The organism is Arthrobacter sp. StoSoilB20 (genome assembly GCF_019977295.1).
GTDB classification, from domain to species: domain Bacteria; phylum Actinomycetota; class Actinomycetes; order Actinomycetales; family Micrococcaceae; genus Arthrobacter; species Arthrobacter nicotinovorans_A.
The window spans coordinates 1,373,571-1,604,256 of record NZ_AP024651.1 but is presented as its reverse complement, the minus strand read 5'-3'; the positions used below and the strand labels follow the sequence as shown (position 1 = coordinate 1,604,256).

At 63.4% G+C, this 230,686-nt stretch carries 185 protein-coding genes and 2 tRNA genes (2 of these 187 only partly in view); 83 read left to right on the top strand and 104 right to left on the bottom strand.

Features of this window, described 5'->3' with window-relative positions; translation table 11 throughout:
- From LDN85_RS07230 to LDN85_RS07200, 7 genes are all read right to left on the bottom strand, one after another.
- Positions 1-648, bottom strand: partial view of a MoxR family ATPase gene (locus tag LDN85_RS07230; protein WP_026541421.1) — the 5' portion only. It extends 324 nt beyond the left edge of the window; 648 of the gene's 972 nt are visible here — the first part of the coding sequence; the start codon lies at positions 646-648; its stop codon lies off the left edge, out of view.
- 66 nt (positions 649-714) lie between these two features.
- Positions 715-6,891 carry an Ig-like domain-containing protein gene (locus LDN85_RS07225; protein ID WP_223944999.1) on the bottom strand — a complete coding sequence of 2,059 codons (6,177 nt, stop codon included), beginning with the start codon at positions 6,889-6,891 and terminating at the stop codon, positions 715-717.
- A gap of 157 nt (positions 6,892-7,048) precedes the next feature.
- The gene (locus LDN85_RS07220; RefSeq protein ID WP_223944998.1) at positions 7,049-13,165 is read right to left on the bottom strand and encodes an Ig-like domain-containing protein; all 6,117 of its coding nucleotides are present in this window, start codon (positions 13,163-13,165) and stop codon (positions 7,049-7,051) included.
- A gap of 415 nt (positions 13,166-13,580) precedes the next feature.
- On the bottom strand, positions 13,581-14,759 hold the full coding sequence (locus LDN85_RS07215) for an adenylate/guanylate cyclase domain-containing protein (protein ID WP_223944997.1): 1,179 nt from the start codon (positions 14,757-14,759) through the stop codon (positions 13,581-13,583).
- Positions 14,749-15,342 carry a PH domain-containing protein gene (locus LDN85_RS07210; RefSeq protein WP_223944996.1) on the bottom strand — a complete coding sequence of 198 codons (594 nt, stop codon included), beginning with the start codon at positions 15,340-15,342 and terminating at the stop codon, positions 14,749-14,751. The genes LDN85_RS07215 and LDN85_RS07210 overlap by 11 nt, the downstream gene beginning before the upstream one ends.
- A complete protein-coding gene (locus LDN85_RS07205; RefSeq protein ID WP_223944995.1) occupies positions 15,335-16,258 on the bottom strand; it encodes a biotin--[acetyl-CoA-carboxylase] ligase in 924 nt (307 codons plus the stop codon). The genes LDN85_RS07210 and LDN85_RS07205 overlap by 8 nt, the downstream gene beginning before the upstream one ends.
- 88 nt (positions 16,259-16,346) lie before the next feature.
- Positions 16,347-17,225, bottom strand: coding sequence for an NAD(P)-dependent oxidoreductase (locus tag LDN85_RS07200; RefSeq protein WP_091550700.1), 879 nt, complete (start codon positions 17,223-17,225; stop codon positions 16,347-16,349).
- A 212-nt stretch (positions 17,226-17,437) separates the two neighbouring features.
- Between LDN85_RS07200 and LDN85_RS07195 the strand changes: the two genes are divergently transcribed.
- From LDN85_RS07195 to LDN85_RS07185, 3 genes are all read left to right on the top strand, one after another.
- Entirely contained in the window at positions 17,438-19,021 is a 1,584-nt protein-coding gene (locus tag LDN85_RS07195; RefSeq protein WP_091550702.1) for an acyl-CoA carboxylase subunit beta, read from the top strand.
- On the top strand, positions 19,018-19,272 hold the full coding sequence (locus LDN85_RS07190; protein WP_091550704.1) for an acyl-CoA carboxylase epsilon subunit: 255 nt from the start codon (positions 19,018-19,020) through the stop codon (positions 19,270-19,272). The genes LDN85_RS07195 and LDN85_RS07190 overlap by 4 nt, the downstream gene beginning before the upstream one ends.
- Before the next feature lie 66 nt (positions 19,273-19,338).
- Positions 19,339-21,021, top strand: coding sequence for a DUF885 domain-containing protein (locus LDN85_RS07185; RefSeq protein ID WP_223944994.1), 1,683 nt, complete (start codon positions 19,339-19,341; stop codon positions 21,019-21,021).
- A 58-nt stretch (positions 21,022-21,079) separates the two neighbouring features.
- Here LDN85_RS07185 and LDN85_RS07180 read toward each other — a convergent pair whose 3' ends face one another.
- The 3 genes from LDN85_RS07180 to LDN85_RS07170 all read right to left on the bottom strand — a co-directional run bounded on the left by LDN85_RS07180 (position 21,080) and on the right by LDN85_RS07170 (position 28,993).
- Positions 21,080-21,415, bottom strand: coding sequence for a hypothetical protein (locus LDN85_RS07180; RefSeq protein ID WP_139183447.1), 336 nt, complete (start codon positions 21,413-21,415; stop codon positions 21,080-21,082).
- A gap of 1,450 nt (positions 21,416-22,865) precedes the next feature.
- Positions 22,866-28,490, bottom strand: coding sequence for a DUF6531 domain-containing protein (locus LDN85_RS07175; protein ID WP_223944993.1), 5,625 nt, complete (start codon positions 28,488-28,490; stop codon positions 22,866-22,868).
- A gap of 221 nt (positions 28,491-28,711) precedes the next feature.
- The gene (locus LDN85_RS07170; RefSeq protein WP_026547649.1) at positions 28,712-28,993 is read right to left on the bottom strand and encodes a hypothetical protein; all 282 of its coding nucleotides are present in this window, start codon (positions 28,991-28,993) and stop codon (positions 28,712-28,714) included.
- A gap of 360 nt (positions 28,994-29,353) precedes the next feature.
- Between LDN85_RS07170 and LDN85_RS07165 the strand changes: the two genes are divergently transcribed.
- From LDN85_RS07165 to LDN85_RS07140, 6 genes are all read left to right on the top strand, one after another.
- Positions 29,354-30,787 carry a dicarboxylate/amino acid:cation symporter gene (locus LDN85_RS07165; protein WP_026547114.1) on the top strand — a complete coding sequence of 478 codons (1,434 nt, stop codon included), beginning with the start codon at positions 29,354-29,356 and terminating at the stop codon, positions 30,785-30,787.
- 92 nt (positions 30,788-30,879) lie between these two features.
- The gene (locus tag LDN85_RS07160) at positions 30,880-31,311 is read left to right on the top strand and encodes a YbjQ family protein (protein ID WP_026542732.1); all 432 of its coding nucleotides are present in this window, start codon (positions 30,880-30,882) and stop codon (positions 31,309-31,311) included.
- 135 nt (positions 31,312-31,446) lie between these two features.
- A complete protein-coding gene (locus LDN85_RS07155; protein ID WP_026542733.1) occupies positions 31,447-32,163 on the top strand; it encodes a TetR family transcriptional regulator in 717 nt (238 codons plus the stop codon).
- A 1-nt stretch (position 32,164) separates the two neighbouring features.
- A complete protein-coding gene (locus LDN85_RS07150; RefSeq protein WP_223944992.1) occupies positions 32,165-34,690 on the top strand; it encodes an MMPL family transporter in 2,526 nt (841 codons plus the stop codon).
- Between the two features lie 151 nt (positions 34,691-34,841).
- Complete coding sequence (locus LDN85_RS07145; protein WP_026542735.1) at positions 34,842-35,510, top strand: nucleoside triphosphate pyrophosphatase; 669 nt, start codon at positions 34,842-34,844, stop codon at positions 35,508-35,510.
- A gap of 60 nt (positions 35,511-35,570) precedes the next feature.
- Positions 35,571-37,442: a biotin carboxylase N-terminal domain-containing protein gene (locus LDN85_RS07140; RefSeq protein WP_223944991.1), complete on the top strand. Its 1,872-nt coding sequence runs from the start codon at positions 35,571-35,573 to the stop codon at positions 37,440-37,442.
- A 68-nt stretch (positions 37,443-37,510) separates the two neighbouring features.
- Here LDN85_RS07140 and LDN85_RS07135 read toward each other — a convergent pair whose 3' ends face one another.
- A complete protein-coding gene (locus LDN85_RS07135; RefSeq protein ID WP_223944990.1) occupies positions 37,511-38,920 on the bottom strand; it encodes an MFS transporter in 1,410 nt (469 codons plus the stop codon).
- 295 nt (positions 38,921-39,215) lie between these two features.
- Here LDN85_RS07135 and LDN85_RS07130 point away from each other — a divergent pair, with 295 nt between their 5' ends.
- The 4 genes from LDN85_RS07130 (at position 39,216) to LDN85_RS07115 (ending at position 45,468) form a co-directional block, all read left to right on the top strand.
- Positions 39,216-40,628, top strand: coding sequence for an MFS transporter (locus LDN85_RS07130; protein ID WP_223944989.1), 1,413 nt, complete (start codon positions 39,216-39,218; stop codon positions 40,626-40,628).
- Positions 40,629-42,851: a molybdopterin oxidoreductase family protein gene (locus LDN85_RS07125; protein ID WP_223944988.1), complete on the top strand. Its 2,223-nt coding sequence runs from the start codon at positions 40,629-40,631 to the stop codon at positions 42,849-42,851.
- Positions 42,848-44,410, top strand: coding sequence for an FAD-dependent oxidoreductase (locus tag LDN85_RS07120; RefSeq protein WP_223944987.1), 1,563 nt, complete (start codon positions 42,848-42,850; stop codon positions 44,408-44,410). Before LDN85_RS07125 ends, LDN85_RS07120 begins: the two co-directional genes overlap by 4 nt.
- A gap of 170 nt (positions 44,411-44,580) precedes the next feature.
- Positions 44,581-45,468, top strand: a complete 888-nt coding sequence (locus LDN85_RS07115; protein WP_223944986.1) for an MBL fold metallo-hydrolase — start codon at positions 44,581-44,583, stop codon at positions 45,466-45,468.
- 101 nt (positions 45,469-45,569) lie between these two features.
- On the opposite strand, the gene LDN85_RS07110 is transcribed toward LDN85_RS07115, so the two are convergent.
- The gene (locus tag LDN85_RS07110) at positions 45,570-46,979 is read right to left on the bottom strand and encodes an NAD(P)H-quinone dehydrogenase (protein ID WP_026542741.1); all 1,410 of its coding nucleotides are present in this window, start codon (positions 46,977-46,979) and stop codon (positions 45,570-45,572) included.
- Positions 46,980-47,101: 122 nt separating this feature from the next.
- On the opposite strand from LDN85_RS07110, the gene LDN85_RS07105 reads away from it, so the two are divergent.
- Together LDN85_RS07105 and LDN85_RS07100 are read left to right on the top strand one after the other, a co-directional pair.
- Positions 47,102-47,902 (top strand): purine-nucleoside phosphorylase, encoded by an 801-nt coding sequence (locus LDN85_RS07105; RefSeq protein WP_209320074.1) that lies wholly within the window; start codon positions 47,102-47,104, stop codon positions 47,900-47,902.
- A gap of 115 nt (positions 47,903-48,017) precedes the next feature.
- Complete coding sequence (locus LDN85_RS07100; protein WP_223944985.1) at positions 48,018-49,763, top strand: phospho-sugar mutase; 1,746 nt, start codon at positions 48,018-48,020, stop codon at positions 49,761-49,763.
- A gap of 21 nt (positions 49,764-49,784) precedes the next feature.
- Here LDN85_RS07100 and nirD read toward each other — a convergent pair whose 3' ends face one another.
- Positions 49,785-50,147 carry a nitrite reductase small subunit NirD gene (gene nirD, locus LDN85_RS07095; protein WP_026542744.1) on the bottom strand — a complete coding sequence of 121 codons (363 nt, stop codon included), beginning with the start codon at positions 50,145-50,147 and terminating at the stop codon, positions 49,785-49,787.
- A 282-nt stretch (positions 50,148-50,429) separates the two neighbouring features.
- Here nirD and nirB point away from each other — a divergent pair, with 282 nt between their 5' ends.
- The 3 genes from nirB to LDN85_RS07080 are packed head-to-tail and all read left to right on the top strand — an operon-like array spanning position 50,430 to position 55,274.
- The gene (nirB, locus tag LDN85_RS07090) at positions 50,430-53,060 is read left to right on the top strand and encodes a nitrite reductase large subunit NirB (protein WP_026542745.1); all 2,631 of its coding nucleotides are present in this window, start codon (positions 50,430-50,432) and stop codon (positions 53,058-53,060) included.
- Between the two features lie 9 nt (positions 53,061-53,069).
- Positions 53,070-54,104 carry a uroporphyrinogen-III C-methyltransferase gene (cobA, locus tag LDN85_RS07085; protein ID WP_223944984.1) on the top strand — a complete coding sequence of 345 codons (1,035 nt, stop codon included), beginning with the start codon at positions 53,070-53,072 and terminating at the stop codon, positions 54,102-54,104.
- A 12-nt stretch (positions 54,105-54,116) separates the two neighbouring features.
- The gene (locus LDN85_RS07080) at positions 54,117-55,274 is read left to right on the top strand and encodes a uroporphyrinogen-III synthase (RefSeq protein WP_223944983.1); all 1,158 of its coding nucleotides are present in this window, start codon (positions 54,117-54,119) and stop codon (positions 55,272-55,274) included.
- 85 nt (positions 55,275-55,359) lie between these two features.
- On the opposite strand, the gene LDN85_RS07075 is transcribed toward LDN85_RS07080, so the two are convergent.
- The 4 genes from LDN85_RS07075 to LDN85_RS07060 all read right to left on the bottom strand — a co-directional run bounded on the left by LDN85_RS07075 (position 55,360) and on the right by LDN85_RS07060 (position 59,207).
- Positions 55,360-56,658 (bottom strand): Y-family DNA polymerase, encoded by a 1,299-nt coding sequence (locus LDN85_RS07075; RefSeq protein WP_223944982.1) that lies wholly within the window; start codon positions 56,656-56,658, stop codon positions 55,360-55,362.
- 419 nt (positions 56,659-57,077) lie between these two features.
- Positions 57,078-57,242 carry a hypothetical protein gene (locus LDN85_RS07070; protein ID WP_155854103.1) on the bottom strand — a complete coding sequence of 55 codons (165 nt, stop codon included), beginning with the start codon at positions 57,240-57,242 and terminating at the stop codon, positions 57,078-57,080.
- A 336-nt stretch (positions 57,243-57,578) separates the two neighbouring features.
- Entirely contained in the window at positions 57,579-58,865 is a 1,287-nt protein-coding gene (locus LDN85_RS07065) for a hypothetical protein (protein ID WP_155854102.1), read from the bottom strand.
- Positions 58,866-59,000: 135 nt separating this feature from the next.
- Positions 59,001-59,207 (bottom strand): hypothetical protein, encoded by a 207-nt coding sequence (locus LDN85_RS07060; protein ID WP_026542751.1) that lies wholly within the window; start codon positions 59,205-59,207, stop codon positions 59,001-59,003.
- Positions 59,208-59,364: 157 nt separating this feature from the next.
- Here LDN85_RS07060 and LDN85_RS07055 point away from each other — a divergent pair, with 157 nt between their 5' ends.
- Positions 59,365-59,523 carry a hypothetical protein gene (locus LDN85_RS07055; protein WP_155854101.1) on the top strand — a complete coding sequence of 53 codons (159 nt, stop codon included), beginning with the start codon at positions 59,365-59,367 and terminating at the stop codon, positions 59,521-59,523.
- A gap of 1,148 nt (positions 59,524-60,671) precedes the next feature.
- Here LDN85_RS07055 and LDN85_RS07050 read toward each other — a convergent pair.
- The 3 genes from LDN85_RS07050 to umuD form a co-directional block, all read right to left on the bottom strand.
- Positions 60,672-61,223 (bottom strand): hypothetical protein, encoded by a 552-nt coding sequence (locus LDN85_RS07050; protein ID WP_223944981.1) that lies wholly within the window; start codon positions 61,221-61,223, stop codon positions 60,672-60,674.
- A 191-nt stretch (positions 61,224-61,414) separates the two neighbouring features.
- Positions 61,415-61,882 (bottom strand): hypothetical protein, encoded by a 468-nt coding sequence (locus LDN85_RS07045; RefSeq protein ID WP_223944980.1) that lies wholly within the window; start codon positions 61,880-61,882, stop codon positions 61,415-61,417.
- Positions 61,864-62,295, bottom strand: coding sequence for a translesion error-prone DNA polymerase V autoproteolytic subunit (gene umuD, locus LDN85_RS07040; protein WP_223944979.1), 432 nt, complete (start codon positions 62,293-62,295; stop codon positions 61,864-61,866). The genes LDN85_RS07045 and umuD overlap by 19 nt, the downstream gene beginning before the upstream one ends.
- A gap of 268 nt (positions 62,296-62,563) precedes the next feature.
- Between umuD and LDN85_RS07035 the strand changes: the two genes are divergently transcribed.
- From LDN85_RS07035 to LDN85_RS06980, 12 genes are all read left to right on the top strand, one after another.
- Positions 62,564-62,995 (top strand): hypothetical protein, encoded by a 432-nt coding sequence (locus LDN85_RS07035; protein ID WP_223944978.1) that lies wholly within the window; start codon positions 62,564-62,566, stop codon positions 62,993-62,995.
- A 148-nt stretch (positions 62,996-63,143) separates the two neighbouring features.
- Positions 63,144-63,575 (top strand): hypothetical protein, encoded by a 432-nt coding sequence (locus LDN85_RS07030; RefSeq protein ID WP_026542755.1) that lies wholly within the window; start codon positions 63,144-63,146, stop codon positions 63,573-63,575.
- 148 nt (positions 63,576-63,723) lie between these two features.
- Entirely contained in the window at positions 63,724-66,489 is a 2,766-nt protein-coding gene (locus LDN85_RS07025) for a GMC oxidoreductase (protein WP_223944977.1), read from the top strand.
- Entirely contained in the window at positions 66,486-68,534 is a 2,049-nt protein-coding gene (locus LDN85_RS07020; RefSeq protein ID WP_223944976.1) for a hypothetical protein, read from the top strand. The genes LDN85_RS07025 and LDN85_RS07020 overlap by 4 nt, the downstream gene beginning before the upstream one ends.
- Positions 68,531-69,604 (top strand): alpha/beta hydrolase, encoded by a 1,074-nt coding sequence (locus LDN85_RS07015; RefSeq protein WP_223944975.1) that lies wholly within the window; start codon positions 68,531-68,533, stop codon positions 69,602-69,604. The genes LDN85_RS07020 and LDN85_RS07015 overlap by 4 nt, the downstream gene beginning before the upstream one ends.
- Positions 69,601-70,572: an acetoacetate decarboxylase family protein gene (locus LDN85_RS07010; RefSeq protein WP_091550743.1), complete on the top strand. Its 972-nt coding sequence runs from the start codon at positions 69,601-69,603 to the stop codon at positions 70,570-70,572. The genes LDN85_RS07015 and LDN85_RS07010 overlap by 4 nt, the downstream gene beginning before the upstream one ends.
- On the top strand, positions 70,569-71,051 hold the full coding sequence (locus tag LDN85_RS07005; protein WP_026547092.1) for a hypothetical protein: 483 nt from the start codon (positions 70,569-70,571) through the stop codon (positions 71,049-71,051). Before LDN85_RS07010 ends, LDN85_RS07005 begins: the two co-directional genes overlap by 4 nt.
- Positions 71,048-71,530 (top strand): hypothetical protein, encoded by a 483-nt coding sequence (locus LDN85_RS07000; protein WP_223944974.1) that lies wholly within the window; start codon positions 71,048-71,050, stop codon positions 71,528-71,530. The genes LDN85_RS07005 and LDN85_RS07000 overlap by 4 nt, the downstream gene beginning before the upstream one ends.
- Positions 71,527-72,882 carry a patatin-like phospholipase family protein gene (locus tag LDN85_RS06995; RefSeq protein WP_223944973.1) on the top strand — a complete coding sequence of 452 codons (1,356 nt, stop codon included), beginning with the start codon at positions 71,527-71,529 and terminating at the stop codon, positions 72,880-72,882. Before LDN85_RS07000 ends, LDN85_RS06995 begins: the two co-directional genes overlap by 4 nt.
- 156 nt (positions 72,883-73,038) lie before the next feature.
- Entirely contained in the window at positions 73,039-73,986 is a 948-nt protein-coding gene (locus LDN85_RS06990) for an FAD-dependent oxidoreductase (RefSeq protein WP_223944972.1), read from the top strand.
- 136 nt (positions 73,987-74,122) lie between these two features.
- Complete coding sequence (gene deoC / locus LDN85_RS06985) at positions 74,123-74,815, top strand: deoxyribose-phosphate aldolase (RefSeq protein ID WP_223944971.1); 693 nt, start codon at positions 74,123-74,125, stop codon at positions 74,813-74,815.
- Between the two features lie 53 nt (positions 74,816-74,868).
- Positions 74,869-75,096, top strand: a complete 228-nt coding sequence (locus tag LDN85_RS06980) for a hypothetical protein (protein ID WP_026542762.1) — start codon at positions 74,869-74,871, stop codon at positions 75,094-75,096.
- Positions 75,097-75,181: 85 nt separating this feature from the next.
- On the opposite strand, the gene LDN85_RS06975 is transcribed toward LDN85_RS06980, so the two are convergent.
- Positions 75,182-75,991 (bottom strand): metal-dependent hydrolase, encoded by an 810-nt coding sequence (locus LDN85_RS06975; RefSeq protein WP_026542763.1) that lies wholly within the window; start codon positions 75,989-75,991, stop codon positions 75,182-75,184.
- A 4-nt stretch (positions 75,992-75,995) separates the two neighbouring features.
- Positions 75,996-79,628: a transcription-repair coupling factor gene (gene mfd, locus LDN85_RS06970; RefSeq protein WP_026547088.1), complete on the bottom strand. Its 3,633-nt coding sequence runs from the start codon at positions 79,626-79,628 to the stop codon at positions 75,996-75,998.
- A 109-nt stretch (positions 79,629-79,737) separates the two neighbouring features.
- On the opposite strand from mfd, the gene LDN85_RS06965 reads away from it, so the two are divergent.
- From LDN85_RS06965 to LDN85_RS06955, 3 genes are read left to right on the top strand one after another with little or no spacing between them, the layout of a single operon-like run.
- Positions 79,738-81,279 (top strand): SDR family oxidoreductase, encoded by a 1,542-nt coding sequence (locus LDN85_RS06965; protein ID WP_223944970.1) that lies wholly within the window; start codon positions 79,738-79,740, stop codon positions 81,277-81,279.
- Between the two features lie 47 nt (positions 81,280-81,326).
- Positions 81,327-81,824 (top strand): DUF2505 domain-containing protein, encoded by a 498-nt coding sequence (locus tag LDN85_RS06960; protein ID WP_026542766.1) that lies wholly within the window; start codon positions 81,327-81,329, stop codon positions 81,822-81,824.
- Position 81,825: 1 nt separating this feature from the next.
- Positions 81,826-82,047: a hypothetical protein gene (locus LDN85_RS06955; protein ID WP_026542767.1), complete on the top strand. Its 222-nt coding sequence runs from the start codon at positions 81,826-81,828 to the stop codon at positions 82,045-82,047.
- Positions 82,048-82,113: 66 nt separating this feature from the next.
- Here the strand turns inward: LDN85_RS06955 and sufU are convergent, their stop codons facing one another.
- The 10 genes from sufU to LDN85_RS06905 form a co-directional block, all read right to left on the bottom strand.
- Positions 82,114-82,566: a Fe-S cluster assembly sulfur transfer protein SufU gene (gene sufU, locus LDN85_RS06950; protein WP_026547086.1), complete on the bottom strand. Its 453-nt coding sequence runs from the start codon at positions 82,564-82,566 to the stop codon at positions 82,114-82,116.
- Positions 82,567-82,624: 58 nt separating this feature from the next.
- Positions 82,625-83,950 carry a cysteine desulfurase gene (locus LDN85_RS06945; protein WP_043432501.1) on the bottom strand — a complete coding sequence of 442 codons (1,326 nt, stop codon included), beginning with the start codon at positions 83,948-83,950 and terminating at the stop codon, positions 82,625-82,627.
- Between the two features lie 79 nt (positions 83,951-84,029).
- Positions 84,030-86,465, bottom strand: a complete 2,436-nt coding sequence (locus LDN85_RS06940) for an ATP-binding protein (RefSeq protein ID WP_223944969.1) — start codon at positions 86,463-86,465, stop codon at positions 84,030-84,032.
- Positions 86,466-86,938: 473 nt separating this feature from the next.
- A complete protein-coding gene (locus LDN85_RS06935) occupies positions 86,939-89,671 on the bottom strand; it encodes an AAA family ATPase (RefSeq protein WP_223944968.1) in 2,733 nt (910 codons plus the stop codon).
- A 32-nt stretch (positions 89,672-89,703) separates the two neighbouring features.
- Positions 89,704-92,436: a LuxR C-terminal-related transcriptional regulator gene (locus LDN85_RS06930; RefSeq protein ID WP_223944967.1), complete on the bottom strand. Its 2,733-nt coding sequence runs from the start codon at positions 92,434-92,436 to the stop codon at positions 89,704-89,706.
- 141 nt (positions 92,437-92,577) lie between these two features.
- Positions 92,578-93,162: an aminoacyl-tRNA hydrolase gene (pth, locus tag LDN85_RS06925; RefSeq protein WP_026547081.1), complete on the bottom strand. Its 585-nt coding sequence runs from the start codon at positions 93,160-93,162 to the stop codon at positions 92,578-92,580.
- A gap of 141 nt (positions 93,163-93,303) precedes the next feature.
- Positions 93,304-93,873 carry a 50S ribosomal protein L25/general stress protein Ctc gene (locus tag LDN85_RS06920; RefSeq protein ID WP_026542774.1) on the bottom strand — a complete coding sequence of 190 codons (570 nt, stop codon included), beginning with the start codon at positions 93,871-93,873 and terminating at the stop codon, positions 93,304-93,306.
- Between the two features lie 316 nt (positions 93,874-94,189).
- Positions 94,190-95,170: a ribose-phosphate diphosphokinase gene (locus LDN85_RS06915; RefSeq protein WP_011774071.1), complete on the bottom strand. Its 981-nt coding sequence runs from the start codon at positions 95,168-95,170 to the stop codon at positions 94,190-94,192.
- A complete protein-coding gene (glmU, locus tag LDN85_RS06910) occupies positions 95,167-96,666 on the bottom strand; it encodes a bifunctional UDP-N-acetylglucosamine diphosphorylase/glucosamine-1-phosphate N-acetyltransferase GlmU (RefSeq protein ID WP_026542775.1) in 1,500 nt (499 codons plus the stop codon). The genes LDN85_RS06915 and glmU overlap by 4 nt, the downstream gene beginning before the upstream one ends.
- A 120-nt stretch (positions 96,667-96,786) precedes the next feature.
- Positions 96,787-96,858: transfer RNA gene (locus tag LDN85_RS06905), tRNA-Gln, on the bottom strand.
- A 299-nt stretch (positions 96,859-97,157) separates the two neighbouring features.
- On the opposite strand from LDN85_RS06905, the gene LDN85_RS06900 reads away from it, so the two are divergent.
- Entirely contained in the window at positions 97,158-97,757 is a 600-nt protein-coding gene (locus tag LDN85_RS06900; protein WP_026542776.1) for a TetR/AcrR family transcriptional regulator, read from the top strand.
- Between the two features lie 215 nt (positions 97,758-97,972).
- Positions 97,973-98,374, top strand: coding sequence for a VOC family protein (locus LDN85_RS06895; protein ID WP_223944966.1), 402 nt, complete (start codon positions 97,973-97,975; stop codon positions 98,372-98,374).
- A 340-nt stretch (positions 98,375-98,714) separates the two neighbouring features.
- Here the strand turns inward: LDN85_RS06895 and LDN85_RS06890 are convergent, their stop codons facing one another.
- From LDN85_RS06890 to LDN85_RS06870, 5 genes are all read right to left on the bottom strand, one after another.
- Positions 98,715-100,544, bottom strand: a complete 1,830-nt coding sequence (locus LDN85_RS06890) for an ABC-F family ATP-binding cassette domain-containing protein (protein ID WP_223944965.1) — start codon at positions 100,542-100,544, stop codon at positions 98,715-98,717.
- Positions 100,545-100,596: 52 nt separating this feature from the next.
- The gene (locus LDN85_RS06885; protein WP_026542779.1) at positions 100,597-101,589 is read right to left on the bottom strand and encodes a 4-(cytidine 5'-diphospho)-2-C-methyl-D-erythritol kinase; all 993 of its coding nucleotides are present in this window, start codon (positions 101,587-101,589) and stop codon (positions 100,597-100,599) included.
- The gene (gene rsmA / locus LDN85_RS06880; RefSeq protein WP_026542780.1) at positions 101,586-102,467 is read right to left on the bottom strand and encodes a 16S rRNA (adenine(1518)-N(6)/adenine(1519)-N(6))-dimethyltransferase RsmA; all 882 of its coding nucleotides are present in this window, start codon (positions 102,465-102,467) and stop codon (positions 101,586-101,588) included. Before rsmA ends, LDN85_RS06885 begins: the two co-directional genes overlap by 4 nt.
- A 26-nt stretch (positions 102,468-102,493) precedes the next feature.
- Positions 102,494-103,651 carry a resuscitation-promoting factor gene (locus LDN85_RS06875; protein WP_091550765.1) on the bottom strand — a complete coding sequence of 386 codons (1,158 nt, stop codon included), beginning with the start codon at positions 103,649-103,651 and terminating at the stop codon, positions 102,494-102,496.
- Between the two features lie 292 nt (positions 103,652-103,943).
- Complete coding sequence (locus tag LDN85_RS06870) at positions 103,944-104,831, bottom strand: TatD family hydrolase (protein ID WP_223944964.1); 888 nt, start codon at positions 104,829-104,831, stop codon at positions 103,944-103,946.
- A 196-nt stretch (positions 104,832-105,027) separates the two neighbouring features.
- Here LDN85_RS06870 and LDN85_RS06865 point away from each other — a divergent pair, with 196 nt between their 5' ends.
- From LDN85_RS06865 to LDN85_RS06855, 3 genes are read left to right on the top strand one after another with little or no spacing between them, the layout of a single operon-like run.
- Entirely contained in the window at positions 105,028-106,116 is a 1,089-nt protein-coding gene (locus tag LDN85_RS06865; protein WP_026542783.1) for a MoxR family ATPase, read from the top strand.
- Between the two features lie 9 nt (positions 106,117-106,125).
- Complete coding sequence (locus LDN85_RS06860; protein WP_223944963.1) at positions 106,126-107,652, top strand: DUF58 domain-containing protein; 1,527 nt, start codon at positions 106,126-106,128, stop codon at positions 107,650-107,652.
- Complete coding sequence (locus LDN85_RS06855; protein ID WP_223944962.1) at positions 107,649-110,150, top strand: DUF3488 and transglutaminase-like domain-containing protein; 2,502 nt, start codon at positions 107,649-107,651, stop codon at positions 110,148-110,150. Before LDN85_RS06860 ends, LDN85_RS06855 begins: the two co-directional genes overlap by 4 nt.
- Positions 110,151-110,373: 223 nt before the next feature.
- On the opposite strand, the gene LDN85_RS06850 is transcribed toward LDN85_RS06855, so the two are convergent.
- Together LDN85_RS06850 and rsmI are read right to left on the bottom strand one after the other, a co-directional pair.
- Positions 110,374-111,855, bottom strand: coding sequence for an NAD-dependent succinate-semialdehyde dehydrogenase (locus LDN85_RS06850; RefSeq protein WP_026542786.1), 1,482 nt, complete (start codon positions 111,853-111,855; stop codon positions 110,374-110,376).
- Positions 111,856-112,015: 160 nt separating this feature from the next.
- Entirely contained in the window at positions 112,016-112,891 is an 876-nt protein-coding gene (gene rsmI / locus LDN85_RS06845) for a 16S rRNA (cytidine(1402)-2'-O)-methyltransferase (RefSeq protein ID WP_223945436.1), read from the bottom strand.
- A gap of 125 nt (positions 112,892-113,016) precedes the next feature.
- On the opposite strand from rsmI, the gene LDN85_RS06840 reads away from it, so the two are divergent.
- The gene (locus tag LDN85_RS06840) at positions 113,017-114,834 is read left to right on the top strand and encodes a phospholipid carrier-dependent glycosyltransferase (RefSeq protein ID WP_223944961.1); all 1,818 of its coding nucleotides are present in this window, start codon (positions 113,017-113,019) and stop codon (positions 114,832-114,834) included.
- 10 nt (positions 114,835-114,844) lie between these two features.
- On the top strand, positions 114,845-116,677 hold the full coding sequence (locus tag LDN85_RS06835) for an AMP-dependent synthetase/ligase (RefSeq protein WP_223944960.1): 1,833 nt from the start codon (positions 114,845-114,847) through the stop codon (positions 116,675-116,677).
- Between the two features lie 46 nt (positions 116,678-116,723).
- Here LDN85_RS06835 and LDN85_RS06830 read toward each other — a convergent pair whose 3' ends face one another.
- Entirely contained in the window at positions 116,724-117,923 is a 1,200-nt protein-coding gene (locus tag LDN85_RS06830; RefSeq protein ID WP_223944959.1) for a TIGR01906 family membrane protein, read from the bottom strand.
- Positions 117,924-118,062: 139 nt separating this feature from the next.
- Entirely contained in the window at positions 118,063-119,055 is a 993-nt protein-coding gene (locus LDN85_RS06825; protein ID WP_223944958.1) for a stage II sporulation protein M, read from the bottom strand.
- A 107-nt stretch (positions 119,056-119,162) separates the two neighbouring features.
- Between LDN85_RS06825 and LDN85_RS06820 the strand changes: the two genes are divergently transcribed.
- Positions 119,163-119,966: an RDD family protein gene (locus LDN85_RS06820; RefSeq protein ID WP_223944957.1), complete on the top strand. Its 804-nt coding sequence runs from the start codon at positions 119,163-119,165 to the stop codon at positions 119,964-119,966.
- Positions 119,967-119,998: 32 nt separating this feature from the next.
- Here LDN85_RS06820 and LDN85_RS06815 read toward each other — a convergent pair whose 3' ends face one another.
- The 5 genes from LDN85_RS06815 to LDN85_RS06795 form a co-directional block, all read right to left on the bottom strand.
- Entirely contained in the window at positions 119,999-120,838 is an 840-nt protein-coding gene (locus tag LDN85_RS06815; protein ID WP_223944956.1) for a pentapeptide repeat-containing protein, read from the bottom strand.
- A gap of 187 nt (positions 120,839-121,025) precedes the next feature.
- Entirely contained in the window at positions 121,026-122,246 is a 1,221-nt protein-coding gene (locus LDN85_RS06810; RefSeq protein ID WP_223944955.1) for an Ig-like domain-containing protein, read from the bottom strand.
- 117 nt (positions 122,247-122,363) lie between these two features.
- Positions 122,364-123,842 (bottom strand): adenosylhomocysteinase, encoded by a 1,479-nt coding sequence (ahcY, locus tag LDN85_RS06805; protein WP_223944954.1) that lies wholly within the window; start codon positions 123,840-123,842, stop codon positions 122,364-122,366.
- A gap of 45 nt (positions 123,843-123,887) precedes the next feature.
- Positions 123,888-124,106: a Trm112 family protein gene (locus tag LDN85_RS06800; RefSeq protein WP_223944953.1), complete on the bottom strand. Its 219-nt coding sequence runs from the start codon at positions 124,104-124,106 to the stop codon at positions 123,888-123,890.
- 144 nt (positions 124,107-124,250) lie between these two features.
- A complete protein-coding gene (locus LDN85_RS06795) occupies positions 124,251-124,628 on the bottom strand; it encodes a DUF3499 domain-containing protein (protein WP_263422093.1) in 378 nt (125 codons plus the stop codon).
- Between the two features lie 142 nt (positions 124,629-124,770).
- Here LDN85_RS06795 and LDN85_RS06790 point away from each other — a divergent pair, with 142 nt between their 5' ends.
- Positions 124,771-125,289 (top strand): metallopeptidase family protein, encoded by a 519-nt coding sequence (locus LDN85_RS06790; protein ID WP_223944951.1) that lies wholly within the window; start codon positions 124,771-124,773, stop codon positions 125,287-125,289.
- A gap of 27 nt (positions 125,290-125,316) precedes the next feature.
- Here the strand turns inward: LDN85_RS06790 and LDN85_RS06785 are convergent, their stop codons facing one another.
- From LDN85_RS06785 to LDN85_RS21920, 3 genes are all read right to left on the bottom strand, one after another.
- Positions 125,317-126,870: a DUF5719 family protein gene (locus tag LDN85_RS06785; protein WP_223944950.1), complete on the bottom strand. Its 1,554-nt coding sequence runs from the start codon at positions 126,868-126,870 to the stop codon at positions 125,317-125,319.
- A 94-nt stretch (positions 126,871-126,964) separates the two neighbouring features.
- Positions 126,965-130,321, bottom strand: a complete 3,357-nt coding sequence (locus LDN85_RS06780; protein ID WP_175493364.1) for a glycosyltransferase — start codon at positions 130,319-130,321, stop codon at positions 126,965-126,967.
- 29 nt (positions 130,322-130,350) lie between these two features.
- Positions 130,351-130,896, bottom strand: a complete 546-nt coding sequence (locus LDN85_RS21920) for a WhiB family transcriptional regulator (RefSeq protein WP_081733423.1) — start codon at positions 130,894-130,896, stop codon at positions 130,351-130,353.
- A 377-nt stretch (positions 130,897-131,273) separates the two neighbouring features.
- Here LDN85_RS21920 and LDN85_RS06770 point away from each other — a divergent pair, with 377 nt between their 5' ends.
- Positions 131,274-131,969 carry a TIGR03089 family protein gene (locus LDN85_RS06770; protein WP_223944949.1) on the top strand — a complete coding sequence of 232 codons (696 nt, stop codon included), beginning with the start codon at positions 131,274-131,276 and terminating at the stop codon, positions 131,967-131,969.
- Here LDN85_RS06770 and LDN85_RS06765 read toward each other — a convergent pair.
- On the bottom strand, positions 131,956-132,519 hold the full coding sequence (locus LDN85_RS06765) for a GtrA family protein (protein WP_223944948.1): 564 nt from the start codon (positions 132,517-132,519) through the stop codon (positions 131,956-131,958). The genes LDN85_RS06770 and LDN85_RS06765 overlap by 14 nt on opposite strands.
- Before the next feature lie 239 nt (positions 132,520-132,758).
- Here LDN85_RS06765 and LDN85_RS06760 point away from each other — a divergent pair, with 239 nt between their 5' ends.
- From LDN85_RS06760 to LDN85_RS06740, 5 genes are read left to right on the top strand one after another with little or no spacing between them, the layout of a single operon-like run.
- The gene (locus tag LDN85_RS06760) at positions 132,759-133,898 is read left to right on the top strand and encodes a 5-(carboxyamino)imidazole ribonucleotide synthase (protein ID WP_263422092.1); all 1,140 of its coding nucleotides are present in this window, start codon (positions 132,759-132,761) and stop codon (positions 133,896-133,898) included.
- Positions 133,895-134,458, top strand: coding sequence for a 5-(carboxyamino)imidazole ribonucleotide mutase (purE, locus tag LDN85_RS06755; protein WP_026542804.1), 564 nt, complete (start codon positions 133,895-133,897; stop codon positions 134,456-134,458). Before LDN85_RS06760 ends, purE begins: the two co-directional genes overlap by 4 nt.
- A 20-nt stretch (positions 134,459-134,478) precedes the next feature.
- Complete coding sequence (locus LDN85_RS06750) at positions 134,479-136,095, top strand: LCP family protein (RefSeq protein WP_223944946.1); 1,617 nt, start codon at positions 134,479-134,481, stop codon at positions 136,093-136,095.
- A gap of 53 nt (positions 136,096-136,148) precedes the next feature.
- Positions 136,149-137,399, top strand: a complete 1,251-nt coding sequence (gene manA, locus LDN85_RS06745; RefSeq protein WP_223944945.1) for a mannose-6-phosphate isomerase, class I — start codon at positions 136,149-136,151, stop codon at positions 137,397-137,399.
- A gap of 3 nt (positions 137,400-137,402) precedes the next feature.
- Positions 137,403-138,338, top strand: a complete 936-nt coding sequence (locus LDN85_RS06740) for a peptidoglycan bridge formation glycyltransferase FemA/FemB family protein (protein ID WP_223944944.1) — start codon at positions 137,403-137,405, stop codon at positions 138,336-138,338.
- 308 nt (positions 138,339-138,646) lie between these two features.
- On the opposite strand, the gene glpX is transcribed toward LDN85_RS06740, so the two are convergent.
- A complete protein-coding gene (gene glpX, locus LDN85_RS06735; RefSeq protein WP_026542808.1) occupies positions 138,647-139,669 on the bottom strand; it encodes a class II fructose-bisphosphatase in 1,023 nt (340 codons plus the stop codon).
- 199 nt (positions 139,670-139,868) lie between these two features.
- On the opposite strand from glpX, the gene LDN85_RS06730 reads away from it, so the two are divergent.
- From LDN85_RS06730 to LDN85_RS06710, 5 genes are all read left to right on the top strand, one after another.
- Entirely contained in the window at positions 139,869-140,570 is a 702-nt protein-coding gene (locus tag LDN85_RS06730; RefSeq protein WP_223944943.1) for a DUF4245 domain-containing protein, read from the top strand.
- Between the two features lie 51 nt (positions 140,571-140,621).
- On the top strand, positions 140,622-141,236 hold the full coding sequence (locus LDN85_RS06725) for a carbonic anhydrase (protein ID WP_026542810.1): 615 nt from the start codon (positions 140,622-140,624) through the stop codon (positions 141,234-141,236).
- Positions 141,237-141,323: 87 nt separating this feature from the next.
- Entirely contained in the window at positions 141,324-142,751 is a 1,428-nt protein-coding gene (locus LDN85_RS06720) for a class II fumarate hydratase (protein WP_026542811.1), read from the top strand.
- Positions 142,752-142,936: 185 nt separating this feature from the next.
- Positions 142,937-143,623 (top strand): TetR/AcrR family transcriptional regulator, encoded by a 687-nt coding sequence (locus LDN85_RS06715; protein ID WP_026547058.1) that lies wholly within the window; start codon positions 142,937-142,939, stop codon positions 143,621-143,623.
- Entirely contained in the window at positions 143,620-145,308 is a 1,689-nt protein-coding gene (locus tag LDN85_RS06710; RefSeq protein WP_223944942.1) for an MDR family MFS transporter, read from the top strand. Before LDN85_RS06715 ends, LDN85_RS06710 begins: the two co-directional genes overlap by 4 nt.
- 5 nt (positions 145,309-145,313) lie before the next feature.
- Here the strand turns inward: LDN85_RS06710 and LDN85_RS06705 are convergent, their stop codons facing one another.
- Together LDN85_RS06705 and LDN85_RS06700 are read right to left on the bottom strand one after the other, a co-directional pair.
- Positions 145,314-145,790 (bottom strand): NUDIX domain-containing protein, encoded by a 477-nt coding sequence (locus LDN85_RS06705; RefSeq protein ID WP_026542814.1) that lies wholly within the window; start codon positions 145,788-145,790, stop codon positions 145,314-145,316.
- A gap of 154 nt (positions 145,791-145,944) precedes the next feature.
- Positions 145,945-146,496 (bottom strand): A24 family peptidase, encoded by a 552-nt coding sequence (locus LDN85_RS06700; RefSeq protein WP_091550802.1) that lies wholly within the window; start codon positions 146,494-146,496, stop codon positions 145,945-145,947.
- A gap of 61 nt (positions 146,497-146,557) precedes the next feature.
- On the opposite strand from LDN85_RS06700, the gene LDN85_RS06695 reads away from it, so the two are divergent.
- Entirely contained in the window at positions 146,558-147,319 is a 762-nt protein-coding gene (locus LDN85_RS06695) for a hypothetical protein (protein ID WP_223944941.1), read from the top strand.
- 408 nt (positions 147,320-147,727) lie between these two features.
- The gene (locus tag LDN85_RS06690; protein ID WP_026542817.1) at positions 147,728-148,372 is read left to right on the top strand and encodes a GNAT family protein; all 645 of its coding nucleotides are present in this window, start codon (positions 147,728-147,730) and stop codon (positions 148,370-148,372) included.
- A 166-nt stretch (positions 148,373-148,538) separates the two neighbouring features.
- Here LDN85_RS06690 and LDN85_RS06685 read toward each other — a convergent pair whose 3' ends face one another.
- Positions 148,539-149,933: a PhoH family protein gene (locus LDN85_RS06685; RefSeq protein WP_223944940.1), complete on the bottom strand. Its 1,395-nt coding sequence runs from the start codon at positions 149,931-149,933 to the stop codon at positions 148,539-148,541.
- Between the two features lie 237 nt (positions 149,934-150,170).
- Positions 150,171-150,977: an isoprenyl transferase gene (locus tag LDN85_RS06680; protein ID WP_051420836.1), complete on the bottom strand. Its 807-nt coding sequence runs from the start codon at positions 150,975-150,977 to the stop codon at positions 150,171-150,173.
- A 107-nt stretch (positions 150,978-151,084) separates the two neighbouring features.
- On the opposite strand from LDN85_RS06680, the gene LDN85_RS06675 reads away from it, so the two are divergent.
- Positions 151,085-151,726 (top strand): hemolysin III family protein, encoded by a 642-nt coding sequence (locus LDN85_RS06675; RefSeq protein ID WP_091550809.1) that lies wholly within the window; start codon positions 151,085-151,087, stop codon positions 151,724-151,726.
- Positions 151,727-151,921: 195 nt separating this feature from the next.
- Here the strand turns inward: LDN85_RS06675 and LDN85_RS06670 are convergent, their stop codons facing one another.
- Both LDN85_RS06670 and mca read right to left on the bottom strand, forming a co-directional pair.
- A complete protein-coding gene (locus tag LDN85_RS06670; protein WP_091551153.1) occupies positions 151,922-152,242 on the bottom strand; it encodes a hypothetical protein in 321 nt (106 codons plus the stop codon).
- Positions 152,243-152,348: 106 nt separating this feature from the next.
- Complete coding sequence (mca, locus tag LDN85_RS06665) at positions 152,349-153,254, bottom strand: mycothiol conjugate amidase Mca (protein ID WP_223944939.1); 906 nt, start codon at positions 153,252-153,254, stop codon at positions 152,349-152,351.
- A gap of 74 nt (positions 153,255-153,328) precedes the next feature.
- Between mca and LDN85_RS06660 the strand changes: the two genes are divergently transcribed.
- Together LDN85_RS06660 and greA are read left to right on the top strand one after the other, a co-directional pair.
- Positions 153,329-153,787, top strand: a complete 459-nt coding sequence (locus LDN85_RS06660) for a DUF4307 domain-containing protein (RefSeq protein ID WP_091550810.1) — start codon at positions 153,329-153,331, stop codon at positions 153,785-153,787.
- 151 nt (positions 153,788-153,938) lie between these two features.
- A complete protein-coding gene (gene greA / locus LDN85_RS06655) occupies positions 153,939-154,433 on the top strand; it encodes a transcription elongation factor GreA (RefSeq protein ID WP_026542824.1) in 495 nt (164 codons plus the stop codon).
- A gap of 141 nt (positions 154,434-154,574) precedes the next feature.
- Here the strand turns inward: greA and LDN85_RS06650 are convergent, their stop codons facing one another.
- The 4 genes from LDN85_RS06650 to LDN85_RS06635 all read right to left on the bottom strand — a co-directional run bounded on the left by LDN85_RS06650 (position 154,575) and on the right by LDN85_RS06635 (position 158,764).
- Entirely contained in the window at positions 154,575-155,192 is a 618-nt protein-coding gene (locus tag LDN85_RS06650; RefSeq protein WP_026547488.1) for a rhomboid family intramembrane serine protease, read from the bottom strand.
- Positions 155,193-155,206: 14 nt separating this feature from the next.
- Positions 155,207-156,445 carry a threonine ammonia-lyase gene (ilvA, locus tag LDN85_RS06645; protein WP_026542826.1) on the bottom strand — a complete coding sequence of 413 codons (1,239 nt, stop codon included), beginning with the start codon at positions 156,443-156,445 and terminating at the stop codon, positions 155,207-155,209.
- Positions 156,446-156,448: 3 nt separating this feature from the next.
- A complete protein-coding gene (locus LDN85_RS06640; protein WP_223944938.1) occupies positions 156,449-157,729 on the bottom strand; it encodes an AI-2E family transporter in 1,281 nt (426 codons plus the stop codon).
- 84 nt (positions 157,730-157,813) lie between these two features.
- The gene (locus tag LDN85_RS06635; RefSeq protein ID WP_223944937.1) at positions 157,814-158,764 is read right to left on the bottom strand and encodes an aldose 1-epimerase family protein; all 951 of its coding nucleotides are present in this window, start codon (positions 158,762-158,764) and stop codon (positions 157,814-157,816) included.
- 99 nt (positions 158,765-158,863) lie between these two features.
- Here LDN85_RS06635 and galT point away from each other — a divergent pair, with 99 nt between their 5' ends.
- The 3 genes from galT (at position 158,864) to LDN85_RS06620 (ending at position 162,473) form a co-directional block, all read left to right on the top strand.
- Positions 158,864-160,015 carry a galactose-1-phosphate uridylyltransferase gene (gene galT, locus LDN85_RS06630; protein WP_223944936.1) on the top strand — a complete coding sequence of 384 codons (1,152 nt, stop codon included), beginning with the start codon at positions 158,864-158,866 and terminating at the stop codon, positions 160,013-160,015.
- Positions 160,012-161,172 carry a galactokinase gene (gene galK, locus LDN85_RS06625; RefSeq protein ID WP_223944935.1) on the top strand — a complete coding sequence of 387 codons (1,161 nt, stop codon included), beginning with the start codon at positions 160,012-160,014 and terminating at the stop codon, positions 161,170-161,172. Before galT ends, galK begins: the two co-directional genes overlap by 4 nt.
- Positions 161,173-161,234: 62 nt before the next feature.
- On the top strand, positions 161,235-162,473 hold the full coding sequence (locus LDN85_RS06620) for an acetyl-CoA C-acetyltransferase (RefSeq protein WP_223944934.1): 1,239 nt from the start codon (positions 161,235-161,237) through the stop codon (positions 162,471-162,473).
- A 311-nt stretch (positions 162,474-162,784) separates the two neighbouring features.
- Here the strand turns inward: LDN85_RS06620 and LDN85_RS06615 are convergent, their stop codons facing one another.
- Positions 162,785-163,696 (bottom strand): Bax inhibitor-1/YccA family protein, encoded by a 912-nt coding sequence (locus LDN85_RS06615; RefSeq protein WP_026542832.1) that lies wholly within the window; start codon positions 163,694-163,696, stop codon positions 162,785-162,787.
- Between the two features lie 418 nt (positions 163,697-164,114).
- On the opposite strand from LDN85_RS06615, the gene LDN85_RS06610 reads away from it, so the two are divergent.
- The 5 genes from LDN85_RS06610 to LDN85_RS06590 all read left to right on the top strand — a co-directional run bounded on the left by LDN85_RS06610 (position 164,115) and on the right by LDN85_RS06590 (position 169,193).
- On the top strand, positions 164,115-165,449 hold the full coding sequence (locus LDN85_RS06610; RefSeq protein ID WP_223944933.1) for a branched-chain amino acid ABC transporter permease: 1,335 nt from the start codon (positions 164,115-164,117) through the stop codon (positions 165,447-165,449).
- A 9-nt stretch (positions 165,450-165,458) separates the two neighbouring features.
- Entirely contained in the window at positions 165,459-166,427 is a 969-nt protein-coding gene (locus LDN85_RS06605) for a branched-chain amino acid ABC transporter permease (RefSeq protein ID WP_026542834.1), read from the top strand.
- Positions 166,424-167,440 carry an ABC transporter ATP-binding protein gene (locus tag LDN85_RS06600; RefSeq protein WP_223944932.1) on the top strand — a complete coding sequence of 339 codons (1,017 nt, stop codon included), beginning with the start codon at positions 166,424-166,426 and terminating at the stop codon, positions 167,438-167,440. Before LDN85_RS06605 ends, LDN85_RS06600 begins: the two co-directional genes overlap by 4 nt.
- A complete protein-coding gene (locus tag LDN85_RS06595) occupies positions 167,437-168,210 on the top strand; it encodes an ABC transporter ATP-binding protein (protein WP_035761224.1) in 774 nt (257 codons plus the stop codon). Before LDN85_RS06600 ends, LDN85_RS06595 begins: the two co-directional genes overlap by 4 nt.
- Positions 168,211-168,308: 98 nt before the next feature.
- Positions 168,309-169,193 carry an aminoglycoside phosphotransferase family protein gene (locus LDN85_RS06590; protein WP_223944931.1) on the top strand — a complete coding sequence of 295 codons (885 nt, stop codon included), beginning with the start codon at positions 168,309-168,311 and terminating at the stop codon, positions 169,191-169,193.
- A 98-nt stretch (positions 169,194-169,291) separates the two neighbouring features.
- Here LDN85_RS06590 and LDN85_RS06585 read toward each other — a convergent pair whose 3' ends face one another.
- The 24 genes from LDN85_RS06585 to LDN85_RS06470 all read right to left on the bottom strand — a co-directional run bounded on the left by LDN85_RS06585 (position 169,292) and on the right by LDN85_RS06470 (position 194,401).
- Positions 169,292-170,647, bottom strand: a complete 1,356-nt coding sequence (locus LDN85_RS06585; RefSeq protein ID WP_026542837.1) for an ABC transporter substrate-binding protein — start codon at positions 170,645-170,647, stop codon at positions 169,292-169,294.
- Positions 170,648-170,868: 221 nt separating this feature from the next.
- A tRNA-Leu gene (locus tag LDN85_RS06580) sits at positions 170,869-170,942 on the bottom strand.
- A 21-nt stretch (positions 170,943-170,963) separates the two neighbouring features.
- Positions 170,964-171,884 (bottom strand): N-acetyltransferase, encoded by a 921-nt coding sequence (locus LDN85_RS06575; RefSeq protein WP_223944930.1) that lies wholly within the window; start codon positions 171,882-171,884, stop codon positions 170,964-170,966.
- 121 nt (positions 171,885-172,005) lie between these two features.
- Positions 172,006-173,460: an FAD-dependent oxidoreductase gene (locus LDN85_RS06570; RefSeq protein ID WP_026547496.1), complete on the bottom strand. Its 1,455-nt coding sequence runs from the start codon at positions 173,458-173,460 to the stop codon at positions 172,006-172,008.
- Between the two features lie 38 nt (positions 173,461-173,498).
- Complete coding sequence (locus tag LDN85_RS06565) at positions 173,499-174,890, bottom strand: S8 family serine peptidase (RefSeq protein ID WP_223944929.1); 1,392 nt, start codon at positions 174,888-174,890, stop codon at positions 173,499-173,501.
- A complete protein-coding gene (locus LDN85_RS06560; protein ID WP_223944928.1) occupies positions 174,887-175,858 on the bottom strand; it encodes a Ppx/GppA phosphatase family protein in 972 nt (323 codons plus the stop codon). The genes LDN85_RS06565 and LDN85_RS06560 overlap by 4 nt, the downstream gene beginning before the upstream one ends.
- Positions 175,855-176,538, bottom strand: coding sequence for a DUF501 domain-containing protein (locus LDN85_RS06555; protein WP_202900203.1), 684 nt, complete (start codon positions 176,536-176,538; stop codon positions 175,855-175,857). The genes LDN85_RS06560 and LDN85_RS06555 overlap by 4 nt, the downstream gene beginning before the upstream one ends.
- A 68-nt stretch (positions 176,539-176,606) precedes the next feature.
- Positions 176,607-177,479: a septum formation initiator family protein gene (locus LDN85_RS06550; protein ID WP_223944927.1), complete on the bottom strand. Its 873-nt coding sequence runs from the start codon at positions 177,477-177,479 to the stop codon at positions 176,607-176,609.
- 165 nt (positions 177,480-177,644) lie between these two features.
- A complete protein-coding gene (gene eno / locus LDN85_RS06545) occupies positions 177,645-178,925 on the bottom strand; it encodes a phosphopyruvate hydratase (protein ID WP_026542844.1) in 1,281 nt (426 codons plus the stop codon).
- A gap of 116 nt (positions 178,926-179,041) precedes the next feature.
- Positions 179,042-179,725: a MazG nucleotide pyrophosphohydrolase domain-containing protein gene (locus LDN85_RS06540; RefSeq protein WP_223944926.1), complete on the bottom strand. Its 684-nt coding sequence runs from the start codon at positions 179,723-179,725 to the stop codon at positions 179,042-179,044.
- Positions 179,703-180,845 carry an adenosine deaminase gene (locus LDN85_RS06535; protein ID WP_223944925.1) on the bottom strand — a complete coding sequence of 381 codons (1,143 nt, stop codon included), beginning with the start codon at positions 180,843-180,845 and terminating at the stop codon, positions 179,703-179,705. The genes LDN85_RS06540 and LDN85_RS06535 overlap by 23 nt, the downstream gene beginning before the upstream one ends.
- 62 nt (positions 180,846-180,907) lie before the next feature.
- Positions 180,908-181,603: a DedA family protein gene (locus LDN85_RS06530; RefSeq protein WP_223945435.1), complete on the bottom strand. Its 696-nt coding sequence runs from the start codon at positions 181,601-181,603 to the stop codon at positions 180,908-180,910.
- A gap of 193 nt (positions 181,604-181,796) precedes the next feature.
- On the bottom strand, positions 181,797-182,447 hold the full coding sequence (locus LDN85_RS06525) for a DedA family protein (protein ID WP_026542848.1): 651 nt from the start codon (positions 182,445-182,447) through the stop codon (positions 181,797-181,799).
- Between the two features lie 86 nt (positions 182,448-182,533).
- Positions 182,534-183,844, bottom strand: coding sequence for a thymidine phosphorylase (locus LDN85_RS06520; protein WP_223944924.1), 1,311 nt, complete (start codon positions 183,842-183,844; stop codon positions 182,534-182,536).
- Positions 183,841-184,245 (bottom strand): cytidine deaminase, encoded by a 405-nt coding sequence (locus LDN85_RS06515; RefSeq protein WP_026542850.1) that lies wholly within the window; start codon positions 184,243-184,245, stop codon positions 183,841-183,843. Before LDN85_RS06515 ends, LDN85_RS06520 begins: the two co-directional genes overlap by 4 nt.
- A 2-nt stretch (positions 184,246-184,247) precedes the next feature.
- Positions 184,248-185,537 carry an ABC transporter permease gene (locus LDN85_RS06510; protein WP_026542851.1) on the bottom strand — a complete coding sequence of 430 codons (1,290 nt, stop codon included), beginning with the start codon at positions 185,535-185,537 and terminating at the stop codon, positions 184,248-184,250.
- Complete coding sequence (locus tag LDN85_RS06505) at positions 185,534-186,874, bottom strand: ABC transporter permease (protein ID WP_026547506.1); 1,341 nt, start codon at positions 186,872-186,874, stop codon at positions 185,534-185,536. The genes LDN85_RS06510 and LDN85_RS06505 overlap by 4 nt, the downstream gene beginning before the upstream one ends.
- A complete protein-coding gene (locus LDN85_RS06500; protein WP_026542853.1) occupies positions 186,864-188,384 on the bottom strand; it encodes an ABC transporter ATP-binding protein in 1,521 nt (506 codons plus the stop codon). Before LDN85_RS06500 ends, LDN85_RS06505 begins: the two co-directional genes overlap by 11 nt.
- Positions 188,385-188,519: 135 nt before the next feature.
- On the bottom strand, positions 188,520-189,758 hold the full coding sequence (locus tag LDN85_RS06495; protein ID WP_035761225.1) for a BMP family ABC transporter substrate-binding protein: 1,239 nt from the start codon (positions 189,756-189,758) through the stop codon (positions 188,520-188,522).
- Positions 189,759-189,871: 113 nt separating this feature from the next.
- Positions 189,872-190,882: an NADP-dependent oxidoreductase gene (locus LDN85_RS06490; RefSeq protein ID WP_223944923.1), complete on the bottom strand. Its 1,011-nt coding sequence runs from the start codon at positions 190,880-190,882 to the stop codon at positions 189,872-189,874.
- Entirely contained in the window at positions 190,879-191,310 is a 432-nt protein-coding gene (locus LDN85_RS06485; protein WP_026542856.1) for an organic hydroperoxide resistance protein, read from the bottom strand. Before LDN85_RS06485 ends, LDN85_RS06490 begins: the two co-directional genes overlap by 4 nt.
- Positions 191,311-191,363: 53 nt before the next feature.
- Positions 191,364-191,798: a MarR family transcriptional regulator gene (locus tag LDN85_RS06480; RefSeq protein WP_223944922.1), complete on the bottom strand. Its 435-nt coding sequence runs from the start codon at positions 191,796-191,798 to the stop codon at positions 191,364-191,366.
- Between the two features lie 153 nt (positions 191,799-191,951).
- The gene (locus LDN85_RS06475) at positions 191,952-193,157 is read right to left on the bottom strand and encodes an amidohydrolase (protein ID WP_026547510.1); all 1,206 of its coding nucleotides are present in this window, start codon (positions 193,155-193,157) and stop codon (positions 191,952-191,954) included.
- A gap of 110 nt (positions 193,158-193,267) precedes the next feature.
- Positions 193,268-194,401 carry a sugar phosphate nucleotidyltransferase gene (locus tag LDN85_RS06470; RefSeq protein ID WP_026542859.1) on the bottom strand — a complete coding sequence of 378 codons (1,134 nt, stop codon included), beginning with the start codon at positions 194,399-194,401 and terminating at the stop codon, positions 193,268-193,270.
- Between the two features lie 298 nt (positions 194,402-194,699).
- Between LDN85_RS06470 and sdhC the strand changes: the two genes are divergently transcribed.
- From sdhC to LDN85_RS06445, 5 genes are all read left to right on the top strand, one after another.
- The gene (gene sdhC / locus LDN85_RS06465; protein ID WP_026267095.1) at positions 194,700-195,035 is read left to right on the top strand and encodes a succinate dehydrogenase, cytochrome b556 subunit; all 336 of its coding nucleotides are present in this window, start codon (positions 194,700-194,702) and stop codon (positions 195,033-195,035) included.
- Positions 195,036-195,038: 3 nt separating this feature from the next.
- Positions 195,039-195,515 (top strand): succinate dehydrogenase hydrophobic membrane anchor subunit, encoded by a 477-nt coding sequence (locus tag LDN85_RS06460; protein WP_026542860.1) that lies wholly within the window; start codon positions 195,039-195,041, stop codon positions 195,513-195,515.
- A gap of 98 nt (positions 195,516-195,613) precedes the next feature.
- Positions 195,614-197,413, top strand: coding sequence for a succinate dehydrogenase flavoprotein subunit (gene sdhA / locus LDN85_RS06455; protein WP_026547511.1), 1,800 nt, complete (start codon positions 195,614-195,616; stop codon positions 197,411-197,413).
- Positions 197,413-198,195 (top strand): succinate dehydrogenase iron-sulfur subunit, encoded by a 783-nt coding sequence (locus tag LDN85_RS06450; protein WP_026542862.1) that lies wholly within the window; start codon positions 197,413-197,415, stop codon positions 198,193-198,195. The genes sdhA and LDN85_RS06450 overlap by 1 nt, the downstream gene beginning before the upstream one ends.
- Positions 198,196-198,309: 114 nt before the next feature.
- The gene (locus LDN85_RS06445) at positions 198,310-199,086 is read left to right on the top strand and encodes an alpha/beta fold hydrolase (protein ID WP_026542863.1); all 777 of its coding nucleotides are present in this window, start codon (positions 198,310-198,312) and stop codon (positions 199,084-199,086) included.
- Positions 199,087-199,162: 76 nt separating this feature from the next.
- Here LDN85_RS06445 and LDN85_RS06440 read toward each other — a convergent pair whose 3' ends face one another.
- The gene (locus LDN85_RS06440; RefSeq protein ID WP_026542864.1) at positions 199,163-200,464 is read right to left on the bottom strand and encodes an extracellular solute-binding protein; all 1,302 of its coding nucleotides are present in this window, start codon (positions 200,462-200,464) and stop codon (positions 199,163-199,165) included.
- A gap of 110 nt (positions 200,465-200,574) precedes the next feature.
- Here LDN85_RS06440 and LDN85_RS06435 point away from each other — a divergent pair, with 110 nt between their 5' ends.
- On the top strand, positions 200,575-201,498 hold the full coding sequence (locus tag LDN85_RS06435; protein ID WP_223944921.1) for a glycoside hydrolase family 43 protein: 924 nt from the start codon (positions 200,575-200,577) through the stop codon (positions 201,496-201,498).
- Entirely contained in the window at positions 201,495-203,708 is a 2,214-nt protein-coding gene (locus LDN85_RS06430; protein ID WP_223944920.1) for a hypothetical protein, read from the top strand. Before LDN85_RS06435 ends, LDN85_RS06430 begins: the two co-directional genes overlap by 4 nt.
- Here LDN85_RS06430 and LDN85_RS06425 read toward each other — a convergent pair.
- The 14 genes from LDN85_RS06425 to glyA form a co-directional block, all read right to left on the bottom strand.
- Positions 203,705-203,857: a glycine zipper domain-containing protein gene (locus LDN85_RS06425; protein ID WP_172323851.1), complete on the bottom strand. Its 153-nt coding sequence runs from the start codon at positions 203,855-203,857 to the stop codon at positions 203,705-203,707. The two genes, LDN85_RS06430 and LDN85_RS06425, sit on opposite strands and share 4 nt — an antisense overlap.
- A gap of 23 nt (positions 203,858-203,880) precedes the next feature.
- A complete protein-coding gene (locus tag LDN85_RS06420; protein ID WP_026542866.1) occupies positions 203,881-204,966 on the bottom strand; it encodes a YihY/virulence factor BrkB family protein in 1,086 nt (361 codons plus the stop codon).
- Positions 204,893-205,570 carry a 2'-5' RNA ligase family protein gene (locus LDN85_RS06415; protein ID WP_026542867.1) on the bottom strand — a complete coding sequence of 226 codons (678 nt, stop codon included), beginning with the start codon at positions 205,568-205,570 and terminating at the stop codon, positions 204,893-204,895. Before LDN85_RS06415 ends, LDN85_RS06420 begins: the two co-directional genes overlap by 74 nt.
- A 4-nt stretch (positions 205,571-205,574) precedes the next feature.
- Positions 205,575-206,684 carry a tryptophan--tRNA ligase gene (trpS, locus tag LDN85_RS06410; protein WP_026542868.1) on the bottom strand — a complete coding sequence of 370 codons (1,110 nt, stop codon included), beginning with the start codon at positions 206,682-206,684 and terminating at the stop codon, positions 205,575-205,577.
- Between the two features lie 20 nt (positions 206,685-206,704).
- On the bottom strand, positions 206,705-207,538 hold the full coding sequence (locus LDN85_RS06405; protein ID WP_026542869.1) for an exodeoxyribonuclease III: 834 nt from the start codon (positions 207,536-207,538) through the stop codon (positions 206,705-206,707).
- A gap of 10 nt (positions 207,539-207,548) precedes the next feature.
- A complete protein-coding gene (locus LDN85_RS06400) occupies positions 207,549-208,115 on the bottom strand; it encodes a hypothetical protein (RefSeq protein WP_223944919.1) in 567 nt (188 codons plus the stop codon).
- Between the two features lie 139 nt (positions 208,116-208,254).
- On the bottom strand, positions 208,255-209,088 hold the full coding sequence (locus LDN85_RS06395; protein WP_011773963.1) for an ABC transporter permease: 834 nt from the start codon (positions 209,086-209,088) through the stop codon (positions 208,255-208,257).
- Complete coding sequence (locus LDN85_RS06390) at positions 209,085-209,882, bottom strand: ABC transporter permease (RefSeq protein WP_223945434.1); 798 nt, start codon at positions 209,880-209,882, stop codon at positions 209,085-209,087. The genes LDN85_RS06395 and LDN85_RS06390 overlap by 4 nt, the downstream gene beginning before the upstream one ends.
- A 74-nt stretch (positions 209,883-209,956) precedes the next feature.
- A complete protein-coding gene (locus LDN85_RS06385; RefSeq protein WP_026547517.1) occupies positions 209,957-210,886 on the bottom strand; it encodes an ABC transporter ATP-binding protein in 930 nt (309 codons plus the stop codon).
- Between the two features lie 196 nt (positions 210,887-211,082).
- Positions 211,083-211,403: an SHOCT domain-containing protein gene (locus tag LDN85_RS06380; protein WP_051420884.1), complete on the bottom strand. Its 321-nt coding sequence runs from the start codon at positions 211,401-211,403 to the stop codon at positions 211,083-211,085.
- A 150-nt stretch (positions 211,404-211,553) separates the two neighbouring features.
- Positions 211,554-212,219 (bottom strand): response regulator transcription factor, encoded by a 666-nt coding sequence (locus tag LDN85_RS06375; protein ID WP_091550844.1) that lies wholly within the window; start codon positions 212,217-212,219, stop codon positions 211,554-211,556.
- A complete protein-coding gene (locus LDN85_RS06370) occupies positions 212,216-213,292 on the bottom strand; it encodes a histidine kinase (protein ID WP_223944918.1) in 1,077 nt (358 codons plus the stop codon). The genes LDN85_RS06375 and LDN85_RS06370 overlap by 4 nt, the downstream gene beginning before the upstream one ends.
- 353 nt (positions 213,293-213,645) lie before the next feature.
- The gene (locus LDN85_RS06365; protein ID WP_026542876.1) at positions 213,646-214,539 is read right to left on the bottom strand and encodes a bifunctional methylenetetrahydrofolate dehydrogenase/methenyltetrahydrofolate cyclohydrolase; all 894 of its coding nucleotides are present in this window, start codon (positions 214,537-214,539) and stop codon (positions 213,646-213,648) included.
- 150 nt (positions 214,540-214,689) lie between these two features.
- Complete coding sequence (gene glyA / locus LDN85_RS06360) at positions 214,690-215,985, bottom strand: serine hydroxymethyltransferase (RefSeq protein WP_026542877.1); 1,296 nt, start codon at positions 215,983-215,985, stop codon at positions 214,690-214,692.
- A gap of 250 nt (positions 215,986-216,235) precedes the next feature.
- Here glyA and purU point away from each other — a divergent pair, with 250 nt between their 5' ends.
- Genes purU through LDN85_RS06345 form a run of 3 tightly spaced genes read left to right on the top strand, consistent with a single transcriptional unit; the run spans position 216,236 to position 218,369 of the window.
- The gene (gene purU / locus LDN85_RS06355; RefSeq protein WP_223944917.1) at positions 216,236-217,087 is read left to right on the top strand and encodes a formyltetrahydrofolate deformylase; all 852 of its coding nucleotides are present in this window, start codon (positions 216,236-216,238) and stop codon (positions 217,085-217,087) included.
- Positions 217,088-217,108: 21 nt separating this feature from the next.
- Positions 217,109-217,822: a class I SAM-dependent methyltransferase gene (locus LDN85_RS06350; protein ID WP_223944916.1), complete on the top strand. Its 714-nt coding sequence runs from the start codon at positions 217,109-217,111 to the stop codon at positions 217,820-217,822.
- Between the two features lie 25 nt (positions 217,823-217,847).
- Positions 217,848-218,369, top strand: coding sequence for a gamma carbonic anhydrase family protein (locus tag LDN85_RS06345; RefSeq protein ID WP_223944915.1), 522 nt, complete (start codon positions 217,848-217,850; stop codon positions 218,367-218,369).
- A 74-nt stretch (positions 218,370-218,443) separates the two neighbouring features.
- Here LDN85_RS06345 and LDN85_RS06340 read toward each other — a convergent pair whose 3' ends face one another.
- Entirely contained in the window at positions 218,444-220,147 is a 1,704-nt protein-coding gene (locus LDN85_RS06340; protein ID WP_026542881.1) for an NAD(P)/FAD-dependent oxidoreductase, read from the bottom strand.
- Entirely contained in the window at positions 220,144-221,574 is a 1,431-nt protein-coding gene (locus LDN85_RS06335) for an amino acid permease (protein ID WP_223945433.1), read from the bottom strand. Before LDN85_RS06335 ends, LDN85_RS06340 begins: the two co-directional genes overlap by 4 nt.
- 194 nt (positions 221,575-221,768) lie before the next feature.
- On the opposite strand from LDN85_RS06335, the gene alr reads away from it, so the two are divergent.
- Both alr and LDN85_RS06325 read left to right on the top strand, forming a co-directional pair.
- Positions 221,769-223,016: an alanine racemase gene (alr, locus tag LDN85_RS06330; protein WP_223944914.1), complete on the top strand. Its 1,248-nt coding sequence runs from the start codon at positions 221,769-221,771 to the stop codon at positions 223,014-223,016.
- Positions 223,006-224,616, top strand: coding sequence for a PucR family transcriptional regulator (locus LDN85_RS06325; protein ID WP_026547527.1), 1,611 nt, complete (start codon positions 223,006-223,008; stop codon positions 224,614-224,616). Before alr ends, LDN85_RS06325 begins: the two co-directional genes overlap by 11 nt.
- Here LDN85_RS06325 and LDN85_RS06320 read toward each other — a convergent pair.
- On the bottom strand, positions 224,613-225,455 hold the full coding sequence (locus LDN85_RS06320; protein WP_223944913.1) for a carbon-nitrogen hydrolase family protein: 843 nt from the start codon (positions 225,453-225,455) through the stop codon (positions 224,613-224,615). The two genes, LDN85_RS06325 and LDN85_RS06320, sit on opposite strands and share 4 nt — an antisense overlap.
- Positions 225,456-225,766: 311 nt before the next feature.
- Here LDN85_RS06320 and LDN85_RS06315 point away from each other — a divergent pair, with 311 nt between their 5' ends.
- From LDN85_RS06315 to LDN85_RS06300, 4 genes are all read left to right on the top strand, one after another.
- Positions 225,767-226,957: an ROK family transcriptional regulator gene (locus LDN85_RS06315; RefSeq protein ID WP_026542886.1), complete on the top strand. Its 1,191-nt coding sequence runs from the start codon at positions 225,767-225,769 to the stop codon at positions 226,955-226,957.
- Between the two features lie 129 nt (positions 226,958-227,086).
- Positions 227,087-228,643: a multiple monosaccharide ABC transporter ATP-binding protein gene (mmsA, locus tag LDN85_RS06310; protein WP_026542887.1), complete on the top strand. Its 1,557-nt coding sequence runs from the start codon at positions 227,087-227,089 to the stop codon at positions 228,641-228,643.
- Between the two features lie 44 nt (positions 228,644-228,687).
- Positions 228,688-229,959, top strand: coding sequence for a multiple monosaccharide ABC transporter permease (gene mmsB, locus LDN85_RS06305; protein ID WP_026542888.1), 1,272 nt, complete (start codon positions 228,688-228,690; stop codon positions 229,957-229,959).
- A gap of 54 nt (positions 229,960-230,013) precedes the next feature.
- On the top strand, positions 230,014-230,686 hold the 5' portion of the coding sequence (locus LDN85_RS06300; RefSeq protein ID WP_043432846.1) for a sugar-binding protein. The gene runs 425 nt beyond the window's last position; only the first 673 of its 1,098 coding nucleotides appear in the window; its start codon is at positions 230,014-230,016; its stop codon lies beyond the right edge, outside the window.

Sequence of the window (230,686 nt, the reverse complement as noted above, 5' to 3'; positions counted from 1 at the left end):
GGCCATGTCGGCCACAGCCTGGGTGGTGATGAGCGCCGTCAGTTCCTTGGACCGGTCCTTGAGGTTGGCCCCGCCCAACAAGCGCACTGTGGAGGCGTGGTCCGGGTACCCGATGGAGGTCTTGATCAGGAAGCGGTCCAACTGAGCTTCCGGCAGGCGGTACGTGCCTGCTTGCTCGATCGGGTTCTGGGTTGCCAACACCATGAACGGGCGGCCTGCCTCATAGGTGGTTCCATCCACGGTCACCCGGGATTCTTCCATGACTTCCAGCAGCGCGGACTGTGTCTTCGGCGACGCGCGGTTGATTTCATCGGCCAGGACGATGTTGTTGAACACCGGACCCTTGTGGAACTCGAACTTCTGGGTCTTTTGGTCATAGATGGTCACACCGGTGACGTCCGACGGCAGGAGGTCGGGCGTGAACTGGATACGGTTGTGCGAACCCTGCACCGTTGCTGCCAGGGCGCGGGCCAGCGACGTCTTGCCCGTTCCCGGCGCGTCTTCAAACAGGACGTGACCCTCGGCCAGCATCGCCGTGAAGGTCAGCCGGATGACGTGCTCCTTGCCGAGCACGGCCTTGCCCACGTTGGCCACGAGCTTCTCGAACGTTTCTGCAAACCAGGCGGCTTGCTCGTTTGTCATGGTCATCGGTTGATCCTGTTCCTTATGTATCGGTGGGGGTTTGACGTTGTTGTTGGCTGCCGCCCGGACAGGCTAGCAACCGCCGGGACGGCTGCCGTAGATGTCCACAGTGGTGGACTTCACGAACCAGCCCGGGTGGCTGCCCTCGGTGACGCGGTACCAGGGCGTGCCGTTGTTGTAGATGTTCTTGGTGCAATCGATCTTCAGGCGTCCCTCGGACCGTGAAACCCAGCCAACACCACAGGACGGGCCGCTCGGGTTGAAGGTATCGGGCTGCCCGGGCTTACCGGGACAGGTGTTGTTGTGCGCCTGGATTGTGGTGGACGGCGGGGGTGGCGGCGTGGGGTCAGCGCCGCTGGTGGCGTTGACATTCCCGCTCCCTGGACCAGCCACGACAGTGACTGCCCTGACCTTCAATTGCCGGGTCTTATCCCAGCCGCCGCCGGGGGCGTCATAGCTGTTTGCCTTACCTACGCTCGTCCATCCGCCGTTGTCGAGGCTGACCTCGTAGTGGTCCAGGGGTCGGCCGTTCATGGCCGGGTTGTTCCAGGTCCAGTGAACCTGGCCGTCACCCTTGGCAGACTTTCCACCACTGACATTCGGGGCGTTGGGCGGACCGTACGGGTTGCCAGTGCCGATGGCCTTGGCATCGCCTGCCATACCGTTCTTGACCGAGGTGGCAATGATGTTCACCACCACATTGGTGCCGTTGGGTTGGCCGCCGATACTTCCACCTCCACGGCCGATCGGGCCTGAGCCATAAGCCGTTTGCCAGCGATAGGTGATCTCGTTGTCCTGGGACCCGTTGCGTTCGGCGGCAGTCAGCGGTGTGAACGCAACAGTGAGTTGGCCACTGGTTCCGGTGGCTGTGACGGAGCCACTGCCCACCGTGCCGGGCTTGCCGGCAGCGCGGATTGCCGCAGACTGCTGGCTGACCCCGCTGACGCCTGCCTTGTTGGTAGCCGACACCGTGAACGTGTAATCAGCTTCAGCGTTGGCAACGGTGACGTTCTGCGAGGTCGCCCCCACCGACTGCGTTGCCACCACGGCACCGCCCCGGTAAGTGGTCAACGTGTAGGCGGACACGGCGTCGCCGTTGTTGTTCGGCGCAGCCCACGTGACCTGGAGCTGACTCTGGTTGCCAAGGGGTTTGGCGCCGGCTACTGAAGGCGCGGCAGGGGTTGCCGGTACGCCGGCCGGCGTTTCCGCCGCCGAGTAGGGGCTCCACTCGGAGGGTTCCTTGGCGTCGTTCCGGGCCAGGACACGGACCTTGTAGGCCACACCGTTGGTCAGCCCGGTCCAGACGTGGCTGTTGCCCGTGAGGTTCTGGATCTGGGGGTTCTGACCGGCCGGAGCCGGTGAGATTTCGAGATCGTAGGACTTGATGGGCGAGCCCTTGCTGCCAGGGGCAATCCAGGCCACCGAGAGTTGCTTGTCACCAAACTTCAGCGTGGGAGCAACCGGAGTGTCAGGCTTGACGTCCGGACGGACTTCGGCGGAAACCGGAGAGCGCTCGGATTCATTGATCGCATTGGTGGCGGTGACGGCAAAGTGGTACTTCACGTTGTTGGTCAGCCCGGTCAACGTACACGTATTCGCGGGACAGTCCTGCTTGAAGCCGTTCTCCCCGTACACCGTGTACTTGGTGATGGGTGAGCCGCGATCAGCAGGCGCGTTCCACGTCAGCAACGCCGTCTGGTCGCCCACGCTTTGGGCCAGCGGCGTGGTGGGTGCCGCCGGCTTGTCCTTGACCGTGAGTCGGATGCGGCCGGTCGCATACCGCGAGAGCTCACCTGTCTTGTCCTGCACTGTGTACGCCACAACCATGGTGCCGGTGAAGCCGCCTGCGGGAGTTACCGTGACGTTGCCGCCCCCGGCTTCGGCCGTTCCTTGTCCCGTTTCCGTCACAGCCGAAACGATCTTCAACGGCGTATCCGGGAACGGATTGGAGTCGTTCGCCAAGGCATTGACGGTGACGGGCTTTCCGGATTGCGCCTCCGGTTCAACATCGTCATTGGCTACCGGCTTGGGCCGGTTGGACGCCGTCAACCGCAGTTTGTACGTCGCAATCGCTTCGAGGCCGCGAGGGTCCTTGGCTTTCACCTGGACCGTGCCGCCTTGCCCGATTTGCACGGAGTCGTCGGCGGAGACCTTCAGGGTCTTGCCATCGACGTTCACCTTGAATCCACCGGGAGGGGCGCCAACCAGTTCGTACTTCATGTTCTGAACGTCCTCGGAGTCAGGATCGGACGCCAGCTTCTCCAGGTCCAGGCTGGCCGAGTCACCCTTGGGAACGTCCACGTCACTGCCAAGCAGCACCGGCGGGTTGTTCTTGTTCGGATCAGGCAGCACCTTGGTACGGATACTCAACGTGGACTTCAGGCCGTTGGGGTCATCAGGACCTGAACCATCAGTGACTTCGAAGCTGATGGACCCGGGGCCGACGTATTCGGCACCGGCGGTGTACTTGATGGCCGTTCCGTTGCCCGCAACGGGATCGCTGCCGTCCGCACCAATGAGCTTGATGCGGTCCGCCTGGGTCAACCGGGGCGACTTTCCATCGCGCACCTTGACCCATTCGGCCAGGTTAACGGTGACGGACTGGCCCGAAACCAGTTCCACCACTTCGTCCTTGGCAAGAGTCGGAACCTGCTGGCCGATGCCCGGAACCCAGATGATGGCTGTGGACTTCTGGCCGTCCACGTCTTCCACGGTGTACGGCACCAGTTGCGGCTGCTCGGTGAGGTCCACCACCACGTTTCCTTCGGAACCGGGGCGGGCCGTTTCCAAGCCTGTGGTGACCTTGAGGTTCTCCCCCACGCCGTCAGGATCCTCGTCGTTCTTCAGGACCGGAACGTCCACTGCGGTCTTACCCAGCGTTTGGGCGGACGTGACGCGGTCATCGCGTGCGATGGGTGCCTGCAGCGGAATGTCGTTCTTCACGATCACCCGGATGCTGGCCTGGCCCACGGCGTCCCGGTCATCGGCCACCGAATAGCGGACGTTGACAGTGCCCTCGGCTGCCGGCGCTGTGACCAGGACCCGGCCGCTGGTCTTGCTGACCTGTGCTTCAAGCCCTGCGTCGGCCTCGATGCTGTCCGTCAGGATACGGATGATGTCGCCGTCGGGATCGGTGTCGTTGGCAGTGGCATCCACGGCGATCTGCCGTCCGGGCCGAACCCGCACTTCGTCATCCACCGGGGCAGGCTTTTGGTTGTCTTCACCGCGGGGCGCGACGCCGACCGTCACCGTTCCGGTGTTGACGGCACCTTGACGGTCAATCACCTTGTACCGGAAGGTGTCGGTTCCCGCGCCATCACCTGCGGCGACGAAATCGATGAAGCTGCTGCCCGCCGTCGCGGTTCCCATGGTGGGGGTGCTGTCGATGCCCGTGAGCTGGACCGAGTCGCCGTCGGGGTCGATGCCGTCCAGCGGTACGGGAATCCGGACGCTGCCGCCTGCCACCACGCGTGCGGTGAGGTTCTGCGGCTGCGGACGTGAGTTCTGCGCACCTTCCAACGGCAGGATGTGGATGGTCACAGCCGCGGCGCTCTTCTGGCCCTGCGGGTCCACGGCGTTGTAGATGGCACGCACGGTCTTGGGGGTGGGGCCGGCGATGAAACGCAAGGTCTTTTCGGAAATGAACGCCTTGCCATCCTCTTCCGGAATGGTTTGCGCCAGTACGGGATCAACGGACAGTTCTTCGCCCTGCGGGTGTGTGTCGTTGTCCAGGACCGGAATGGTCACGACGTCGTTAACGCGGACGTTGACTTCGTCCGGTTTCGGTTGGGGAGCTTCGACGACGGCGGGGGCCGGCACCGGGACAACACCCACGGTGCCTGTGGCCGAGGCACGGCCGTTGGACATGGTGTAGCTGAAAACGAACGGCTCTTTCGCGCCGAGGACGTCGGTAACGCGCAGGACGCTGTGGTCAATCACGCTGACCGAGGCCGAGGAGCCATCCGGGACGGTAACTGACTGGAGAACCAGAACGCCGCCGGAAGGATCCGAGTCGTTGGCCAGCGGATCAACCAGGACGCTGCCACCTACCGGGAGCAGGGCGACGTCGTGGACCGCAACCGGCGCACCGGAGTCCTTGCCGGATTCGACGTCCACGCGGATCAGGCCTTGGCTGCTTTGGGGGCCATTGCTGGCGATATACGTCAAGTAGACCGGACCCGGTGTGGTGCTCCGGAAAGTGAACGTACCGCCGTCGGTCACTGGACCCAGTTCCGCAGGTCCGGCGGCCTCCACGTGGGCAACGCGCAAAGCGCCACCGTTGGGGTCGACGTCGTTCTTGAGGGGTGCGATGACAAGGTCCTGGCCCACCACTGCCGTGACGTGGTCGGCGTTGACCACCGGCGCCAAAGCGCCCGGCGGCTGAACGTTGACAACGATCCTGCCCGTGGTGGTGGCCCGGCCGTCCCATACCGTGATGGTGACGTTCTTCTTGCCCGGTGCTGCACCCGAGTCCTGGTACGTGAGCAGGCCGTCGCGGCGGACCTTCACCTGGTCCTGGTCGTTGTCCGTCTTGGCGTCCAGAAGCACGAGGTCGTCGCCGTCAGGGTCCATCCAGTCTGTCAGGATGTTCTGGCTGACGGACTTGCCCTGCTCCACCAGCATGGTGGTGGGCTCGCCGCGTTTGAAGAAGGGAGGCTTGTTGTCCTCCGGAGCGACCACGCGCAGCGTCACCTGGCCACCGGCGGACAAGCCACGTCCGTCCGAAGCGTTGTAGTCGAAGGTTTCCGTACCGGGCTTGGCGTCAGCGGGAACCTTGAGCTGGAACGCTGAGCCACCATAGATGTTCTCCAGCGCCCCCGATTTGGGTCCGTTCGCGCCCACCGCTGCGGTGAGGACGTCGCCGTCGGGGTCTGAATCATTGTCCAGGACGCTGAGGATAGTGGTTCGGCCAGGCCTGACACCGAACTCGTCCGGCTTGGTTTCCGGAGCACGGTTGGGTTTGGTGCGGTCCGGCAGGACGTTGATGGTGTTGTTGTCCGCGGACTCCTGGTCCTGGTCATCGGACTGGTTCTTGGGAGGGACAACATCGTCCCAGTTGTTGACGAGCTGCATGTTCTGGTTGACCAGCCACACGCTGCCCGAGTTCACGTCATTGAGGACTACGAGGTCGCGGTTGACGCGGAAAACGTAGCTGGGCGAAGCACTTGCCTTGGGGACGTCGTTCTTCTTGTCATCGGCATCGTTCTCGCAGTCGCGGACATACTTGTTGGCCCCGGACCAAGCTGCGTGAACACACTTGCTGACCTGCACTGGCGCTGCCGGGACACCTTCACCGTCGGCGTTGACTGTTGCCGCGGTGGCCCCATCCAAGGGCTGCTTCAGCAGGGCTTTCCGCGTGGCAATGGCAACGAAGCTGCTGTCCTCGCCGCTCTGTTGCAGCTTGGCTTCCCGTGCGTCCTGCAACTGGAGTTTGCGGCCACCGGGCAGGAACAGGTTGCCGGAACCGGCGTCGAGGACTACCGGCCTGTCCCCCACGACGGCGATCTGGAGGTCTCCGGCGCCTTTGAGTTCGTCAATTTTGGTGACCTGTGAGTCTGTCCGCTCGCCATTGGCATCAACCGCGGTAACGGTGATTTCGCCCTTCCCCGGATCCGCAGTGTAGATGCGGTTATCGGCACCCACAGCAGAAACCAATCCCTGTTCGCCGGTCAGGACCGGTTCGGTGCCTTCTTCATCGAAACCGTTGACGGTGGAGGGCGACAACGCCCAAACCTTGCCCCGGGCGGGATCGGTCACCGACAGGACGGTGGAACCGTAGCTCACCTGCGAGGACGACGGCAGCTGCTTGTCGCCGCCAAGCTTGAGGTTCGCGGCAGAGACCTGGTTGATGGTGGAACCGGATTCGTCGTCGACAAAGACGTTGCCGTCATGCTGCAGGACGTCAAAGGTGGTGGTTGCCGGAGTCACGGCACCATCGAGAACACGCGACGGGTAGTTCAACCGGCCCACGGCGTTCTTGGTCTTGCTCACAACCCACACGCCGCCGTCGTTCAAGTCCACCTCAGTGGTCTTGAAACCCGGGTACAGCACAGCCCCGGTGATCAACAACGCGCCCGCTGCCGTTGCAGCAGTTCCCGCTATGAACTTCTTGTTTTGACGCCTCGTCAGCCTCATCTTGCCGAAGAAATTTCTCACAGCCCCAAAATTCCCTTGATATACAGCCGCTCCCCAGCGGCGTCCGGGCCAACCGACACATGCCGGCAGCCGTGCATTCCGCAGTACCCCCATACGGCGGCGGAATTTTCAGTCCCTAAGACTATCCCACGCACCCCACGTCCAATCGAGGAAACCCGAGACCGGGCTATCCATTGGCTTTGACAGACTACGGCCTTAACCACTGGGCGCGCGATGGGGAGATGTGCCCCGTCCGTAACCTTGATGAAGCTCAGCACGGGGGCGCTCCAAGGCCTGCGGGATCCGGAAGGTGGGTGTGACCTGCGATGATGTACCGCCCTACGTTGCGGTAAGAGCCCGACTCGATGCGCCACCAGCGGTGCATACCGGTCCAGTTATCTGTTTGGTCAATGTAACAACGGACCACAATGGCGCCTTGGTCAGCTGAGGCCATCCATGGTGGCGTGTTGTTGCTTTGTCCGTCACACGTGAATTTCTTCGGGTCGTAGTTCGCGCCGCCCAAGGTAAAGCTGCAGGACCGCACCACGGCTCCTGGGTTCATGGTGGTGGTCCACTCCCCTTGGCGCCCGGACTTGGCACTGGCCGATGCCACGGGCCCACCGGTTCCCAGCGAGTTGAACGTCTGCACCGTGATGCTGTGAGCCTCTTCCCACCCGGCGGTGTTGATGGTCCGGCTGCCCGAGGCTCCCACAGTCTCCCACCCGCCGTTGTCGATGCGGATCTTCGTCGTCTTCACATCGTTGGTGGATGCCGATGGTGACGACCAAGTGAAGGTCACCGATTTCTGGTTCACGGCTCCGTTGGATCCCGACGCCGACGGCGTCCCCGGCGCACCAAATGGCGTGGCGGGTGGCGCGGCAGCGGCGTCGGAACTGGGCGCCACAGTTGAATGTGCTGTCACTGTCACGGTGGTGGCCTGGCCATTGGCGAAGCCTCCTACGGTCTGCCCGGGCTGGATGGCGCCGGAGCGTCCGCCTGCGGAGTAGGTATAGCTGACTTCGTTGGCCTTGGAGCCGTTGCGCTGGGTTTCGCCGAGCGCGGTGAAATTGATGGTGAGCTGGCCACCAGCGGCGCCGGTGTTGGCCGGCGTCGCGCTGACGTTTTGAACGGTACCCAGCTTTCCGGTGGCCCTGCGCGGTGGCGAAGCCGCGCTGACCAGGCTCTTGCCTGCTTTGTTTTCGGCCTGGACAGTAAACGTGTACGCCGATTGGTCGGTGGCAACCTCGAAGGTGGCTGTTCGGACGTTCCCAGGAACGGTTTGCGTCTGGGTGGTTCCGCTGCCGCCACTCATGGTGACGTAATAGCTCTTGATGGGGTCACCATTGATGCCCGGCTCGGCCCAGTCGACGCGGAGCTGGTTCCTGGATCCGAGGGCGGAGACCACGGTGGTGCTCGGCGGCGCCGGTGTTCCCGGGATGCCCGCCGGGTGGTCCTCGGCGGAATACAGCCCCCAGTCTGAGGGGCCGAGATCGTTGACGGCCTGCGCGCGCACCTTGTACTTCACACCGTTGGTCAGGCCGGGCCACGTGTAGCTAAGGCCGGTGACCTCGTTCTTGACGGCGATTCCGTTGGCCGGCGGCGGTGAGATCTCCAGGTTGTAGTGCTTCACCGGCGAACCCTCGGTTTTGGCGGGGGTCCAGGTGATGGCGAGGTCCTTGTCTCCTGCTTTGACCGTGGGGACGTCCGGGGGCGACGGCTTCTCATCCGGGGTGATCTCGTTGGAGGGCACGGAGGGCTGGGACTCGCCCACTTCATTGGTGGCAACCACGGTGAAGACGTACTTGACGTTGTTGGTCAGGCCAGTCAACGTACACGTCGTGGTCGGGCAATCCTGCTGGAACCCCGCAGCCTTAACCGTGTACTTGGTGATGGCTGCACCGTTATCCGACGGCGGCGCCCACTTGAGGACGGCCGTTTTGCTCCGGACGTCCGTAGCCACCGGCGCCGAAGGAGCGTCGGGCTTGTCCCGCACGGTGATCCGGACACGGCCCACGGCTTGCCGGCTGGGATCATCGGTCTTGTCCTTGATGGTGTACCTGACCACCAGGACCCCCTTGAAGCCGTCGGCAGGCGTCACCGTGATGGAGTCGCCTCCAATGCCAGGCTCACCTGATGCGGATCCGGTTTCCACGACGGCGGAAACCACGGTCAAGGGTTCGCTGAAGGGGTTGAAGTCGTTGCCCAGCACATTGATGGTTTCGGACTTCCCGGCGTTGGCTTTATCGAGGACGTCATCGTTGGCCGCCGGTTTGGGTCGGTTCGATGAGACCACGGAGACGGTGACGGCTGCCTTCACAGGCTCTGAGCGGCCATCTGTCACCTTGAGCGGCACGGTCCCGCGGGCACCGGGGTTGAGTGAGCCTCCGGGGGTGATTTTCAGGACCGTACCCTCCACTCGCGCGTCGAATCCGCCGGGCAGGTCACCGTCCACGCTGAACGCGAGCTTGCCTTGGTCCTGCTCATCAACGTCCGCGGCAAGGTTGGCCAGGTCCAGCTCGGTGGTGTCCCCCTTCGGCGCTTCAATGGCAGCTCCACTGAAGGTGGGAGCGTGATTGGCGTTGGGGTTCGGGAGCACCTTGGTTTGGATGGTCAGGGTGGACTTCAAGCCCTCGGCATCGTCCGGACCACTGCCGTCGGTCACTTCGAAGGTGATGGACCCGGGGCCAACGTACTCAGGCTGGGCCGCATACCTCAGCGCAGTACCGTCACCAGCAATGACGTTGGTGGAGTCACCGCCCAGGACACGGATCTTGTCAGCCACCGTGATGCGGGGTTGGCGGCCGTCCCTGACCTTGACATGCTCCTGGAGGGCCAAAGTGACTTCCTCCCCCGCTGTGACCTCCACGATCTCCGTGGTGGAAAGCGTGGGGTACTGGAGGCCCTGGCCTGGAATCCACATGACGGCTGTAGCTGATTGTCCGTCAATGTCCGTGACGGTGTACGGAATCAACTGGTCCTCGGGCAGGAGTGTCACCACCACGTTTCCGGCGGTTCCGACGCGCGCATTCGGGTTTCCGTCCGGCAGGGAAATGGTGAGGTCCTCCGCCACGCCGTCGGGATCGGAATCGTTCTTCACCACCGGAACGTCAACCGCAGTCTTACCCAGGGTCTCGGCCAGCGTGATCCTGTCGTCCACTGCCACGGGGGCATGGAGCGGCGCGGTCGGGCTTGTCTGGACACGGATGACCGCCGCGGCTTCTGCCTTCTTATCGTCCTGTATCCGGTAACTGATGCTGTCCGTGCCGGCGGCACCCGGAGCTGTGAGGACTACCTTTCCTGCCGCAGCTTCAACCTGGAGCTCCGGCTTGGCCTCGAACGTCGGCACCAAAGCGATGGGATCGCCGTCGGGGTCTGAGTCGTTCTTCAGCGCATTCACCGCCACCCGCCGGCCGGGTCGGACATCAATGACGTCGTCCACCGCGATGGGCTTCTGGTTGTCGGCTTCCGCAGGCGCGATGCCCACGATCACGGTGCCGGTGTTCTCCGCACCAATACGGTCACGTACGCGGTAGCTGAAGGTGTCAGTGCCCGCAGACGTGCCTCCGGCGGTGAACTCGAGGTACCCATCGCGCAGGATGGCCGTCCCCAGCTCGGGAGCTTTGTCGATGCCCATCAGCTGCACCGAGTCGCCGTCGGCATCGATGCCGTCCAAGGGAACAGGGATCCTGACCGTCATCCCCGCAACCACGCGGGCCGTCAGATTCTTCGGCTCCGGCCTGGTGTTGGTGGCGTCGTCGCGGGCGCGGATGCGGATGGTAACTTGCTGGGAGTCAGTTTGGCCCGAGGCATTGCTGACCTTGTAGATCGCGTAAACGGTGGTGGGTTCCGGGCCCGCGATGTAGCGCAACGTGTTGCCGGCAAGGAAGATCCGCCCGGCTTTCTCGTCCGGCTGCTGTGCCAGGACCGGGTCCAGCGTCAGTTCTCCACCATTGGGGTCCGTGTCGTTCTCCAGGACCGGGATGGTGACGACGTCGCCGGCACGGACGGAGACTTCGTCCGGTTTCGCCTGCGGTGCCTGGAGTTTGGTCGGCGCCGGGACAACCTGGACCGAGATGTCCCCGCTTGCGGAGGCTTTGCCGTTGGAGATCGTGTATTTCAACGACAACTGTCCTTGGGCACGGATGTCGGTGATCTTGATGACCGAATGGTCAAGGACCGCGACCGATACCGGGAGCCCGTCGGCTGCAGTGACTGACTGGACTACCAGGACACCCCCGCTGGGATCCGAGTCGTTGCCCAACACGTCAACCACGGTGCTGCCGCCGCTGGGCAGGAGCGCAATATCTCGAACAGCAACAGGCGCACCGTCGCTGTTTCCGGAAACCACGTCCACACGCACCAACTGCTGCGCGCTTGCCGGCCCGTTGGTCACCATGTAAGTCACGTAATGGGCGCCGACGGTGCTGGAGTTGAAACTGAAAGTCTGCTGGTCCGGCCCCACCACCGCTGTTGACTGCGGATCCGGTTGTGCCTGCGCAAGCCGCAACGTGCCACCCTGTGGGTCGGTGTCGTTCTTGAGCGGCGCAATCACCGTATCCTGGCCCGCCACCGCGACCACATGGTCAGCGTTCGCGATGGGCGGCAGTGCACCGGAAGCACGAACGTCGACGCTGATCTGCCCTTGGGTGGTCAGCGACCCGTCCGAAACACTGACGGTCAGGGTTTTGCGGCCCGCTCCCGCCCCTGAATCCTGAAAGGTGAGCAAGCCGTCGGGCCGGATCCGGACCTGGTCCGCGGGATCGCTGCTGGAGACGGCGACGGCGAAGACGTCATCGCCGTCGGGGTCCAACCAATCGGTGAGGACAAACTGGCTGGCGATCTTCCCGGACTGGACCACCAACGTGTTGTTCCGGTTCGGCTTGGGCTGGGGTGCGTTGTTTTCCTCCGCTGGCACAACCCGCAGGTCAACATCGGCGCCGCCCGTACCGCCACGGCCATCATCCACCGAATACTTGAAAGTTTCCGAGCCGGTGGTTCCTGCGGGAACCGCAATCTGGAAGCCGGTGCCACCATAGACGGCGGACAAAGCGCCTGACTTCAATGGCTCGCTGGTACTGACCGTGAGGACGTCGCCGTCGGCATCGGCATCATTGTCCAGAACGGGCAGGACGGTGGTCTTACCGGCCCTGATCCCAAACGCATCAGATTTGGCCACTGGGGCGGTGTTGGGTTTGCTCCTGTCCGGAAGGACAGTCTGCTGGACTTCGTCCGCAGAGTCCTTCTCGGCGTCGTCCGAGGTCTGTTGGGGCGGAATGACGTCATCCCAGTTGTTGACCAACTGCATGTTCTGGTTGACCATCCAGACGTTGCCGGAGTTGACGTCATTGAGCACCACGAGATCGCGGTTAACCCGGAAAACGTACGACGGCGATGCACTCGCCTTGGGAACGTCGGAGCGTTTGTTATCTGCCTCGTTGGTGCACTCCCGAACGTATTTGTTGGCGCCGGACCACGCGGCGTACGTGCAAGACCCCAGATGGACGGGGGCCGCCGGAATCCCCTGGCCATCTGCCGAAACAGTCTTGGCGGTCCCGCCGTCGAGGGGCTGCAGAAGCAGCGCTTTCGGAGTAGCGATGGCCACACTGTTGGAGTCCGGGCCGCTCTGCTGCAGCTTTGCTTCCCGGGCATCGTCCAGATGGACCCTCTTGCCCCCGGGCAGCACGATCTCGCCCGCGGCAGCGTTGAGTACCACTGCTTTGTCGCCGACAGTGGCCAACTGGACTTCGCCGTCGGCCTTCAAAGCGTCATCGCTCCTGACCTGCGAGTCCACGGCTTTGCCGTCAACGTCCACCTTTGTGGCCGTCAGAGTCCCCGCTTTAGGGTCCAGCGTGTGGATGGTGTCATCCACGCCCACCACTGAGGCCACGCCCGGCGACTGCTCGAACAAGGGTTCGGATTCGTCGCTGAAACCGCCAATGGACGTGGGCGAAACGGCCCAGACCTTGCCCTTGGACGGGTCTGTGACAGCCAGGACCTTGTTGCCCAAACTCACCTCTGCGGAGCCGGGAAGTTTTTGGTCCCCTCCGAGGCGCATGTTGGCGGCGCTGACGGGGTTGATGGTGCCGCCGTCGGCGTCATCAATGAAAATATCGCCGGCCTGCTGGAGGATGTCGAAGTTGGTACTTGCCGGAGTTACTGCTCCATCCAGCGATTTGGAGGGGTAATTGAGGCGGCCGGCCGCGTTCTTGGTCTTGCTGACCACCCATACACCGCCGTCGTTCAGGTCCACCTCGGTGGTCTTGAAACCCGGATAGAGGATGGCACCTGTTACCAGGACAGCTGCGGCGGCAGTGAAAGCAGTGCCTGCAATGACCTTCCGCCGGCGATTGTTGGCACGGCGTTTTCCGGACCCATCAGACAGAGCCATCCCAGATTCCCCCACAGTTCAGGCAGCACGGAGCCGCCATCGCCGACCCCCACGACGCAACAAGACACAATCACCCCACAGCCTACCGGGTTACTCCATCGATTAGCTAAGTCGTGACCTAAATCGCACCCACACGCTCGCTCACATAACACCCCTTAAAGCCGCACGCTCGCTCACATAACACCCGCACGCTCGCTCACATAACACCCCTTAAAGCCGCACGCTCTCTCCCTTTCTTGAAGAAAGTGAGAGAGCGAACGGTTCAAACCCGGGGGACGTGAACGAGCGTCCTGGTCGAACCCGGGGGACGTGAGAGAGCGAACGGTTTAAACCCGGGGGACGTGATAGAGCGTCCTGGTCAAACCCGGGGGACGTGAGAGAGCGAACGGCTTGGCGGTGGCCCGGCCGCAGGCGTCTAGTCGAGTACCAAACCCTTGCCGCGGCCACGGGCCAGCATGACGGGATGGATCTCGCCGAAACCGCGGACATTCTCAGACTTCTGCGGAACCAGGACGAACCGGTCATCCTGGCCCAACGCAGCGGCGGTCATGGCATCCACCAGGACAGTCCCGGGTTGGGCCAACGTGGTAAGGCGGGCAGCGAGGTTGACCGTGGGTCCGTAGATGTCCCCCAGCCTGGACAGGATGCGACCCCAAACCATGGAGACACGGCATTGCGGCAGGATCTCGTCTTCAGTAAAGGCCTGCGCCAATGCAAGGGAAATCTCGGCCCCCGCGGCTGGTGTCTCGGCAATGTAAAGGACTTCGTCGCCCACAGTCTTGACCAGACGGCCGCCACCTACGGAGATAATTTCTGCGCACTTGTTCTCAAACCGCTGCACCAACTGGGCAAGCGTCTTCTCGTTCATGCGGCGCGAAAGGCTGGTGTAGGAGACGAGGTCGGCGAAGCCCACAGCGCGCGCCAGGGGCAATGGCGAATCGTCCTCATCGCCTTCACGGCCTTCCTCGCTGGCCTGAAGTCCGGCCTCGGCGCGAACCGCGAGGCGCTGCACACCGGCGTTAAGTTGACGGCGGTAGGAGTACACAAGGATCTCTTCAAGCGAATCCACCAGGGCCGGCAACTGACCTACCAATTGCTTGCGCGCCACTGCATCCGGAATCCCCTGCTCGGAGACCATGTCTTCGACCAGCGCTTCGATCTGCCAGACCACCATCCGATCTGTCATCTGCCCGATTGAACGGGTGACGGAGATGGCGGCTTCCTCTGTCAGTATCCCGGCCCGGACGAGGTCCAGGATGGTGGACAGGGCGGCCTGGTCCCGTTCGGTGAAAGCAACGTCTTCGTCGCCGAAGTTCGGGAATCCCAGGGCACGCCAGATTTTGCGGGCGGACAGGATGGAAACGCCCGCCCCCGCGGCAACTTCTCGACGACGGAGCTTGCGTTCACCGCCCAGCAGCTTCGATTCCAGAGCTTTGATGGCAAGGCGCTCGGCGGACATGACACCAGTGGGGGGACCACTCTGCACCGCAACCGGAGCAGGGCCGGCGTCGGTGTCCTCATCCATGGAAGGCTCGGGGACGGCGTCGAACTCCTGGTCCAAGTCCCCGCCGGACTGCTGATCCTCAACGCTCATCTCTTCCACCTTCTCTCAGCTCCCATGGCAACTGGTCATAGTCCGTCAATACTTGGCCTTCAAAAACCTCACCTTGCGGGAGTTCATCCATGGCGTCAAGAATGAACCCCCGAAATTTTGCGACCTCGGGAACATCCGCCAGAACGGCCGTTCCGGAGTGCCCGGTATCCAAGGATATATTCCCGGAGTGCAATGTCCGTTGGAACATGCTCTGATGGACCCCCACATTGCGGATTGCCACGAGCGATACTTGCCAGTCCCGGCGTCGAAACATTCCGTATTTGGCAAGTATCCGCCTGCTCGTCAGGATGTAACGGACGGAATTCCAGCGCATCACCCGGCGCAGGCTGTAGCCAAGCACCAGCCAAGCTGCCAGCACCAGGCACAGCCCGATCAGCCATGGCGTCCATTCAACTGTAATGAAAGAAGCCAGGCGCTGGGGATTGCCTTTGACAATCCAGGCGCAGGCATAGCCTGTGAGGGCCGGAGCAGCAAGGAAGGCAAGCACGGGAAAGAAAAGGGAGCGGGCCTGCTGACGCGTGATGGTGATGACCTGCTCTCCCGGAAGCAACTCCTTACGCATAACCGCTTTCTGTGGCACGCAGGTGCACCACATCCCCAGCCGTCACCACATGCTCCCTGCCGCCGTGGTCTACCACCAGCAGGGATCCGTGCTCGTCCAGCCGCGAAGCATGGCCCACGAGTTCGAGATCTCCGGGCAAGTGGGCCCGTACTTCCCGCCCAAGGGTGACCATGGCCGACTCCACCCGCTTGTGCAGGGAAGCTCCGCCGGCCAAACCTGCGGCGGGGTCTCCTTCTGAATTGCAGAAACTGCGGTAAAGCCGTGCGAAGCGGGACAGGTAGCTTTTCAACAGCGCGGTACGGTCCGTCGTCGTGGCCCCTTCCAAGGCCAGCGACGTAGCTGTCTTGACCGGCAATTCCTCCTCAGCCAGCGTCACGTTGAGGCCCACGCCGAGGATCACTGCGGGAACCGAGCCATCGCTGATGTTGGTCATCTGCGCCAGGATGCCGGCGATCTTGCGGCCGTTCACCAGGACGTCGTTGGGCCACTTGATATCGGCAGTGACCCCAGCCGTTTCCTGCAAAGCTTCACGCAGGGCAACCGCAGCCAGGAGGGACAGCCACGAGTAGCTCTGGGTGGGTACCGGCATGCCTTCGGCTGTGACAGGACGAAGCACCATGGATACAGACACCGCTGAGCGCTCGGGCGACTCCCACTGCCGGTCCAGCCGTCCACGCGCCGCCGTCTGGTGTTCAGCGGTCAGCACGGAAAGGTCAGTCCACTTCTTGGGCTCAACGGTGACCGCCCGCACCAGGTCCTGGTTGGTGGAGCCCGTGGATTGGACGATGTTCAGTTGCGAAATGCCCGCTGCCGACAGGAACTCCGGCTGCAGCAATGCTTCACGGTCCAACGCGGGCCGCTCGGGACCGGCGGCCGGGATGTGGGGTTCGCTGCTGTCTGGCTGTTCGGCATCCATAGCTGAATCCTATCCATTCGCGGCGAACACAGATGGGCCGCGCCCTGAAAAGGGTCTGGGAATACACCCCGAGAACGCCGAGTGGAAATCAGAGGAAGATGTCCGGAACCAGGCGGTCTTCGGGTGCACCGAGGCTGTAGGTCGAAAAATCCGACACACCGGCTGCTGTCAGGACCTCCTCGTCCGTGAAGAATTTGCCTGTTGCCCCGGAACCGGTCAGGACAGCATGTGCGGCATCGGCCATGATTTCGGGGCCTCGTGCTGCTTGCACGATTTGCTGCCCGCCGGGCATGTTCCGGATCGCGGCTGTATCAATCAGCGTGCAGGGCCAGAGGGAGTTGACCGACACGCCGTCGTTCTTGAGCTCTTCGGCCAATCCCAGGGTGGTCAGGCTCATTCCGTACTTGGCCATGGTGTAGGCAAGATGCATGCCGGCCCATTTCGGGTCCAGGTTCAGCGGCGGGGACAGGGTGAGAATGTGGCCGTGGCTGGATTCCCTGAGCGCCGGCAGCGCGAGCTTGGAGAGCAGGAAGGTGCCACGAACGTTGATGTCCTGCATGAGGTCGTAACGCTTCATGTCAACAGCATCGGTCCGGGAAAGGTCAATGGCCGAGGCGTTGTTGACCACGACGTCGATACCTCCGAAACGCTCGACGGCGGCGGCTACAGCGGCGGCGACGTCGTCATCATTGCGCACGTCCCCAACGAGCGGCAAAGCCTGCCCACCGGCAGCGACCAGCTGATCGGCGGCGGTGAAAACTGTGCCTTCGAGTTTGGGATGGGGATCTCCCGTCTTGGCCATGAGCACGATGTTGGCGCCGTCCCGGGCCGCACGCGTGGCGATGGCCAAGCCGATGCCCCGGCTGCCGCCGGACATCAGGATGGTCCTGCCCTTGAGCGAGCCAGTAGCTACGTAGGGAGTCTGCGTCGGCGCAAGTGCGCCGGAAGCGTCGTTGCTTGAAGTCATGGGGACACTCTAACCCAACTATGTTACTGGCGGGTAACATGTGGGTGGCTTTGGCTTGGACGCGGAAAATTGTAGGGTTTCTACAGCGGTTCGCGGCAAAGGCGTCACTAGACTGGCCTGCGGGGCCTGTTCTTTGTACGGAAGCTACTTAAGCTTCATGACCAACACCGAATTGCGCCAGCGAAAATCAGCTACAGAGCCGGAGACACTTGATGAGCCACGATCTGACAACGACAGCGGGAAAGATTGCCGACTTCCGCGACCGCCAGGCCCGTGCAGAGCAACCTTCCGGCCCGGAAGCGATTGAGAAGCAGCACGCCCGGGGCAAGAACACTGCCCGCGAACGCATTGACCTCCTGGTTGATCCGGGCTCCTTCGTCGAATTCGACGCCCTCGCAGTGCACCGCTCCACCGCTTTCGGCATGGAGAAAAAGAAACCCCTCGGCGACGGCGTGGTCTCCGGATACGGAACCGTTGATGGCCGCCTCATCGCGATCTACAGCCAGGACTTCAGCGTCTACGGTGGCTCGTTGAGCCAGGTCAACGGCGAGAAGATCGTCAAGGTCCAGGAATTCGCCCTCCGCAACGGGTGCCCTGTTGTGGGTATCAACGACGGCGGCGGCGCGCGCATCCAGGAAGGCGTCGCCTCGCTGGCCATGTTCGCTGACATCTTCCGCAACAACGTCCATGCTTCCGGCGTTGTCCCCCAGATTTCCCTCATCATGGGCCCGTGCGCCGGCGGCGCCGCCTACTCCCCTGCTTTGACCGACTATGTGGTGATGGTGGACAAGACCTCGCACATGTTCATCACCGGCCCTGACGTCATCAAGACGGTCACCGGCGAAGACGTGGACATGGAAACCCTCGGTGGGGCACGCCAGCACAATGCCACCACCGGAACCTCCACCTACCTGGCCTCCGATGAGGCTGACGCGATCGAGTTCGTGCGCGAACTCCTGGACTTCCTGCCCTCGAATAACCTCTCGGAAGCACCCGTGGTGGAGCACGACCAGGAACTGGAACTCAACGACGACGACCAAGCACTGGACGCGCTGATCCCCGACTCCGCCAACCAGCCGTACGACATGCGCAAGGTCATTGAGCAGATCGTGGACGACGCACACTTCCTCGAAATGCAGTCCCTGTACGCCCCTAACGTGATGATCGGCTACGGCCGCGTTGAGGGACACACCGTGGGCATCGTGGCCAACCAGCCCATGCAGTTCGCCGGCACCCTGGACATCTCCGCCTCGGAAAAGGCTGCCCGCTTTGTCCGGCACTGCGACGCCTTCAACATCCCCATCATCACCCTGGTGGACGTCCCCGGCTTCCTGCCCGGCAAGGACCAGGAGTTCCAAGGCATCATCCGCCGCGGGGCCAAGCTCCTCTACGCCTACGCCGAAGCAACGGTCCCCAAGCTCACGGTCATCACCCGCAAGGCTTACGGTGGAGCGTACATCGTGATGGGCTCCAAGAAGCTCGGCGCGGACCTCAACCTCGCATGGCCCACCGCCCAGATCGGCGTCATGGGCGCCCAGGGTGCCGTGAATATCCTTTACCGCCGCGACCTTGCTGCCGTTGCCGAAGCCGGCGGCGACGTGGAAGCCAAGCGCGCCGAGATCATCCAGGGCTACGAGGAAGAACTCCTCAACCCTTACCAGGCAGCTCAGCTGGGCTACGTAGACGCCGTCATCGCTCCGTCCGACACGCGCCTCCAGATCATCCGCGGCCTCCGCGCCCTCCGCGACAAGCGCGCCAGCCTGCCCACCAAGAAGCACGGAAACATCCCGCTGTGACCACGCCCAAGCATCGCGCCGATTCGGCGCCGGACGCCGCTCCCGCAGAACCCGCCGTCCCGCTGTTCTCGGTGGTCAAAGGCGAACCGACAGCCGAAGAGCTCGCGGCACTTGCCGCCGTCGTGGTTTCACTCGGTACGCAGCAGGAGGCTGCCGCAGCCAAGCCGAACGTCCGGCATTGGGTGCGACGCCAGCAGCTGCGGCTGGACCCGTCACCAGGCCCTGGCGCATGGAAGCGCAGTCGCGGCTAGTTTTCCCGCACGTAGAAAAGTTCAACAACCCTTTCACGTAAGCGGTGTCGCGGCTAGGCTCTGTGGGTGACTACTGCAAACACTCCAGTACGCCCGAAGTCCGCCATCGATGCCGTAGCTGACGCGTACACAGAAAAGTTGATCGAACTCAATCCCGGCTTTGCCACCACGCTGGGCCTGCCGGGACACGAAACCGAATACCAGGACTACTCCCCTGCCGGTGCCGAGGCTCACGCGGAGGCCACAAGGTTGGCCCTGGATGCCCTGGCAGGCCTTGAGCCGTCGGACGACGTGGATGCCGTCACCCTGGACGCCATGCGCGAGCGGCTCGGCCTGGAATTGGAGATCCACGAGTCGGGTTGGGACCTCGCCGACCTGAACAACATTGCCTCTCCTGCCCAGGACATCCGCGCCATTTTCGATCTCATGCCTACCGAGACCGTTGAACAGTGGGAACACCTTGCCGGCCGTGCAGCCAACGTTCCTGGCGCCATTGCGGGCTACATTGAGTCGCTTCGCTCCGCTGCCGACGCCGGGAAAGTAGCCGCCGCCCGCCAGGTCCGGATCGTGATCGAGCAGACCGGCCGCTACGCCTCAGAGGATGGCTTCTTCGCCAAAATGGCCACCAACGCTGCTATTGGTGGCTCCCCGCTGCCCGCCGAGGTTCAGTCAAAGCTCGACGCCGGGACTGCGGCCGCGCGTTCTGCGTACAGCGCCTTGGGTGAATTCCTTCGGGACGAACTGTTGCCCCTGGCGCCGGAGAAGGATGCAGTCGGGCGCGAACGCTACGCGCTGGCCTCGCGTTCATTCGTTGGGGCCGAAGTAGATCTGGAAGAGACCTACGCTTGGGGCGTTCAGGAGCTCGAGAGGCTTATCGGCGAGCAGGAAAAGGTCGCGGCGCAGATCAAGCCCGGCGCCTCCATTGAAGAAGCCAAGGCCGTACTCAATAGCGACCCTGCCCGCCAGATCAAGGGCACCGACGCCTTGAAAGCCTGGATGCAGGAACTCTCCGACCGCGCTGTCTCCGAGCTGGCCGATGTCCACTTCGACATCCCGGACGTTATGAAGACCCTCGAATGCATGATTGCCCCCACCGACGAGGGCGGCATCTACTACACCGGCCCTTCCGACGACTTCTCCCGGCCCGGACGCATGTGGTGGTCAGTGCCGGCAGGCGAAGACACCTTCACCACCTGGTCCGAAACCACCACCGTTTTCCACGAAGGGGTGCCCGGCCACCACCTCCAAGTCGCCACGGCAACATACCGCCGGGAACTCTTGAACAACTGGCGCCGCAACGTCTGCTGGGTCTCAGGCCACGGTGAAGGCTGGGCGCTCTACGCCGAGCAGCTCATGCTGGAACTGGGCTACCTCAAAGACCCAGGTGACCACATGGGCATGCTCGATGGCCAGCGGATGCGGGCAGCCCGCGTAGTGTTCGATATCGGTGTGCACCTGGAACTGCCCGTCCCCGAACGCTGGGGCACCGGCACCTGGACGCCGGAGAAGGGCTTCGACTTCCTCAAGGCCAACCTCGACATCAGCGAAGGCCAGCTTCAGTTCGAATTCACCCGCTACCTGGGCTGGCCGGGACAAGCTCCGTCCTACAAGGTGGGGCAGCGTCTGTGGGAGCAGATCCGTGCCGAGCTGGAGTCCCGTGAAGACTTCGACCTCAAGTCCTTCCACAGCAAGGCGTTGAACATCGGCTCGGTCGGTTTGGACGTGCTGCGCCGGGCGTTGCTGGGCTGACCCGGCTCGAGTGCCTCCGGCCAGAAGCTGGGGGCACTCGATGTGCTGCGACGCTGGTTCAGTCAAACTCCATGAAATCCCGTACTGCCGCAATCAGCCACTCATCCATCGAGTGGTATTCCGCTGCCTGGTGGCGTACGGCCGCCCCAGTTGCGTCCCGCATCACGTCGTAGTCATCGACGACCACGACGTTCTTTCCGGTCCAGCAGGCCACATCATCGTTATCGGACCTGCAGGCAAAAGGAATCAGGTTCCAGCCAGGGAAAACCTCGTCTGTGTGTTTCATTCGCTGCGCCTGCTGTGCTCCTCGTAGGAGTTCCCAAGGTTCCAGATCCACTATGCCTCGCTCGATCATGCGGTCATAAAGAACTGGCAATGCAAGATTCTGCGTCAATGGTTTTCCTCCCAGTGGCCGTCAAGCACATCTGAATTCTCGAACAGACTCTACAGTTCATTTCACATCGTGAAGGAGCTCCCTCAACCGAGTTTCCGTAGCGTCGACGTGCGAGACGAGATCCTCATTATCAATGGTCCGCAACACTGCCGATATGGCCGTTCGTAAGACATCAGATTCTCCGTCATCGACAGCTGAGGAATGGCCCGGGAGGCACTCCTGAAGCAGCTCTTCACGAGGGTCGTCTACCTCGTATCCAGGTGTTTCAAGAATCCAGCACATTATCATCCATGTCCGGGCTGTTCCACTAGCTCAGTCGATTTGTTGAAATGAATAGACCATCGGCGTGATGCGTAACATCTCGTGCAACTTCCACGTTGATTGTGTTGTTGCGCCAATCTGGAAGGCGAAGCGTCCACCGCCGGCCAATTCGCTTGCCACGGCATCCCGGTTCGACTCGGTGATACCCCTTGTCAACGTCAGGGTTCCACAATCGGAGGTGCTTATCTGCACCCGCGACCAGGTCCCTCCCCCTGACCCGAGACCGCCCTCCGCACCCATAACCGTGCATTCAATGGACACTCTATGAGTCTCGTCATACGCATCCGAAACCGTCGCCACAATAAATATAGCGACAGGCACCAGTAAGGCCGAGGACACGATCGTCCAAAAAACCCATCGATCCCTCCGGAGTTGCCTCTGCGACTTCTCGGATAGATGGCCTGACACCTCCCGACCCGTTGATGCGCTCATGTTTCCTCCTTGAGATACGTGCCCTATTCATTGGCGAGCACCAGAGTCCCTACCGCGGCAACTGGTATCGGGTCGGGGGTAAGACTGCAGAATCGGCCCTATGGAAGACGCCCCCCAGCGATTGGGTAACCCCTGCAGCAATCGTGAAAACTGCGGGATGCTTGTCCCTCCCCCTACCCAACGCTAGGCTTTTTCGGCTGTCTCGGCCAGATGAGCATATTGCCGTCGCATAGGTAAGGTCCGGAAGTTACCCAACTAGCAAGGTCAACTTTTGTCTAATGAATAGAAAACGCGTTAAGTGAAAGAGCAGCTGTCTGGAAATATGTCACCACATTTTATTCAAACAAACTTTTCTGACCGTCAAATGTGAGGCCAGGCACTCGCATTACCCAAGGGAGAAGGTCCGTATCAGCGAAAACATGAATTGAGCATTCCCCCGTAAAATGAAAAACAAGATCCGAAGCCCCAGGGGTCGCCGCAGATATGGCCTCAAGTGAGCTACCGATTAACCTCTCTGCCTCAGCCTCAAGGTTTTCGGATTCCCAAGGAATCGTGCCTTCTGGTGTTTCAAGTTCCCACGGGCAGTTCAACGCAAGCGACCAATTCTCGCCCATTATGCACACGAATGGGTCGTTGGCCACTATGTGCGTTACCGACAATGGCAGAGCGTCCCTGAGAAGGGCGAAGCGGTGATTAGTCATGGCATCAGGTTGACGTGCGTGCGTTCGCGGACATAGAGAACCCGGTCAGACCTCGTAAGACCACTCGGCGGCTGCACTGGCTTTCCAGTAAAAGGATTGATCAAGCCATCATTCGCATTCGTAAATGAAGCCCTAAGTTGGGCAGCGCCTGAAGGTTCCATAATTCGCACTAGACTACCATCCGGCATGCTGTACATCATCCCTGGGGAAGTTGTCGGTACACCATGAAAACCCGCTCTTTGAAAACCTGTTTCCAAGGTGGTACGACTCGTCGGTATCACAACTCCGTCTGCGCTAGCAATGAATGCCGATCCAGCCGGATTAGACGAAACCATTGGTGAAGGCGGCAATTCGCCGAGGCGGGTCGTGGGCAGGGCCCGGAGGTCGACCCTGTTTGCGGCGCCTCCGATGGGGAGTGCGCCTGTTCCTCCGCCGAGGGCTGTTGCGCCGAGGAGGCCCGTTGGGGTGTGGGGTCCTGGGCCGGTAAGGTAGCCCCCGGCTCCGCTGATCGCCCCTTCAACTCCGTTTTCCACGGCCATCCGGGCCACGGGATTGTTGACGAGTTTGCCCGCCATCATCCCGACCCCGCCGCCGATCATGCCGAGGCCGCCGGAGATCGCTGCTTGGCCCCAGTTGACGTGGCCGGTGGTTGCTTTTTGGATGACGACGTCGGCGCCGAAGCTCATCAATCCCATGCCCGCGAGTTGTCCGCCGGGGACGAACATCAACACGGCCCCGCCGACCACAGCGGCCCCTCCCACGACGTATTCCCAGTTGTCTCCGAGCCAGTCCCCCGCTGCGGCGATGGCGCCGCGGGAGGACCCGTCGTAGGCTTTCAGGTCCGCGTCGGTCAGGGGCCGCAGGCCGGTGGGGTCGGTGGTGTTGAGGGGGTTGTTTCCGGCGTAGGAGTAGGGGTTCCCGTCCCAGCCCGCGCCGAGGACGGGGGCGAGGGGGTCGGTGGAGAGGAATCCCCGGGTGGCCGGGTCGTACGCGCGTTTGCCGAGCCATTCGAGCCCTGCGATGTCGATCCCGCCACCGGCGGTCAGGCCGATACCGGCGGGCAACACACCACCCAGACCACCAGCAATAGCAGCTAAGGGGCTGCCCGGGTTGGGTGTGGTGGGGGTGCCGAGGACGGCCCAGGGATCGTGCTGATCGGTGGGGCGGGCGGCACGCCACCCGGGCGTGGTCCACGCGTCGCCGATGCCGGTGACACCGCCGGGCAGGGACAACACCTGGGTTGTGTTGGCACCGGCGAGGGTCGGCACGGGCGCTGCGGTGTCCCACCACAATGGTGTGCCGTCCACGGTGGCGAGTTCACCGAGCGCGTCGACGTGGAGCCGGTGCCGGTTTCGTTCGGCCCCGTCCCGATCCTTCTCGATGGTGCCGGTGAGGTAGCCGGTGGGGCCCCAGGCGTATTCGGTCCAGGACCCGTCGGCCCCGATCACCCTGACCCGGCGGCCCAGCCCGTCATACACAAACTCGGTGACCGAACCGTCAGGTTCCGTCACAGACGACAGCTGACCTGCGGCGTCGTACTCAAAAGTGCGCGCCCCGGTGGGGGTGGTTTCGCGGAGAAGCCGCCCACCGGCGTCGTACTCCCACCCCACCACCGAACCCGACGCCTCCGAGCCAGTCACAGTGGTGGTGGCGGAGACCATTTGCCCGGCAGTGTCGTACCCGTACCGGGTCACGACCCCGCCCCTGGACAGACCGGTAATCCGGCCGCCGTCCTCACGACCGATCAACGTCACATCAGCAGCACCCGGAGGGTTGGTGCCGTTGTCGGCGGTGGTGGTGCGTGTGTGCTCGACGAGTGCCCCTCCCCGATACACCCATTCCTGTGAGTATTCCCCGGCGGTCGCGGTGGTGATCCGCCCGGAGGCATCGTGGGTGAAGGCCGCGTCCCCGAGCAACGGGTTCGACACCTTCACGACCCGGCCCGCGGCGTCGCGGATGTAACGGGTGGTGGTGCCGGTGGGGTCTGTGAAGGCGGTGCGGTTCCCGTCACCGTCATACTCCCACCCCAACACCTGACTCCCGGTCCCGGTCCCGGTCCCGTTGGAGCGGCGGGTGAGGAGGCCGCGGCGGTCAAAGCACAGTTCGCGCTCCACCGCATACCCCGCCCCGCCGGTATGGTCGGTGATGACCACCCGCCGGCCGGCCACGTCACGTTCAATGGCGGCGATCAGGGCACCGTCCACCGAGGTGGACGCTTCCCGGCCCGCGGCGTCGTAGGCCCAGGTGGTGGCGTGCCCGTCCGGGTCCGTCTGGGAGAGTTGCCGGCCTGCCGCGTCGTAGGTCGCCGTGGTGACCCTCCCGAGCGGGTCCGTCACCGAATCGACTTGGTCCGTGGCCGTATACGTGCGGGTCGTGACCCCACCATTGGGGTCGGTGATGCGGGTGAGCCGGCCGCGGGTGTCGTACTCGAAGCCGGTCCTGCCACCCACCCCGTTGATGGTCCCGGTCAGTTCCCCGGCGAGGTTGTATTCGAAGCGGCGGGTCCCGTACCAGGAATCCTGGGCAAAACTCAGCCGCCCAACCTTGTCGTACCCGTACCGGGCCGTCCCGTCCCCGGGGGTGTGCTTCGCGGTCAACCGGCCACACGCGTCGTAAGCGAACGTTTCGACCTCACCGGTGGGCAGTCTCCTCGCGGTGAGGCGCTGGTCGACGTCGTAGGACAGTTCCGTGACCGCCCCGACCGGGTCAATGCTCTTCCACGGGCGGCCGCAGTGGTCGTACTCGAACCGGGTCACCGCCCCCGTCGGTGAGGTAATCGAGGTAATCTTCCCCGCAGCGTCACGGCCCAGGACCGTCAACCCGCCCTCACCATCGACCAACTCGACAGGGTTGCCCGCACCGTCATACGTGATGAGTTCCGCGGACCCGTCGACAGATTCGATTTTCGTGGGCCGGCCGTACTCATCAAAACTATAAGTATTCGCGGCGAACGCGTCCGTCAGGGACGCCGTCCCGGCCGTCCGGTCGGTGACCGCCCCGGTCCGGACACCGGTCGGATCGATCACGGCGGTCAGGGCACCGACCGTGTCGTACTCCCGCACCCAGTCATGCCCGGCAGGGTCCGTGATACCCACCAGCCGGGAGAGGTTGTCGTGGGTGAAGCCCCACCTGCCCCCGTCCGGCAACACCGCAGCCGTGAGGTTACCCAGCTCATCAACCACCCGCTCCACGACCCGGCCGAGCGGGTCGGTGGTGCGGGACAGTTCCCCGTTGGGGGCGTACTCGAACACCGTCCGGCCCCCATCCGGGGCGACCACCGCGGTGGTCCGGCCCGCGGCGTCGTGCTCGAACGCCCACACCGCCCCGTCCGGGTCCACCCGACGCACCAACACCCCGGCCTCGTCATAACCGAACCGTGTCTCAGCCCCCGACGGGCTCACCGCCGCCACCGGACGGCCCGCCCGGTCCCGCACAATCCTCGCGGTGTCACCTGCGGCGTTGGACGTTCCGGTCAGGTCCCCGAACCCGTCGTACTCAAAACCAATCATGACCCCAACCGGGTCCGTGACCTGGGTCAGGAGCCCGTCCCGCCACACCAGCTCGGTCCGGCCACCCAACGGGTCAACCACCACGGACGGGTCCCGGGACAGCTCATCGGCGTACTCATAGGTCACGACGGACCCGGACGCGGTCACCAGGGTGGTGATACGGTCCTGCTCGTCCCAGCCGTAGCTCAGGTCCGCGCCTTCCGGGGTCACGGTCCGGATCTTCCGGCCCCGGGTGTCGTAACCATGGACCGTGACCGCGCCGTCACGCTCGGTCAAGGACACCAGATTCGAGTGCCCGTCATAAGACATGGACTGGCGCCGGTCCTCCGCGTCCAGCACCCCCACCAGGCGGCCCTTCGAATCAGCGACCCAGGAATTCGACCGGGACCCGTCCTCATCAGAGACCACCGTGACCCGGCCCGGTAAATAAGCGAACCGCGTCCGCCGCCCATGCTGAGTGACCTGCATGATGACCCGGCCGGCCTCGTCATACGTGTTTTCGGCCTCCACCACACCCGCGGCCGAGACCACCGACCCGATCAAGCCCTGCTCGTTCCACCCATACCTACGGGTGCCGGTCTCCGTGCCCACGGTGACCAAACGGCCCTCGGCGTCGTACCCGTACTCAACCCGGCGCCCATCCGAGGAACGGACCACCCCGACCACACCATCAACGTAATCAATCTCCACAAACCGGCCCCGCACATGCACCAACCGGCACACCACACCCGGCACACCACCATCGACCGCAGTCTCCGCAACAGATGCAGCCGCGGCTTCACGGTGGGCGGAGATGGTCCGGCCGGGCCCTGCCCCGGTCCCGAGCCACACCCCGGCAGTGGTGTAAGCCCACCAACCGCCCTGGTTATCAGTCACAACCAACACCTCGGTAACACCTTCGGGGACCGAGGTCAGCTCCGCCAACCACGGTTCCTCGACCGGGTGGCGGGTGAGCCAGTAGTTCTCCCCGACGGCGCGGGCCCAACCCGCACCCTCACGCGGGAAGTCCACCGCCCGGCCGTCGGCCATCACCCACCGGCACCCCTCATCAGTCAGGACCAGGTGCTGGTCCAGCACCGACGCCCACCCCGGACCAAACACCCCAACAGTGCCCAGGCCCGAACCGAGAGAGTTATACATCCTTGTGACCGCCAGGTCCGCGGCCGCCCCGGCGAACCCCAGATCCGTTTCCGGTTCAATGAAATTCCCCGTGGCCGTGTTCACCGGATCATTGGCATACCCGGACGAGGGCACCGCCCCGGCCGCCGTCGGCGGGTCAATGACCAACCCCGTCCGGGTCCCCGAAACCCCCGCCGCGGCCAACGCCTCGTTCACCGCCGCATCCGACAGGGTCGAGACCGCACCCTCACCCCCGGCAGCAGCAAACGCGTCCGCGACCACCAACGCCCACCCCGCGTCTGCCTCATTCGCCGCCAAATACTGCCGGAACGCGCTCACCACACCAGCAGCGTCGATCCGGCCCCACCCGCACCGGTCCGCGAACGAAGACAACTCCGACTCCAAAGACCCCGGCACCGACGCAACACCCTCATCCAGACCACGCGAACCCGCAGCGAAAGTCCGCAACGACTCCGGACGCGCCGAGGACACCCCGCCCCCAAACCCGCCACCCGGGCCAGGGGTCTCCCGCGACCCCGGCACCGGAGCCTCGGACGGGAACGACGGCCCACTCCCGGGCTCCATATTCGGACGCGCCTCCTCACCCCAAAGGCTGTCACCAAACTGCTCAAGCCAGTTGCGGTTGTTATGCCGCCGCACCCACTCGTTGTTCTCCCGACGCCGGTCATCCTCTTCCCGCGCACGCTCGATCATGGTGCCCACATACTCCGCGACTTTCCGCAACGCCGCGGCCAAGGACTCCGCGTCCCGGGACGCCGTCACCGCGTTCGCCGCGAACACCTCCGAAAAATGCCCCCGGAAATCCTCCCCCGCCCCGGTCACCAACGGCGTCCGCGACCCCAAATGCTCATCAACCCGCGACGCTGCGGACTCAAAAGCACCCTTCACCGACTCAGCAACCCCATACACAAACCGGCCACCATGGGCACCATCGGAATCCGGCAACAACGGCATCTCAACGAACTCGGTCACAACCACAGCCCCCCACAGAACAAGAACGCGAACAAAACCCAACAACCCACAAAAACCCGCACCACACCCACAAGGCACGACCCCGCACCACACCCACCGGCACCACAACAACCCGCGCTACAACCACCGGCGCTACAGCAACACAGTGCAACGGCCGGGCAACCACACCACGCATCAACGCAGCACGATCACCCGGCCCCCACACTCACACCAAAAAAGAATCAGGCCCCTCCACCAGCAGAGAAAATATCCTGCGAAATCTTCTGCAACTGACCCCGCAACTGCTCCAGCTCTTCCTTGGCCTTATCCAACGCAGCCTTCGTCTCCGGCCACGTCGAACCACGGAACTCAGCAGCCAACGGACCATCCCACACATTCGGATCCGACAACACACGACCCTGCGCATCCAACGCCGAAATCTGATCCGTAAACCCACCAGTAATAATCGACTGCACCTGACCAATAGCAGCCTTGGCCTGCTCAGTAGACAACACACGCGACATAGAACTTTCCTCCCAATAAGAACAATCGCAACACCCAAGCCAAACCAGCCCAGGCAACCAGACGCCCCCAAACTACCAACACCAACCAATAAATCCAACAAACAGAGAAACGATTGTGGATAAACGGGCTGGCGCACCCGAAGGGCTAATGCGAGACCTCTCGCGGCCGGAGGGAGTCGAACCTCTTGACTGCCGGGAGATCGGCGGCCGTCCTCACGCGCGGCCAACCGTCAATGACCGCAAGCTCCCCAAGCCACCCCGTGAGACCAACGTCACAAAGCTGCGGGAATAACTTTTGCGCACGTAACATTTCTCAACGTCCGTTCGCTATGTTATTGGCCATGCACCTAACGTGTTCCGGTGAGCACCTCAATCAACACTTCCCCAGCAGCTGGCAAGAGCGGCTTCCGGCTCCCCAAGTGGGCCGGTTCCTTCGGCGTCCAGATCATCGCAGCCCTCATAGTGGGCCTCATCCTTGGCCTCATCGCCAAGTACACGGGCAGCACCAAGACCACCCCCAACGGTCTGGGGGCTACCCTCCAAACGATCGGCTCCAGCTACGTCTCCTTGCTGCAGACCGCCGTCGTTCCTTTGATTTTCACCGCTGTGGTGAGCTCCATTGCCAACCTGCGCCAGGTCTCCAACGCTGCGCGACTGGCTTGGAACACCCTGCTGTGGTTCGCGATCACCTCGCTGGTATCGGTGCTGATCGGCATCGGCCTGGGCGTGCTCCTGCAGCCGGGCGCCGCAACCGGCATCACCGAAGAAGCCAAGTACGCCGGCAAGACCGGTGACTGGTGGGCCTTCCTGATCGGTCTCTTCCCCAAGAACTTCCTGGGTCTTGGCGCCAGCTCCACAGTGACCGAGAGCGCCAACGCTGCCACCACCGTCAGCACCGCGGTCAACTTCAACGTGCTGCAGATCTTGGTCATTGCGATCGCGATCGGTGTGGCTGCACTCAAGGTGGGCAAGCAGGCCGAAGCCTTCCTCACCTTCAACGCTTCCGCGCTGGCTGTTATCCAGAAAGTGCTGTGGTGGATCATCCGCCTTGCTCCGCTGGGCACCATCGGCCTGATCGGTAACGCTGTGGCCATCTACGGCTGGGACACCATCGGTTCCCTGGGCAAGTTCACCGCCGCCATCTACATCGGGCTGGCTCTGGTGCTGTTCGTCCTCTATCCCATCCTGGTGCGCATTCACGGGCTCTCCATCAAGCAGTACTTCTCCGGCGTGTGGCCGGCCGTGCAGCTGGCGTTCGTCTCCCGTTCCTCGATCGGCACGCTGCCGCTCACGCAGCGCGTCACTGAACGGAACCTCGGCGTCCCCTCCGGCTACGCTTCCTTCGCCGTGCCGCTGGGTGCCACCACCAAGATGGACGGTTGCGCAGCAATCTACCCGGCCATTGCAGCCATCTTCGTGGCACAATTCTTCGGCATCAACCTGGACTTCAGCCAGTACCTGCTGATCGTTTTGGTCTCGGTCCTGGGTTCGGCCGCTACGGCAGGTACCACCGGCGCCGTCGTCATGCTCACGTTGACCCTGTCCACGCTGGGTCTGCCGCTGGCCGGCGTCGGCCTCCTGCTGGCTATCGACCCCATCCTGGACATGGGCCGCACCGCGGTCAACGTGGCTGGCCAGGCACTGGTCCCGGCCATCGTGGCCAAGCGCCAGGGCATCCTGGATGAGTCGCTGTACAACGCACCCCGCAACGGTGCCGCCTTTGCCGACGAGTACGCCGCCGACAAGGCAGCAGCCGAAAGCAACGAGCGCGAACTGGCCGATACCAAGGCGTAGTCTCAACCTCTTTGGAAGTGCGCAAATCCCCCGGGGAGTTCTCCCCGGGGGATTTCCCCGTTAAAGGGGCCATCTCTGGATAGGCTCTGACCATGTTGATCGTCACTTCAAATGAAATCCCGGGCCACCGGATCGATGCCGTCTTCGGCGAAGTCATGGGCCTCACCGTCCGCTCACGGGACATCGGCTCGCAAATGCTGGCCGGCTTCCGTTCCCTCGGCGGCGGCGAGCTGCCCGAAATGACCAAGGCACTCTACGAAAGCCGCCAGGAAGTCATGGCACGCATGGTCAATGAGGCGCAACAGCGTGGGGCCAACGCCATCGTCGCCATGCGGTTCGACACCTCGGAAATGGGCACCAACTGGACCGAAGTGTGCGCCTACGGCACGGCCGTCTACGTACTGCCGCTCGGAGAGGGCGAGCCCGGGGCAACGGGACAGTCGATCTATCTGACCAAGTCGGCCGCGCAGCAGCAGAGCCAGCCGACTCCTCCCGCGCCGCCGGTGCCCCCGACCCAGTTCTAGTTCACGCTTCCGAGTCCCGCCCTGGTTCGCCCTCCTCCCTGTACAGGGCTGGCCGCGACGAACAAGGGCGGGACTTTTCGCATGCCCATCCGCCTCAAATTGCGCAGAGTGCAAACTTGCACTTAGTGTAAGTATGTGACACAAACCAGTAGCCAGGAAGCCGCTGCAGAGTCGCCCAGCACTGCTGAGTCAACAGCGCCCACCAGGCGCGAACTCAACAAGGCGGCCACCCGCAGCTCCATCGCATCCGCAGCCCTGGACCTCTTGCGCAGCAACGGGTCCGGCAATTTCACCGTAGAAGACATCGCGGCCGCCGCCGGTGTCTCGCGGCGAACCTTCTTCAACTATTTCCCAAGCCTTGAGGCGGCCCTGGCCTCCGTGGCCGACGGCTTCATGGACCACGCTTTGGAGCAGTTTCGGCTGCGTCCGGCAGATGAGTCGATCCTCGAATCCGCTCAAGCGGCCCTCATGGCGCTGGCCGATCCCATGTCCGTCGCCCCCATGGCCGAGCTGTTCAGCCTGACGCAGGACAACCGCCAGTTGGCCCGCTCCGAGCTTGAAGCCTGGGAACACTGCACCGGGCAGATCATCGACGCCGCCCGCAGCAGGCTCGGCGCCGGCGTCAGTGAGCTCTATCTCCACGCCCTGGCAGGCTCCGTGATTTCGTGCGGCAAAGCAGCCATGAACGTCTGGTTCGCCGACCGCGGGCCCGACCTCTCGGCGGAGTCCCTCGCGGTCCTTCGCCAGCACCTCATCGATGCGATGGGCCTCCTCGGAGCCGGCTTCGCGCCGCCGTCGGACGCGCCTGTCCCCACCTCCCCCTCCGCTCCAACCACCACAGATCGGTTCTGACATGGCCTCGTTCCTCTACCGTCTCGGCAAGTTTTCGTATCGGCGCCGCTGGCTGGTCATCTCCATCTGGCTGGCCGTCATGGTGGCAGTTGGCGGCTCGGCCGCAGCCTTCCACGGCACCATGTCCAACAACTTCACCATCCCCGGGACCGAAACCCAGCAGATGGCGGACAAGCTCAAGGAAGCGCTCCCTGATTCTTCGGGAGGCTCCGCCAGCGTGGTCTTCGATGCCGGGGACGGCGGATTCGACCAAGCCAAGAAAGACGCAGTGGCCGCTGCGCTGACCAAGCTTGAAGCCATGCCTGACATTCAGGGAGTGGTGAACCCGTTCACCACGCAGGAACAGTTGGACACGTCCGCCGGCGAGATCGCGGCCGGTGAAGCCAAAGCCGCCGCGGGCAAGGCACAGCTTGACGCAACCCGCGCGCAGCTGGAGGCAAGCGAGGCCCAACTGGCCGGGGCGGAACAGCAGCTGGCCGCCTCAGGCCTGACGCCTGCGGAGATTGAAGCACAGATGGCTCCGCAGCGCGCAGAGCTTGCGGCAGGCAAGGAAAAGCTCGACGCCGGAGCCAAGGAAGCTGCCGACGGCGCCACTGAACTCGCGCTGGGAAAGCGACAACTCGAAGCCTCCGAAGGCCTCCGTTTTGTCTCCAGCGACAACAAAGCAGCGGTAGCCCAGGTCCAGTTCAAGACCTCCATCAACGCCGTTGACCCCGCCGTCCGCGAACAGGTCCAGGAGATCGTCCACGGCGTCTCATCGGCCGGCGTCACGGCCTACGCCAGCAAGGAAATTACCGAGGACGTCTCGGAGATCTTCGGGATTGCTGAAATCGTGGGCGTCGCAGTCGCGGCCATGGTCCTGATCCTGATGCTCGGAACACTCATCGCGGCCGGGCTTCCCCTCCTGATGGCCCTGATCGGCGTAGCTGTAGGTGTCGGCGGAACGTTCGCACTGACCAGCGTCATCGACATGAGCTCCATCTCTCCAATGCTTGCCCTGATGCTTGGCCTCGCGGTTGGTATTGATTACTCCCTCTTTATCGTCAACCGTCACCGCACCCAGCTTCTGGCCGGCATGGACGCGGAGGAATCCGCTGCCTTGGCGACGGGCACTTCGGGCAATGCCGTGCTGTTCGCCGGTCTCACCGTCATCATCGCCTTGGCTGCACTGGTGGTTCCGGGACTTCCCTTCCTCGCCGTGATGGGTGTTGCGGCCGCAGCGACAGTGGCCGTCGCCGTCGTCGTAGCTTTGACCTTGACCCCCGCAGTTCTGGCCCTGATCGGCCGGAGACTCATTTCAAAGCGCGCCTGGGCCAAAGCCGCAAAGCACAACGCTGAGCCGGGCCACGAAGCGGCCGACCGTGAACGCGAAGAGAAGCGCAGCAGCGGGGGCTGGGGCGGTATGGTTACTCGTCATCCGTGGGTTGCCCTGGTTGCCAGCGTCGTATTGTTGGGCGCTTTGGCGTTGCCGGCCTCGCAACTGCGGTTGGCACTTCCCGACGGCGGTTCCGAGCCTGTCGATTCGCAGGCGTTCAAGGCCTATGACCTCACCCGCAGCAGTTTCGGTGAAGGCGTCACCGGACCGATCGTCGTCGTCGGCGAATTCCCTGAAGGCCTGAGCGAAAACGACGCCAAGAACAAGCAGTTCGATGTCGCGGATCAGCTTCGGAGCGTTGAGAATGTCATTGCTGCGGTACCGATCGCACTGAGCGACGATCGTCGCACCGCAGTGTTCCAGGTGATTCCCAAGGAAGGCCCGGCCAGTGCGGGTACCGTGCAGGTGGTATCCGATCTCCGCGCAAAGGGTGCTGTGATCAGCGATAACCTTGACGTGAAAATTGGCCTTACCGGACAAACCGCGGGCAACATTGACGTTTCCAACAAGCTCGGCGCTGCATTGCCGCCGTACTTGGCGATCGTCGTGGGACTTCCCCTGCTGCTCTTGCTGCTGGTCTTCCGCTCGATTGTGGTGCCCCTGCTGGCAACCGGCGGTTTCCTTCTGTCCCTCGCTGCTGCCTTCGGCGCCGTAGTTGCCGTCTACCAGTGGGGCTGGCTCGGAGGGATCTTCGACGTCGCCAATCCGGGCGCTGTCCTGAGCTTCCTGCCCATCATCCTCATCGGTGTGCTGTTCGGTCTCGCCATGGACTACCAGGTGTTCATCACCTCGGGCATGCGGGAATCGTTTATGCACGGTGAGACTGCCAAGCACGCGGTACGCTCCGGTTTCAGCCACGCTGCAGCCGTAGTCACCGCGGCTGCGATCATCATGGTCAGCGTGTTCTCCGGCTTCATCTTCAGCCACCTCACCATGGTCCGGCCGCTAGGCTTCGCCATGGCGTTCGGTGTGCTGATCGATGCCTTCGTGGTCCGCATGACCATAGTTCCAGCCGTCATGTACCTCTTGGGTGAGAAGGCCTGGTGGCTGCCCAAGTGGCTGGAACGGATCCTGCCGGATGTCGATGTTGAGGGCGCCAAGCTGGAGCGGACCGATCGTCGCAAGACCGACACGGGGGAACTGGTCCACTAACGCTCGATCACATAACAGCCGATATTCACGATCGCTCTCTCACTTGCTTGAGGCAAGTGAGAGAGCGATCGGTTTAAGCACGGGGGACGTGAACGAGCGTCCGGCTCAAGCACGGGGGAAGTGAGCGAGGGTTCGTATTAGGCTGGGGACCGTGACCCGATTGATTCTTGCCTCCCAGTCCCCCGCCCGCACCAAGCTGCTCACGGAGGCCGGAATCAGGCATGACGTCCTGGTCTCGGACGTTGACGAGGACGCTGTCCAGGCGAAGTATGGGGTCACTGACGCGCACGACACCGCACTCTTGCTGGCCCGTGCCAAGGCCGAGGCGGTCGCTTCCCTCCCAGAGGCTGAGGGTGCCTTGGTAATCGGCTGCGATTCGGTATTCGAGTTCGACGGCGAGTCCCATGGCAAGCCCTACACTGCGGAGGTTGCCCGGGAACGCATGCTGCGGATGAGCGGCTCGCAGGGAGTTCTCCACACCGGCCACTGGCTGATTGACTGCCGGGACACCGCAGCCGACGTGGACGAGGACGCTGAAGATGAGCCTGCCGAAGGCTCGGGTGCCACGGTCGGAGCCGTTTCCAGCGCGGAGGTGCACTTCGCTGAGATGAGCACCTACGACATCGACGCCTACATCGCCACCGAAGAACCCCTGCACTGCGCCGGATCCTTCACAATCGACGGCCTGGGTGGCGCCTTCATCCGCAAGGTCGACGGCGACCCGCACGCCGTCGTCGGGCTTTCCATCTCCACACTGCGCGACTTGCTGGTCCATGCGGACGTGCGGATCACCGAGCTCTGGGACAACGACGAGCAGTAGAAGCCGTTTGTAGCAACCCTACAAAGGAACATCGCCTCACACACGGAATCCCCCATCAATATGGGCGGAACCCTCACAATCGCGCTAGGCTCCTCAAGGACAGAAGGAGTCAACAACTTGTCAGCTAACCCGGCGCAGCCCATTTCCAGCCCTCTTACCAAGGTCTTGATTGCCAACCGCGGCGAAATCGCGGTCCGCATCATCCGAGCCGCCCGGGACGAAGGCATTGCCTCCGTAGCGGTGTATGCCGACCCTGACCGCGACGCACTCCATGTCCGCCTTGCCGACGAAGCCTACGCTTTGGGGGGCAACACCGCCGCCGAGTCGTATCTGGTGATGGACAAGATCATCGACGTCGCCAAGCAGTCCGGCGCTGACGGTATCCACCCCGGCTACGGCTTCCTGGCCGAAAACGCCGAGTTTGCGGCCAAAGTCATCGAGGCCGGTATCACCTGGATCGGCCCCTCCCCCGAAGCGATTTCAGCCCTTGGCGACAAGGTCCAGGCCCGCCACATCGCCGAGAAAGTGGGCGCTCCCCTGGTCCCCGGTACGGCCGACCCCGTAGAGTCCGCCGACGAAATCTTGAAGTTCGCCGAGGAATTCGGCCTTCCCATCGCCATCAAGGCTGCCTTCGGCGGTGGCGGGCGCGGCATCAAGGTTGCCCGCACCATGGAGGAAATCCCGGAGCTCTACGAATCCGCGGTCCGCGAAGCCATCGCCGCTTTTGGGCGCGGCGAGTGCTTCATCGAGCGTTTCCTTGATGCCCCGCGCCACGTCGAAACCCAGTGCCTGGCCGATGCTTTCGGCAACGTTGTGGTGGTTTCCACCCGCGACTGCTCGCTCCAGCGCCGCAACCAGAAACTTGTTGAAGAAGCCCCGGCTCCGTACCTGAGCGAAGAGCAGAACAAGCGGCTTTACGAGTCCTCCAAAGCCATCCTCAAGGAAGCCAATTACCTCGGCGCCGGAACGTGTGAATTCCTGGTGGGCCAGGACGGCACCATCTCCTTCCTCGAGGTCAACACCCGGCTCCAGGTGGAGCACTGCGTATCCGAGGAAGTCACCGGAATCGACCTCGTCCGTGAACAGTTCCGCATTGCCCGCGGCGAAGCACTCGGCTACGACGACCCCGAGGTCCGCGGCCACTCCTTCGAGTTCCGCATCACCGGCGAGGACCCGGGCCGCAACTTCATGCCCGCGCCCGGCACCATCACCACGCTGAAGAACCCCACCGGCCCCGGCGTCCGGATCGACTCAGGAGTTGAGCAGGGCGACGTCATCAGCGGCAACTTCGACTCCATGCTCTCCAAACTGATCATCACCGGCGCCACCCGCGAGCAAGCCCTCCAGCGTTCGCGCCGTGCGCTGGAGGAGATGGTGGTTGAGGGTATCCCCACCGTCATCCCCTTCGACCTCGCGGTAGTCACCGACCCCGCATTCGCACCGGCGGAAGGCTCGTTCAAGGTGCACACCCGCTGGATCGAGACCGAGTTCGTCAACAGCATCCCGGCATGGTCCGCCAACGCAGCAGGCGCTGAAACGCCCGACGCCGGTGAGCGCCAGCGCGTCGTCGTCGAGGTTGGCGGCAAGAGGCTCGAAGTGGTTCTGCCCTCCGGACTGGGTGGTGGCACCGCAGCAATTTCCAGCGGTTCAGGCACCAAATCCGGCAAGTCCAAGAAGCGCTCCCGCTCGGCCGGCGCCACCGCTGCTGCTGCGGGCGGCAATGCACTCACCTCCCCCATGCAGGGCACCATCGTCAAGGTAGCGGCTTCAGAGGGTGACGTCGTGGCAGAGGGTGACCTGATCGTGGTCCTGGAAGCCATGAAGATGGAACAGCCGCTGACCGCCCACAAGGCAGGCACCGTGCGCGGCCTCGCTGCCACCGCTGGCGAGACGGTCGCAGCTGGTGCGGTCATCGCCACCATCGAGGACTAGCGCAAAGCACCCGAACACGACGGCGGCTCCGCACCTTTGGTGCGGAGCCGCCGTCGTTAAGGGGGTGCTTAGGCTACGTTGTTTTCGTAGTCCGTGTCCTTGGTTTCGCGCGTCAGCCACAGCGCGATGAACGTCACCACAGCAGCGGCCGCCATGTAGACGCCCACCAGCCAAGTGCTTCCGTTCGCTGCAGACCAGAGGGCAATTGCCACGAACGAGGCAGGGGCCGCGCCGATCATGGAAGACAGGTTGTACGCCACCGCAGAGCCGGTGTAGCGGACATTGGCCGGGAACAACTCGGGAAGAATCGCTGCCATGGGGCCGAAGGTCAGGCCCATCAGGGTGAAGCCGACGATCAGACCCACCATTGCGGCTCCCTGGCCGGGACCAAACATGGTGAACCAGAGCGCACCGAACACGAAGATGCCGGCGGTGACGCCCAGCAGGAACTTGCGCCGGCCCCACTTCTCAGCGAGAGGTCCGGAGACCACGGTGAAAATGCCGAAGAATACGACGCCGATGATCAGCATCCAGAGGAAGTCCGAGCGGGTGATTCCCAAGCCGGGAACAAACGCCGCGATCTGATCTGCCGTCATGGGCTTGCCGGCCTTTTCCGCTGCCGCTTGGGCGCCGGCCAGCGTGGGCTTGGTGCCATAGGACAGGGTGAACGTGGTCATGATGTAGAAGAGCACGTAGGTGGCAAACATGATGAAGGTACCGGCCACGACGGGACGCCAGTGGCTCTTGAGGGTGGCTGCGAGCGGCAGCTTCTGCACCTTTTCCTGCTCGATGACCTTGGTGAAGGACACGCTCTCCACCAGCTTCAGGCGAACGTAAAGGCCCACGATGACCAACACTGCGCTGAGGATAAACGGTACGCGCCAACCCCAGGCGAGGAACTCTTCGGCACTCAGGGCAACGTTCATCCAGATGAAGATCACGTTGGCGATGATGAAGCCGATGGGTGCGCCCAGTTGGGGGAACGTTCCGTAGATGGCGCGTTTGCCCTTCGGCGCGTTCTCTGTGGCGAGCAAAGCCGCACCGGACCATTCGCCGCCCAAAGCGAGGCCCTGGAAGAAGCGGAGGACTACGAGCATGATCGGAGCCAGGACGGCCCATCCCGGCATGGAGGCCGTGGGCAGGAGTCCGATGAGGAAGGTCGCAATACCCATGGTCAGCAGCGATGCGACCAGGGTGCCCTTGCGTCCGATCTTGTCGCCGAAGTGGCCGAAGACCACGGCACCGATGGGACGGGCAAAGAAGGCAACACCGAAGATGGCGAACGCACTGAGCAGCGCATTGATGTCCGTGGCATCAGGGAAGAAGAGCTTCGGGAAGACGAGTACCGACGCGGTGGCATAGGCGTAGAAGTCGTAGAACTCGATCGTCGTGCCGATCAGGCTCGCGAAGATCACCTTGCCCCGCGAGTTCACTGGCTTAGTGGACTCGCCTTCCTTGGATGGTGCAGTGGAAGACATGTATTTGCAGCTTTCTTTCACGCCGGCAGATGCCTCTGGAGCCTACCCGGCGATGGATTATTCGAGAGTTCAATAATAGTTCCCGCTGTCCATTGACTGGACAACCAAGTCCAGCATGCGGACAATCGGAAAAATCCCACACTGTGGTCCGCGCCACATTACCTCACCAGCGTCTCACTCGCCGGTGACCCCGCCGATAGGGAAATGTCACAGGCCGTTTACAAACAGCGACAGTGCGCGAAATGCGCCAAACCTACCTTGGAAGAACAACGTCCCCCACCAAGGAGGCACTTCCGTGACTGTTGACCGCACCGCAGATGCACTGGCCCCCATCCAGTCCACTGCCACCGCCGCTCCCGCCCTCGAACACCGCCCCGGCCGCTGGATCGCCAACTGGGACGCCGAAAACAAGGGCCAGTGGGAATCCGAAGGCCGGTCCATCGCCAAGCGCAATCTCTACTGGTCCATCTTCGCCGAATTCCTCGGCTTCGTCGTCTGGCAGCTGTGGTCCATCGTGGTGGTCCAACTCCCCGCGGCCGGCTTCCGGTTCGATACCAACCAGATCTTCTGGCTCATCTCCATCCCCAGCCTCGTGGGCGCCACGCTTCGTATCCCCTACACGTTCATGGTTCCCAAGTTCGGTGGCCGGAACTGGACCATCGTCTCAGCGCTGCTCCTGCTCATTCCCACCACCGGGCTTGCCATCTGTGTCTCCAACCCGGAAACACCCTTTGGCGTCATGCTCCTGGTGGCCGCCCTCGCCGGCTTCGGTGGCGGCAACTTCGCCAGCTCGATGGCCAACATCACCTTCTTCTACCCGGCCCGCGAAAAGGGTTGGGCGCTGGGCCTGAACGCTGCCGGCGGCAACCTCGGTGCCGCCGTCGCACAGCTTGTTGTCCCCATCGCCATCACGCTCCTGGCCGCCGGAACCGTCAACCTGCCCATGGCAGGCATCATCTGGATTCCGCTGATCATCATCGCCGCCTTCGGTGCCTACAAGTACATGAACAACCTCACCAACGCCAAGGGTGACGTGGCCGGTTCGCTGGCCGCACTGAAGGAACCTCACCTGTGGATCATGGCGTTCCTTTACATTGGAACGTTCGGCTCGTTCATCGGCTTCGCCGGCGTCTTCCCCAAGTTGATCAAGGACTACTTCCCGGACTTCTCCTCCATCCACGTCGGAGCAGTGGCACTCTCGCTGGCGTTCCTCGGCCCCCTGGTCGGCTCCCTGGCCCGCCCCTACGGCGGACGCATGGCCGACCGCATGGGTGGCGCCCGGATGACCATTACCTCGTTCGCTTCCATGGCAGTCATCACGCTGACCATGATCTGGACGCTGCCCCTGAAGAACTTCTGGCTCTTCCTCACCCTGTTCCTGTTCCTCTTCCTGGCCAGTGGGTTCGGAAACGGTGCAACATACCGCATGATCCCGGTCATCTTCGCAACGTCCAGCCGGGCAGCACGCTCCGGAGCATCCAGCGCGGCCACTGCACGACTCGCCGCTTCCTCCCTGGGCCTGATCTCCGCGATCGGAGCCTACGGCGGCTTCGTAATCCCACAGGTCCTCAACGCTTCCAACTCGGCCAGCGGCTCCTACACCCCGGCGTTCTACGGATTCGTTGGAGCCTACGTCCTGATGCTCGCCGTCTGCTGGGTTTGCTACATCCGCCCGGCACAGAAGCGCAACACGATCGGACACATCTAGATGCCCAACGGCGCCGATACCCACTGCCCCTACTGCGCGCTCCAGTGCGCCATGACGCTGACCCCGACTGCCCTTGCAGCCCCGGGGACAGCGGCCACGAACGCACCCACCGCAGAAACGGCGAAGCCTGAGCTTCCCTTGGAAGTTTCCGGGCGCGACTTCCCCACCAACCGGGGCGGGCTGTGCCGTAAAGGCTGGACATCGGCGTCGTTGTTGCGTCACAACGGGCGCGTCACCGAGCCCATGCTCAAAGGTTCCGACGGCGTTCACCGGCCCGTCTCCTGGGACCAGGCCCTCATGCTCATCACGGCAGCGGTCAAGGAGACCCAGCAGCAGTTCGGGAATGACGCCGTGGGAGTTTTCGGCGGCGGCGGCCTCACCAATGAGAAGGCCTACCTGCTGGGCAAATTCGCCCGGCTGGCCCTGCGCACCTCCCGCATCGACTACAACGGCCGGTTCTGCATGTCCTCCGCTGCAGCTGCCAGCAACCGGGCCTTCGGCGTAGACCGCGGCCTCCCTTTCCCCGTCACGGACCTGGACACGGCCTCGGTGATCCTCATGCTCGGTTCCAACGTAGCCGAGACCATGCCACCGTTCGTCCAGCACCTTCAGGGCGCCCGGGACGCCGGCGGGTTGATTGTGGTGGACCCCCGCCGCTCGGCTACTGCAGCGTTCACGTCCGACGGCGGCGGCCTCCACTTGCAGCCGACGCCCGGCACTGATTTGGCGCTGCTTTTGGGCATCAGCCACGTGGTGGTGCACGAAGGGCTGGCAGACGCTGACTACATCGCCGCCAACACCAGCGGGTACAAGGCGGTAGTACGCAGCTTGTCTGCATTCTGGCCGGAGCGGGTGCAGTCCATCACCGGCGTCCCAGCCACCCTCATCCGGGAAACTGCCCGCCGCCTGGCGCAAGGAGCCCGCGGCCACGGCAGCTATATCCTCAGCGGCCGCGGCGTGGAACAACACGTTGATGGCACCGACACCGCAACTGCAGCCATCAACCTGAGCCTCCTCCTGGGCCTGCCCGGCTCCGCCCGCAGCGGTTACGGCACCCTTACGGGCCAGGGCAATGGGCAGGGCGGTCGCGAACACGGGCAGAAAGCCGACCAGCTTCCGGGCTACCGCAAAATCACCGACTCCGCGGCCCGCGCCCACGTTGCCCGTGTGTGGGGCATCGAGGAGTCGCTCATCCCCGGACCCGGGCTCCCCGCCGTCGAACTCCTCAAGTCCCTTGGCAAGCCCGACGGCGTCCGGTGCCTTTTCGTGCACGGCGCCAACGTGGTGGTCTCGGCGCCCGATACCAACGCAGTGATTGAAGGGCTCCGCAGTTTGGATTTCCTGGTGGTCTGCGATTTCTTCATGTCAGAAACCGCTGCCGAAGCGGATCTGGTGTTGCCCGTGACACAGTGGGCCGAGGAAGAAGGCACGCTCACCAACCTCGAGGGACGCGTGATCCGCCGTCGACGCGCACTCTCGCCTCCCCCGGGTGTTCGCAGCGAATTGTGGCTCATGGCCCGGCTGGCGGAGTTGCTTGAGGCTCCTTCGACGTTCAGCGATGATCCCGAGACTGTTTTCGAAGAGCTGCGCCTGGCCTCTGCCGGTGGCTTGGCTGACTATTCAGGCATCGACTACGCCATGCTGGATCGGGGCGAAGCCGCTTATTGGCCCTACCCTGCAGGCAGTTCCGGGACGCCGAGGCTCTTTGCCGATGGCTTTGCCCATGCTGATGGACGGGCCGTCATGGTTCCGGTGACCCCGTCCAAGCGGGCTGTCCGTTCGTTCGCGGATGACTCCCTGGCACTGGCAACCGGCAGGCTTCTGGAGCACTACCAATCCGGAGCCCAGACCCGGCGCGTCAGCGAACTCCTGGCGTCCCAGCCGCAGGCCCGGCTCCTCATACACCCGGGCACGGCGGCCACCCGCGGCATTGCCAACGGCGACTACGCCACCGTGACCAACGAACGCGGAGAAGTGCTCTGCCGTGCCGAGCTGAGCACCGCGGTCCGTCCGGATACGGTCTTCCTGCCGTTCCACTTTCCCGGCCAGGAAAACGCCAACCGGCTCACGGAAGCAATCACTGATCCCATCTCCGGCATGCCGGAGTTCAAGACCAGCCGGGTGTGGGTCCGGAGGGCAGTGGCTGCGCAAGCTTCACCGGCCATTCCCACAAGCAGTCCAGCCATGGCCGGTTTGCCGGTAAACGCCAAGGAGGCCTCATGAGTGAGCGCATTGTTGTTGTTGGATTCGGGCCGGTGGCCGCGCGTCTTGTGGACGAACTGCTCCCTGCCGTCCGCGCCGGGCTGGTGCAGCTTCTGGTAGTAGGTCAGGAAACTGAAGCGGCGTACAACCGGGTGATGGTTGCTGAGCTCGGCGTTGGACGCACCACTGCGGAGGCCTTGGCCATGGCCGATGTGTCCGAACTGGAAGCCGACGGTGTTGAGGTCCGGCTGGGCATCAAGGTCAAAAGGATCGACCGCGCCCGCCAGCTGGTCATCCTGTCCGACGGTTCCTCCGAACACTATGATCGTCTGGTATTCGCCACCGGGTCCCGTCCAGTGATTCCCAACCTCACCGGCCTCAACCCCGACCCGTCCCGGCCCGTCCTTCCATCCGGGGTTACTGCTCTGCGTGATTTGCAGGATGCTGCCGTGCTTCGTTCCGCCGTGGCTGAAGGTCAACGCGTGGTGGTCCTGGGCGGCGGGGTGCTCGGGCTGGAAACCGCGTTGGCTGCCGCGGAAGAAGGCGCCCAGGCCACGGTGGTCCACAACGGGCCCTTCCCACTCGGCAGGAGCATCGACCGCGGCAGTGGCTCCGTCCTGACCAGCAGCCTGCGTTCCCGCGGCGTCCGGGTGGCCGGCAACGCCCGCTCCACCGGCGTGGAGACGGCCGGACCTGGCGGCGCCTTCTCCGCTTTGCTGTTGGATGACGGCTCGGCAATCGACGGCGACCTGCTCGTGTTGTCCTGCGGTGTGCGCCCCCGGACCGAGTTGGCGGAAGGGTGCGGGCTTCCTACCGCCACGGGGATACTGGTGGACCACCACCTCCGGACCTATCACGAGCCACACATGTTCGCGATTGGTGACTGCGCCGAAGTGCACTGCCCGGATGCGTCGTGTGTTGACTGTCGGACTGCTTCCGGCCCCTCCGGTCTTGTTGGTCCCGGCTGGCGGCAGGCTGAGTGGTTGGCCGAGTACCTTGTGGTCCTTGCCCGTGACGGCCAGGAAGCAGCAGATACCTTGGAAGCCCTGCCCACGGAGAAGCCCGGAGTGGTTGTCCTGAAGGCACGCGGCATCAACCTGGCCGTGGCAGGCGATAACCAAGCGGATCCATGGGACGAGGAGTTGCTGGAGGCCGGCGCAACCTCCGGACGCCCCCGCCGCCAGATTTCCCAGTGGGCCGATCCCGAACACGGCCGCTACGTGAAAATGACCACCCGCGGCGGAGTGCTGGAAGGCGTGGTGGCCGTGGGCATGCCCCGGACCGCCGCCGAGTTGGTGGTGCTCTTTGAACGTTCCTCGGAGCTGCCTGCCGACCGGTCCCTGTTGCTCCGCCTGGATGGACCTGACCAGCTTGATGCCGACGCCACCAGCAACGACCCCCAGCGGACTGTATGCCGCTGCGCCGGGGTGAGTGCGGCCAGTATTTCGGAGTCCGTGGTGCACGGTTGCAGCTCCGTGGGCGAGGTCTCCAAGGCCACCCGCGCCGGAACTGGCTGCGGAGGATGCCACGAGGACATCAAGGGGATCATCGAGAAGCACTTCCAGGCAGCCGCCGCGTAGCTGTTGGCGGGGGTGCCCGGCCCCCGATTCGAGAGTCCCCTGCTCAGAGTGCCGCGCGCAGGTTCCCCACGGGGGTGCCCGGCCCCCGATTCGAGGGTCCCCTGCTCAGAGTGCCGTGCGCACGGCATACTTTGCAGCGAAGCCCCGAAGCGGCGCCTTAGACTGCTCGGGTGAACGTATCTGAGCAGGCACCAGGGGTATTTTTCGTGGAGGGACCTGCATCCAACTGGCTGATCGTGCGGGATGCTTCGGGATTCATGCTGATCGACGGCGGCTACCCCGCCGACCGTGACCTGGTCTTGGAGTCCGTGCGCGGACTGGGCCTGGAACCCGCCGATGCAAGGGCCATGCTGATCACGCACGGGCACGTGGACCATACAGGATCCGCGGCGTACTTCTCACGGACTTTCGGAACACCCATTCTGTGCTCCCCCGAGGAACTCGCCCACGTCCAGGGCAAGGAGAAGCATCAGGTCACGTTCGGCCAGGTTCTCCTACGTGCTTGGCGTCCCCAGGTTTTCCGTTGGATGCTCCACGTGATCAAGGCCAAGGCGCTTCAGGCAGAACCAGCCACGCGAGCCGAGGCCTGGATGTCTGAAGCACTCCGCCACCTGCCCGGAAAGCCGGAGGCCATCCTGTTGCCAGGGCACACCCCGGGCAACGTTGCTCTCTTGCTGCCGGATGCCGGCGCCATTGCAGTGGGCGACACTTTCGTCAGCGGACACCCCATCAGCCCGAAGTCCGGTCCGCAGATGTTGCACAGGATGTACCACTCGGACGCCCGCCGTGCCCTCACCTCGGCACTCTCGCTGGGCGCGCTCCAAGCCACTGAGCGCGCCACTGTCCAGGTCACCGCCCAAGCCAACGAGCCCGCCACCGCCCAAGCCACTGGGCAAGCCACTCCCCAAGCCACTGAGCCCGCCACCGCCCAAGCCAACGAGCCCGCCACCGCCCAAGCCACTGAGCGCGCCACTGTCCAAGCCACTGTGATCCTGCCAGGCCACGGTCCCGCACTGCACATGCCATTGGCTCAGGCAGTGCGCGCGCTGCGTACGTAGGAAGCAGAAACGCCCGTTTCGATGGCTTGCTGCGCAGGGTGCCGTGCGGACGGCATGATTGGCAGCGAAGCCCCGAAACGGGCGTCCACTTTGGCTGGCGGTTACATGTGAACGTGCAGGCGCCGCGCAGCTTCCGAGATGGATCCGGTCAACGACGGGTACACCGTGAAGGCGCTGGCCACGTCATCAACGTGGAGCTTCTGGGTTACCGCGACGGAGATCGGGAAGATGAGCTCGGATGCGTTCGGCCCCACCACTACGCCACCGATCACGGTGCCGGAACCCTTGCGGGCGATGATCTTGACGAACCCGTCCTTGGTGTTGCGCATCTTGGCGCGGGCGTTGCTGAGCAGGGACAACATCACAACATCGCCCTGGTATTTACCCGAGGCCAGATCGGCCTCGGACACACCCACGGAAGCGATCTCCGGGGACGTGAAAATGTTGGAGGCCACTTGGTTGAGCTTCAGCGGCTTCACGCCGTCGCCCATGAAGTGGGCAATAGCGATACGCCCCTGCATGGCCGCGACCGAGGCCAGGGCGAAGACGCCCGTGCAGTCGCCGGCAGCATAGATGTTGGGAGCTGTGGTGCGGGAAACGCCGTCCACCTTGATGTGGCCGGACTCCGTGAGGGTCACGCCGGCTTCTTCAAGCCCAACACCGGCAGTGTTGGGGATGGAACCAACACACACCAGGCAGTGGGTACCTGTCACGATCGATCCGTCACCCAAGGTGACCTTGACGCCGTCGTCCGTTCGCTCCACCGCGTTGGCGCGGGACTTGGAGAGGACGGTGACGCCGCGGCGTTCAAAGACGCCTTCGAGCAACTTGGCCGCATCCGTGTCCTCGCCGGGGAGGACCTGGTCACGGCTGGAGATCAGGGTGACCTTGGAGCCCAAACCGTTGTAGGCCGAGGCAAACTCGGCGCCGGTGACGCCCGAACCCACAACGATCAGTTCTTCGGGAAGCTCATCCAGGTTGTAGATCTGGGCCCAGTTGAGGATGCGTTCACCGTCGGGCTTGGCGGTGGGAAGTTCACGCGGATGTGCGCCTACAGCCAGCAGGATGGCATCGGCGTCAATGGTCCGGGTGCCCTCGAGCGTGAGGACCTCGATGGTGTTGTTGTCCAGCAACTTGCCGGAGCCGATCACGATCTCCACGCCCAGGCGCTCCAGGCCGGCACGGATGTCCTCGGACTGTCCATGGGCCAGGTTCAGCACGCGATCGTTGATGTGCTTGAGGTCTGCACGGGGCTTGGAAGCCGAGCCGTCGCCGTCAAACTTCACTCCGAGCTCATCCGCCTCGCCAACGCGGGTCATGAGGTCGGCGGTAGCAATGAGGGTCTTGGAAGGCACGACGTCGGTCAAGACGGCTGAGCCGCCGAGGCCTGCACGCTCAACGATGGTGACGTGGGCGCCGAGCGAAGCAGCCACCATGGCAGCTTCATATCCGCCGGGACCACCTCCCAGGATCGCGATACGGGGGGCACTGAAGTCAACTTGGGTGGTCACAATCCTCAATTCTCGCTCATTGCCGCTCTGGCTGCCACTCAGCCCACCCTCACCAGCTCGCGGGTCCCTACCAAAGTCCCGTGGCCGCAAGGTAGCTTGTACCAGTGAGTAACACTGAGCTGATGAACACAGACCCCTTTGAGGCCGCGAAAGCCGCCGCCGACTTCATTGCCGCGGAGACCGGCGTCGAGTCCCATGACGTAGCCCTGGTGCTCGGATCCGGATGGGCGGAGGCTGCGGATTTGATCGGTGAAACCACCGCCACCCTGAACGCCACCGAAGTTCCCGGCTTCCACAAGCCCGCCGTGGTGGGCCACGTTGGCACCATCCGCTCCGTCCTGACCAAAGAGGGCAAGCGGGCCCTGGTCCTTGGCGCCCGGACACACTACTACGAAGGACGCGGCGTGCGCTCCGTAGTCCACGGTGTCCGCACGGCAGCTGCCGCCGGATGCAAGACGCTGGTCCTCACCAACGGATGCGGCGGGCTCAATGAGGACTGGACCCCGGGCACTCCCGTACTGATCAGCGACCACATCAACCTCACCGCAGCATCTCCGCTTGAGGGCGCGACGTTCGTTGACCTCACCGACCTCTACTCCTCCCGCATCCGCGACCTCGCCCGTGAAGTAGATCCCTCCCTGCAGGACGGCGTGTACGCACAGTTCACCGGGCCCCACTACGAAACACCGGCAGAGGTCCAGTACGCCAAGCGGATCGGGGCAGACCTGGTGGGGATGTCCACGGCGCTGGAAGCAATCGCCGGCCGCCACGCAGGCATGGAAGTTTTCGGCATCTCGCTGGTCACCAACCTCGCCGCCGGCATCAGCCCGGTTCCCTTGAGCCACGCCGAAGTCCTTGAAGCCGGACACGCAGCCGGAAAGCGGATCTCCAAGTTGCTGGCAGAGATCATCGCCAAACTCTAGCTTTGCCCGGGCAACTCCGCCGGGAGTGGGATCCCGCCCCTTTAAGACCACTTTTAGGGGCGGGATCACACCGCCCGTTGCCCCTGAAGCGCTCAATGAGGATAGTTTTGACCCTATGACATCCAGCGATGCCGCATTTGACCAGCTGCTCACCGACGCCCGCCAATGGGCCTCCCAAGACCCGGACCCGGCGACGTCGGCTGCCTTGGAGGAGCTGACGGAGCTCGCCGAGGGTGGAGATGCGGCAGCAGTGCAGGAACTGGGCGACAGCTTCAGCGGCACCCTGCAATTCGGCACGGCCGGCCTGCGCGCAGCCCTCGGCCCCGGCCCAAACCGCATGAACCGCGTCGTGGTCCGGCGCGCAGCAGCAGGCCTGGCAGCTTTCCTCACGGAGACGGTTGCCGCAGCGGCCCCGGGGACCCGGCCGCGCGCCGTCGTCGGCTTGGACGCCCGCTACAACTCGGACATCTTCGCGCAGGAAACTGCCGCGATCTTCACCGCCGCGGGCATAGAGACGTTCCTGATGCCCGCAGCACTTCCGACGCCGTTGCTCGCCTACGCGGTCAGGAACCTGGACTGCGACGGCGGCGTGATGGTTACAGCCAGCCACAACCCGCCGCAGGACAACGGCTACAAGGTCTACCTCGGGCGGCATGCTGTTTCCGAGAGCGGACGCGGCTCCCAGATCGTGGCTCCCTACGATGCGCAGATCGCGGAAAAAATCGACGCTGTGGGTGCGCTGGACTCCATAGAGCTGGCCGATAGCGGTTGGACCGTACTGCCCGTGGCCATCGCCGCGGACTATCAAGCCGCCATGGCCGGGCTGGTTGACCGGGAACATTTCCCGGCCCGGGACCTCAAAATCATCCTCACCCCCATGCATGGCGTCGGCGGCGAAACAGCTGTCTCCGTCCTGAATGCCGCCGGATTTGGGGATGTCACTCTCGTGGCTGAACAGGCTGAACCCGATCCGGACTTCCCCACTGTTGCCTTCCCCAACCCCGAAGAGCCTGGTGCGCTGGACTTGGCGCTCGCAGCTGCCGCGGAGGCCGGCGCGGACATCGTCCTGGCCAACGACCCCGACGCCGACCGGGCTGCGGTGGCCGCCTTGGACCCGTCCACGGGAACCTGGCGGATGCTTCGCGGAGATGAAGTGGGCGCGCTGTTGGGTGCACACATCGTGGCGCGGCGGGCAGTCGGTGAAGGCGAGGAAGCCAGGGAGGGCGTCTTCGCAAACTCGATCGTTTCTTCGCGCCTTCTGTCCCGGATCGCCGCTGCCGCGGGGTACGCCCACGAGGAAACGCTCACTGGCTTCAAATGGATCTCACGGGTTCCCGGCCTCACCTACGGGTACGAGGAGGCCTTGGGGTACTGCGTTGCGCCCGAGCTGGTGCGGGACAAAGACGGTATCTCAGCGGCGGTACTGATCGCGGAACTGGCAGCAGCTGCCAAGGCCGAGGGCAGGACGATCTTTGACACCCTTGACGATCTCTACCTGGTGCATGGCCTGCACGCCAGTGACCAGTTGAGCATCCGGGTGGCGGACCTTGGACTGCTGGATGCCATGATGAACCGCCTGCGCGTCAATCCGCCCGAAGCGTTCGGAGGCTCCGCCGTCGAGGTCTTTACCGACCTCGCCGAAGGAAGCGAAGCCTTGCCGCCCACGGACGGACTGCTGTACCTGACCCGGGACCAAAGCCGGGTCATCATCCGGCCCAGCGGCACCGAGCCCAAGCTCAAGTGTTACCTGGAAGTCATCCAGCCCGTGGAGTCCGCCGCGGAACTTCCCGGTGCCCGCCAGGCCGCACGAACATCCCTGGACGATGTCCTCAGAGACGTCCGCGAAGCGTTGGGGCTTTAGAAGCGTCGGTCTTTAGCCGGGTTAGAGTTCAACCTCGATGAAGCCATCCACCAACCGGGTGGCGAACACATCGAGGGCGAGCTCGGGGTTGGTGAAGCACTCCCCGGTTTCGAGGTCGTAGACCTCTTTGTGCAGTGGTGATGAGATGGTCGGCCGGCTTCCGCGGGATCCGATGATCCCGCGGGCCATGACGTTGGCCAGTGTTGCCGGGTCCTGCTGAGCCACGGCGAAGACCTCGGTGGACGCGATGCGGAACAGCGCAACCTGTCGGCCTGCAACCAGTGCCGCCTCGCCCCAAGCCAGCTCGAGTTCATCCAGCGGGCAAATCCTGTGCCACTCGCCGGTAACGGCAACATCCACGGCACGGTCCAGAATTACGGTCATTTCAGCCCCTCTCACTCTGTCCGGGTGCTGGCATTTTCGCCGTCACTCCCCCGGACCGGGCCACGCTTGCGGCCACTCTTCCACGCTAGGACCCTGGTGTTTCATCAGGTGTCCGCGTTTGTGTCCAGCGCGTAAAAGAGACCTCACGCCTCACGAAATGCCGTTGTGATGCAGAAGTTAAGATCACGAAACAAAAGGGAAACTGACGCGAAACTGCCCATACCTAGTCTGGAACCACGAGTTGCAGCAGATCCGTCTGCAACGTCTGCGAAAGGCCCACCAGTGACCGGACACACTTCAAGCACAGAGAACCCGCGCCGCGTCGTCGTCGTCGGCGGCGGCCCCGCTGCCCACCGTTTCACCGATGCCATGGTCAACCGCGGTCTTGAAGGCTGGCAGGTCACGGTGCTGACCGAAGAGGCCCACCTCCCCTACGACCGCGTGGCGTTGAGCAAGGCCCTCACCGAAACCGGTGTGGACCTTACTTTGGGCGACGCGTCCATGTGGGACCACGAGGCGCTGACCCTGGTGACCGGCGAGCGCGCCGTGAAGATCGACTCCGCCTCCAGGAGTGTCCTTACCGCTGCGGGGAACACGTACGAATACGACCACTTGGTGGTGGCTTCGGGCTCGGATGCAGCCCGCCTCCCGATTCCCGGTGCCGAACACACTCACGTGTACCGCACGCTCGATGACGTCTGGGCCATCAACAAGGCCATCGCCGAGCTCCGGGAAAAGCTGGGCCGCAAGGTTAACGCGGTCACTATTGGTGGCGGCTTGCTGGGCCTTGAGTCCGCTGCCGGCACCGAACAGTTGGGTGCCACTCCCATTGTCATCAACGGAGCACCCTGGCTGATGAACACGCAATTGGATGAGGGTGCCGGGCAGTCGCTGGGTCGCCTGATTGAGGCCAAGGGCTTTGAGGTCCATGGTGGCGTGTTCCCTTCCGAAGTACTGACGGACGACGACGGCAACGTCACCGGCGTCTTGATGGCGGACGGCCGCACCATCGAGGCGGACATCGTGATCGTAGCCGTCGGGGTCAGGCCCCGCGACGACCTCTTCCGCGCAGCAGAGGGTGAGGAGCAGCTGTTCAGCCTGGGCCAGCGTGGCGGCGTGGTCATCAACGATTACTGTGCCACTGAGGTGGAGGGCATCTGGGCGATCGGTGAAGTGGCCAACTTCGGAGGCATGTGCCTTGGATTGGTGGCACCTGCCAACACCATGGCCGAGATCGTTGCCGACCGCCTGCACGGTGGCGAGGCGACATTCCCCGGCTTCGACACTGCCACCAAGCTCAAGCTGTCCGGCGTGGATGTGGCCAGCTTCGGTGACGCGTTCGCCCGGACCGAGCATTCCCTGGAAATTGTCTACGCCGACCCGGCACGCGGCGTTTACCAGAAGATCGTCACCACCGATGATGCCAAGACCCTCTTGGGCGGCATCTTCGTGGGCGATGCTTCCCCCTACATGAGCCTTCGCCCGCTCCTGGGCCGCGAACTGGCAGCAGAACCCGGCGCGTATTTGAGCGCCGCGGGTGGAGGTGAGGCACCTGAGACTGAACTGCCCGACGATGCCATCCTGTGTTCCTGCAACAACGTGGCCGCCGGAACCATCCGAGACACCATCAATGGGTGCGGTGCCTGCGAGGGCAACTCCCCCGTGCAGGAACTCGGCGAGCTCAAGGGCTGCACCCGTGCCGGCACCCAATGTGGTTCCTGTGTCCCCATGCTCAAGAAACTCCTCGAAGGCGAACTGACGAAGTCCGGCATCGAAGTTTCCAAGGCACTGTGCGAGCACATCAGCCTCTCCCGCCAGGAACTCTTCGACGCCATCCGGGTGCTGGAACTGACCTCGTTCGAAGAGATCATGGCCAAATACGGCACCGGCGCGGGATGCGATATCTGCAAGCCGACCATTGCCTCCATCCTGGCCAGCCAGCACTCGGCCTACGTTTTGGATGCCGGCCGAGGTTCGCTGCAGGACACCAACGACCGCGCCTTGGCGAACATGCAGAAGGACGGCACGTATTCGGTGGTCCCCCGCATCGCAGGTGGTGAGATTACCCCCAAGGGCCTTGGCGTCATCGCAGCCGTCGCCGAAAAGTACAACCTCTACACCAAGATCACCGGCGGCCAGCGCATCGATATGTTCGGTGCCCGGCTGGAGCAGCTCCCGGACATCTGGAAGGAGCTGGTGGATGCCGGTTTCGAGTCCGGGCAGGCTTACGGCAAGAGCCTTCGCACAGTGAAGTCCTGTGTTGGATCCACCTGGTGCCGTTTCGGAGTACAGGATTCGGTGGCCATGGCCATTGCGCTGGAGCTTCGCTACCGCGGCCTCCGCAGCCCGCACAAGCTGAAGATGGGTGTTTCCGGTTGCGCCCGCGAGTGTGCCGAGGCCCGGGGCAAGGACGTGGGAGTGATCGCCACCGCGGACGGCTGGAACCTTTACGTAGGCGGAAACGGCGGTGCCACTCCGGCACACGCCCAGCTGCTGGCCAAGGACCTGGACGACGAAACGCTGCTGAAGTACATCGACCGCTACCTCATGTACTACATCCGCACCGCCGACCGCCTCCAGCGCACCGCGCGCTGGCAGGAAGAGCTGGACGGCGGCATCAAACACGTCGAGGAAGTGGTGGTCAACGACTCCCTGGGCATCGCCGAGGAGCTTGAGGCCGCCATGGCCAAGCACATCGACACCTACGAGGACGAGTGGGCAGAGACTTTGAAGGACCCGGAGCGCCTCCGCCGTTTCCGCTCCTTCGTCAATGCTCCCGACCAGAAGGACGAATCCATTTCCTTCGTTCCGGAGCGTGGCCAGATCCGTCCGGCTACCAATGAGGAAAAGGGTGGCGTGCTCATCGCGTCGACCATTCCGGTCCGCAGCGAAACCGTCGGCGCAGGAAACTAGGGGTTCACCATGCAGCTCACCATTGATCTCACCGACCGCGACGTCCTTGTCACGGGCTCGGACACCTGTGCCCGCCAAGCCATCCGGCGATACCAGGCTGCCGGGGCCAACGTGTACCGCCTGAGCGCACCGGCGGGGGTACCAGGTGACGGGCTGCTCCCGGAGCGTCCGTTCCTGGTGGCCATGGTGGACGACGGCGACGACGGCTGGCTGCCGTTGGTGGAACGCTGCCGCGAGGCCGGTGTGCCCGTGGCTTTTGAGCCTGCCCCCGGCGCGGAGGGTCACGTGACTTTGGTGGGCGGAGGCCCGGGAGCCCTGGACCTCCTGACCGTCGGCGCCGTGGACGCCCTGCGTGATGCCGACGTGGTGTTCTATGACCGCCTGGCCCCTTACCAGGAGCTCGCCGATCTGACCTCTGCGGAACTGGTGGACGTGGGCAAGCAGCCTGGCCTTCACAAGGTAACGCAACGCGACATCGAGAAGCTGATGGTCGAAGCTGCCCTTGCGGGCAAGAACGTGGTCCGGCTCAAGGGCGGGGATCCCTACGTGTTCGGGCGTGGCGGCGAGGAGGTGGCTGCCTGCGTTGCCGCCGGGGTCCCGGTACGGGTCATCTCCGGCGTCACCAGCGCCATCTCCGTTCCCGCCGCAGCCGGCATCCCGGTCACGCACCGCGAAGTAAGCCACATGTTCACGGTGGTCTCCGGCCACGCACCCTTGACCGAGACGGAACACATGCATTTGGCCGGCCTTGGCGGGACGATCGTGGTCCTCATGGGCATCGGCACACTTCCGCAGCTGGCCGCCGGGTTGCGCCGGGCAGGGATGAAGCCGGAGATGCCCATGGCCGTGGTGGAACGCGGTTACCGTCCGGGGCAACGCACCACCATCGCTGACCTGGGTACGATCGAAACAGCTGCCACCGGCTGCAGCAATCCGGCTGTGCTGGTCATTGGCGAAGTGGTCAGGGTAGCCGAGGCCAACCGCAACCACGCTGAAGCATCCGCTGAACTGAGCCGCCTGGCGGCTTCGCTCCTTGAAGCCTGAGGGTAAAAACTTATGACTGTTGCACGCACCTTTGAAGTCCAGGACCCCGCTGCTGCACCGGAAGTTTCCGAGGCCGCCGATGCGCCGCTGGATGGATTCCGGATCGGAGTCACCTCGCACCGCCGTTCCCGTGACCTCATTGAGGCCCTGGAGCGCCGCGGTGCGAGCGTGTTGCACGCCCCCGCGCTGAAGATCGCCCCGGTGCAGGAAGACATGGTACTTATTGAGGACACCCGCACCATCATTGCCGCGAAGCCGGATATCTGCATCGCCACCACCGCATACGGCATGCGCCGGTGGTGCGAGGCCGCTGACTCTTTCGGCATCGGAGAACAACTCCTGGACGCACTCTCCGCCTGCCGCATGTTCGTCCGTGGACCCAAGGCCCGCGGTGCCGTACGCGCGGCCGGTCTTGCCGACGTCGGAATCAGCAGTGACGAAACCACTGCGACACTGGTGGACATGCTGCTGGCAGAAGGCGTGCGCGGCAAGACGGTGGCCGTGCAGCTGCATGGCTATACGGACGTCCGCCAGCTGGAACGGCTGCGCATGTCCGGCGCCATTGTCCTGACCGTCACCCCCTACCGCTGGGTGAAGCCCGACGGCGAGGACAAGCTCCCGCGCCTGATCGAGGCTGTGGTGGGCGGCAACCTCGACGTCCTGACCTTCACCAGCGCACCAGCCGTGGACGCGATGTGGAGCACAGCCCACGAAATGGGCCTTTACCGTCAGCTCATCGAAGCCCTGAAGGGCCCCGTGACGGTTGCCGCAGTGGGGCCCGTCACCGCACAACCACTGGTCGACGCCGGTCTGACGCCACTGATCCCTGACCGTTACCGCATGGGGGCGCTGATCCGGTTGGTTACCGAGCACTTGTCCCTGAACCATGTGCGCCGCTTGGAGACCAAGAGCGCCACCATTGAGCTGCGCGGGCGTTGCCTGCGGATCAACGGCGAGGTGATCGACCTGGCGCCCGCTCCCCTGCTGCTCCTGCGTGCCCTGCTCGGCGCGGGCGGGGCAGTGTTGTCCCGCGAGGCGCTCTCGGACCTGTTGGATCTGCGCGGCTCCGTGCATGCCCTGGACATGACGGTCAGCCGGCTGCGCTCCTCCCTGCCCGATGGCAAGCTCGTGGAAACGGTAGTCAAGCGTGGGTACCGGCTGCGGGCGTAGGTGTACTGCCCAGGCCGCCTGCCTGGGGTGCCTGCCTGAGTTGCCTGTCCGGGCTGCCTGCCGGCAGTTGTGGCGTCCAACCACCTCAGGCCGCCTTCACCAAGGGAAGTTCGTCCCAGTTGGTGGTGTACCGGGGACTGAGCATGTCCCGTTTCATGGACCAGTCGGGTCCTCCCTTGATTCCGGCGTGCCCCAAACCGATGGAGCCCCGGCCGTAGCGCTTGCTGACTTGCTCCAACAGGGGGCCGATCCCACGTTCCTCGTGCCGGTTCTCAAAGATCTCCAGCGGTTTCTGGTTCCCGCTGGGGCGGAGGTCAGTAACCATGATCCCGGCCTTGGCGTACCTGACGCCTTCCTGGATCCTGGGAACCAATGCATGGGCAGCCTTGGTCAGCAGCACGGGATCCGAGGTGGGTATGGGCAGCTTGACGTTAACCGTCGGAAAGGACTTGTCGTTGGGGTTATAGACCGAAGTGGCGGCAAAGGCCGTGAGCAATTTTGCTTGGAGATCGTGTTTGGCGAGCCTGGCACTTGCCATCTGGCCGTAGACGCTGAGCACCTGCCGCAGCTGCGCCGCCGTCGTAATCGGCGTTGAAAAGGAGCGGGAGAAGATCAGCTGGTCCCTCCCGATCCTTTCCTCCTCCATCGGGATGCACGGGGTGCCCTGCAATTCCAGCACGGTGCGCATCATGACAATGGAGAACTTGTCCCGCAGGGCCACAGGGTCGGCCCGGACCAGGTCAAGGATGGAGAAGATCCCCATGGCGTTCAACCGTTTGGTCAGCCTGGTGGCTACGCCCCAGATCTCAATCACCGACAGCCGTGCCATCAAGGCCTCCCGTTGGGCCCCAGGAACCGAGTCCCAACGGCACACTCCGTTGAAAGCCGGATTATGCTTGGCCCATTTGTTGGCCAGCTTGGCAAGCGTCTTGGTACGGGCAATCCCCACGCAGACCGGCACGCCCACATGCCGTTGGCACGCAGTTTTGATGGTCCGTCCCAGTTCGAGCAGCTCTTGCGGTTGACCTTTTACCCCCAGAAACGCCTCATCAATGGAGTACACCTCCTGCCACGCCGAGTAGCGGGCCAGGAGTTCCATGACGCGGGAGCTGATGTCCCCGTAGAGCTCGTAGTTGCTTGAGAGGGCAATGAGACCCCATTCCCTGGCCCGTGGAGCAAGTTTGAACCAAGGTTCCCCCAGTCCGATCCCCAGCTTCTTCGCTTCCGGAGACCTGGTCACTGCGCAGCCGTCGTTGTTGGACAGCACAATCACTGGCTTGCCCTCCAGCGAAGGGTTGAAGGCACGTTCCGCCGACGCATAGAAACAGTTGATGTCCACGTGGGCGATCTCTTGCATCCGGTGCATGAGTGCTGGCTTGGACATCGGTCTCCTCCGTTCGGCCTTAGCACGCGTGCCGCGATTCTGGAGCAGGACACGCCGCACATTCGAACATATATTCGAATACATTTACTGTACCGCCAGGCCCCGACAAATAGCTGAGCTCTTCCTACCCGATGTCCACGGCAGCGGTAAGGCATCCGTACGACTGGCTCCGTTGAACCAATCCTCGCCAACCATTTCGGTCGTTGTATTCGATGTTCGTGAACGGCGCTCCAGCAGCATCGAGTCGATCGGTTTCCAGTACAAACACGTTGTCGAGTTCGACGCATGTATGCCTGACAAATCCACCGTCAAAAGGGCTGTAGTCGTGTCGCGGGTTCAGGCTGGCGGTGCCTGTATCGTTTGGACCCAATGATGTAAACCCTGTCAGGTGTCAGAATTCCCTTCACGCGCTTCCCATCCTAACTATCGGAGTGCGTCACGGAGATGTTGTTGGCCAGTGTCCCAAACGTGGCATCGAGGCTCAGAGCATAAGCCTGTTGGCCCAAACCTATCCCGGCCTGTTGACCCGCGGTTCGCGAGGAGATGGAGAGATTGTTGTACTTGGACTTCCGCTTCAACCTCATGGCAGGATGGTCCGCCGGAGTGGGTCTGGTCGAAGCAGGACCGCCATTCCACCCAGCGTCGTTGACAAAATTGTTTGGAATCGGCCCCCAACCATCAACATTGGAGTTCTTGGCTGTGTCCGCGATCATGTTGTTGCCAGACGAAGCGATCTGGCCATTAACGCTCTCTGACTCCTCAAGCCAAAAGCCTTCGCCGCCGCAATTCTGCGCTTCGACCGAGGAGAATTCGCAGGAACCGTAAATCGTGGTACTCGGAATTGGAGAGGTTGAAAAGGCCTCGACCGGAGAACCGGACGAGGCCTTTCGTAGCCAGCAGGTTGAGGCGTGTAGCAGTAACTACCAGGTAACCAAATCCATCCCCGCGCTGTTCGCAATCGTGCGCGTAGACGTAAACCACACGTATCGACTGCAGTAGTTGGCCCCGCCGTCCCGAACGCTGCCGCAATTGCCGTAGTTATATAGGGGGCCAGCGACGGCCTGGATCATTCCGACAGCGCCGACGCTGCCATTGCCGTAGGGGGCAAGTACGGGCCCACCGCTATCCCCTTGGATTGCGGCACGCTGACCGTCCACTGTTTGGTAGCCCTCGATTTGGGAGGCGTAACCGTACCCGTCATTCCAGGAAAAATTCGTGTAAAGGACGCTGATATTGCAATGCACGCCGGAGTTCCCGCCGCTTGTGCAGATCCAGTCGCCCAATGAAACGTCGTGGAATCCAGCAACAGGTTTGGAATATCCTGCCGTGTTGTTCCACGCGCCGTCAAACATCCAACGGCTTCCGCCTTCGGACAGCATGGCGGCTTGACCATCGGGAGTATCCCACCACTGCATTCCTGCTGAGGATCCGGTATTGTCGCGGGCAGTCCACCAGCCAGATCCCTCACAGTGGCGGGCCGTATTGGTCCACTGCCCTGTTCCCGTTCTGGCTTTCAGCGCAAACCCAGTTGTGCAAGCTGTTTGGTTGCTGTTGAGTATGTACGCACCTGAGTTGAAGGGGTGGGAGTCATTCATGCGAGTGGCGGGGCGTGACTGGACTCCATCAATGACTTGGATAGGCCACTTGGTAATGTCGCGTGCAAGGTTCTCCACTGCAGCCCGTTCCGATGATGTGAGCAGGCCGCCTTCATTCTTGACGGCGTATCCGCGGATGGATATTTCACCTGAATCATCGCCGATGCCTCCGATGGAAGCTATCTTGAATCCCAGCGGTTCAAAGGCCTTGTCATTATTTATGAGGGCTTGAGTCGCCGAATCAATTTCGGGGACCGAATATGGACGCTCGGAGAATGTCACCATGATGCCTCGCTTTCGTCCTTCGTTGGCGACGGTTTCGCGAAGCAGGGATGAACCCTTCCACAATGCCTTTACAGAAAGGCTTTTTGCATCATTAACCTGTTCAACGTAGCCAGCATCGTAGATTCCCGGGACCTGTGTGATCCAGTACTTGAAGTCGGAGAGCTTCTTCTGGTTGTCCAAGAAGTCGACACCTACACTCTTGGAGTATTCCTCGATAGCGCCCTCCCCCGGCGGCGTGACCGGGGCATCCGATGCCGCCACGGCGGGGCTGATAATGCCGAGCAGCAAGACAAAAGTACCTGCTGCAATGGGTAGTGGTTTCTTCAATGAATCCCCGTCCAGTGCGGGCCGATTCGGTCTCGGTCCGTGTTTGATGAATTATTCAATGTCTTAAGACTGTGGCGGTCCGCAAGGCTATGCCCGAGCCGCGTATTGCTCCCTAATACCTGAATCCGGGGCAGTTCAGATCGCGCCGAAAGTCAGGGAGTCTTGACCTCTCGTCCATGTCAGCGCCCCGTTGGTGTAGTTGAGTTGAACGCCGTCCTTGAGGAAGTTGAGGGCCCAGGTCTGCTGTTCACCTCTCGCAGCATCAACACAGCCGGATGCGCCGATCGCGAGCTTCCCGGACAATGTCATGTTCGAGCCATCAATGGTGACGGGGGTGTTCACTGGTCCACATGGAAGAACAGCCGTCAGGTATGTTTCCTGACCAACTCGGTCCAACTGTGCTGTCACTTGTCCCTCGCTGACCCATGCCATGGGCTGACCTTCAGCAGTACCGGCTGTACTTTTGAACTTCCCGCACGGCGCATCAGGCAGGAATTTCGTGCACTCGCTCGAGGGCGACGCCGACCCGGTGCGCACCTCGGGACCTACGGCCGGCGTTCCTCCGGTTCCGCACGACGAGACGGTTATTGCTGCCAGCCCAACGGCAGCAATACTCAAGAACGACCGCAGTGTCTCCATAACTCCCCCAGCAAAATGATCAACAAAAGCGAATACTAATTGATTAAACGCAGAGCATACCCCGCCCAAAAAGTCCAGAAAAGGTAAGGCGTGCACAGGTCTCGAAGCATACGGTTCATTTACCTATTACACAAGCAATTTTGCTTGGAATTTTGATAGCAAAATTCAAAGGATGCTGATGACCATCCTTTGCCTCGGTAATTCCCGGAAGTTACTCAAACACAAGTAGACGGGCTGCCCTCTCCGGGTCAGTCAGCCTGCTTCAGGGAAGGCGACGCTGTTTGCCCCGAAGCTGGCCACCGCTGCCACAAATACAACACAGCGTCCTCGCAGAGATACTGCGGAGGGAAGTCGCTGAACGCTGTTGTCCTGACACTGTTCGAACGCGCTACGAACCCGCTATGGACTTAAAGATTCGCGACAACGATTTCTCCGCCTGAATGGTCACAAGGTGTCCCATTCTGCAGAATCAACGCCCTGTGGACCTGCTGAACACAGCGCAATCCACCGCGCTCATGTTGACGCTGGCCGGGTACCCCCCCCATGACGGGCAGCGTCCTTACGTCTGCAGATCATCTAGACGTTTCAGCCCAGACAAGGACCGCGTTTGACCACCGCCGACGAAAACTTCAAATTAGTCCAACCGCTTATCGGCACGGTGATTGACGGCGGCATAACCCTCCTGGCTGCCGCCATTCCGTTCAATCGAACAAACAAGGCCAGCAAGAAGCGACAGAAACGGATTGACCAGCTCCCGTCCCAAAGGATTACTCGACGGAGAGACGCATAGGGCGGCTCAACTCCCTGCCTGATAAAGAGTTGGCGACGGAATGTCCGCCACTTCCCAGGATTGGTCCGGGCATCGTCGTCCCCTCATTTCCCTCCCACCCCCGCTAAGGGAACGTCACGTCACCTGGACGACCGAATGGGACGGGACCATCCAATCGGCCTCCATCGTCCTGGACACTCAGTTCGCGTCAGGAGAAACCCTCGAGGTGTTTGGATCCTGGCTGGTATCCAGTCCGGCTCCGTTCGTCCCGCCAGTTATTCGTTCAAAAGCTATTCGGCAAGTTACCGATAGCCGCCATGAATCTGCCGCTTCCTGCGCCGAAGAAGTCGGCTGCCGATGATGGCTACAAGGTGTTTCCTGGCTAGTGAGTGGCGACCCTAGCGCGGCACCACGATCTCATCGACTCCGCACTGGAGCACAAGGTTGCCACTTCCGCCCGTCAGTATGCAGTCCTTGGGGTCGAAGAACTGTGTGGCGGACAGCCACGGGACGCTTCGCTGCCAGAGCCCCCACGATTTTTGTGAATAAATGGAATAGGTTTGTGGGTCGAACCCTGATTGTTCGACGATGACACTTTCTCCACTGCTGGCCTTGACTTCGGTGTAGGTTGCCGCCTTGGCGGCCAGCCCCATGCCAGCAGAATACATAGACCACGGCAGAGCCGCCGCGACACTGGCCAGAACTGCAAGTACAGCAGTCAGCCGCCGGAGCCAGCCACGGGAAATCCGCCTGACCAACGCCGGTACAAGCAGAGCCAGTGCCACCACGGCAGCAAATCCGCTCAGAAGGTGAGCGAACAGAATGAACGCCCACCCCGGCATAACGAGGTAGACCAGAACCTCAGGCCATGAGTCGCTGACCCACGCTGCGGAGGCTTGGGCGACCGCTCCCAGCAACACCGAGACGAGGGCCGATGCGATGCCCCACATGAGGCGCGAGGCAATAGATCGCCTCGAATCCGCTTCCGCGGAAACCTCTGTCCCTACTCGAGAAGCGCCCAACCGGGCCGCCGTTACGTCGTCTCCCGGCACCCGTTTCCGCACACCGCCATCCAATCACGCTTCTGACGTCGCCGTGGCGTCGCTGTCAGCGGAGCCAGCGAGGGAACCGGGCAATCTTTTCAGGTTTTGTTGCGCCCATTACCAATAGGCCGTGTGGTTCCTGCAGCGCGCCCGTCCCCTGGTCCGGATCCGAAGGAGCGCTCAAGGGCAGCGATGAGCGGGGCAGGCGCCAGCCGGTCCAACAGGTCCACCGGCCTGGCATCCCGCAGTCCTGGGCAGCCGGTGACCATCCAGGCCGAAAAGTAATTGTGCGGAATCCTCAGTTCCATGGCACGCGCAAACAGGCACAGCACCACGGGATGCAAGGACAAGTCTTCGCGGAATTGGAAACCGGGACAGTACGTGCCATCTGCGGAAAACACGCGCACCAGTTGTTGCATCACAGGTTCGGGATCCTCATGTAGCTTCGCGAGCCGATGACGGACCCTCTCCAGATCCGGCAAGCCGAATTCGGCGCCCATCCGTTCCCACAGTTCGCTGGGAACGGGCCCTTGCGAACGGGGCGGGCTCAAATGTGGTGCAGGCATGTGGTGGCAACTCCCCAGATGGTGAGTTCAGAAAGGGCCGGCACGCGGATGTCCGGGTACTTGGGATTGTCGGCCTGGAGGATCACTCCCGTGGGCGTGACGCGGAGCCTTTTGATGGTCAGTTCCCCGTCGAGGACAGCGACGACGACGGACCCATCCCTGGGCTCCAGTGCCCGGTTGACGATCAGCTCGTCACCATCACTGATCCCTGCACCTTCCATGGACTGCCCTGTCACCCGGACCACGAAGGTGCTGGTGACGTCCTTGATGAGGTGCTCGTTGAGATCGATCCGGCCATCAAAATAGTCCTGCGCCGGCGAGGGATAACCGGCCGCCACCGGGAGAGGCGCCAGCAATACTGACATCAGGGAAAAGCCCGCATCTATCACGCGGGGGCCGACTATCACGCCCACAACACACCTTTATTCGAATATATGTTCGATACTTGAGTGTACAGCGGATGACGGACATTGTGGTCACCCCCTTGGTTTCCGCGGCGCAGGAGGCCGGCGGAATGGGGGTTGCAGCCGTTTACGCGTCCTGGCAAAAGACCGGTACTTTAGGGAAGGTCAAGCCAACGGAGGCTAGGCAGGAGACTCAAAAAACCACCGTCTTCGACTGCAGGGTTCAATGCCGCGATGTTGTACCCCAGTCGCGCTGTGCATCGCGAATTGGAGAGCCATGACCGCCCGGAGCAAGGACGTAGCTGATGCGCTCAGCGCCGATGTCACCCGTATTTTCAAGGAACGCTACCCGGATGAGCTGGCACACGCACGGGCCGTCCACGCACGCTCTGAGAAACTGGTTCTCGTCTTGATGTTCTCCACGGTGGCGCTGTGGTTCCTCGGCCCCGCGCTGTTCCTGACCGGTCTTATCAACCAAGTGGTCGTCATCGTGGTGCCGGGTCTGATGACCCTTGCGTTCCTCACCGTCGCGCTCGTAGCAATCGTCCGCAACCGGGCTGCGGCGAGGCCCGTCGTCGAGTACGCAAAGCAATGGGGTCAGAACGTCACAAGCGTGACGACGAGGGGCATTACCGTCGCTGTTCCTAAGGGCGCTGTCACGGTGCCCGCGGAGTTCCGTGAGACGCGCAGGGTCACCCGCCAGCCCTGATGCCGCTATGGCGCCAAGCCCGGAACAGCGCTGCACGGCACCACCTGCACCTGGCCCGGGCGGTCTCCGCGGAGGTCTGTACGGCGGAACGGGACGAGTCATACCCTGAAGCTGTTCAGCAACGCGAAGACCCGAAAAGAGGGCGGCCATGGCACGGGATCCCAAACCTACGTTGGAGCAATTGAACATCCTCCTCGGCGAGTGGGAAACATCAGTTCCGGGCAAGGATGTGCCCGGCCGGACCGCCTTCGAATGGTTGGAAAGCGGCGGCTTCCTCATCCAGCGTTCCACGGTCCAGCGGCCGGAGTACCCCAATGCGGTCAGCGTCATTGGAGCCACCGGCTCGGATGGAGCCTTCCAACAGCATTACTTTGACTCCCGGGGCATGGCAAGGATCTACGACATGACGCTCAAGGACGGCGTGTGGACCCTGTTCAGGGATGGGCCCGACTGGCCGCAACGCTTCGTTGGCCACTTCTCCAAGGACGGCAACACCATTACTGCCCGGTTGGAACGCGGGACCTACCCCGGCGGGCCGCTGGAACACGACTTTGACATGATCTATACCCGCATTGCCTAGCGCGCGCTGAATCCACTGTCTCCACCTCATTTACAGATCACCTGCCCGGTGGGAACATAAGCCCCATAGTCCGCGGAGGCATCGCCCGGCCACGCCCGGCGCCGTCAGCTGCAGCTATGTAGTCAGCTTTCCTCTGAGAGGAACGGCCATGGGTCGTCTGGGGACCGGGAACAGTGGGGCTGCGGGACCTGAGCCCGCTTCTGATCAGGCACGCCGCCGCGATGGCATCGAAAAGGTCGACGCCGTGGTGGTGGGCTCCGGCTTTGGAGGTTCCGTTGCGGCGCTTCGACTGGCCGAGGCCGGGCAGTCCGTTGTGCTCATGGAACGCGGCAAAACGTACCCGCCCGGCAGTTTCGCGCGTTCGCCGTCGGAGATGGGACGGAACTTCTGGGATCCGGACCGCGGCTTGTATGGACTTTTTGATGCCTGGACGTTCCGCGGCACTGAGGGGCTGGTGTCCAGCGGGTTGGGCGGTGGCTCACTCATCTACGCCAATGTCCTCCTGCGCAAGGACGAAAAGTGGTTCGTCAACGAATCCCCTATCCCCGGCGGCGGATATGAGAACTGGCCCTTCACCCGGGCAGACCTCGATCCCTATTACGACGCCGCCGAAGCCATGCTCCAGCCCGTCCCCTACCCGTACATGGACACCGCGAAGACCCTGGCCATGGAGAAGTCGGCCTCGAACCTGGGACTGTCCATCACCAGGCCTCCCATAGCCGTCACGTTCTCGGCAGCACCAGGGACCGAACCGCGAACCAACCATGCACTGCCGCTGCCCGGCTACGGCAGTATCCACGGTCCTGCCACGGTGCGCACCACCTGCACGCTCAGCGGTGAGTGCGACATCGGGTGCAATGCCGGCGCCAAGAACACCCTGGACCACAACTACATCTCAGCGGCCGCCTTCAAGGGAGCCGATGTCAGAACGTTCCATGACGTCCGTGGCATCCGGCCCTTGAACCCCGGGTCGCCGGGTGGCGGATACGAGATCCGCTATGTGGTGCATCATCCGGATCATCACGGCGAACTTCTCACCGAACGCATCATCCATTGCCGCCGGCTCATCCTCGGTGCCGGCACATTCGGCACCAACTTCCTCCTGCTCCGAAACCGCGGTTCCCTCCCTGCGCTGAGCGACGCCCTTGGCACCCGTTTCAGCGGCAACGGCGACCTCCTGACGTTCATCATGGGTGCGAAGACGCCCCCGGCCAACGGCTCACGGCCCGGCGTCCGGAACCTGGCCGGCAGCCGGGGCCCGGTGATCACCACAGCCATCAGGGTCCCCGATTCACACGACGACGACGGCGATGGCCGCGGTTATTACGTGGAGGACGCGGGGTATCCGGCCTTCATGAACTGGCTCATCGAGACAGCGCAACTGGGCACCACCATCAAACGGACTGCCAAAGTGGCCGGGCAGCTCTTCAAGGACAGGCTGTTCGACGCCGGCCGGTCCAACGTCTCCGCCGACCTCGCCGCAGCGTTGGGCGATGGCCGTTTGTCCTCCAGTTCGGTGCCCATGCTGGGGATGGGCAGGGACGTCCCCGACGGTGTCATGACCCTCCGCGACGGGAGGCTGGCCATCGCCTGGACCATGGCAACCTCCAAGGAGTACTTCGGCCGCGTCCGCGAAACCATGGAGTCCATTTCCAAAGACCTGGACGGGGACTTCATCGACAACCCCCTCTGGTGGGCCAAGCGTGTCATCACGGTGCACCCGATCGGAGGAGCCCCCTCCGGGAGGCATCCGGGCGAAGCAGTCTGTGATTCCTACGGCGAGGTCTTCGGCTATCCCGGATTGTTCGTGGTGGACGGCGCCGCGATGCCGGGCCCTGTGGGTGCCAACCCGTCCCTGACCATTGCAGCGTTCGCGGAGCGCACCTGCGCCCACATCATCGGGAACGCAGAGGAACCTGGTGGCCGGGGCATCCGCCCGGCAGATGCCGCGGGCTCCGGCGGGTCCGGCGAAAAGGTGGCCGTCCAGCAGGAGGCGGCCGGCGCCGTCGTCGACGTCGCCGCGTCCGCTCCGCGTGCGTTGGCGCCGGATGCCACCAAAGGCAAGACCGCACCTGAGGAAAAGCCTGCGAGCGCAGTCTCTGAGGTGCCCCAGGCTTCCCAGGTGCGCAGCCGCGGACTGGGCAGGCCCGGCGCTGCAGGCGTAAGCGGCAAAGAGGCCACCTCCGTCCGGTTCACCGAACAAATGCACGGCTGGTTCAGTCCGGGCATCGCCGATCCGGAGAAGGGGCGGAGCCTGGGCAGGGACCGGAGCAGGAAGATCATGTTCGAGCTGACCATCATCGCCGAGGACATCGAGGCGTTCGCCTCCGACCCGAACCATCCGGCCAGAGCTGAAGGCTACGTGCTGGCGGACTACTTCGGTGGCCGGATGCCGGTGGAACGGGGCTGGTTCAATCTGTTTGTCCAGGACACCGCCGACGCCGCTGCACCAGCAAGGCGCATGCTCTACCGTTTGTGGCTGCGGGACCCGGGCGGAACACCCTTCACGTTCACCGGTCACAAATTGATCCGCAACGAGGCAGGATTCGACCTCTGGGCGGACACCACCACCCTGTATGCCACCATCCTGCGTGGCCACGTGCCACCGGATGCTGTGCCACCAGATGCAGCGCCACCAGACGCTGTGCCACCAGATCCAGGGACGCAGGATGCCCTGCCACCGGACGCCGCACAGCCAACTGCAGGCGGCGCCGCCCAAGCAGGCGTCGTCGGGGCCGGCATCCTCTACATCCGGCCCCTCGACTTCGCCAAGCAACTCACCACGTTCCGCGCCGAAGGACCGGCCCCGGCGGCAGGCTTGGTGACGTTCGGGAAGCTGTTTGCCGGCGAACTCTGGCAGGTCTACGGGCGGCGTCCCAGAGGCGTCCCCTTCCCGTTCACGTCAAAGCGATGAAAAGCCGGGAGCTCGCAAAACACCATGCCGTACTGGGGTTCACACCCCAGCCTGCGGTTCGTTGGCTCTCGCCGATGTCCTTGGCCAGGACTGCGTTGAAGGTCGCAGCGGCCACGGTCTTTGCCGATTTCGGCGATAAGCGCGAGCTTGAGGGCAGCTTCCCCTCGGATTCCCTGAGCTTGGACAAAATTCCCCTCCCGGGCCAACCAGCCCAGCCCGCCGTCAGCAGCCGCGGACTTCCCTCCCCTGGCGATCTCCGGGATGGGCGGGCCGCCGCTGCGGGGGCGACGGAGATGTGGCTCGACTTCGCGGCCGACCTCGGCGACGGCTTCGACGCCACGTACACAGTGGCGTCCTTGCTGGCCCAGGACACGCTGACGGTGGACGGGCATGAACTTCCCCGTGGAAGGGTCCTGGTCCTGGGCGGAGACGAGGTTTACCCGGTCGCATCCCCGGCAGCGTACGAGAACCGGATGGTGGGTCCGTACCGGGCGGCCTTCCCACCCGCGTTGCGAGGCCCGCTCAGCGCCCTAAAACACGTCGATTACGCGCACAGCGGGCCACCCAACGCGTCTCCGGTCATGCTGGCGCTTCCCGGCAACCATGATTGGTACGACGGCCTCACCTCGTTCATCCGAGTGTTCACCAGGCAGCGGAGCATCGGGGGCTGGCGGACCATCCAAACCCGCAGCTACTTCGCCCTCCGCCTGACCGGAACCCCTCCCGGTCCGGGCAGGAACGGCACCCCCGGCTGGTGGTTGCTTGGCCTGGACAGCCAACTGGGGCAATACATCGACGAGCCACAACTGGACTACTTCTACCGGAACGTCACTGTGCAACTGCAGCCCGGCGATGCGATCATCCTCTGCGTCGCCGCTCCGTTCTGGGTTGACGCCCCGCAACCCGGGTGGGGTGACTTCCGCCAGGTGAACTTCTTCGAGCAGGACTACCTGCGCCGGCGCTTCAACCCTGGAACGGGCCTGTTCGACGCCACCGGTGCCAGCGTCAGGCTCTGGCTCACCGGCGACCTCCACCACTATTCCCGCTACGAGGACTCCCCTTCTCCGGAAACCTCCGGCACCCAGCACCAGACCCCGGATCCGGGCAGGACCCAGATGATCACTTGCGGCCTGGGCGGCGCCTACCTCTCCGATACCCACGGACTGCCCGAACATCTCACCTTGCCTGCCGCGTCGGCCGCTCCCGGTGAATCGTCCAGCCTGCGGCACACACAGCAGACAACAACACAGCAGACGGGCACAGAACAGCCAAACACCGGCCGCGTCTTCACCCGCATGCCCACCACGTTCCCCGGCCAAGGACACTCCCGCCTGCTCGGCCCGCAACTGGCCAACCCCTTCTCGCAGTTCTGGCTCCCCATCCGCAACCCCGGTTTCGGGCTCTCGCTGGGCATCATGCACGTGGTGGCCGCCCTGACGTTGTGGACGGTCTTCAGTGCCTTTCGCGGTGAGGCCTTTGTGGACAGCCTGCGCAGCCTGGCCCGCGGAGACACCCCGGTACTTGTCATTGTCCTGATCCTTGCAGTGCCGCTCCTCCTGGCAGTTGCCTCGTTGTCCACACGTTCGTTGGGTCTGGCGCAGGCAGGCATCGTCGTTTTCGCCCGCGGCGCGCTGTACCAACTGTCCGCGCTCGCGGTGAGTACCGCCGTCGTGATCCTGATTCCCTGGCCGGAGAGTTGGCCGGACGTCGTGATCCTGCTCCTGGTGCTTGCCCTGGTACATCTGGGCGGGTGGGCGCTGGGCAGCGAGGCCTTTGCCCTGTACATCCTGGCGACGCCCAGTGGCGAAGTGGCCACGTGGAAGATGTCGGGCCAGGCGATCGAAGACCACAAGGGTTTCCTCCGCATCCATCTCTCCTCCGACGCCAACCTCACCGTCTACCCGTTGATGGTGGACACCGTCTGCCGCGATTGGAAATTGGCAACGAACGACGACGGCGCGCGGCCGGTACCGGTGGCCGGTTTGCCTGCCGTGCGGCTGCTTGAAGAACCCATCACCATCGCATGGAAGGGAAGCACCCCATGATCACCACCCGTGCCGAGCACAGGACAGAGGTCATCCCGATCCGTGCCCGCGACAACACACCCTTGAGCCTGGTCCACGTCACCTCCCCTGTTGAGGCCGTCAAAGGGCCGGTGATCCTGGTTCACGGCTCCGGCGTCCGGGCCGAACTGTTCAGGCCACCGGTCCGCACCACCATCGTCGACGTGCTCCTCTACGACGGATGGGACGTTTGGATGCTGAACTGGCGTGCATCCATCGACCTTGACCCCCTGTCCTGGACGCTCGCCGACGCGGCCGTGCACGACCATCCCGCCGCCGTCGAACACGTCCTGAACGCCACCGGAGCCGAAAGCCTGAAAGCCGTCATCCACTGCCAGGGCTCCACGTCATTCACTATGTCGGCAGTGGCGGGACTGCTGCCCCAAGTGGACACCATCGTGTCCAACGCAGTGTCCCTGCACCCCGTGGTCCCGGCGTTCTCACGACTGAAAATCGACTACCTCACGCCAGTGGTCAAAGCCTTCACCCCATACCTGTCGCCGGCGTGGGGCTACAAGTCCCAGGGCTACTTCACCCGCGCCATCCGGGGCCTGGTTAAAGCCACCCATCATGAATGCGACAACACCGTCTGCAAAATGGTCAGCTTCACCTACGGCAGCGGCCGTCCCGCCCTCTGGTCCCATGAGAACCTCGACGACGCCACCCACCGATGGCTCAGCGGTGAGTTCGCCGAAGTACCAGTAACTTTCTTCGAGGAGATGGGCCGCAGCATCAAGGCCGGGCACCTGGTGGCCGCCGGAAACCACCCGGAGCTACCTCAGAACCTGGTGGCCGAAGCCCCGCAGACCGATGCGCGGTTCGCCTTCATTGCCGGTCTGGACAACCGGTGCTTCCTGCCTGAAAGCCAGCAACGCACCTACGAATTCTTCCAAAAACACCGCCCAGGGAAGGACTCGCTCCACCTCATTCCCGGCTACGGCCACCTTGACGTCTTCTTCGGCGAGCACGCCTGGCAGGACACCTTCCCCATCATTGTCGATGAGTTGAACCGAAACTCCCCATCGACCACAGCCCCGGAGTCGAAGCCATGAAAAACCTCACCGAACTTGCCGTCCCCCTGCTCAAACTCCTCCCATCACCTGTGCCGCGCAGGCAGGAACGGCTGCGTGGGCAGCACGCTTTCGCCGACGGAATCAAGTACGTCATGCCCGTCAATTCCGATGACTCACCAGTGCTGATGGCCGCATTTCCCATCAACAAACGGGCCGCCGCAGCCGCACTTCCCGGTTCGGAAATGCGGCCCTTCATCCTTGGCGGCAAGGGGCTGCTGGTGGTGACGGTGGTCAACTACAAATCCACCGACATCGGCAAGTACATCGAGTACTCCCTCGCCATAGCGATCACCCACGGAAGCAGGCCCGCCCCACCCATCCTTCCCCTCCTCTTCCAAAAGACCTTCAAACTGGGCCAGTTCGTGGTGGACCTGCCCGTCAGCTCCGAAGTCTCGGTCAAGGGCGGCAAGGGAATATGGGGCATGCCCAAGCACCAGGCCAACCTGGACTTTGTGGTCACGGACTCCACCGTCTCAGCCCAATACGACAAGGACGGCCAATTGGGTTGCTACATCGAGATCCAACGCCCCGATCCCCTCAACCTGCCCCTCAAACTGGCCGCCTCCAACTACTGCGTCTTCCGGAACATGCTCTGGAAATCGGACATCTACTTCGAAGCCACCGGGGACATAGCCCTCGGTGCCCAAGCCAAGGCGCGGCTCGTCCTCGGTGACGCGCCCGGCGTCGAACCCTTGAAAAGCCTGCAGGTGGAGAGCAATCCGGTGTTCACCGCCTGGTTGCCCCAAGCCCACGGAGTCCTGGATGACCATTACGAAGCGTGGTTCCTCACCGCTCCAACCCAGCTCGAGGCTGTGGCCCTGCCTGGTGGGGACATGCTGGACAGCGTGGTGGACCTGGGCCAAGGGCAGGAATGGCTGGCACCGCCGGACCGGAGCCGGGTCTCCGGCGCTGTCCCAAGCCCGGCGCCCCGTGGTGGTGCCCAGTGAACTGGCTCCTCCTGCTGAACGCCCTCTACTTTCTCTTCGGCGCAACCATGTACGTGGGCACCATGTGGGTCCTGAAGTTCTTCCTCTACCCCACGTGGGAATCGTTGGCCCGCGATAACGTGGACATGCACTTCGGCATCCCCACCCGGGCGGCCACCAAGTTCTTCACCATCGTGGTGCCCGTCATGTTCATCTCCGGCGGCATCCTGGTGTGGTCCGAATGGGGCACCGTCCGTGTCATCCCCGCAGTGATCTGCCTGCTGGGAATCATCGTCCTGACCTGGGTGGGGCAAGGGATCATCATCCCCATCAACATCCGGATCCGCGGCGGCGACTTTGCCGACGACACCGAGCTGAGGTCATTGCTCAAACGCTGGATGATGCTCAACGACATCCGCTTCTACGTCTCCACCCTCACCTGGGCCGCCATGGTGTGGCTCCTGGTGGACCGTGGCCGGCTGCTCGAGTCATACGCGTGAACGCGCACCAGCCAACCCAACCCGGACATCCGGCACAAGCCCGGAAACCGCACCCGCCAGGTACCGCCGCCTGGGCGGCCGCCGACCCCCTCCGTGCGGTACTCGCCGTCATTGCCATCATCACGGTCCTGACCGGAGCAATACAGGTCCCTTTCGGCGGGCAAGTCCTGCAACTGATCGGCGCGGACTCCACACCCGTGACCCGCCAACTCTTTGGCACCGTGGGAATGTTCATGGTGGTGGTCGGCGGCCTTCTCCTCAACACCCTTCTCAACGACCCTCCCTCCCCCGAAGTGGTGCTGTGGTCCGCGCTCCAGAAAACCGGGGCCTTCGGAGCCGTGGGCATCGGCGTCCTCAACGGCGTCTTCGCGCCCATTGCCCTGATGGTGGCCTTCTTCGACCTCGCAACCGGGATCCTCCTCCTCATCCATTGGCGCCGCCTCACCGCCGCGCCGGCCACCATCGGGCTGCCAGGATGAAACACGCGGCAAAGCGTTCACTGGTCCTCGCCGGGGGCGGCATGCGGGTGGCCTGGCAAGCCGGCGTGGTGAAAGCGCTCGCCGAGGAAGGCCTGGAATTCCAGCACATTGACGGCACCTCCGGCGGGATCCTCACGGCGGGCATGATGCTCTCCGGTGTCCCGCCGGAAGAGATGTGCGCCCGCTGGTCAGGCGTTGACGTCAAGGACTTCGGCTCAGCATTGCCCGTGGGTGACTACCTCAAGGGCCCGTGGTCCCTGCCCGCCCTTGGCGACGCCGACGGCATCCTCGGCAAGGTATTTCCCGCCTTGGGCATCAACGACGCCACCATCCGTTCCCGCGCAACCCAAGCCGACGCCGTCGAGGGTTCCTTCAACGTGGTGGAGTTCACCGAAAAGCGCTGCCACGCAATCGACGCCGCGGACATTGACGCCGGGCTGATGGCTGCAGGCATGTCGCTTCCGATCTTCCTCAAACCCCTGCGCCGCGAAGGGAAAATCTGGACCGACGCCGTCTGGATCAGGGACGCCAACGTAGCCGAAGCCCTTCGGCGCGGCGCCGAAGAGATATGGCTGGTCTGGTGCATCGGTAACACCCCGTATTGGGGCGACGGGCCACTGGAACAATACGTCCACATGATCGAGATGAGTGCCATGGGCGCCCTCCTGGCTGACTTCGACGCTGCCGCAGCCGCAGGACAGGAGTTTGTGCTGCACGTGATCCGCCCCCGCCACCCCCTCCCCCTGGATCCGGAGTTCTACCTGGGCAGGGTCGACGCCGATGCACTGATCGGCATGGGGTACAGGGATGCCCGCGCCTATCTGGACACCATGACCTCCGCAGGGCTGGCCAAGGACGCCACATGCACGGCAATGACAGACCCTGCGCCAGGAGTCCGCTTTACCGACACGCTCCGGGGCACGCTGGATGGCTCGCCCCTGACTTTCAAAGCGGCGGTAATTCTTCCCTCCGATCCCGGGGATGAAGCGCCGCAACTCACGGGCTATCTGGAACACTCCCGCTTCGGACGGGCATTCCTGGCCGGCGGGCGGCTGGAAACCCATGGCGATGACCTCACGTACCGTGCCCGGATAAGGGTCGACGGCGGGTGGCAAACCCTTGCGCTGACACGGACCCTGAGCGATGACCCCGGGCCCGACGCCTGGGCTGATTCGCGTCACGCCCGGCTCGAAGTCGGCGGGCTCGCGGCCGATATGACCATGAGCCTGGGAGATGCTGCCGGGCTTCTGGCCTCCGTCGAACCAGTGGGCGCTCACGGATTTGTGGACCGCGCAGGAGCGGTGGCAGCTTTCGCGGGCAACGGGCTCCGTGAGCTGCTGCGCCGATATTGATCCCGTCCGCGGAGCTAATGTGACGCACGTTATTACCGGCCGGTAAACAGCGCGCTACGGATACGCCAAAGATGGCAACAGCGGGGAAACACCAGCGAAAAACCAGCCGCCTACGCTGATGATCAACAGCAGGTCATCTGAGCGAAAGGGCAAAACATGTCCGCCACCCCGTCCGCAGCTTCCCTCCACATCGTCATCGCAGGCGCAGGCCCCGCGGCCCAGGCTTTGGTGCGGCGGCTCACAGGCGGGTCGGACTCCCGGCAGGGCCCGTTCAAGGGCACCATCACCGTTCTCAGCAATCGCGACGACTGCCCCGACGCCTTGCTGGAACTCGCCGAACTCCCCCAGGTTTCGGTGCGCTTCGGGCAGCCGGCCAGCTTCATCGACTCCGGCGCCAAAATTGTCACTACCGTGGACGGCATGGAGTTCTCCTATGACCAGTTGGTCATTGCCACCGGCTCGGCGCCCTCCCTCCCGCCCGTAGTGGGAGCCGAATCCGGCCTGAGCTATTCCACCATCGACGACGCCGCCGCTATCGGTGAAGCCGTCAAAGACCTCACCAAACTGGTAGGCCGCCGTCCCTTGGGAATCCTGGTGGGCAATGGACCTGCCGCGGGCCAGGCTGAGGCAGTGCTGCGCGCCCGTGGAGTCCGTCCCGTCCGCACCACCCTCCGCCCTGCCGCCGTCGTTGCCGCGTCAGGCGTTGCCGCGTCAGGCGTTGCCGCGTCAGGCGTTGCCGCGTCAGGCGTTGCCGCTTCGGGCGTTGCCGAAGAGACCGCTTCAAACCTGCCGGCCACTGGCATCCTGTTCGAGGACGGCAGCAGCATGAAGGGTGACCTCGTGGTCCTTGCCGAGGAACGGACCGCCCGCAATGAACTCGCCGGGAGTGCAGGCTTGCTGGTTGCCTCCGACGGCGGCATTTCCGTTGGGCGCGACCTCGCAACCTCCGTCCCGGGCATCTGGGCGATCGGTGATGCTGCTTCATGTGATGGGCTCCGCCTTGGTTTGCTGCTCTCCGCCGAGTCTTCTGCGATGTTGTGCGCCTCCGGCATGCTGTTGGGCCTGCGGGGTACTGAAGATCAGCAGGTCCCGATGGCTGCTTAGCCAGCGCGGCGTGGCCGTCTTCCACGGCACCCAGTCCCTCCCTGCGGCAGGCAACCCATGTGGCAAGATGGTCCTTTGACGGGCAGTGACAACCCTGCGGCCACCGGGCCGGCCACGCCCTGCACGGAAGGATCCCATGAGCAACCAAGCGGTCGCCCCGGCGAACATCGCCTCCTACATCGACCACACCCTGCTGAAGCCGGAGGCCAGCGAAGCAGACGTCCTCAAGGTCTGCGCCGAAGCCATCGAATACCGGTTCAAGTCCGTCTGCGTGAACCCTGTCTGGGTCAAAACCGTAACCAAAGCACTCAAGGGCTCCGGTGTGCTGACGTGTTCGGTCATCGGGTTCCCGCTGGGCGCCACGCCCAGCGACGTCAAGTCGTTCGAAGCCCGCGGAGCGGTCCTCGACGGCGCTGACGAGATCGACATGGTGATCAACATGGCTTCCGCCCGGGCCAATGACAAGGGTGCGCTGGTGGACGACATCAAGGCCGTGGCCGAGACGGTCCACGCAGGTGAGGCCATCCTGAAGGTCATCATCGAGACGTCCATGTTGAACGACGAACAGAAGGTCATCGCCTGCGAAGCGGCCGTGGAGGCAGGGGCGGACTTCGTGAAGACTTCCACCGGATTCAACGGCGGAGGAGCAACCGTTGAAGACGTAGCGTTGATGCGCAAGACCGTTGGGCCGGATATTGGGGTCAAAGCGTCCGGCGGAGTGCGGTCCCTTGCCGATGCACAGGCTATGATTGCTGCTGGTGCAACACGTATCGGTGCGAGTTCGGGAATTGCCATTGTCAAGGGTGAACAGGGTTCATCTGCCTACTAGGGGCTTCCAGGACCACCAGAGATTTTGAGCCCTGCGGGGCCGAGGAGGAACGAATGTCGAAGAACGCAACCAGCGCCCCCATCGAGCGCGAAAACAACCTGGTCCAGAGCATTGTCCTGTTCCTGGTCATGATTGTGCTCTTCCTGGGCGCCATCTACTCGCTGTCTTTCCTCAGCCTCGAGAACCCGTGGCCCATGGCCGTTTGCCTCGGCCTTTTCGCCCTGGCTTTCTGGATCCCACAGACCATTCTTGGCCGCTCTGACTCCGCCGGCGAAAACTAAGCCTCTTATCTTCAAAGAAATGCGGCCCGGGTTCATACCCGGGCCGCATTTCTTTTTGAGCCAAACGAAGACAGCCGCCGGGCCGTCAGGGGACCTGCACTACGCCCCCCAAGGCCGCCAGAACCCCTGGCCAGTGCTGTTGCGCCAGCGTCCACGCCGCAGCTCCCATGCCCACCATGGCGTAACCGCTGACCGGTATCAGGACCAACCATTCGCGTCGGGAACCGGCCCTCCCCAGCAGCGGGATGGAGAAGGCTCCATTTGGCCGCCAGATCCCCCGGATCGGGGATTTCCGCAGGAATTTCGGCGGCTTGATGACAATGGGCCACAGGAGCGGTACACCACCCACAGTGATCATGTCCCCCACGATGTGCACCACCACACCTGTGAGCATGGACAGGGGCAACCAGCCCCACTGGTCCGGGGCAAACCAGGTGACCAAACCTGCCATCACCACAGCAAAGAGCCAGTTGGTGATCCACCCGGACTTCGGGAACAGGTTCAACGCCTTGGCCGCCAGATTGATCATGAACATGCACAGCAAACCAGCCCCGATGGAGAGCTTGCCCACCGGAGTGTCCATTTGGAACTGCGCCGCCATGGCTGCGAGCACCACAAATGCCGAGGCTCCCAGGAGTGAATGGGTCCCCTGCCGGTGACCGCCACTGGCTTTTTCGATCCCCACCGCAATCACATTGGACAATGGGGGCAGGGAGTTGGCGATGGTGCTGTGCCGGTGGTCCCAGTCCACCACCAAGGCAGTTCCCGCCGTCGCCATGGCTCCGATCAGGATTCCGGTGGAATCCAAGGGGTACCAGCCAAGGGCGTACGGGCCGGTTGAGGCAATAGCTATCCACGCCGCGGCTCCTGACGCGGCGTGATGTCCTCCCATCATGCAGTCAGCCGGCCTTCACGGGTGCGTCGGTGAAGATCGCTTCAATAACGGTGTTGGCCCATTGCAAAATCTCGGCATCCTGAAGATCGCGTCCACCGATTTTGGCCGTCTTGGGCTTGGGAATCAGGACGGCGTCCAGTGCCGGTTTCACCTGGGAACCCGGGTACATTCGGTTCAGGCGCATGGTTTTGGACTCCGGTAGTTGCGCCGGCGAGAAGCGGATGAAGTTGCCTTGGAGCGCGACGTCGGACAGGCCGGCTTCGCGGGCACCTACCCGGAAGCGCGCCACGGCAATGAGGTTTTGGGCGGGCAGCGGAGGCTCGCCGTAACGGTCCACGAGTTCAGCCAGGACCTCGTCGATGGCCTCGTACGTAATGGCAGCGGCCAGTTTTCGGTAGGCCTCCAGGCGCAGCCTTTCCCCTGGCACGTAGTCGTGCGGAAGGTGGGCGTTGACGGGCAGCTCGATCTTCATCTCCGCGGCCTTTTCTTCGGCCTCGCCGCGGTATTCGGCCACAGCCTCGCCTACCAGGCGGATGTAGAGGTCGAAGCCGACTCCCTGGATGTGGCCCGACTGTTCGCCGCCCAGCAGGTTTCCCGCACCACGGATTTCGAGGTCCTTCATGGCCAGCTGCATGCCGGCGCCGAGTTCGTTGTGCGCGGCTACGGCCTTCAGACGCTCCAAGGCTACCTCGCCCAATGGTTTTTCCGAGGGGTACAGGAAGTAGGCGTAGGCCCGTTCACGGCCACGTCCAACGCGTCCGCGGAGCTGGTGGAGCTGCGAGAGCCCATACTTGTCAGCGCCATCGACAATGAGGGTGTTTGCGTTGGAGATATCCAGGCCGGTTTCGATGATGGTGGTGCAGACCAGGACGTCGAACCGCTTCTCCCAGAAGTCCACGATGATTTTCTCGAGGCGGCTCTCGGACATTTGACCATGCGCCACCTCGACCCGGGCTTCGGGGACCAGTTCGCGGATTTGGGCCGCGATGCGCTCGATCGATGAGACCCGGTTGTGGACGAAGAACACCTGGCCTTCGCGCATCAGCTCCCTGCGGATGGCAGCGGAGGTTTGCTTGTTCGTGTAGGGACCGACGTAGGTCAGGACCGGGTGGCGTTCCTCCGGAGGGGTGGCCAGGGTGGAGGTTTCCCGGATACCGGTGAGCGACATTTCCAGCGTGCGGGGAATGGGTGTGGCACTCATGGCCAACACATCGACGTTGGTGCGCATCTTCTTCAGCGCTTCCTTGTGCTCCACACCGAAGCGCTGTTCCTCGTCCACGATCACCAGTCCGAGGTCCTTGAACTCGAAGTCCTTGGACAGGAGCCGGTGCGTACCGATCACCACATCCACAGCGCCGCTCTTGACGCCCTCGGCGGTTTCTTTCGCTTCCTTGCTGCTCTGGAACCTGGAGAGCGGCTTTACCCGCAGGGGGAAGCCGGAGAAACGCTCCGTGAAGGTTTCGTAGTGCTGCTGGGCCAACAACGTGGTGGGCACCAGGACAGCCACTTGCTTGCCGTCCTGGACGGCTTTGAAGGCGGCGCGGACAGCGATCTCGGTCTTGCCGTAGCCCACGTCACCGGAGACCAGGCGGTCCATGGGGATCTCGCGTTCCATGTCCGCTTTGACTTCGTTGATGGTGGTCAGCTGGTCCGGTGTTTCCACGTACGGGAACGCTTCTTCAAGTTCTCGCTGCCACGGAGTGTCCGGGGCAAAGGCATGGCCGCGTGATGCCATGCGGGCGGAGTAGAGGCGGATCAGTTCGCCGGCGATTTCCTTGACGGCCTTGCGGGCCTTGGACTTGGTGCTGGCCCAGTCCGCACCGCCCATCTTGCTCAGCGCAGGGGTGTCACCGCCGACGTAGCGCGTCACTTGGTCCAGCTGGTCAGTCGGTACAAAGAGCCGGTCCCCCGGAGCACCGCGCTTGGACGGGGCGTACTCCAGGACCAGATACTCGCGCAGGCCGGCATCGGAGGCCGAGGTACCGGTCACCTTGCGCTGGATGAGCTCCACGAACCGGCCGATGCCGTGCTGCTCATGGACCACGAAATCGCCCGCGTGCAGCTGGAGGGGGTCCACGGCGTTGCGGCGCTTGGAGGGCATGCGCCGCATGTCCTTGGTGGAACTTGCCGTCGCCCGGCCCAGCAGGTCGGCTTCGGTCAAGAGGCCAAGTTTGAGCCCGTCAAGGACAAAACCACGCCCGACGGCGGCGGTGGTCACCTCGATGATGCCCGGTTGGGGCTCCTTGTCCAGGGACTCCACCCGGGAGCAGGGAATATCGGCATCGTGGAACAGCTCGGCCAGGCGTTGGGCAGGTCCGGGACCATCGGTCACCACCACCACGCGCCACTGCTCGCGGACCCGGGATCCGATGAATTCCAGCATCTCGGCCACTTCGCCTTGGTATCCGCGAGGTTCGCGGGCCCGCATGTTCAGGACGTCGATATCCAGGACGAGGTCCTCGTCCGAGGCGAGCGAGGTGATGGACCACCAGGAGACGCCGTGGGCGAGGGCGGCCGAACGGGTATCGGTCAGTGACCGGAAACTGGCCGCATGCAGGTCGGTGGATGCCTGGGAAGACAAGTCAAGGGGCGCCGCACCGCCGTCGGACGCAGTTGACCACGCAGCTTCAAGGAATTCCTCGTTGGTGGCTGCGAGATCGTGCGCGCGGGTGCGGACCTTTTCCGGTTCGATGACCACGGAGAGGGAGCCCGCCGGGAGCTGGTCAACGAACGGGACCATGGCATCCACCAGGACCGGGGCAAGGGATTCCATGCCCTCAACAGCGATCCCGCCGGCAATCTTCTCGAGCATGTCCGCCGCTGCGGGCATGTCGGCTTTGAGCCTGGCCGCGCGGGACATGACTGAGGCGGTGATCAGGATTTCCCGGCACGGCGGGGCGTGCAGTTCGGTGGGGTGGTGAATGCCGGGTGCGGACAGCGAGCGCTGGTCGGCCACGGCGAACCAGCGCATCTGGTCCACTTCGTCGCCGAAGAACTCCACCCGGATGGGATGGTCCTCGGTGGGTGGGAAGACGTCGAGGATGCCGCCGCGGACCGCGAATTCGCCACGGTGCGTCACCATGTCCACACGTGCGTAGGCTGCGTCGGACAGGGCCCTGACAACCTCCGTGAAAGAACGCTCCTGCCCCACCTGCAGTGTCACTGGAACCAAGTCCCCCAAGCCGGCAACAATGGGCTGGACCACGGCGCGAACGGGAGCCACCACTACCCGCAAGGGGGCCGACGTCGAGGTTTCGGGGTGGGTCAGGCGGCGCAGGACGGAAAGCCGGCGCCCGACGGTGTCCGAGCGCGGGGAGAGCCGCTCGTGCGGGAGGGTTTCCCAGCTGGGGAAGGTGGCCACGGATTCGGCCGGAAGATATGAGGCGAGCGCAGCGGTGAGGTCCTCGGCTTCACGTCCGGTTGCTGTGACGGCGAGGACCACGGGAGCGCCGGCACCGTCGTCACCAGCGGAGGCCAGGGCGTCGGCCATTTCGGCGAGCAGCACAGCGCGCATTCCAGTGGGAGCGCTGATCTGGTAGTCGGTGTTGCGGTCGCTGAAGGGCCGCTGAGCTTCCGTTCGCACGCGGGCGAAAGTCTTGTCCTCCGCCAAGGCGCGGCGCAGACCGTTGAGGCTCATGACAGAAACTCCTAGGGTGGTTCCAAGGGCAGGCAACACAAATGCCCGGAAATTCAGAAGAACGCCGGGTCATTCCAGCCTACCTCTACCCCCAGCCCCAGGAGTTCCTTTGCAGCCTTCGGAAGCTACGCATTCCAACACACCGCAGGACACCAGGACCGTACTGGTAACAGGCGCCACCGGATACATTGGCGGACGTCTGGTCCCCCGGCTCCTTGAAGCCGGCCACAAGGTCAAGGTCCTGGTCCGCACGCCACAAAAGATCGCCGATGTCCCTTGGCATGATCATGTGGAGATCATCGAGAACAGCCTCTCGGACGCAGACGGACTCACCGAGGCCCTGGCCGGCGTGGACGTCCTGTACTACCTGGTCCACTCCATGGCATCCGGCAGCGGGTTCGAGGCCAAGGAGGAAGCCATGGCCCGGCTCGTGGCTGGAGCCGCGGCAGGGGCCGGTGTGGACAGGATCGTCTACCTCGGCGGACTGCACCCCGAGAACGAGGAACTGTCCATCCACATGCGTTCCCGCGAGACCGTGGGAAAGGTGTTCCTGGACTCATCAGTGGACTCGATCGTGTTCCAGGCCGGCGTGGTGATCGGCTCGGGATCCGCCTCGTTCGAGATGATCCGGCACCTGGCCGAAACACTTCCGGTCATGCCTGCCCCCAGTTGGGTGAACAACCGGGTTGAGGCCATCGCGGTCCGTGACGTCCTGCACTACCTCGTGGCTGCTGCGGCGCTCCCGGATAAGTTGAACCGTTCCTTCGATATCGGCTCCCGGGACGTCCTGAAGTACAAGGAGATGATGAACGAGTACGCGGTGGAGCGGGGGCTCCCCCGGCGCCTGGTCATCGCGCTTCCCGTCCCGGCTCCCAAGCTTGCCGGATTGTGGGTGGCCCTGGTGACGCCAATTCCCCTGTCCATGTCCCTGCCTTTGGTGCAGTCGCTGCAGCATGACGCAGTGTCGCGGGAGCACGACGTCGACCGTTACATACCCCAGCCCGACGGCGGCCTGACCCAGTACCGCCGTGCCGTCGCTTTGGCGTTGGGCAAGGAACGGGACGGACAGGTGGAGACCACCTGGGCCAACGCGGGGATCGACGCCGATCCGCTTCCCAGTGACCCCGATTGGGCGGGCTACAAAGTCTTCCTCGATGAAAGGACCTTCCACAGCGAGGCCCGGCCGGAGCACGTCTGGACCATCATTGAGGGCATCGGCGGTAAGAACGGCTGGTATTCACTGCCGCTGGCATGGCGGGTCCGGGGCTGGCTGGACAAGCTCCAGGGCGGGGCTGGTTTGCTGCGCGGACGCCGGCATCCCAAAACCCTCAACGCCGGTGAGGTAGTGGACTGGTGGCGGGTGGAAGCCATCGACCGCGGGCACCTGCTGCGCTTGCGGGCCGAGATGCGGGCCCCGGGCGGGGCCTGGCTGGAGTTGGCGGTGGAGCCCGACGGCGAAGGCAGCCTTTATAAGCAGCGCGCCATTTTCTTCCCGCGTGGACTTGCCGGGCGCCTCTACTGGCTGGGGGTGTACCCGTTCCACGGTTTCATCTTCCCGTCCATGGCCCGGAACATCTCGGCTGCGGCCATCACCCTCCAGGAGAGCTCCCCGGCAAGCACCGGTTCAGGGGTGGCCGGCGGAACCCCGTAGGATGTTGGGAGCTAAAAAGCTTCACCACCACCATTCACGGAGGACCCATGGCCCTGAGCGCATCCACCACCCTGCCGCACAGCGTTGACCGCGTAGCTGCCGTATTTGTCGACGAAGAATTCCTGCGTCACACGAGCGAACTGGTGGGCGGCTCCCTGGAATCGTTCACGATCGACGGCGACCCCGCCGGTGCGTTCAGCACCGTCACTGTCCGCACCCTGCCCACCACGCGACTGCCGGACATTGCCCGGAAGTTCGTCGGCGAGACCCTGAAGGTCACCCAGACCGAGCAGTGGGAAGCTCCCGCGGCCGATGGCTCACGGGCCAGCAACATCGCCTTGAAGATTTCAGGCGCGCCCCTGGACGTCACGGCTGTCCAGCGCCTCGTTGCCGACGGTGCCAACACCAGGATCGAGCTCGAAGGCAACGTCACCTCTTCGGTACCGTTCCTCGGTGGCAAGATCGCTGATGCTGCGGAGCCGATGGTTGGCAAGGCACTGAACATCCAGTCGCAGCAGGCCCAGGCCTGGCTCGAAAGCCACTAGCGTGGAGATCCCCGCGATCCTTGCGGTTGTCCTGATCGTCGCAGGGCTCTGGTCGCTGCTTGTGTGGCCACAGTTCCTCAAGCGCGTCATGAAGGATCCCCGCGCCCGCGATGCCGCAGGCAAGGCCACCCGGTTCCTCACGGTCCACGTTGTCCTGGTCACCATCTCCATGGTGCTGGGATTGGCGACGGCGGCCATTGGCATTGCAGGCTTGGTCGCCTGAGCTTCACCCGGCCAAACAGGAAGCAGCGCGCGCTGTGAGAACTCATTGCGCGCGCTGCTTCCTGTTTTAGGCGGTGGCCTGGTTGAGGGCATCCTCGGCAGCAACCCAGGAGATCATGGCGCATTTGACGCGCGCCGCGTAACGGGCCACGCCTTCGAAGGCCGCCGCGTCACCGAGGACCTCGGGGTCGGCCTGGACCTTGCCGCGGGACCGGAGGACTTCGCGGAAGTTCCCGATCACCGTGTGCAGTTCCTCCACGGACATTCCCTCGCCGAGGTCGGTCAGCACCGAGGCAGAAGCCATCGAAATGGAGCAGCCCGCTCCGTCCCAGCTGATCTGCTGGACGGTTCCGTCCGCAACGGCGAGCCGCAGCGTGACTTCATCCCCGCACACCGGGTTCAGTTGGTGTGATTGACCGGTGGATGCCCCTTCAGGGGCGGCCGTTTCAGCCAGGCCACTGCCGTGCCGCTGCTTGGAGTGGTCCAGGATGATCTGCTGGTACAGCTGGTCAAGACTCATGGTGGTTATAGCCTGTTCGGTGGTTGATGGTTGCCCGGCATGTCAGGGCTGCTGATGGTCAGGCCTGGAAATAGGCCCGGACCCCGGAAACGGCGTCGAGGAAAGCATCGACGTCGTCGGTGGTGTTGTAGAGGTAGGTACTCGCCCGGGTGGTGGCTGTCAGGCCGAGCCGGCGGTGCAACGGTTGGGCGCAATGGTGACCGACTCGGACGGCGATGCCTCGGTCATCAAGGAACTGCCCGACGTCGTGGGCGTGCACACCGGCGACGTCGAATGCGGCCAGGCCGATCCGTTCCGACCCGGAGGCCGGTCCGACAACCCTGATGCCGTCGATGCTTTCAAGCCCCTTGACGAGGCGTTGGCCCAGCGTGGCCTCCCATGCATGGATGCGTTCGATTCCGGTCTCGGTCAGGTAGTTCACCGCAGTTGCGAGCGCCACGGCCTGGGAGATGCGCTGGGTTCCGGCCTCGAACCGCTGGGGCGCCGGCAGGTATTCGGCACGTTCCATGGTCACGGTGGTGATCATGGAACCACCGGTGAGGAACGGCGGCATGACATCCAGGAGCTCCTGCTTCCCATACAACACGCCGACGCCGGTGGGGGCCAGCATTTTATGGCCGGAGAACACAGCGAAGTCGACGTCCAGTTCCTTGACGTCCACAGCCATGTGGGGCACGGACTGGCAGGCGTCCAGGACCACCAAGGCGCCCACCCTGCGGGCAAGTGCCACGAGGTCCGCCACCGGGTTGATGGTGCCAAGGACGTTGGAAGCGTGGGTGAAGGCCAGGAGCTTGGTCCGCTCCCCCACGAGTCCGGCGGCGGCGTCCAGCAACAGGGTGCCGTCGTCTCTGACAGGGATGTACCTCAGGGTGGCCCCGGTCCGGAAAGCCAACTCCTGCCAGGGAATGAGGTTGGCGTGGTGTTCCATTTCGGTGACCACGATCTCGTCGCCGGGACCAATGGCCAGCTCTTTCAGGCGCGAATCACCACGGCCCTGTGCCGCCCACAATCCGGCGTTGGAGAGTGCGTAGCTGATGAGGTTCAGGCCCTCGGTGGCATTGGAAGTCCATACGGTTTCTTCATACTGTGCACCGATGAAGTCCGCCACCGTCTGGCGTGCGTCCTCGAAAACCTCCGTAGCTTCAACAGCCAGGTGATGGGCGCCGCGGTGAACGGCAGCATTGCGTTGCTCGTAGTACTCCTGCTCGGCCTCGATGACACTGAGCGGATTCTGCGACGTAGCACCGGAATCGAGGTAGATCAGGGGTTTACCGTTGACCATCTGGTCCAGCACCGGGAAGTCGTTCCGGATCCGCAACACCTCCGCATTGTCCATGGCATGCACGGACCGAAGCAGTGAGGCTGGGGTTGATACGGCAGTCAAGGGGCGCTCCTTGGAAATCCTTCAGGGACTCCCCATTATCCCACGTGGGGCTGCACCGGGCGGTGTGCCGTTCAGCACGTCAGCCGCCTGCCCTTCCCGGGACCCAGCCCAGCGGCGGAACGGCGCCGCTGTCGAATGCGCTGCGCAGGCGCTCAACCAGGACCGAGGCACGCCGGCTCGCCGCACTCCTGGTGCGGGCTTCGTACCCACTGGCCGCAAGGGAGTAGCACATGGCAGCATGGGCAAAAAGCCTGTCGGCAGACAAGCTCCTCCCGGCCGTCTCGAGCGTTTTGGGGTCCTGGTTCAGCAGCGCCGACGCAAACGTGCCAAGCGCGGTTCCCCGGGCTCCGTGAATTCCTGCTGCCAGCCCTGCCAGGCGCCGCTGCAGCACCAGGTCCTCGACGGCGGTACTGGTGGCGTTGAGCATCAGGAGGGAGACCGCCTCGGCTTCCAACATCGTGTTGCCCTGGTGGCGGAGTTGTTCAGCCAACTCCATCAGGTGGCCGGGCCTGCCGGCAAGCTGGTCCTGTGCGGCTGCCAAATACACGGAGCTGAGTTGCGCGAGCAGACCCCCTGGATCCTGGACTTCCCGCAGGGCCGAGACACTCTGACCACACCGTTCCATCGCCTGCGCAGGGTTCCCGCGCAGCGCCTCGCAGTAGGCCAGCATGGCCGCCGCGAAGGCAAGGACCGGCGGAAGGCCGGCGTCGGGAAGTTCCGCAAGGACAGGTTCCAACGTTGTCGCCGCCGCGCGGGTAAGCCCTTGGCTGAGTTCTGCATACGCGCGGGCAACGTCCAAACACACAGCAAGGTAGGTGGGCAGCACAAAGGCGGAAGGACAGTCCAACAGCGCATCAACCTGGCTCCAGGCCAGGTTGTTGCGGAGGCACACCACGTGTCGGAACAGCACCGCCGGGCGGAACATGTCCAAGGCGGGGTTTGCATCAACTGCAGCCATGGCCGCTGTTGACCGCTCCAACGCCTCCGGCGCAGCCCCCGTCAGCAGCAGCCGTTCGGCTTCCCGGACGTTGCGGACCAGTTGGGCGGTCCCCTGTTCGCCTGAACCCTCTTCCTCCTGCCCGCTGCGCCACGCCCGGCCCGGAACGGCACCCAGGAGTTCGAGCGCCAGCAAGCGGTGACCGGCGTCGGCCTTCACTTCCGGCGATCCCCCGGCGGCTGCAAGTTCACTCAGTTCCGGAGCGGCTTCGCCCAACAAACCCTCGGCAACCAAAGCGCGGGCCCTCAGGAGCCTCGCCTCGTCCTTCCGCCCCGGGGCGGCCACTGCGGCGGCGGCACGGATGGCCAGTTCTGCCGTTGATGGCCTGTCGGCCGCCGGTGCTGCCGCGAGGAGAAGTTCGTCCGACAACGTCAGCCCGCAGTCCAGGGTCCAGTTCATCCAGCGCAGCAAGGTGGGAGCTGATTCCCGTGTCAGGACCGGCTCCTCAACGCCAAGGCGGAGGGCCAGGCTCCTGGGCCGGGGCACTGCCAGTCGGGTGCCCTCGCCGCGAAGCCAGGAACTCGTCCTGACCAGCGGCGGCCTCCCGGCCAACAGCCTGATGTGATGGTTTGCCAGGAGATGTTCAACGGCGGTGTGGCCGAAATGGTGCTCCACCACATCCACAGCCACCGGTTCCGCGAGCGCGATGAGTTCCAGGGCGTGCCGTTCCTCGGCCGGCCGTGCAGAGTTTTCCGCCTGCACCTGCGCCACCACGCCCGGCCAGTCACAGTGGGCGCGGACATCAATGGTCCAGTAGCCGTCCTTCTGCGCCAACAGCCCCGCGCTGCGGGCATCATTGAGGGCGATTCCCAGCAGCCCCACATTGAAACCGCTCATGGCGGCCAGAAGGCTGCTGGCACGGCGCTGGACCTTGCCGCCCAGGACAGCTTCGGCCAGCGCGTGCGCCTCCATGAAGCTGAAGGGAGGCAGGAAGAACTGTTCCAGGAAGCCGTCTTCCCAGAGTTGGTAAAGGTCCGGAGGCAGGGGCCGTCGGCTGTCGGCAGTAGCTACCAAGGTGGCGCCAAAGCCCGGAATCAGCTGCAGCAGGACAGCCAGTGAAGCGGGATCGAAGTAGTGGATATCGTCCACCAACAACACCAGCGGCGGACGCGCCGCCCGCACCTGGTGCTTGTTCCGGCGTCGGCCGCTGTTTGGCGTGTACAGGTACTCAGCGGCCCCCAAGGTGCTGGTCAAGGCACGCAAGACGTGAAGTCCCGGGAGCATGGTGCTGTCGCCAGCGCTTTCGGCAGCGGCGCCCAGTGCGCCATAGCTGATGGTTTTGAGTTCCGGCTTTCCCGCGAAAGTCCTGACGTCCATGGTTTCCGGGAGGCCCGCTTTGATGGAGAGCAACAGGTGGCTCTTACCGGATCCCCGGTCTCCCGTCACTACGATGCCGCTGGTGGAGGGGGAGGGTACTGCGGAAAGGATGATGTCCAGCAGCCGTGCCCGGTCTGCGAAGGGTGATGGCCTCAGCCCGACTGTGACGGTGTCTTCGTCCAGCCAGGGATCCGGCAGCATGCGCACTCCAATAGAAGCAGTCCCATGATCCGGGAGGGGTGGTTTTCCGCGAAGTGCGGGCTACCTGGCCTAGAAGCCGGCGGCGGCTGGGGGGAGAGTCTCGGTCTCAGAAGACTCTGTCGCCGCCGGCTTCGTCCAGGGCCGGAACACCTTCCGGTGTCCGGTGCATCGGCTCAAAGAGACCACCGATGCGGATGATGCGACTTTCGGAATCCCGGTGATGCTTGGGGCTGAACCGTTCTTCCAAGATCAATACTGCCGGGGCGGCGAACGCGGTACACCAGTAGTTGGTACTCGATTAGCTGGGGGCTTTTTCCGGGCCTCTACCTTGTTGTACTCAGTCCCCCAAGGGGCAACTACTTGGTTTGGGCACAACACGCCCGCGGGTTACTCCACTGATTGGCAAAATTCCCCGCGATGGCGGGCACAAGTGGCGTCAAAGGAGTGACTGAGTACTCAAACGGACACTGGTATCAGTGACGGACAGCAGCGCCGAGATCTTCCCGCCGGCGAATGCCCAACTTGGCGTAGCTGCGGTACAGGTGGCCCTCCACCGTGCGCACGGAGACCATCAGCTTCTCTGCGATTTGGCGGTCGGTAAGTCCCGAAACTGCCAACGCCACAATGTCCTGCTCCCGGCGGGTCAAAGGCACCGAGCGGTCCGCTTCGGCAGTGGGGTCATGGAGGAGGGCATCGCCGAGGCTGGCTTCGCTGACATCGCGCAGCACCGCCGCCTGGCGGGCCTCAGGGCGCTTCCCTTCGGCATCAAAGGACAGGGCGGCTTTGTCGAACGCCACGGCCGCCGGCCCGGGCATTCCCGCCGCAGCAAGGAGATTCCCTGCGTTGACGAAGCCTTGGCCATCAGCGCCCACATGTGCTTCCGCCAACGACAACCACCCGGCCGCCCACGCTCCGGACATAGTGCCGGCGGCTACCTTGATGGACTCCATGGCCTGCACGTCGCCAATCTCGGCCCGGAGCACCAGGTTCTGCAGCAGGACCCCTGGCAGGCGATGCAGGGACGCGGATTCCGGCAGCGTCCGTAGTTTGTCCAGGCCTGATCCTTTGGATACCAGTTCCTGGCCGGCCAGCGTGAAGAGCCCGGCCAGGGCCTCCACGTAGGCTCCGCCGGTGCCGGCCCGCCCATCACCGGCTGGGGCACCGGCAGGGGCGCCGGCCTCGCCGGCAAGGGCACCGGCCTCGCCGGCAAGGGCACCGGCCTCAGCTGCAAGTCGCTCGGCCAGCGCGGTATCGCCGGAGCGTGCTGCGGCGTAGAACGCCAGCGCATTGCCTAGGTTCCTCAGCTGTTGGGGATCCTTGACCCGGAGTGCCTCAACGGCGGGAGTCACCAGCTCCGCCGCTTGCTCCAGGCGGCCTTGCCGCAGCAGGGACAACCCTTGGAGGGTTTGGATATCGCCGCCAAAGACTATGAGTCCCAGTGCCGATCGTGCAGAGTACCGTTCAAGGCCGGACGCGGCAGCACCCCAGTCTCCAGCTCCCAGGGCGGCGAGGGTATAGCGGGCCAACACAAAGTCGCTGAAGTACAGGAGGTCATCATCGGCCGCGTCCAGCAGCGCCAATGCTTGACGTCCGGCATCCAGCGCTTCCACGGCCTGCCCTTCCACTGTCAGGAGCTCACACTTCATGGCCAGGAGGAACACCTGGTTCATGACGTGGTCCGGGTCCTCGCTGTTGAGAGCTTCCCCAAACCGTTCGATCCCCTCACGGAGTTCTGCATAGCAGCCATCGTGGGCAAGGGCGGCCAGCTCCAGTGCCGTAGCGTGCCGTCCCACGAGCCCCACCAGGGGGTCCGACTCAGGAAGGCCGCTGGTGAGCGCCGACGCCGCGGCCCTCGCATCGGCCACAATGTCCTCTGCGGTATCCCCCATGGCCGCCCGTGCAGCGGCCCACAACAGGCCTGTTCCCAGTGGGCCCGATGGATCGGCGTCCAAGTACCCCAGGTCTTCTTCCAACAGCCGTACGGCGTTGCGGAAGTCGCCGTCGTTGTAGTTGACCATGGCCATGACGGCACGGGCGCGTGGGCGCAATGCCTCGGAGCGGACCTTTGCCGCTGCTGCCAACGCAAGGGGGTTCTGCAGCAGTTTGGCGGCCAGGAATGCTGCTTCCAGCAGCTGTTCATCATCGACGTCGGCACCGCAGTCCAGCGCCCAGCTCACCAACCGGAGCAATCCCTCGGCCGTGGGTGGCTCCGCCAGCAGGTGCTGGACCATACGCTGGCGGATCTGGAGGCTGCGGGCCGGGGAGACGATCTGGCGCAGCGCCTCGCTGTACATGGGGTGCCACATTTTGAGTGGGCTTCCCGGCCCGTTGGTGGACAGGACCAACCGGCTGTCCATCAGCGACCGCAGCGTTTCCCTGCCCACCTGGGTATCGAGCACGGAAGCGGGGACCGGTTCGGAGAGGGCGATGACATACATCGCTTCCCTCTCAGCCTCGCTGGTGCGCAGAACCCTGTTCCGCACTACTTCCGCCAGGCCCTCGCCGCTGCCGGAGAGGGCGCGTGTCAGAAACCAGACGCCGTTACGCCGCACCAGGTTTCCATCGGCCTTAGAGTCATCCAGGAGGCATCGAAGTAGCAAAGGGTTGCCCTCGGAAACGGAATGCAGCACATCCACGGCGCTGGCCATGACGGTCCCGCCCAAGGTTTTCTCCGCGAGTTCAGCGACGCCCTCGTGGTCCAGGGGATGAAGCTCCAGGCGCTCGGCCAGTCCGTCATACCAAAGCTGAAGCAGAGCCGCGGGCAGACCGGGGCGTGGCCTGCCGGTGGCCACGAGCCTTGCCCATCCCGCGGTCACCAATTCGGCCAGGATCTGGGTACTGCCTTCGTCAAGATCGTGGGCATCATCGACAACCAGCAGGAGCCGCGCGCCCTCACCCCCACGGCGTTTCTCGAACTGGGCCCAGAACTCGCGCAGGATCGCCACGGGCGAGGTGGCTTGTTCCACGGGCAGATCCAGCAGGTAGGGCGCAAGGACACCGTAGGGCACAGCGGACAGGGCGGGGCTTCCGTGCACCCGCATGACCACCATTTCCCCTGCCAGGCGGGCCGCAATTTCAGAGGCCAGGGCAGTCTTGCCGATACCGGGGTCCGCCACCAGGAGCACGGCCCCCGCGCCTTCCTGACGCAGGATCTTCATGGCCAGTTCCAGCTCGGCGTCCCGGCCTACAAGGTGCTCAGCCCGCATGGGCACTCCGCACTTCTACGGCTTTGCCTGCTTCACAGCAGCCCATTGAGCTCGCCTCGAGACGAAACGCCCAGTTTTGTGAACACCTGGTACAAATGGCCTTCGACAGTTCGCACAGACACCCCGATATCCATCGCGATTTCACGATTGCTGACACCCTTCCCGGCGAGTTTAGCAATTTGGCGTTCCCGCTCCGTCAAGACCGGCGCGTCGCTGCGGGGTTGGATCGGCAGCGCGGACACGGAATGCTCCAGCCGTTCGAGCCTCAACTGAGCTGTGCGGGCAGCAGTTGTCTCGCCGGCGTCGCGGGCATAGTCCAAGGCCATGGCCACGCACCTGGCCTCAACCACCAGCAGGTCCAGGGATGCTGCGGCATCAGCGGCTTCCAGCATGGAACGGGAGTTTTTGCTCAATGCACCACGGGCGAGGTTCCCGGAGATCTGGGCAAGCGGGCCTTGTCGGCGCCCGGCAATGTCTTCAAGCAGCCGGTATTCCTCGTCAGTGCCCTCCACGGTGGCGCCGAAGAGGCAGATGCCGGCAGTGGTCAACCGCTGCTTCCCAACATCGTTGCGGACCCGGGCCAGGAGCCGCTGTTTCACGTCAGGGTCCCCCATCCAACGTCCGGCCATCTCAGCACAGAACTCCGACACGGATTCGGAGAAATACGTCCCGGTTCCCCGGCATGTCCTGTACAGGTCCAGGTATCGGCCTGCCTCCACGGAATTGCCCAGCTGGGCGTAGGCAAAAGCCGTCGCAGCGTAGGCCACCTTGTTCATGTTCATGGCCGGTCGGAGTTCCAGTTGGGCAACTGCTGACCGCAAAGGCTCAATGGCGCAGGCAGGTTTGCCGGCGTAGGCGTAGGCGAGGCCGATGCCCAGTTCGGTCAAAGCGCCCCTGTACTGAAGCCGTGAGGACCGGGAGGGTGTGCGCCGCATGAGTTCAATGCATTGCCGCCACTGTCCTGACAGCAAGAGCACCAGGAAAGCATGCTTCGCGAAGGCCTCTTCCAACTGGGCAGGCCTGTCCGTGTCCCCCAGATGCCGCGACAGTGTCCGCGCAAGTTCCTGCGCCTCAAGCTCCCGGCCAAGGATGCAACGGGCTTCCACCAGGAAAAACGCCGACCTCAACCAGTGCTCCCGGTCTTGCCCGGGGTCTTTGGCCAGTTCCTCTTCCAAGGCGTCGATGATCGAGGCGTACTCGCCCATGTAGGTGTTGTACTCGTAGTTGCACAGGTGGAGGCGGTTGAATGCCTTGGCCACCACATCAGCCGGGTAATTGCCCGCCATCGCTGCAAGAGTGTCCAGAGCGTCGGAAATGACCCCTGGGACCATGCCCGCCCGACCATCAATCCAGGTCATTGCCTGGCATTTCGCGGCACTTATTTCGGCAAACTCCAGCGGGTCCAGCGCGGCGAAGTGCGACTCGGATACCTCGTCCAGGGCCTGGGCTGCGTGCAATGGAAGGTCCAGCATGAGGTACGCCGCGGCCTTCAGGCGCTGGCCGGGCACCCACTCCTCGTCTTTGGGATCCAGGGACAACGTGCATTGGATGGCAAAGTTGGGGTCGAAGTCATCCAAAGCCGCGCGTCCGGCCGCAAGTGCAAGCGCCGGCGACGGTGTGGGCTCGTCCTCGCAGGAATGCATCCACGCCGCATAGCTCAGAAGATCCTGTGCAGCCAAACCCCGCAGTTCAGGTTCCTTGGGACCATGAAGCATCAGCCGCAGTTCACGCCTGCGGCGGGTACTGAGCCAGCCCTGGACTACCTCGCCCACGTAGGGATCTCGCAGGGACACCCAGTGGTCTTCGCCGCGTTCGACCGTGAGCAGCCCGGAATCTTCCATCTCCACCAGAACCTCGGTGCCGAAGATGGCTGCCAGGTCCACCAAGGTCGCGCGCTGCGCACAGGCCAGGATTTCGACGACGGTCCTGCTGGCCTGCGTTTCGCGCGCCAGTTTGGAACGGACAAAGTCCTCCACCACCGTGGCGCCTTCAAGTTTGATCCGGTCCCGGAGCGTCCAGACGGAATCGTTGAGCACCAGGTTGCCTGTGTGCCGCTGCTCTTCCAGGAGAGCGTGGAGGAGCATTGGGTTTCCGCCCACTGCCGAGTGCAGCGAGCCGACCAGCGTTGATGAAACATAGTGTCCAAGGACCGAACCCAGCACCTGCTTGGTCTGTTCTTCGCTCAGGGTGTTCAGGTGGACCTCACCCAACTCCCCTTCGAGGACCAGGCGATGGAAGTCGGCGGGGAGGTCGCTGGCACGTTGAACGGTGGCAACTACTTTGGCCGTACCGCTGGCCATGAGGTTCAACAGCACCCCCGTGCTCATGGGGTCCATGCCGCCGGCGTTGTCCACAATGAGCACGGTGTCCCGGCCCGCCGCTTCCTTCCTGATCAGGCTGGTTACTGCATGCAGGATTCCGGTAGGCGAACTCACGGCTTCCGACGGCAGCCGGGCCAGCAGGAAACCCAGGCAGCCGTAGGGGGTTTGTCCGTTGGCAACGGTGTTACGCAACTGGAGGCTGTGGACCTTGGGGCCCAGCGATGAGACCACGGCCCTGGCGAGGCCGGATTTACCAATTCCCCGTTGGCCAGTGAGGATCACCCCGTAGGACTCGGGAGACTCGAGGAACTTGCCTGCCTTCGACAGATCGTGGCTGCGGGCCAGCAATGACCACGTTTGCCTGTCCGTCGGCCCACCCACAAGATCGGGAGCCGCAGCCCTTGCTGCGCCTCCCCCGCCCTTGTTTAGCAACTCCGCCGACATTCGCATCCTTCGCTACACATCTGCGACAGTCCCCCACCGCTTACCTGCGTACCATGCACACTACCGTCGGGCGCCGACACTTTGTAGGCCTTGGGGTCGCTGGGACCGTCAGGCTTTCCTCAGGCTTTCCTCAAGATTTGCTCAAGTTTTTGCGGGGTGGTGCTTCTGCTGGGCTGACAACAAGCCTTGGTCCATGAGCAATTGCACGGCGTCAGCGGCTTCATCCAACAGGAACGGCAGTTCCTTCTTCTCAGCGGTGGCAAAATCCCTGAGGACGTAGTCGGCAGTCTCCATGCGGCCCGGAGGCCGGCCAACTCCCACCCGGACGCGCAAATAGTCCTTGGTGGCGAGTGCTTTGGAGATGTCACGGAGCCCGTTGTGCCCGCCCTCGCCACCGCCCAGTTTTAGCTTGACTGTGTTAAAAGGGATGTCGATTTCGTCGTGGACCGCAATAACGTGGTCGGGTGCGATGTCGAAAAAATTGCACAGTCCGGCAACAGGTCCCCCGGAGGTGTTCATGTAGGTCATGGGCTTGGCCAGCACTACCCGCGGGCCGCCGATGCCCAGCCGGCCCTCCACTACCTGGGCACGGGCCTTGTGGACCTTGAACTTCCCGCCCATGCGGGAAGCCAGTTCGTCCAGCACCATCTGCCCCACGTTGTGGCGGTTGTTGCTGTACTCGCTGCCGGGGTTGCCGAGGCCGACAATCAGCCAGGTCTCACTCATGGTCTCATCCTAGGAAAGGTTTGGTTGTTTCAGCGGCGGACGTGCCCAACCGACGGATTGGAGCAGCGGGGACAAAGGAAAGTGGCCGGGACCCGAAGGTTCCCGGCCACTCAACGGCTTGCGCCTCAAACAGTCAAAAGACTACTCAGCGGCCGGTGCTTCTTCTTCAGCCTCGGAAGCGGTCTCAGCGATGCGGACCACCAGGGTGTCACCTTCGGTGAGGAGGGTGGAGCCCTTCGGCAGCACGAGGTCGGACGCGTGGATGCTCTCGCCGGCCTTGAGGCCTTCGATGCTGACCTCGACGGCGGTGGGGACGTGGGTTGCCTCGGCTTCGAGGGAAACCGTGGTGGCTTCGAGGCTGGCAACAGCACCCGGAGCAACTTCACCGGAAACGTGGATCGCGATGTCGACGGTAACCTTCTCGCCGGCCTTGACGGTCTGGAGGTCAACGTGCTCGATGATCTGCTTTACGGGATCGCGCTGGATGTCCTTGACGAGCGTCAGGTGCTGCTCGCCGTCGACGTCGATCGCCAGGAGGGCGTTGGAAACGCGCACTGCCAGCGTGGTGGCGCGGCCCGGCAGGTTGATGTGGATCGGCTCTGCGCCGTGGCCGTAGATGACAGCCGGGATCTGGCCGGCCATGCGTGCACGGCGGGCGAAACCCTTGCCGAATTCGGTGCGCAGTTCTGCGGTGAGCTTCTGCTCAGACATGTTTACTCCTTGATTACTGTGGCGCCCGGGAAAATCCGGGCTGGTCTATCAGCAAGGGCGGAGGTCTGGAGACCTTCTACGCCCGGCTGGGATCGACCGCTGAGCAGCCGTTCCGCCTGTGTTGAAGGAGATGCAGACCCAGTCGATAACGGAGACCCGCAACCCAAGCCCACGCAATGTGGACCGGATGTGCTCTCCCTCGCCAAGGTATCCCCAAGAGTTTAGCAGCGGAACGCGTGCAACATGAAAACGGGCAGCAAAACGGGCCACCCGCAAGCTCGCAAGCTGCTGATGGCCCGTTTTGGAACAGACTTTCTTATGCCTTGCCGTCGAACAGGCTGGTGACCGAACCGTCGTCGAACACTTCACGGATGGCGCGGGCAATCAGCGGCGCGATCGACAACACCGTCAGGGACGGGAACCGCTTCTCGGCCGGAATGGGCAGCGTGTTGGTAACCACGACTTCGCGGGCACCGGAGTCGGCCAGGCGCTGCGCGGCGGGGTCGGAGAAGACCGCGTGCGTGCAGGCAATGATGACGTCCTTGGCACCGGCGTTCTTCAGGACCTGAACGGCGCCGGAGATGGTTCCACCGGTGTCGATCATGTCGTCGATCAGGACGCAGGTGCGGCCTTCCACCTGGCCAACAACAGTCTTGGAGACAGCCTGGTTGGGGACGGTGAGGTCACGGCTCTTGTGCACGAACGCCAGCGGGGCGCCGCCCAGTCGCTCGGCCCACTGCTCGGCAACGCGGACGCGGCCGGTGTCCGGGGAAACAACGGTGATGTTGTCGGCTTCAACCTTGGTGCGGATGTAGTCAGCCAGCAGCGGGATGGCCATCAAGTGGTCAACGGGACCATCGAAGAAGCCCTGGATCTGCGAGGTGTGCAGGTCCACGGACATGATGCGGTCCGCACCGGCGGTCTTGTAGAGGTCGGCCACCAGGCGGGCGGAGATGGGCTCGCGGCCACGGCCCTTCTTGTCCTGGCGGGAGTACGGGTAGAACGGCGAAACAACCGTGATCCTCTTGGCAGAGGCCCGCTTCAGTGAGTCGATCATGATCAACTGCTCCATGAGCCAGTTGTTCAGCGGCGCCGGGTGGGCCTGGATGACGAAGGCATCGGTGCCTCGCACGCTCTCGGCCGAACGGACGTAGATTTCCCCATTGGCGAAGTCGTAGGCGTCGATGGGCAGGAGTTCGGTCTCCAGCTCCTTCGCGATTTCCTGCGCCAGCTCCGGATGCGCCCTTCCGGCGGCGAGAATCAACTTCTTCTCTCCGTGTGCGGTAATTTCGCTCATGCCTGTTTGCCTTCTTCTATGGTTGCCGGGGATTGTGAAGATGTGGAGGCGTTTGCCGGTTCCTGCGCGGCTTCGGCCAGCTTGGCGGAGGCGGTGCCCGGGCGGTTGGCAGTGACCCAACCTTCAGCATTGCGCTGCGCGGCCAGGCTCAGGGCCAAGGCTCCTGCGGGAACATCCTTGCGGATGACGGCGCCGGCGCCACTGTAGGCGCCGTCGCCAACAGTCACGGGAGCCACGAATACCGTGTTTGAACCGGTGCGGACGCCCGAGCCGATCACCGTGCGGTGCTTCTTCTCGCCGTCGTAGTTGGCCGTGATGTTGCCGCAGCCGATGTTGGTGTCCTCACCGATTTCCGCGTCGCCGGCGTAGCCCAGGTGGGACAGCTTCGAACCGCGGCCGATGGTCACGTTCTTCGTTTCGTAGAAAGCGCCGATCTTGCCCGTCTCGCCCAGGACCGTGCCCGGACGGAGGTACGTGAACGGTCCGACACTCGCCTTGGCACCAATCGTGGAACCCGAACCATGGGTGCGGGTCACCTTGGCGCCCTCACCGACGTGGACGTCGGTCAAGGTGGTGTCGGGACCCACGACGGCGTCGCGCGCCACCGTGGTGGAGCCGTGAAGTTGGGTGTTCGGCAGCAGCCGGACGTCTTCGTCGAGGTTCACGGTCGAGTCGATCCATGTGGTGTTCGGGTCCACGACGGTAACGCCTGCGCGCATCCAGGACTCGATGATGCGGCGGTTGTGCTCGGCACCAAGCGCGGAAAGCTGGATACGGTCGTTGGCGCCCTCAACCTGCCAGCGGTCTTCAGTCACGACGGCGGCAACCCGGCCACCGGCGTCGCGCGCCAGTCCCAGGACATCCGTCAGGTACATCTCGCCCTGCGCATTGTCCGTCGTGACCTTCGCAAGGGCGGTGCGCAACACTGCGGCGTCGAAAGCATAGATACCGGAGTTGACCTCGCGGATGCTGCGCTCAGCCTCGCTGGCGTCTTTGTGCTCACGAATGCCGGTGACCGTGCCGTCCTCGGCGCGGAGGATCCGGCCGTAGCCGGTGGCGTCGTCCAATACGGCGGTCAGGACGGTGACTGCGTTGTGCTCAGCCTCATGGGTGCTGACGAGTTCGCCCAGCAATTCGCCGGTCAACAGCGGAACATCGCCATAGGTGACAACAACGGTGCCAACCAGTTCGGCCTCGGCGTCCAGGGCCTTGAGGGCCACCTCCACTGCACGGCCTGTGCCGGGAACATCGTCCTGGTCAACAATGAGGGCTTCGGGATCCAGCGCTGTGACGTGCCCAGCCACGCGGTCGCGTTCATGGCGGACAACGAGGGCGAGCTTCAGCGGAGAGATGGAGCGGGCTGCCAGAAGGGCGTGGCCCACCATGGAGCGTCCGCCAATTTCGTGGAGAATCTTGGGGGTCCGGGACTTCATGCGCGTTCCAGCGCCTGCGGCCAAAACTATGACCGCTGCGGGACCGTTGGATTCGGGGCTCACGTACTGGCTCTCCTTGCTCGGTATGTCCCGGGTAACCCGGCTTCGGAATGCTGCCATCCCATCGGACCCGGGCACCGTTTGAGCCGTTCCAGGTACAGAGAGGAGCGCATTTTCCGACCGTTCCGCCCATAGGATTCGAACCTATACTCCACGGCTCCAAAGGCCGGGGTGCTGCCATTACACCAGAGCGGACCGTGCATGATTCACACCCTCAGGCAGCAGGGCCTGACAGTTTCCCGGGCTACCGGGATGCACACACAAGAAACTAGTTTGCCATGACCATTGCGTGCTTCGCGACTTGACCGCCCGATCCCCCTTCCGCGGCGCACCACAGGACGTGTCCTGGACCCCTTTCCACCCTGCCGCACCGGGCCCGCACCCTGCCCTTAAGGCATGATGGTCACGTGAGCAAGCGCACTGAACTCCCCCGGCCCGAGGAAACCGCCGAGCCCTTGGAACAGGTTTCCAGCGGCCCCGCAGTACGCACCAGGATGACCGGGCAACAGCGCAAATCCCAACTGATCGGCATTGGCCGGGCACTCTTCGCGGCCCGCGGCCTCGATGGCACCACCATTGAGGAAATCGCTGCCAGCGCAGGAGTGTCAAAACCCGTCATCTACGAGCACTTCGGCTCCAAGGAAGGCCTGTACAGGCAGGTTGTGGAGACCGAATTCCGGATTCTGCTGGACTCCATCACCGAGGCCCTCAGCACCGAAGCCAAGCCCCGGGTCCTGGTGGAACGGGCAGCGTTGGCCCTCCTCGGCTACATCGAAGACCGCACCGACGGTTTCCGGATCCTGATGCGCGATGCCCCGCCCTCACAGCCCGAAGGCGCCTTCTCCACACTTCTCTCGCACGTCACGGCACGGGTGGAGCACCTGCTGTCCGACGAATTCGCCCGCCGGGGATTCAGCGCCGCGGACGGTGCCATGTATGCGCAGATGCTGGTGGGAATGGTGGCGATGACCGGACAGTGGTGGCTCGACAGCCGCACGCCGGACAAACGGGCTGTTGCCGCGCACTTGGTGAACCTGGCTTGGAACGGCCTTACGGGTCTGCAGAAGGAACCTGGACTGCGTTCAGAAGCCTGACTGCGTGTGAGCCTGTGGACACCTCCACGGCGCCAACGCCCTTCGCCGAGGCTTGGACACAATGCATAGGTGACCCTCCGCTCACGGGCGACCTTCATGCACCCTCTTCCACATCCCCCACCCTTCAACCCAACCCTCATCCACATCCCCCACCCTTCAACCCAACCCTCATCCACATCCCCCGCCCCTGAGCGGCGGGTTTGTAGGATGTGCACATGACAGCTCCCCAGCTCTACATCACCTTTCCCGGGACCGCGCGTGAGGCCCTGAGTTTCTACGCCGAGATTTTCGGCGGGGAGCTTTCGTTGCACAGCTTTGCTGAATTCAACCGAACTGACGGCCTCCCGGACGCCATCGCCCATGGCGTCCTGAGTGGCGTGGTCTCGCTGATGGGTTCAGATGCTGCCGGTGACGAAATGGCCGTCAGCATTCAAGGTGCCATGCTCTCACTGCTGGGAACTGCCGAACCCAAAGTTCTTCACGAATGGTTCGACAAACTGGCCGACGGAGGTCAAGTCCTGGATCCGCTGGCGCCAAAGCCTTGGGGTGCCTCAGACGGTCAAGTAGTTGACCGTCACGGTCTCCGCTGGCTCATAGGCTACGAAGGTGTGCGTTAGAGCCACCCAAACCCCGGGGATGTGAGAGACCGTCGCCCCCAAACCTCGGGGATGTGAGAGAACGTCGCCACCAAACCCAGGGGATGTGAGAGACCGTCGCCACCAAACCCAGGGGATGTGAGAGACGGTCGCCCCCAAACCCCGGGGATGTGAGAGACCGTCGCCCCCAAACCCAGGGGATGTGAGAGATCGTTGGAAACACACAGGCGCAGCGGCGGGCATCCGGAAGCGTGCGTCAAAGCGACGAAGGAGCAGCACGCGGAGGATGCGCGCCCCTGCGCCGCCAGCACGAGACACGAGCCAGCACGCGGAGGATGCGCGCCCCGGCACCCGCCAGGAACTACTCGCCGAGGATTTCGGCGGCCTCCAACCACTCGAGCTCAAGCCCCTCTTTTTCTTCGAGCAACTCCTGCAACTTGGCATTGAGCTCCCCCAGGGCGTCGAAGTCGCCCGATTCGGACTTCGCGGCCATCTGGGTGTGGAGCTTTTCTTCCTGCTGGGAGATCTTGCCGAGCTGCCGGTCGATCCTGTTGAGGTCCTTGCGGGCCTCGCGTTTTTCGGCTTCGCTGGCGCCGGACGGAGCGGCAGCGGAAGAAGAGCCGCTTGCAGAGGTCGGCGCACCGGAACTGCCACCGATGGCACCCGAGGCAAGGGCGGCTTCGCGCAGTTCGAGGTACTGATCCACGCCACCGGGCAGGCCGCGGAGCTTGCCGTCGCCGAGCAACGCCATCTGGTTGTCCGTGACGCGTTCCAGGAGGTAGCGGTCGTGGCTGACAACCACCAGGGTTCCGGGCCAGCCATCCAGGACGTCTTCAACGGCGGCCAACGTGTCGGTATCGAGGTCGTTGGTGGGTTCGTCCAGCATGAGGACGTTGGGCTCCCCTACCAGCAAGCGCAGGAGCTGGAGTCGTCGCCGTTCGCCACCGGAAAGGTCCGAAACGGGGGTCCACTGCTTTTCTTTGGTGAACCCAAGCTGTTCAACGAGCTGACCGGCAGTGAATTCCTTGCCGCCCACGCTGAAGGACCGCTTCTCGCGTTCGATCACTTCAATAACGCGCAGATCCGAAACGTCGTTCAGCTCTTTGACGTCCTGGGTGAGCACAGCAGTGACTACGGTCTTTCCGCGCTTCACTTTCCCGGAGCTTGGTTGGATCTCACCGTTGAGCAGTTTCAGCAGCGTGGACTTCCCGGCACCGTTCACACCCACCAAGCCCAGGCGTTCACCCGGGGCGAGCCGAAGCGTGATGTTGTCAAAGAGCTTCTGTCCGCTCTCGCCGCCCAAGAAGTCCAGGCTGACGTTTTCCAGGTCCAGCACGTCCTTGCCCAAGCGTGCGGTGGCCATTTTGCTCAGCGCCACGGAGTCGCGGGGATCCGGCACGTCGGCGATGAGGTCGTTGGCAGCTTCGATGCGGAATTTGGGCTTGGCGGTCCTGGCGGGGGCGCCGCGCCTCAGCCAGGCCAGTTCCTTCTTGACGAGCTGCTGGCGTTTATTTTCGACGACGGCGGCCGTGCGGTCACGCTCGGCGCGGGCCAGAACGTAGGCGGCGTATCCGCCGTCGAACATGTCCACCATGGCATCGTGGACTTCCCAGGTGTAGTTGCAGACTTCGTCAAGGAACCAGCGGTCGTGGGTGACCACGAGGAAGGCGCCCTGGTTCGCGCGCCAGCGGGTCTTCAGGTGCCGGGCCAGCCAGGCGACGCCTTCGACGTCGAGGTGGTTGGTGGGTTCATCCAGCATGATGACGTCGTGGTCTTCGATGAGGAGCTTGGCCAGCGCGACGCGGCGCTTTTGCCCACCGGAGAGCGCATGGACGTTGGCGTGCCAGTCGACGTCGCCCACCAGGCCGCCCATGACTTCGCGGATCTTGGCGTTGGCGGCCCATTCGTGGTCCGCACGGTCGCCGACGATCGCGGCGCCCACCGTGAGGTCGCCGTCGAGTACATCTCCCTGGTCCAGGTAACCGACGTTGACGTCACCACGTTTGGTCACACGGCCGGAGTCCGGCGTGGAGCGCATGGCGAGCAGGCGCATGAGGGTGGACTTGCCGTCGCCGTTGCGCCCCACCATGCCGATGCGGTCGCCATCCTCCAAACCGAGGGTGACGCCGTCGAGGACTGTGCGGGTCGCGAACGAAACGGTGAGGTTTTCGCCGCCGAGCAGGTGGGCCAATGGGTACTACTTTCTACTGCTGGAATGCGGAGGTACAGGAGTTGGAGGGGTTCTAAAGCAGGGTATCGGAGATGATCCGGGCGCCTGGCACGGGGCCATGGACAGCCAAAGCTGTGTGTCCGCGGTGACCCAGTTCTTCGGCAAGAACCGTGGCTGAAACCGAATCCCGGGCAAGCAGCGCGATGGTGGGCCCGGAGCCGGACACCATGCCGGCAAGTGCGCCGCGGGCCTCGCCCAGTCCAATGGTGTCCCGGAGCTGTGGGGCCAAAGCTATGGACGCCCGCTGGAGATCGTTGATGAGCACCCGGCTGAGGGTCTCCGGATCACCGTTGCGGAGCGCCTGCAAAATGGTGGGATCCACGTCAACAGGTTCAGGAATTTCGACGCCTTCCGAGTCCCGAAGGCCATCAAGAGTGCGGAACACATCCGGCGTGGAAAGTCCGTAATCCGCGAAGACCAGCACCCAATCCATTTGCGCCTTGGCCAGGGCCGGCGAGAGTTTGTCGCCCACGCCAAGCCCAACGGCGGTGCCTCCCAGGAGCGAGAACGGTACGTCTGCGCCCAACTCGGCTGCCAGATGGGCAAGTTCCTCGCGGGAAAGGCCGCTGTTCCAGAGTGCATCGCAGGCCAGGAGCGTGGCAGCGGCATCCGCTGAGCCGCCTCCCATGCCACCGGCGACCGGCACCCGCTTGGTGATTTCAAGGTGGACGCCGGTCGGCTTTTCGGACATTTCGGCCATGATCGCCGCTGCTTTGTAGGCAAGGTTCCGTTCATCCAGCGGGATGTCCACGCCGTCGAGGTCCAACGCACTGTCCGGGCTGATGCTGATGGTGATGCCGTCAGTCTCCGTGCTGGTGGCCGCCACCTCTTCATACAAGGAGACCGCAAGGTAGACGCTGGCCACGGAGTGGTATCCATCGGGCCGCAGCGGGCCGACGCTCAGGGAGACGTTGACTTTCCCGGGCGCTTTGACGCGGACTGTCCGGGCATGGAAGCGGTCCCCCGCGAACGGGAGGCTGCTTGGTTTTCGGATGCCCGGGTTCATGCGTCCACGGGGTGGCGTGCTTCGGCGATTTTGACGTAGGCGGAGATGTCCAGGACCTCGCCGCGGGCGGTGGGGTCCACGCCGGCCGCAACCAGGCAGCGCTCTGCTTCTGCAGCACTGCCGGCCCAGCCGGCCAGGGCTGCACGGAGGGTCTTCCGACGCTGGGCAAAGGCGGCGTCGATCACGGCGAAGACCTGTTCGCGGGTGGCATGGGTTTGGGGCGGGTCATGGCGGGTGAAGGCCACAAGCCCGGAATGGATTTTGGGTGCGGGCCAAAAGACGTTCATGCCGATCACGCCGGCTTTTCGCATATGCCCGTACCAGGCTGCCTTGACGGAGGGAACACCGTAGATCTTGGAGCCAGGTGTTGCAGCCAGCCGGTCTGCTACCTCGTCCTGGACCATGACCAAGCCGTGCTGCAGGCTCGGGAAGTGCTGCAGCAGGTGAAGCACCACCGGGACGGCAACGTTGTAGGGCAGGTTGGCTACCAATGCCGTTGGGGGCACGGGCAGTTCGGTGACCTTCATGGCGTCGGAAAGCACCAGGTGGAAGTTCTCTTCCGCCCCGGGCCGCCACGCCCGGACGGTTGCCGGCAGCTTTTCGGCCAGGACGGGGTCGATCTCCACCGCCACCACGGTCTTGGCGGCATCCAGCAAACCGAGGGTCAGGGATCCCAGACCTGGGCCGACCTCCAGCACGGTTTCACCGGAGTCGATGTTTGCGGCAGATACGATCCTGCGGATGGTGTTGCCGTCGATGACAAAGTTCTGCCCGAGGGTCTTCGTGGGGCGTACACCGATTTCCTCGGCAAGCCGTCGAATGTCAGTGGCACCCATCAAAGGCGCGACGGCGGCGGGTTCGGAATTCGGTTCAGTCACCTAGGTATCGTATCGCCTGTGAGGGGTCAGGCTGCGTGCGCGCAGCCCCAGTCGCGGAGCCCGTTCTTGGCGTAGAGGCGGTTGGCGATGTCGATCTGCTGGGCCTTGGTGGCCAGGCTGGCGTTCGGAGCATAGGCGCCGCCACCGTTGGCAAGCCAGGTGGGGCTGGAGAACTGGAGGCCGCCGTAGTAGCCGTTGCCGCTGTTGATGGACCAGTTTCCGCCGGATTCACACTGGGCGATCCTGTCCCACATTGCCTCGTTCGGGGCGCCGGTAGGACCGCTGGAGGTGGGGGCCGAAGCCTTGGCCGGAGCCGCAGCTACGGGGCGGGCTTTGGTGCCGACGCTGACCTTTTCGGTGACCGGCTTTGTGGTGACATTGCTCGAAACCAGGGCACGTGATGCTTCGCGTCCGTCAACCAGGACCAACTTGAAAGTCTTGACCAGGGAACCGGCTACGCCTTCCTGGGTCACCTTTTCTTCGCCCTTGTACAGATCGGCGGATTCGGTCTTCACGCTTTCGAAAGGCACCTCTTCGGTGGCTTCGGCGGTCTTGCTGAGGTCCACGCGGGAGACCTTGATCACCATGTCCTGGACGATGGGCGCGTTGCCAGGCTGTGAGATGCGGTCGTTGGCGCCGACGGTGATGCCGGAGTCCTTGAGGACAGTGGCGACGTCCGCCGCCGTCGTGGTGGTGCTGGTGTCCTTGCCGTCAGCCACAAGGCTGATGGTCTTGGGCGTGGAGATGGAAACGAAGGATCCGGTGACTTCCAGCGATGCTTCCTTGGGCTGGGAGATCTGGGAGGAGCTTGCCACGCCGAGTTCGCTGACGAGCGCGGCAACGTCCGGGGCGTTCGTGTTCACGGTCTTGCGTGCACCGTCCAGTTCAATGGACACGGCCTTGGCGAGGTTGATGTTCACCACGGAACCGTTGTCTACGCGGGCGTCGAGGGCCGGTGAAACCCTGTCTGCGTCCTTCAGCTCGACCTTGGCTGCCTTGACCACCTGGTCAACGGTGCCGCCAAAGGTCTGGATGGAACTTACCTTGCCGTCCACGTTGAGGGTGACGGTCTTGTTGTTGCCCACGAAGGCGACAACACCGACCACCAGCGCTGCAACAACCAGCAACTGGGCACCGACTTTGAGGAAGCTGAACTTGCCATCCGTTGTGAAGAACTTGATCACGATTGCCCATAACTCTCAGACCGTCCGGGCACGGGGAAAAGCACAGAAATAATGCCAGCGGCAAAACGGAGGGGCCAGGCACAAAGCCTGGTCCCACACTTGCTGCCGGCATCTGCGCCGCCAATTACATTCAACTGATTCAGGCCGGTGTTAAGCGGGCCCAGTTGTCCGAAGGCCTTCCCCGACCCCGGCTACTTGTTTAACACAGTAACCGATCTGTTATAAACGAGCCAAGACTTCTGCATACCCGGTATTCATCCCGAGGTGCTCCAAGGACCTCGCCAGCACAGCCCTAGGCCCATGAACCGTAGGCCTGGAGCGTGTTTTCCGCCAGGCGCGAACAGAGCTCGGAGAGGTCATCTCCTGTCACTTCAGCCATGGACCGGACCGTGTACGGAACCATGTAGCTGGCATTGGGCCGTCCACGGTGCGGGTGGGGCGTGAGGAACGGTGAATCGGTTTCCACCAGGATCCGGCGTGGTTCGGCGATCGCCAAGGCTGCGCGAAGGTTCCCGGCGTTCTTGAATGTCATGGTGCCGGCAAACGACATGTACCACCCGTTCTGGTTGCAGGTCCGGGCCAATTCTTCGTCCCCGGAGAAACAGTGGAACACCACCCGTTCCGGGGCGCCTTCTTCCATCAGGACCTGCACCACGTCGTCGTGGGCGTCACGGTCATGGATTTGCAAGGTCAATCCCAGCCGCTTGGCAATATCTATGTGTCGCCGGAAGGAGTACCGCTGGGCCACAAGCCCTTCCCCGTGGGTCCGGAAGAAATCCAACCCCGTTTCGCCGATGGCGCGGATTCGGGGGTGGCCCGCCAGCTCTTCGATCTCGGCCAGGGCCGAGTCCAGTTCGCCGCGCCCCGCGTAGACCGGGGCATCGTTGGGGTGGATCGCCACCGCCCCAAGCAGGCGGGGGTCCGCGTCCACAGCCTGGACGGTAAAGCGGGAGGAGTCCAGGTCGCAGCCCACCTGGACGGCTCCCTGCACCCCAACAGCCTCGGCCGAATCCATGGCGTCCTTGACGGAAACCTCTATCAGCCCGTGCCTGAAATCCAAGTGCGTGTGGTTGTCCATGACGGGGACGGGAAGGGGTTCCGGTGGGGGCGGGTACTCCTTGCGGGAATCTGTATCCCCGGATGGTGCGCGGTACGGAGCAGGAGCGAGCGAATTACACATGCTCCCACCTTAATCGGACCGCGGTCCCCCTGAGTGGTGGCCGGGCCCGCGGAGATAAATTCCACTTGGCACATAAATTCCCGGGCACTATGTCAGAGGCGACCAATGTCTGGGTAGTCTGGAACGGACAGACGGTCAACAACAGCAACACATCACCATGATTGCTGATGCAGTGGCCACGGCTGAAGGGCAATCCATGGAGTCCAAGCGACAAGTATCCGTTGAACCTACCCCGTTCCAAGGGGAGGCTTACAGTACGCTGCCACGGGATGGTGCGGCACTGAATGGACACAGGCCGCAGGTCATGGACGCGGAGCGCTTCCACGATGCCAGCGAACGCATCCTGGGATCCATCAGCAAGGTCATCGATGGCAAAGCCGATGCCGCCAAGCTCGCTTTGACAGTGTTGCTCGCCCAGGGCCACCTCCTGCTGGAAGACGTTCCCGGCGTAGGCAAGACCCTGCTGGCAAAGACTTTGGCCCGGACCGTGGACTGCACGGTCTCCCGCATCCAGTTCACGCCCGATCTCCTGCCCTCGGACGTCACCGGTGTCTCCATCTACAACCAGTCCTCACGGCAGTTTGAGTTCCGGCCCGGCGCAGTGTTCGCGAACATAGTCATCGGCGACGAAATCAACCGTGCTTCGGCCAAGACCCAGTCCGCGCTGCTGGAGTGCATGGAAGAGCACCAGGTCACCGTTGACGGGCATTCCTACCAGCTGGGACTTCCCTTCATGGTGGTCGCGACACAGAACCCCATCGAAATGGAGGGCACCTACCCGCTGCCCGAGGCCCAGCGCGACCGTTTCATGGCAAGGATTTCCATGGGCTATCCGGACAAGGAAGCCGAAATCGAGATGCTGGAGACGCACCAGGCGGCTTCTCCCCTGGTCAACGTGACCCCCGTGGTCTCGGCCGCCGACGTCGCGGCCATGATCGCCGCCGTGCAGCAGGTGTATGTGTCCACGGCCATCAAGGAATACACCGTTGCCATCGGGCGGGCTACCCGCGACTCCGCACGCCTCCGCCTCGGCGCGAGCCCGCGGTCCTTGTTGCAGCTGCTGAGGGCAGCCAAGGCAACTGCGGCATTGGACGGCCGGGACTTCGTCCTGCCCGATGACGTGGTGGACGTGGCCGAATCCGTATTGGCGCACCGGATCATCCTGGACCGCAAAGCTGCGAGCTCCGGTGATACGCCGCAGAGCATTCTTCGGGGCATCCTGGCTGCCCTGCCGGTTGCCCAGGAACCACCCGGCGCATGGCGCAGGGACAGGCACACCGCCTAGGAGGCAGTAATGGCGCTCGTGGATCGGCTCCCCAAGCACTTGTTTACCAATCGCGGCTGGGGCTTGCTGGCGGCCGGAGCCGTCTCCCTCGGGTGCGCCTACGTCATGGGGAGGCGGGATCTGCTGACCCTGGCGGTCTTGTTGCTTATCCTGCCGCTCGTGGCCCTGGCCGGGGTACGGGTGCTGAAACCCAAGTTCCAGGTGTACCGGGAGTTCAATCCCTCCACAGTGGAGACTTCCAGCACCACCACCGTTCGATTGGCTGTTGCCCGGTCCTCGTATTCCACGGGGCACGTCATCATGGAGGAGCAGTTGCCTCCCCGCTTCGGTTCGCCCCCGGCATTCCGCTTCCCGGCCCGCTCCGCGTCCGGAGGAACCAGCCGTTACGAATACCATCTGCGCTCCGGTAAGCGCGGACAGTTCCGCATAGGTCCGGTCACGGCAGAGTTCAGCGACCCCTTCGGTTTGTCGCTGCGGCGGCATGCAATCGACGACGGCGACATCCTCACCGTGACGCCGGCCGCCGTCGAACTTCCTGTCACCGGGCTGGCAGGTGCGCGCGGCAACGACGGTGTGACAGCCACGCGCATCAGGGCCAACCCCAGCGACGATGACATCATGACCCGCGAATACCGGCACGGCGATCCCATGCGCCGCGTGCATTGGGCGGCTACCGCACGTCACGGCCAACTCATGGTCCGCCAAGAGGAATCGGTGACCACCCCCGAGGCCACCCTTATCCTTGACCAGCGCTTCACCGCTTTTGCAGCAGGCTCGGGTTTCATGTCCGGAGGCCATGACGAGGACTCGGACCTGGTGACCAGCCCCGGCTTCGAATGGGTGGTAACAGCGGCAATGTCCATCGCGGCGCATCTGGCGGAATCAAACTACTCCTTGCGTGTACTGGATGTTTTCGGCAGCCCCGCGTTCATCCGTTCGCGATCGGCGTCGGAGCCGGATACCGAAGAATTCACCGGCATCGGCGGGCTGCAGGCCATCGCCGAAGGGCTGGCCGCCATTGAACTCAGCGGCCCCAGGCACCCCCGCGCAGAGCACCATAAGCCGGACCACCATAAGCCAGAGCACCACGGGCCGGACCAGCGCAGGCCGGACCAGCGCAGGGCAGACAACCACGGGCCCGACCGCGCCGCTGGCCCCGCAACGGCCCCCGTAGCGGCCCCCGCCAGCTCGGATGCCTCCGATTCCGCCTTCGATGACCGGCTCATGGACAAACTGGCCGCCCACCGCCTTCGCGGCCCGCTTCTTGCCCTGCTGGGCACCCTGACTCCTGCCGAGGCCCGGTCGCTGGCGCCCGCGGCAGCCTACGGTGCCAACGCGTTTGTCCTGATGGTCAGTGATGCCAACCGGAACAATGATGATGTCCTGGAGATTCTGCGCCTGGCAGGTTGGCGTGTGGCCGTGGTGACCTCCAGGACCCAGTTGGCCGCTGCCTGGTCTTCCTTTGACGAAGGCGGAATCGTGGCCGCGGCAGGAGCAGCCATGGACGTTCGCCGTGGAGCGGCGGTGCCCCGATGACCGCAACATCCCACAGGGGGTCCCCTGCCCCTGTTCTTCCCGGCGGAACCACCGGGCCGAAGCCGTCGGCGTCCCCGCGCCCACGGACCCCGGGCCCCGGCCCTTACCCCTGGGTCATGGCAGGGTCGATCGTTGTTGCCGTCCTGGGCGCTGCCTTGTCCTTGAACGGTGTCCTCAGGGGGTGGGCCTGGTTCATGCCCTTGATCACCACAGTGGTGGTCGTTGCGCTGACGTTGGCCCTCCTCCGGGCACTCCGGGCCAAACCGCTGTTGGCTACCTTGGGTTCGTTCGCCTCGCTCGCGGGGATTCTCAGCTTCACATTCTTCCGGCAGGAAAGCCTGGCGGGCTTCATCCCCACTCCGGGGACCTTTACCGCCGTCGGACGCCTGGTCAAACGCGCTGCCGAGACCGTGGTTTCCGAAAGTGCCCCGGTGGCTCCCAATGCGGGGATCGTCTTCGTCATGTGCGCGTGTTTGGGTCTCCTGGTGATCCTGATCGACGCTTTGGCAGTGCCACTTTCGATGCCCGCGGCCAGCGGTATCGGCCTTCTGGCAGTGATGGTGGTTCCGGCCACCATCAAACCGCAGAGCGTGGGCGTTGCCGGTTTCATTGGCGCCACTGTTGGGTACCTCCTCATTTTGGGATGCAGCCACTGGTTTGCCCCTGATGCCAGGCTCCAGTCCGGATCCGGCAGGGGCTCGGGCCAATTCCGGCGCTCCTTGGTGACCGGAGGCTTGGCGCTGGCCTTGACCATGGTGGTTCCGCTGGCCATTCCGGGGTTCGAGACCGGGACCTTTCCCCAAGGATCGCGGCTGAGTCCCTGGGGCACCTCCAACGGACTCAACCCCATGATCACGCTGGGCAACAGCCTCCGGAGCCCCACGGGATCGGGCCGCATCACCTATGCAACCAGTGCCAGCGGCCCTCTTTACCTGAGGTCAGTGACCATTGACCACTTCGACGGCGAAACCTGGGCCCCGGATGACCGTACAGCGCAGCGGCGCGCGGGTGCCGACAGGATCGAAACCGGATACGCGGTCCAAGGCGAAGTGGTGAACACAGTCACGTCGGTCAATGCCGGCCTGTTCACCAGCCCCTACCTTCCTGCTCCCTTCGCGCCAGCATCGGTCAACGGCCTTAATGGGCGCTGGACCTGGGATCCTGCCACGTTGAGCATCATGAGTAACGAGACCACCACCCGTGCCCAGCGGTATGTGGTGTTTTCCGGCGCCCCGAAAATCACGGCAGAATCCCTGTCCCGTGCCACCGCGGCTCCCCAAGGCATCTCAGAGGACTTCCTGCGGATTCCGGGCAACCTTCCCGACATCGTGCGGCAAACAGCCGATTCCGTCACTGCCTCCCAGAGCAGCAACTACGGCAAGGCACTGGCCATCCAGAAATACCTGCGCTCCGGTGAATTTACGTACTCTTTGCAGGCTCCGGTGCAGAACGGCTACGACGGCAACGGTCTCTCAGTCCTGGCCGACTTCCTTACCGTCAAGAGTGGCTACTGCGTCCATTTCTCTTCGGCAATGGCCGTCATGGCGCGGGCTGAGGGTATTCCCAGCCGCATTGCCGTGGGTTACGCACCCGGCCGGCTGACAGGCGAGTCCGTGGCGTTGGTGGGCCAGGGTTCCTTCCCTGAGTACGAGGTAGATGCCCGGGATGCCCATGCGTGGCCCGAGCTCTACTTCGAGGGCCTCGGCTGGGTTCCGTTCGAGCCCACTCCTTCGCGCGGCGTCGTCCCCCAGTACGCTACGGAAACCTCCGTTCCGGGCAACCTCAGCACCAATGCGGACGAAAAAGAAGTCCTGACCACCCCGGCCCCGGCCACGCCGGCCCCTGTTCCGTTGCCGGGCGTGGAAACTCCCGCTGCGGGAACAACCAACGCGAACCCGCTGCCGGTCATCGGCGCGGCGGCTGCAGGCGTGGTATTGCTGCTCGCGTTCCTGTGGTCACCGCGGCTGAGCCGGACCATACTGCGGCGGCGCCGCTTGAACCAAAAGCCTGCCGACGACGCCGATGCCCTGGAGCCCGGCTTCAAGGATCCCGTCCCTGAGCTGGCGTGGGCGGAGCTGCAGGACCTCGCTGCGGACTACGGTTTGCCGTCGACGCCCAGCGAAACGCCAAGGCACTTCTCAGCAAGGCTTCGCTCCAGCACAGCCCTCGGGGAAGCTGGAGGAATGGACGACGCCGCTCACGTCGCGGTTGCCTCACTCACCTCGGATTTCGAGCGGCAGCGCTATGGCCGTTGGAGCGCACCGTCGGCGGCGCCAGCGGCCGCGGCGCGCGTCGCCGTCGTGCGTGAATCCTTACGTACCAATGCCCGCTGGCTGGTGCGCTTCCGCGCCGACTGGCTGCCGCCGTCGATGATGCGTCGGTGGGTGCACGCGCTGGGCGCACCGTTCCGGGCCATAAGTTCCCTCGGTACTGCTTCCGGGCGGGGGGTTGCCCGGTGGTGGCGGACGCTGCGGGGAGCGCTCCCCCAGCGGCGCTGACGCCACAGCTGCGCCGACGCCACAGCGGCACTGACGCCACAGCTGCGCTACGCCACACCGGCGCCGACCTCACACCGCCACCGACCTCACAGCGGCGCTGGATCCTGCAGACAGCAAAAGGCCCGGCCCCAGGAACTTGTGGTTCCCGGGACCGGGCCCTTGCGTTTACCGGCCGTTCTTGTTGCGAGAGCGGCGGGCGTGCTCCTTGGTGGAAAGAGCAGGCTTAGTCGGCGTACGGGTCCGCGATACCTACGTACTGGGTGTACAGGTACTCTTCGATGCCTTCGGAGCCGCCTTCACGGCCCAGCCCGGACTGCTTGACGCCACCGAACGGTGCCGCCGCGTTGGAGATAACACCGGCGTTCAGGCCGAGCATGCCGGTTTCGATCCGCTCACTGATGCGCAGGCCACGGTTGAGGTCCTTGGTGAAGACGTAGGCAACCAGGCCGTACTCGGTGTTGTTGGCCAGGCGAACGGCGTCGTCCTCGGTGGAGAAGGTGATGATCGGCGCTACCGGCCCGAAGATCTCTTCCTGGAGGATACGGGCGTCGGCCGCGACGTTCTTCAGCACGGTGGGCTGGTAGAAGTATCCGGGACCGTCGACGGCGGCACCACCGGTGACGGCTGTGGCACCTCCTGCTACGGCTTCAGAAACCAGGGCGTGAACGCCGTCGCGGGCCTTGCCGTCGATCAGCGGGCCAACCTTGGACTCGGGCTCGGTACCGCGGGCAGTGGTGAGCGAGCCGATCTTGGCGGCAAACTTCTCGGCGAAGGAGTCGGCGATGGACTCGTGCACGATGAAACGGTTCGCAGCGGTGCAGGCCTCACCCATGTTGCGCATCTTCGCTGCGATGGCACCCTCAACGGCCTTGTCCAGGTCAGCGTCCTCGAAGACCACGAACGGGGCGTTGCCGCCAAGTTCCATGGAGGTGCGCAGGACCTTGTCGGCGGCTTCGCGGATCAGTGCCTGGCCCACCGGGGTGGAGCCGGTGAAGGAGATCTTGCGGAGACGGTCATCCTTGATCAGCGGGCCGGTGACAGCACCGGCGGTGGAGGTCTGGATGACGTTGAGGACACCGGCGGGAAGGCCGGCCTCCTGCATGACCTGTGCGAACAGCAGGCTGGTCAGCGGGGTCAGGTTGGCGGGCTTGAGCACCATGGTGCAACCGGCGGCGACGGCCGGGGCAACCTTGCGGGTAGCCATGGCCAGCGGGAAGTTCCACGGGGTGATCAGCAGGCAGGGGCCCACCGGCTTCTTCTGCACCAGGAGGCGGTTCTTGCCATCGGGGGCTGCAGAGTAGCGGCCGGACACGCGGACGGCTTCCTCGGAGAACCAGCGCAGGAACTCTGCGCCATAGGTGACTTCACCGCGGGCCTCGGCCAAGGGCTTGCCCATTTCCAAGGTCATCAGCAGTGCGAAGTCCTCGGCGCGTTCGGTGACCAGTTCAAAGGCGCGGCGCAGGATCTCGCCGCGTTCGCGGGGGGCGGTGCGGGCCCAATCGGCCTGGGCGGCAGCAGCGGCGTCGAGGGCGGCAGCGCCGTCTTCAGCACCGGCGTCGGAGATGCTGAGCAGGACCTTGCCCGTAGCCGGGTCCTCAACATCAAAGGTCTTTCCGGATCCGGCCGGGCGCCACTGACCGTTGATCAGCAGGCCGGTGGGGACGGAAGCCAGCAGTTCGCTTTCGCGTTCAACCGTGACAGTCATGGCGACTCCTTCGTCTTGGGTGCTTTGGAGAATTGCACCACTGGGGTTCGTTGCCGGAAGTGGCGTGAATTACTGCCACCGTACTGCCCCGTGAGAAGGAGTGTCTACGCCTTCACGCACTGCCATGCAGGCGCTGAATTGTGCAGCTGCACAGCGTCGATCAGCGCGCTGCGAGTACCGCCGAGTACAGTTCCCGCTTGCTGACGCGGGCGTCCTCCGCCACTGCTGCCACGGCTTCCTTGAGGCGGATGCCCTGGGAGATGAGTTCGTTAACGGCTGCGACGTGGTCCTCGGGTTTGCCGGGCTCCTGTTCAGGCGCACCACCGACTACCACGGCGATCTCGCCGCGGACTTCGTTGTTCTCTGCCCACTGGAGCAGGTCGCGCAGGGTTCCGCGAATAACTTCCTCATAGGTCTTGGTCAGCTCGCGGCACACCGCTACGCGGCGATCGGCACCCAAGCGCTCGTGGAGTGCCCGGAGCATCACTTCGAGCCGATGCGGGGCCTCGAAGAAGACCATGGTGCGGCGCTCGTCCGCGAGGTCCGCGAGACGTGAGTTCCGCTCCCCCGCTTTACGCGGCAGGAACCCCTCAAAGCAGAAGCGGTCGGTTGGCAGGCCGGACAGTGCCAATGCGGTCAGAACGGCCGAGGGGCCAGGGACGGCGGTGACGGTCAAGCCCGCGGCAACGGCGCCTTCCACCAAACGGAACCCGGGGTCCGATACGGCGGGCATTCCGGCGTCGCTGACCATCAGGATGGTCTTTCCTGCCCGCACATGGTCCAGGAGCTCGCCGGTCTTGGCTGCCTCGTTGTGCTCGTGGTAGCTGATGACCCGTCCGGAGACTTCCACTCCCAGGGCCGTCACCAGCCGGTGCAATCGCCTGGTGTCCTCTGCAGCCACGATGTCTGCGGTCCCCAGGAGTTCAACCAGCCTCGTGGTCGCATCACCCACGTTTCCGATGGGAGTGGCAGCCAACACAATCCGGCCTACGCCAGGAGTTGCGCCGGCGCCGGCTGCAGGAACGGCCTCGTCCAGTTCGTCGCTGTAAGGTGCCTCGTCCGGGGTGCTGCGCTGTTCGTCCACCTGCCAAGCCTAATGCCGCGCTGCCTCCAGCGCCGCACCTCAACGCTGCGGCAAGGATGGAAAGGTAGCATGGGCGGGTGAACCAGTCGCCCGTTCCTGCCAGCACTTCCGGAACTCCTGTGGCGTCCCCAGCAACCACCGGAGCCGGTGACGCGGCTGCAGCGGACACCATGGAGCAACCGTCCGCCCCGGTTCCCGGGGACTTAACGCGGCAACGGCGGACCCTGCCTGCCAATCACACGCAGGCCACGACGCTGCCCGGCCGCGGGCTGGAAGGCCACCGGTGGATAGCCCGGCCAGCAGAGGCTTACACCGTCCAGGCCCTCAAGGAGCGCCTCATCGGCGGGATCCAGAGCTGGCGGGACTACCCGCCGTCGCTGCGCCTGTGGTTCTGGCTGATCCCCACCATCACTGCCGTGCTGGGCGGCATCCTCCGCTTCTTCCGGCTGGATGCTCCGCACAGCCTGGTGTTCGACGAGACGTACTACGTCAAGGACGCGTACTCCTATCTGGTGAGCGGCTACGAGCGCAGCTGGCCGGCCAACGCCAACGACTCCTTCAATGCCGGCAACCCCAACGTCCTCCTCAACACCCCGGAGTATGTTGTCCACCCGCCGGTAGGCAAGTGGATGATCACCTTTGGAATGTGGCTGTTCGGTGGCGACAACCCGTTCGGCTGGCGTTTCTCCGCAGCGCTGGCGGGAACAGTGACCGTATTCCTCGTCTCGCTTATCGCCCTGAAGTTGTTCCGCTCCCACACGCTCGGCGCCGTTGCCGGGCTCCTGCTGGCCATTGATGGCCATCACTTGGTGCTCTCCAGAACTGCTTTGCTGGACGTTTTCCTTGCGTTGTGGATCCTTGCCGCCTTCGGTGCCCTGCTGTTGGACCGCGACGACGGCCGCCGTCGTCTGGCTTCACGGCTCGCCGCGCAGGCGGCTGCTTCCCCGCGGGGCCGCCCCTCCCCTACGCAGTTGGTGGCCGGCCCATGGCTCGGAATGCGCTGGTGGCGGCTGGTTGCGGGGATCTGCCTCGGTTTGGCCGTGGGAACCAAATGGTCGGCTTTGTTCTTCGTAGCCGCCTTCGGCGTGATGACGGTCCTCTGGGACCTGAACGCCCGGCGTATCGCGGGTATCCGCAGCTGGTTCAGCGCCGGCATCCTCAAGGACGGCCTCCTGGCCTTCGTCACCATTATTCCGGCAGCAGCGGTCACCTATGCAGTTACATGGACGGGCTGGTTCCTGTCCAAGGATGCCTACTACCGGCAGTGGGCGGCCACCAACCCTGCACCGGGATGGGATTGGCTGCCCAATTCCGTGCGGTCCCTGGCCCATTACCATTTGGAGGCGTACAAGTTCCATCAGGGACTCAGCTCGGACCATCCGTACGAGTCCAGCCCCTGGACCTGGCTCGTCATGGGCAGGCCTACGTCCTTCTACTACCAGACCCCCAAACAGGGCACCCCTGGCTGCGTGGTGGAAACCTGTTCCTCGGCCATCCTGCCCGTCGGCAATCCGGTGGTGTGGTGGGGTGGAACCATTGCGCTGGTCGTCCTTTTGTTCTGGTGGGCCGGCCGCCGCGACTGGCGTGCAGGTGCCATCCTGGCTGGAGTCGCCGCCGGGTACCTTCCGTGGTTCATGTATCCGGAACGCACCATGTTCATTTTCTATGCGGTGTCCTTTGAACCGTTCCTCGTCCTTGGCCTGACCTACGTGCTGGGCCTGGTCCTGGGCCGCAGCAGCGACCCTCCGTGGCGGCGTCGATCAGGGCTCTACGTGGTGGGATTTGTGGTGGTCCTGGCAGTGGTGGCGACCGCGTTCTTCTACCCCGTCCTGACCGCGGAAGTGATCAGCTACCAGGAGTGGCGGATGAGGATGTGGATGCCGTCGTGGATCTAGGAGGCAAGCAGTGAGGGAAGCCAGCACGGAACTTCTGGTCGAGGCCGACCCCGACTCCAACGTGACCGACCTCCTCCTGGAACGCTGCGCCAAGGATCCGTTCGGCACCCTGTATGCCCACAAAACGGCCAATGGATGGCTCAACGTTTCAGCCGCCAGATTCCTCGCAGATGTCACCGCACTGGCCAAAGGACTGATTGCCGGAGGCCTCAACCCCGGGGACCCCATTGCGGTGTTGTCCCGGTCCAGCTACGAGTGGACGCTGGTGGACTTCGCCATCTGGATGGCCGGAGGTGTTACGGTGCCCATCTACGAGACGTCCTCGGCAAGCCAGATCGAGTGGATCCTGGCCGATTCCGGCGCCCGGCGCATCTTTGTAGAAGACACAGCCAAAGCCGGACTTGTGCACAACTTGGTGGACCGGTCTGCGGCCATCGGCGATGATCCCGTGACGATCATCCGGATGGACCACGACGGCGACGCCCCCAACCTGACCAGCGTCTCCGCCGTCGGAGTCGGCATTATGGACTCAGAGCTGGAGCGCCAGCGCAGCGCAGCGAACCTCTCCGACATCGCCTCGATCGTGTATACCTCCGGAACCACCGGCAAGCCCAAGGGCTGCGAAATCACCCATGGCAACTTTGTCCTGGTGGCACGGAACGTCATCCCGTTCCTCCCCGAGCTGCTGATGCAGCAGGGTGCGCGGACGCTGATGTTCCTGCCACTGGCGCACGTCCTGGCCAGGGCAGTCCAGGTAGTCTGCCTCACGGCTGGCATCACGCTTGGCCACAGCGCAGGAGCCAGTGGACTGATGGAGGACCTCAGCACTTTCAAGCCCACCTTCCTGCTCGCCGTGCCGCGCATTTTTGAAAAGGTCTACGCCGGCGCCGGCCACAAGGCCGCCATGGGCGGAAAGGCAGCGCTCTTCTCTGCGGCGTCGGCTACCGCCGTGGAATATTCGACGGCGTTGGACCTCGCCGCACGCGGGCAGGGACCGGGGCCGGGGTGGCTTCTGGGCATGAAGCATGCCGCGTTCAACAAGCTCCTCTATCCCAAAGTCCGGGAGGTTTTCGGCGGACAGGTCGGCTACACGGTCTCCGGAGCCAGCCCGCTGAGTCTTCGGGACAACCATTTCTTCCATGGTGCAGGCGTGCCTGTGCTGGAGGGATACGGGTTGACGGAGACCACTGCCCCGTGCACCGTCAACACTCCCAGCATGACCCGAATAGGTACGGTGGGGATCCCCCTTCCCGGCACCACCATCCGGGTGGCCCAGGACGGTGAGGTGCTGGTCAAGGGCATCGGTGTCTTCAAGGGCTACCATGCCAATGAGGAGGCCACCGAGGCTGCGTTTGTTGATGGCTTTTTCCGTACCGGTGACCTCGGCGAGCTGGACGCCGACGGCTTCCTGACGATCACCGGCAGGAAGAAGGACCTCCTGGTCACTGCCGGCGGTAAGAACGTGGCGCCCGCACCTTTGGAGGAGAAGCTCCGCGAGCACCCACTGGTGGGCCAGGCCGTGGTGGTGGGAGACGGCCGTCCCTTCGTGGCCGCACTGGTGAGCCTGGATCCTGAAGGACTTGACGACTGGTGCGCCGAGAACAAGATCGGTGCTTTGTCACCTGCCGAAGCGGCCGGTGATGACCGGGTGAAAGCGGCCGTTCAGTCCGCTGTGGACGAGGCCAACAAGCTCGTTTCTGCGGCTGAATCGATCCGTAAGTTCGTGTTCATCACAGCCGAACTCAGTGTCGAGTCGGGGCATCTCACGCCGTCCCTGAAACTGAAGCGGGCTTCGGTGGTCAACGACTTCCGGGCCGCTGTGGAGAAGCTCTACGAGAAGTAGCGGCACGTGTTCTGGCGCCCCAGGGCACGCCGCGCAGTGGGCCCTGCTAGCGCCTGGCGTCAGTTGATTCCCTGCTGAGGTTGTCCGTATCGTCTGTGGCCGCGTCGTCGTCCAAAACCTCGGGCTGATCAGCCGTTGTGTCAGCACCCCGGCGCCGCTTGGTGGGCCAGGTGAAGATGAACGTCACCGTAGCCACGAGGAACACCAACGCGCCGATGACGATGCCGGCGTCGATCCAGAATTGTCCCGGGAAGAGCCTGATAAGAGTGTCTTCCAGGGAGAACGTCCACGTTCCATTGGCGAAGAAGATCCGGTGGAACTCGGTGAAGAACTGCTCCCAGCTCAGGGCCGCCAGGACTGCGAGGCCAATGATGATGACCAAAGTGACGATCGACCCTGCAAAGAGACCTCGGCGGATGCCGCCGTTGCTGCGCTTCCGCAGGTACAGGATGGCGATGATGCTGAGGATAATGAGCAGCAGTCCGGCACCGAAGGAGGACAAAATGACCAGCTTCACGTCGGCCATGTGCGCCACTTCGCTGTCCTGGAAAAGCTTGGTGCCATCCTGGTTGACCAAACCACCCAGGTATCGCGGACCAGCCCAGTTGCTGAGGTAGTCCACGGCGTATGAACCGTAGGTCATGCGGTCATCTGTGCTGAATCCGTAACCATCGCCCGGAAAACCGGGACGGTTGTACTCCACCCACAGGAACAGGGGGCTGGTAACAGCCCTGACGGCGAGCACCAGGAGGATGACCGGGTAGAACACAGCCAACAGAACCTGGAAGACGCGCGGTCCGATCGGCTTGACCTTGGCGGCCTGCTCACGTTCAGCGTTGCGGCGGGCTACTTCTTCTTCGGGCGGGCGGACCTGAAGGGCCGACGTCGGCAAGGGTTCCGAATAGTGCGAGGACTCTTTCTCCGAGGCGGTATCGGCAAGAGTGTCAGCGAACAGCGGGGGTTCGGGCTCGGCGTCGGCCGCTTCTGCAGCTTTGCGATCGGCACGGCTTCCGGGCTGGCCACCGGCAGGCGTAGCTGGTGTCGCGGTAGCGGGCGTCGCCCCTGTGGCAACCGCCGGTGCGGAGTCAACCGCACTGGAAGTCGTCGTCGTGGGGGCCGCCTTCGGGTCAGCCGCCGGAGAGGCACCGCTGGAGGTCTTCGGCTTCATCCAGTCGAAGGCCGGCTCGTTGGGGTCCTCATGGACGTCCGTGTCCGGTTCTTGTGGTTTTGGGCTCTTGTCGCTCACAGCGGTTTCACTTCCGTAGGCATCCACCGGCGAATGCGTACTGCCGGATCTCTTGTCTGCATTCGAGCCTACCGCCCGGTCCGAGGCTGACACGCTGTGCCACCCCGGCTGGGACCGGATCGAAACGTAACTGTAAGGTCTACGCGGCGATGCTGCGATATCCGGCGTCGTTGGCGTCCAGGTCCCCGGTGACACCTGTCCGGGCGGCCCTTCCGCCGAGCACCAACGTGTAGACCCAATAGGCGGCCAAAACCGCCGCACCTATGGCGATCTTGGCCCACACTGGCAAAGCACTGGGCGTCACGAAACCTTCCACCATTCCAGAGACCAGGAGGACAAGCACCAGCCCCAAGGCAACGGTGATCAGCGAACGCCCTTCGTCAGCAACAGCCTGCAGCCGGGTCCGCGGACCTGGCCGCACCATGGCCCAAAAAATCCTGAGGCCGGCAGCACATGCTATGAACACCGCCGTCAGTTCCATCAGTCCGTGCGGGAGGATGTAGCTGAAGAAGACATCCATTTTCCCCGTAGCCAGGAAGAGGCCGGCTGCCACGCCCACGCTTTGGGCGTTCATGAACAGGATGTACGGGACCCAGAATCCGGTCACTCCAAACGCCACGGCCTGCGCTGAGATCCAGGCATTGTTGGTCCACACGGCACCTGCGAAAGAGGCCGCAGGGTTCTCCGAGTAGTAGTTGATGAAGTCTTCCTCTACGTACTTCTGGACCTTGGCGTCACTTGCCACCGCCCGCAGCGCCTCCGCCGACGTTCCAATCCACACGGCGTACGCGCCTGCCACCAGGACGAAAGCCACCCCGCACCAAAGGGTCAGCCAGCGGATCCGGTAGAACGCGGCTGGTAAGGAGATCACAAAAAAGCGTGCCAGGTCCTCCATGAAATTCGAGCGCGCCCCGGTGAACCTGGTCCGGGCTTGCGCCAGCCCTGCAGATAGGGTGGCGGACAACGCAGTCTCCGGAGCAACCGAGCGGATCAGGGACAAATGCCCGGACACGGTCTGATAGAGCCGCAACAATTCGTCGGCTTCAGACCCCGTGAGGCGGCGCTTATGCGCAAGGAAATGCAGCCTGGACCATTTGTCCCCATGTACGGCCGAGAAGGCGTCGATGTCCACGGCACCACCCTAGCGCCTCAGTCCGCCCAAGAGGTGGGTCCCGCCGCTAGACTCGATGATGCGGGCACGCCACGCGCCTGCACCGTTGGGAAGGCATGGGGGCTGGCATGAGTTCAATCATCACAGGCGAGGCAGTGGTCCTCGAACTGCGCCCGGCATCCTTCGCTGCCCGCGCGCTGGGCCTCGTCATCGACGTCGTCTCGCACATTGTTCTGGCCATACTCCTCATCATCCTGGTGGGCGTTGCATCAGAGGACCTCGACGACGCCGCAATTCGCGCACTGATCCTGGGCAGTGTTGTCCTCTCCATCGTCATTGTTCCCGTCACAGTGGAAACCCTCACCCGTGGACGCTCCCTGGGAAAGCTCGCCACCGGGCTACGGATTGTGCGCGACGACGGCGGTTCCATCCGCTTTCGGCAGGCGCTCATCCGTGGACTGCTTGGCGTCCTGGAAATCTATTTGACCTTCGGCGGCCTGGCGACCGGCGTGGCACTGTTCAACGACCGGTCCAAACGCCTCGGCGACATTGTGGCCGGAACCTACTCGCTCCGCCAACGCGTCCCCTCCAAACCCCGCATCATGCCTGTGGCGCCGCACTACCTGCAGGGCTGGGCCGCTATGGCAGATATCGGCAGGGTCCCCGACGCCACCGCGCGCAGGGCAGGTACCTTCGTGCAGCAGGCCTACCTCATGGCCCCGGCATCCCGGGTCAACATGGCTACGGCCATTGCCTCCGAACTCGCCAAATACGTCGCCCCTCCCCCGCCCGGCGGGACAATCCCCGAGGACTACATCGGAGCAGTCCTCGGGGAACGCCGCAACCGTGAACTTGTGCGCCTGCGCCAGGCGGAGAAGCGGAACGCGTCAATCGGCGAGCGGCTGCAAAAGCTGCCGTTCACTGACGGTTAGTGCCTGCCACCGGCTTGTCCCGGTTGCAGGCTTTAGCGCCAGTGGTCTGGTCTAGTGAGTCTGTGCGGCAGGAGGGTGGCGGGGTTTCCTTCGGCGGCGTTGACTTGGGGTTGGGTCAAGTAGAGGGCCTTGGAGAGGTCCGCTCCGTGGAGCTGGGCTCCGCGTAGATCGGCTCCCAGGAGGTCTGCCGTAGTGAGGTCGCTGTTCCTGAGGTTTGCTCCGATCAGGTAGGCACTCCGGAAGTTGGATCCGCAGAGGCGTTGGTTCGCCAGGTCCGCGCCCATCAGGTCGGCGCCACTGTGTTCACCGTTCCGGTGAGCACCGACGTCGTGCGTTTGCGTGTCCTCGGCTCCGTAGGAGGCCCGTAGTTCTTCGCTGACCTCCATCAAGAGGACCCGCACTTCCATATGCAGGGTCTCGACGTCGGTGTCCAGGATCGCGGTTGCGTCGCCTTGGGCGATGGCTGCTATGCGCCCGGACAGGCTCTCCGCTGCCATCGCCAGGTCCGGATCGAAGGTCCGTTGCCGGGCTTCGACCAGGTACCAGAGCATTTCGTGGAGTTGCCTCACCACTTTGAACACGGCGAACATCGACTGCCCCAGGGAAGGGCTCTCCTTCCAGCTCGTGCCCCCAAAGGTTTGTTGGGACACTACCTGGCCTGCGCCAAAGCAGTCGAAGACGGTGCAGCCGCGGAATCCACGGGGCCGGAGCCGTTGGTGGATTGCGCAGGAAAAGTCGGCGGCCATGTTCGGGCACGGCGTCGCGGCCGGTTTATCGATGGCGAAGTCAGCCGAACGGGCGAATCCGAGCGCCGTGCAGCAGAGGGCAAAACAGTTACTGCAGTCCGGGCTGAGGGTAGGTGAAAGTGTCATTTGTGCTCCATGTGATGAAAAAGGGTCCGGTGGAAAGGGCCGGGGAACCCGTGCGTGGGTTCCCCGCAGGGACACCCGGAATCACCATGGAGGGCAGCACAAAGTGAAGGGCCGACGCGTGGTCGGCACAGTGTGTTTTCGTCAAAGCGCGCAGGAGATAATCACTGCGGCCAATTATAACGCTGGGCTAGCGCTGGGCGTAACTTGCCCAAGGGATGTTCCAGTCGCCGAAGCCTTCCAACGGCTCTACTGCCGGCGCTCCGGTGTTCAGGATCTGGACCACGTCGCCGGTCTTCATGTTGTTGAAGAACCAGGCTGCGTCGTCCGGCAGCAGGCCCACGCAGCCGTGGGAGACGTTTACGCGTCCGATGGCTCCCCACGCCGATTCGAGTGCTTGGTGCACGTACACGCCGGACCACGTCAGGCGGTTTGCGTAATCCACCACCATCGGTGCGTAGTAGCCCTTATCGCCTGGCTTCAGCCCGATGCTCCCGGCGTTGAAGTTGGACTTTCGCTCCTGCTCCAGGATCACTGCATAGCCCGTGGGAGAGAGCCAGTCCTCGCCTCCGAGCGACACAGGTGCAGTGTGGACCAGTTGCCCGTCGGAGTACACGTTCATGGTCTTGGTGGTGTCGTCCACAACGGCCACGCGCTGGGGACCGGTGGTGAAGGTCGAGACTACGTCGGCATTGCCGATCATCTTGTTACCGAAATCGACGCCCAGGAGTTTCATGTCCACGGTGACAGTGGTGCCCGAGGCCCAGAACGCCTCCGGCCGGATCCTGGCTTTCTTGTCTGAATACCAGTGCCAGGCAACCGGCTGGCCGGAAGAGACCGTTATGGCAACGCGCTTCTCCATGGCAGCTTTATCCACCACGGGCTCGCTGAAGTTGATCTCGATGGGCTGGCCGGATCCGGCCGTGGTCCCATTCCGGGGATAGACGGAAGCGTCCGCCTCAAAGGCAGCCGATACGGTGGTGAACGATTGGGTCTTCTTGGTTTCCTTCCCGGCGGTGTCCACCAGAGTGAAGGAATAGCTGTACTGGGTCTTGAACTTCAGGACTTCCTGGGTGGTCCAGGTGCTCCCATCCGGGCTGGTCTTGCCCTGGACAGGGGTGCCACCGTCCACGGGAGCCAGAACAACGTCTTTGACCTTGCCGTTGACAGCCTTGATTTGGGGTCCCACCACCGGATTCCACTCAAGTGCGCCGTCCAGCGGGGTGATGCCCAGCTCTACGGGCTTGGCTTCCACCGTAGGCGTGGGAGAGGGTGCAGCGCTGCTGTCCTGGGAAGAACCGGCAAGGAGTCCAGGCACCACAACCACGCCAATGCCGCCCACCGCAATAGCTGCGCAGACTCCTATGATGGCAAGGATTTTGCCCTTTTTCCGTGTGGCGACTTCCGTCATGGTTCCCATCATCCTGTCCCCCGCAAGCATTACTGAACACCCAATTCTAGCCGAAAGGCCGGCAACGCTGATCGCGCGCCGGCCTTTCACCATCGATTTGAGTTGCGGTGGAACCCTTTAGTAGCGGTAGTGCTCCGGCTTATAGGGGCCGGCAACGTCCAGGTCAAGGTAGTCGGCCTGGTCCTTGCTCAGTTCCGTCAGCTCCACGCCAAGTGCGTCGAGGTGGAGCCGTGCGACCTTCTCGTCCAGGATCTTGGGAAGCACGTAAACCTGCTTCCCGTATTCGCGTTCGCCCGCGGGTTGGTCCTTCTTGGTCCAGAGTTCGATCTGCGCGATGGTCTGGTTGGCGAAGGAGTTGCTCATCACGAACGACGGGTGTCCCGTGGCATTGCCCAGGTTGAGGAGGCGGCCCTCTGACAGCACGATGATGGAGCGCTCGGAGTCCGTGCCCTCCTCAAACACCCATTCGTGGACCTGCGGCTTGATCTCCACTTTCTTGACACCCGGGATCTTTGCCAGGCCGGCGATGTCGATCTCGTTGTCGAAGTGGCCGATGTTTCCCACGATTGCCTTGTTCTTCATGCCCAGCATGTGCTCGGCCATGATGACGTCCTTGTTGCCCGTGGTGGTGATGAAGATGTCGCCCTGGGCGAGCACCGTCTCCAGCTTGGCAACCTGGTATCCGTCCATGGCGGCCTGGAGGGCGCAGATGGGGTCAATCTCGGTAACAATGACCCGTGAGCCCTGGCCACGGAGGGCCTCGGCAGCTCCCTTGCCGACGTCGCCGTAGCCACAAACGACAGCAACTTTGCCGCCCATGAGGACGTCCGTTGCCCTGTTGATGCCGTCCGGCAGGGAGTGGCGGATGCCGTACTTGTTGTCGAACTTGCTCTTGGTGACGGAGTCATTGACATTGATGGCCGGGAACAGCAGCTTGCCCTGCTCGGCGAGCTGGTACAGCCGGTGGACACCGGTGGTGGTTTCCTCGGTGACACCCTCAATGCGGGCGGCCAGGCGGGTCCACTTTTGCGGATCAGCGGCAAGGGTCCGGCGCAGGAGGTCCAGGATGAGGACGTACTCCTCCGGGTCATCCTCGGTGGCCGTGGGAACGGCGCCTGCGGCTTCGAAGTCGACGCCCTTGTGCAGCAGCAGCGTGGCGTCGCCGCCGTCGTCGAGAATCATGTTGGGACCCAACTCCGGGTTTGCATCAGCCCCGGGCCAGGTGAGGATCTGCTCCGCAGTCCACCAGTACTCTTCCAGTGTCTCGCCCTTCCAGGCGAAAACCGGGACACCCTGCGGGTTCTCCGGTGTGCCCTTGCCAACAACGACGGCGGCAGCGGCTTCGTCCTGGGTGGAGAAGATGTTGCAGGAGGCCCAGCGAACTTCCGCCCCCAAGGCAGTGAGGGTTTCAATGAGCACAGCCGTTTGGACCGTCATGTGCAGGGAACCGGCGATCCTTGCACCCTTGAGTGGCTGCGAAGCACCGAATTCGGCGCGGAGTGACATCAGCCCCGGCATCTCGTGCTCGGCGAGCCGGATCTGGTGGCGGCCGGCCTCGGCAAGGGTAATGTCGGCAACTTTGAAGTCAAAAGTCATGGAAATCCTTAGGGGTACCGTGCGGAATGAGTGAAGAAGCGGGGGCTAAGCCTTGGAATCGTGCTGGCCGGAAGTGGCAGCATTGGCCGCGGCAAGGAGTTCCGGGGGCAGGAGCAACGGGATGCCGTCCTCTATCGCGTAGCGGAGCTTCCCGCCATTGGAGTCTTCAGGAACGGTGACCAGTTCCTCGCCCTCCTGGACCAGCGGTGAACCCGTCACGGGGCAGCGCAGGATGGACAACAGTTCAGGACTGACCTTTGGCATGAATGATGCTCCCTGGGTGGCGCCTACGTGGCGCAGCTGGCGGATGTTATCTGCAGATTCCAGACTACCGCGCAGGATCAGTGGGTTTGCAGCGCGGCGTCGAATTGCGTCCGAAGCCCAAGGCCCGGACCTTCGGTTACCGGGTCAGGAGGGCTCGCGGAGGATGCGAAGGTGCCCGCGACGGGTCCCCTCGATTGCTGCCGGTGGCTCCATCTGCGGGTGGCTTTGCCGTGCAGGAGTTTCAGGGGCTGCCGAAGCCGCCTCACGGACAGCATTGGCAAGGGCCAACAGGTCATTGGGGCCGGGTTCGGGCGGCGTGGCAGGCATAGCCAGCCGGAGCACTTCCCAGCCCCGCGGAACGGTCAGGCTCTCGGCGTGCTGTGAGCAAAGATCGTAGGCGTGCGGCTCGGCATAGGTGGCCAATGGACCAAGGACAGCGGTGGACTCGGCGTACACGTACGTCAAAGTAGCCACCGCTGACTGGCGGCAGGCTGATCTTGAACACTGACGAATGGCACCCACAACATCCCAGATTAGCGCCACTTGGCTCCATCCTGTGGCATTGGATGCCCGTGGCCCCGCGAAGATGGCCCCTCTGCCGGTAACTCGCCGCTGTGCGGGCCATGATGTCGCGCAGACGGGTCGCCGGGACTAAAGTCGATATATGCAGTCACAGCCACATGTTCCCGGATTCAACATCCGGTGGACTGACGCCGATGGCGATCAGGCAGAGCAACACGCCGGTCCGGGCGCGAGGGGTTTCCGGCGGCGCCGGCGCAACCGCCATGGCCGGGGACTGCGGGGAGAACTCATGCTCCCCAGCCTTCCCGGCTTCCGAACCCGCGCAGAGCGCTTTGATGACATGGTTCTGGACTCTGCGGAGCGGCTCCAGGACATGTGGGGCAAGCAACTGGACGGTGTCCTGTTTGCGGTCGACGAGATCCCGCCCAACCTTGAACAACTCGTTGCCCAGGGAAGCCGTGCCCCCTTGGGCTCCTATACGCCAGGCGGCCGCGGCGAAGCACCCATGATCACTGTGTACCGCCGCGTGGTGGAGCAAGGCTGCGGCAGCCGGGACGAACTGCAGGACCTGGTGCACGACGTCGTGGTGGAGTACACCGCTGAAATGCTGGGCGTGCCCCCGGAGACCCTTGATCCCGTCTACCGCCGCCGGTACCAGTAACACCGGCCAGTAGCCGACTAAAACCCGCTAGTAACCGACGGAGACCGGGACCTTTTCAAGTCCGGCAGCCGCATCCTGGATAGCTACTACCGAGATGTCCGCGCGCCCTTGGGTACCGAGGACCAGTGCACCGTAGATGGGGTCGCCGGAGGCTGACACTACATACCCCGCCACCACCGAATCACCGGACTTTGCCGGGAGTTCGATCAACGATGTGGTTCCACCGGACATGTCCACGTCAACTGCTTTCCCCACAGCACCGTCAGCGGTCACAGGAGCATAAGTCACCGTGCCGCGCCCCTCGGGAACTCCGAAGCTCAAATACCGCTGCCCGTTCCGGGGTACGGCCACCAGGTGTTGGCTGCCGAGGCGGGCCGAGGAAGGTGACCAGGCAAAATCGGTGGCTTCCTCAGCTTTGGCCCCCCGCGTAACCCGGGCCGAGGCCACAAAGGCAACATCGGAACTGGCCTTGACCGTGTAGGTGCCGGCCGGTATGCCCTCGAGATCCACGGTGGCTACGGATCCACCTTTGACCGTGACCACTCCCCCGCTGGGTACTTTCCGTTCGCCGTTGGCCCCGTAAAGGCTCACCTGCACTACGGCATCGGTGGAACCCGGGACGGCGATCTGCAGCGCCGGCGAGGCATCGGCGAAACCGGATTTAGCCGCCAGCGCTTTCGTAGCCGCCGGGTCCTGGATGTCGACGCCGGACATCACCTGCAGGTTCGAGGCACCGGAGCCAGGGGCAAGGTATTCGACACCGCCGGGAGCGAGCCCGCGCAAGACACTCTGTTGGATGGTCGCAGCAACCGGGCCACCAGTACTGCGCACGTGGACTGCGAGTTGCGATTCACTGGGGGCAAGTCCTGCAAGGTTCACAGAGCGGGTGGTTCCGGGAGCTACCAGGAGTCCCCGCGCCCCGGGTGCCTGGATCTGGCCCTGCTCCCCGAAAAGGTCAAGGTTCACGGTGGCCGGAGTCTCCGAGGCATTGCTGAGGTTCAGGACTGCCGTGCGTCCCACTGCCGTGTTGGCGCCCAGGAGCCAGGCATCGTTTCCCGGCGATTGGCATTGGGCCGAAGCGAGGCCGCGCAGGTCTCCATCGGTGGCGGAGTAGCTAAGGTTGGCAGCCATTGAGGCTTGTTCGTTCCCCAGCGGATCTGCCCCCACCACGGCCGGAGCCGTCACTGGAGAAAGAGATGCCACTGCGGCGGATAACACCGGAGGTCCGGCAGTTGGCGTCGGAGTGCTGGTGGGAGCCTTCGCAATCTCAGCAACAGCGGCTCCATCCAACGTTGTCACCTTGCTTCCCGGAACCGTACCGGCCGGGTTGCTGAGTACCACCGCATTCAGGGCACTGGCGGCTGTAGTGGACACGGGACTGAACTCTGCATCGGTTCCCACCACGGTTCCATTGACAAGCCGGGCAGGCTCCGGGCACACGCCCAGTGCCCGTCCCGCTGGAACATCGGCCTGCCGGATGTCCATGGTGGTTCCGCCGGAAGGTTCGGGCATCATCGAGGTCGCCGCGACGGCCCCACCGCCGGCTGCCAGGATGGCTACCGCGGAGAGGACCCCGGTCACAACGCCCCGGTTGGAACTTCGAGCCCCTTTGCCTGCACTACGTGACGACTTACCTCCAGCTGGCTGTTTACCTTCAGCTGGCTGTTTCTGGTCCTCAGACACTGCTGTACTCCTTACGGAGGGAGACTTCGTCCCTCGACATGCCGGTTCGGGTGCGTCGCGCCGGCACAGGTATGGCCAGCAGCAGCGTCAGCCCCATCACCACGGCCTGCATCAGGCCGAACCACAAAGCCCAAGGGTTGGTGTAACGGATTTCCAGCTCACCACCGTTGGCGGGGAGCTCAAAGGCTTGCGACCATCCGGACGTAGCGGCTTTGAGCTGCCTTCCATCCATCCAGGCCGTCCAGCCGGGGTCGGAGCGTTCAGCCATCACCAGCTTGCGGCCCTCCCCACCTGCAGGAACGGTCGCATCCACGGATACTTCTTCGGCCGGGAGGTTGGCAACCGTCGTCCCTTTGGAATCAACGATCCGGATGCGGTGCGTGGTCTCTGCAGCCGCGGCGGCCGGCTGGTTCCGCGGCGAGACCCGCCACAGCCATCCGGCGTCCGTCTGTCCAACAGCCACCAGGCCTGGGACGGCGTCAATCCTGCTTGCAGTCAGTTGGGCTGCGTTGTCGGCGGCCTTAAGGACTACGAATCCCGCTCCAAGTTGTTCAAGGTCAGCGCGCGGGTCCACTCCACTGCTTGCCACGATGGTGGCCACTGCCCGCCGAAGCGATGCCGTGGCGGCGTCATCGTCCACAATTTCCTCGCGGCCCGGTGCGCCGATGATGGTGCGGGCCGAAGCGATGGTGGACAAGCTGTCCAGGGTCGTGCCGGCTCCGCGCATTAATGAGGACGTAAAGGCACCTTGTTCTCCACTGGTGATAACCAGCGTCCGGGTACGCTCAGGCCCCTGTCCGCGATCGACCGCGGTGGCCGGCAAAGTGCCGGTGTCCACTGCCCATACCTGGCGTTCGGTCCCCAAGGAGGACGGTTTCTTTTCGGCCGCGTTGGCTGACGTGGACGCACCAGGGGCCGGCGAGGGCTGGAGAACGTTCTGGGCCGCCCAGGCGCCCATGCTTGCCAGCGGCCCGGCCACGAGGAGCGTGAGGACAAGCCCGGAAGCCACACGCTGCAAAGGAATCCTAGGGCCGCTGGTATCAGTCGTGCGGCGAGGCGCACCAAAGAGCTTGTCAGCGCCTGTAACGGCAGCACCGAGCAACAACATGCCGGCAGCTGATACCGCCGGGCCGGTGAAGGGCCCCACGATGACGTCGTTGTTGACGCCGGTGGCGACATGCCCCACCAACCAACTACTCGCCAAGGTAGCCAACGCTGCCAACCAGAACACCCTGGCCAGCGCCGTCCGCTTGCCGGGCAGGAACAGGGCCGCCACAGCGAGGACCAGGACCGGCGCACTGACCAGCAGCGCAAGCAGCAAAGCCCAGGGTGCTGCGCCCGGGCCGAAGATCGCCAAGCCGGTCAAGCCGCCGTCGATGTCGAATGCCAAGGGCTGCCCCAGCAGCTGCTGCCAGATCGGCGCGGCGTCGAAGGTCAGGGGCAGTCCGGGATCAGCCAGGAGGGCACGCGGCCTGTCCAGGACCGAAATTCCGTACGGCACGAACAGCGCAACAGTGGGAAGAAGAGACCACCACAGCGTCTTGCCGCGCTGTCCCAGGATGACGGCGGACAGGACTACCGCAACAACAACGGGTCCTAGAAGCGACGGTGCCGAGGCGGTAACAATGGCCATTGCAAGCCCGCCGGCGGCGGCGGCGGTCCACGACGGTGTCCCATTGATGCCCGGCTTTCCGAGAACGGGAGCAGGGCGCCGGGTCAGGGCTGTTCCCTGATGTGAACGTCCTTGACCGATCGCGGATCCTGAGGCACGCAGGAGTGCCAGCAGCAGCAGCGGCATCATCACATGGGCAATCAAGGCACCAGCGCGGCCCTCATTGATCGCGACCAGCAGCGCAGGAGCGGCAGACCATGCCAAGGCAGCAACAGTCCGGAAACGGCGCTTCGTCGTCAAAGCCCCGGCAGCAAACCATGCGCCAATGGCAGAGAGTGGCATGGCCAGGACCAGCAACCAAGCCATGGCCGGGTTGCCGTCCCCTCCGCCAAAGAGGGACAACAGCCACAACACGTAACCGAAGGGATCGCCGTGGCCCGGCAGGCCTGCGCCAAGGGAAATCCACCATGTGGAGGCATTGGCCCAGATGTCTCCGGGCGTTTCAGACAGCGGGATGAGGCCGCCACCGGCCACAATTCCGGAGCGCACCAGGCCCAGCAGGCCAATAAGGGAAGCGGCCAGGGCCAGCAGGGCTGCTGCGGCTGCACCTGTTCCTACCCACCCGCGTTCATTGGTTGCCAGCGCAACAAAGTCGTCGGCGGCATCCCCGCTGGGTTCCGGTGCCAGGAGGTCCGAGACCGCTGACGATTCATCGCCGGGACGGATGGCCTCCAACAGGGACCGCCTGTTGGCACGGACTTCGCGGGTTGACTTTTGGAGGCCCCGGACCACGGCACGCCGGACGCGGCGGGTTCCGGCGGCAACACGGCGGCCCCGAGCGATGGCTACAGGACGCATCAGGGCGGCAAAGGTTGCCGTGAACTGCGAGAAACCGTACCCCGGTTCCTTGACCAGAATGCTCAGCATCAGCCGGACCACGGCACCGAAGACCGCACCCAGCGCTTGGAACGGAACGTTCCACCAGGGGGTGTGCTTGAGACGCAAATGAATCTGGGCTTTACGTGCCGCAGATGAAGTGCCCAGGCCATGGGGCCGGTGCTCCACGTGGAACATCCGGGCGCTGGGAACCACTACCACCCGGTTGCCGGCGAGCCAGTTGCGCCAGCAGAAGTCCACGTCATCGCCGCTGCCGGGCAACGCGGGGTCAAAGCCCTGCAACAACTCCCACACATCCCGGCGGATCAACATTCCGGCGGAATTCACCGCGAAGGTGTCCGTGCGGGCGTCGTATTGTCCCTGATCCACTTCGTCGGCGTCGATCAGTGTCAGGCGCTCGGCCCAGCGGCTGGTGGAAAGCCCGGCATCCACGAGGTGCCGCTCATTGTCCCAACCGAGCTGCTTGCAACCGGCCACCGTTACCGACGGCGCCCTTTCCACGGCATGCAGAAGCTCCGCCAAGGCGTCAGCCGCCGGGGCGGCGTCATCGTGAAGGAGCCAAATCCAGTCAACAGTGCCAGGGCGGTTTCCAGCATCATCGCCGGGCACGCCCCTGTCAGGTGCCAGCTCGTGCAAGCCCGCTTGAACAGCTGCGCCGAAGCCGGATTTTGCCTGCGCGAAAGTGGTGACATTGGCTTGGCCGAAGGCTTCGCGAAGCATATCCAGCGAATGATCCGTGGAGCCAGTATCAATGCCAATGGCGGCATCTGCCGGACGGGTTTGGTCCGACAGTGCCGCCAGTGTCCTGGGGAGATAGTCGCCGCCGTTGTGGGAAACCACAACGGCGGTAACGTGAACTTCCTTGAGAATTAGACCGCTCGCTTCCTTAGCCGACGACGTTCCCGCTCAGAGAGTCCGCCCCAAATCCCAAACCGCTCGTCATTGGCGAGGGCGTACTCCAAGCACTGCGAACGGACGTTGCACGCCCCGCAGACTTTCTTGGCGTCCCTGGTGGACCCGCCCTTTTCCGGGAAGAAAGCCTCCGGATCCGTTTGAGCACAGAGCGCATCAGTCTGCCAGCCAAGTTCACCTTCGTCATCGAAGTCACCCTGGCCCGGAAGGCCGATCCATACAGGCTGGCCCGGTGTTTCCAGCGGGCGACGAACCTCCATGGGAGGATCGTCCAAGTCTTCTTCCGGCCCTGCAGGCAGGTCCCCGATCAGCGCCTCGTGTGCGGCCAGGAGGGCAGTTGCCTGATCCTCCAAGGAGTCCTGCACATTTTGGTTGTAGCGGTCTGCCGCTTCCGGATCCGCTGGGTCGACGTACCAATCCCCCGGCACTTCCCGCGAACGGTATTTCACCGACGCATGTTCTGCGACGACTGCATCTTCCTGGATACGCAACGCTTGCCCCATGGCGTCCCTCCTGATTTTGCAGCTGCTGCCTGGATGTGTTTCCGATTCCCGGCGACGTTCCGGTCATCTGTGCAGCGGCGTTTGATTACTAATTACACGCGTGTAACTACCCGTCAGTCAAGCCGCGCCGGAATAATAATCAAGAATCCGGAGAAACGTGGGATGCGCCACGCCCAACATTTTGCCCGTGCCGCCGCCTGCCTGCCGGGGAAATGGGAGGGTTGGATCAATTTACGTGAACTTTCATTGAATTTCCGCGGAAAATTAAGCCCCCGCCCCAAAGCGCCCACCGACTGGACAAAATGGCATGTGTCGCAATTCACAAAGCCGGCCCTAATCCCAAGCCCGGCGCCGGACCACCGTGGCAAGATTGACGCATGAGCATCCCGGCAGCAAACCTGATGACTACCCTGCGATCCGGCCATTCAACCTCGCCGCGCCTGACCTGGTACGGGCCGGATGCGGAGCGGGTTGAGCTTTCCGGCCGCGTCCTGGATAACTGGGTGGCCAAGACCAGCAATCTTTTGCAGGACGAACTTGATGCCGAGCCAGGCATGGCCGTCCGCCTGGACCTCCCGGCGCACTGGAAGTCGTTTGTGTGGGCGCTGGCTGCATGGCAGCTGGGAATGGAGGTGGTCTTCGACCAGACCTCCGCGGACCTTCTCGTCACGGACACTCCCGACGGCGATGCCGGGGCCGGCTTCGACGCTGTCGTTGCCGTGCCGCTGGCCGCCCTGGCCATGCGATGGCCGGGCGAGCTGCCATCCGACGTCGTGGATTACGCGGCGGAAGTTCGCTCCCACGGCGACGTCTTCATGGCACACAACGAGGCCGCTGCGGAGCTCCCGGCAGTGCGCGGCACCTCAGAACTCACGCACGAAGCGCTCATGGAAGAGTTCGCGACCGGCCAGGAACCCGGCGTCCGCCTGCTGGTGCGGGCCAGCGAGGGCCTGGAAACCTGCCTGGCAGCTTCACTGGGAGCGTGGCACGGCGACGGTTCGGTGGTTTTGGTCCACCCGGACCTGGAGGTGACTGAGCACCTGCTGCAGAACGAGCGGGTCAGCCGTTCTTAACGGACGGCAACTCGCCGGTGCCGGGGTTGGCAGCTCCGGCCTCGCTCCTGGCCTTGTGGTGAAGGTCGATGATCTCGTGGTCATGCGAGAACTCGGGCTCAGCGTCCAGCTCTTCGTTGAACACCCAGAACCGGTAGGCAAAGAACCGGAAAATGGTGCCCAGAATGAGGCCCACCACGCTGCCGGCAATGAACAGGGACGGCTTGTCGTTCAGGTCCAGGATGTACTTGGCGAACCACACACACCCTGAGGCGATGAGGAGCCCCACGAGGTTCATTACGGCGAACAGCACGGCCTCACGGACCACGTTGGCCTGCTTGCGGTGGCGGAACGTCCAGAAACGGTTGGCGACCCACGAGAAAACACTTGCAACGATCGTCGCAATGGCCTTCGCCCAGACCTCGCTGCCATGCATCGGTCCGGAGAACAGCCAGATGAAAACGGCCGAGTCAATGACAAAAGCGACACCGCCGACTGCGCCGAACTTTGCTACTTCACGCCAAAAAAGCGAGGCAAGTCCGCGGATGCGATCTGCAAGTGTGGTGATCATGACCCTCCATGGCCGTTGAATAGGTGGGCCGGTGGGCCGATTCCATTTTAGCGCCGTTTTCCGCGCGCTGCCTTTGAGCAGACTGTGAGAAGGCCAAAATCGGCTCCCGCACCGAGTGTAACGCTGTGGAAAAGCGGTCTTATGGGCGGCAGAATCCGTGATCGTGCTGCCGGTTCGGTAGGCTGAACCTTGTGACTTTTCCAGTAATTGGCGTTGTTGGCGGCGGCCAGCTCGCACGAATGATGGCTCCGCCCGCTACCGCCCTGGGCTTCGAACTCCGAGTTTTGGCTGAGGGTGTGGACGTTTCGGCTGTTGCCGCCGTGGCCACAGCCCCGATCGGCGACTACAAGGACTTGGACGCCCTCCTCGAGTTCTCCAAGGGCCTGGACGTGCTGACGTTCGACCATGAGCATGTCCCCACGGAACACCTGAGGGCCCTTCTGGATGCCGGTGTCAACGTCCAGCCCGGCCCTGATGCGCTGGTGAACGCCCAGGACAAGCTGGTGATGCGGGCAGCGATTGACCGCCTGGGCCTGCCCAACCCGGAGTGGTCCGCGGTCAGCAGCGTTGAAGAGCTCGTGGCATTCGGCGACAGGATTGGCTGGCCCGTTGTCCTGAAGACCCCCCGTGGTGGTTACGACGGCAAGGGTGTCAGGATCGTGGACTCCGCTGCGGACGCCCAGGACACTGCCGATTGGTTCCAGGCAATGAGCCCCCTGCTGGCAGAGGCCAAAGTGGACTTCAGCCGCGAACTGTCCGCGCTGGTGGCGCGAACCCCCAGCGGCGAATCCCGGGCCTGGCCCGTGGTCCACACGATCCAGGTGGACGGTGTCTGCGACGAAGTCATTGCACCGGCGCAGAACATTCCCGTTGAGGTGGCCGCAGCTGCCGAAGAAGCGGCACTCCGTATCGCCAACGAGCTTGGTGTCACCGGAGTAATGGCCGCGGAACTGTTCGAAACCCCGGGAGTCGGAGCAGGCTTCCTCATCAACGAACTCGCCATGCGCCCGCACAACACTGGCCACTGGACGCAGGATGGATCCATCACCAGCCAGTTCGAGCAGCATCTTCGGGCAGTGCTGGACCTTCCGCTCGGAGCAACCGACGCGCTGGCACCCGTGGTGGTCATGAAGAATTTCCTCGGCGGGGAAAACCAGGACCTCTTCAACGCCTTCCCCATGGCCTTGGCCTACGAGCCCGCAGCCAAAGTCCATTCCTATGGCAAATCCGTCCGCCCCGGCCGCAAGATAGGCCACGTGAACCTCGTGGGCAGTTCGGTCTCCGACGTCGACTCCGTCCGCCGGCGCGCAACAGCAGTGGCCAACATCATCCGCGACGGCCACAAGCCCGAGCAGACCACCCTTGAGGAGAGCGCATGACGTCAGAAGCAACAGCCCCGCTGGTAGGGCTCGTGATGGGTTCGGATTCAGACTGGCCGGTGATGGAAGCCGCAGCCGATGCCTTGGCCGAGTTCGGTATCCCTTTTGAAGCCGACGTCGTGTCCGCGCACCGCATGCCCACGGAAATGATCCGCTACGGCCAGACTGCGCACGAACGCGGGCTGCGTGTCATCATTGCCGGCGCCGGCGGCGCCGCCCACCTCCCCGGCATGCTTGCCTCGGTGACACCGCTTCCTGTCATCGGCGTCCCCGTTCCCCTTAAGACCCTGGATGGCATGGATTCCCTGCTGTCCATCGTCCAGATGCCTGCCGGTGTCCCCGTGGCTACGGTCTCGATTGCCGGAGCACGAAACGCCGGCCTCCTTGCTGTGCGCATGCTCGCTTCGGGAACGGACGAACTCGCCGCGAAGCTCCGCGCTGATCTGGTGGACTTTGCCCAGGAACTCAATGACGTCGCCACCAAGAAGGGCGAAAACCTGCGCCGCAAGGTAGAGGAAGTCTTCTCCCCGGCCAACGCTTCAGCCCGGAGCCCCCGCTAGGAAGGCACCGGTTGACCACCATGCACAAGACTCAGAATCAGCCCGGTTCCGCCCTGACTGATCCCGTTCGCTATCCGTCCGGGGCCAGCGCCCCGGTGCGGACCAAACGCGCCTTCGTGCTGGTCCTGCTCACCCTCTTCATTCCCGGCAGTGCCCAGATCGTTGCCGGCGACCGGAGGCTTGGCCGGGTGGCGCTGCGCGTGACGCTCGCGGTGTGGGCCCTGGCGCTGGTTACCTTGTTCATCGCCATGGTCAACCGGACCCTGTTGCTCAGTGTGTTCACCCACCCAATCGGTTCCCTGTTGATCATTGTGGTCCTGGTGGCCCTGGCCTTGGGGTGGGCCTACCTTTTTCTTAACACTTTGAGGATCATCAGGCCGGCCCTGCTGGCACCTGGGATGCGGCCCATCATTGCCGTGGTCCTTGCAGCCTCAACGATCCTTGCCAGCGGTTCGCTCGGTTATATCGCCTACGTCCTCAACGTCAGCCGGAATGCCATCGGCAGTATCTTCGATGCCGGCCCCGCCATCGAACCCGTGGACGGACGTTACAACTTCCTCATGATGGGTGGGGACGCCGGGGACGACAGGACGGGACGCCGCCCGGACAGCCTTTCGGTCATCAGCGTTGATGCCAAGACGGGCGAAAGCGCCATCATCTCGGTCCCCAGAAATCTTCAGAACGCCCAGTTCAGCGAAGGTTCGCCTATGCGGAAGATCTACCCGGACGGCTACAACTGCGGCGACGAATGCCTTATCAATGCGGTCAATACCGAGGTCACCAACAACTACAAGGACCTCTACCCCGGTGTGGCCGACCCCGGAGCGCAAGCCACTCTGGAAGCCGTTTCCGGCACCTTGGGAATCACTGTCCAGGCCTACGTGCTGGTGGACATGGATGGTTTTGCCAAACTCATTGACGCCATGGGTGGCATCCGCATCAAGGCCGGCGGCTGGGTGCCCATCAGCGGCCCTGTGACTGACGAAGCCAACGGCATCCATGGCATGCCCGACGGCTGGATACCGGCCGGCGACCAGCACCTGGATGGCTTCCATGCCCTGTGGTACGGGCGGTCCCGTGAGTTCGTGGACGACTACGCCCGCATCGCACGCCAGCAGTGCGTGCAGCAGGCCATGCTCAAGCAACTTGATCCGGCCACCCTGCTGACCAAGTTCGAAGACATCGCCAACGCCGGAACCAAAGTCGTCGACTCGAACATTTCCTCCAACCAGTTGGGGAGCTTCGTGGACCTCGCCTTGAAGTCCAAGAATCAGCCTGTCAAACGGCTCACCATCGGACCACCGGACTTCGACGCGTCATTCTCCACCGTCCCGGACTTCGACCTCATCCACTCCAAGGTCCAGGAAACCCTCGCCGGATCCAACGGCCCCAGGGCCGATGACGCCCTCGTGACCGGCAACGGCGCAGCTGCTGGAACCATCGTGGCGGCCGGGCCTGTTGCAGGCAGCCGCCCGGCTGGCCAGCTTCCCTCACCGTCGGCCGATTTCACTCCTGTGACCACCACACCGGACGGCACCCCGATCACCATCGAACTCTTGAACGGCCTCAAGGCCCAGGGCGATGAGCAAGGCATACGTGACCTTGTGGCAACCAACGGGCAGTGCGCACCACTGTAGGCTTGCAGCTCCGTTCAACCCCACGTCCAGCGCAACGATAAGGACTTTCTTTCGTGTACCAGATTGAGAATGTTTTGCGACCCTATGCGTGGGGTTCGACGACGGCGATCGCAGACTTGCTGGGGCGGCCGGCCTCCGGTGGCCCCGAGGCGGAAATGTGGATCGGAGCCCACCCTGACTCCCCCTCCACGGCTGTTCACCCCAACGGTGTTACCCAGCCCCTGAATGCACTGATCGAGTCCGATCCCCAGCGGTTCCTGGGTTCGGAGAGCCTGGCGGAGTTCGGCCCCCGCTTGCCGTTCCTGGCCAAGTTGCTCGCTGCCGAACAGCCGTTGTCCCTGCAAGTCCACCCCAGCTTGGACCAGGCGATGGAGGGGTTCGCCCGCGAGAACGCCGCCGGCATCCCCGCTGATGCGGCAGAACGCAATTACCGGGACGACAACCACAAGCCGGAGATGATCTTTGCGTTGACTCCGTTCAAGGCTCTGTGCGGCTTCCGTCCTGCTGCCGGGTCCAAGGCCGTCTTTGAACACTTGGCCCGCGTCCTTGATTCCGCTGCCGTCGCTGTCCCGCCCGTGATTTCCAGCGTCATTTCCGATCTCGGCCTGCCCGAGGAGCCCGCTGCCCTGAAAGCAGCCTTCAGCCGCCTCATTGAGGGTGGCAGCCAGGTTTCCGATGCCATCAACGAAGTAGTTGCCGTCTTCTCAGCCGGCGCGCCGTTGGAACCGCATCGTGGGGTTCTTGCTGCGATGCTGGATATCAACGAAGCCTTCCCCGGCGATCCCGGCGTCCTCATCTCCCTGCTCTTGAACCACCTGTCCCTTGAGCCCGGCGAGGCCGTGTACCTGCCGGCCGGAAATATCCATGCGTACCTCCATGGCTTGGGCGTGGAAGTCATGGCTTCCTCCGACAACGTGCTCCGTGGCGGGCTCACCCCCAAGCACGTTGACGTACCCGAACTCCTCAAGACCGTCCGGTTCGAAGCCTTGGGAGTTCCTCGTGTGCAGGTCAGCGGGACGGAATTCGGACAGGAACTTTATCGCCCGCCATTCAAGGAATTCCAGTTGCAGCGCATCGAACTTGCCCCTGGCGCCGAACCGGTGCCTTTGGCACAAACCGGGCCAGCCGTCGTCGTGGTGGTTTCAGGTTCGGTGCTGCTTGACTCGCCCAAGAGCGACCTCCGGCTTGGGCGCGGTGCAGCCGCTTTTGTTCCCGACATTGAGGCTCCCGTCAACGTCCACCCCGTGCAGGGCACCACAGAGGTCAGCGTCGCCTTTGCGGTGACCACCGGGCTGGGGAACTGATCCATGGAGTTTTTCCTGCAAACGCCCGCTTGGGCTGCCGTCCAGCGTTCCCTGGGCCGCCGCGTCCACGAACAGTCCGGTCCTGGCTGGAGCTTCCTGGCCATCGAGGAGAAGAACCCTGCGGGCAAGGTCATTTATGCTCCCTACGGCCCTGTGGCAGAGTCGGTTGAAGCCTTCGACGCCGCTACTGCAGCTTTGGTGGCTTTGGCCAGGAAGGTCCATGCGGTCTTCGTCCGGATGGAACCTGCCGCTTCCGGTTTCAACGCCTCCGACGCCGGTCCCCTCCTCCGCTCGCGCGGCATGCGTCCCGCGCCGGTAAACCAGCAGCCCGAGCTCAGCTGGATCGTGGACCTCGACGGAGATTTCAAAGAGGTCCTGGCAGGCATGAAGCCGACCAACAGGAATCTGTACCGGAACATCCACAAAAAGGGTGTGACCTTCCGGGCTTCACAGGATCCGGCCGACATCAGGATTCTCCTGCACTTCCTGCACCTGACTGCTGCGCGGAACGGCTTCAAACCCCAAAGCGATGAATACCTCACCCAGGTGGCTGCCTCCCTGCTGCCTGTAGGCTGCGGAACACTCTTTATCGCCGAACTGGAGGGCGAGCCGATCGCCGCCGCCTTCGCCTACGACTCCGCTGACACCCGCGTCTACGCCCACGCTGCCCTGGACGATACCCACCGCAAGCTCAGTGCCGGCATCCCCCTCCTGGTGACGCTGATGGCCGATGCCAAGGAGAAGGGCTTGAAGCACGTGGACCTCTGGGGTGTGGCTCCCGAGGACCAGCCTGACCACAAGTGGGCGGGCTTCACGGCGTTCAAGAAATCCTTCGGCGGCCGCGAAGTGTCCTATCCCGGCACCTGGGACCTCCCGCTCAACAAACTCCGCTACGGGGCATACCAGCTGGCCAGAAAGCTCCGCGACAAAGTCCGCTAGGCCCGGACCTCCCCTAACCCTGACCGCCGGCCTCGCGCACTAAATCAGGTGTCACTGCCACCACCCACTCTGGGCCGGCTCCGACCCCGACACACCCTGCTTCCCGGCGCGCACCGAGGAGTACGCAATCAAACTAGGTGGTGAAGGCACACCCCGGGCACACCCTCCCCCACCCTTTAGCAGCGCGAAGCCGAACGTGGCCGGACACAGAGAAGGACGGCGAGTATCGCGAAAGCGGCATCAAATCGACGAGGTACGAGGAGATAGCCGCCGAGCGATGCTCGCCGTCCTTCTGTTAAACCCGGGGGTTACGGCTTGCGCGCGTACGTCTCCCACTTGGATGCGTGGTGCTCAGCCTCGACGAAGCGCACAGTCCCGGACTTGGAGCGCATCACGATGGACTGCGTCATGACGCGGTCCTTCTGGTAGCGCACGCCGTGAAGGAGGTCGCCGTCCGTGATGCCGGTGGCTGCGAAGTAGCAGTTGTCCGAGGTCACGAGATCGTTGGTGGACAGGACGCGGTCGAGGTCGTGTCCGGCGTCGATGGCCTTCTGCTTCTCGTCGTCCGAGGTGGGCCACAGGCGGCCCTGGATAACACCACCGAGGGACTTGATGGCGCAGGCGGTGACGATGCCTTCCGGGGTGCCTCCGATGCCCATAAGGGCATCCACGCCGGTGCCGGAGCGGGCCGCTGCGATGGCGCCGGCGACGTCGCCGTCCATGATGAACTTGGTGCGTGCGCCTGCTTCGCGGATTTCTTCGACGAGCGGACGGTGGCGGTCGCGATCCAGGATCATGACGTTGAGCTGGTTGACCTTGACACCCTTTGCCTTGGCAATGAGGTGCAGGTTCTGCTTGACGGGCAGGCGAAGGTCCACCATGTCGGCTGCTTCGGGGCCGGTGACGAGCTTCTCCATGTAGAACACAGCGGAGGGGTCGAACATGGATCCGCGCTCGGCCACTGCAAGCACTGCGAGGGCGTTGTTGATGCCGAGGGCGGTCAGGCGGGTTCCATCGATGGGGTCGACGGCGACGTCACACTCGGGACCGGTGCCGTCACCAACCTGCTCGCCGTTGAACAGCATGGGGGCTTCATCTTTTTCGCCTTCACCGATGACCACGACGCCGTTGAAGTGGACGGTTTGAAGGAATGAACGCATGGCATCGACGGCGGCGCCGTCTGCCTTGTTTTTGTCACCGAAACCTACCCAGTGGCCACCGGCAATAGCCGCGGCCTCGGTGACGCGGACGAGTTCAAGCGCAAGGTTGCGGTCGGGTTCGTCGATGCCGACGGCGAGCGACGGCGAAATCGTGGAATACTGCTGGGTCATTGGTGCAGGAGACACTTGAACCTCTTCTTCGAGTGACGATTCACGGGACCGGACACGGTTGCGCGGGGCAACCCGGGGTTCCTCTAACAACGATCATAGTCGCCGCGTCCACCGGAGGTCGTTGGATGACCACGGCCCGCAATACCGCCGGTGAGGTCCCGGATGTGTGTTCCCCGCTGCCATGGGGGATCATGGAGGGGTGAGTGAAACGCAGGACAAGCCCGCAGCTGAGAACCAATCCGACGCTGCACCGGCCACCGAAACCGATGCCCAGGCCATCCCGGATGCCCCGTATAAACCCGTGATTGCGGCGAAAGCTGCCAAACGGGCCAATGCTTCGGTCATCGGCATGGTCATCGCGCTGCTGGTCTGCGTTCTCGCTTTCCTTCCCATCGTCTTGATGAACCCGGCTCCCAAGGGCGAGGGCTTCAGGCCCGATATTGATGTCACCGCGATCGCCCGCAACGCCACCGGTGTGGCGGGATTCACACCCGTGACCCCAGATACAGGCGACACATTCAAACCCAATTACGCCCGGTGGGAATCGGGTTCCGGAAGCGGTGTCCCCACCTGGGAGATTGGTTTCCTGACCCCCAAAGAGGGCTTCATTGGCCTGACCCAGACCAATAAGGCCAACCCCACCTGGGTCCTGCAGCAGACGGAAAACCTCCCCGTCACCGGCACGCGCAACGCCGGGGGCCAGGACTGGGAACTGCGCGATTCCGGCAAGGAAAAGCGCAGTATGGTCCTGGACTACCGGGGTACCACCCTGATCCTGAGCGGCACGGCAAGTCTTGACGAGTTCGCTACGCTCGCCGCCGCCGTCGTGAAGTCTGCAGACCAGGCCCCGGACGCAAGCGCTCCGGCCTCAGGCACGGCTTCGTCGCAACCGTCCGCGTAATCGCCGCAACAGTTTCACGGACTGCACTCTCCGCGTCGTAAAGTAAGGCTCGTGCCTACTTACCTGACTCCAGCCCTGGCGTGGCGCCGTCTCCGCGAGGGCAACGAACGTTTTGTTTCCGGCGAATCCCTGCACCCCAACCAGGACGCTTCGCGACGATCGTCACTGATTGAGAACCAGAATCCGTTTGCCGTGATCTTCGGCTGCTCGGACTCCCGGCTCGCTGCCGAAATCATTTTTGACCTGGGCCTCGGTGACGCCTTCGTGGTCCGAACCGCCGGCCAGGTCATTGATGACGCAGTCCTTGGTTCCCTCGAGTACAGCATCAGCGAACTCCGTGTCCCGCTGATCGTGATCCTCGGCCATGACAGCTGCGGTGCGGTGAAGGCCACCAAGGCTGCTGTGGAAACCGGCGAGATGCCTCCCGGCTTCATCCGCGACCTCGTGGAGCGCATCACGCCCTCGGTCTTGACGGCCCGGCGCAATAACCAGGACGACGTCAACGACATGGTGGTGGAGCATGTGAAGCAGACAGCCGCCCGCCTGGCTGACAGCTCACGTGTGATTTCCGACGCCATCGACGACGGCCGTGTGGCCGTGATCGGCCTGTCCTACAAACTCGATGAAGGCCGCGCGGCCCTCGTTTCCGGGATCGGCAAGCTCTAAGGAGTCGTGCTCCGGCCGCCGTGCCGGAGCACGTAGCACTCCCCTCCGGGTTTTCTGTGAGGCGTCCAACCGCCCTAAGCTAGCCCCATGACTTCCACCACTGAGTTCCGTATTGAACATGACACGATGGGCGAAGTTCGCGTCCCCGTGAACGCCCTGTACCGCGCCCAGACGCAGCGTGCTGTGGAGAACTTCCCGATCTCCGGCAAGACGCTTGAGCGCACACACATCGAGGCCCTGGCCCGCGTGAAGAAGGCAGCTGCACTGGCAAACGCCGAACTGGGGGTGCTCGATGGTGAGCTCGCCGAGGCCATCGCCGCCGCTGCCGATGAAGTTGCCACGGGCAAGTACGACGGCGACTTCCCGATCGACGTTTTCCAGACCGGTTCGGGCACCTCGTCCAACATGAACACCAACGAGGTCATCGCCGAGCTCGCATCGCGCGCCCTCGCGGCCGCCGGGAGCGAGAAAGTTGTTCACCCGAATGACCACGTGAACGCTTCGCAGTCCTCCAACGACGTCTTCCCGACCTCCGTCCACGTTGCCGCGACCTCCGCCCTCATCAACGACCTGATCCCGGCCCTTGAGTACCTGGCAGCTTCGCTGGACCGCAAGGCCGTTGAGTTCAAGGACGTCGTCAAGTCCGGCCGCACGCACCTCATGGACGCTACGCCGGTCATGCTGGGCCAGGAGTTCGGTGGCTACGCAGCCCAGGTCCGCTACGGCATCGAGCGCATCAACGCCGCGCTCCCCCGCGTTGCCGAAGTTCCCCTCGGCGGCACCGCTGTAGGCACCGGCATCAACACCCCTGCAGGCTTCCCGGAGCGCGTCATCGAACTCCTGGCTGCCGACACCGGCCTGCCGCTGACCGAGGCCCGCGACCACTTCGAGGCACAGGCCAACCGCGACGGCCTGATCGAAGGCTCCAGCCAGCTCCGCAACATCGCCATCTCCTTCATGAAGATCAACAACGATCTCCGCTGGATGGGCTCGGGCCCCAACACGGGCCTCGGCGAAATCGCCATCCCTGACCTTCAGCCGGGCTCCTCCATCATGCCGGGCAAGGTCAACCCGGTCATCTGCGAAGCGTCCATCATGGTCTGCGCACAGGTCATCGGCAACGACACCGCCATCGCCTGGTCCGGCACCAACGGCGCCTTCGAGCTGAACGTGGGCATCCCCGTCATGGCCGCCAACCTGCTCGAATCCATCCGCTTGCTGGCCAACACCAGCCGTGTCATGGCCGACAAGATGATCGATGGCATCACCGCCAACGTTGAGCGCGCCCGCTTCCTGGCCGAGGCTTCCCCGTCCATCGTGACCCCGCTGAACAAGTACATCGGGTACGAAAACGCGGCAAAGATCGCCAAGATCGCTGTCAAAGAAGGCCTGACCATCCGCCAGGCAACCGAGAAGCTTGGCTTCGTCGGCGAGGGCGAAGGCAAGGTCTCCGAGGCCGACCTGGACAAGGCCCTGGACGTCACCACCATGACTTCCCCCGCCCACAAGGCTTAGCACTTAGCGCCCTTACTCACCGCACGACGACGGCCGGTACCTTTCGCACGAAAGGTACCGGCCGTCGTCGTACCCGGAGTTTTTGTACAGCAGACGCCCCTAAGACCCTCCCTCAAGGGCATCTGCTGTACAAAAACTTCTGGCTCTTTTTGCACTTTGTAGCTTAGAGTGCAAAACTTTACTTTGTGAGCAATAGTGCAAATATCGACGGCGGCCTCCGCGAGCGCAAGCGGGCCGCCACGCGGACGGCAATTACCGCCGTCGCGCGTTCCCTGACCGCTGAGCATGGCCTCAGCGGTTTCACGGTTGAAGAAGTCTGCGAAGCGGCGGGGATTTCGCGCCGAACCTTCTTCAACTACTTCCATTCCAAAGAAGATGCCGTGATCGGTTCCTTCTCGGATGAATTGCCCGCCGAGGCCTTGGAGTCGTTCAACCAGAACCCTTCGCGCACGCCGGACAGCATCTCCGGGACTCTCCTGGCAGCCCTGCATGTACTCACCGTGACCCTGATGGAGCGTTCGTCCATCAGCCGTTCCGAAGTCCAACAGTTCATCGCTGCCATCACGGCTGAACCACAACTTCTGGCGCGCCTGACCCTGGAAGGGGAGGCGCGCGAACGGGAATTCGCCGCCCTGGTGGCCGCCCGCGAAGGGCTGGATCCCGGGCATCCCGAAGTCATGACTGCGACGGCGTTGTTCGGGGCGGTCTCCAAGAAGACAGCCCAGCAGTTCTTCTCGGAGGAAAACACCCGCCCTTACCGCGGGATCCTCGAACAGAACCTCAACGCCGCACGGAAACTCTTCGCCCAGCCGTTGGCCACGAACCAGCAACTGGGCCCCAATCCCCTTGAAACCTCGAAGGACCCCGCATGAGTACAATTTCGAAAGCGGCAGAACCATTGCTGCTGACCCAGAAACGCATCTGGATCATCTTCTCGGCGCTGATCGCAGGCATGCTGCTGTCCAGCCTTGACCAGACCATCGTCTCCACCGCCATGCCCACCATCGTGGGCAAGCTCGGCGGGGTGGAACACCAGGCGTGGATTACTACCGCATATCTGCTGGCCACCACCATCGTGATGCCCATCTACGGCAAATTCGGTGACATCCTTGGGCGCCGCAACCTGTTCCTGGTGGCCATTGCGCTGTTCACCCTCGCGTCCGTGGGCTGTGCGTTTGCCACAGATTTCTGGGGCTTCGTCATCTTCCGCGCCATTCAGGGCCTGGGCGGCGGCGGCCTCATGATCCTTTCCCAGGCGATCATCGCTGACATTGTTCCCGCCAAGGAGCGCGGCAAGTATATGGGCCCGCTGGGCGCCATCTTCGGCCTCTCCGCCGTGGCCGGACCCCTGCTGGGCGGATTCTTCGTGGACCACCTGACCTGGGAGTGGGCTTTCTACATCAACATCCCTATCGGCATCGCCGCATTCATCACCGCCTGGTTCACACTGACCCTGCCGAACAAAAAAGCCGAAAAGAAGATCGACATCCTGGGTGTCCTCTTCCTCTCAGCCGCCACCACCTGCCTCATCTTCTTCACCGACTTCGGTGGCAAGAAGGACGAAGGCTGGGACTCGCCCCTGACATGGGCCTTCGGTGCGGGCATGGTCCTGGCAGCGTTCGCTTTCGTCATGGTTGAACGCCGCGCCGAGGACCCCATCATTCCCCTCAGCCTGTTCAAGAACCCCATCTTCATCAACGCAACGGCCATCGGCTTCACGCTGGGCCTGGGCATGTTTGCTGCCATCGCCTTCGTCCCCACTTTCCTGCAGATGTCCTCCGGAACGTCCGCCGCCGAGTCCGGCCTGTTGATGCTGCCCATGATGGTGGGCCTGATGGGCACCTCCATCTACTCCGGTATCCGCATCTCCAAGACCGGCAAGTACAAGATGTACCCCATCCTTGGTGCAGCACTGACCATCGCGGCCATGCTCTGGCTGACTACCTTGGCAGCGTCCACCCCCATTTGGGTGATCTGCGTCCAGCTCTTCATCTTCGGGGCGGGCCTGGGCCTGATCATGCAGGTGATCGTCCTGGTGGTCCAGAACTCCGTTCCTGCTGACCAGATCGGCACGGCAACCAGTACCAACAACTACTTCCGCGAGGTAGGTGCATCCCTGGGTGTCGCCGTCTTCGGTGCGATCTTCACCAATCGGTTGTCGGAGTCGTTGACGGAAGCATTCACCGGTGCCGGCGCTTCAGCGGAGCAGGCTTCGCAGTCCACCAGCACTCTGGATCCGCAGGCACTCTCACAGTTGCCGGAACAGTTGCGGGACGCGATCGTCAACGCCTATGCCAATTCCCTGGCGCCCGTGTTCTGGTATTTGGTGCCGTTCATTGCCATCGCACTCATCCTGGCCATCACCCTGAAGCAGATCCCCCTCTCCGACACCGCCGGAATGGTGGCACGCGGCGAGGCGGTTGGCGGCGAGGAAGCCATCCGGCTCGAGGCCGAACGCCTGGAGACGGCACGCTTGGAAGCCGAACTGGCTGCTTCCGGCGGAATCGAAGGCACCTCGGACGGGTTCGACAAGGACCGCGCCGGCGCCGGACGATAGCGGTATCAGTCCTCCACTTGGTATGCCACGGGGCCTTCGGGCTCCGTGGCAAGCCTGATTGCTTCGAGGTTTCCAGCGCTCATCTCCGGAAGCTCATCCAGCGCGAACCATCCCACGTCCAGTGATTCATCATCATTCACGCGGGCTTCCCCGGAGACGTACCGGCAACGGAACGTGATGTCCAGGAAGTCACATACGTCGCCGTTGGGAAAGGTCACCGGGCCTACAACCCCGACGCCGATGATCCGTTCAGTTTCGGCCACGACTGCCGTTTCCTCGAAGATTTCCCGGACCAACCCGGGAGCCGGGTGCTCACCCGGCTCCAGCATTCCGGTGATCAAGGCCCAGTGGCCGTTGTCGGCGCGTTGGCCCAGCAGCACCCTGCCGTCGTCGTCGAACACCACTCCCCTTACTGCCGGAAGCCAAAGGGGATCGTTACCGATCTTTTCCCGCAGTTTCAGGACGAATTCCGGTGCACCCATGTGTCAGCTTTCCTTCACTTCGATGGTCGCGTGTGAGTTCTTCAGGGCGAGCATGTAGCTTAAACACCTGCTGGCCCAAGCATGCCGCAGCCCGGTGAACGCGAAAATACGGGGTGGGTTGCAGTTTGGCCGCAGTTCCCTTTCTTTGGAATTTTCAAGAGGGCAGGACCACCATCGCAGCCGCCGCTCCGGCCAACATGAAAGGGCCGAAGGGGATGGCCGAACGCAAGGTGCCGCGGCGTGAGACCAAAATCACGAGGCTCCACAGCCCACCCAGAATGAAAGCGGCGAACGTCCCTGCAAACACGTGGCTCCACCCCAGGTAGCCCAGGTAGAGCCCCAACACACCCGCCAGCTTGACGTCGCCAAAGCCCATGCCGGGTGGGTGGATGAGACGCAGCACGAAATAGAAAAGCCACAGCACAGCGCCTCCCGCGAGGAGCCGGAGTCCCGGTACAGCGAACAGCGTGGCTGAAAGCTGCTGGCCCTTGCTTCCGCCGTCCAAGAACGACACGAGGGATGCCGCCAGCAGCAACACCCCGGCCACGGCGTAGGAAGGGAAAACGATGCGGTTGGGCAACAGGTGGCTCCGCACATCGATTACCGTGAGCCGGACAGCCATCACCACGAAGTACAAGCAGGCGGCCATCACCAGCCAGAAGCCCAGCGGGCTGGCATCCCAGAGGTCGGAGAGTCGTCGGATCACTCTCGGATGCTATCCCGCTTTGGCCGCCGGGCCCGCTTGAAGGGCTGCGTAAACTGTGGATATGGGGAGCTACAGTGCAGGAGGACCGGGTTTCGACCTCTCCTCCACATTTCGGAATCTTTGCCGTTCTTCGCCGTGGAAATGGACGAGCCTCCGCTTCGAGTACCTGGAAAGGCCCGGGACGGGCTCCAACATGGTCCGCGCATGGCTGAGGCGGCCAGGCGCTCTTCGCATGGAAACTCCGGACGGCCAATTGCTGCACAGCACCACGGGCATCAACGACTCCCGGGATGATCTGTACGTCTCCTCAACACGCCGCTCATGGTTGCTTCCAGCCCATCTGGTGACGCCCGTTTACGACGACGCCGGCTTGGTCCGCCGCCGACCGGAGGCTGCCTACGGGGAGCCCTCGTTCGGCAACGGCCGCCTCGCGGCAGCACTGGATCCCGTGGAACTGGCCGGCAACGCTCCGGTTCCCCTGGAGTTCCCCGACACCAACCCGGTCTTCCTTGAGCAACCGCGGGAGGTTTACCATGAGGGCCGCCTGGCTTTGGAATCCATCGTCACGCCGAGCCGGACCTACGTTCCCTCTGACCCCTCTGAACCCCTGGCCCACCCCGGGAGGACGTTGATCAGGATCGACGCCGGTACCGGCGTCTGTGTGGCCAGCCAGAGCCTGGATGGAGACACCTCGGGAAAGGGCCACTGGCTGAAGATCCTTGCGGTGGACGAGTACATGTTGGACGACCTGTTCCTGGCCGAGTCCATGAACCTCACCGACGTCCGACGCCACATCCCTTGGGACATAGGCCCCGCAGCATGACACCCCCGCCGCCGAGGGGCGAGCTCCCGGCAGTATCGACGTCGCCAAAGTCCCGAGATCCAACCCCTCGGCGAACGTGACGGAACACCCCAGCCGCCGAGGGGCGAGCTCCCGGCACTATCGGAGCCACCAAACCCCGAGATCCAACCCCTCGGCGAACGTGACGGAACACCCCCGCCGCCGAGGGGCGAGCTCCCGGCAGTATCGCAGCCACCAAACCCCGAGATCCAACCCCTCGGCGAACGTGACGGAACACCCCCGCCGCCGAGCGGCGAGCTCCCGGCACTATCGAAGCCACCAAAGCCCCGAGATCCAACCCCTCGGCGGGCATCACGGGACAGGACAGGCTGGAATGAGCCTCCCCGGGCGTGACTCGCGTGGTTCCTCCTGCCGGGCTAAGCTACGGCGATGACATCGCTGGCAGACATTTGGCCCCCGTTCGGACTCGTCCTCACCACCCCGAGGCTGAGCATCCGTCCAGTCCTCGACGACGACATCCCGGCCGCCGTCGCCGCGGCCCGTTCCGGCGTCCACGAGCCCGGCAAGAGCCCGTTCAGCACCCCGTGGACCGATCTTCCGGACGATGAACTCGCTCCCAATATGGCCCAGTGGTACTGGCGCTGCCGCGCTAACTTCACCCAGGAATCCTGGACCCTTCTGCTCGCGGTCTGGAACGAGGATGAGTTCCTCGGCGTCCAGGACATCGGCGCCAAGAACTTCTCAACGCTGAAAACCGTCAGCACCGGCTCTTGGCTCAAGCAGTCCGCACAAGGCAAGGGCTTTGGCAAGGAGATGCGGGCCGCCGTCGTGAGTTATGCCTTCGACTACCTGAACGCCGAAGTGGCCGAATCCGAGGCCGCCCGCTGGAACCAGAAGTCCTTGGGCGTCTCCACCAGCCTCGGCTACGAGCTGAACGGCATCTCCCGGGAGGGCTGGGGAGACACAGCCCAGGAAGTCCAAAAAGTCCGGCTCACTCCCACCACTTTCAAACGCCCGGACTGGACCCTCAAAGTCCAAGGCCACGAAGCGCTGAAAACCTACCTCAAGCTCTAACGGGCACCCGCGGCGACAGCGTGGCTTCGGTCTCCCGCGAAGGAGCGCATCGCGACGCATCGGACCCCGAAGGTCGCCCAGCGACCTTCGGGGTCCTTTTGCGTTGTGTCTAAGCGACGGCGGGAGTCCGTTGCCGCGCGGTGGTGACCACGGTGCGGAAATGAACCTAGATTTCAGCCCCTTCGAGCAACTCCGTCACCAGCGCAGCAATCGGCGACCGTTCCGAACGGGTCAGCGTGATGTGACCGAACAAGGGGTGGCCCTTGAGCGTCTCGACAACAGCGGCCACACCGTCATGGCGCCCAACCCGGAGGTTGTCGCGCTGGGCGACATCGTGGGTGAGGACGATCTTTGAGTTTTGTCCGATGCGGCTCATGACGGTGAGGAGGACGTTTTTCTCGAGGGATTGTGCTTCGTCGACGATGACGAAGGCGTCGTGCAGGGAGCGCCCACGGATGTGGGTCAGGGGCAGGACTTCAAGCATGCCCCGGTCCATGACTTCCTCGACCACTTCCTGGCTCACCAAGGCTCCCAGGGTGTCGAACACGGCCTGGGCCCAAGGGGTCATTTTTTCGGACTCGGATCCGGGCAGGTAGCCAAGTTCCTGGCCGCCCACTGCGTACAGGGGCCGGAACACTACAACTTTGCGGTGCTCACGGCGCTCCAGGACAGCTTCCAGGCCGGCACATAGGGCCAGCGCGGACTTGCCTGTGCCTGCACGTCCGCCGATGGAGACGATCCCCACGGCTGGGTCCATGAGCATGTCGATGGCCAGCCGTTGCTCGGCGGAACGTCCGTGGAGGCCAAAGACATCACGATCGCCTTTGACCAGGCGAACCTGCTTGTCCGCCCCGACCCTGCCCAGTGCGGATCCGCGGTTGGACAGAAGGACCAGGCCGGTATTGACCGGGAGTTCGGCGGCAGCTGGAATGAAAACCGGCTCGTGGCCATAGAGCGTGGTGATTTCGTCGTCGTTGGCCTCAACCTCGGCCATCCCGGTCCAGCCGGAGTCTTTGACGAGTTCGTTGCGGTACTCGTCGGCTTGCAGTCCCATGGCAGAGGCTTTGACACGCATGGGGAGGTCTTTGGACACCACAGTGACGTTGTCGCCCTCGTTCGCCAAATTCTTGGCTACGGCCAGGATGCGGCTGTCGTTGTCGCCTCCACGGAAACCGGCCGGCAACACGTCCGGGGAAATGTGGTTCATTTCCACCCGCAGCATTCCACCGTCCGTGCCGAGGGGGATGGATCGGTCCAGTCCTCCGTGTTCGATCCTCAGATCGTCCAGGAGCCGGAGTGCTTTGCGGGCGAAGTACCCGAGTTCTGGATCGTGGCGTTTTCCTTCGAGTTCGCTGATGACCACGATGGGGACTATGACTTCGTGTTCAGCGAATCGCAGCAACGCGTGCGGATCGGACAACAGGACGGACGTATCGATGACGTAGCTGCGGCCTGTGGCGGATTTTTTGGTCCGCGCTGTTTGAGGGACGCGCTTGGCGCGAGAGGTAGCTGCACTTTCCCCGTCGGAAACCATTGCGGGCAGTTGCTCAGAAATAGCCACATCGACTCCAGCCCCGGGCAGTTCGCCCGGCCTAATGGTGAAGCGGCTCGGCCGGAAGGCCGGGCGTGGCCTCCCATGTAACTGGTGCGATGTTCCGCTCCATGTATTGGCCTCCCCGATCAGCGGGCGGTTTTGCCTGCTGATGTGATTAACGTAATCCCGGACACATTCATTTCCGCAACCCGCGCCCGGCAAGTCGCATGTCGGGGGCGTTAATTTTTGGTGAACCTGCCGCCTCTAGGTTCCGTAGCGGCGCTGACGTCCGGCATAGTCCCTAAGCGCCCGCAGGAAATCTACCTTGCGGAACGCGGGCCACAACGCCTCGCAGAAATAGAACTCGCTGTAAGCGCTTTGCCACATCAGGAAGCCGGAGAGCCGCTGCTCGCCGGAGGTACGGATGACCAGGTCGGGGTCTGGCTGTCCCCGCGTGTAGAGGAAACGGGATATGTCGTCCACCGAAAGTTCATCTGCCACTTCCGTCATGGTCCGGCCTTTGGCAGCGGCGTCGTGCAGCAGTTCCCGGACGGCGTCGACGATTTCGCGGCGGCCGCCGTAGCCGACGGCGACGTTGACATGGATCTTCTCGTGGACCGGCGTGCGGGCCGTGAGTTTGTTGAGCCGTTCGGCGAGGTAGTCCGGCAGGAGTTCAGGAGCACCCATGGCGTGGACGGAGACGTCCTCGTCTTCGTCCAGGCGGTCCATGGTGTTGGCGATGATTCCCATGAGGAGGTCAAGTTCCTCACCGGAGCGGTTCATGTTGTCAGTGGAGAGCATGTAGAGCGTCACTACTTTGACGCCGAGCTCCTGGCACCACCCGAGGAATTCGTGGATTTTGTCCGCACCGGCCTGGTGCCCCTGGCTGGTGGGTGCGTTGAACTGGCGCGCCCAGCGGCGGTTGCCATCCACCATGACACCAATGTGTCCCGGGATCTGGTCCTGCTTCAGGGATCTGAGGAGTTTGCGCTCATAGAAGCCATAAAGGAAACCGGGCAGCTCCACCGGACTCTCACCTGACTTCCTTGCTTGTACGACGACGACGCACATCCTAGGCTACCTTCCCCAGCTGGGCAGCCGGTGCAGCAGGCGGTCAAAAACAACCCCGCACTTGTTACCCTGCGGTAACTTACCGGAACGTAAGTTATTGTTTAACCATGGCTGAGCTCGTTGAAACCAAGCCCCTTTGGCGCGGCTGGATCCATGCTGTCGCGGCTCCTTTTGCCCTCGCTGCGGGCATTGTCCTGGTGTCGGTGGCACCCACGGCGGACCGCAAGATCACCTCCGCCATCTACGCGTTAACAGGCTTCCTGCTGTTCGGTGTCAGTGCGGTGTACCACCGGGGAAACTGGTCCCCCAAGGTCCGTATGGTCCTCAAACGGCTGGACCACACCAACATCATGCTGGTCATTGCCGGCAGTTACACTCCGCTGGCCTGGTCGTTGCTGGAACGCTCCGAGGCCGTCACCCTGTTGTGGCTCGTGTGGTCCGGCGCCATCGTGGGGGTGCTGTTCCGGGTTCTATGGACGCATGCTCCCCGATGGCTGTATGTTCCCGTCTACATCGCCTTGGGCTGCGGGGCGTTGTTCTACTTGCCGCAGTTCTTCAGCGCCAACGCGGCCGCGGCGATCCTGATCTGCGTGGGCGGCGCCCTGTACATCGCCGGCGCGGTGTTTTACGCCATCAAGAAGCCCAATTTCAGCCTCAAGCACTTCGGCTTCCACGAACTCTTCCACGCCTTCACCGTACTGGCCTTCGCTGCCCATTTCATCGCCATCATGATGGCTGTGCTGAGCTAGTTCGCGCTCTTTCAGATGCCCGAGGCCATCGCCGGCAAGCAAACGGGCATGTCAGCGGCTGCAGCGGCCTGAGGCACACCACTGAAGAACCCGCGACGGCGGGAACTTCGGCGCGGTGCTGAACCCACCGACGTCGGGTCTTCAGACGGGCGAGCCGCCTTCACCGCTCATTAGCACCGGTTGCAGCCAGGTAGCTCAGCGCGCCCCGGGCGCGGCATCGCCATTCTCATCTGCTGTGGGCGCCGCGGCGTTCCCTGTCGGCGCGGCGTTCCCTGTCTCCGCGTCGCTCCCTGACTCAGCGGCCAGCCGGGCTTCCTCCACCTGGGCCCGGTAACGGACGCGCCGGATGCGGCGGACCATGTCCACAATCAGGAACGTGGTCAGGATGACGATGAAGGCCGTGAGGACGAAGCCCCATGTACCGGGCGTCACCTGGTCCTCGGACAGGCCGGGCCGCAGCGTGCCCGAGGGGTTGGGCGACGGGGTAACGGTCAGGGCGAGAATCAAGTGCTGCACGTTCAAACCTTCTATGGGAGCTGATGCATTGCCGACGAGCGGCAGGTAGCCGGAAACTGGGTGGCCCGGCAGCAATTTCTACGGACGATAGAAACTGCCGGAGTTCTTATCTTATCCCTGCGAACAGGTCCTTCTCCGGCAGCTCGGATGGCACCGTGGACTTGACCAAGGTGTAGTCCTCCCATGGCCACGCCGTCCTCTGCAGATCCGGCGAAACTGCGAAGAAGAAGCCCAGGGGATCGATCTGGGTACGGTGGGCCCGGAGTGCGTCGTCGCGCGCTTCGAAGAAATCACCGCAATCAACCTGTGTGGTGGTCTGGTGTCCGGGAGGAACGGGCGTGTGGCCCTCGGCGTCGGCCTCCAACCACGCAGCAAGCCGTTCGGCGTACGGGGACTGCAGCCCCGCCTCTTCCAACGCGAAGTGCAGCGCACGGAATCGTTCAGGACTGAACGCCCGGTCGTAATAGAGCTTGGTCGGAGCCCACGGCTCTCCCATGCCCGGGTAGCGGTCCGGATCGCCGGCGGCATCGAACGCTTCCACGGCAACCTTGTGCGCCATGATGTGGTCCGGGTGCGGGTATCCGCCGTTTTCGTCGTAGCTCAAGATCACGTGCGGCTTGAAACTGCGGACCAGCCGGACCAGGGGCGCCGTGGCGCGTTCGAGCGGCTGGAGCGCGAAGCACCCCGGCGGCAGGGGCGGAAGCGGATCGCCCTCCGGCAGGCCCGAGTCTACAAAGCCGAGCCACCTTTGCTGGATTCCAAGGACAGCAGCTGCATTGGCCATTTCGAGCCGCCGGGCGCCGGCCATATCCCGTTTTGGATGGGGCGCATCCTCCATGGCCGGATTTTGGATGTCACCACGTGAGCCATCAGTGCACGTAGCGACCATCACATCCACTCCCGCAGCGGCGTACATTGCCATGGTCGCTGCGCCCTTGCTGGACTCATCATCCGGGTGGGCGTGGACGGCGAGCAGCCGCAGCTGCTGGTCGGAACTGCTGGACGCTGTCACGTGACGGCTCCTCTTTCGTGGATCAAGCTGTGTGGGCGGTGATGGGGCGCCGGGATCGGCACTAAACTGGACGGGTGACTTCAGAGGACCTATCGGCCACCCAAGTACCGGCAAGCACCAGCCTAGCCAATCGCTACGGCGGTCAAAAGCGCGCCATGACCCGCAAAACCAAGCGGAACATCATCATCGGCGCCCTGGTCATCGGGATTGGGTTCGCAGGCTACGTCGCAACCGGCTCCGCGCAGGCCCCGGTCACGTTCAAGGACATCGGCTACAGCACCGTGGACGGCACCCAGGCAGAGGTGGATTACCAGGTCACCAAATACCCCGGAGCCACCGCCAAATGCGCCATCAAGGCCTTGGATTCCAAGTTCGCCGTAGTGGGCTGGAAGGTTGTGGAGGTCGGTCCCAACGATCCCCAGGACGACCCCGACGGCGGCAGCACCACCGTCCAGCGCACGGTCCTGCGTACCGAGTCGCCGGCCGTCTCTGGAGTGGTGGACAACTGCTGGATCACCGACAGCGGGAAATAACGATCATGTGACCCATGACTCAACCGGTTTGGGTTCGTCCAAAGGATTTACTACAATGGATGAAACCTTCACCCCGTTAAGTTGGTTACTGAGTTCCAAAGTGGCCACCTCGGCGGGGTCTTTTGCATTGTCAGATCTAGAGGAGAAATCCGTGTCTACCACCAATAGCGCCACTGCGGCTTGGCTCACCCAGGAAGCTTTCGACCGCTTGCAGGCTGAGCTGGACCACCTTTCCGGCGCTGGCCGGGCGGAAATCGTCCAGAAGATCGAAGCTGCCCGCCAGGAAGGCGACCTGAAGGAAAACGGCGGCTACCACGCAGCCAAGGAAGAGCAGGGCAAGATCGAGGCCCGCATCCGCCAGCTCACCGCACTCCTGCGCGACGCCCAGGTGGGCGAGGCCCCTGCCGATGACGGAATCGTTGAGCCCGGCATGCTGGTTGTTGCCCGCATCGCCGGGGATGAAGAGACGTTCCTGCTGGGTTCCCGCGAGATCGCAGGGGATTCCGATCTGGACGTCTTCAGCGAGAAGTCACCCTTGGGCGCTGCAATCATCGGCCACAAAGAAGGCGACAGCCTGAGCTACGTCGCCCCGAACGGCAAGGAAATCCCGGTGGAGATTGTCTCCGCCAAGCCTTACGTCGCCTAGGCTCCGGCCCACAAGCCCGAAATACACGACGCCGGCCCACCCCTTAGCGGGGCGGGCCGGCGTTTTTCGTGTGGTCACCCGACTGGGTCGCGGTCCAGCTCGTTCCCTGCGCAGGGAACGACCTGATCCGGGACCTACGGGTTAGAGATCCACGGCCTTGGATTTGGGTCGCAGCAGGACAGCAGCGATGATCCCGCCAACAGCACCGCCCAGATGCGCCTGCCAGGAGACGAAGCCCATCACGGTGGGCAGCACGCCGAAAAGAATGCTGCCGTAAGCCATGAACAGCACCACTGAAAGCAGGATTTGCCACCAGCTCCGGTTGAAGAATCCGCGCACCAGCAGGAATGCGAAGAATCCGAACACCAGCCCGGACGCTCCGACGGTCACTCCCCCGCCTCCAATGAGCCACACTGCAAGGCCCGAGCCCAGCCAGCTGAAGGCCAGTGCCGTGATGAACACCCGGACCCCGGACAGGAAAACCAGGAACCCGAAGATGATCAGTGGCAGCGTGTTGGAGAGCAGGTGGTTGAAGTTCGCATGCAGGAGCGGGAACGTCAGGATGTCCAGCACACCGTCCATGGAGCGTGAACGCAAGCCAAAGGTGTAGTTCAGGCCGTGGCGCATCAGGGTGTTGACCATCTCGATGACATAGAGCAGGATCACGAATCCACCCATGACAAGAAGACCACTCTTCGCCCGGCCGGCCAGCGACTCCCGGTCTGCTTCCTTGGATCCTTCTGGCATTCCCAGCACCATGGGCGCTCCTCCCGTCAGTGCACCACAATCGGCTGGAAGCCCTCGGCCCGCAGTGCGCCGAGAACCTGTTCGCCGTGTTCGTGGCCCTTGGTTTCCAGGTTGATGGTGATGGAGACGTCGCCCATGCTGATGGAACCGCCCAGACGGGTGTGGTCCAGGCCTGTGACGTTGGCGTCGTTTTCGGCAATGATGCGGGCGATTGTGGCCAGGGAACCAGGGCGGTCGTCGAGCATCATGCGCACCGTCATGAATCGTCCTGCGGCTGACAGGCCACGCTGGATGACTTTGAGCATGAGCATGGGATCGATGTTGCCGCCCGAAAGCACGACGGCGGTGTTCCCCGGGTTTTCGATCTTGCCATCCATGAGTGCGGCTACTCCCACCGCACCAGCAGGCTCAACCACCATCTTGGCCCGCTCCAGGAGGAAGATCAGCGCCCGCGCCAGGGAGTCTTCGCTGACGGTGACAACATCGTCCACCAACTCACGGATGATGCTGAAGGGCAACTGTCCCGGGCGGCCCACGGCGATGCCGTCAGCCATGGTGGTGACCTTTTTGAGCGGAACCAACGCATCAGCGGCCAGTGACGGCGGGTAGGCGGCTGCATTCTCCGCCTGGACGCCGATCACGCGGATTTCACGTCCGAGCTCTTTGGCCCTTGCTTTGATGGCCACCGCCACGCCGGCCAGGAGTCCACCGCCGCCGACGCCCATGAGGATGGTGTCCACGTTGGGGATCTGGTCCAGGATTTCCAGGCCGATGGTTCCTTGGCCCGCAACGACGTCCACGTTGTCAAAGGGGTGTACGAACACTGCACCGGTCTCATTGGCGTAGCGCTGCGCTTCAGCCAGGGCTTCGTCAACGTTGTGGCCATGCAGGACAACTTCTGCACCGTGGCTGCGGGTGGCCGCCAGCTTGGGCAGTGCCACGCCGAGCGGCATGTAGATGCGGGCGTTGATTCCCAGGCTCTTTGCGGCCACCGCAACGCCTTGGGCGTGGTTGCCTGCCGAGGCTGCAACGACGCCGCGCTTCTTTTCGTCCTCGGTCAGCCGGGCCATGCGCACGTAGGCGCCGCGGACTTTAAAGGAGCCTGCGCGCTGCAGGTTCTCGCACTTGAAAAAGACGTTGCCGCCCACGAGGCTGCCAAGGGCACGGGACGACTCCACCGGAGTCTTGGTAATAATGCCCTCGAGCAACTCCTGCGCCTTGAGGACATCGTCCAGCGTGACGGGCAGGGTTTCGAGGGTATTCACTGACTATTCTCCTTTGGTGGTGTCGGCGGCCGGGCCCTCAACAGAGGTGCTCCCTGCAGCCTTGTTCTTTCCTGCGATGCCTTTACCAAGGCGTGACTCGGGCTTGGGGAGGCGGACCTCCTTGAAGTTGGCGTCTCCATCCGTCCCCGCAGAAGCAGTTGCCGGCTGAAGCTCCGTGCCACCCAATCCTTCATCATGTTCCCACGTCCGGCCGGCAATGTATCGAACGGCCGTATTTACTACGGCGAGCAACGGGACCGCGAACAGTGCACCCGGGATGCCTGCCAGGTAGGAGCCCGCAGCCACGGAAAGGATCACGGCCACCGGGTGCAGGGCCACAGCCTTGCCCATCACCAGTGGTTGCAGGATGTGGCTTTCGAGCTGCTGGACCAGCAACACAATGGCCAGCATGATCAGGGCGTTGATGGGTCCATTGGCAACCAACGCCAGCAAGACGGCGATCGCTCCTGTCACCAGGGCGCCAACTACCGGAATGAAGGAGCCGATGAATACCAGGACAGCCAGCGGAAGTGCCAGCGGGACCTGGATGATGGCCGCACCAACACCGATGCCGACAGCATCGACGAAGGCCACGAACATCTGGATGCGCACGTAGCTGACCATGGAGGTCCAACCGCGGCGCCCGGCACCGTCGGTGGCCCGGCGCGCGGACTTGGGCAGGAGCCGCACCAGGAAGCCCCAGATCCGGCTGCCTTCGAGCAGGAAGAAAATCAGGATGAACAGTGCCAGGACCAGGCCTGCGGCAAAGTGCCCCGCCGTACTGCCAAAGGAGAGGGCGCCGCTCAGGATACTGCTGCTGTTGTTCTGGAGAGCGTTCGCGCCATCGGCAATGTACTGGTCAATCTGGTCCGCTGTCAGGTGGAGCGGGCCATCGGCCAGCCACGTCTGGATCTGCTGGATTCCAGCGAGTGCTTCCTGCCAGAGCTCCCCAAACCCGGACACCAGTTGCCTCCCCACCAGGGCCAGGGCTCCGGCGATGACGCCGATGAAACCCACTACCGTGATGGCCACTGCAGCCCCATTGGGCAGACTGCGGCTGCGGAGCCAGGCCACTACCGGATAGAGCAGTCCTGCCAGCAAGGCGGCCACCATGACCGGGATGATGAGGAAGCTGACCTTCCCGAGCAGCCATACCAGCGCGCCGATCATGAGCAGGATCAGCCCCGCCCGCCACGACCACGCAGCAGCAATTCGCACCCCGTAAGGGATGTCTTCGGCAATTTGTCGGTCAGAGCGGGATTTGGCGTCCGGTGTTGGCGTCATGAACCCATAATTCCGTAGCCCACGCCGTATGGGAAACCGGCCCGCGCAGGAGGTACCAAACGCAGTCGGGCCTGGACCACCGGCTTAGAGCGATGCGCTGATCCCCCAGCCCATGGTGGAGGCCTCCCGCGGGTCCAGCCAGCGCAGTCCGTCACCGCTGTTGAAGGCGTTGGCCGGGCCTGTCATCGGCTCGATGGCCACGGCTTTGGAGCGGCCAGGGAAAGTGTCGGTGACAAAGACATGGACGTAGGGGCAGGTCTCGTCCTGTTCCAGGCTGACGCTGCGGCCATCCGGCGCGGTCAGCGTGTGGCGGGCAAGGCCGCCGTCGTACTTAAGGTCCGTCAAGGCGACATCAATCAACAGGTCTCCCACCGCGGTGCCACCGGAAAGATCATACTGGCCGTCTGCAGCGGCTGTGCTGCGGGGAATCAGCCGCTCATCGGCCACCAACCTGGTACGCGCGTTGACCGTCAGCACCAGGTCCTCGGGCGCGACGTCGCCCAGCCGCAGGTAGGGGTGCGCCCCCAACACAAAAGGCGCCCTGTCCTGGCAGTCGTTCACCAGGGTCTGTTGCACGCGGAGGTCCATGTTCTCGTCCAGCTCATAGCGGACCGTATGCCGGACCAGGAAGGGGTAACCGTGCTGCGGAAAGACGGTGGCTTGGAGTGTCACACTGAACTCGGACTCGTCCACCAAGGCGTAGGCGGCGTTTCGCAGCAACCCGTGGCTGGCGTTGTTGCGGGAGACCTCGGTGATGTCGAGCTGTTGCTTCTTCCCCTCGAGGTACCAGACACCGTCCTCCACCCGGTTGGCCCACGGCGCCAAGGTGATGCCTGTGGCGCCCGGAGGAATCTGGTCGTCGCCGTAGCTTTCGGTCAGCTGGATGCCGTCGCGGGAGTAGAGGCGGAGCCCGGCAGCGAGTTCGGTGATGACGGCGAGCGCGGCACCCCGGCGAAGCTCGAATTGGCGACCCGTGGCGAAGCGGCGCGTTTCGGAAGGTCGGGCACTATCGGCAGGTGATGACGAGGCAGGCATGGCAATACCGTACTTCATCCCCTGCAGGGAAGCCGCTCACAGAATGTTAGCTTTTGTTAGAATCTATGCGTTTTTGATCACTTGTGGAATAATGATCCTATGAGTCGCATCACCAGCACCCGCCTTTCGGACAGCCGCGAGCTGATCTACTTCGACGACCCCGGAACACCGGAACGAACACCGGAATCCTTGGTAGACCACCGCGGGCTTCCTGCCAGGGGAGAGCCCGGCGAGGTCCGGTATGACGCCTTGTCCGGCGACTGGGTGGCAGTTGCCGCCCATCGCCAGTCCCGCACCCACCTGCCGCCGGCTGACCAATGCCCCATTTGCCCCACCACAGCGGCGAACCCGTCGGAAATCCCTGCAGCGGACTACGACGTCGTAGTGTTCGAGAACCGTTTCCCCTCCCTGGGCCCGGCTTTGGGTGACATTCCCCCTCTCCCTGCCCCGGGTACCAGCGGTCATGGGATGACAGGTCCGGCGTTCGGCCGCTGCGAAGTAGTTGCTTTCACCCCACAGCACACCGGCTCGTTCGCTGAGCTCGGCGAAACCCGCGCACGCACGGTGATTGAGGCCTGGGCACAGCGGACCGAAGCCCTCAGCGCAATGCCAGGCATCAAGCAGGTGTTCCCGTTCGAGAACCGCGGCGCGGACATCGGAGTCACACTGCACCACCCCCACGGCCAGATCTATGCCTACCCGTACATCACGCCGCGCGCCGCCCAGCTTGGTGCGGTGGCCCGGAAGTATTACGACGACGTCGACGCGAAGGAAACGCTGGCGGCCTCACTCCTGAAGGCCGAGCGCGAAGATGGCAGCCGCATGGTCCTGGAGGCCGAACACTTCAGTGCCTACGTTCCCTTCGCAGCGCGGTGGCCCCTGGAAATCCATCTGGTCCCCCACCGCAGTGTTCCCGATCTCGCAGCACTCACGGGCGCCGAACGCGACGAACTGTCGCACGTCTACCTCGACCTCCTCAAGCGCCTCGACTCGCTCTACCCCACCCCAATGCCGTATATCTCCGCTTGGCACCAGGCTCCACTTGACCCGGTCCTGCGTCCTGCCGGCCAGCTCCACCTGCAGCTGACCTCGCCCCGCCGTGCAGCCGATAAGCTCAAGTACCTGGCTGGCTCGGAGGCCGCCATGGGAGCGTTCATCAACGACACCACCCCCGAAGCCGTGGCTGGGCGCCTCCGCAGCGTCGCTGCGGCACCGGCTTCACCCAAGACCCTGGAAGGCACCCGCGCATGACCACCACCACCGACACCAGTGTCCTTGCTGCCCGCTTCCAGGAAACGTTCGGAGCAGTTCCGGACGGCGTATGGCAGGCACCCGGACGGGTCAACCTGATCGGCGAGCACACGGATTACAACGAGGGCTTTGTGCTGCCCTTCGCCATCGATAAGACCACCAAGGTGGCGCTCCGTGTCCGCGAGGACTCAACAGTGCGGATGCTTTCCACCTTTGGCGGGCACGGCCTGGTGGAAGCCGACCTCGCCGGGCTGGAGCCGGGCACCGGTGAGGGCTGGTCCCGCTACCCGCTCGGTGTTGCTTGGGCCTTGAAGGACCGCGGCATTGAAGTCCCCGGCTTTGACCTCCTCCTCGATTCGGATGTCCCCTCGGGGGCAGGCCTGTCCTCCTCCCACGCCATTGAGTGCGCCGTCATCAGCGCCCTCAATGAGCTGACCGGCGCCGGGCTCGAAGCCAAAGACCTGGTCCTCGCCACCCAGCGTGCCGAGAACGTCTACGTCGGTGCGCCCACAGGAATCATGGACCAGTCCGCATCCCTGCGCGGAGCCAAGGGACAAGCTGTCTTCCTGGACTGCCGCGATCAGCACGTGGACCTGGTCCCTTTCGACGCTGAAGCCTCCGGCCTGGTCCTCCTGGTCATCGACACCAAGGTTTCGCACTCACACGCCGACGGCGGTTACGCATCCCGCCGGGCGTCCTGCGAGTTGGGTGCCGAGATCCTCGGCGTGAAAGCACTGCGCGACGTCGGCGTGGAACGTTTGGAGGAAGCGTCCGGACTGCTGGATGAAACCACCCTCAAGCGCGTCCGCCACGTTGTCACCGAAAACGACCGCGTGCTGCAGACCGTGGAAGTACTGGGAAAACAGGGACCCGCCAACATTGGTGACCTGCTGGATGCAAGCCACGTATCCATGCGGGACGACTTTGAAATCTCCTGCCCTGAACTGGATCTGGCTGTTGACGTCGCCCGCGCCCATGGCGCCATCGGTGCCCGCATGACCGGCGGCGGGTTCGGCGGCTCAGCCATAGCCCTGACACCGGTGGGCCAGGAGCAACAGGTGCGGGACGCCGTCGTGCGTTCCTTCGCCGACGCCGGCTACACCGCACCCGACATTTTCACGGTGACTCCGGCAGCAGGTGCCCGTCGTTTGGCCTGACCTTCCGCGACTTTGATGCAACCGCCCGGCGCCGTTACCGGCGCCGGGCGTAAGCTGTGGCCATGACTGAGGCTGTCATTGTTTCCACTGCCAGAAGCCCCATTGGCCGGGCTTTCAAAGGTTCCCTCAAGGATGAGCGCCCTGACGATCTTGCCACCGCCATGGTGCAGGCCGCCCTGGCCAAAATACCGGCGTTTGATCCGGGCAGCGAGGATGGGCGGGGCCTGGACGATCTCCTGCTGGGCTGTGCCGAACCCAGCGGCGAGGCCGGCTCCAACATGGCACGCGTGGTGGCCGTCCTGGCCGGGATGGACCGGGTACCGGCGGCCACAGTCAACCGATTCTGCGCCTCGAGCCTGCAAACCCTGCGGATGGCCTTCCACGCCATCAAATCCGGGGAAGCCCAGGCAATCGTATCCGCCGGAGTGGAGAGTGTTTCGCGCTACCAGAACTGGGCCGGCGCCGGCGAGACGGACACCGCCAACCACAACCCGCTCTTCGCCGCGGCGGCGCAACGCACCGCCTCCCGGGCGGCGTCCAACATACCGTGGACAGATCCCCGCATGGGCGGACGCTTGCCGGACATCTACATCTCCATGGGCCAGACTGCCGAGAACGTTGCCACCACCTACGGCATCAGCAGGGCCGAGCAGGATGAATGGGGTGTCCTGAGCCAAAACCGCGCCGAGGCCGCCATCGCCTCAGGCTTCTACGCCCGGGAGATCACCCCTTACACCCGTAAGGACGGCACTCTAGTAGAGCGCGACGACTCTCCCCGGGCCGGAGTGAGCCTTGAAGGCGTATCCGCACTGCAGCCGGTGTTCCGCCCTGGAGGCACTGTCACCGCAGGGAACGCCTGCCCGCTTAACGACGGCGCGGCGGCGGTAGTGGTCATGAGCGACTCACTGGCCCATGAGCTGGGCCTCCAGCCGCTGGCCAGGGTGGTCTCCACCGGGGTGAGTGCACTGTCCCCCGAGCTCATGGGCATGGGCCCCGTCGAATCCACCAGGCGGGCTTTGGCGCAGGCCGGACTGACCATGAACGATATTGACCTCGTGGAGCTCAATGAGGCGTTCGCCGTTCAAGTGGTGGCCAGCGCACGGGAGTTGGGCATCGATCCCGCCAAGCTCAACGTCCATGGCGGGGCCATCGCCCTTGGACACCCGTTTGGCATGACCGGTGCGCGGATGACCACCACGTTGTTGAACGGATTGAAAGAGCGCGACGGAACCCTGGGGCTTGCCACCCTCTGTGTTGGTGGAGGGCAGGGAATGGCTGTGGTTTTTGAGCGCCTGAGTTAGTTTGCTGCGGGGTACTCCTGCGCCGAGGGGTTAGATCCCGGCACTATGAACCCCCGCATACCGCCGAGACGTCGCCCCTCGCGGGCGTGGACAGCGCACTATGAGCCCTCACCCAAACTCCCGAGGGGTTAGGTCTCGGCACTATGAACCCCCGCATACCGCCGAGACGTCGCCCCTCGCGGACGTGGACAGCGCACTTTGAACCCCCGCATACTGCCGAGACCTCGCCCCTCGCGGACGCAAAAATGCCCCCGAAGACTCTTCGGGGGCATTTCCGCGTTGGCTTACTTTGCGGGGTGGGACTGCAGCAGCTAGTCGTCGCCTCGCAAGATGGCCAGGAGACGGATGATTTCCACATAGAGCCACACCAAGGTGACCGTCAGGCCGAATGCCGCAACCCAGGAGTAACGCTCCGGGGCGCCGGCGCGGACGCCTTGCTCAATGCTGGTGAAGTCCATGATGAGCGAGAAAGCTGCCAGGCCGATGGCCAGGATGCCGATGAAGACACCCAGCGGGATGCCCGCAATCGTCATGCTGGTGCGAAGGCCGAACGGTTCCTGCACGGCACCGGTCCACATCATGACCATGTTGATCAGCGCGAAGACGGCGTAACCGATGGTGGCAATCATGAAGAAGCGCACCATCTTGGGGGTGGCGCGGACCTTGCCGCTCTTGAAGAGCACCAAAGTGACGCCGAAGACTGCAAGAGTTCCGATAACAGCCTGGAGACCGACACCCGGGTACATGCCGTCGAGGATGCGGGTCAGGCCACCAAGGAACAGGCCCTCAAGGCCGGCGTAGGCAAGGATCAGGGCCGGCGAAGGCTGCTTCTTGAACGTGTTGACCAGTGCCAGGACGAATCCGCCCAAGGCACCAACGATCATGAGCATGGTGGAGAGGGCGGGAGCTACGAAGAGCGTCACGCCGGCACCGATCACCAGGACCACAAGGCAAGCGACGGTCTTCATGATGACGTCGTCATAGGTCATGCGGCCGGTGTCGGCGGGGCCGGCAGCCGGCTGGTTGTACATCTGCTGCAGCTGCTCATTGGTCATGTTCTGCTGCTGTGCAGACCAAGCGGCCTGGCCGTCCATCACCTGGCTCGGTGCCCGGCCAGGTGCTTGGTTAAACTGCTGGCCGTACGGGTTCTGCGGTACAGGCGGGGCCTGCTTTGCTCCACGGAAATTCTTTCCGTTGAAGACTGGGTTTCCGCCAAGTGCCATTACGGGTGTCCTCCTGAAAAAGGGCTAAGTGATATGTCACGGTACCAAGTACCACGCGCGCGCGGCAGGGAAAGTTCCTTTGTTCACCCAGACGAAACGCAACCGTGACCCTAAAGCGGCAGGGTGGTGGTGGCCGGCACTTCGCCGACCGTTTAGAAACACCCGTGAACAACAAAGGTTTACTTAACTGCAGCTACATCATTAGTTGCCTATAACTTCACAGTTGTTATCCGATCGCGATGTTTGCACCCCCGAACAGGGCATTTATTCCGCTCACCGGGCGGTAACATAGGCCACACATGGGTGACTTAGATCACAATCGAGGCAGCTAGGCAAGAACTGTTCACAAGCCCCATTTACCGTTCGCACCGGCTGCAATGGCGCAGCCGGGACCACCCCCACTGTGGAGGTTTCCATTTTGAGAAGCACACTGCGCGACCCGTCCATCAGACGGTCCAAGGGACTACAGAGAGTGGTAGGGGCATTTTTTGCGTCCCTCATCGCCGCTCTGTTGATCGCCGCCCCCTCGGCACAGGCAACCACCCCTTCGCCTTCGCCGTCACCGACGACATACCAAAACAACATCAGCGGGTTCCTCCGCGACGATGCCCGGGCACCCATACCCGGCGTCAAGATCAAAGCCACCGGCAATGGATTCGAAGGTGACGCCACCTCCGGCGCAAACGGAGCGTGGAACATCGGTGTCCCTGTCCAGGGCACCTACACCATCGAGTTGGACACCTCTACTTTGCCGGAGGGCATAACCCTGGCCGAGGGCCAGGACAATCCCCGTGATGTCACGTTCAGCCAAACCTCCAACCTGTCCGTGATTTTCGCCTTTGGTAAGGGAATCGTGGTCCAGCAGCAGGACTTCGGCCAGAACCTCCTGAACCGCCTCGTCGCAGGCTTGAGCTTCGGCCTCCTGCTTGCCCTTGCCTCCGTTGGCCTGTCGCTGATCTTCGGAACCACGGGCCTGACCAACTTCGCCCACGGCGAGATGGTGACCCTGGGCGCCGTCCTTGTCTTCATGTTCAACGGCTTCGGGCTCCCCTTCTGGCTCGCGATCCTGCTCTCCCTCATAGGTGGCGGCCTCTTCGGCTACGTCCAGGATGCCGGGCTCTGGCGTCCGCTGAGAAAACGTGGTTCGGGCCTGGTTCCCATGATGATCGTCAGCATCGGCCTTGCTTTGGCCATCCGCTACGTCATCCAGTTCTTCTTCGGTGGAGCCACCCAGCAGCTGCCCGGCGCGCAAAGCGCGGAAATCCAAATCGGGCCGGTTTCCATCTCCCCGAACAACCTCTGGTCACTCGTTATCAGTGCGGTGGTCATCGCCCTGATTGGCATCGTCCTGCTCAAGACCCGTCTCGGCAAGGCAACGCGTGCTGTGGCGGACAACCCCGCTTTGGCGGCCGCCTCCGGCATCGACGTCGACTCCGTGATCCGCATCGTCTGGATCGTCGGCGGCGTCCTGGCTTCCCTCGGCGGCATCCTGTGGGCGTACTACCGTCCCGGCGTCACGTTCGATATGGGCTCGCAGATCCTGCTGCTCATCTTCGCCGGTGTGACACTGGGTGGTTTGGGAACTGTATTCGGCGCCCTGATCGGTTCGATCGTCGTCGGCATCTTTGTGGAACTGACTACTGTGTTCGGCCTTCCCGCCGACCTCAAGTATGTCGGTGCACTCTTCATCATGATCGTTGTTCTTCTGTTCCGACCGCAGGGTATCCTCGGCCGGCGTGAGCGTGTGGGTTAGGAGCGGGCCATGGACTTCGGATTCATTTTCTCCAGCGCCCTTGGCGAGTTATTCAGCCCGACGACGGCGGCGTACGCACTTGCCGCTTTGGGCCTTGCAGTTCACTTCGGCTACTCAGGCCTGTTGAACTTCGGCCAGGCCGGCTTCATGGCCGTTGGCGCCTACGGCTTTGCCATTTCCACCCTGACCTTTGACGCTCCGTTCTTTGTCGCTTTGGTGGTTTCCATCCTGTGCTCGGTAATCTTCGCGTTCATCCTGGGCATTCCCACCCTCCGGCTGAGAGCCGACTACCTGGCTATCGTCACCATCGCAGCCGCGGAAATTGTCCGCTATGTGGTGACCACCAACCAGCTCACCGGCGTTACCGGATCCGCCAACGGGCTGGCAGCCTTTGAAAACACGTTCTATGCCATGAACCCCTTCCCCGAAGGCTCCTACATGGGCATGAACAACCGCGACTTCTTCATCCGCGTAGTTGGCTGGGGATTGGTGATCGTCTGCTGCGTGCTGGTATGGCTCCTGATGCGCAGCCCGTGGGGCCGTGTCCTGAAGGGTATCCGCGAAGACGAGAATGCCGTGCGATCCCTCGGCAAGAACGTCTACGCCTACAAGATGCAGGCACTGATCATCGGCGGTGTGCTGGGCGCTTTGGCGGGCATGATCTTCACGCTCCCTCGCGGCGCCGTCCAACCGTCCAACTACGGCACGGAACTGACGTTCTTCCTGTGGACCTGCCTCCTCCTCGGTGGCATGGCCACGGTGTTGGGGCCGGTCATCGGGGCAATGATCTTCTGGGTAGTCCTGTCGCTGACCCAGAGCCTGCTCTACGGCCTCATCGAATCAGGGGCAGTCACCTGGCTGACAACCGTCCAGGCCGGCCAGTTGCGCTACATCCTGGTGGGCGTGGCGCTGATGCTCCTGATGATCTTCCGCCCGCAAGGCGTCTTCGGCAATAAAAAGGAGCTTGCTTTCGCATGAGTGAGACCAACGAACACAACAGCAACACAGCAAACACAGCAAACACAGACGACATCGACTACATGACCGATTCGCGGCCCATTGCAGTCGGGGATAACACTCCGGGCTGCAAGAAACGCGATCCCATTGTGGTGGCCGAGGATGTCACGAGGTCCTTTGGTGGCATCAACGCCGTGGACGTCGAATATCTCGAGATCCCGCGGCACAAAATCACCGCTTTGATTGGTCCCAACGGCGCCGGAAAGACCACGCTCTTCAACCTGCTGACCGGCTTCGACACTCCCAATACGGGCAAGTGGCAGTTCGAAGGCAACAGCTTGGCCGGCGTCTCCTCCTACAAGGTGGCGCGCATGGGTATGGTGCGCACTTTCCAGCTGACCAAGGTCATGGGCAAGCTGACCGTCATGGAGAACATGCGGCTCGGCGCAGCGGACCAGCCGGGCGAACGGCTTTCCAAGGCCCTGTTCAAGGGCATGTGGGGTGGACGCGAAAAGGAAATCACGGCCCAAGCCAACCTGCTGTTGGAGAAGTTCAAACTCGATGCCAAGAAGGACGACTACGCTGCGTCCCTCTCGGGCGGCCAGCGGAAACTGTTGGAAATGGCGCGGTCCTTGATGGTCAAACCCAAGCTGGTGATGCTCGACGAGCCCATGGCCGGTGTGAACCCGGCGCTGACTCAATCGCTCCTGGACCACATCAAGAACCTCAAGGCTGAAGGCATGACCGTGCTCTTCGTTGAGCACGACATGAACATGGTCCGGCATATTGCCGACTGGGTGGTGGTCATGGCCGAAGGCAAGGTCGTGGCCGAAGGTCCCCCGGGCGAAGTCATGAAGAACCCCGCCGTGATCGACGCTTACCTGGGCGCCCACCACGATGTGGATCTCGGCGACGCGGAAGGCATCAAGGTGCTTGAGGCGGAGCTTGAAGCCGATGAGGAGTCGGTGGTGGGTACCGAAGACGCAGGCATCCTGTCCGAGATCGTTGAAACCAAGAAGGAGGACGGGAAATGAGCAGCAGTGTCAGTGAAATGCCCTCGGCGGCAGCCGCACCGGCAAGCGATTCCGTCGTCAAGGTCACCAATTTGGTGGCCGGGTATATCCCCGGGGTCAACATCCTCAACGGTTGCAGCATTGAGGCCCGCAAGGGTGAGTTGATCGGAATCATCGGCCCCAACGGCGCCGGCAAGTCCACTCTCCTGAAGGCCATGTTCGGCCTGGTGAAGGTCCATTCCGGCACCGTAGTAGTCCGGGGCCAGGACCTCACCGGATTGAAGGCCAACAAGCTGGTGACCCAAGGTGTGGGATTCGTGCCGCAGACCAACAACGTCTTCGCAGCGCTGACCATCGAAGAGAATCTCCAGATGGGCATGTTCCAGCGTCCCAAGGCCTTTGCCGAGCGCTTCGACTTTGTTGCCGGGTTGTTCCCGGAGCTGGCAAAGCGGCGGGCCCAGCGGGCGGGGTCACTTTCCGGTGGCGAACGCCAGATGGTGGCCATGGGCCGGGCTTTGATGATGGACCCGGCAGTACTGCTCCTGGACGAGCCGTCGGCAGGCCTCTCCCCCGTCAAGCAGGACGAAACCTTCCTCCGGGTCCACGAGATCAACCGTGCCGGTGTCTCGGTCATCATGGTGGAACAGAACGCACGCCGCTGCCTGCAGATCTGCGACCGCGGCTACGTCCTGGACCAGGGCAAGGACGCATATACAGGTACGGGCCGTGAACTGATGAAGGATCCCAAGGTCATTCAGCTCTACTTGGGCACCTTGGCTGACGAGGTCTAGTTCCAACCACAACGACGCGGGGTCACATCCGGGCCATGTTGGGTCTCCCAACGCCCAGGATGTGACCCCGCGTTGCTGTTTGCTGGCATGCTGGATTGATGCCGGAAGGGATCACTGAAAGACAACGGAATGTTCTGACGTCTTGGTTGGGCCCCTACGCGGTGGTGCAGGACCATTCATGGCCGCTCCAGGACACCACAGTGCTGCAGCTGGAGGCAGCCGGCGGAGATCACGTCATGGTGAAGGCAAGCACGGCCAGCCACCATATCCGCCGCGAAATTGCAGCCTATTCCCGTGGGATGCCGGGCCTGGACGGACGGGTCCCGGTCCTGCTGCATGCCTCACCGGAGGCAGGGCTGCTGGTGACCCGCTACCTTCCCGGAACGGTTGTGGCGGGCACACCGTCCGAAAATGAGCCGGAAACGTACCGCCAGGCCGGCTCGATCCTTGCCGCACTGCACCAGCCTGCCGGGACGTCCCACAGTTATGTTCGGGCGTTGAAAACCAAAACCGGCCACATCATCGAGCGCGCAGCCTCGCTGCTCCCCCGGCAGACCCTGGAAAATCTCACAGCGGAACTGGAGGGGGTCACGCCCGGCCCGGCGGAGTTGGTCACCACCCATGGCGACTACCAGCCCCGGAACTGGTTGAACGACGACGGCGACACTAAAGTCATCGATTTTGGCCGGGCCGACCTCCGCCCCTGGGTCCACGACCTTGTCCGGCTCAGCCATCAGCAGTTCCTGGGGCAGGAACGGCTTTCACAGGCCTTCTACGAAGGATTGGGCCGGGTCATTGAATCCCCGCAGGACCGCATTCTGTGGAGGCTGGAGAACCTGAACCAGGCCGTTGCCACGGTGGTCTGGGCGCACGGGATCGGTGACGAGGATTTCGAGCAGCAGGGCATCGCCATGGTGGCGAGGGTGCTGAGCCGCGATTTCGTGCCGGAGACGATCCAAGGGTGGCCCACCCGAGGCAGTTAGTGAATTGGCGTTTAGTGAATCGGCCTAAGAGTTAAGCAGACAGGCCCCCTTCCAGCGGGAAGGGGGCCTGTCCTTGGTGCGGTCTGGATCAGAAGCGTTTAGAGCTTGCCGAACTCTTCACGGACCGGCTTGTAGGTGTTGTCATCCTGGTACTCGTAGATACCGATGTACGCCTCGGTGGGGTCACCTGCGTCGGAGAACGTGACAGGACCGGACTGACCGTCGTAGTCAATGTCCTTGCCCTGGCGGAGCAGCGTGACACAAGCAGCAAAGCTGGTGCACTTCTCGCCGCCTTCAGAGACTTCCTTCAGCTTGGCTGCGATCTCGGTACCCTTGGTGCTCTTGGCGGCTTCAGAAGCCAGCGAGATCAGGTTCACGGCGTCGTAGGACTCGCCTGCGTAGCTGTAATCCTTCAGGGCGGGATCGATCGCGAGCAGCTTCTTCTTGAAGTCGTCCTTGGCGAACGTACCGGGAATGGTTCCCTGTGCGCCCTTCATGGTGCCGGCCTGGAAGTCCTTGCTGTAGTCCGAGGTGTTGCCGTCAACCATGAACAGCTGCGTGGGCTTGATGCCCTTGCCGGTGATCAGGGGGACGATGCTCTTGGCCTGGTCGAAGGTGATCAGGGCGATCGCATCCGGCTTGGCTGCGAGGACCTTGTCCACCTGGCTGCTGAACTGGGAGTCGCCCTCGTTGAAGAGTTCTTCAGCAACAACCTTGCCGCCGGCTGCCTCGAAGGCTTCCTTGACGTTCTTCTGGAGGCCGGTTCCGTAGGCGTCATTCAGGACGATCATGCCAACGGTCTGGGCTCCACAGGTAGCCATGTAGTTGCCCAGGACCTTGCCCTGCAGGACGTCGGAGGGTGCAGTGCGCCAGTAGAGGCCCTTGTCGTCCCACGTGGTGAAGTCAGGGGAGGTGTTCGCAGGCGAGAAGTGGATGACTCCGGCGCCCGTGATCTGGTTGATGACCGTCTTGGAGACGCCTGAGGATGCAGCACCGATGACCGCACTCACGCCCTGGCCCAGGAGGGCCGTGGTGGACTGGGTAGCGATGTCCGTCTTGGTGTCGCCGGAGTCGCGGTGGACCACAGATACAGGGGCACCCAGGACGCCGCCGGCGTCGTTTACTTCCTTGATGCCGAGGTTGACGCCGGCAATTTCCGGCGGGCCGAGGAACGCCAGCGACCCCGTCGTCGGCAGGAGCGATCCAAGTTTGAGCGGTGCGTCAGTGGTGGTGGTCGAGGGAGGTACTGGTCCCGTGTTGGTGGCAGCCTGGCTGTTGCCGGCTCCCGCCCCGCCGCTGGGAGCCGGGCAGGAGATGCCTGCGGCTGCGGCAGAAGACGACCCGGTCTGGGTAGGGGTCGAAGACCCACCACAAGCCGTGGCCAAGAGAGCGACCCCAATGCCAAGCGCTGTTAGCTTGGCGGCTCGGGGCGCCGCTGGGGAAAGATCAAACATGCGTTGTCTCCTCGATCGAAAGGTGCGAACTGCCTTTGATGCGATTACTCAGGTGTTCCTGATTAAGACTCAAACTAATGCAATTGCGCGGCGAACATAAGTGATTCAGGTCACATCCCTATAACACTCGTTGCCTGTGGGGAATCTACGAGCCAGCTGGGAATTTCCGCGGAAGACTTCACACGCACGGGGAAGGGAGCATCAGCTCCTACCTTCCGCCGTGCCCCAGGTGGGACTCGAACCCACAACACGCGGATTTTAAGTCCGCTGCCTCTGCCAATTGGGCTACTGGGGCGCCCGGACCATGGTATCCCAGCTACAGCTCATTGAATGGCGCTGCGTAGCGGAACGTGCCTCCGACGTCGTCGGGCCATTCAGGAAGCGTCAACAACTGGAAGTGATCGCCCCACGCCTCCTCCGGCGGCTGGACGCCCAGGGAGGCGGCCGGCACGTATCCGAAGCGCGGGTAATACAAGGGGCTTCCGAGCAACGCAATCCCTGGCTCTCCGGCCACCGCGGCCCGGGCAGCGGTCTCACGCATCAAGGCTGAACCGATCCCCCGCTTCTGAAAATGGGGAAGCACGCCGATCGGGCCCAACCCCAGCAACTCCAGGTCCCCGATCCAGCCACGGGTGCTGATCGCATGCCCCACGATCTCCCCACCCATTTCGGCGACCACGCTGAACTGCGGCAAGTACTCAGGGCATTCAAACAGCGAACGCAGCAGCCCTACCTCAATCGGCACACCGTCCACGGGCTCGCCGGTCACCGGCGAAATGGAAAAGGCCCGGGCCGTCAGTTCCAGGATCTCGTCACGGTCCCCGGGCCGCTCAGAACGCAGGACCACGCCTTGCGCAAGCAGCCTGAGCACGTCCATGGCCCGGCCGGCATCTGCCGAAGGGACCAGGAGGTGGTCGTGATGGAAACCCGCCAGGACGTTGCAGCTGATGCCCGCATGGGTCAGCGCGGCACTCACGGCAGCCGTGAGTCCCACTGCCTCCAGGGCCGAATGAACCTGAAGCGTGATCCAGGCAGCCACGAAGTCGTAGCTGAGGCCCAAAGCATCGGCTTCGTCCCTGCGCATGACCACCGTAAGGCCCTCGGCCTCGCGGACCGCGGCCTCGATCCCGCCCTCCAGTGGCTTTCCGTGCGGCCACAGTGCGTAGACGTAGTCACCCTCGCGGGCCACGGGATGGAGGGATTCCAAAAGAGTCTGCAGATCGGTTTCACCGGGCATGAGGACAGTCTAGGGGCGCGGGCGATGGGGCCGAGGCCACGCGAGGGGTTAAACGCCGACGGCGGCCACTCCCGAAAAGGGGGTGGCCGCCGTCGTGCGTGTACTAGCCGTCGTGCGTGTACTACTTGGCGTCGGCAGTAACCGGGGTCTTGACTTCCTCGGCAGCCGGCTTCGCCTCAGCCGGCGCCGGAGCGGCAGCAGGCTTGGGAGCCGGAGTTGCGGCGGCCACGAAGGCGCCGCGTGGGTTGTCGAGGTCGATCAGCTGCGTAGTGTCGCGGCCGGCGAAGAAGGCCAGGATCCAACCGAAGACCACGCGGAACTTGCGCTCCACCGTGGGCATGGCCATGCCGTGGTAGCCACGGTGTGCCAGCCAGGCCAGGCCGCCCTTGAGGCCGATGCGGCCGAGCAGGTTGATGTTGGCAACACCCTTCCACTCGCCGAAGCCGGCCACAGCGCCAAGGTTCTTGTGCTTGTAGTCGTGCAGCGGCTTGTCCCAGCGGGAAGCCCAAAGGTTCTTGGCGAGCTTCTTTGCCTGGCGGAGTGCGTGCTGGGCGTTGGGAACGCAGGTGCCGTCCGGCAGGCCCTTGCCCGTGAGGTCCGGAACAGCGGCGATGTCGCCGGCGGCCCAGGCGTTCTCCACGATGCCTTCGTCGCCTGCGATGCGCAGGTCAGGGAGGACGCGGACGCGGCCACGCGGTTCGAGCGGGAAGTCGGTGGAGCGGATCATCGGGTTGGCCTGCACGCCGGCAGCCCAAACCAGGGTATCTGCTTCAACTTCGCCGGCGGGGGTCTTGTCCGGGAGGTTGATCAGCTTGAGGTTGCCCTCTGCGCTGTCAAGGGAAGTGTTCAGGAGTACTTCGATGCCACGGCTGCGGAGGTGCTCCACAACCCATTCGGCCTGCGAAGCGGTGACCTCGGGCATGATGCGGCCCATGGCTTCAACCAGAATGAAGCGGACTTCTTCCTGGCGGACGCGCGGGTTGTTGCGCACGGCAGCGCGGGCGAGGTCTTCCATTTCGGTGAGGCACTCGATGCCGGCAAAGCCGCCGCCGACCACTACGAAGGTCAATGCCTTGGCGCGCTCTGCGGGGTCGGTCATGGTGGACGCGGCTTCGATGCGCTCGAGCAGCTTGTTGCGCAACGCAACGGCTTCCTCGATGGTCTTCAGACCAATGCCCTTGTCCGCGAGGCCCTTGATGGGGAAGGTGCGGGTGATGGCGCCGGCGGCGATCACGACGTCGAAGTACGGGATTTCGAAGTTTTCGCCGCCATCGGACGGAGCGATGACCGCGGTCCGGTTGGCGTGGTCGATGCTGGTGACGCGGCCCTGGATGAGCTCAGTCTGCTTCAGGTGCTGACGGTGGGAGACGACGGCGTGGCGTGCCTCGATGTTGCCACCTGCAACTTCCGGGAGGAAGGGCTGGTAGGTCATGTACGGCAGTGGATCTACGACGGTGACGATGCCGCCTGCGTTCGCGATCTTCTTCTGCAGTTTGAGTGCTACGTACAGGCCGACGTAGCCGCCGCCGACGACGAGAACCCGGGGACGGTCAATGAGCTCTGGGGTGGTTGCCATGAGTCCAGAGTACAGCACTTTGTGAAAATCTTCACTAACTACTTCCGGGAGGGTGGATCCACTTTCAAAAGTGCACCCGTTTCGGCCTCCTCGGGCACTGTCGGCGGGTTTTTGGAGACCCTCCGCAACTGGATCGCCGCACCGGTCACCAAGGCAAGGAACAAGGCTCCAAAACCAAGCACGACGGCGGCGGGCAAGGCGTCGTCGACCGTCGCCGGAGTCTTCGCGGCCGGTACGGTGGGATCGGCGAGTGTGGGCGCCGCACTGGTGGGACTCGCTACCGGAGCCTGGGACGGCTCGCTGAAATCTCCACGGCGGTGGACCCGGATCCAGTCGGCGATCGAACCCAGCGGGTTGCTGCCGGCCGCGGGCACGTCATCCTTCAGGGCCGCATCCGCGTTGAGGATGCCGTAGCCGTACAGCGGATCCTTTCCCGGAGCTCCTGCGTCCTTGGCCGTGCTGACGATCCTGTTGATGACCTGGTTGGCGCTCATCTCCGGCCACTTGGAACGGATCAGGGCCGCCACGCCGGAGACGATGGGCGCCGCACCGGAGGTACCCGCCCACTCGGCGTAGGATCCCCCCGGGATGCCACCTACAAGTTTCTCAGCCGGAGCTGCCACACCGATGCTGATTCCCTGGGACGAGGAATCAACGCTGGCGCGCCCCTCGCCATCGAGCCCGGCCACAGTGAGCACGCCGGGGATGGTTGCCGGAGCGCCCACCTGCACATTGCCACCCACGCGGTTTCCGGCAGCGGCCACGATCACCACGTCCTTCTGCTCCGCGTACAGGAACGCCGCGTCCCAGCTTTGCGGCCAATCCGGCGAAGTACTGCCCAGGGAGATGTTGATGACTTTGGCCCCATTGTCCACGGCCCAGCGGACAGCATCCGGAATCTGCTCCTGGTCCGTTTTCCCGCCCGGGTTGGGTGAGCCAAGCCAGGTGGAGACTGCCAGGATTTCCGCTTCAGGGGCGACGCCGATGATTCCGTCCGGTCCGCCGACCGGTGCCGCGGCGGGTGGCCCGGGCGGTGTGGCCGACGCCGTCGGTGACGGCGAGGCCGTAGGAGTAGTGTGGCCCCGGCCGGCCAACATGGTGGCTACCAGGGTGCCGTGCTCGGTCTTGGCACCAATGCTCTTTTGTCCGTTGGGGGCTCCGGCGCCCGAAACGTCCGTTCCGCCTACTACAGCGCCCTTCAGGTCCGGGTGGCTGCCGTCAATGCCGCTGTCAATGATGGCCACCTTGACTCCGGCTCCCTTGGATACCTGCCATGCGCTGGTGACACCGGAGTCCTTTAGCCAGAACTCCTTGTCGCGCCATGCGTCCGCGCTGGCAGCCGGGGCCGTCAACAACGCACCAGCCAACGCCCCGCCTGCCATGGCGGTAGCCAGGGCAGCGGAGAGAGTGCGGCGGAAACGCAGAGTCATCCGGCGTCCCTGATGCTCAGGGCGATGCCGTCCAGGATGTCGTGCTCACTGGCAACGGCCGCTTCAATCCTGCTGTTGCTGACGCCGCTGTTGCCTACACCGGACAGGCGGTCCAGGATTCGGCGCCAAACCAAGGCACCGGCACCTATGACATCCACACGGCCCGGATGCATGTAAGGCAAGGCAGCACGTTCATCCCGCGTCATTTCCAACAGGTTGGTGCAAGCATCGCTGATGGTTTCCAGGCTCAACGACGCACCATGGATTCGTTCAGGGCGGTATTTGTCCAGGCCCAACGCGTGCGCGGTGACGGTGGTGATGGACCCTGCAACGCCCACCACAGCTGTGGCGCGGTCAAGCGGTACCGCCTGCATGGCCAGGTCCAGTGCGGCGTCGACGTCGGCCTCTGCTGCGGCGATTTGCGCCGCCGTGGGCGGGTCGCTGCGAAGGTGCCGTTCAGTCAGCCTGACGCAGCCGATGTCTACCGAACGTGCCGCTATGACGCCGGTGGAGTCGCCCAGGACAAACTCAGTGCTGCCACCTCCCAGGTCCACTACCAGGATGGGGTCCTCCCCCATGGCCGGCAGGACGCTGCCGGCACCGGCGAAGGACAGCGCAGCTTCCTCGTCGCCGGTGATGACTTCAGGCTCCACTCCCAGGAGATCCCGGATGCCGTCCACAAATACCTGGCGGTTACGGGCATCACGGGTGGCGGACGTGGCTACGAACCGGACACGTCCGGCGCCGTGCACCTTGATGAGTCCGGCGTATTCACGTGCTGCTGCGAACGTTCGTTCCAAGGCCTCCGGAGCCAGCTCACCTGTGGCATCGACTCCTTGGCCCAGACGGACCACGCGCATTTCACGAACGACGTCCCTCAAGGGGCCCGGCGCGCCGTCTGCTGAAGCATCGGCGATGAGCAGGCGGATGGAGTTGGTTCCGCAGTCGATCGCTGCAACGCGGCTCATGCAGTCCCTTCCTGTGGGCCCGGAGTTTCTGTCCTGGATTGACGCACCGGCGCGGGCCGGCCCACGATCTCCGGCAGTCCCTGGGGCCCGTGGCGGCTCAGGTCCCGGGAGGGAGCCTCGCCGGAAGTGTCCCACGCACCGTCGCAGTAGCAACGGTCCTTGGTCCACCACTCGGCGATGGCGTCCAACGCTTCATCTCCCAGCGGGTTGACGCCCGGGCCGGCAGCCAAGGAATGCCCCACCAGCACGTGGAGGCATTTCACGCGGGTAGGCATGCCACCGGCGGAGATTCCGTCAATTTCAGGGACAGCACCTGTTCCGGATCGACCGGCAATGTCGTTGCGCGCCTGCAGGTAGGACTCGTGGGCACCCTGGTAGGCACCTGCGAGGTCCTGGTCAGCGGTCAGTCGGGAGTTCATCTCGTTCATCATCCCGCCGGCTTCCAACCGCGACACCGCGGAAGTAATGACCGGGTGGGTCAGGTAGAACGTGGTGGGGAATGGCGTTCCGTTGCTGAGCCGCGGCGCCGTGGCGGCAACCAACGGATTGCCGCAAACGCACCGTGCAGGGATCTCAACGACGTCCCTGACCGGCCGGCCGAGCTGGCGGCTCAGGACCTCGAGATCGTGTGCTGATGGCCGGCGGGATTCCTGCGGCACGGCTGCGGTGTTCTCTTCCACTTGCGCTGCCACCCTTCCTGCCCTTGGTGCCGTGTCCAGTGCGGACACGACGGCGGTGGGCACCGCGTCTAGTCAGTTGCCGATCGTCTGATTGACTCCCAGAGGGCATCCACCCATGGCAGGTTCTCCGGGTTTGCAGACGATCCGGAGCCGGTGCGGCCTCCTGGCGTGCCGGCGGCTTCTTCTCCCCCAAACACCCAGTAACCTGTTTCACCCGGCATAACCATGTTAATGCGGTCGCGGGCCTGCTGCTTCACGTAGTTGGGATCCTGCCACCGGGAAAGCTGCTTGTTGAGCTCCGTCTGCTCCGCCTTCCGCCCGGCAATTTCGGCTTCCAAGGCCGAAATCTCGGCGCGCTTCTCCAGGAAAACCTTCACAGTGGGGGCCAGCATGATGGTGATGGCAATCATGACCACAGCCAGTGCCAGCATCCTGCCGGAGAACGCCTTTGCCGGAACCGGGTCCAGCTCATGTTCCGCTGCGGCCCTGGTGCCCTGTTTCCCTGAAGACTTGTCCGACGACTTGCCTGAAGTCTTGTCCGCGGCCTTCGAATTGGCCGCTGTGGGCTTCTTGGTGGAGGTTTTTCCGGCCACAGGAGACTTCGGACCGAGGGTTCCACCACCAGGAGCGGGCGCTTTGGTGGCCCCTGCCGGCGTCGACGTCTTGGCAGTCGTCCGCGCACCACCGAACTCGGCTTTGATGACGTCGCCGCTGCCGGAAACGCCCGTCCGTGCAGCCGCAGCAGGGTCTTTGGGAGCAGTTCCGGGAACGCCGGCGCTGGTCCGGGATTCGCTGGGCCGGCTGCCGCTTGGACGGGTTTCGCTGGGACGGGTTTCGCCGGCTGGCGTTCCGCTGGCTGGGCGGGCCGTGGAGGAGGAACGGCCTGCACTGGACGGGCCCAAGGCGTCAGCCCTGGGTACCTTTGGACGACGGGTGGCCATGACACTCCTGTAATGCCCGGTGCTTGCCTGGCGGGTTGCTGCGCTTGCTGGTGTTGACCTGGCCCACTTCAAACAGAAACTGCGCTAAACAGAAACTGCGTTAAACAGAAACCGGTGGCCATGGTCTTTCCACCATAGCCACCGGTTACGTGTTTTCGCTGAAGGCTAGCCCTTGAAACGCGGGAACGCGCTGCGGCCGGCGTAGCGTGCTGCGTCGTCGAGTTCTTCTTCGATGCGCAGCAGCTGGTTGTACTTGGCAACGCGCTCGGAGCGGGCCGGGGCACCGGTCTTGATCTGGCCCGCGTTGGTGGCAACGGCGATGTCAGCAATGGTGGTGTCCTCGGTTTCGCCGGAGCGGTGCGAGGTGATGGTGGTGTAGCCGGAACGCTGGGCCAGGGAAACGGCGTCGAGCGTCTCGGTCAGGGAGCCGATCTGGTTTACCTTGACCAGCAGGGAGTTGGCCGTAGCCGTCTCGATGCCCTGCTGCAGGCGGACCGGGTTGGTGACGAAGAGGTCATCGCCCACCAGCTGGACCTTGTCACCGATGGTGTCGGTGAGGGTCTTCCAGCCTTCCCAGTCGTTCTCATCCAGCGGGTCTTCAATGGAGACCAGCGGGTAGTCTGCAACGAGTTCAGCGTAGTAGGCGCTCATTTCGGTGGCAGAGAGTGCCTTGCCTTCGAACTGGTAGGCGCCGTCCTTGTAGAACTCGGAGGAGGCAACATCCAGGGCCAGGGCGATGTCCGTGCCCGGGGTGTAGCCGGCGTTCTTGATGGCTTCCTGGATGAGGTCCAGAGCAGCGCGGTTGGACGGCAGGTTCGGGGCAAAGCCACCTTCGTCGCCGAGGCCCGTGGAGAGGCCCTTTTCCTGGAGGACAGCCTTGAGGTTGTGGTAAACCTCAACGCCCCAGCGCAGGCCTTCGGAGAAGGTCTCGGCGCCGATCGGAGCGATCATGAATTCCTGGATGTCCACATCGGAGTCGGCGTGCGAGCCGCCGTTGAGGATGTTCATCAGCGGAACGGGCAGGACGTGGGCGTTCGGGCCGCCCAGGTACTTGTACAGCGGCAGGTCTGCAGAAGCAGCGGCAGCGTTGGCAACGGCCAGCGAGACACCCAGGATGGCGTTGGCGCCGAGCTTGCCCTTGTTGGGCGTGCCGTCCAGGTCAATCATGGCCTGGTCGATGCTGCGCTGGTCGGTGGCGTCGAAACCAATCAGGGCCGGGGAGATCTCGTCGATAACGGCGTCGACGGCCTTCTGGACACCCTTGCCGAGGTAACGGCCCTTGTCGCCGTCGCGAAGCTCAACAGCCTCGTGCTCGCCGGTGGAGGCACCGGAGGGAACTGCTGCGCGGCCGATCTGGCCGTCGGAGAGCAGAACCTCAACTTCTACGGTCGGGTTTCCGCGGGAATCAAGGATCTCGCGTGCGTGGATGGCATCGATAAGCGCCATGGATGTGCTCCTTATGGGCAAATTACAGGAATGAGGAGGGAAATTCTCAACGTCCTCGTCGCTACTAGCGTAGTCGAGAGTGGCTCAGGTTACGGCACAATTTCCAAAGACCCACGTCATGAAGGCTGTGCCCTGGTGCTCTGGAACGATCGGACAGCGGCACGAAGGGCCCGTTCGGCGTCGAGTCCTTGCTCCCGGGCACCCGCGACAACGGCGAGAAGCAGCTCCCCCAGGGCCTCTTCCGAGGCAGGGATGGCAGGAAGTCCGACGGCGGCCAACGCACCTTGTGGATCGGCCATCCCTGCGCGGGCTGCCCTATCCAGGGACTTCTGGGCCGCAGCCAAGGCAGGAAGGTGCGGCGGGATGCCCTCGAAGGGATCCTTCCGTTCCGGCTTCTCGGCGCGTTTAGCGGCGTCCCACTTGACGATGATTTCCTCGACGCTGGCCGGGAAAGAATCCCGCAGGGAACCGTCCGCCCTGAACACGTGCTGGTTTCGCCGGACCATCTTGGCGTTGATGCCCCGGGCTACGGCAGCGAAATCAAAGCTGCCGCGCTCCTCGGCGAGCCGGGCGTGAAGCACCACTTGCAGCAGTACATCGCCCAACTCGCCGCGAAGCTCGTCGTCAACAGCGCCGGCTTCGATCGAGTCCACTACTTCGTAGGCTTCCTCAATCAGGTATTCCACCAGCGACTCGTGCGTCAGCGCACCCATCCAGGGGCAGTGCTCACGCAGTGCTGCGATCGTCCGGATGAGCTCTTCGAGCTCATTGGAGTCCTTAGCCGAGGTTGGCGTAGGCATCGTTGATGTACTCAACCAGGGCTTCACGCTCGTCCAACGGCAGGAAGGCAGCCTCGGCAGCATTGAGCGTCAGTTCGAGGAGATCATCGAGGTCGTAGTCGAAGGTCTCCACCAGGAGCTCCAACTCATCGGTCAGGGTGACCCCGCTCATGAGGCGGTTGTCGGTGTTGATGGTGACATTGAAACCGAGCTGGAAAAGCATGTCCACCGGGTGGCTCTCGATGCCATCACCAAAACCGGAAATGGCGCCGGTCTGCAGGTTGGAGGAAGGGCAGATTTCCAAGGCAATGCCGCGGTCGCGGACCCAGGCGGCAATGCTGCCAATCGTCACCATGCCAACGGTGTCCTCGCCGTCGTCGTCGGAGTTGTCTTCGAACTCCACCGAGATGTCCTCGGCGATCCGGACACCATGGCCCAGGCGCAAAGCGCGGCCGTCAACCAGCGCGGACTGGATGCTGTCCAAACCTGCTGCTTCGCCGGCATGGACGGTGGCCGGGAAGTTGTTTTCGGCGAGGTAAGTGAAGGCGTCCTTGAAACGGGACGGCGGGAAGCCGTCCTCGGCGCCGGCAATATCAAAACCAACAGCACCGTTGGCACGGTGGCGGACGGCGAGCTCGGCGATTTCCTGGCCACGGTCGGCGTGGCGCATGGCGGTGATGAGCTGGCCCACCTGGATCTGCCGGCCGCGTTCGTCAGCGGCGTCAACACCGGCTTCGAGACCGGTCTGGACGGCCTCAACAACCTCGTCCAGGGTCAGGCCCTTCTGCAAGTGCTGTTCCGGCGCCCAGCGGACTTCACCGTAGACCACGCCGTCCTCGGCAAGGTCTTCGACGAACTCCTTGGCGACCCTGAACAGGCCTTCCTTGGTCTGCATGACGGCAATGGTGTGGTCGAACGTTTCGAGGTAACGGACCAGGGATCCGGAGTCGGCTGATTCGCGGAACCATTCGCCCAGCGCGACAGGGTCGGTGGAGGGCAGGGTGTGGCCGACCTCCGCAGCGAGCTCAATGATGGTGGCGGGTCGGAGGCCTCCGTCCAGGTGGTCGTGGAGGGAAACCTTGGGCAGGCTCTTCAGGTCGAAGTCAAGGGCAGGGGCGGCGTCAAGTATGGGCTCAGTCACGTACTAAGACTAGTCCCCACCGGGGCCTTGGCCAGTACTGCTCTTTTACCTGCCGGCCACGACTAGCTGGCCGGCTTGGAGAGGTCGACGCCGGCGACAGCCTTTTCGGTGGGACCGGAATCAGGACCGGAAACCGGTGATTCGGCACCGGCAGCAGTGTCCTTGGCCAGGTCCTTCTTTTCAAGGTACTTGTGCCACCAGCGCAGGGCGTGGTCCACTACGATGCCCAAAATTACGGCGAAGGCGACTGCGATGCCGACTCCAAGGAGCGGGTTGTTATGCACCCATTGACCGGCAAGGAGGCCGATGCCAATCGAGTAGGCAACCCAGGTGACGCAGGCGAAGGCGTCCAGCCAGAAGAAGGTCCGGTGGCGGAACCCGGTCTGCCCGGCAACGTAGTTCACCGCGACCCTTCCCCAAGGGATGTACCGGGCCGTGAAAATGAGGACTGCGCCGCGCTTGTCGAGCTCATACTGTGCCCAGGCAAACATTTTCTGGACCTTGGGCCTGCGCATCCACTTCCAGCGGGTGAGACCGATTTTCCGGCCCAGCATGTAGGCCATGTTGTCACCGGCCATGGCACCTACCAGTGCCGTTGCGCCCAGGATCCAGAGGTTGGGTTCTCCGCTGTGAAGGGACAGCGCCGAGAGGCCGACAATGGCTGTTTCGCTGGGCAGGATGGTGGCAAATCCGTCAATGAAAAAGAAGACCAGGAGTACCGGGTATATCCATGGCTGCCCGGCTGCATGCTCGAGCATTTGGTTCAAAAACTCCACGCGGCGGTAGCTCCTAGGCGAATATGACTTGACACTGTGACGGAAGTCGCTCTTAGTGTCCCATGGCCGGGACGTCGTTCGCTACGCCCCAGCCTCGGGATCACACGCTTAACGCTATAGCTGCCGGGATGGTGCCGTCGTCAACCGCGGGGCTGATCTTCCGGGGCTCCCGGCGTCATACCGTGGGTGGAGCCGGGGCGTCTTCGCCGGGTATGTTCTTACCGTCCAAAGGCACCGATCCCCGGACCTTGCTGATGATCCGATCAATGATGATGCCCAGGATGACGGCCACCACGATCGCTATGACGGCACCCAGAAGGTGGTTGTCCTCGAACCAGACACCAAAGAAGTAGCCAAGGATCACCGAATACGTGGCCCACAGGACAGCGGACATGGCCGTCAGGGCGACAAAGCGCCGATGGTGGAAATGCGTGGCGCCTGCCGTCAGGTTGACGGCCACCCTGCCGATGGGGATGAACCGGGCCACCATGATCAGCGAGGCAGACCGGCGTCGAAGTTCCTTCCCGGCCCAGCGGAAGGCGCCTTGCATCCGCTGGGTACGCATCCAACGCCAACGCTGGATGCCGATGCGCCGGCCGATGATGTACGCGATGTTGTCCCCGGAAAAGGCGCCAATGGCAGCCATCAATCCCAGCAGCCATACGTTGGGCAAGCCGCTGCTTCCGGAAACCGCGCTGAGGCCTACCACTACCGACTCACTCGGGATGGGCGGGAAGAAGCCATCAATGACGCAGCAAGCCAGCACCAGGAACAACACCCATGGCTGCCCGGCCGCGGCGAGGATGAAATCGTTGATGGCCTGCACGGTTTCCTTAAGGTAGCCGGCTCCCAATGGCGCCGGATGACTGGTGTTCCGGGCTGCTCTTGGCAAACAACCCGGAACACTTAAGCCTAGGCGATGCGGTCGATGATGAGCTGGTGCGCCGGGCGTGAACCCTCCGGCGCAATCACCACGGCCTCCTGGAGCGCTTCCTTGGCCCGCTCGAATTTCCCAGGGGTATCCGTCAGGAGCGTCATGAGTGGCTCACCCGCACGGACCAAGGCGCCGGGCTTGGCGTGCAGCCGCACACCGGCCCCTGCCTGGACCTGGTCTTCCTTGCGGGCCCGCCCGGCACCGAGGCGCCAAGCGGCCACGCCCACAGACAGCGCATCCAGTTCCATCAGGACACCATCCGCAGGTGCATAGACAACCTCGGATTCCTTTGCCACCGGAAGGGCGGCACGCGGGTCGCCACCCTGCGCTTGGATCATCCGGTTCCAGACGTCCATGGCACGGCCGTCCTTCAAGGCGGCCGCGGGGTCGGCGTCGTGGATCCCGGCACCGGCCAGCATCTCCTCGGCCAACCGGACAGTCAACTCAACGACGTCTTCCGGACCGCCGCCGGCAAGGACCTCCACGGATTCCTCGACTTCGATCGCATTTCCGGCGGTCAACCCCAGCGGCGTGGACATATCCGTGATCAGCGCAACGGTATGTACGCCGGCGTCCTTGCCCAGGGCCACCATGGTCTCTGCCAGTTCGCGGGCCCGCGCTTCGTCCTTCATGAACGCGCCCGAACCCACCTTGACGTCCAGCACCAGGGAGCCCGTTCCTTCGGCGATCTTCTTGCTCATGATCGAGGAAGCAATCAGCGGGATGGCTTCCACTGTGCCCGTGACGTCACGCAAGGCATAGAGCTTCTTATCCGCCGGGGCGAGCCCGGAGCCCGCGGCGCAAATGACAGCGCCAACGTCCTGGAGTTGGGCCATGATTTCGTCGTTGCTGAGGTTGGCCCTCCACCCGGGGATGGCCTCGAGCTTGTCCAGGGTTCCGCCGGTGTGGCCGAGTCCGCGGCCCGAAAGCTGCGGAACGGCGACGCCGAACACGGCCACCAGCGGTGCCAGCGGCAGCGTGATCTTGTCCCCGACTCCCCCGGTGGAGTGCTTGTCGCTGGTAGCCTTCCGGCCGCCGTCGGGCCTTGTCAGGGACGAAAAGTCCATCCGCTCCCCCGAGGCGATCATGGCCGAAGTCCACCGCGAGATCTCTGAGCGGTCCATTCCGTTCAGCAGGATGGCCATGTTCAGCGCAGCCATCTGTTCCTCGGCAATCACACCGCGGGTGTAGGCATCAATGGTCCAGTCGATCTGCTCAGGCGTGAGCGTGCCCTTGTCCCGCTTAATGGAAATGATCTGGACGGCGTCGAACGCTTCAGTGCTGGTCACGTGGTTTCCTCCAGGTGTTCGGGACCAAAGGCGTCAGGCAGCACCTGGTCCATGGATTTGATTCCCTGAGTTGTCATGAGCTGCATTCCGGGCGCCCTGAATTCGTAGAGCAACTGCCGGCAACGCCCGCAGGGCATGAGGATGTTGCCTTGGCCATCCACGCAGTAGAACGCGGCGATCCTGCCGCCCCCGGTCATGTGGAGCTGGCCCACCAGGGCACATTCGGCGCAGAGGGTCAGGCCATAGCTGGCATTCTCCACGTTGCAACCACTGATGATCCGGCCGTCCTCGGTGAGGGCCGCAGCCCCCACCGGGAACTTCGAATACGGGGCGTAGGCGTTGAGCATGGCCTGCTTTGCAGCAACTTCCAGTGCCTGCCAGTCAATGTCATTCGCAGGCATCGTCAACCCTTCACATACGGTATGCCGCTGGCCGCCGGTCCCCGTGACTTACCCACCAGCCCGGCGACGGCGAAGATGGTCACCAGATACGGCAGCATGGCCATGAACTGGCTGGGCACCGGAGTACCAATAATGCCCAGGATGGACTGCAGGTTGTACGCAAAGCCGAACAGGAGCGATGCAAGGAAAGCGCCGATCGGGTTCCACCGGCCAAAGATCAACGCTGCCAGGGCGATGAAGCCACGGCCGCCGGAGATGTCCTTGGTGAAGGAGTCGATGGTCACCAGGGTGAACACCGCGCCGCCGATACCAGCGATGGCACCACCCAAAGTGACATTCCAGAAACGGGTGGCGTTGACGTTGATGCCCAGGGTGTCGGCAGCCTGCGGGTGCTCGCCGACAGCGCGGACACGCAGGCCCCACCGGGTCTTGAACAGGCCGAACCACACCACAGCCACAGCCACGTACATGAGGTAGCCCGCGATGGATTGCTCAAAGAGGATGGGACCAATGATGGGGATGTCCGAGAGCAGCGGGATCGGCAGGATATCAAGCCGCCCCGGGGTGTTGAACTGCTCCTTGTTGGGCACCATCAAAGTGCCGTAGAGGAAGCCGGTCAGACCCGACACGAGGACGTTGAGGACAACGCCCACGATGATCTGGTTGACCAGGTACTTGATGCTGAAGACCGCCAGGACCATGGATACAGCGGCACCGGCAGCAGCGGCTGCAATGAGGCCAATGTACGGGCTGCCAGTCATCGTGGCCACCAGGGCAGCAGTGAATGCGCCACCCAGGAGCTGGCCCTCGATGGCGATGTTTACTACGCCTACACGCTCACAAAGCACGCCTGAGAGAGAACCAAAGACCAGCGGCACCGCCAGGGTCACCGAGCCGGCAACCAGGCCGGCCAGTGAAATGGAGGGCTGCCGTGCCCCTGCCACGATCCAGACAAGCAAAGCGAAGACAAAAACCACGGCGAACACGATCGGAAGCCACTTCGGTGAGCGCTCCCCCTGCGTCCAGAGGTAGATGGAATAGGCGGCCATGGCCAGGAGCAGGATGCCAAAGACCACACCGCCCACCTGCCCGGGAATCATAAGGGCGGGTACGGCGACGGCGTCACCGGCGTCGCTGATCTTCATTTCGGCGGTCTGGTCCGGGCCCAGGAAGCCGAAGAACACCAGGGCTATGAGGGCAAGGATGCCGAGGGAGAGCGGGACTTTCATGGATGGCCGGAAGGCCGGCAGGGCCGTTGATCCCGACGTCGGAGCGGTGGTTGTCGCGCTCATTTGGCACCTCCGGAGGCGTTGACGAGGGCAGCCTTGGGAGCCGCTTTCGGTGTCTTGTTCTTCTTCTTTTGCTCAAGCCGGAAAATCGACCTGATCAGCGGCGGTGCCGCGATGAAGAGAACGATCAGGGACTGGACCACCAACACGATGTCGATTGGCGTCCCCGTCTGGATCTGCATCTGCACGGCCCCTGCACGGAAAGCTCCAAACAGCAGGCCGGCAAAGAACGTCCCCCAGGGCGTGCTCCGTCCCAGCAGTGCAACGGTGATGGAGTCAAAACCGATCTGGGCGGCGACGCCGCCGGTCAGCACTTTCTCGGTGCCGGCCACTTGGGCTACTCCGCCAAATGCGGCGAGGGCGCCGGCCATGGCCATCACCAGGATGGTGGCGCGGGGTACGTTGACACCGGCTGTCCGGGCTGCGATGGGGTTGGCCCCCACTGCCCGGAATTCGAAGCCGATGGTGGAACGGTTCAGCAACCACCACACGCCAAAGGTCAGTGCGATGGCCACCAGGAACCCAAGGTGCAGCCGGGATCCCGGGATGAGCACCGGATATGTCGCCGACTCATCCAGGCGCGGCGAGATGGGGCTGCTGTCGCCTGGACGGCGGAAGGCAGCTGTATTGAGGAGGAAGTCCAACAGGAACAGCGCCACGTAGTTCAGCATGATGGTCACGATGACCTCATGCGCCCCGGTCCGGGCTTTGAGGATGCCGACGATCCCGCCCCACACGGCGCCACCCAGGACACCCATGATGATGACCACCAGCAGGTGCAGGCCGAACGGCAGGTGCCAGGTGAAACCGACATAGGCCGCCAGCGTGGCACTGATGATGATCTGGCCTTGCGCACCAATGTTGAACAGCCCTGCACGGAAGGCCAGGGCCACTCCAAGGCCGGCGCAGATCAGGGGCGTTGCCACGGTCATGGTCTCGAGCAAGGGCTTGAATCCCTCACGTGCGCTGAAGACGGAGCCTTGAAAGAGCGCAACGTAGCTCTCGGTCATGGCCGCCCACAACGCATTGAGGAAGTCCGTGGGCCGGGCAAAGAGATAACCCGCGGTTTTGGCTACCTGGGTATCGGTGCTGGCGATCAACAGGCCGCCCAGGAACAGGGCAACCAGGACCGCCAGGACAGAGACAAAACCGTTGCCCATGACGATCCGGCGCAGGACGCTGCCCTGCTGGTGGCCAGGGTCCCCGCTTTGGGATGAAACAGGCACAATGGAGGGTTCCAGCGTTCCTCCTGCGGTGTCCAGCGCCACGTCAGCGGCACGGACTTCAGCCGTGGATTCCTCGGGTGCAGGGGCCTTGTTGGACTCGTCTTTAGTTGTCATCGGAGCCTCCTTCCGGGCCGACTCCGGCCATCATCAATCCGAGCGTGTCCCGCGACGTCCCGCCGGGGACAATACCGACGAGCTTGCCCTTGTACAGCACGGCAATCCGGTCTGCGAGTTCAATGACTTCATCGAGCTCGGTGGAAACAATCATGACCGGTGTTCCAACATCGCGTTCGGCAACGATCCGTTTGTGCAGGAATTCGATGGAACCGACGTCCACGCCGCGTGTGGGCTGGCTGGCAATAAACAACCGCAGGGGCCGGGACAGTTCCCTGGCCATGACCACTTTCTGCTGGTTGCCGCCGGACAATGTTCCGGCAGCCGACGCCGCGGAGGGCGTCCGGATATCGAACTCCGCAATCTTGGTCTTTGCGTGCTCGGAGACCTTTGCAGGTTTCATGCTGATTCCGCTGGCAAACGGTGCTTGGTCATAGAGGTCCAGGACCAGGTTCTCAGCTACGGAGAAGGGACCAACCAGCCCGTCCACCGAGCGGTCCTCCGGCACGAACCCAACGCCGGAGCGCAGGACTTCCTTGACGGAAAGCCCCAGCAGCTCCTTGCCATCCAGCGTCACCGAACCAGTGACATGGTCCTGGATTCCGAGGATCGCTTCGGTGAGCTCCGTCTGGCCGTTGCCTTGTACACCGGCGACGGCGAGGATCTCGCCTTGGGCGATTCCGAAGCTGATCCCGTCCACCACGTTGGTGCCGTTGGCTGCCCGGACCGTCAGGTTCTCCACCACGAACGTGGTGTCCTTCGGTTGCGCCGGGGCCTTGTTCAGGCTCAAGCTGACGGGACGGCCCACCATCATCGATGCCAGTTCAGTGGCCGATGCCGTAGGAGGTGCATCGCCCACCACTTTGCCGCGGCGGACCACGGTAATGACGTCGGAGACAGCTTTCACTTCCCGCAGCTTGTGCGAAATGAACACAATGGAGGTGCCGCCGGCCTTGAGCTGGCGCATGATGTCCAGGAGTTCATCGGTTTCCTGGGGTGTCAGCACAGCCGTGGGTTCGTCCAGGATCAGGACTTTGGCTTCGCGGACCAGCGCCTTGATGATTTCGACGCGCTGCTGGACGCCCACGGGGAGGTCCTCCACGAGGGCGTCGGGATCGACGTCGAAGCCGTATTGATCCGAAATTTCACGGATTTTCTTCCGGGTTTCTTCCATGCTCAGCACGCCGCCAAAAGTGGTGGGTTCTGCGCCGAGCGCCACGTTTTCTGCCACCGTGAAAACGGGAACCAGCATGAAGTGCTGGTGCACCATGCCAATACCTGCTGCCATGGCGTCGCCAGGTCCACGGAAGTTGACCGGTTGGTCATCCACCAGGATCTGGCCTGCTGTGGGCTCATACAGCCCGTACAGCACGTTCATCAGGGTTGATTTACCGGCACCGTTTTCGCCCAGGAGGCAATGGATCTGGCCGGATTCGACGACGAGGTCGATGTCTTGGTTGGCGTAGAAGGTCCCGAAGGCTTTCGAGATCCCCTTCAATTCGAGTTTCACAACTCCCACCGTTCTGTGAGTCCGAGGGACAGCTGTACTGCTCCAAAGCCACTGGCTTTGAGGCCCAGCGTAGTCAGGGCAAAAACGCGCCGCCAGTACCGGGGCTCGGTACTGGCGGCGCGTCCAGGAATTGATTTACTTCTTGGGGCTCGCTGCCGATTCGACGACCAACTTGCCGGAGACGATGTCTGCCTTCAGGGCATCGAGTTCGGACTTGGTTTCTGCGGTCACGGCCGAGTCAAGGTCGTGGAACGGAGCAATCGCAACGCCATCGTTTTCCAACGTGCCAACGTAGGCCTCGTTGGTGAACTTGCCGTCCTTGTCATCCTTCACCACGGTTTCAACGGCCTCGCCCATCTGCTTGACCACGGAGGTCAGCATGAGGTCCTTGTATTCGGGGGCGGTGAGGTAGCCGTCGGAGTCAACCCAGATGAGCTTGACGTCCTTGCCTGAGGCCTTGGCTTCCTTCAGCGCAGCGCCTGCACCCTTACCAACCGGTCCGGCCACGGGCATGATGATGTCCGCGCCCTGGTCCAGCAGGTTGATGGTGACCTGCTTGCCGGTGTCCTGCTTCTCGAAGTCACCCGTGAATGAGCCGTCCTGGGTGTTCTTGTCCCAGCCGACAACCTGGACGGTCTTGTTCTTGGCCTTGTTGTAGGCCTGGACACCGTCGTAGAAGCCGTCCATGAAGATGGTGACCGTGGGGATCTTGATGCCGCCGAAGGTACCCACCTTGCCCGTCTTGGACGTGGCCGCAGCTGCGTAGCCTGCCAGGTAGGCCGCTTGTGCCGTGTCATAGACGATCGGCTTCACGTTGGTGATGGGGGTTTCGTACGAGTAGTCGATAATCGCGAAGTGCTTGTCGGCGTTCGCAGCGGCGGCAGCCTTGGTGGCGTCGCCGAGGAGGAAGCCGACCGTAACCGTGAGGTTGCAGCCTGCGGAGACCATGCCGTTGAGGTTCGTCTCGAAGTCGCTGTTGGCCTTGGATTCGGCCGACTTCACGGTGATGCCCAAGTCTGTCTCAGCCTTCTTGAGGCCTTCGAACGAGGACTGGTTGAAGGACTGGTCATCGAATCCACCGGAGTCCGAGACGATGCATCCAAGGAAGTCACTCTTGGTGGCGGTGCCGGAGCCAGCATCGGGGGCCTGTCCACAACTGGTCAGCAGGAGCGCTGCTGCGCCGAGGGTGGCAACACCGGCCATTGAACCGCGCTTCAGGGTGGCACGCAGTGGTTTCTTCAATTTTCCTCCAGGAAGAAAGTGATTGGCGCTACGACGGATGGTCAATGAGTGTCCGTTTCCTATACCTGAGGCAGAAATTCTGTTTTCACTGATGCTCGCAGCTGCGCCGAAGCGCATTGATGTCACCAACACTAGTGGCCTGGAACACACCCAGCTACCACAAATGATCCCTCCAGGTCAGATTGTTGACCTTTTGTTACCAAGCAGTAGCCGGGTGTGCAAGTCACATGCGATTCACCTGTGGATTAAAGGCGGACCAGCATCTTTCCGGTGTTCGCCCCGTCCAGCAGGTCAATGAAGGCCTGCGGTGCGTTTTCCAGTCCGTCAACGATTGTCTCGTCATAGCTGACGGACCCATCGGCCAGCCATCCGGCCATCTTCTGCGCAAATTCGGGGGCGTGTTGACGCTGGCCGCCCACCAGGAATCCACGCAGGGTGAGCTGCTTGCCGATGGCCACGGCAAGGTTCCGGGGCGCGACCGGGGGCTCGGTGGAGTTGTACTGTGCAATGGCACCGCACATGGCCACACGGCCGCCTACTGTCAGGGTTGCCAGGGCTGCTTCCAGGTGTTCTCCGCCAACGTTGTCGAAGTAGACATCGATGCCGCGCTCCCCTGCCGCATCCTTGAGCTGGTCCAGCACCGGAGCGTCGTTGTAGTTGAAGGCGGCATCAAAACCGAGCTCCAGCAACCGGGCAACCTTCTCCGGGGATCCCGCACTGCCGATCACCTTTGATGCACCCATGGCTTTGGCGATCTGGCCCACCATGGAACCGACGGCCCCAGCGGCTCCGGAGACGAACACGACGTCGCCTTCCTTGAACTCTGCGACCTTCAGCAGCCCCGCGTAAGCAGTCAGCCCCGTCATGCCCAGCGCACCCAGGAAGGCAGACGTCGGGGCCAGCCCCGACGGGACGGGAGTAGTTGCCGCGGCGTCCACTACAGCGTGCTCGCGCCAGCCCAGTTGATGCACGACGACGTCACCCACCTTGTGCGCGTCCGAACGGGACGCGATCACCTCACCTACCGCACCGCCGTCGAGCGCTGCATCCAGACGGAACGGCGCGGAGTAGGACTTGACGTCGTTCATGCGGCCACGCATGTACGGATCCACGGACATGAACTGGTTCTTCACCAGAACCTGTCCCTCGGCGAGCTCCGGGAGCGGTGCCGCTGCCAGCCGGAAGTTCTCCTGGGCCGGGCGTCCCACCGGGCGGGAGGCCAGCTGGATTTCGCGGGTTTCAGTTACGGCGCTCATGCTGCGAACTCCACGAGCTTGAGGTCTACGGCCATGTTGCCGCGGGTTGCATTGGAGTAAGGGCAGATCTGGTGCGCTTTGGCCATCAGCTCTTCAGCGGTGCTGCGGTCCAGCGCGGGCAGGGCAATCTCGAGTTCGGCAGCCAGGCCGTAACCTTCACTGTCCGTCAGGGCGCCGAAGTGGATCTTGGCAGCCACTGCGGAGTCGCTGAGGTCAACGCGTTCCTTGCGGCCCACCAGGCGCAGGGCGGAGTGGAAGCATGCCGCGTAGCCGGCAGCAAAGAGCTGCTCCGGGTTGGTTCCTTCACCGTTGCCGCCGAGCTCCACGGGGCTGGCCAGTGCTACATCCAGCTTGCCGTCATTGGTGCGGGCGTTGCCATCGCGGCCTTCGCCGGAGGCCAGTGCCTCGGCAGTGTAGAGAGTCTTCATGGTGTTTCCGTTTCTCTTCGGGAATGGATGTTCCGGGATTTTCCGGGAGTTCGTCAGAGTGAGCTGTTCAAGGCCGTGGTGAGTTTGCCGAGCGTGGCGTGGAGCTGTTCGATTTCGTCGGCAGAAAGGCCTGCCGCGTCGGCGAGGCGCTGGGGAACGGCCTGGGCACGGGCGCTCAAGGCGGTCCCGGCGTCGGTCAGAACAACGTCCACGCGGCGCTCGTCTTCGGCCGAGCGGCGGCGTTCCACCAGGCGCAGGCCCTCAAGGCGCTTCAGGAGGGGTGACAACGTTCCTGAATCCAGGCCGAGTTCGGCACCAAGGTCGCGGACGCTCCGGGGCTCCTGCTCCCAGAGGACCAGCATCACCAGGTACTGCGGGTAGGTTAGGCCGAGGTCATCCAGCACGGGGCGGTAGACCGCCGTCGCCGCCTTGGACGCCGAGTACAGCGCAAAGCAGACCTGGTGGCGGAGGCGGGGTGCATCACTCATGAATAAAACGATAGTGCACAATTCAATTGTGCACAACTCATCTGCCCCTGACGTGCCCAACCGAGTCGCAGTTGAGCGCGTTCTGACGGGTCAAACGCGCTCAACTGCGAGTCAGGTGGGTTTACTGTTCAGTGCGTTTACTGCTCAGTGGGTTTACTGTTCGAGGTCGCGGATGGTTCGCAGGGCAGCTGCGGTCAGCACGCGGATGGCGTAGCCGAGGGCGCGTTCATCAACAATGAAGTCACCGCGGTGGAGATCGTACTCTTCGCCGCCCGGGGTGTGGGTACCCAGGCGCATCATGGCACCGGGAAGGTCCGCCAGGAACCAGGCAAAGTCCTCGCCACCCATGGACTGCGGCGTGAGGACCACCGCATTCTCCCCCAGCTCGGCGCGGGCAGAGGCTTCAATGAGGGCAGTCTCGTGCTCGGAGTTCACCACGGGAGGCACGCCACGGGTGTGTTCCAGATGGACATCCACGCCGTAGGGCGCGGCAACCTGCCTGACGACGTCGTCCAGCAACTCCCCCGCACTGTGCCAGGCGTCGCGGTCCAGGCAACGCATGGTGCCGGCCATGTAGCCGGTTCCCGGAATGGCGTTGGGTGCCGAACCTGCGGAAATCTGGCCCCAAACCACCGACACGCCACTGCGGACGTCCACGCGGCGGGAAAGGACTGCCGGCACGTTCACCGCGATTTGAGCCAGGGCGAACACAAGGTCCTCGGTCAGGTGCGGCCTGGAGGTGTGCCCTCCCCGGCCGGAAAGCTCAATCTTGATGGTGTCCGACGCCGAGGTGATGGCCCCGATGCGGGTGCCGATCTGGCCTACGTTGATCCGCGGATCGCAATGCAGCGCCAGGATACGCGGCACGCCTTCCAGCACTCCCTGTTCGATGCAGGCCAGCGCTCCGCCGGGCATGGTTTCCTCGGCCGGCTGGAAGATGATCCGGACCGTGCCGCCGAGCGGGTTGTTCTTGTGCATCCGCTGCAGCGTCAAAGCGATGCCAAGCATGGCAGTGGTATGGACATCGTGCCCGCAAGCATGGGTCACACCATGGTTCTTCGAGGCGAACGGCAAGCCGGTTTCCTCAATGATCGGCAGTGCGTCAATGTCACCACGAAGGGCGGTGGCGATGGGGCCTTCACCCACGTCAACGGTCAGGCCGGTCTCCTCAAGTCGCCTGGGCTTCAGCCCGGCGGCCTCAAGCCGCTCCACGAGCTTGTCCGTGGTGCGGAATTCCTTGAAGGAAAGCTCAGGGTGCGCATGGAGGTCACGCCGGAATTCGATGAGTCCGGGAAGGAGTTCATCCACCCAAGGACTCACAACGGGAGCTGGCTCGGTTTCAGTCGTGTAATTGCGCACGTCACAACTCTAGCCATGCCACGCCTCCGAAGAACGAAAGCCACCTCTTGGTTACGCTGCGTTCAGGCGCAGGACAACCAAAGAGGTGGCTCACGGTATAAGGAGGGTGGTTACAGCACGTCCGTATCGCCGCTGGCCTTGAGGGCATCAACAGTGCCCTTGACCAGTTGCGCGTGCTCTTTGGTGGTGACCAGGAGCGCGTCCGGTGTGTCCACGATGACCACATCCTTGATGCCAATCAGTGCAATGACGCGTTTGGTATCGGAGACCACCACGCCGCTGGCATTTTCCGCGAACACACGGGCGCCTTCACCAAGCACGGTCACTTCGTCCACATCACCGGCGTTGTTCAGGCGGCCGATCGCGGCAAAGTCGCCGACGTCGTCCCACCGGAAAGTACCGGGCACGACGGCGACATCGCCGGCTGCCGCTGCGGGCTCGGCAACGGCGTAGTCAATGGCAATCTTGGGCAGCGTAGGCCAAACCCGGGCAGTCACTTCGGCACGCTGCGGCGTATCCCAGGCCTCCGCGATCTCCTGGAGGCCCTTGAACAGTTCAGGCTGGTTGGCTTCAAGGTGCTTGAGCATGAGTGCCACGGGAGCCACGAACATGCCCGCGTTCCAGACGTAGTCCCCGGCTTCGACATACTTGTTGGCTACTTCCTGGCTTGGCTTCTCAACGAACTCCGCAACGGCCAGCGCATTCGGGGCGCCTTCGACGTGGAGGGCAGCGCCGGAGCGGATGTAGCCGAAGCCGGTGGAAGGGTGCGTGGGCTTGATGCCGATGGTGACGATTTTTCCCATTGCGGCGGTATAGATGGCCTCGCGCACGGTTTCCTGGAAAAGATCGTCCGGACTGATGACCTGGTCTGCCGCAAAGGAGCCCATGATGGTCTCCGGGTCACGGCGGTACAGGATGGCAGCAGCAAGACCGATCGCGGCACCGGAGTCCTTGGGTTCGCTCTCGAGCACCAGTTCGTCGTCGCCCACTTCAGGGAGCTGGCGGCAGACTGCGGCGCGGTGGGCAACACCGGTGACAACCAATACCCGCTCGCCGGCCAGCGGCTCCAGGCGGTCATAGGTGGCCCTCAGCAAGGTGCTGCCTGAACCGGTCAGGTCATGAAGGAACTTGGGCGCTGCGGCCCGCGAGAGTGGCCACAACCGGGTCCCCACACCGCCGGCCGGAATAACCGCATGGAAGCGGTTCATGGGCGATTCCGGGTATTTTGCGTCTTCTGTACTCACCGCAACACTTTATCCGACGCAGGCGCGAAGCCCTGCAGCGCGCCACGCATGTGGCATTCGTCTCAGGAAGTGGTGAAAATTGCCTGAATACTGGCACGAAACATGGATTTAACAAGGAGAGAAGCCCGTCCTAAATTGAATATGCTGTGAGCGAAGCCTAGATTTAGGCGTGAGCTACGAGTGCTCTCGCAGCAGGCGTTCCCCTTGCGTGGATCCCATGCCAGCGCCGCTGTGTTGCAGGAAGGTTTAATCAGTGCCGACAAAACCAGCTGGCACCTTGTACCGCGGCCGTGAAGGCATGTGGTCCTGGGTTGGACATCGTATTACCGGTGTAGTGATCTTTTTCTTCTTGTTGGTCCATGTGCTGGACACCTCATTGGTGCGCGTGTCCCCCGAGGCCTACACGGCCGTCATTGGTGCTTACAAGAACCCCCTCATGGCCCTGGGGGAAACGGGCCTGGTCGCTGCGATCATCTTCCACGCCTTCAACGGCCTGCGCGTGATTGCCATCGACTTCTGGAAAAAGGGCGCCAAGTACCAGCGCCAAATGCTGTGGGTCGTGCTTGCGCTGTGGCTGGTCACGTTCGCCGGCTTCGCCATCCGCCACCTTTCCCTCGCGCTGGGAGGCCACTAAGCCATGACAACCATCGAATCTCCGCGCAGCGGAAAAATCGGATCCGGAAAAATCGCACCGAAGTACAACCGCACCGGCTCCAGCCGTGGAAACTTCGAGATGATCGCCTGGCTCTTCATGCGCCTCTCCGGCATCGTCCTCGTGGTGCTGATCTTCGGCCACCTCTTCGTGAACCTGCTGGTAGGCGAAGGCATCCACGCGATCGACTTCGGCTTCGTTGCCGGCAAGTGGGCAGATCCGTTCTGGCAGTTCTGGGACCTGGCCATGCTGTGGCTTGCCATGCTGCACGGTACCAACGGCGTCCGCACCATCATCAACGACTACGCCGAGAAGGATTCCACGCGCTTCTGGCTCAAGATGGTCCTCTACGCGGCCACCCTGGTCATCATCATCCTTGGCACGCTGGTGATCTTCACCTTCAACCCGTGCCCCGTCGTCGACGGCGTTCAGCTTCCTGGCGGATTCTGCCCGGCACCGTAGCGGCGCTGCCGGTTGCTCTCCCGAGCCAACCGGTTCGCCTGACGTAGCGGAGCAGCCTCCGCCGACCAACTGAATTTTTGAAAGAGAGAGCATCTGGTATGCAGGTCCATAAGTACGACGTCGTCATTGTCGGTGCAGGTGGCGCCGGCATGCGCGCCGCGATCGAGTCCGGTCAGCGCGCACGCACCGCGGTACTGACCAAGCTCTACCCCACCCGCTCGCACACAGGTGCAGCCCAGGGTGGCATGTGTGCAGCACTGGCCAACGTCGAAGAAGACAACTGGGAATGGCACACCTTTGACACCATCAAGGGTGGCGACTACCTGGTTGACCAGGACGCAGCCGAGGTCATGGCGAAAGAAGCCATCGACGCCGTGCTGGACCTGGAGAAGATGGGCCTGCCGTTCAACCGCACGCCCGAAGGCCGCATTGACCAGCGCCGCTTCGGTGGCCACACCCGCGACCACGGCAAGGCCCCCGTCCGCCGTGCTTGCTATGCAGCCGACCGCACAGGCCACATGATCCTGCAGACGCTGTACCAAAACTGCGTCAAGCACAACGTTGAGTTCTACAACGAGTACTACGTCCTGGACCTGCTGATCGTCGAAGAAGACGCAGTGCGCGAAGACGGAACCCCGTACAAGCAAAAGCGCGTTGCCGGTGTGGTCTCCTACGACCTCGCCTCCGGTGAGCTCCACGTCTTCCAGGCCAAGTCGGTGGTGTTCGCTTCCGGTGGCGCCGGCAAGGTCTTCAAGACCACCTCCAACGCCCACACCCTCACGGGCGACGGCATGGGCATCGCGTTCCGCCGCGGCATCCCCCTGGAAGACATGGAGTTCTTCCAGTTCCACCCGACCGGCCTCGCCGGCCTGGGCATCCTCCTTACCGAGGGTGCGCGTGGTGAAGGTGCCATCCTGCGTAACTCCGAAGGTGAGCGCTTCATGGAGCGCTACGCCCCCACCATCAAGGACCTCGCACCCCGCGACATCGTGGCCCGCGCCATGGCCAACGAGGTGCGTGAAGGCCGCGGTTGTGGTCCGAACAAGGATTACGTCCTCCTGGACCTGACCCACCTTGAGCCGGCGCACATCGAAGCCAAGCTTCCGGACATCACCGAGTTCGCCCGCACCTACCTGGGTGTGGAACCGTTCACGGATCCTGTTCCGGTGTTCCCCACGGCGCACTACGCCATGGGTGGCATCCCCACCAACATCACCACTGAAGTGCTGCAGGACAACGACACGATCGTGCCGGGCCTCTACGCCGCCGGTGAGGTTGCCTGCGTTTCCGTCCACGGCTCCAACCGCCTGGGCACCAACTCGCTCCTGGACATCAACGTGTTCGGCAAGCGCGCCGGCATCGCCGCTGCGGAGTATTCCAAGACCGCCGACTACGTCGAGCTGCCGGAGGACCCCGAGGCAATGACCCGTGGCATCCTGAACGGGCTCCTTACCGGCAACGGTACCGAGCGTGTGGCACAGATCCGCAAGGAACTGCAGGACACCATGGATGCCAACATGCAGGTGTTCCGCACCAAGGAATCCCTGGAGCAGGTCCTTCGCGACATCGCTTCCTTCGAAGAGCGGTACAAGCACGTTACCGTTCAGGACAAGGGCAAGCGCTTCAACCTGGACCTCCTGGAAGCCGTGGAACTGGGCTTCCTCCTGGACATGGCCAAGGTCATGACCGTAGGTGCACTGCACCGTGAAGAGTCGCGCGGCGGTCACTACCGCGAGGACTTCCCGGACCGCAACGACGAAAAGTTCATGAAGCACTCCATGGCTTACCTGGACACTTCCGTCACCGTCGATTCCTCAGCGGAATCCGTCGCGGGCATCCGTCTTGAGACGAAGCCCGTCATCTTCACCCGTTACGAGCCGATGGAGCGTAAGTACTAATGACGACCGAAATGGCAGAGCCCGCTTCCAAGATCGAGCTCCCGGCAAGTGTTGCCGGTGACGGTGAAATTCCGACGTTCCACATCACGCTTCGCGTGCGCCGCTACGATCCCGAAATCTCGGACGAAGCACGTTGGGACGACTACAAGCTGACCATGTACGGCACGGACCGTGTGCTGGATGCCCTCCACAAGGTCAAGTGGGAGATCGACGGCAGCGTTTCCTTCCGCCGCTCCTGCGCCCACGGCGTGTGTGGTTCTGATGCCATGCGCATCAACGGCCGCAACCGCCTCGCCTGCAAGACGCTGCTGAAGGACCTGGACACCACCAAGCCCATCACCGTCGAGCCGATCAAGGGCCTCCCTGTGGAGAAGGACCTGATCGTGGACATGGAGCCCTTCTTCCAGTCCTTCCGCGAAGTCATGCCGTTCCTGATCAACAAGGGCCACGAGCCCACCAAGGAACGCCTGCAGTCCGTTGAGGACCGTGAGCGCTTTGACGACACCACCAAGTGCATCCTGTGCGCCGCCTGCACCTCGTCCTGCCCGGTCTTCTGGACCGATGGCCAGTACTTTGGTCCTGCGGCGATCGTCAACGCCCACCGCTTCATTTTCGATTCCCGTGATGACGCCGGCGACATGCGCCTTGAGATCCTCAACGACAAAGAGGGCGTGTGGCGTTGCCGCACCACCTTCAACTGCTCGGAAGCCTGCCCGCGTGGCATCCAGGTGACCCAGGCAATCGCAGAGGTCAAGCAGGCCATCCTGTCCCGCAAGATCTAGTTCGCGTTTCACCACAAGAACACACGACGACGGCGCCACTCACCACTGATGGTGAGGGGCGCCGTCGTCGTTAATCAACTGCCGCAACCGGCTCCGCAACGCAAGGAGATCAGCGTGTCACGCTCTGAAAAGATCAGCTTCACGGGAAGTACCGGCGACGCCCTGGCCGGCATCGTGGACGTGCCCGAGGGGCCCATCCGCGGCTGGGGCCTGTACTCACATGGCCTGACCCTTGGCAAAGACAGCCCCGCGGCGTCGCGCATCTGCAAGGGGCTTGCGGAGCAGGGCGTGGGGATGCTGCGTTTCGACAACCTCGGCCTGGGCGGATCCGCTGGCGAATGGTCGGCAGGGTCCTTCAGCGTCAAAGTGGCCGATACCATCCTGGCCGCGGAGTTCATGCGGGAACAAGGCCGGGCAATTTCCTTGCTGGTGGGCCACTCGTTCGGCGGCGCGGCAGTGCTCGCCGCAGCCCGCGACATTCCCGGCCTGAACGCCGTGGTGACTGTGGCGGCACCGTACGAGCCCAAGCATGTTGAGCACATGTTCGATACCGAGATGGAAGACATCCTGCGCGACGGCAGCGCGGTGGTGGATCTTGGCGGCCGGCCCATGGAGGTCCGCCGCCACTTTGTGGAGGACGTGGAACGCGCTGATCTGCGCGACTGCATCCGAACCCTCCACAAGCCCCTGATGGTGATGCACTCCCCTACCGACAACACCGTGGGGATCGACAACGCAAGTGAAATCTTCCGCACTGCCCGGCACCCCCGGAGTTTCATCTCCCTTGAGGGCAGTGAGCATCTGCTGACCGGCAAGGGCCAGGCAGCACGGGTGGCCCGCATCATCAGTGCATGGGCGGACCCGTACCTGGAAGTCGCCAACGCCGTCTAGCTTAAAGCAACGCGGGGTCAGTTGTGCCCCTAAACCGCTTCAAAAGTGGCCATAAGTGACCCCGCGTTGCTTTTGCCTACTTGCCGATGGCGGCTTTGCTCTCGCTAAGCCATTGCTCGGCCGCCTTCTCCGGGCTCAGCCTCTTGAACAGTACCTCGGTGTTGATGCGGGCGGTAATTTCGGAGACCGCCGTGGATCCCGTAGGACCAATGAAGGTTGGAGCGAAGTCCATCTTGCCGATCTGGTCGATGTAGGCGGCTTCGGCCTTGCCCTGCGGTGTCAGGAGGTCCTGGATGGCCGTGCGCATGCCGGAGTTACTGGGCACGCCGCGGTCGCTCTGGATGATCTTCGCAGCGGCCTCATTGTTGATGAGGAAGCTGACCAGCTTGGCGGCAGCATCTGTGTGCTTGCTCCGGGCTGAGATGGTGTAGAACTGCGAGGACTGGAGCCAGATTCCGGGCGTGGGCTTCTCCCCCGGGAGCTTGAGCAGCTTCAATTCTGCCCCTGAGGCTTTGCTGAGGGCAGTCAGTGAGTTGGTCCAGGTCAGCATCATGCCGGCCTGGCCCATGCCCATGAGTGTTTGCTCGGTGCTGACGTTCAGTTTCTCAACGGTCTCCGAAGCGCTGGGGGCAGCGCCGGATTCACTGAGCTTCAGGGAGAAGTCGAAGTAGTCCTGCACGGTTTCCTTGTCCAGGCCAAGCTGTCCCTCCTGCGTGTAGAGGGACTTGCCGCGCTGGCGGGCAAAGGCATCCAGGGAATCGTGCGTCAGGACGGTAGCGGTGCCGTAGGTTCCCTTGGGGCTCTTGGCTGTGATGTCCGCAGCGGTCTTGGCAAAGTCGTCCCAGGACCAGGAGTCGTCGTCCGGCAGGGCGACACCCGCGGCCTGGAACACGGCAGGGTTCACTACTATGGCCAGGGCGTTGGCGCCGGTGGAGACGCCGTACTGCTTGCCTTGGACCTGCCCGTTTTCCAGGGCTCCCTGGTCCATCTTGGAAAGATCCAGCGAACCCTGCACCTTGGACAGGTCCAGAAGGGCGCCGCGGTTGGCGTACTCAGCTGGGTAGGCACCACCCATGGTGATGACATCCGGGGCGTCGTTGGCCGCAACCTGGGTGGCCAGTTTGTCGAAGTAACCCCCGATGTCGCCGTACTCCGGCTTGACCTTGATATTGGGGTTGGCGGCCTCGAACTCCTTGATGGCCTTGTTGGTCAGATCCGCACGGGTGGCGTTTCCCCACCATGAGAAGCGGATCTCCACCGGCCCGTCCTCGGGCTGGTTGGAAGAGGGACTGGAACATGCTGCCGTGAGGCCAAGCATGCTGACAGCCGCGACGAAAGCTATGGATTTCCGGAGATGCCGGAGCGATTTACGCGTCATTGGGTAAGCTTCTTTCAGGCTCAGAAAACGGTTCCTGAAACGTATCAAGACCGTGTATATTCGTCAATAGTTTGGGATATGAACTATTTAGGCCACTCAAGGAGAATGCCGTGCCGCCCCTGCCCTTGGACCGGATCCAACTCCGGGACCCCTTTGTGCTGACCCAGCCGGCCACCGGAAACTACCTGCTCTTCGGCAGCACGGACAAGAACATCTGGTCCGGCCAAGCCACCGGATTCGACTGCTACAGAAGCAGCGACCTGACCACGTGGGACGGCCCCTTCGAAGCCTTCAGGCCACCACCAGGCTTCTGGAGCCAGGAGCAGTACTGGGCTCCGGAGGTCCACGAATACCACGGGCGCTACTACATGTTTGCGACGTTCATCAGCCCCGGCCGCCTCCGCGGCACCCAGGTTCTTGCCGCTGATGAGCCCGAGGGACCCTATGAACCCTGGAGCGAGGGCCCTGTCACTCCCGCAAACTGGCAATGCCTGGACGGCACCCTTCACCTGGACGCAGAAGGAACGCCGTGGATCATTTTCTGCCACGAATGGAAGCAGGTGCACGACGGCGCCATGATGGCCCAGCGACTCAGCCCGGACCTGCGGACCGCTGAAGGCGTTCCTGTCTTCCTCTTCAGTGCCTCGGAGGCGCCATGGGCGCGCGCCCTCGATGTTCCCTCCGTCCGCGACCGGGAATTCCCTGTTTTCGTTACCGACGGTCCGTTCCTCTTCAGGCTCAGCAGCGGCAACCTCATCATGCTTTGGTCCAGTTTTGGCGACAACGGTTATGCCATGGGCATTGCCCGCAGCGAATCCGGAACAGTACTGGGGCCATGGATTCAGGAGGCAGAGCCGCTCTGGAGCACGGATGGGGGGCACGGAATGATCGGCCGACACCTGGATGGCAGCCTGTTCCTGACGCTCCACCAGCCCAACAAGACGCCCTTTGAACGGGCAGCATTCTTCCCGCTCAACGAACTCGAACACACCGTCACACTTGCCGGCACCGTCCCTTTCGAAAGGCTGACATGACCCCGCCATCCCCTCCCATCGATCGCAAGGCATTGGTCCAGCGGCACAACGTCCGCCAGAACCAGCTGGATCCACGCAGTCCCGTCTCCGTGGGCAACGGCGAGTTCGCCTTCACCATGGACCTCACCGGGCTCCAATCATTGCCCGAGCACTATCCAGTGGGGGCACGCGATGAACTGCCGCCAGGAACACTCCTGGGGACCCAGGCCCAGTGGGGTTGGCACTCTGTACCCCCGCCCCACCCTTACGACCTCGCCGGCTCGACCGTCCTCTACGATTCACCCCGCGGCCCTGTCCCCTACGTGGACATGGTGGGTGAGATTGTGAACGATCGCGAAACGGACACCTCCCTGGCCGAAACCTGGCTCCGGGCCAATGCCCACCGGCTGGACCTGGGACGCATCGGATTCCGGTGGAGGGACCATCGAGGTGAACGTCCCCTCGAGCCGGCAGACATTGTTCAGACGGAACAAACGCTGGACCTCTGGACGGGCTCGGTCATCAGCCGGTTCACACTTGCCGGTCACCCCGTTAAAGTCACGACGGCGTGCCACCCGGACCGGGATGAGCTCGGCTTTCGCATCGAGTCCACTGCCCTTGCGGCGGGCTTGGTGGTGGGTATTGGCTTCCCGTACGGCTCCGAGGCATGGCATGACGCTGCGGACTGGACCCGGCCTGAGGCGCACACAACCACGCTCACTGGACCGTCCCCCCTGGACGAACATCATGGTGCTGCAGTGTGGACTGCACACAGGGAACTGGATGATTCCCGTTATCGGGCCATCATTACCGGACAGGACCTGGCGGTGGAACAAGCCGGGCAGCACCACGTGGTTATCGCCCTGGCAACGTCCGGGGCGTTGGCCGTACCAGTGCTGGACTTCTGTGTTGAGTTCCGGTCCGCCGGGGACGGCGACTGCATCCCGCGAGGCAACAACAGGCCCGCCGGCCACGCCGGGCAGCCGGCCGGCTCCGCAAAGGTGGGCAACGGCGTCGAACTTTCTCCCGCCGGTACCGTCATCGAAGCCTCAGCCGCCCACTGGGCGGCGTTCTGGTCCTCGGGCGGAGCGATCGAGCTCGATGCCACCGACGATCCGCGCGCCAAGGAGCTGGAACGCCGGATTGTGCTGTCCCAGTACCTCACCGCGATCAACTGTTCGGGGTCTTTGCCGCCGCAGGAAACAGGGCTGGTGTGCAACTCGTGGCGTGGCCGTTTCCATCTGGAAATGCACTGGTGGCATGCGGCGCACTTTGCGCACTGGAACCGGGTGGAACTTCTGCTCCCGTCCTTGCGGTGGTACTCCACCGTGCTGGAGACCTCGCGGCAGACGGCCAAAGCGCAAGGTTTCGACGGCGTCCGCTGGCCCAAGCAGGTAGGTCCGGATGGGCGCGAGAGCCCCAGCCCGATCGGGACATTTTTGATCTGGCAGCAGCCGCACCCCATCCACCTCGCCGAGCTGGTGTACCGGGCCAACCCGGGCACGGAGGTGCTGGAGGAGTTCGCGGAGATCGTTTTCGAGTCAGCCGCCTTCATGGCAAGCTTTGCCCACCCCAGCCCGCGCGGCTTCGAACTGGGGCCACCCCTGATTCCGGCCCAGGAAAGCTACGGCTCGATCCGGTCCAAGGTCACCAATCCCACCTTCGAACTGGCGTATTGGCAGTGGGGCCTGCGGACGGCGTCGGCGTGGCGGGAAAGGCTGGGGCTGGAACCTGTTCCGGCATGGTCCGAGGTAGCAGATGGCATGGTTCCACCACGGGTGGTGGACGGCGTGTATGCCGCGATCGACGTCGAGCCCTTCACCATACGCACCGACCACCCCTCCATGCTGTGCGCTCTCGGGGTCCTTCCGCAGACCGACCTCATTGATCCGGACCTCATGCGGGCCACACTGTCCGATGTCTTGGCCGACTGGGACTGGGGCAGCACATGGGGTTGGGACTATCCGGTGATGGCCATGACTGCCGCGCGGCTTGAGGATCCGGAAGCCGCCGTTGATGCGCTGCTCCTGGACGCCGGGAAGAACACCGTCCTGGCCAACGGCCACAACCGGCAGACGGACTCATTGCCGCTGTACCTTCCCGGTAACGGCGGACTCCTGGCCGCTGTGGCCCTCATGGCGGCCGGCTGGGACAACGGACCGGAACGGCAAGCACCGGGGTTCCCCGCGGACTGGACCGTTGCCTGGGAGGGGCTGGTGCAGGCTCCCTAGCTGCGGCGGGGGCCCACTGCTGCGCCCACGAGGGCCCCCAACCCAACCCCGATGAGGATGCCCAGGAACGGTGAATTGAAGATCAGCTGGCCAACGATCAAACCGACGGCAGCGCCCAGAAGGCAGCCGATCCACAGTTGATTGTTCATGGCGTCTCCCGGGGTAGGTGGTCTCAGGTGCGGGGAATGACTCTGCGGGACCCCAGGACCTTTTTGCGCGGAGCCTCCCCCGATTCAGTATCGGCCTCGCGAATGGCCGACCACGACGCCGACACCAGATACACCTGGCTCACCAGGTTGAACCAGATCAGCAGGCCGATGATGATGGCAAAGGAAGCCAGCACCGGGTTGTTGCCGGAGCGGGCCAGGAGCTCGGTGCTGAAGAACTGCAGGACAGTGGTCCCCACGCCTGCGAGCACAACCCCCTCCAGGAACGCGCGGCGCCCCAATTTCAGGCTGCCTGCGATCCTGAACAGTACTGCCGCCGTCGCGCAGTTCAGGAGGAGGGGAACCACGATCTTGACCGTGGAGGCGATGGGCGCGGCCACTGCCTCATCGAGCTTCAGCAGGGCGATGAACCAGTCGGCGGCTGTTCCAAAAATCAGGGACGCACCTGCACTGATGATCAGGATGACGCCCAGCAACACCAAGGTGCCGGCATCGATGAGTTTCTGGAGGAGGCCGTTGCGCATGAGCGGATCAGCGTTCATTACCCCACGGAGCCCCTCCCTGACACTGGCAATCCAGCCAAGGGACGTGAAGATCGTGACGGCTGCGGCAATCAGTGCTGTCCAGCCGAGTCCGGAGGGGTTCAGGAGCGTTTGGGGATCCACCAGGCCTTCGCCGCCATTGACCTGCAGGAGCCCAGGCGCTGCGGAAGCCACACTGCCGATGACAGCGTCTTCCAGCACTGGGTTGCCGCCCAGGACAATCCCGGCGATCGCGAAGCCCGTGGTCAGCAGGCCCGTCACGGAGAAGAACATGTTGAACCCGATGCCTGCACTCAACAGAGGCCCATGCTGGCGCGTGTAGTGCTGGAAGGCACGCATGGCCCGAATGGTGTTCAACCTGGCCATGAAGAGGGCGAAGAAAGCACCCGCCTTCTTCGGCAGGCCTTCACCTGCGCGCTTGGCGTGACCCCAATCCTGCCTCTTGCGAAGCAGCTCAAGTTTGAGCTTGGCCAGCTCAGTTGGCAGCGGAGGAACGTCCGCCTGTGTGGCGTGAATCCGCTTGCTGTTCTTCGTCAGTATCGCCGCCAAAGTCGAGCTCTTCCCGTAGCTGCCATATTCCATTGGTGTCGTGCTCGTAAAGTCCCATGCTAACCACAGGGAAGGTGGCCCGGTAATCTCTGAGCACCGTTTCGGCCTCATCCAGGTTTTCCTGGGCAACATCATGCGCCACAGTGACGTGCGGATGGTACGGGAAAGGCAGCAACCGTTCGAGGGGCCCGGATTGAAGTTTCTCGTGCAACTGCACGCACTCCTCAAAGCCTTCTTCGACGTTGACGAACACCACAGGTGACACCGGGCGGAAGGAACCCGTGCCCGAGATGGTGATGTGGAAGGGCTCCTGGGTCCGGGCTACTTCGCGGACATGTTCCCGGGTGGCCGCCCAGTCCTGGGTGGGCGTCGTGGTGATCAGGGTGATGTGGGCGGGAATGACCTCGGCCATGGGGTCGCCGAACGAGGCACGCCATTCCTGCAGTTCGCGGGCGATCTCCGGTGGGAAACCAAGGATGACGCCAACACACATGGTGCTGCCGTCACCGCAGTCGGCGCCGGTGGCACCGCTCTGGCGAGAGTCGTCCGGACCGACACCCTTGCGGGTGTCGGTCTTGACGTTGAGCCGGCCAGCAGAGCACATGGAGTTAGCGGACTCCCAGGTCGCGGTGGGCATCTCCGCGGTAGGGCAGGAAACCGACCTTGGAATAGACATCGGCCAGGGTTGCTGAGGCGATTTCACGTGCCTTGTCTGCGCCGAGAGCCAGGAGTCGGTCCAGTTCCGCAGGATCTGCCAGGAGCTCGTTGGCCCGTTCCCGGATGGGTGCCAGATGGCCGGAGACGAGTTCGGCCAAGTCAACCTTGAGGTGCCCGTACATCTTGCCCTGGTAGTCGGCCACGATCTTCTCCACGGGAGTTCCACTGATGGCCGAGTAGATGGTCAGCAGGTTCGAAACACCGGGCTTGTTCTCACGGTCGTAGCGGATCTCGGTTTCGGTGTCCGTGACAGCCGACTTGATCCGCTTGGCCACCGTCTTGGGATCATCCAGGAGGTTGATCAAGCCGGCGGGCGATTCCGCGGACTTTGACATCTTGGCGGTGGGGTTCTGGAGATCGTAGATCTTGGCCGATTCCTTCTGGATGAAGGCCTCGGGCACCTGGAACGTCTCTCCGAACCGGCTGTTGAACCGGTTGGCGAGGTCCCGGCTGAGTTCCACGTGCTGGCGCTGGTCTTCACCCACCGGCACACCGTGCGGCTGGTACAGGAGAATATCGGCGGCCTGAAGGATGGGGTAGGTGAACAGGCCAACGCTTGCGTGGTCCGAACCCTGCTTCTGCGCCTTGTCCTTGAACTGGGTCATGCGGGCCGCTTCGCCCATGCCGGTGATGCAGTTCAGGACCCAGGCGAGCTGGGCGTGCTCGGGGACCTGGGACTGGACGAACAACGTGCACTTGTCCACGTCCACACCGCCGGCGATGTACTGGGCAGCTGTCACACGTGTGCGCCGCGCAAGTTCTGCCGGATCCTGCGGGACTGTGATGGCGTGCAGGTCCGGGATGAAGTACACGGCGTCATACTCGTCCTGCATCCGAACCCAGTTGACCAAGGCGCCGAGGTAGTTGCCCAGGTGCAGGGAATCGGCGGAGGGCTGCATTCCGGAGAGAACCCGGTGCTTGGCGCCGACGGCAAGTTTGGTGGACGTGCTGGTCTGCGGCGCGGCCACAGTGCCGGTTTCAGTGGTGATGGAACTAGTCATGGAGGAATACCTTAGGAAGCTTAGAGCCGGTAGTCGACTACCAGCGGTGCATGGTCGGAGAAGCGGGTGTCCCACGACGGCGCCCGGTCCACGACAGCCGAGAAAGCGGCTGCTGCGAGGCCCGGTGTGGCCAAGTGGTAGTCGATGCGCCAGCCTGTGTCAGTGTCAAAGGCCTTACCGCGCTGGGACCACCAGGTGTAGGGGCCGGCGACATTTCCTGCCAGGCCCCTGTGGACATCCCTCCAACCGATTTCTTCGCCGAGGAAGCGGTCAAAGTATGCTCGCTCCTCCGGAAGGAAGCCGGCACGCTTGACGTTGCCCTTCCAGTTCTTGATATCCAGTTCGGTGTGTCCGACGTTGAGGTCACCCACCACCAGGGCGTGGTCGCTGTGCTTGGCGAGTTCCGGCAAGCGGACCGTCATGGCGTCGAGGAAGCGGAATTTATCATCCTGCTTGGGGGTGCCGACTTCTCCGGAGTGCACGTAGGCGCTGACGACGGTCAGCGTGGCGGGTTCCCCGGCGGAGTTCTTGACGGCGTAGTCAGCTTCAACCCAGCGACCTGAGGTGTCGAAATAGGAATCGCCGATCCCAATGCGCGTGGCGGTGGGCTCTTCGCGGGAAGCAATCGCCACACCGGCCCGGCCCTTGGCCTCAGCTTCGGTGTGGAGGATGTGCCAGCCTTCGCCGATCAGCTTCCTGACGATGTCATCAGGCGCGCGGACTTCCTGCAGGCAGAGAATGTCAACATCGCGCGGCTCCAGCCATTCCGCCATGCCGTTCTTGTAGGCAGCCCTGAGGCCGTTGACGTTAACTGACGCGATGCGAAGGAAGTCCTTCTTCAATGCCGTACTCACCCGGTCCACTCTAGTCGATGATGGTGCCGGCTACGGGCTCGTCAGAGCCGCCGGAGGACTTGATCATGTCGCGCGCATTGGTAGCTGTAATGGCAATGGTTTCCAGCGCGCGGTCGATGGTGTCCTGATTGGCTGCACCGCCCTTGGCCCGTTCCTCGTCCACTACGCGGACTTGGACCTGGACGATCTTGAACGAGTGGTCCAGCTTGAGGTCCCGAACCTCGTCGGTCTTGCTGCGTTCGGCGACGACGCGGGTACCCCCGTTGTCGGCGGTGGACGACGACGGCGCGCGGCCGGCTGCGGCGTTGAACGCATTTTGCGCTTCGGTCAGCTTTGCGCCGGCACGCTGCGCGGCCCTGCGGATGCTGAGCACCACGAAGGTGGCCAGGGCAAGCCAACCGAAGGCCACTACTGCGACGACCCAACCCACAACATCGTTCTGGTTGGCCGCGAAGATCACGGCTACCAGGAACGCGATGATGACAACGGTCATCCCCAGGCCGCCAATGCGGAAGCCTTTGAACATGCCTTTGCCGGCTGGGGACGTGGACGGGTGCGGGTCACCGAGAGATTGCATGGATCCATTCTCTCAAACGCTCAAAGGTGCCTGCGCCAGCTTCCACGGACGGCGAACACCAGCCCCCAAGCCCCGGGTTTTTGTACAGCTAATGCCCCCAAGACGCCTCTTTCGGGGCATTAACTGTACAAAAACTCCATCACTTAAGGAACAGCTGGCGCAGTCTTCCGGTGGTCAGCATGATCCCCAGCGCGATCATCACCACGTAGTAACCCACATGGATGGCCGTGGCAGGGCTGAAGGAGCCCACGCTGATCTGCCGCAGCAACTCCACCCCGTGCCAGAGGGGCATGGCCTGGATGAACCACTGAATCACCTGCGGGTAGACGCTGAGCGGGTAGAACGTGGCACTGAACAGGAACATGGGCAGGAGGAAGAAGTTGATCCAGTCCATTTGTTGGAACGTCTTCATGAAGCTGGTGATGCCCATGCCGAAGCTCGCGAAGCCAAAGGCGATCAGCACCGAGGCAGGAATGACCAGGATGGCCCACCAACTGGTGAGCAGCCCCATGACACCCATCACGGCGGTGAATCCCGTGGCGTAGAGCAATCCGCGCAGGAGGGCCAGGAAGATCTCGCCGATCGCCACATCCAAGGGCCCCAGGGACGTGTAGAGCATCCCTTGGTAGAGCTTGGCAAAGTTCATCTTGAAGAAGACGTTCCAAGTGGAGTCGTAGATGGCGCCATTCATGGCCGAGACCGCCAGGAGTGCCGGGGCAATGTAGGCGGCGTAACTGATTTCCTCACCACCAGGGCCTTGCACGGTGCCCACGATCGAGCCCATGCCCACGCCCATGGCCAGCAGGAACAGCACCGGCTCGAAGAATCCGGACACCATCACCAGCCAGGTGCTGGACTTGGCTGCCATGAGCCCCCGGCCTACCACTGCCTTGGCGTTGCGGGAGTACAGCGAACCGAACTTTCGCTCACGGGCAAGGTCCGTGGCGCTGTGCCCGCCTGTGAGGACACTCATGAGCCCATCCTTTTCACGAATTGGCGGCGCACCATGATCCAGCCGACGGTGGTTGTCGCCAGCAGGAACACCACATGGGTGATGGTCAGCAAGGGATTCTGGTCCATCCCGTAGGTGAAGACCCGGCCCAGCTCCGTTCCATGCCATACCGGTGAGATCCAGCCGATCCAACGCACCGCGATGGGAAGGGAATCCAGCGGGAAGAACGTCCCGGAGAAGAGGAACAAAGGCATGACGATGAAACGCTGCACCAACGCGAATTGCCCTTTGTCTTGCTTGATGCTGGCGGCATAGGCCATCAGCGGCAAACCAAAGGACAGCGCCGCAACTGTTGCCACAACGGCAGACACCCAACCCCAAGGGCTCGGCGAAGCTCCGAACAACGCCACCACCACGAAGTAGACCACGGACTGCAGGAGGAACCTCAGGGTGCTGGCCATGATGTGGCCGCTGGCGATTTGCTCAGGAATCAAGGGCGAGGCGTGCGGGCCATAGAACACGCGGCGCCACTTGAAACCGTCCATGATGGGGTAGGAGAACTCCCCCGATGCCGTCATCACCGCCGCGGAGACCAACAATGCCGGAGCCACAAACTCCAGATAGCTGACACCTCCGAATGCTGCCTCGCTGTTGGCGTCCACCAAGCTGGCCAGTCCCACGCCCATGGCAAAGAGGTAGGCCACCGGTTGACCCACGCTGTACAGCACCACGGACCACCCGTAGTTGCGCATGACGCGGAGCACCTGCTCCGCGTAGAAGAAGGAACCCCATCGCCGCGCCCTGGCAGCCGACACCTCAGGTGAGTGGGCCCGCAACGGTTGGGCCGCCGTCGTAAATGGTTTGTTTGTTGAGTCAGTCAACTGTTCCCCTAGTCAACGAGGCTCCTGCCGGTCAGCCGCAGGAACACGTCCTCCAGCGATGAGCGGCGCACCAGCGACGTCATCGGATGCAGCCCACGGGCAGTGACCTGCTCCAGCGCGGCCTCGCCGTCGTGGGCGTAGATCAGCACGCGGTCAGGCAGTGTCTCCAAACGCTCACCAATGCCTTGGAGCTCGACGCCGATGGTCGCGTTACGCTCTGATCCGAACCTGAGTTCAAGTACTTCACGCGAAGAATGCTCGCGGATGAGGGTCGCCGGGGACCCCTCGGCCATGATCCGGCCCTTGTCCACCACGATCAGCCGGTCGCACAACTGCTCGGCTTCATCCATGTAGTGCGTGGTGAGGATCAGCGTGACGCCGCTTTCCTTCAGCCGGAACAGCCTGTCCCAGAGGATGTGGCGCGCCTGCGGATCAAGGCCGGTGGTGGGCTCATCCAGGAGCAGGATCCGGGGCTCGTTGATGAGGGACCGGGCAATGGTGAGCCTGCGCTTCATGCCGCCTGAGAGGGCATCGACCTTGGAATTGGCTTTATCCGTCAGCTGCGCGAATTCCAGCAGTTCATCGGCCTTTGGCTTCAAATAGCTCAGGGGCAGGCCGAAGTAGCGCCCATAGACGATCAGGTTCTCGCGGACTTTCAACTCTTCGTCGAGGTTGTCCTGCTGCGGAACCACGCCTAGGTGTGCCCGGACCTCAGGGCCGTTCGACTCGGGGTCCAGGCCCATGATGGTCAACGAGCCGGACGTTCTCTGGGACACGCCACCGATCATTTTCATGGTGGTGGACTTGCCGGCGCCATTGGGGCCAAGCAGCCCGAAGGACTCCCCCGCCGGCACGTCGAAGGAGATGTTGTCCACGGCGGTGAGCTCACCATAGGACTTGGTGAGGTTCCGGGCGCTGATGACGAAGGGGCGGTTCATGCCGACGCTGGCTTGCGGGGACTCTGACGGTTTCGATGACTGTTTTGATGACTGTTTTGATGACGGTTTTGATGACTGCGTCGGAGAGCGGGTTGCTTCATTGTGCACCCTCAGCAGACTAGTAGCGCCCACCGATATGTGAAAGGGCTCTTGCAGATATTCCTGCATGAGCCCTCTCGATTCCGTGGAGTTCCGGTCAACTGCCCGGCTGCGAGCGCAGGACCTCCAACCGCTGCCTGAACTCGGTTTCGTCAATTTCTCCGCGGGCATACCGCTCACGGAGTACGCCCTCTGCCCCTTGCGTTGCGGCCCAGTGATGGTTCCTCCGCCACGTCCTCCGGGCGAGGAAAATGAACAGGCCGATCACAAGAATCCAGAACAGCGGGAACAACAGGAAGAACGGCCACGCTACGCCGTCTCCCCACGGCCCGTGCATTGCGACGGCGGCCGGTACCTGTGCCAGTGTGCTCCCGGATGTTGTGGTCGCCCCGATGATGGAAGTCAATGCGGTGAACATGTCGATGATCCAAACTCTCTCCGCCGGTGCCGGCGCGAACCGTCTTTCGGCTCTGGTTCGAGTCTGCCGATCGGCGGGCGGCGTGGCGTCCGCCGTCGGGAGTCACCTTGGGAGGCCCCGCTACTCCCGGTGGAGTCGCCTGTGAAGGGATCAGCTGCTCCAGCCGGGCTTCACCAAACCCGACTCGTAGGCGAGGACTACCAATTGCGAGCGGTCGCGGACCATCAGCTTGGTCATGATGCGCGAAACGTGGGTCTTGGCGGTCAGTGGTGTGATGAAGAGCCGCTGGGCGATCTCGGCGTTGTTCAGGCCCTCTCCCACCAACGCCAGGACTTCGCGCTCACGTTCGGTCACCTGTTCCAGCGGGATGACCTTCGCCGCAGCCCGGCTTTGCGAGGCAAGCTGGGCCATGATGCGCCGCGTCACCGAGGGCGAGAGCAGTGCGTCTCCGTCGTGGACTACCCGGACAGCCCGGATGAGCTCGGCCGGCTCGGTGTCCTTCACCAGGAACCCTGCCGCGCCGGACCGGACGGCCTCGGCTATGTACTCATCGAGTTCGAAAGTGGTGAGGATGATGATGCGGGTACCGGCCAGCTCAGGGTCGCTGAGGATTTCCCGGCCTGCGGCAAGTCCGTCCTGGTCCGGCATGCGGATGTCCATGAGGATGACGTCCGGTTTGTCGCGGGCAGCCAAGCGGACAGCCTCGCGACCCGTCCCCGCCTCAGCCACAACTTCCATGTCCGGCTCGGCGTCCAGGAGTGCGCGGAAGCCCGCCCGAATGAGTGTTTGGTCATCGGCGAGAAGGATGCGGATCACGGCGTGTTTCCTTCCGGTTCAGTCGGCAAGCCGGCGTGGACTCGAAGGCCCGGGTCCAGTTCATGGAGGGTGAGCGTACCGCCCAAGGCCGACGCCCTCTCCCGCATCCCCGTCAGGCCGTTGCCTGGGGCCGCGCCGCGCATGCCACCGCCGTCGTCGTCTATGGTCACGGTCAGCAGCCCGGCGGCTTCAAGGATACGCACGACGGCGGATTGGGCGCCTGAGTGCCTCCCGACGTTGGTGAGTGCTTCCTGGATGATCCGGTAGGCGGCTTCCTGCACGGCCGGGGTGATGGCGCCGTGGTCGGAGTTGTCCTCCAGTGTCACCTGCAGGCCGCCGAACCCGGCGTTTTTCACGAGCCCGGGGACTTTGGCCAGGCCGGGACGGGCTGCCGGTGTCAGCGGGACGTCCTCCCGCAGCACGCCCAGGAGTTGCCGGACCTCTGTGAGTGACTCCTTGCTGGCGGCCTTGATGGCTTCCAGGGCTGGCCTCAGCTTCCCGGGATCGTCGGCGCCAACATGCAGCGCCACCGATGCCTGAACGTTGATCATGGAGAGCGAATGGGCAACGACGTCGTGGATGTCCCTGGCCAGGGTGAGCCTGTATTCGTCGCGCTCGGCCTTTTGTGCTTCCTCGCGGCGCCTGCGGAATTCGGCCAAGCGTTCGCTCCGGCGCCGGAAACCCTGCCCGATCAGCACAAGGATCGCAGCCCACGCCACGCCTGCGGAGGCCCGCACCGGCCAGTTGGGGTCCCCCGAGAGGAGGGCAGCAGTGATCACCGCGGCCGCAGCGATCCCGGCCCCCGTCCACGCTTGCCAGCGCAGGCCTGCCGCTGCCGTCAGCACGATCCCCAGCGCCAGGGACAACACCACCGGTCCCCACGCATAGCCCAATGCCAGGTAGGTCCCTGTTGCCAGGAGAGCGACCGGGAGCATCACCTGCGGGGCACGCCTGCGGAAGGCCAACCCTGCCGGTCCAGCCAGGAGCAGGAGGATTGCCAGGGCGTCCAGTGACCGGGGCGCTTCCTGGCGGCTGGCGGAAAACAACGTCCCCACCACTTGGATCACTGCCACAGTGATGACGATAAAGCTCGTGGGCGGGCCGGCGAATCGGCGCTGGCCCGGAAATGGCACGGACCCCGAACGCCGTGGGGACCCCGAACGCCGTGGGGACCCCGCGGGTCTGGACTCCTGTGGCCCGGACTCAGGGGGCCTGGGCTCTGGGAATCGGGGCTGCATACACAGAGCCTAGCTGTGCTCCACGGGTGAGTCGTCGGGCTAAAGGAGCAGCCCGCCTACTCCCGGAGGAGTACGCGGGCTGCGGAGCATGCGGGGCCGTTTCGGGGGTTCCCTGCAAAAGATGCCGTGCGCACGGCATCTCCTGCAACTTGGCCCCGAAACGGGCTTCGCATGAGCTCGGGGGAAACCTAGGCGATGCCTGCCTGGCGTTCAGCACTCTCCACGACGTTCGCGAGCAGCATGGCCCGGGTCATCGGACCCACGCCGCCCGGGTTCGGAGACAGCCAGGCGGCGACGTCGGCAGCTGCCGGGTCCACATCTCCGGTGACAACTGCCTTGCCGTTGCCGTCGTCCACGCGGCTGACACCGACGTCGAGCACTATGGCGCCCGGCTTGAGGTCTTGGGCCTTGATCATGTGCGGCACACCGGCAGCGGCGATCACGACGTCGGCCTGCCTGAGTTCCGCCGGCAGGTCCACCGTTCCGGTGTGGGCAAGGATGACCGTGGCGTTGACTTCCTTGCGGGTCAGCAGCAGTCCGATGGGGCGGCCGATGGTGACGCCGCGGCCGACCACCAGGACACGCTTGCCCTTGAGCTCAATGTTGTGGCGGCGGAGCAACTCCACACAGCCCTTGGGCGTGCAGGGCAACGGGGACTTCATCTCGCCGTTGACGTTGGCCACCAGGCGGCCAAGGTTCATGGGGTGCAGGCCGTCGGCATCCTTGTCAGGATCCATGGCTTCGAGGATGACGTCCTGGTCGATGTGCTTGGGCAACGGAAGCTGGACGATGTAGCCGGTGCACTCAGGGTTGTTGTTGAGCTCGCGGACAACCTCCAGGAGGTCTTCCTGGCTGATGTCTTCGGGGAGGTCGCGGCGGATGGACTGGATGCCAACCTCTGCGCAGTCCTTGTGCTTGCCGCCGACGTACCAGGTGCTGCCGGGGTCCGAGCCCACCAGGATGGTGCCCAGGCCCGGGACGATTCCCTTGGCGGCGAGGACGGAAACGCGAGTGGTCAGTTCTGCCTTGATGGCTGCGGCGGTGGCCTTGCCGTCAAGGATCTGTGCGGTGGACTGTGTCATTCCATCTGCTCTTTCTGGTGGGTGACCTGTGTGGAGAAGTCTCTTAGGAGGCTCATGCCAACGGGACCCGCCGCCGTAGGTGTGGCGGCGGATCCCGTTGGCTCCGGGTCAGAGCCCGGGTGGTGCTTGTCTATCCGTGGAAAATGCGGATTACCACTGCTCGTGCTGCGGGTACAGCGGGAAGTCAGCGGCCAGCTTGTCAACGCGTGCCTGGAGGGCTTCCACGTCCGTAGCCGAACCAGCCTTCAGCGCGGCGGCGATGATCTCGGCAACCTCGGTGAACTCGGCAGCACCGAATCCGCGGGTAGCCAGGGCAGGGGTACCAATGCGGAGGCCGGAGGTCACCATCGGCGGGCGGGGGTCGAACGGAACAGAGTTGCGGTTCACGGTGATGCCCACCGAATGCAGGAGGTCCTCGGCCTGCTGGCCGTCCAGCTGGGAGTTGCGGAGGTCAACCAGCACCAGGTGAACGTCGGTGCCGCCGGTGAGGACCGAGACGCCGGCTTCGGCGACGTCGGACTGGTTCAGGCGGTCGGCGATGATCTTGGCACCCTCGAGCACGCGCTCCTGGCGTTCCTTGAACTCCTCGCCGCCGGCGATCTTGAAGGCAACGGCCTTCGCGGCGATCACATGCATGAGCGGACCGCCCTGCTGGCCGGGGAAGACGCTGGAGTTGAGCTTCTTGGCCCACTCCTGCTTGCCCAGGATCACACCGGAACGGGGGCCGGCCAGGGTCTTGTGGACCGTGGAGGTGACGACGTCGGAGTACGGCACCGGGCTGGGGTGCAATCCTGCTGCAACCAGGCCCGCGAAGTGCGCCATGTCCGTCCAGAGGAGTGCGCCAACTTCATCGGCGATCGAGCGGAAGGCAGCGAAGTCGAGGTGGCGCGGGTAAGCGGACCAGCCGGCGATGATGACCTGCGGCTTCTCGGCAATGGCCTGCTCGCGCAGCTTGTCCATGTCGATGCGGAAGTTCTCTTCTTCAACCTGGTAAGCAGCTACGTTGTAGAGCTTGCCGGAGAAGTTCAGCTTCATGCCGTGGGTCAGGTGCCCACCGTGTGCCAGGGACAGGCCAAGGATCTTGTCGCCCGGGGTGATCATGGCGGAGAGCGCAGCAGCGTTTGCCTGTGCGCCGGAGTGCGGCTGGACGTTGGCGTACTCGGCGCCGAACAGTTCCTTGACGCGGTCGATGGCGAGCTGCTCAGCGACGTCGACGTATTCACAACCACCGTAGTAGCGGCGACCCGGGTAGCCCTCGGCGTACTTGTTGGTCAGGACGGAGCCCTGGGCTTCCATGACGGCGCGGGGGGCGAAGTTTTCGGAGGCGATCATTTCCAGGGTGCCGCGCTGGCGGCCAAGTTCCTGGTTGAGGACAGCTGCGATCTCAGGATCGAGATCAGCGAGCGACTGGTTGCTGACAGACGCGGAAGTGGTTGAGGTAGTCACGGAGATCTCCTGGCTAGGCAACGGGTGGTGCTACAGGTCAGGCTACCGGCAGCAGCATTCCCGCGTCCCCTTGGTTACGGCCGTTTGATGCGGCAGGGAGCGGTCACGTGCGTGCAGCGGTAAGACATGACCCTCGGCCCAGGCGTACGATCCGTGGTCTTCATGATTGCCGCTCCCTGGTGGTAGTCCACCCAACGCCAGTTGCGACCCGTTAACAGTACAACAACGTGGCACAGGTAGGCTTGATCGTGTGACTGACTCCACCGCTTTCGTTATTACACTCTCCTGCCCCGACCGCCCCGGCATTGTCCATGCGGTAGCCGGAGCCCTCCTGGGGTCCGGCTGCAATATCGCCGACTCCCAGCAGTACGGAAGCCCCAGCACAGGCAACTTTTTCATGCGGGTGGAGGCTACGACGTCGTCCACCCAGGAGGAGCTGACCGCAGCGCTCCGGCCCGTGGCCGAATCCTTCGGCATGACCTGGAAGATCAACCCGGTTGGCGAAAAGGTGCGCACCATCATCCTGTGTTCCAAGGATGCGCACTGCCTCAACGACCTCTTGTTCCAGCAGCGCACCGGCACCTTGCCTATCGAGGTTCCCGCCATTGTGTCCAACCACCGTGACCTGGAGTCGTTGGCGGAGTTCTACGGCATCCCGTTCCACCACATCCCCGTGACGCCGGACACCAAGCCGCAGGCCGAGGCACAACTGCTGAATCTGATCGCCGAACACGACGTGGAACTGACCGTCCTGGCACGCTACATGCAGGTCCTCTCCAACGATCTGTGCACGGAGTTGAACGGCAAGGCCATCAACATCCACCACTCGTTCCTCCCCTCCTTCAAGGGCGCCAAGCCGTACCACCAGGCGCACGCCCGCGGTGTGAAGATCATCGGCGCCACCGCCCACTACGTGACGGCAGACCTCGACGAGGGCCCGATCATCGAGCAGGAAGTCATTCGCGTTGACCACGCGCGAACCGCTGCCCAGTTCGTCCAGATGGGCCGCGACGTCGAAGGCCGCACGCTGGCCCAGGCTGTCCAGTGGCACGCCGAACACCGGGTACTCCTCGATGGCACCCGCACCGTAGTGTTCAACTAGCACTGCTCCTATGCTGAGGGTATGCGGGGCATTCCTCACGCCGAGCACGAGGCTGATTTGGCGGTCTACTACGACCGTCAGGCACCTGTCCGGAACACCCGCGCGCTCACGCCACACCGTGTCGAGTGCAGAGAATGGTTCATCGGGCTCCTGAAATCCGAGCACCGTCACTCGTTGTTCGAATTGGGGTGCGGCACGGGCATTGAGGGCCTGGAGTTTGTCCGCGCCGGATTGCACTACACCGGGGTGGACCTGTCCTCTGAGAGCGTCCACTTGGCACGCTCGGCCGGATTGGAAGCTTCGGTTGCCAGCGGCCGCGGCCTGCCGTTTCCGGATGCTGTCTTCTCAGCCTCATGGACCATGAGCACCCTGCTCCACGTTCCCAACAGCGGAATTCACGACGTCGTCAGCGAACTTGTGCGGGTCACCGCACCAGGTGCGCCAATCGCCGTCGGGCTCTGGTCAGGTGCGGATGATGAGGTCCTGAACCCGGAAGACCTGGAGGAACCGCGGCGTTTCTTCAGTCGCCGTAGCGATGACACCGTGCTCAGGATTTTCGACGAGCATGGCTCGGTTGAGCATTTCCGGACGTGGCCTGAGGGTGTGGGCGCGGAGTCCGGGCCGGGCGCGGGCAACTGGGTACAGCACTACCAATTCCTGGTCCTCCGCACCCTGGCCCCCAACCAGGTAACAGCAAACGTCCCACTGACGGCCCATAGCGACGTTTGCTGTTAGCCAGTTGGGAAATAAGCTGGGCACCATGGCTCCCTCTTACACTTTTGCCGGGGACACCCCGGCCATCCATGAATCCGCCTTCGTTGCGCCCACGGCTTCCATCATCGGCAAGGCCACGTTGGCCCAGGACTCCAGCGCCTTCTACGGCGTCTCCGTCCGCGCGGACACAGCTGCGATCAGCGTCGGCGCAGGCTCCAACCTCCAGGACAACGTGGTCCTCCACGCCGACCCCGGCTTCCCCTGCACGGTCGGCGAGCGCGTCTCGGTGGGGCACAGCGCCGTAGTCCACGGCTGCACTGTGGAGGACAACTGCCTGATCGGCATGAGCGCAACCATCCTCAACGGCGCAGTGATCGGCACGGGCTCGCTCATTGCCGCCGGCGCCGTGGTGTTGGAGGGCACGGTCATTCCCCCGCGCTCCTTGGTGGCCGGCGTACCTGCCAAGGTCCGCCGGGAACTCACCGATGAAGAGTTCGAGGGCGTGAAGCACAACGCCGCGCACTACAAGGAACTCGCGGCGGCGCACCGGGACATGCACGCCTCTTAACGCGTAATGCGAGGCCCGCCCTGCATCCTAACTTGGGGGTTTAGGGTGCAGAGCGGGCCTCGCAACGTATAGAACTAGTCCAGGGAAATCGGGCCGAGCTCGTCCAGGAGGTCGCCCGGTCCGGGGTTTGAGGCAACTGAAGAACCACCCAGGTGGTTCACCACGCCCCACACAGCATTCAGGCCGGTGGTCACGGCGCCCTCGGCCCAGCCGGCGGTGAAGGACACGTCATCGCCGGCGAGGAAAATCCCGCGCTGGTACTCCGGCAGCTGGTCCTGCTTGAAGTGCGTGAACAGACGCTGCTGGTAGCGGTAGTGACCGGGCAGGTTTGCCTTGAAGGCACCCATGAAGTTGGGGTCGGCCTCCCAGGAAACGGTGATCGGCTGCCCGATGATGTGGCTCGCGATGTCCACGCCGGGATAGATCTGTTCCAGGGAGTGCAGCATGAGCTTCACCCGCTCCTCGGCGGTCAGCGCCAGCCATTTCAAGGCGTCGTCGTTCCATGTGTAGGACAGGAGCATCACGGCGGGCTTGTCCGGGCCGTCGTCGAGCAAGTACGTGGCCCGGTTGAGGCGGTCGGTGAGCGTCATGGACAGGACCTCGCGCCCGGTCTCCGGGTCGATGTCCTTCCAGAACGGCCGGTCCACCATCACGAACGTCTTGGACGACTGCATGTAGTGCGAGCGCTCGATCGCGGTCCACAATTCTGCCGGGAACAGCGCTTCCTCGGTGTGGATACGGGTGGACAGCAGCCAGGACTGGCAGGTGGTCACCACGGCCTGGTAGGTGGCTTCGCGTCCCCAGTTTTCGCGGACCAGGAGGTCGCCGTTCTCCGCGCGGCGGATGTTGTCCACGGCGCCCCGCGGCGAACCGCTGTGGAGCGATGACAGCGAGGTGCCTTCGGGCCAGTAAGCAAGGTTCGACGGCGCGTGCTGCCACAGTGCCTCGGGCAGCCTTTGCGCTCCTCCCGCAATGGAGCGGTGCTGGTCATCGGCGTCCGTGTAGACAACCCGCAGGATTTCGAGGATGGAGTTGGGGAAGTCAGTATCCCAACCGCCCGTGCCGAAGCCCACTTGGCCGAACGCTTCACGGTGCGCGAAGCCGGCTTCCTTGAAGGACTTGCTGGCGGCGATGAAGCCGTAGAAGGTCTGCTCATCGAGTTCCGGGAGGAGCGCGTTCCAGAGTTCCTTGATCCGCTTGGTGTCGCGGGCCTTGATGGCTTCCTGCATCTGGGCGAAGGCCGCGCCATCGTTGACTGCAGCCTTCCAGGCGTCGGCCACTTCGAGGAAGAACTCCGGAAGTTCATCCGCCGTGGTGGCGTAGTGCTTCTTACCGGCGAGTTCGATGACCGTGGAGGACGTGGCGGGGGCCATGGGGTTGGGGAACTCGTTGGTATCCAGGCCCAGCAGATCCACGTAGTGGTAGAACGCCTTGCCGGAGACGGGGAATCGCATGCCGCCAAGATCTGCCACCACGCCGGGAGCCGAGGGGAAGCTGGCGGTCCGGAGGCGTCCACCGATCTGGTCGGCCTCGTAGATCACGGGCTTGAGGCCAAGCTTCATCAATTCGTAAGCGGTGACGAGCCCGGACAGGCCGGCACCGATGATGGCCACTTCTGTACCGTAGAGCTCCTCGGGAACGGAGCCCAGTCCGTCGGGGTGGGCCAGGTAGTGGTCATAGCTGAAGGGGAAGTCCGGGTTCAGCATGGTGATGGGGGCACCCGTTGCGTCAGGGGCTCCGGGTTCCTCGATCAGGGGGAGTTCTGTGGCGATGGTCATGACTTTGCTGCTTTCACAGATTCCGGGCCCACGGCCCTGGTGGTCAGTTCACGATAGTCCTGCTCGCTGAGCGCGGCTACCTTGGAGTTCCGGCGTCCATAGCCGAAGTAGATGGCGATGCCCACCAGCATCCAAACACCGAAGGTGATCCAGGTGTCGGCGCCCAGGTTGAGCATCAGGTAGGCACACATCAGCGTGCCCAGAATGGGAGTGATCGGGTACAACGGGACCTTGAAGCTCCGTTCAAGATCGGGACGGTTGCGTCGCAGGTAGATGACTGCGACGTTGACCAGTGCGAAGGCGAAGAGTGTGCCGATGCTGGTGGCGTCAGCCAACGCACCCAGCGGGACCAGGCCGGCGGTGAGGGCGACGGCGGTTCCGATGATCAGCGTGCCGGCAACCGGAGTGCCGGTGCGTCGTGAGACCCGTCCAAAGACCTTGGGCATCATCCCGTCCCGGGACATGGAGAGCATGATGCGGGTCTGGCCGTAGAGCACGGTCAGCACGATGCTGGCGATGGCCAGCACAGCCCCGATGGAGAAGACCAGAGCAACCCAGGGCTGGCCGGTGAGCTCATGCAGGATCTGGACCAGGGCAGCTTCTGTCCCGTCGAACCAGTCCCAGGGGCGGGCACCAATGGCTGCCACGGCAACCAGGACATAGATGGTGGTCACGATCACCATGGAGAGCATGATGGCTCGAGGCAGATCGCGCTTGGGGTTCCTGGCTTCCTCGCCGGCTGTGGAGGCGGCGTCAAAACCGATGTAGGAGAAGAAAACACTGGACGCTGCTGCGGAAACGCCGGCCGCGCCCATGGGCAGCAGCGGCTCGAAGTTTCCTGCGTTGAAGGCAGTGAATGCCACGGCGCAGAAGAAGATCAGGATGCCTACCTTGACCATAACGATCGCCGTGTTGATCCAGGCGCTCTCCCGGGCACCCCTGACCAGCAGGACCATGGCCAGGATCACGATCACCATGGCAGGGACGTTCACCAAGCCGCCGTCACCTGGCGGCTGGCTGATGGCATCGGGAAGGAACTGGCCGAAAGCGGCCAGGGTCTCATTGACATACTGCCCCGCGCCGACGGCGACTGCTGCCACGGAAACGGCGTATTCGAGCACAAGGCACCAGCCGCAGATCCATGCCATGCCCTCGCCCATGGTGGCGTAGGAATAGGAGTAGGAGGAGCCGGCCACCGGAACAAGGCCGGCCATTTCGGCGTAGGACACGGCGGAGAGCAGCGCAGCCAAACCTGCGATCACAAAGGAGATCCAGATGGCGGGGCCCGCCAGGGGCACGGATTCGCCGAGGATCACCAGGATGCCGGTGCCCAGCGTGGCGCCGACGCTGATCATGGTCAGTTGGAGGACGCCGAAGCTGCGGACCAGCGGCGTACCGCCCTCACTGCTTCCTGCTTCGCTGACCATCTGGCCAATCGGCTTGCGGCGCAGCAGCTGAGCTCCCAGGCTCGGCCTCGTGGCGCTCACCGCCGTTGTATTTTCGGTGTTCACAGGCACGGTCACCCTTGACGTCCCTTCAAAGTAGTTTCGATTTCCCCTCCACAAGACTGGCATGTGAGCCACCTCTCACCATGGTGCAAAATGACCTATAGTGATCAACCATGAGACGTAATGCACACTATCAAGGAGCCGCTTCAGCGGCCCTCTCGGGACAGGTCACCGTGGACCTGTCCGCGATTTCAGACAACATCAAAGCCTTGAAGGCACGCACCGCAGCGCCGCATTTCATGGCCGTCGTCAAAGGCAACGCCTATGGCCATGGACTCATCGATGTAGCCCGCACCGCTGTTGCCGCGGGGGCCGACTGGCTCGGAACTGCCCAGCTCAGCGAGGCCATCGCCCTCCGCAAAGCCGGCATCACCACCCCCATCCTTTCGTGGCTGTATCTGGCATCCCAGACGAGTTCGGCCATCCTTGAGGCGCTGGAAAACGACATCGATGTTTCCCTCGGAAGCGTCAGCCAACTTGAGGTTCTGGCAGGCATCGCACAGCGGGTGGGCCGGCCCGCCGTCGTGCATCTTGAACTGGACAGCGGCCTGAGCCGCGGAGGAGCGCGGAAGGAAGACTGGGCAGAACTTGTGAGGCAGGCACGCCTGGCCGAACTGGATGGCACGCTCCGCGTCCGGGGGCTCTGGACCCACCTGGCCTGGGCCGACGTTCCTGCCCACCCGGGCAACGCCACCGCCGTGGCCGAGTTTGAGGACGCTGTACGGGAGGCCCGGGAAGCGGGCCTGAATCCCGAACTCCGCCATGTTTCCAGCTCCGCCAATATCCTTGACCGGCCCGAATTCCACTTCGACATGGTTCGGGCAGGACTGGCCATCTACGGCCTGGCACCGGCGGACCACCTTAACCCGGCTGACTTTGGACTGCGCCCGGCACTGAGTGTGACGGCACCGCTGGTCATGGTCAAAAAAGTTCCGGCAGGCACCGGCGTCAGCTACGAACACCAAGCCATCACCTACGAACCGCGCTACCTCGGACTCATTCCACTCGGCTACGCGGACGGCATCCCCAAAGGCATCAGCGGGCGGTCAGTAGTGAACATTGCCGGCCGCAGCGTCCCGGTGATCGGCAAGGTATGCATGGACCAGTTCATGGTGGACCTGGGTCCTGATGCCTCAGGGATCAACGTCGGGGACACAGCAGTACTGTTCGGCGACCCGGCCAGCGGGGCGGCGAGCGCCGACGATTGGGGCGCCGCGATCGGCAGCCACGGCGACGAAATCATCAACAGGATCGCCCCGCGCCTTCCGCGTGCCTACGCAATCGGTGCCGACCAGAACGCCGCCTACCAGTGCCCGGACTACCAGGAGCCGGCCGACGCCGGGCAGGGCAATGTCGCCTGAGCCCGCCACCGCCCGCCTGAGTTTCGTCACGCTCGAACAGTTTGTTGAGCAGCTGCCGCCGGAGTTGAGAATGCTTCACGACGGCGGCAGCGGCTCCTCGCTGCTGCGGTGGGTTGAACCGAGCGAGCTGGAGGACCCCACCCCGTACCTGCCCGAGGGTGAGTTCCTGTTGACCGCCGGGCTGCCCTTCCTGGGGAAGGGAGGCTCGGCGGCAAAGGTGGATGCCTATGTCCAGCGGCTGGTCGGCGCCAAGGTGGCGGCGCTCGGGTTCGGCATCAGGCCCTATTTCGACGCCGTGCCTGATGCTTTGCTCGGCGCCTGCCGGAAGTATGGCCTGACCTTGTTCGAGGTACCGGAGTCCGTTCCGTTCGCCGCCATTGGACTGGAGTTTTCCCAGCTCCTGGAGACCGACAACGCGAGGGTCTTCCGGCAACTGGCAGAGACCAACCGCCAACTCATGCGCGCGGTCCTCTCCCCCAGGCCTGAACACGAGCTCCTGGCAGCACTGGTTCAGCGGGTACCTGTATGGGCCGTCCTGGTGGGTGCGGACGGGCGGGTCCGGGCGCGCGGGCACAGTGCCGGCGGCAGCACCGGCGTCGAGCATTCCTTGTTGGCGCCGATGCTGGAGCGGCTGCTGTCCGGCAGCGGTCCGCGCGTGGAGATGGACGGCTTTGAGCAGGCTGGCTCGTCCTTGGTGGTTGGGCATCCGCTCCGCAGTACCAAGGACGCGAACCTTGGCGCGCTCATCCTTGGCTCGGATACTCCTTTGACGCCTGCCCAGAACAACGTGGTGCAGTCGGCCGTGGGACTGTTGGAACTGTTGGTGCGCCAGAGAACCAGCGGCTCGCTGGCTCCCAGCCAACTGGCAACAGCGGTGCTGCTTCATCCGGATTCGCTGGCCTCCGGCTCAACCAAACAGCTCAATGGGCTCAAGGACCTGCTGGCCCAGAGCTTGTCCTCCACCAGGTCCGGGCAGATGCGCGTGGTTCAGGGCATCAGGGTGGAAGGCGCAGCCGACGACGGTCCGGTCCGTGAACTGCTGCAATGGCGGAGGCTGTTCGACACCAAACTGGTGGAGATCACCGAGTACGGATTCGCGGCGATAACCCGGCTGAAGGTGGACGACGCTTTGCTGGCCGACATCGAGAAACTGGGATGGCGCCTGGTGGTAGGCGAACCCACCGAGCTGACGGGCCTGACCGCTGCCTACCAACGGGCCACGTCACTGCGGAGCCGGGTCATGACTACCGGCAAGAGCGCGCGCGTGGACGAGGTGACGTGGTCAGTTGCCGGGCTTCTGGGACGCGAAGCCGGAACCATGCTTGCCGGGCGGCTCCTTGGACCGGTGTTGTCGCTGGAGGCGGACCGGCGCGATCCGTTGCTGGCCGTCCTGCGCGGTTGGCTTAGCGAAAACGGCAGCTGGGACGGTTCGGCCAAACTCCTTGGGCTCCACCGGAACAGTGTCCGCCGGCAGATCGGGGTCCTGGGCGAACTGCTGGACATGGACCTCAACCAGGCACAGGTGCGGGCCGAGCTGTGGTTCGCGCTCCAGTATGTGGAGGAGTTGATGCAGGCAGGGGCAGACGGGATGGTCGCCTAGCTGCGCTGGTCCCATTTCCCGTAGAGTTCCGGCCGGCGTTCGCGCAGGTACGGGACTTCCTCCCGCGCCGCTTTCACCGTGTCCGTGCCGACCTCCGCGAACAGCAACGTTGGGGAATCCCCCGCCGCGGCAAGCAACGATCCGTCCGGCCCGGCAACCACGCTGCCGCCCAGGAAGTTGTACACATCCTCGTGCCCGGTGTGGTTGGCATAGGCCACGTTCAGCTGGCTTTCCAAAGCGCGGGCACGGATCAGGACCTGCGGCACGTTGTCGAACCCGGCCGACAGGGCCGTGGGAACGAGCAGCAGTTCAGCGCCGCGGGTTGCTGCTGCCCGCACGGCCTCCGGGAATTCGACGTCGTAGCAGATCAGCATGGACGTCCGGATTCCGTTGAAATCCACGACGGCGGGAGGTTCTTGGGCGGCGACGAATGCCTTGTGCTCCTCCGGACCGAAGAGGTGCACTTTTGCGTAATTGAGGACCTCGGCACCGGAGTCGTCCAGCAAAGTAGCCGTGATGTGCCAGCGGTTTGCAGCGGCAGCCGGCTGCGCGCCGTCGTCGTGCGCCGGCAGTTCCGCACTCTCTGCCGGAAGGCTGTAGACCAACCCGATCCCATGCGTCCGCGCGATCCCGGCCAGGCGTTCCCGGATGCCCGGAAGGGTTGCCGGGTCCAGCTCAGCGTGGAGGCGCAACGGCGCGTATCCAACAGGGAACAGCTCGGGGGTGAGCAGCAGGCCGGCGCCGGCCTGGGCTGCGCGCCGGGCGGCGTCGTCGATCGTTTTGAGGTTGGCGTCGACGTCCATGACGGAAGCATTCGCCTGCAGGACGGAGAGCAGCATCTTTACCACCTTGGTTTTCGCCTGGTACCGGCGCTCACGAGGATGCCGGACGTTTCTTGGTTCCAGACTAGGCCCGGCACGCCTGCCCAGGGTGGGGCATTTGGACCTACGCCTGACCAAAGTGGGACGCATTGCCCGCATCTCTGGCGTTGAGGGGGCCGCTCTGCAGGCAAATCCCCGCTCATAGCGTGCATAGCGGGCCCCGCAACGGGTACGTATCCCACGTTCTTGCGTTGGAGTATGTCGCGGAGAGTTGACTCCTTGTGTTCACTTCTTGACTACAACGTTGCTTGTGGGGCAATCTTCTTGTCATGCCCGCTACGCAGCGCTCAACGAAGAGCCATCCAAGAAAACCCGGCTCGCAGTCCGCGCTGCGCCATCTGAATCAGCAACGCATCATCGAGTGCCTGTTGAACGGCCCCTCCACGCAGGCCGAACTCTCACGCCAGACAGGGCTGTCCACGGCAACGATCTCCAACATCGTGAAAATCATGCAGGACGCCGGCCTCGTTTCCACCGAGCCCACCACCAGCTCCGGCCGCCGCGCAACCAATGTGCGGCTGAACAGCAACGGCGCGGTCGCCGTCGGAATCGACTTTGGACGCCGCCACCTCCGCGTGGTCCTGGCATCACTGGGCTACCACGTCATTGCCGAGGATTACATCGAATTACCGCTTGGACACCAGGCAGAAGAAGGCATCGCCGCTGCGGTCCCGCTGCTGGAAAAACTGCTCCGGGAGAACGGGATCGACCGCACAGCAGTCGTCGGCGCGGGTGCCGGTATTCCCGGCCCCATCGACCGCCGTTCGGGCACTGTTGCCCAAGGCGCCATCCTGCCGGAGTGGGTAGGCATCGATATCCTGCACCGGCTGGAAGAAGCGCTGAACTGCCCCGTCTTTGTTGACAACGACGCCAACCTCGGCGCGTTGTCGGAAGTGACGTGGGGGCCCCACAGCGGCGTCTCCAACCTGATGTTCCTCAAGATCGGCTCGGGTATCGGCGCCGGCCTGATCCTCAACGGTTTCCCCTACTACGGCAATGTAGGCATCACTGGGGAAATAGGACACGCCACCATCCATGAGCACGGCCTGGTGTGCCGGTGCGGGAACAGGGGTTGCCTCGAAACGATAGCCTCCACCACCACCATGATCGAGCTGCTGGGCCGCGGCCAGGAGAAACTCCTGACGCCGCAGGACATCGTCCGGAATTGCCTCGCCGGCGACTCGGCAACCCAGCGCGTAGTGGACGACGCCGGCCTGGCGGTGGGACGCGCTTTGGGCAACGTTTCCAACCTGATCAACCCTGAAGTGATTGTGGTGGGCGGCCCATTGGCCGGCCTCGGCGACCTCCTGCTGGACCCCATCCGCAGGGGCCTGGTACGGCACGCCGTACCTGTGGTGGGAGAAACAACCCACCTGGCAATGTCCTCGCTGGGGGCGCGGGCAGAAGCCCTTGGAGCTGCCGCTTTGGTGTTCCAACACGCCGGTATTACCGGTAGGTAACGAAATCGTTAGCTGGCTCTTGCGTTCAAGTCTTGACGACAAGGGCCGTGATCCAGTTTACTTTTTCATCAGACAGCTCCGCCATTGCGGAGCCGACAACGAAGTCATGCATTGGAGGCGTAAGGGCTGATGACATCCCTCGACACGCAAGGTGATCCCATCCTTTTGGAGATGCGCTCGATCACAAAGGAATTCCCGGGCGTGAAGGCCTTGTCGAACGTGAACCTGCGCGTGATGGCCGGTGAAATCCACGCCATCTGCGGCGAAAACGGCGCTGGCAAGTCCACGCTCATGAAGGTTCTTTCCGGCGTTTACGGCTACGGCAGCTACACGGGCGACATCGTGTACCAAGCCGAAACACAACAGTTCAAGGACATCCGCGCAAGCGAAGCGGCCGGCATCGTGATTATCCACCAGGAACTGGCGCTGATCCCGGAACTGTCCATCATGGAGAACATCTTCCTGGGCAATGAACCCACCAAATGGGGCGTGATCGACTGGGCAGAGGCCCGCAAGCGCTCTCTCGAACTCCTGGCCCGCGTCGGCCTCCGCGAGGATCCCGATACCCCCATCAAGGAAATAGGCGTCGGCAAGCAGCAGCTGGTCGAAATCGCCAAGGCGCTGAACAAGTCCGTGAAGCTCCTGATCCTGGATGAGCCCACTGCAGCACTGAACGAATCGGACTCCCAGCACCTCCTGGACCTGATCCTTGGCCTGAAGGGCCGGGGCATCACCTCGATCATCATTTCCCACAAGCTCAACGAGATCGAACAGATCGCCGACGAGATCACCATCATCCGTGACGGAAAGTCGATCGAGACCCTGAACGTCAAGCGGGACGGCGTGGACGAGGACCGCATCATCAAAGGCATGGTTGGCCGGACGCTTGAGTCCCGCTTCCCCGACCACGAGCCCAAGATCGGTGAGGTCTTCTTCGAGGTCAAGGACTGGACCGTGGGACACCCGCAGATCCAGGACCGCCTCATCTGCAAGGGCTCCAACTTCTACGTACGCCGCGGCGAGATCGTTGGCTTCGCAGGGCTCATGGGCGCCGGACGTACCGAGCTGGCCCGCTCCCTCTTTGGACACTCCTACGGCCGCTTCATCAAAGGCCAGGTGTACAAAGACGGCAAGCAGGTCAACCTCCGCAGCGTCAAGCAAGCGATCGACGCCGGGCTGGGCTATGTCACTGAGGACCGCAAGTCCCTGGGCCTGAACCTTCTGGATGACATCAAGTCCACCACGGTCTCGGCGGCACTGAACAAGATCAGCAACTACTCGGTGGTGGATACCCGCAAGGAGTTCTCCGTTGCCGAGGAGTACCGGAAATCGCTGCGGACCAAGGCCCCCTCGGTTGAGGAAGGCGTAGCCAAACTCTCCGGTGGCAACCAACAAAAAGTGGTGCTGGCCAAGTGGATGTTCACCGACCCGGACCTGCTGATCCTGGACGAACCCACCCGCGGTATCGACGTGGGTGCCAAGTACGAGATCTACGGCATCATCCAGAAGCTCGCCAACCAGGGCAAGGGAGTGATTGTCATTTCCTCGGAGCTTCCGGAGCTCCTGGGCCTGTCCGACCGTATCTACACCATCTTTGAGGGCGCCATCACCGGTGTCCTGGACAAGAACGAAGCAAGCCAGGAGAGCCTCATGAAGCTCATGACTTCCGCCCGTAAAACCGCCTGACCGTTGGCCCAGCCTCGCCCCTTCCTGACACAAGGACCAAAACAATGAACGCGCTCAAGAAGCTATTTGGTGGCAATACCCGCCAGTTCGGCATGATCTTCGCCCTGGTGGCACTTATCGTCTTCTTCCAGATCTTCACGGACGGCCGCACGTTGACGCCCGGCAACGTGATCAACCTGTTCAACGGCAACTCTTACATCCTGATCCTGGCAATCGGCATGGTCCTGGTCATCATCGCCGGGCACATCGATCTCTCCGTCGGTTCCGTGGCCGCGTTCGTGGGCGTATCGGTTGCCCTCGCCATGCGTGACTGGGGACTGCCTTGGTGGGCAGGTGTGCTGTTCGGCCTGCTTCTGGGGGCGGTGATCGGCGCTTGGCAAGGCCTATGGACGGCCTATGTGGGCATCCCCGCCTTCATCGTGACCTTGGCCGGCATGCTGTTGTTCCGCGGCTTCAACCAGTTCGTCGGCAAGTCCAACACCATCCCTGTTTCCAAGGACTTCCAGTTCATCGGCTCCGGTTACCTGCCGGAGATCGGCCCGAACACCGGATTCAACAACCTCACCTTGCTCATCGGCATCGTGGCGGCAGCATTGGTTGTCATCATGTCCATGCGTGCCCGGGCCGCCGCCAAGGCACTGGGCGCCGATGTTCCCGAACTCTGGGTCGAGGTCACCAAACTGGTCCTGATCTGCGGCGCCATCCTCTACGCCACGTACCTCTTCGCCACCGGCCGCCCCGGAACCTCCTTCCCCATCCCGGGCTTGATCCTGGCCGTGCTGGTCCTGATCTACGGCTTCATCGCGGACAAGACGGTCCTTGGCCGCCACGTCTACGCCGTTGGTGGCAACCGGCACGCAGCCGAGCTCTCCGGTGTGCAGTCCAAGAAGGTCAACTTCATGGTCATGATGAACATGTCCATCCTGGCCGGCCTGGCCGGCATGATCTTCGTGGCCCGTTCCACGGCGTCGGGTCCGTTCGACGGCGTCGGTTGGGAACTGGATGCTATTGCAGCCGTCTTCATCGGTGGCGCAGCCGTGACCGGTGGCGTCGGCACCGTGATCGGCTCGATCGTCGGTGGCTTGGTCATGGCTGTCCTGAACAACGGCCTCCAACTCCTGGGCGTTGGCGCCGACCTCACCCAGATCATCAAGGGCCTGGTGCTCCTGGCCGCGGTTGCCTTCGATGTCTACAACAAGTCCCAGGGCAAGAGGTCCATCACGGGCATGCTCATCAAGGGATTCCAGCGCAACAACAACGAGATCAAGCCCGACGAAACCACATCCACCAAAGAGGTCATCTCCAAGGAAGCGTAATCCGCTCCCTGACAGACTCGCTCCACCCCACCCACACAGAAAGTGAACCAAGATATGCGAATGTTTGGTAAAGCAGGAAAGGCAGCAGCAGTCGCTGCCATCGCGGCACTGGCGCTGACAGCCTGCGGCCGCGCCGACAGCGGCTCAAGCACCAGCACGGCAGGCGGGGAAGCGTTCCCCAAGGACTCGCTGATCGGCGTCGCACTTCCGCAGAAGACCAGTGAAAACTGGGTCCTCGCGGAGAAGCTGTTCAACGACGGCCTCACCGGCGCCGGCTTCAAGGCCGACGTCCAGTTCGCCAACGGCGGCGTGTCCGAGCAGCAGAACCAGATCAGTGCCATGGTCACCAAGGGTGCCAAGGTCATCATTGTGGGAGCCATCGACGGCGCCCAGCTGGGTACGCAGCTCCAGCAGGCCAAGGACTCCGGCGCAACGGTCATCGCTTATGACCGCCTGCTCCTGAACACCGAGAACGTGGACTACTACGTGGCCTACGACAACTTCAAGGTTGGTGTCCTCCAGGGCCAGGCCCTGCTGGACGGCATGAAGGCCAAGAAGGCAAGTGGTCCGTACAACATCGAGCTCTTCGCCGGCTCTCCCGATGACGCCAACGCGAAGGTCTTCTTTGACGGCGCCATGAGCGTCCTGAAGCCGAAGATCGACGACGGCACCCTCAAGGTAGTCTCCGGCCAGACCTCCTTCGAGCAGGCTGTTACCCAGGGTTGGA

Bases quoted from the DNA above. Each gene is read 5' to 3' on its own strand.
- glpX (WP_026542808.1), bottom strand. From the start codon at position 139,669: ATGACCCAGCAGTATTCCACGATTTCGCCGTCGCTCGCCGTCGGCATC.
- LDN85_RS06505 (WP_026547506.1), bottom strand. From the start codon at position 186,874: ATGACAACTAAAGACGAGTCCAACAAGGCCCCTGCACCCGAGGAATCC.
- LDN85_RS07220 (WP_223944998.1), bottom strand. From the start codon at position 13,165: ATGGCTCTGTCTGATGGGTCCGGAAAACGCCGTGCCAACAATCGCCGG.
- purE (WP_026542804.1), top strand. From the start codon at position 133,895: ATGACGTCAGAAGCAACAGCCCCGCTGGTAGGGCTCGTGATGGGTTCG.
- LDN85_RS07135 (WP_223944990.1), bottom strand. From the start codon at position 38,920: ATGTCTTCCACTGCACCATCCAAGGAAGGCGAGTCCACTAAGCCAGTG.
- LDN85_RS07215 (WP_223944997.1), bottom strand. From the start codon at position 14,759: ATGAGCGTTGAGGATCAGCAGTCCGGCGGGGACTTGGACCAGGAGTTC.
- LDN85_RS06350 (WP_223944916.1), top strand. From the start codon at position 217,109: ATGCGGGGCATTCCTCACGCCGAGCACGAGGCTGATTTGGCGGTCTAC.
- LDN85_RS06430 (WP_223944920.1), top strand. From the start codon at position 201,495: ATGACCCCGCCATCCCCTCCCATCGATCGCAAGGCATTGGTCCAGCGG.
- LDN85_RS06790 (WP_223944951.1), top strand. From the start codon at position 124,771: ATGCAGTCACAGCCACATGTTCCCGGATTCAACATCCGGTGGACTGAC.
- LDN85_RS07020 (WP_223944976.1), top strand. From the start codon at position 66,486: ATGAAAAGCCGGGAGCTCGCAAAACACCATGCCGTACTGGGGTTCACA.
- LDN85_RS06935 (WP_223944968.1), bottom strand. From the start codon at position 89,671: ATGCGGGCTGAGCACCTTGTAGGCCGGGACGCCGAGCTGGAACTGGCC.
- LDN85_RS06315 (WP_026542886.1), top strand. From the start codon at position 225,767: ATGCCCGCTACGCAGCGCTCAACGAAGAGCCATCCAAGAAAACCCGGC.
- LDN85_RS06675 (WP_091550809.1), top strand. From the start codon at position 151,085: ATGGCTGAGCTCGTTGAAACCAAGCCCCTTTGGCGCGGCTGGATCCAT.
- LDN85_RS06895 (WP_223944966.1), top strand. From the start codon at position 97,973: ATGACAGCTCCCCAGCTCTACATCACCTTTCCCGGGACCGCGCGTGAG.
- LDN85_RS21920 (WP_081733423.1), bottom strand. From the start codon at position 130,896: ATGGGGCAAGCGTTGCGTATCCAGGAAGATGCAGTCGTCGCAGAACAT.
- LDN85_RS06340 (WP_026542881.1), bottom strand. From the start codon at position 220,147: ATGACCATCGCCACAGAACTCCCCCTGATCGAGGAACCCGGAGCCCCT.
- LDN85_RS06855 (WP_223944962.1), top strand. From the start codon at position 107,649: ATGACCGCAACATCCCACAGGGGGTCCCCTGCCCCTGTTCTTCCCGGC.
- LDN85_RS06395 (WP_011773963.1), bottom strand. From the start codon at position 209,088: ATGAGTGTCCTCACAGGCGGGCACAGCGCCACGGACCTTGCCCGTGAG.
- LDN85_RS06570 (WP_026547496.1), bottom strand. From the start codon at position 173,460: ATGGCAACCACCCCAGAGCTCATTGACCGTCCCCGGGTTCTCGTCGTC.
- LDN85_RS07210 (WP_223944996.1), bottom strand. From the start codon at position 15,342: ATGCGTAAGGAGTTGCTTCCGGGAGAGCAGGTCATCACCATCACGCGT.
- LDN85_RS06335 (WP_223945433.1), bottom strand. From the start codon at position 221,574: ATGGTCAGCGAAGCAGGAAGCAGTGAGGGCGGTACGCCGCTGGTCCGC.
- LDN85_RS06720 (WP_026542811.1), top strand. From the start codon at position 141,324: ATGACTTCCACCACTGAGTTCCGTATTGAACATGACACGATGGGCGAA.
- sufU (WP_026547086.1), bottom strand. From the start codon at position 82,566: ATGAGTCTTGACCAGCTGTACCAGCAGATCATCCTGGACCACTCCAAG.
- LDN85_RS06600 (WP_223944932.1), top strand. From the start codon at position 166,424: ATGAGTGAGACCAACGAACACAACAGCAACACAGCAAACACAGCAAAC.
- LDN85_RS06540 (WP_223944926.1), bottom strand. From the start codon at position 179,725: ATGCCTACGCCAACCTCGGCTAAGGACTCCAATGAGCTCGAAGAGCTC.
- sdhC (WP_026267095.1), top strand. From the start codon at position 194,700: ATGTGGTCCTGGGTTGGACATCGTATTACCGGTGTAGTGATCTTTTTC.
- LDN85_RS06740 (WP_223944944.1), top strand. From the start codon at position 137,403: ATGGAGTTTTTCCTGCAAACGCCCGCTTGGGCTGCCGTCCAGCGTTCC.
- LDN85_RS06385 (WP_026547517.1), bottom strand. From the start codon at position 210,886: ATGAACCGCCCCTTCGTCATCAGCGCCCGGAACCTCACCAAGTCCTAT.
- LDN85_RS07225 (WP_223944999.1), bottom strand. From the start codon at position 6,891: ATGGGGGTACTGCGGAATGCACGGCTGCCGGCATGTGTCGGTTGGCCC.
- LDN85_RS06415 (WP_026542867.1), bottom strand. From the start codon at position 205,570: ATGTGCTCTGCTGGCCGGCTCAACGTCAAGACCGACACCCGCAAGGGT.
- LDN85_RS07025 (WP_223944977.1), top strand. From the start codon at position 63,724: ATGGGTCGTCTGGGGACCGGGAACAGTGGGGCTGCGGGACCTGAGCCC.
- LDN85_RS06565 (WP_223944929.1), bottom strand. From the start codon at position 174,890: ATGACTCTGCGTTTCCGCCGCACTCTCTCCGCTGCCCTGGCTACCGCC.
- sdhA (WP_026547511.1), top strand. From the start codon at position 195,614: ATGCAGGTCCATAAGTACGACGTCGTCATTGTCGGTGCAGGTGGCGCC.
- LDN85_RS06530 (WP_223945435.1), bottom strand. From the start codon at position 181,603: ATGCTCGAGCATGCAGCCGGGCAGCCATGGATATACCCGGTACTCCTG.
- mmsA (WP_026542887.1), top strand. From the start codon at position 227,087: ATGACATCCCTCGACACGCAAGGTGATCCCATCCTTTTGGAGATGCGC.
- LDN85_RS06940 (WP_223944969.1), bottom strand. From the start codon at position 86,465: ATGCTGCCGGATCCCTGGCTGGACGAAGACACCGTCACAGTCGGGCTG.
- cobA (WP_223944984.1), top strand. From the start codon at position 53,070: ATGCAGCTCACCATTGATCTCACCGACCGCGACGTCCTTGTCACGGGC.
- mmsB (WP_026542888.1), top strand. From the start codon at position 228,688: ATGAACGCGCTCAAGAAGCTATTTGGTGGCAATACCCGCCAGTTCGGC.
- LDN85_RS06650 (WP_026547488.1), bottom strand. From the start codon at position 155,192: ATGGTGCTGGGAATGCCAGAAGGATCCAAGGAAGCAGACCGGGAGTCG.
- LDN85_RS06550 (WP_223944927.1), bottom strand. From the start codon at position 177,479: ATGGCCACCCGTCGTCCAAAGGTACCCAGGGCTGACGCCTTGGGCCCG.
- LDN85_RS06810 (WP_223944955.1), bottom strand. From the start codon at position 122,246: ATGACGGAAGTCGCCACACGGAAAAAGGGCAAAATCCTTGCCATCATA.
- LDN85_RS06590 (WP_223944931.1), top strand. From the start codon at position 168,309: ATGCCGGAAGGGATCACTGAAAGACAACGGAATGTTCTGACGTCTTGG.
- LDN85_RS06560 (WP_223944928.1), bottom strand. From the start codon at position 175,858: ATGAGCCGCGTTGCAGCGATCGACTGCGGAACCAACTCCATCCGCCTG.
- LDN85_RS06990 (WP_223944972.1), top strand. From the start codon at position 73,039: ATGTCCGCCACCCCGTCCGCAGCTTCCCTCCACATCGTCATCGCAGGC.
- LDN85_RS07125 (WP_223944988.1), top strand. From the start codon at position 40,629: ATGCCCAACGGCGCCGATACCCACTGCCCCTACTGCGCGCTCCAGTGC.
- LDN85_RS06380 (WP_051420884.1), bottom strand. From the start codon at position 211,403: ATGTTCACCGCATTGACTTCCATCATCGGGGCGACCACAACATCCGGG.
- LDN85_RS06450 (WP_026542862.1), top strand. From the start codon at position 197,413: ATGACGACCGAAATGGCAGAGCCCGCTTCCAAGATCGAGCTCCCGGCA.
- nirD (WP_026542744.1), bottom strand. From the start codon at position 50,147: ATGACCGTAATTCTGGACCGTGCCGTGGATGTTGCCGTTACCGGCGAG.
- ahcY (WP_223944954.1), bottom strand. From the start codon at position 123,842: ATGACTTTTGACTTCAAAGTTGCCGACATTACCCTTGCCGAGGCCGGC.
- galT (WP_223944936.1), top strand. From the start codon at position 158,864: ATGAGTCGCATCACCAGCACCCGCCTTTCGGACAGCCGCGAGCTGATC.
- LDN85_RS07015 (WP_223944975.1), top strand. From the start codon at position 68,531: ATGATCACCACCCGTGCCGAGCACAGGACAGAGGTCATCCCGATCCGT.
- LDN85_RS06800 (WP_223944953.1), bottom strand. From the start codon at position 124,106: ATGCCAAAGGTCAGTCCTGAACTGTTGTCCATCCTGCGCTGCCCCGTG.
- LDN85_RS06915 (WP_011774071.1), bottom strand. From the start codon at position 95,170: ATGAGCGAAATTACCGCACACGGAGAGAAGAAGTTGATTCTCGCCGCC.
- LDN85_RS06575 (WP_223944930.1), bottom strand. From the start codon at position 171,884: ATGCCCGGTGAAACCGATCTGCAGACTCTTTTGGAATCCCTCCATCCC.
- LDN85_RS06705 (WP_026542814.1), bottom strand. From the start codon at position 145,790: ATGGGTGCACCGGAATTCGTCCTGAAACTGCGGGAAAAGATCGGTAAC.
- LDN85_RS06485 (WP_026542856.1), bottom strand. From the start codon at position 191,310: ATGAAGACTCTCTACACTGCCGAGGCACTGGCCTCCGGCGAAGGCCGC.
- LDN85_RS06365 (WP_026542876.1), bottom strand. From the start codon at position 214,539: ATGACACAGTCCACCGCACAGATCCTTGACGGCAAGGCCACCGCCGCA.
- LDN85_RS07105 (WP_209320074.1), top strand. From the start codon at position 47,102: ATGAACACAGACCCCTTTGAGGCCGCGAAAGCCGCCGCCGACTTCATT.
- galK (WP_223944935.1), top strand. From the start codon at position 160,012: ATGACCACCACCACCGACACCAGTGTCCTTGCTGCCCGCTTCCAGGAA.
- LDN85_RS07150 (WP_223944992.1), top strand. From the start codon at position 32,165: ATGGCCTCGTTCCTCTACCGTCTCGGCAAGTTTTCGTATCGGCGCCGC.
- LDN85_RS06850 (WP_026542786.1), bottom strand. From the start codon at position 111,855: ATGACTGTCACGGTTGAACGCGAAAGCGAACTGCTGGCTTCCGTCCCC.
- LDN85_RS07200 (WP_091550700.1), bottom strand. From the start codon at position 17,225: ATGACTTCAAGCAACGACGCTTCCGGCGCACTTGCGCCGACGCAGACT.
- LDN85_RS07140 (WP_223944991.1), top strand. From the start codon at position 35,571: ATGGGCGGAACCCTCACAATCGCGCTAGGCTCCTCAAGGACAGAAGGA.
- LDN85_RS07080 (WP_223944983.1), top strand. From the start codon at position 54,117: ATGACTGTTGCACGCACCTTTGAAGTCCAGGACCCCGCTGCTGCACCG.
- eno (WP_026542844.1), bottom strand. From the start codon at position 178,925: ATGGCGCTTATCGATGCCATCCACGCACGCGAGATCCTTGATTCCCGC.
- LDN85_RS06400 (WP_223944919.1), bottom strand. From the start codon at position 208,115: ATGCAATCTCTCGGTGACCCGCACCCGTCCACGTCCCCAGCCGGCAAA.
- LDN85_RS07170 (WP_026547649.1), bottom strand. From the start codon at position 28,993: ATGTCGCGTGTGTTGTCTACTGAGCAGGCCAAGGCTGCTATTGGTCAG.
- trpS (WP_026542868.1), bottom strand. From the start codon at position 206,684: ATGACTAGTTCCATCACCACTGAAACCGGCACTGTGGCCGCGCCGCAG.
- LDN85_RS06440 (WP_026542864.1), bottom strand. From the start codon at position 200,464: ATGACGCGTAAATCGCTCCGGCATCTCCGGAAATCCATAGCTTTCGTC.
- LDN85_RS07045 (WP_223944980.1), bottom strand. From the start codon at position 61,882: ATGCCTGCACCACATTTGAGCCCGCCCCGTTCGCAAGGGCCCGTTCCC.
- LDN85_RS07160 (WP_026542732.1), top strand. From the start codon at position 30,880: ATGTTGATCGTCACTTCAAATGAAATCCCGGGCCACCGGATCGATGCC.
- LDN85_RS06760 (WP_263422092.1), top strand. From the start codon at position 132,759: ATGATGGCTCCGCCCGCTACCGCCCTGGGCTTCGAACTCCGAGTTTTG.
- LDN85_RS06865 (WP_026542783.1), top strand. From the start codon at position 105,028: ATGGAGTCCAAGCGACAAGTATCCGTTGAACCTACCCCGTTCCAAGGG.
- LDN85_RS07100 (WP_223944985.1), top strand. From the start codon at position 48,018: ATGACATCCAGCGATGCCGCATTTGACCAGCTGCTCACCGACGCCCGC.
- LDN85_RS06320 (WP_223944913.1), bottom strand. From the start codon at position 225,455: ATGCTGCTCTCCGTCCTGCAGGCGAATGCTTCCGTCATGGACGTCGAC.
- LDN85_RS06615 (WP_026542832.1), bottom strand. From the start codon at position 163,696: ATGGCACTTGGCGGAAACCCAGTCTTCAACGGAAAGAATTTCCGTGGA.
- LDN85_RS06595 (WP_035761224.1), top strand. From the start codon at position 167,437: ATGAGCAGCAGTGTCAGTGAAATGCCCTCGGCGGCAGCCGCACCGGCA.
- LDN85_RS07075 (WP_223944982.1), bottom strand. From the start codon at position 56,658: ATGTCCAAGCCAGCACTCATGCACCGGATGCAAGAGATCGCCCACGTG.
- LDN85_RS06815 (WP_223944956.1), bottom strand. From the start codon at position 120,838: ATGACACTTTCACCTACCCTCAGCCCGGACTGCAGTAACTGTTTTGCC.
- LDN85_RS06870 (WP_223944964.1), bottom strand. From the start codon at position 104,831: ATGTGTAATTCGCTCGCTCCTGCTCCGTACCGCGCACCATCCGGGGAT.
- LDN85_RS07120 (WP_223944987.1), top strand. From the start codon at position 42,848: ATGAGTGAGCGCATTGTTGTTGTTGGATTCGGGCCGGTGGCCGCGCGT.
- LDN85_RS06345 (WP_223944915.1), top strand. From the start codon at position 217,848: ATGGCTCCCTCTTACACTTTTGCCGGGGACACCCCGGCCATCCATGAA.
- LDN85_RS06765 (WP_223944948.1), bottom strand. From the start codon at position 132,519: ATGATCACCACACTTGCAGATCGCATCCGCGGACTTGCCTCGCTTTTT.
- LDN85_RS06640 (WP_223944938.1), bottom strand. From the start codon at position 157,729: ATGACGCCAACACCGGACGCCAAATCCCGCTCTGACCGACAAATTGCC.
- LDN85_RS06635 (WP_223944937.1), bottom strand. From the start codon at position 158,764: ATGCCTGCCTCGTCATCACCTGCCGATAGTGCCCGACCTTCCGAAACG.
- LDN85_RS06975 (WP_026542763.1), bottom strand. From the start codon at position 75,991: ATGATGGGAGGACATCACGCCGCGTCAGGAGCCGCGGCGTGGATAGCT.
- LDN85_RS06510 (WP_026542851.1), bottom strand. From the start codon at position 185,537: ATGAGCGCGACAACCACCGCTCCGACGTCGGGATCAACGGCCCTGCCG.
- LDN85_RS06690 (WP_026542817.1), top strand. From the start codon at position 147,728: ATGACATCGCTGGCAGACATTTGGCCCCCGTTCGGACTCGTCCTCACC.
- LDN85_RS06515 (WP_026542850.1), bottom strand. From the start codon at position 184,245: ATGCCTGCGAATGACATTGACTGGCAGGCACTGGAAGTTGCTGCAAAG.
- LDN85_RS06695 (WP_223944941.1), top strand. From the start codon at position 146,558: ATGGGGAGCTACAGTGCAGGAGGACCGGGTTTCGACCTCTCCTCCACA.
- LDN85_RS06620 (WP_223944934.1), top strand. From the start codon at position 161,235: ATGACTGAGGCTGTCATTGTTTCCACTGCCAGAAGCCCCATTGGCCGG.
- LDN85_RS06480 (WP_223944922.1), bottom strand. From the start codon at position 191,798: ATGAGTGATGCACCCCGCCTCCGCCACCAGGTCTGCTTTGCGCTGTAC.
- LDN85_RS06885 (WP_026542779.1), bottom strand. From the start codon at position 101,589: ATGAACCCGGGCATCCGAAAACCAAGCAGCCTCCCGTTCGCGGGGGAC.
- LDN85_RS06980 (WP_026542762.1), top strand. From the start codon at position 74,869: ATGTCGAAGAACGCAACCAGCGCCCCCATCGAGCGCGAAAACAACCTG.
- LDN85_RS06490 (WP_223944923.1), bottom strand. From the start codon at position 190,882: ATGAGCGCCGTAACTGAAACCCGCGAAATCCAGCTGGCCTCCCGCCCG.
- LDN85_RS06920 (WP_026542774.1), bottom strand. From the start codon at position 93,873: ATGTCTGAGCAGAAGCTCACCGCAGAACTGCGCACCGAATTCGGCAAG.
- LDN85_RS06860 (WP_223944963.1), top strand. From the start codon at position 106,126: ATGGCGCTCGTGGATCGGCTCCCCAAGCACTTGTTTACCAATCGCGGC.
- LDN85_RS07030 (WP_026542755.1), top strand. From the start codon at position 63,144: ATGGCACGGGATCCCAAACCTACGTTGGAGCAATTGAACATCCTCCTC.
- LDN85_RS06930 (WP_223944967.1), bottom strand. From the start codon at position 92,436: ATGTCGGCGGAGTTGCTAAACAAGGGCGGGGGAGGCGCAGCAAGGGCT.
- pth (WP_026547081.1), bottom strand. From the start codon at position 93,162: ATGAGTGAGACCTGGCTGATTGTCGGCCTCGGCAACCCCGGCAGCGAG.
- LDN85_RS06605 (WP_026542834.1), top strand. From the start codon at position 165,459: ATGGACTTCGGATTCATTTTCTCCAGCGCCCTTGGCGAGTTATTCAGC.
- LDN85_RS06900 (WP_026542776.1), top strand. From the start codon at position 97,158: ATGACCGGGCAACAGCGCAAATCCCAACTGATCGGCATTGGCCGGGCA.
- LDN85_RS06995 (WP_223944973.1), top strand. From the start codon at position 71,527: ATGAAACACGCGGCAAAGCGTTCACTGGTCCTCGCCGGGGGCGGCATG.
- LDN85_RS07035 (WP_223944978.1), top strand. From the start codon at position 62,564: ATGACCGCCCGGAGCAAGGACGTAGCTGATGCGCTCAGCGCCGATGTC.
- LDN85_RS06820 (WP_223944957.1), top strand. From the start codon at position 119,163: ATGAGTTCAATCATCACAGGCGAGGCAGTGGTCCTCGAACTGCGCCCG.
- LDN85_RS06710 (WP_223944942.1), top strand. From the start codon at position 143,620: ATGAGTACAATTTCGAAAGCGGCAGAACCATTGCTGCTGACCCAGAAA.
- LDN85_RS06585 (WP_026542837.1), bottom strand. From the start codon at position 170,647: ATGTTTGATCTTTCCCCAGCGGCGCCCCGAGCCGCCAAGCTAACAGCG.
- alr (WP_223944914.1), top strand. From the start codon at position 221,769: ATGAGACGTAATGCACACTATCAAGGAGCCGCTTCAGCGGCCCTCTCG.
- deoC (WP_223944971.1), top strand. From the start codon at position 74,123: ATGAGCAACCAAGCGGTCGCCCCGGCGAACATCGCCTCCTACATCGAC.
- LDN85_RS06960 (WP_026542766.1), top strand. From the start codon at position 81,327: ATGGCCCTGAGCGCATCCACCACCCTGCCGCACAGCGTTGACCGCGTA.
- LDN85_RS06425 (WP_172323851.1), bottom strand. From the start codon at position 203,857: ATGAACAATCAACTGTGGATCGGCTGCCTTCTGGGCGCTGCCGTCGGT.
- LDN85_RS06460 (WP_026542860.1), top strand. From the start codon at position 195,039: ATGACAACCATCGAATCTCCGCGCAGCGGAAAAATCGGATCCGGAAAA.
- LDN85_RS06750 (WP_223944946.1), top strand. From the start codon at position 134,479: ATGCACAAGACTCAGAATCAGCCCGGTTCCGCCCTGACTGATCCCGTT.
- LDN85_RS07070 (WP_155854103.1), bottom strand. From the start codon at position 57,242: ATGAGGTTGAAGCGGAAGTCCAAGTACAACAATCTCTCCATCTCCTCG.
- LDN85_RS06770 (WP_223944949.1), top strand. From the start codon at position 131,274: ATGAGCATCCCGGCAGCAAACCTGATGACTACCCTGCGATCCGGCCAT.
- LDN85_RS07010 (WP_091550743.1), top strand. From the start codon at position 69,601: ATGAAAAACCTCACCGAACTTGCCGTCCCCCTGCTCAAACTCCTCCCA.
- LDN85_RS07050 (WP_223944981.1), bottom strand. From the start codon at position 61,223: ATGTGGGGCATCGCATCGGCCCTCGTCTCGGTGTTGCTGGGAGCGGTC.
- LDN85_RS07205 (WP_223944995.1), bottom strand. From the start codon at position 16,258: ATGGATGCCGAACAGCCAGACAGCAGCGAACCCCACATCCCGGCCGCC.
- mfd (WP_026547088.1), bottom strand. From the start codon at position 79,628: ATGAGCCTCAACGGTCTGCGCCGCGCCTTGGCGGAGGACAAGACTTTC.
- LDN85_RS06325 (WP_026547527.1), top strand. From the start codon at position 223,006: ATGTCGCCTGAGCCCGCCACCGCCCGCCTGAGTTTCGTCACGCTCGAA.
- LDN85_RS07195 (WP_091550702.1), top strand. From the start codon at position 17,438: ATGAGCCACGATCTGACAACGACAGCGGGAAAGATTGCCGACTTCCGC.
- LDN85_RS06680 (WP_051420836.1), bottom strand. From the start codon at position 150,977: ATGTGCGTCGTCGTCGTACAAGCAAGGAAGTCAGGTGAGAGTCCGGTG.